We start from the raw sequence: 220,849 nt of genomic DNA, 5'->3' as shown, positions 1-220,849 counted from the left end.
CGCTGGAAGGCACGCTGCCGAGCTGGAAGCAGTTCCTGGTCCGGTACCTGCTCTGGGTGGTCGACGGCCTGTTCTGGGGGCTGGTCGCTCTCGTGGTCGTCTGCTGCACGCGGTACCGGCAGCGGGTCGGCGACCTGGCCGCCCGGACCGTGGTGGTCCGGTCGACGGTGTCAGTCGACGAGCCGGTTCTCCCAGGCCCAGACGGCGAGCTCGGTGCGGTTGCGCAGCCCGAGCTTCCGCTGGGCGCTGGCCAGGTGCGACTTGACGGTAGAGAGTGACAGCGTCAACTCGTCGGTGATCTCGCTGTTCATCCGCCCGCGCGCGACCGCGCGGACCACGTCGGCCTCCCGCTCGGTCAACGGGTGCGCCGCCGGAGCCGTCGGGGCGGCCGCCTGGGTGAAGCGTTCGAGCAGCCGCGCGGTGACCGACGGCGAGACGATCGACTCGCCGTCCGCCGCGGCGCGGACCGCCTCGACCAGCAGCCGCGGACCGGCGTCCTTGACCAGGAACCCGCAGGCCCCGGCGCGCAGCGCGGCGTACACGTTCTCGTCCACGTCGTAGGTCGTCACCACGACCACCCGCAGCGGATCGGCCACCCCGGGCCCCGCGAGCAGCTTCGTCGCCTGGATGCCGTCGATCAGCGGCATCCGGATGTCCATCAGTACGACGTCCGGCCGCAGCTCGCGCGCCTTCCGGACCGCTTCCTCGCCGTCGGTGGCCTCGGCGACCACCTCGAGGCCGGGCTCGGACTCCAGGATCAGCCGGAACCCGGTCCGCACCATCGCCTGGTCGTCGGCCAGCAGCACCCGTACGGCCATCGTCGTCTCCTTCACCGGAACGGCTGCCCCGAGTCGACCGGCAGCGTCGCGTGCACCCGCCAGCGCCCTTCCGGGCCGGCGCCGGACGACAACGTACCGCCCAGCGCCTGCGCGCGTTCGGCCATGCCCACCAATCCGTACCCTTCCCCTCGCTCGGCCTGGACCGGTACGGCGTTGACGACCGTGAGCTCCAGCGCCGCGGTCAGGCCCCTGCGGCGCAGTCCGGCCGACACCTCGATCGGCGAACCCGGTACGGCGTACCGCCGCGCGTTGGTGACCGCCTCGAGCACGATCCGGTGCGCCGCGGTGATTGTTGTTGGAGGCAACGACAACTGGTCGAGCTCGGCGGCGGCGGTCAGCCGCACCCGAGGATCGTTGCCGCAGGCCTCCTTCAGCTCGGCCAGCAGCGCCGGTCCATCGCCGGTCGGTGTCCGGCTCGTTCCGCCGCCGCCCGGCTCCTCGGTGGTCCCCGCGCGGCTCGTTCCGCCGCCGCCCGGCTCCTCGGTGCGGAGCATGCCGACCAGCCTTCGCATCGCGCTCAGGGCTTCACTGCCTGCTTGCTCGATCTCCGGGTAGGCGCCGGGCTTCTCGTCGCGCCGGGTCGCGGCGACTTGCGCCCCCTGGGCAAGGACAACGATCCCGGTCACGTGGTGCGCGACGAAGTCGTGCAGCTCCCGGGCCAGCGTGAGCCGCTCGGACTCCCGCGCGCGGGCCAACTCCGCGTCGTACCGGCTGTCGGAATCGCGCAGGACGAGACCGGTCGCCACGCTGCCACCCCACATCAGCGCGGCCGGTACGGCGAGCAAGGCCCACGAAGAGTGCAGCCCGAACCGCAGCGGCGCAGCAACGGTCGCGGCCACCCCGACCAGTACGACGAGCGGCGCGACCGACCGCGACGGCAGCCGGTGGCAGACCGCTCCGCACAGCAGCGCCAGCGCGAGCGCCTCGGCCAAGGGCGACTGCGCCTGTACGGCCGCCCCGGCCCAGGACGCCAGACCGCTGCCGACACTGACCAGCAGGGACGTGGAAGCGACCACCACGGTCAACAGCACGAGCCGATCGAAGTGGCGCCGGAGCACGGCGACCACGGCGGCGCCCAGCCCGATCGCTGGCGTGATCGCGGTGAACGACGCGGCGAGCAGCCCACCGGTCGGCGCCGGGTGCACGAGCGTGATCGCGAGGTCGGCCGCGGTGAGCAGCGCGAGCGCCGCGATCTCCGCGACCAGCGGCGCCCGCCGGCGGTGGGCGGCAACCAGCGGCGCACGCCCATCGTGGCCGCCGGCCGCCGCCGCGCGCCGGGCGCGGGCGTCGGCACCGTCCGGCACCGGGCCGGATCCGCTGGCGTGGCCGGGACTCGTCATGGTTCCAGCATGCCTTCCCGAACCGTCTCCGCACGTCAGCTCGACGGCTGGACTCCACCCTGGCCGAAAGGACGAGGTGCCGCCGCCGATCCGGCCGTTCGGTCGTGCCGCGCAGGCGACGGGCGGAAATACGTTCGTGGCGAGAAGGTTCGCCCACCGTGAGGAAGGCAAGGCAAGGGTATGAGACGCCTACGAGCAGGACTCGCCGCCGCGACGTCGATCTCGTTGCTCGCCGTGATGAGTCCACTGACAGCCGGCGCCGCACCGGATCTGTCGAAGTACACCGGACAGAAGTTGACCTGGGGTGCGTGCACCTTCAAGGCCGAGGTGCCCGTCCAGTGCGCGCAACTGACCGTGCCGCGGGACTGGTCGGCGCCGGAGGCCGGCAAGGACCTGAAGGTGACGGTCAGCCGGGTCGCGGCGACCGGTGCCGAGGACAACTACCAGGGGATCGTGCTGACCAACCCCGGCGGGCCCGGCGGCCAGGGCACGGGGCTCGCCGCCGACCTCGCCAAGCTGCAGCCGACGCTGAACGCGCAGTACGACGTACTCGGCATGGATCCTCGGGGCACCGGACAACAAGGTGCGGCCGGGCAGGCCGGGCTCGGCATCACCTGCCAGGTGCCGGTCGGACGGTTGCCCGAGGGACCGCTGGACGCCCGGGACCGGTCGCCGAAGAGCATCGCGGACCACCAGCAGACCCCTAAGGTGATCGCCGAGGCCTGCCAGAGCGTGGCGGAGGCGCCGTACATCACCACCTGGCAGACCGCGCACGACATGGACCTGCTGCGACAGTTGCTCAAGGCACCTAAGTTGAACTACGTCGGGTACTCGTACGGGACCTGGCTGGGCGCGAAGTACGCGTCGCAGTTCCCGGCCACCACCGGACGGATCGTGCTCGACTCGAGCGTGGACTTCCAGGGCCGGCTGCAGGCCGACTTCGAGGACTTCCCGCGGATGGGGCAGCGGCAGGCCGACGACGTGTTCCTGCCCTGGCTGACCCGCACGATGCCGGACGTCTTCGGTACGACGACCAAGCAGGCCGCGGCCGCGATCGAGAGCGGCCGGAGCAAGGCCTCGGCGCTGGGCACCAGCCCGGACAGCTACGACGCGCTCCTGATCGGCAACGGCAGCGAGCTCGGCTGGCTGCTGCGCCTGCTGGTGCTCAGTGTCGTGATCACGGGCGACACGGCCGACCTCCAGAAGCTGCCGGCCGGGCTGCGTGGCCAGGTCGACGCGTTGTCGCGCGAGCGGTTCGGTGTCACCACGGCGAAGCTGACCACCGCCGCCGTGGCGAAGGCCGACCTCGGCCAGGCCACGCCGGACTACCAGCAGTTGCCGATCACCCGGTACGCCGTAGCCTGCGGCGACCAGGTGACGAAGTCGACCCAGTCGTACAAGACGCTGAGCGACGTCCAGGGCCGCAAGTACCCGGCGTACGGCTGGCAGTACGGGCTCAGCGAGGTCTGCGGTCCCTGGTCGGACGCGCCGAAGGAGACGCTGCCGGACCTGCCGAAGTCGGTTCGGGACAACGTGCTGGTGGTGCAGGGCGAGTTCGACCCGCAGACGTCGTACGAGCAGGCGACGAGCGCGGTGCGCAAGGCGCCCGGCGTGGACCTGCTGCGAGTGGACGACGCGGCCTTCCACGGGCAGTACGGCCTGCAGGGCAACCCGTGCGTCGACGGTGTCGTGAACACGTACCTGCTGTACGGCTCGAAGAGCGACAACAGCCTGTGCCCGTCGGTGCCGCTGCCGGGTGAGGACAAGGTCTTCCCGGTCCGCGGACCGGTCGACAAGTACCTGGGCACCCATCGAACGGGCCGCGCCGGGGCGCTGAAGTCGGTCGACAACCAGCTCCGGATCGAGCTGTCCGACCGGATCTCGGTACTGAACCAGCCGGTCAGGTAGCGATCGGCCGCAGCTCGCCCGTCGCGGTCAGCTCGGCGAGCAGGGTGGTTCCTTTCGTCGGAACGGATCTTCGCGGCAGAGGTCGGAGGCGGTCCGCGGTCGTCGACATTTCGCCCGTTCTCGGGGGAACGGACGAAATGTCGAGCCGCGGGCGGCGGTGGCGACGTACCGTCCGAACACCGACCCGGAGGACTGTGATGGAAGAGACCGACCTGCGCCTGCCCGACGGCCGCACGCTGCACGTGTACGACACGCACCCGGGCGACGACCACCGTGTCCCGGTCGTCTGGCACCACGGCACGCCCAACCTCGGCGTCCCGCCCGTGCCGCTGCGCGAAGCCTCCGACTGGCTGGGGCTGCGGTGGGTCTCGTTCGACCGGCCCGGGTACGGCGGGTCGACGGTCGCGCCCGGCCGGACGATGCGGTCGGTCGCGCGGGACGTCGAGCACGTCGCCGACACGCTCGGCCTCGGCCGGTTCAGCGTGATGGGCTACTCCGGCGGCGGCTCGTACGCGCTCGCCTGCGCGGCGACGCTCGGCGACCGCGTCCAGGCGGTCGTCAGCCTGGCCGGCATCGCGCCGTACGGCGTACCGGGCCTGGACTGGTTCGGCGGGATGATCCCGTCGGGCGTCGCCGCGCTCCAGGCGGCGCGGGCCGGCCGGGAGGCGCGGGCGGCGCTGCCGGACGACGACTACGACCCGGAGTTCGCGCCCGTCGACCTGGCGCTCTTCGACGGTCCGTGGGGCTGGCTCGGTCAGATCGCCGGGCCGGTCGCGCTCACCGCCGGCCCGTACGGTCCGATCGACGACGACGTCTCGTACCTGCAGCCCTGGGGCTGCGACCCCGCCGAGATCACCGCGCCCGTCCTGCTCGTGCACGGCGGCATCGACCGCATCATCCCGCCGACCCACGCCCGCTGGCTGGCCGCCCACATCCCGTACGCCGAACACGTCGAGCACCCGTCCGACAGCCACATCTCCGTCCTCGGCCACGCCGAGCCCACCCTCGACTGGCTCCGCGACCGCGCCGACGGCCCCACGGCGTACCCGCTCGGCTAGGCGCGTCCGCCGGGGGTGTTCGCCAGGGTGGCCCCCGAGCTACGGGCCGTACGGGAAGCTCTGGAGCGCATGCCCGGCGGGTACCTGGCCCGGATGAGGCGTGACGTGCTGGTGGCCGAGCGGTACCGAGTGGGTGATCCACTCGGGCGCGGTGGCATGGGCGAGGTGTTCCGGGCGACCGACGAACTGCTCGGCCGGGAGGTCGCGATCAAGCTGCTGCTCCCCGCGCGGCGCGAGCCGGAGATGGCCGAACGGTTCCACCGCGAGGCCCGGGCGGCGGCATCGCTGTCCGACCCGCACGTCGTCGCGGCGTACGACTTCGGCCCGTACGAGGACGGCTTCTTCCTGGTGATGGAGCTCGTCGAGGGCCGTACCATCGCGGTGGAGCTACGGCGGTCCGGCCCGTTCGGTCCCGAGCGTGCGCTGGACGTGATCCGGCAGAGCGCGGCGGGCCTGGCCGCGGCACACCACAACGACATCGTGCACCGGGACGTGAAGCCGCAGAACCTGCTGATCACGCCCGACGGCACGGTCAAGGTCACCGACTTCGGGATCGCGCGCTTCCTCACCGACACCACGACGACGCTGACCGCGACCGGGCAGATCCTCGGGTCGATCCACTACCTGGCTCCCGAGCGCGCCCAGGGGCTGCCGGCGGGCAAGGCGTCGGACGTGTACGCGCTGGGGTGCGTGCTCTACCAGTTGGTCACCGGGCATCCGCCGTTCCAAGGCGATCAGCCGGCCGTGGTGATGTACCAGCAGGTGTCGACCGAGCCCACCCCGCCGAGCGACCTGCGGCCGCAGCTGGCCGGTGAGTTCGAGGCGCTGCTGATGAGCATGCTCGCGAAGAACCCGGACGACAGGCCGACCGCGGCCCAGGTCGCCGCCGGTACGACGCCGCATTCCGTCGCGACCGCCCGGCTGGCCGATGGTCCTGTGTCCCGCGGCCATGCGACTCCCAGGCCGGGCGGCGCCACGGCCTCCCAACGGTCGCGGCGGAGGCTGATCGGCGCCGGCGCCGCGGTCGCCGTCCTCGCCGGCGTCGGCGCGGGCGTCGTACTGGACAACCGCGATCGGCGGCTGCCGGAGACGACCAACCTGACGCCACCGTCGACCCAGCGGAGCACGCCGACAGCGCCGACGGCGACGGCGAAGCCCACCGCGACCCGCCCGCCCGTCACCACCACCGTCAGCACCGAGCGGCGGGTGAGTACGACCGGCAAGCCGGCCACGAACCCACCGAAGACGACCATTCCGCCCGGCCCACCGAAGCCCGGCAAACCCGAGCAGCCCGGCAAACCGGACAACCCCGGGCAGGGCAAGTCGAACGGCAAGGGCCCGAAGAAGCCCTAGCTCCCCGACCTATTCCAAGCAACAGCTTGACATCGTCCGTCGTCTGCCGCATATTCCAAGCATGTCTTTGGAATCTGAGGATCCTCGTCGGCGGCGGTTGCTGGACGATCCGCTGGCGATCCGGGCGATGGCGCACCCGGTGCGGCTCGACCTGCAGGCGCTGCTGGGCAAAGAAGGTCCGCTGACCGCGGCCGACGCGGCCCGGCGGCTGGGGATCAGCCAGGCGTTGGCGTCGCACCACCTGCGGCAGCTGGCGAAGTACGACTTCGTCGAGCCGGCGCCCGGCAAGGACAACCGCGAGCGTCCGTGGCGACTCGTGTCCACCTCGCAGACCTGGCGCAGTGCGCGGCTGACCGGCGAAGGCGCGGCGGCCGCGGACATTCTCGAGCAGCTGATCGCCGAGCGGGCGCTGAACAACCTGGCCGACTGGCAGCAGCGGCGGCGCACCGAGCCCGACGTACTGGTCGAGAACTCGGGCATCAGTCACACCGGCGTCTACCTGACGGGCGAGGAGCTGGCCGAGCTCGAGGAACAGGTCAGCGCCCTGCTGCAGCGGTACGCCGAGGAGCGGCCGATCGACGACAAGTCCACCCGGCCACCGGGCAGCCGGTTGGTCGACATCACCCGGATCGTCAGCGTGCTTCCCGAGGGGGACTCATGAGGGACCTGTGGGCGGTGCTCGTCCGGCGCCGCGACTACCGGCTAGTGCTGAGCGCCGGGCTGATCTCGCTGACCGGCGACTGGATCCTGCGGACCGGGCTCGCCTTCCACGTGTACACGCTCACCGGCTCGACGCTGGCCTCCGGCGGGTTGCTGCTGGCGTCGTTCGTGCCGCTGGTGGTGCTGGGTTCGCTGGCCGGGGTGTTCGTCGACCGGTGGGACCGGCGGCGGACGATGATCGTGGTCAACCTGCTGCACGCGATCGTGCTGCTGCCGCTGCTCGCCGTACGGGACGAGAGCGGGTTGTGGGTGATCTACGTGATCGTGTTCGCGCAGAGTTGCCTGCAACAGTTCTTCCGGCCGGCCGAGCAGTCGCTGGTGCCGCACCTGGTGGATCCGCGGCAGCTCGTGACGGCGAACGCGTTGAACAGTCAGAGCAACGACATCGCCCGGCTCGTCGGGGCCGCAGTCGGCGGAGTCCTGGCCGCGGCGGGTGGGCTGCCGTTGCTCGCGGCCGTCGATGCGGCGACCTACCTCCTGGCGATGGGCTTGCTGATCGGCGTGAAGCACCGGGCCGTGGCCGTGGTGCGCGAACGGACCTCCGGCGCGGTGCAGCGGTTGAAGACCGAGTGGACCGACGGGTTGCGGATCTGCCTGAGCAGCAAGGCGATGCGGATCGTGTTCGTCTTCGGGCTGGTGACCGGCGTCGGTGAGGGCGCGATGAGTACGTTGTTCGCGCCGTTCGTGAGCTCCGAGCTGGGCGGCGACGGTACGGCGTACGGACTGATCGTGTCGGCGCAGGCGGTCGGCGGGATCGTCGGCGGGCTGGTCGCGGCGGCGGTCGGAGCGCGCTTCGCGGCAGCGAAGCTGTGGGGTGTGGGGGCGGTGCTGTTCGGGCTGATCGACCTGGCGCTGTTCTGCTACCCGTTGTTCTACGACGGCCTGACGCCGGCGTACGTACTGATGGTCGCGGTGGGTCTCCCGGGCGCGTTCGTCGTCGCCGCCTCGATGACCGTGGTGCAGCGGCTCACCGACGACGCGTCACGAGGCCGCGTCTTCGGCGCGCTGTTCGCCGCCGAAGGACTCGCGGTGCTCGTCGGCATCGTCGCCTCCGGCCTGCTCGGCGAGGTCGTCGGCATCATCCCGGTGCTGGTCTTCCAGGGCCTCGGCTTCACCGCCGGAGGGCTGGTGGTCCTCGCCAGGAGCAATCTGCTCGAGGAGAAGGCACCAGCCCTCGTACCGGTCTAGCTGACATCCTCGGTGGCGACCTGGTGCACCCGGACGCGGGCGACGCGGCGGCCGTCCATCTCGGTGACGGTGATGTTGTAGCCGTCGACGGCGCCCTCGTCGCCGACCGTGGGAACGCGGCCGAGCTGGGCGGCGAGGAAGCCGGCGACGGTCTCGTACGGCCCGTCGGGCAGCTCGACACCGGTCTCGTCGGCGAAGTCGTCGAGGTTGAGCAGGCCGTCGACCTCGACGTCACCGCTGCGCAGACGGGTGGTCTCGCCCGCCTCCTCGTCGTACTCGTCCTTGATGTCGCCGATCAGCTCCTCGACCAGGTCCTCGAGCGTGACGATGCCGGCGGTGCCGCCGTACTCGTCGAGCACGATCGCCAGGTGCGTCGAGCGCCGGCGCATCTCGGTCAGCGTCGGCAGCAGCTTCGCGGTGTCCGGCAGCATCAGGACATCGCGGGCCAGGTCGCCGACCCGGACCGACCGCGACGCGACCGCCGGGTCGAACAGGTCGCGCACGTGCACGAACCCGACGATGTCGTCGGCCGAGCCGTTCATCACCGGGTAGCGCGAGTGCGGCCGCTCGGCGGCGAACTTCACCGCCTTGTACGCCGGCATCTCGGCGTCGACGAAGTCCACCTCGGTCCGCGGCAGCATCAGCTCGCGCAGCTGCCGGCCGCCGGCCTCGAAGACGTCGTCGACGATCCGGCGCTCCTCCTCGCCGAGCGACTCGTGCCCGGACACCAGGTCGCGCAGCTCCTCGTCGCTCATCACCTCACGGTTGGCGTTCGGGTCGCCGCCGAGCGCGCGGACGACCAGGTCGGTGGACCTGGACAGCAGCCAGATCACCGGCCGGACGGCCGAGGCGATCCGGTCGACCAGCGGGGCCAGGCCGAGCGCGAACACCTCGGCGCGCTGCAGCGCGAGCCGCTTGGCCGCCAGCTCACCGATCACGATCGACACGTAGGAGATGGCCACCGTGATCAGCACCAGCGCGACGGTGCTGGCGACGGACTCGGGCAGGCCGAGGTCCTCCAGGTGCGGTGCCAGCCCGTCGGCCAGTGTCGCGCCACCGAAGGCGGCGGACAGGAAGCCCATCAGGGTGACGCCGATCTGCACGGCGGACAGGAAACGGTTCGGGTTCGCGGCGACCCGGGCGACGGTCTCGCCGCGCCGGCCTCGGGTGGCGATCGACTTGATCTGGCTCTCCCTCAGGGAGACCAGGGCCATCTCGGCGGCGGCGAACACACCACCGATCAGCACGAAGACGAAGATCAAAACGATGTTGAGCAGGGTCTCGTTCATGAGCTGGGAGTTCCTAGCGTCCTCTCCGGCACGGGAGAGGACGCGGAAGTAGGGCGACGTCCATCGATCCAGAGTAGCGGCGCCGGGTCGCACCATGCATGTTCAATTCTGTTGGTTTATGATCATTCGCATGACGATGCGTGGCGCGCGACGGACAGACACCAAGCTGTCCGACGGCCGGGACCTCATCTACTACGACCCGGCCGACGCTCCGCCGCGGGTCCCGCCGGCCGACACCCGCGACCTGGCGGCGCCGAAACCGCAGGTCGATCTGCGGACCGACCCGCTCACCGGCGACGTGATCACCTTCGCCACCCATCGCAACACCCGGACCTACCTGCCGCCGGCCGACCAGTGCCCGCTCGACGCCAGTACGCCGGACAACCCGACGGAGATCCCCGACCACGACTACAACGTGGCCGTCTTCGCCAACCGGTTCCCGTCGTTCGCCGGCCCCGGCCGGACCGAGGTCGTCTGCTTCACCAGCGACCACACCAAGTCGTTCACCGACCTGTCGCAGGGCCAGGCCCGGCTGGTCGTCGAGGCCTGGGCCGACCGGGTCGCCGAGCTGAGCGCCCGGCCGGACGTCGAGTACGTCTTCCCGTTCGAGAACCGCGGCCGGGAGATCGGCGTCACACTGAGCCACCCGCACGGCCAGATCTACGCCTACCCGTTCCTCCCGCCGCGGATGCGGACGCTGATGGCCCGCGCCCGCGAGCACTTCGAGGCGACCGGCGGCAACCTGTTCGCCGACATCCTGGCCGCCGAGCGCAAGGACGGCCGCCGCATCGTCGCCGAGAACGCGAACTGGACCGCGTTCGTGCCGGAGGCCGCCCGCTGGCCCGTCGAGGTGCACCTCTACCCGCACCGCCAGGTCGCCGACATCAGCGAGCTGACCGACACCGAGCGCGACGACTTCGTCCAGCTGTACCTCGACGTCCTGCGCCGCTTCGACGGCCTGTACGACGACCGCCTGCCGTACATCGCCGCCTGGCACGCGGCTCCCGTTCGCGTCGACCGCGAGCTCGGGTACCTGCACCTCGAGCTGCTGTCGATCCGCCGGGCCGCGGACAAGATCAAGTACCTGGCGGGTTCGGAGTCGGGCATGGGTGCTTTCATCTCGGACACCCGGCCCGAGGATGTCGCCGAGACTCTCCGTAAGGTCGGCGCATGAGCACGTTCGAAGAGGTCTTCGGTACGACGCCGGACGGCGCCTGGCGGGCTCCCGGCCGGGTCAACCTGATCGGTGAGCACACCGACTACAACGACGGCCTGGTGCTGCCGATCGCGTTGCCGAACCAGATCTCCGTCACCGCGTCAGCGCGTGAGGACGGCATCGTCGCGGTCTCGTCGAACGGGCAGGACGCGGTCGTCGAGTTCGCTCTCGACTCGCTGCGGCCCGGTTCGGTCACCGACTGGGCGACGTACCCGGCGGGCATGGCGTGGATCCTGCGCGAGTCCGGCTACCCGATCGGCGGCGCGAACCTGTTCGTCGACTCCGACCTGCCGACCGGCGCCGGCCTGTCGTCGTCGGCCGCGCTGCTCTGCGCGACCGGCGTCGCGCTGCTCGGCCTGCGGGGCATCGAGGTCGACCCCGCCGAGGTCGCGCGGTTGGCGCAGAAAGCTGAGAACCAGTACGTCGGTGCGCCGGTCGGGCTGATGGACCAGATGGCGTCGATGTGCTGCACCGCCGGGCACGCGCTGTACTTCGACATCCGCGCGATGTCGACGACGCAGATCCCGTTCGACCCCGAGGCCGACGGGCTCACGCTGCTGGTGATCGACGTGAAGGCTCCGCACCGCCACGTCGACGGCGAGTACGCCGCGCGGCGGAAGAGCTGCGAGAACGCGGCCGAGCTTCTCGGCGTACCGGCACTGCGCTCGATCGCCTTCGAGGAACTGGACGCTGCCCTGGCGAAGCTCCCCGAGGACGTCGACCGGCGCCGGGTGCGACACGTGGTGACCGAGATCCGGCGGGTGGAAGACGCGGTCGCCCTGATGCACGCCGGCCGGCTGCGCGACGTCGGCCCACTGTTCACCGCGTCCCACGCCTCCCTCCGCGACGACTTCGAGATCACCGTCCCCGAGCTCGACGTCGCCGTCGACACCGCGTTGTCCGCAGGAGCCCTCGGCGCCCGCATGACCGGCGGCGGCTTCGGCGGCTGCATCATCGCCCTGGTCGAGACATCCGAAGCAGACAAAACCTTCACAGCCATCGAAAAGGCCTTCGCCGACAACGGCTTCCGCGCACCCACCTCCCTCGCGGCAACCCCATCCGCAGGGGCATCGAAGCTGCACTAACCCACACCGGTTCGTGCATGGGGTGGGGTGGGGGGCACGCCCGCCCCGAAGCCCCTGCGACTCCGCCGCGGCGCGGATGGGCTGCGGCTACACCGGCACGGATGACCTGCCGCTCCGCCGCCGCACGGATGACCTGCGGCGCCGCATGCGGCCCGGGTGGGCTGCGGCTCCACGCACCGCTGCATGGCGCACCTTGCTTTTCTCCGGCCGCAGCGGCCCTCCGCCCTTGCGACTCTTCCGGCCGCATTGCAGCGGACCTCAGCCCAGGCCCCCATCCCAGGCGCGCCCATGGGGGTGGGGCGGGTGGGGGGTGGGGGCACGCTCGCCCCGAAGCGCCTGCGGCTCCGCCGCGGCGCGGGCGAGCTGCGGCACTGGTGACCTGCGGCGCGGGTGGCTGAGCTTGCTTCGCCTCTAGCCGGCGGCCAGTACCAGTTCGCAGCCGGTGTCTCGCGTGGACTTGCGGGCTGCTGGGGTGAGGCCCGTGTCGGTGACTACGACGTCGAGGTCGTTCCAGGTAGCGAAGGTACTCAGGCCGACCGTGCCCCACTTGGTGTGGTCGGCTACCAGGACGACCTCGCGGCTGGCGGCGATGAAGGACCGGTTCGTCTCGGCCTCCATCAGGTTCGGGGTGCTGAGGCCGTGCTCGGCGTCGACGCCGTGGGCGCCGAGGAACAGCATGTCGAGGTGCAGCGACTGCAGCGCGGCTGTTGCGATCGGGCCGACCAGCGCGTCCGACGGCGTACGGATGCCGCCGATCAGTACGACGGTGCGGTCCGAGCGGCCGTTGCCGTGGAACACGTCGGCGATCCGCGCCGAGTTCGTCACGACGGTCAGGTTCTCGACGCGCAGCAGCTGACGCGCCAGCGCGTACGTCGTCGTACCGGCGCCGATACCGATCGCGCTGTCCGGCCGGACGCGACGCGCGGCCTCGGCGGCGATGGCCTGCTTGGCGCCCGACTCCTGCGTCAGCTTCGCGTCGAACCCGGGCTCGTGCGCGCTGCGCAGCCCGACCGACGTCGCGCCGCCGTGCACCTTGTGCAGCAGGCCGCTGGAGTCCAGCGCGTCCAGGTCGCGGCGGATCGTCATGTCCGAGACCCCGAACCGGTCGACCAGCTCGGCGACCGTGACCGCGCCCCGGCTGTTGACCTCGGCAACGATCGTGGCCTGCCGCTGGGCAGCCAGCTGACCGCCCCGGCCGCGGGTCGGTTCGGCGTTTCCGGCAGCGTTCACACGCACAGACTACGGTCTGCGCCGCCGCGGCGCAGTGGGAAAGTGTTGCTTCCTGTGCGCCTGGCCCGAAATGCCGTTGCCCATCGACTGTTCCGGGCGTCACGCTTCGGGTATGCGATTCCCCGACGACGTCCCGGTGCTCACCGACGGCCCGGTCACCCTGCGCGCCCACACGGCCGCCGACATCGGCCCGGCGTACGAGACGTGCCAGGACCCGGAGATGCAGCGCTGGACGACCATCCCGGTCCCCTACCTGCAGGAGCACGCGGTCAGCTTCCTGACCGAGCAGATCCCGGCCAACTGGGCCGACGGCAGCTCCTACGCCTGGGCGATCCAGTACGACGGCCGGTACGCCGGCACGATCGACCTGCGCGACGGCCGCGGCGGCGTCGGCGAGGTCGGGTTCGCGGCGGCGCCGTGGGCCCGCGGCAACGGCGTGATGACGCGGGCGGTCAAGCTCGTGGTCCGGTACGCGTTCGACCGGCTCGGCTGGAGCCGGGTGATCTGGCGCGCGTACGTCGGCAACTGGGGTTCACGGCGGGTCGCCTGGAAGGCCGGGTTCCGGTCGCTGGTGACGATGCCGCAGGAAGGCCTGCAGCGCGGCGTACGGCGGGACGAGTGGGTCGCGTCGGTAACCCCCGACGATGACCTCGAGCCGCAGGGCCACTGGTGGGACATCCCGGTGATCGAGAGCAACGGCGTCCGCCTGCGCCCGCTGGTGCCGACGGACGCCGAGCGGGTGATGGCCGCGTGCAACGACGAGCGCACCAAGCTCTGGCTGGCCGGCCTGCCGTCGCCGTACGGGCTGGACGACGCGCACGGGTTCATCGAGGGCCGGATCAGCTGGGCCGCCGACGGCGACGGCGTCTCCTGGGCGATCGCGGACCCGGAGACCGACGAGCTGCTCGGCAACGTCAGCGCGTTCGACCTGCGTAACCGCAACGACCCGACGATCGCCGAGATCGGCTACTGGGGCCACCCGGACGCCCGCGGCCGCGGCGTGATGTCGGCGGCGGTCGGGCTCGCGATCAAGCACGCGTTCACGCCGCTCGACGACGGCGGGCTCGGCCGGCGCCGCCTCGTCCTGTACGCCGCCGCGCCGAACACCGCGTCAGCGCACGTGGCCGAGGTCAACGGTTTCGTCCGCACCGGCCTGGCCCGCTCCGCGAGCGCGCGCCGCGACGGCACGTACGAGGATCTGATCAGCTTCGACCTGCTCGCCACGGAACACCCCGACTACCGGAAACTGCTGGAAAACGTGGCCGATTGAGCGAGACGTCCACAGTGTGAGGCGGATTTGTTCGCCTGGCGACACCAGTTCCCCTCGCCGTCCGGCGCCAGGGCTGCTTGAATCGACAGGTGAGAGATCGTGAGGAGCTCGTCCGCCGCTGGCAGGCGGGGTGGTCGGTGTCGAGGGGCTGGACCAAGGTCGAGGACGACAACGACGGGATCCTGACCGTGCGCGCGGGTGAGGACAACCGCGCCATGGAGTACGTCGTGCTCGACGCGGACGACAAACCGGAACGGGTCGAGCGTGCGGCCGAGCTGGCGATGGCTGCCGGTGGTGGCCGGGGCGCCGGCTGGATCACGCTGGCCACCGACGACCGGGAGGCGCGGGTCGACCAGTTCGAGGACCTCGGGCTGGAGGTGCAGCGCGAGCAGGACTGGTTGATGACCATCCAGCTGTCGGAGCAGCCGGCCCTGCAGCTGAACGACCGGTACGCGCTGCACACCGAGCTCGAGTCCGACCTGATCGTCTGCCGCGCCACCGTGCACGGCGGCGTGGTGTCGAGCGGCCGGATGGCGGTGGTCGGCGAGGACGCCGTGGCGGACCGGATCGAGACCGACCCGCAGCACCGGCGGCGCGGCCTCGGCAGCGCCGTGATGGCGTCGCTGGTCGAGACCGCGGCGGCTCACGGCGCCAAGCGCGGCATCCTGATCGCGTCGATCGACGGCCTGAGGCTGTACCGCAGCCTCGGCTGGAAGGTCGTCGCGGACATCGTCATCGCCCGCTGCTAGCGACGCGGCCCTGGGCCGACCCACCTCGTGCTGGTGGGCCGGCCCCACTGGTGTGCCGTTACTTCTGGGGCCCGTTACTTCTGGGCCGCTTCGACGGTCGCGTGCAGCGCGACCTCGGTCTCGACCGGCTGGATGCCGAAGGCTTCTTCGGCCTCCGTCGAGTCGAGCACGAACGGCTTGCGGAACTGGTACTGCAGCTCCCGGATCTCCTTCGCCTGCGGGTTGAACAACCCGCCGAGCCACAGCACCGCGCTCGGCATCTCGGTCACCCGTGCCGCCGGCAGGCCGGCCAGCCGGGCCGCGTGCGCCGACAGGTCCCGGATCGACACCGGCGGCGCGGTCGGCACCAGCCACGTCCGGCCCCACGCGTTCTCGTCGCCGGCGACCGCCAGCATCGTCCGCGCGACGTCGTCGATCGCCGTCCAGCTGTGCAACGCGTCCAGGTCCGCGGGCACCGCGACCTGCTTGCCCTTCAGCAGTCCGGGCAGCACGCCCACGGTGAAGAACGACACCGCACCCGCGCCCAGGTAGTCCGAGCCGCGCACTTCCGCCGTACGGATCCGTCCGGCACGGTGAGCTGCCAGCGCGTCGGCCCACACCTTCGCGCGGACCTCGCCCTTCGCCGAGTTCGGCCGGTCCGGGTCCTGCTCGCGCATCGGCCCGACCGGATCGCCGTACGGGTAGAGGTTTCCGGTCGTGACCAGTACGGCGCCGGTCTTCTCCGCCGCCGCGACCAACGACGCACCAAGCTTCGGCCACAACGAGACCCACTGCGGGTACGGCGGGCCTCCACAACTCAGCAGCGTGCTCGCACCGTCCGCGACCACGCTCAACGCCGCCGGGTCCGACGCGTCCGCGGCCACCTTGGTGAGTCCTGGAAGATCCGGCCCACTCCCCCGCCGGGTGACCAGCTTGACCTCTTCTCCTCGGTCGACCAGCAACCGCGCGACCGCCGTACCAACTGGCCCCGCACCGACGACTACGTGCATGAGGTCCTCTCCAGAATTGTGGACTAGGGCTGAACGCTAGTACGTCAAAGGTCTGTAAGGGCCGGAACGTCCTTCGTCACAAGGGCTCGTCGCCGCAGTTGATCTCCGCTACGTTGCCTCGGGTGTCCAACACTCCGTACGACGAAGTCCCAGGCCACCAAGGTCCTCGGCGCGCGAAACGGCGCGGCGTGGCCGGACCCGTGCTCGCGGCCCTCGTCGTCCTCGGGCTGGTCGCGGGTGGCGGGTGGTACCTCACCCGGGACGGCAAGACTGCCGCACCCTCCAGCCAGGACGAGCCGCTGATCGTCGCGACCGACACCCCGCCCACGGACGACGCGCAGCCCACGCCGACGCCGACGCCGACCCCGAGCCTCACCTCGACCGTGACGCCGAGCAAGACCCCGTCGAGGACGCCCAGCGTGACGCCGTCGCCGACCCGGTCGACCACGGCGCCGAGCCGCGGCACCACGCGGACGCCGAAGCCGACGCCCACACCGACGAAGTCGTCGCCGAAGCCGAGCCACACCAGTACGCCGAAGCCGACCACGACCAAGCCGGCCCCGGTCGGCGGCACGATGGAGAACCAGGTCCTGCAGCTCACGAACAACGAGCGCCAGAAGGCCGGCTGCGGACCGCTGCGTACGAACAGCGCGCTGGCCCGGGCGGCCGAGGACCACGCCGCCGACATGGTCGACAACCACTACTTCGACCACAACAGCCAGGACGGGCGCAGCCCGTTCGACCGGATGAAGACCGCCGGGTTCAAGGGCGGCTCGATGGCCGAGAACATCGCCGTCGGCTACAGCTCCGCGGCGGCCGTGGTGAAGGGCTGGATGAACAGCGAGGGCCACCGCAAGAACATGCTCAACTGCAGCTACTCGATGATGGGCGTCGGGTACGACAGCGGGCAGGTCAAGTCCGACTGGGGCAACGGCAGCTGGGTCCAGGACTTCGGCGGGTAGTGCGAATCTTCGGGGTTCGTTAAGACCGAACGAGCGTTTGTAACAGTGGCCTTGCCGGTCGGTTAAGGTCACTGTTCGGTAACCAGGGGGGCCTGGAGCTACGCGGGGATCGACGGACGACTCGGTACGAACGAAAACGAAGAGGATTCGCCCACCCATGACGGACTCGCCAACCCCTGGGCGACACCGGAGCAGAAGAGCAGCGCGCAAACGCAGCCGAGGCCTGATCGGCCCGGTCGTGAGCGCCCTGTCGGTGTTGCTGGCCATCGGACCCGTGGTCTACCTGATGTCGCACCGCGACGGCTCGGACGTCGCCGACGGGCAGACCAAGGTCCTCAACGTCTCCGAGGACGACTCCGGCCCCGCGGCCGTCGACGACACCTCCGCACCTCCCGGCAAGCCGCTCGTGACCGTCACCAAGACGCTGCCGAACGGCGTCACCACCACGATCGCCCCGACCGGTACGCCGGCGCTGGGATCGGCCGAGTCGACCACCACGTCGACGGCCACCGACGCGCCGACCACCGTGGTCACCTCCGCGCCGGGCGGCGTCGTCACGGTGACGGTGAAGCCGAGCGGTCGGCCGACGGTCGCCGGTGAGACCGTGAAGCCGAAGCCGTCGACCACGAAGTCGACCACCAAGACGCCGCGGCCGCCGACGAACGACCCGACGACGCCGGACGACCCGCCGCCGCCCCCGTCGGGTGGAGGCGGCACCAGCTCGATCGAGCGCGAGGTGCTCGACCTGACCAACGCGGCCCGGCGCAATCAGGGCTGCCGCCCGCTGCAGTTGGACGACAGCCTGGTCGAGGCGGCCGGCCGGCACGCGTCGGACATGGTCCGACGGCACTACATGGACCACACCAACCCCGACGGTCAGGACCCGGGCGACCGGATCTCGGCGGCCGGGTTCCACGGCAACGGCTGGGGCGAGAACATCGCCGCCGGCTACTCCACCGCGCAGCGTGTCTTCAACGGCTGGATGAACAGCGAAGGCCACCGCGCGAACATCCTGAACTGCAAGTTCAACCGGATCGGCATCGGGTACGACGACGGCCAGGTCAAGTCGGAGTGGGGCCCGGGCAGCTGGGTCCAGGACTTCGGGCGCGTCAGCAACTGATCCACGGCCGGCTTGTCGAGCGCGACACGCCCTGGTGATTTTGTCAGGACAATGTTTTGTCGTCGCTCCACCGTCCGGCCGGTGCGGTTTGTCGAACAGCAACAGCCGCCGGCCGCTTGGCCGGTAGCAGCAGCGGGTAGATCCGTCCTTGCACTTCGCTCGGCGTCCCTCACAGGCGCCCGGCGACCTCACCGCGAGACGAATGAGGCACGTCTTGGGGGCGACCGTGAAGGGAACACGCACGTAATGTCAGAGCCCGGAGCCACCGCTCGGCGCCGGCGCAGCAGAAGGGCCGCTCCGCAACCGTCGCGGATCCGCCGTCCGCTGATCGCCATCGCATCCGTGATCCTGGTGATCACCCCGATCTCCTGGATCCTGCTGCACCAGCCGCAGAGCGACCAGGCCGACGCGTCCGTCCCGTACGTCACGCGCGACGACGACACGTACATCACCGCGTCGACGGACCCCGCGGTCGACACCACGGACGCCCCGCCGACCGCCGTACCGTCGACTCCGCCGACGCCGGGGCAGACCCCGACGCCAGGCGAGACGCCGACACCGGGTGAGACGCCGACGCCCGGCGAGACGCCTGGCACCCCGGGCACGACGGACCCGACGGTGACGCCGTCGGACGGCCCGACCGACCCGCCGACCTCGGGTACGACGACCGCGCCGCCACCGAGCACCGAGACGCAGGACCCGCGACCAACCAAGACGCCGACCCGGACGCCGACGGACGACCCGACGACGCCGGAACCGCCGAAGGACGGCGGCGACCAGAGCGGCGCGGAGCGCGAGCTGTTCAGCTTGGTCGACAACGCCCGCCAGGAGCGCGGCTGCGCCCCGCTGCGCAACAACACCGGCCTTGACCATGGCGCCGGCGGAGAGGCTCAGGAGCGCGCTGAGAGCGGCCAGGTCTCCGCGACCGGCAACTCCAAAGCGGCGGCCGGCGGCAAGGACATGAGCGCCAAGTCAGCGTTCGACAAGCTGAAGTCGGAGAGCTCGGGCACGATCTTCAACTGTGGACTGAAGGAGCTCGGAGTCGGTCGCGGTGACTACGAGTACTGCGCCACCCAGGTGATCCTGTGCCTGTCGAAGGCCAATCGTGTCGGGTGGGTCGTCGACTTCGACTAGGTGAGACCATGGGGAAAGGTGCTTGAGCCGACAACGTTCGCGGGGTTAGCTTGAGCCTCCACCGATCCGTGGGAGGCCGGATGTCCGGGGAGCGCGACGATCTCGATCCGGCCCGGCCTGCGCTGTTCGGGATCCCTCCGGACGCGCTGGCCGACGAACGCCCCGACAACCGCCCCGGCGAGGCCAAACGGATGGGCCTGAGCCGCCACACCGAGGAAGGCGCCGTCCTGGCCTTCGCCTCGTCCCTCGACCGCGCCAAACCAGGCCACCGCATGGTCGCCTGGCTCCTCCTGGTGATGTTCAGCGCCCCCGCCCTCTACACCCTCATCGCCCTGCTCTAGGTGTACTGCTCAGGCAGTTCGGTGAACGTCCCCGCCTAACCCATGGCAACTGACGGCCTCCCACCAGTCCCCACTGGCGAACGCATCTCTGCCGTCCCGGCCCGCATGTACGGCCCCGCCGTCCCGCACGCGCGACCCCCCGTACCACCCGCGTCCCGCGGGCTGAACCCGTCCCGCAGCCGCGATCTCGTCGCCCCGCACGACCGACCCCGCCCCGCAGGACTGTCCGCGACGCACGACTGCCTCCAAACCCCACGACTGCCCCGGTACATCGCGCCAGTCGTCCAACAAGGCGTCAGTCGTGCATCAAGGCGTCAGCCACCGGATGGCCGACCGGGGACGCAGCCGCCAGCGTCCGGACAACCGTGGCCTGTAGCGCACCCTTTTTCGGACGCAACAAGCCCAGGCATCCGGCGACGAAGGCGACTTTGAGCACGAACCAGTCACGTGAACAGCGAAATCGTGGCTGGCCGGTGCACAAAGTGTGATGGGGGCGGGGCAGGCTCGGCCGTCGGGTCGCGTCGCGGTCACGTGGGGGTCGCGGTCACGTCGTGGTGGTCGTGATGGGAGTGGGCTTGTTGGAGCTGTCGGGGGTGGGTGGTGGGACTAACCGACCGAATGGTTCGTCCAGAACTGGGTGAGGTTTTTGGTCGTGGCGGCTTGGGCGGCTGACTTGAAGGCTTCGGGGGTGGCTACGCCGTACCAGTGGGCTGCTGTGTAGGACTTGAGCAGCTTGGCCATCGGCTCGGTGCCGAGGGTGCGTTCGAGGTCGGCGAGCATGCAGCCGCCGTAGAAGTAGACGTACGACGACCAGTCGGGTGTCCGTTGCCAGTAGCCCATGTCGTTGGTGATCAGGTGGTCCAGGCGGCCGGGCCAGCAGTTGGGCTGGGTGTCGCCGGTGTGGACGTACGACGCGTAGACGGCGAAGGACTCGTCGAGCCACGGGTCGGCGTACTCGTTGTTGCCGACGATGCCGTAGAACCACTGGTGGGCGAGTTCGTGCACGACCGGGCCCTCCTCGTTCGGCGGCGCGACCAGGAGGACGAGACCGGGGTACTCCATGCCGGAGAAGGACTCCCAGCGGTCGTTCAGCACCAGGTCGACCTCGCCGTACGGGTACTTGCCGAAGCGGCGGCCGAAGTCGTCGATCGCGGCGGCGGCCCGGGTCTGGGCGTCCTTGACCGCGCCGGCCGTGACGACGCCGGTCCACGACGTGCGGATCGTGATGCCGCCCGGCGACTTGGTCGTCGCCTGCTGGAACGGCCCCGCGGCCCAGGCGAAGTCCCTGACCTGCTTGGCCTTCGAGATCGTCGTCGTACGACGTGAGCTGCTGACCGTGCCGGTCGCCGGGACCACCAGGCCGGCCGGGTGGTCGAGGCGGACGGTGAAGTCGGCGGCGAGCGTGTAGTAGCTCTCGCCGATGCCGACGTCGGGCTCCAGGTGCCAACCGGCCTGGTCGCGCACGGCCAGCACGGGAAGGGCGTTGCCGAAGAAGCTGTACGCGCCCGAGCGGCCGAACCGCTCGGTCCGCGCCGGCGCCGTCATCGTGACGTCGAAGGCGACCGAGCCGCGTTGCCCCGGCCGCAGCGGCTTCTTCAGGTCGACCTTGACCACTGTGCAGTTCACCGTCGGCGCGGCCGCGGTCCCGCCCTCGAAGCGGCTGACCTTCACCGGCGACTTGCAGCCGTCCCACGCGTTGCCCCACAGCCGCAGGTACACCTCGCCCAGCGGCGTGTCGCCGGTGTTGGTGAAGGTGATCTGCTCCCGCCCGGTCCAGGTCGTGCCGCCGGCGTCAGCGGCCAGCCGGACGTCGTACGCCGCCTGGCCCGGGGTCCGCCCGGCGGTCAGCACCTGGTTGTTGCTCTCGGCAACCGCAGTGGGAGCCGTCAAAGCGGCAAGCAGAAGCGCCAGCACTACAATCCGTCGCACGGTGACTCCCCAGGGTCAGCAGGTGCGACGAGACTACCGACTCAGCGGCGCCGGGTCGGGACCTTCAGGCAGCCATTCCCCCACGGCGAAGGTGTCGCCCACCGAGACCACGCCCGGCGTCAGCACCGCGGCCTTCATCCCGAAGCTGACACCACCGCCGTACGCCGGTTCGCGCCGGTACCTGGCCAGCGTCCGCGTCGGCTCCGGACCGGTCTTGCGACCGGTCACCTGGTCCACGGTCGGCACGGCGCAGCGGATCGCCCGCGCGGCGTACCCGAGCTCCAGCGAACCCGCGGCGGCCCGCAGCACACGATCCTCGGCGTGCGGCTCGGTCCAGCCCGCGACGACGAGGTTCGGCCGGAAGCGGTTCATCGGGATCGGTTCGCCGCCGGACTCCACGATCCGCGCGTTCAGCTCGTCGAGCGAGGCCAGCGAGGTGATCAGCAGCGCGTGCGCGTCACCGAACCCGGTCTGCCCGGGGTTGACGCCCCAGCCCGGGCGCTCGTGCTCCGGCGTGACGCGGACCAGCGTCGCCGCCTTCCCGAGCCGCTCGGTGAACCACGCGTCGGCCGCCGGGTCCTGCGCCACGCCCGCGCCGAACCACTTGGCGAACAGGCTCACGTCGCGCCGCTTCCCGTCGTACGCGATCTCGATCTCGAGCTGGTCCCGCCCGTCCGAGAGTCGCAGGCCGTCGTCGAGCACCTCGACCCGCAGCGGCGCCATCGCGGGCAGGCTGCGCTGGCTGTAGAACGCGCCGTCGGGGCCGACGAGCATGAAGCTGCGGTCGTGCTTCAGCCCGGTGGGACCGATCTCGGCGCGGTCGACGGACACGCCGGCCAGCCCCTTCACCGGGTAGTAGGTCAGCGCGGAAACTCGAACGTCGGCCACCGGCCCACAGTAGACGCCACCGAGGCCGCGCACGGGCGAAGCTGACGCCGAATTGTTCAGTTAGCCGAAGGTTCCCGACGGTGCCGCCGGGGACACGAAGGTCTCGCCGTCGGTCAGCGGCTCGGCCTTGCCGGCCAGCTCGCCCAGCGGCATCACCTCGTACGGCGGTTGCGAGCGCCGCCCGGCGGCGGTCAGGTCGGGCACCGGCTGCCGGGAGGCGACCAGGACGACGTTGCCGAACGACTTTCCGCGCAGGACCTTCCGCTCGGCCAGGACGACGCCTTCGCCGAAGGTCTCGCGCGCGGTCGCGGCCACTCGGCGGACGAAGCCCAGGCCGGACGAGCCGTCGATCAGGTTCTGCACCAGTACGCCGCCCGGCCGCAGCACCCGCGCGCACTCGGCGGCGAACTCGCGGGTCACCAGGTTCTCCGGGACGGCCTCGCGCACGAACGCGTCGACGACCAGGAGGTCGACCGAGTCCTCGTACACGCCGGTGATCCCGGCCCGGCCGGTCTCCGGACGCACCTTGATCCCGGACCGCTTCGGCAACGGCAGCGCCTCGCGCACGAACTCGGTCAGGTCCTCGTCCGGTTCGAGCACGATCTGCCGCGAGCGCGGGCGCGTGACGGCGACGTACCGGGGCAGCGAAAGCCCGGCGCCGCCGACGTGCAGCACCGAGATCGGCTGCTTGCGCGCCGCGACCGCGTCCACCACGTCGCCGATCCGCCGCATGTACTCGAAGCTGAGCTGCGCCGGGTCGGCCAGGTCGACCTGAGACTGCAGAGAGCCGTCCACCCGCACGACGTACGTCCCGTCGGCCGCGGCTTCGACGGTCGCCGTACCGGACCCGACCTTGCGCTCCATCCGGCCATCCTCCCAGCTGGTGGCCGGGGGCGGTGGAGTGGTACGGCTGGGGTGGCAGGAATCACCGGCCCCACCGTCGCCACGGCGCGTGCGGGTTGCTAGCGTCCGAAGTACAGCCAGTCGAGTTCCCAAGGAGCGTGTCGTGAGCACTACCCCCGTGAAGGTGGCCGTCACCGGCGCCGCCGGTCAGATCGGTTACAGCCTGCTGTTCCGGATCGCGAGCGGCGCACTGCTGGGCCCGGACACCCCGGTCGAGCTGCGGCTGCTGGAGATCACCCCGGCGCTGAAGGCGCTGGAGGGGGTCGTGATGGAGCTCGACGACAGCGCGTTCCCGACGCTGGCCGGCGTCGAGATCGGCGACGACCCGAACGTCATCTTCGACGGCGCGAACGTCGCCCTGCTGGTCGGCGCCCGGCCGCGGACCAAGGGCATGGAGCGCGGTGACCTGCTCGAGGCCAACGGCGCGATCTTCACCGGCCAGGGCAAGGCGCTGAACGCCCACGCCGCCGACGACATCCGGATCACGGTCACCGGCAACCCGGCCAACACCAACGCGCTGATCGCCAAGAGCAACGCGCCGGACATCCCGGCCGAGCGCTTCTCCGCGCTGACCCGGCTGGACCACAACCGCGCGCTGGCGCAGCTGTCGAAGAAGACCGGCCTGCCGGTGACCGAGATCAAGAAGCTGACGATCTGGGGCAACCACTCGGCGACGCAGTACCCGGACATCTTCCACGCCGAGGTCGGCGGCAAGAACGCGGCCGAGCTGATCAACGACCAGGCCTGGCTGGAGAACGACTTCATCCCGACCACGCAGAAGCGCGGCGCCGCGATCATCGAGGCGCGCGGTTCGTCCAGCGCCGCCTCGGCCGCGGCCGCGACGATCGACCACACCCGGGACTGGCTGCGCGGTTCGGCCGACGGCGACTGGCTGTCGATGGCGGTCGTGTCCGACGGTTCGTACGGCGTACCGGAGGGTCTGATCTCGTCGTTCCCGGTGACCGTCAAGGACGGCAACTGGGAGATCGTCCAGGGCCTGGAGATCAACGACTTCTCGCGCGGCAAGATCGACGCCACCACCAAGGAGCTCGGCGAGGAGCGCGACGCGGTCAAGGGCCTCGGCCTGATCGCCTGACCCACCAGCACGTACGAAGGCCCCCAGGGACGTCCCTGGGGGCCTTCGCCTTGTCCAGCGCAACCGGTACGCGTTCAGCACGGTCTGCGTCGCGGTGTTGCCGTCCTGGTCGACGACCACGAACCTCAGCGAGACCAGCTGACCGTCCGGCGTACGAAGACCGCCTTGTACTTGCCCTTCCCGGCCGGCTACGACGTGTGAGGAGAGCGAAATGATGGCGCGGGTTCCGGAGCCTGCCCGTTCGGTCAGCCGTTCGGGACGATCAGGCCCAGCAGCAGGATCGCGGCGCCGACACCGAGCAGCAGCGCGGTGTCGAACATCCGACCCCGCACGTGCAGCAGACCGGCCTGCTCGTCACTCAGTACGACGCGCAGCAGTCCGGCCAGCAGGACGCTGCCGGAGAAGATGAGGATCCCGTTGCGCCAGTTGTAGAACGTCAGCACGATCAGCCCTGCCAGCCCCGCCAGCGTGCAGACAGCCAACGGCCACTCGCTCCGCCGCTCGGTCGCCGCCGCCATCAGCCGGCCGCCCGTCTGATGGTGGAGGCGGTCATGCGGCGGCTGCTTCGGCGGCTTCGACGACGTTGGTGAGCAGCATCGCGCGGGTCATCGGGCCGATGCCGCCGGGCATCGGCGCGATCCAGGCCGCGGCCTCGCGGGCCGCCGGGTCGATGTCGCCGACGATCTTGCCCTCGGCGCTGCGGCTGGTGCCGACGTCGAGCAGGACCGCGCCCGGCTTCACCATGTCGGCCGTGATCAGCCCGGCCGAACCGGCGGCGGCGATCACGATGTCGCCGGTGCGGACCACCGAGGCCAGGTCCTTGGTGCCCGTGTGGCACTGGGTGACGGTCGCGTTCTCGGACTTGCGGGTGAGCAGCAGCCCCATCGGCCGCCCGGCGGTGACGCCGCGGCCGACCACGACCACGTGCGCGCCGGCGATCGGTACGTCGTACCGGCGCAGGATCTCGACGCAGCCCTTCGGCGTACAGGGCAGCGGCCCGTCCTGCCCGAGCACCAGCTTGCCGAGACTCACCGGGTGCAGCCCGTCAGCGTCCTTGAGCGGGTCGATCAGCCCGAGAATCACGTTGGTGTCCACGTGCTTCGGCAACGGCAACTGCACGATGAACCCGGTACAGGCCGGGTTCTCGTTCAGCTCCCGAACCTTCGCCGCGATCTCGTCCTGCGTCGTGTCGGCCGGCAGCACGACCTCGATCGAGGAGATCCCCACCGCCGCACAGTCCCGATGCTTCCCGGCGACGTACGCCCGGCTCCCCGGATCGTCCCCGACCAGAATCGTCCCCAGCCCAGGAACGATCCCCTGCTCGGCCAACTTGGCCACCCGGACCTTCAACTCGTCCTTGATCGCCGCCGCCGTCGCCTTACCGTCCAAAACCTGAGCCGTCACAACACAGGAGTCTGCCACGCCTCCACCCACCCCCGAGCGCCACCCAGCACCACGTCGACAGCAACTACTTGAAAGACAGGGAGGGAGGCCGCCCCCGAGTCCTGCCTCCGGCGGACAACCCCGCGCGGAGTGCCGCCCACGCCCGCCCGCCCACACCCCGCGCTACCAGCCACGACGTCAGTCTTGCGAGGCACCGCAGATCCACACCCACCACCTCCGCCCCACACCTCCCACCCACCAGCACCACCTCCGCCCCACACCTCCCACCCACCAGCACCACCTCCGCCCCACACCTCCCACCCCCATCCACCACCTCCGAACCACAACTGCCACAGCAAATACCGACCCCCGACCCCCGCACGGCTCCTCTCACGCCCACCGCCCGAGAGGCTCGCGACCCCTCACCCAGCACACATCTGCGAGCTTGCCTCGCCCCTAGCCCCGCGCCCTCCCGCACCCAACCAACACCCCCACCCCGCGCACTTCCGCGAGCTTGCCTCGCCCCCAGCCCCCCACCCCCGCACCCAACCAACAACCCCAACCACCCCCACCTCCGCCCCACATCGCAGTACGCCCCCGAGTGAGCTGCCCCACAACACCTGACCGATCGGTTGAAAACTGTCCGATCGGTCAGGCAAGCTGGTTGACATGGCAGAGAGCACCCCCGCCCGCGAGCGCACCCGGCGGGAGATCGAGCAGCAGGCCGTCGCGCTGTTCGCGAGCAAGGGGTACAGCGCGACCTCGTTGCAGGACATCGCGACGGCGGCCGGCTGTTCCAAGGCGACCGTGCTCTACCACTTCAACGGCAAGGCCGCCGTCCTGGCGGCCGCGCTGGAGCCGTCCAAGCAGGCGCTCAAGGAGGTCATCGGCGAGGCCGAGCAGCTGCCCGCGGACGAGGCGCAGGAGCTGGCGATCGTGCGGTTCAGCGAGCTGGCGGTCGGCGCCCGCGGGCTGATCGCCGTACTGTCCGACATCCTGCCGATGATGGACGGCATGCCCGAGTTCGCCGAGCTGATCGGCGAGGGCATCCGGCTCACCGAGATCATGGCCGGCCAGAGCGCCGACCAACTGGAGCTCGACGTCGCCAAGTTCGCCATCAACGGTCTGCTCGGCGAGTGCCGGCACCCGGGCGAGCGCAGCGACACCGAACTGCTCGAGCTCTGCAACACGGCGCTCCGGCGCCTGCTGAGACCACCTGGCCGCCCCGCCTGAATCCCCTGCCCGCCCGGAACCACCCGAAACGGACGTACTGACTGATGGCGAATCTCCTGTACCGGCTCGGCCGGTTCTCCTACCAACGCCGGCGGCTCGTCGCCGCGATCTGGACCTTCGTACTGGTCCTGCTCGGCGTCGGCGCGCTGACCCTGGGCGGCCAGACCGCGAACACGTTCTCGATCCCGGGCACCGAGTCGCAGCGCGCGCTCGACGCCCTGGCCAAGGACATGCCGGCTGCCAGCGGCGCGACGGCCAGCGTCGTGGTGAAGGCACCGGCCGGCAAGACGCTGATGGACCCGGCGGTGAAGGCCGCGGTCGGCGTCACGGTCGCGAAGGTGGCGAAGGTCCCCGAGGTGGCCGGCGCCGTCGACCCGTACACGGCGAAGGCGATCAGCCAGGACGGTTCGACCGGACTGATCCAGGTCTCGTTCACCAAGTCCGCGGACCAGCTCTCCAAGGAGAGCACCACGGCGTACGACGAGTTGGACTCGCTCAGCTCCGGTGACCTGCAGGTCGTCCCGGGTGGCGCCGTGGTCGGTGGGCCGCCGGAGATCGGCAGCACCGAGGTGATCGGGGTCGCGATCGCGGCCATCATCCTGATCGTCACGTTCGGGTCGCTGGTCGCGGCGGGCATGACGTTGCTGACGGCACTCATCGGCGTACTGGCCGGGATGGCGGGCCTGTTCCTGGTCACCGCGTTCACCGAGGTCTCCTCGACCGCGCCGATCCTGGCGCTGATGCTCGGCCTTGCGGTCGGCATCGACTACGCGTTGTTCATCAGCTCCCGGCACCGCTCGCAGCTGGCCGAGGGGATGGACCCGGAGGAGTCGGTCGCGCGGGCGACGGCGACCGCTGGTTCCGCCGTGCTGTTCGCCGGTGCGACCGTCGTGATCGCGCTGGCCGGGCTGAGCCTGGTCGGGGTTCCGTTCCTGACCGCGATGGGTCTGGCCGCGGCCGCGACCGTGCTGACCGCCGTACTGGTGGCCCTGACGCTGCTTCCGGCGATGCTCGGCTTCGTCGGCAACCGCGTGCTGCCCCGCAAGCTGCGCCACCACGGCGCCCACGCCGCCGAGCCGGCTCCCACCAAGGAGGGCTTCGGCTTCCGCTGGGCCCGTCTGGTGACCCGCTTCCGGGTCCCGATCGTTGCCCTGGGCATCCTCGGGCTCGGCGCGCTGGCGCTGCCGGTGCGGGACATGCAGCTGGCGATGCCGGACGGCGCGACCGCGACGGAGAACTCGAACCAGCGGATCGCGTACGACCTGTCCGCGGCCGCCTTCGGCCCGGGGTCGAACGGCCCGCTCGTGGTCGTCGTGAAGACCCCGAACGCCCAGCAGTCCGAGGCGCTGGTCGGTCAGGTGCTCGGACTGACCAAGAACTTCAAGGACATCGTCGCGGCCCAGCCCGGCCCGGCCAGCGAGAACGGCGCGACCCGGCTGGTCAGCGTGATCCCGGCCAGCGGTCCGGCGAGCGAGCAGACCAGCGACCTGGTCGGTGACCTGCGCGACTCGTTGAAGCCGCTGTCGGTCAACGGCGCGGACATCTCGATCACCGGCAACACGGCGATCGGGGTCGACGTCTCGCAGAAGCTGACCGACGCGCTCCCGACGTACCTGCTGGTCGTGATCGGGTTGTCGTTCCTGCTGCTCCTGCTGGCGTTCCGGTCGATCCTGGTCCCGCTGAAGGCGACGCTGGGCTTCCTGCTGACGATCGGCGCGACGTTCGGCATCACCGTCGGGGTCTTCCAGCTCGGCTGGGGCGCGGCGCTGTTCGGGGTGGATTCCCCCGGGCCGCTGGTCAGCTTCCTGCCGATCATCATGATGGGCATCCTGTTCGGCCTGGCGATGGACTACGAGGTGTTCATCGTGTCCCGGGTCCGGGAGGAGTTCGTGCACGGCAAGCACGCCACCGAGGCGACCATCGCCGGTGTCGGGCACGGCGCCCGCGTGGTGACCGCGGCCGCGCTGATCATGGCGGCGGTGTTCGCGGGCTTCATCCTGGTGCACGACCCGATCATCAAGACGATCGGCTTCGGGCTGACCGTCGGCGTGCTGATCGACGCGTTCGTGGTCCGGATGACCGTCGTACCGGCGGTGCTCTCGCTGCTCGGCGACCGCGCCTGGTGGTTCCCGAAGTGGCTGGACAAGATCACCCCCAAGGTCGACATCGAGGGCGAGTCCCTGCGCGTCGACGAGCCGGCCAAGCCGGCCGAGAAGGACCTCGTCGAGGCCTGAGGTTGCTGCCGCGAGGGGCCGGGCGATTGCCCGGCCCTTCGTCGTACCGGAATGTGTGCGCTCTTGCTGTGGTTGGGCCAGTTAGTTTATTCTTGAACTACCTGTTCAGCGAGGAGACCTCATGCCTGCCGTGACCGTCAGCGACATCACCGTGCTGCCCCGCGTCCACCAGCCCGACCCAGCCGGGTCCCGCGAGCGTGCGGTCCGGTCGGTGACGTCGGCCCCGACCGGGTACGAGGGCGAGGGCTTCCCCGTACGGCGGGCCTTCGCGGGTGTGGACCTGCGGGACCTCGACCCCTTCATCCACATGGACCAGATGGGCGAGGTCGAGTACGCGCCCGGCGAGCCGAAGGGCACGCCGTGGCACCCGCACCGCGGCTTCGAGACCGTCACCTACATGCTCGACGGGATCATGGAGCACCAGGACTCGCAGGGCAACGGTGGTGTGATCACCAACGGTGACACGCAGTGGATGACCGCCGGGTCCGGACTGCTGCACATCGAGACGCCGCCGGAGCACCTGGTGCTGAGCGGCGGGCTGTTCCACGGGATCCAGCTGTGGGTGAACCTGCCCGCCGCGCAGAAGTGGGCGGCGCCGCGCTACCAGGACATTCGCGGTGGCGACTCGGCGCTGCTGTCGACGCCGGACGGTGGCGCGCTGATCCGCGTCATCGCGGGTTCGGTCGACGGGCACGACGGGCCCGGGTCGACGCACACGCCGATCACGCTGGTGCACGCCTCTGTGAGCCCTGGTGCGGAGATGGTGCTGCCGTGGCAGGCCGACTACAACGCGCTGGTCTACGTGCTGGCCGGACAGGGCACGGTGGGTGCCGAGCGGCGTCCGTTCCGGAAGGGACAGCTCGCGCTGTTCGGACCTGGCGACAGGATCCGTACGGCGGCCTCGACCTCGCAGCCGGCGGCGGAGCCGAACCTCGACGTCCTGGTGCTGGGCGGTCGCCCGATCCGCGAACCGGTCGCGATGGCCGGGCCGTTCGTGATGAACACGCGCGACGAGGTCGTCCAGGCGTTCGAAGACTTCCAGGCCGGGAAGCTCGGGACCATCCCGGCCGTGCACAGTGCGCCGACGGAACTGCGTGAGTCGAACTAGCCCTCGGGGTAGAAGATGAAGATCGCGCACCCCTCGGTGGACTGAGGGATGTGCTGACTGCCGGCCGGGCAGTGGATGAAGCTGCCGGCCGGGTAGTCGCGGAGGCCGTCGTTGAAGACGCCGTCGACGACGTACACCTCCTCGGGGCCCGGCTCGTGCACGTCGATGCCCTGCCACGTCGAGCCGGGGTCCATCTCAAGGACGTGGGCTGACGCTCCGGCGGGGCTCTTCCAGAGCGATCGCAGGCGGATGCCGGGGAAGAGCTCGCGAGTCGGGGCGTCGGCCGTCGTGGTCCATTCGAAGTCCATGGGCTTCAGCCTGCCGGTGACGATGGCCGATCGACAGTGTCAGGAAAGTCTCTATCGGGTACTTTTCTGCCATGGCGAGTCATCGGGTGGTCGCGCTGGTGAAGGCACCACAGAGCACCTTCGAGCTGGGGTGTGCGGCGGGAGTTTTCCGGGGGGACGACTACAGCTTCAGCGTGTGTACGGAGAAACCCGGCGCGGTGCCGACGCTGAACGGTTTCGAGATGCTCGTGCCGTTGGGCCTGCGGGCGCTCGATCGTGCCGACACGGTGATCGTGCCCGGGTGGTTGCCGATCGACGAGGCGCCGTCGCCGGCTGTTCTTCGTGCGCTCCAGCGAGCCCATCGGCGTGGGGCCCGCCTGGTGAGCATCTGCTCCGGCGCGTTCGCTCTGGCCGCGACGGGTCTGTTGGACGGGCGAACCGCCACGACACATTGGGCGTACGGCGAGGAGCTGCAGCGCCGCTTTCCCGCCGTACGGGTTGATCCTGATGTGCTCTACATCGACCACGGCGACGTCGCCACGAGCGCCGGCTCGGGCACCGGACTCGACCTGTGCCTGCACCTGGTCCGCACCGACCACGGTGCCGCGTACGCCGCCCGTGTCGCGCGCCGGATGGTGATGCCGCCTCAGCGCGAGGGCGGCCAGGTCCAGTACCGCGTCGAAACGCCCAACCCCGCCGTCGATTCCCTCGCGCCTTTGCTCGACTGGGCCTCCGACCGGTTGTCCGAGCCGCTGACCGTCGAAGACCTCGCCGTTCAGTCCTCGATATCCCCGCGGACCCTCACCCGCCGCTTCACCGAACAACTCGGCACCACCCCCGGCCAGTGGCTGCTCGCCCAACGCATCGCCCGAACGCGCCAACTCCTCGAAACGACCGACCTCCCCGTCGAAACCATCGCCCACCAGGTCGGCCTCTCCACCGCGGTCAACCTCCGCCGCCGCTTCCAGTCCGCCCTGCACACCACCCCGAGCGCCTACCGCCGCACGTTCAAGGGCTCTGGTCGAGCTTGATGTAGAAGGGGATTCGGTCGTCCTCCGGGTCCGCCCCGTAGTCCAGCGCGAACGAACGCGCCGCCGGCGGGCCGCCGTACTGGGGGTTGAGGTCGCCGGACAGGCTCATCGTCATCAGCGCGACGTCGACGTACGGGTCCCCGAGGCCGAGCCGGCTCAGATCCAGTACGCCGGTGAACCGCAGCGTCTCCGGGTCGACCAAGATGTTCGGCAGACAGTAGTCGCCGTGCGTGACCACGGTCCCCGCGCCGGGGAACGGCGAGACGAACGGGCAGCCGGTCAGCGCGTGCAGCTCCCGAAGGCAGTCGGCAACAGCTCGCAGTACGGCGGGCCGCTCGGCGGCCGGCCACGGCTGCGACGCGTCCCGTCCGGGCAACGCGGAGGTCAGCATCCAGTCGTTGCCTCGATCAAGCAGTTGCGGACTGCCGAAGCCGGTCGCACCCAGCCAGGCGACCCGATCGGCCTCGTCGGAGACGTCCGCACCGGCCTTGTAGTACAGGGTTTCCCCCGCACGCTCCAGCCGTACGACGGTCGCACCGGAGCATCCGACGTGCACCGGTTCGGCGCGCTGCGCGCCGAACCGGTCGGTCAGGGTGTCGAGGTCCACCCCGACACCCTAGGCCTTCGTCAGCGAGATCTCACCGGAGATTCCGGTGCAGGGCGGTGATCAGTTCGCCGTTCGACGTGTCGCCGTCCAGCGACCAGATCATCGCGCCGCCGAGGTCGCGCTGGTTGATGTAGCGCGCTTTGCGCTTCATCTCGACCGGGTCGTCCCAGGTCCAGAACGTCGTACCGTCGAACAGCCAGGCGAAGCCGGCCTTCTCGTCGCGGTGGACGGTGAAGTTGCCCAGCTGCGCCTTGAGCAGCTTGTAGTCCTCGTACCCTGCCTCGTACGTCGCCGGAGCGGCGGCCGTGGCGGCCTGGAAGAGCCCGTTGTTCTGGTTCGTCACGCCGGTCCAGCCGCGGCTGTAGAACGGGACGCCCATCACCAGCTTGCCGCGCGGCGCACCGCGGGTCAGGTACGCGTCGATCGTCACCTGCGAGCTGAACTCGGCCGGCGCGGGATCACCCTTCGGACCGTCGATCGCGGACTGCTGGTTGGTCTGCAGGTCCCAGGCGCCGTGGTAGTCGTAGCCCTGCGTCGTACCGAAGGTGAGGTCCTTGAAGATCTTCTTGACCTCGAACCCATTGTCCACCTGGGCCGGTGCGGCCGGCAGGAACGCCGACAGCGTGTAGCGGCCCTTGAACGGCCACGACGACCGGTCGAGCTGCTTCCGGTACTCGTGCACCAGTGCGGTGAAGTTCTGCTTGTCCTCCGGGCGGATCACGTTGCCCGGCGCACCTTCGCTGCCCGGCCACTCCCAGTCGAGGTCGATGCCGTCGAAGACGCCCTTCGCCGCACCGGCCGGGGCACCGGGCAGGTTGCCCTTGATCCACAGGTCGAGGCAGGACTTCACGCTCGCCGCCCGACTGGCCGGCGTGAGCGCAGCGTCGGAGAAGTACTTCGACCCGGTCCAGCCGCCGAGCGAGATGCTGATCCGCAGCTTCGGGTACTTCTTCTTCAGCTGCTTGAGCTGGTTCAGGTTCCCCGACAGCGGCTGACCGGCGACGTCGGCCTTCCCGCTGACGCTCTGCTCCGCGGTGAACGGCCGCTGGTAGTCGGCCCATGCGTCGCTGCTGACGCACTTGCCCTGCTCGTCCAGGAACCCGAACGCGTAGTTCAGGTGCGTCAGCTTGGCCGCCGTACCGCTCTTCACCAGGTCGCTGACCAGGAAGTTGCGGTCGTAGCCGCTCCACTGCGTGTAGTACCCGACCACGCGCTTGCCGCTGCCGTGCGCCTCGGCCGGCACCGCGGTCAGCCCCACCGGCGCCACCACGGCCAGAGCCGTGAGCACCACCAAACTCCGACGTTTCACGAACATGGATCTCCCCACCAGGCGGTCACATTGGGACAGGTGCGGCTCACCCTAGGTGCCACCGGGGAGTTCGGCAATGTCTCTACCGAAGTCACTTTGGCACCATCACGCCACGCTCGGCAGCGCTTCCTTACCCCACACTCTTGGGTTAGTCGCTCGACCTCCGGACGACGAGCTCGAACCGGCTCGTCAGGTGCTCGGCCGGCCGCTCGGGATCAGCCAGCCGCCGGACCAGCAGCTCGACCCCGCGCCGCGCGATCTCGTCGACCGACGGCGCGACGCTGGTCAACGGCGGACTGCTGTACCGGGCCTCCTCGACGTCGTCGAAACCGACCACCGCCAGCTCTCCCGGTACGTCGATCCCGCGCTCCGCGCAGCCCGCCAGGACGCCGAGCGCCAGCGAGTCGTTGAGCGCGAAGACGGCATCCGGGGCCCCGCGCAGGAGGTCTTTCGCCGCTGCCCGTCCCGCCTCCCGCGTCCACGGAACCGCCAGCTCGTCCCTGGGCTCCAGTGCCGCCTCGGCCAGCGCCGCCAGGAATCCCTTTCGCCGCAGCCGGCCGGACTTGTTCGCCTTCGCGTCACCCAGCAGCGCGATCCGACGCTTGCCTGAGGCAACCAAATGCTCCGTCGCCGCCCGCGCCCCCGCGACGTTCGGGATCGCCACCTGGTCGAACGGCCCGTCCAGGTGCCGGTCGCCGATCAGCACCAGCGGGTACGCCGTACCAGCAAGCCGCGCGTCCGCCTTGGTCAGCTCGATCGCACTCAGCAACGCGCCGTCGGTCAGGCTGCTCCGCCCACCGCCGAGCACCAGCCGCTCGCGCTCCCGCCGTCCGCCCGTCACCTCGACCATCACGGTCAGCTCGTGCCGCTCGGCCTCACGCACGACCGCGTCGGCCAGGTCCGCGAAGTACCGTTCCCGCAGACTCGGTACGCCGAGCGCGATCAGCCCGGTCCGCCCCAGCCGCAGCCCGCGCGCCGCCGCGCTCCGCTGGTACCCGAGCTCGTCGATCGCCGCCTGGACCTTCGCCCGCACCTCGGCCGACACGTGCACGTAGCCGTTGACCACGTTCGACACGGTCCGCGGCGACACCCCGGCGTACCGGGCTACGTCGCTCTGCCGCACCACCACCCGCGCTCCTCACACCCGCGTACGCCGACCGCTCCCGGACGCCTCGATGATCGCAGCACAGATCTCCAGCGCCCGCAGCCCCGCCGTCGCCGGCACCGGCGGGCGTTCACCTTGGCGCAGCGCGGCGAGCAGTACGTCGAGATGCCGGTCGAAGGTCTGCTCGAACGACCGGTTCCGATCGTCGAAGTAGCCGGCCTCCCAGACCTCGCGCGTCGGGTCGCCGGCCTGCGAGAACGTGTAGCGCTTCACGGTGTCCTCGATCAGCAGACGGCCGGCGCGGCCGTTGACCTCCAGGTGCTGCGTCCCTGGATAGGCGTACGACGAGTCGTAGCTTCCGACCAGCGATCCGACAGCCCCACTGGCGAATCGCAGCGCCGCGGCGACGGTGCCGCCCTTCATTTCCGCCGACACCGCCTCGATCGGGCCGCCGAGGTGTTCCAGCAGGTCGATGCCGTGGCACTGGGTCTCGACCAGGTTCGCGTACGGGTGGTGCGCGGAGCTGCCCTCGCCGGCGAACCGCCAGGTCAGGAACTCCAGCTCGCCCAGGCGCCCGGCCTGGAGGTCGTCGTACGCGCGCTGAGCCGGTACGGCGTACCGGTGGTTGAAGTTGATCGCGAAGAACGTATCACCGGCCTCGTCGAGCAGCGTCCGTCCTTCGCCGAGGTCGAAGACGAGCGGCTTCTCCACCAGCAAAGGGATTTCGCGCGTCAGCAGGTGCCGGGTCAGGGCGAAGTGCTCGGTGTTCGGCAGGCAGACCGAGACGAGGTCGGGCCCGGTCTCGTCGATCATCCGGTCGACGTCGTCGTACCCGGTCGTGTGCCACTCGGCCGCTCTCGCCTGGGCCTTGCCGAGATCGCGCGACCAGATCCCGACGAGCTCGGCCTCCGGGTGCTGCGCGAACGCTCGCGCGTGCTGCCGTCCCCACCCGCCGGCACCGACGACCGCGACCCGCTCAGGCATCCTGCGTCACCACGATCTTGCCGCTCTCCCCGGACAGGAAGGTCTCGAACGCCAACTGGGTCTCGGACAGGTCGAACTGGTGGGTGATCAGCTTGCTCGCCTGGTCGAGGTTGTCCACCAGCAGGGCATGGTTGCGCTCGAAGTCGCCGTACGGGAAGTACTCGCTGCCGATCACCGCGGCCTCATTGGACACCAGGTCCCGCGAAACATCCAGCTCGAGTCGTTGCCCATGGCCCACGCACACCAGCACCCCACGCCGCCCCAACCGCCGTACGGCGGCCTGCCGCGCCTCGGTCCGACCGCTCGCATCCACCGCGGCATCCACCAACGGCAACTCCTCCACCTTCCGGGGCGCCGCCCCCAACCCCGCCGCGAACTCCACCCGCCACGGCGACACATCACTCACGTACACAGGGAAATCCACCCCGAACCGCAGCTTCGCCATCAGCAGCACCCCGAGCCCCACCGGCCCGACCCCCGCGACGTACAGGTCCTCGATCTCCGGCCGCAGCATCAACGCCCGATCCAGCGCGTGCCCACTCGTCCCCATCACATCCAGCAACGCGGTAGCCGTAGCGAACGGCACCCGGTCATCCACCGGAAAGAACACCCGCTCATCCACCACCTCGTACGGCCCCAGCCCACCCGCCCGGTTGAACCCCATGTCCCCTCGCTTGTCGAGACACACGTTGGTCGCCCCGGCCCGGCAACTGCGGCACTCCCCGCAGAACACCATCAGGTAGACCACCCCACGCGTCCCCACCGCCGTCGACGTCCCCGCCCCGGCCGCGATCACCTCCCCCGCAGCCTCGTGCCCCTGCACCACCGCGGCCCCGCTGTCGAAGGCCCCCCGATCACTCCCACAGATCGCATTGGCCCGGCACCGCACCACCAACTCCCCAACCCCCGGCTCCGGCCGCTCCACCTCCCGGAACCCAACCCGCCCGTCCCCGATGAGCACCGCCGCAGTCTTCGCCATGCCCCTTGCCTTCCACGTTTTGCCACGTGGCAAACCTCGACCTGCCACCACGCGGCGAGCAATCCCGGGCGCCGGGGTATCGTCGGCCGGTGAAGATCCGAGGGGGAACGGCGACCGCTGTGCTGGTCGCGCTGGTGATCGCAGGATGTGCCGCGAAAACGCCAGAGGAACAGGCCGCCTCGGCCACGGACGAGGCGCGGGCAGCGCTGGCCTCGGTCACACCCACCGTCGCTGTTCAGCCCCAGCCGGCTGTGCTGACGAGCAACCCGTTGTACCGGACCGGACGCGTTGCTCCGGCGGGCTGCACGATGCCCGGGTACGCGATCACCTCGCTGTCGACCGCTCGTGACTTCTACACCGATCTGTTGCGGTGCCTGAACAAGGCATGGGCGCCGGTGGTCCGCGCGGCCGGGTCCGCCTTCCAGCCGCCCAAGCTGGTGGTGACCAGGGGCCGGGCGGCCTCGTCGCCGTGCACGTTCCCCGATGGACTGGCCTACTACTGTGACCGGACCATCTACATGGACGCCGACGCCGACCTGTCCGTGAAGGGACTCTTCCCGGGGGTGCAGGATGTCTGGATGGCGTTCAACTTCGGTCACGAGTACGCCCACCATGTGCAGGCGCTGACCGGGATCCTGCAGGCGAAGGAGCAACGTCGCTCGACACTCGGCGACCCGGAGACGGCGCGGGAGGACACCCGCCGTACCGAACTGCAGGCGTCGTGCCTCAGCGGCGTGTACTTCGGCGCGGACGCCGCCTCGATCCCTGTCACCGCGGGCTGGCGTTCGGTCTACCGCTCGATCTTCGCCAACAGCGTGGACCGCGCCGGCGACCACGGCAACAAGGAGAACCAGGAACGCTGGGCGACCGCCGGCCTGAACGCAGCCGACCCGTCCGCCTGCAACACCTTCACCGCCACCCCCGCCGAGGTGTCCTGACCATCACCCAGCGCTGAACCGCAGCTCCGCCAGCTCATTCAGGTCGATCCCGTACCGTGTGTAGACCTTCACGGTGTTCTCGCCCGTCAGCTGCTCCTGTCGATCTCCAGCCGCGCCCCCGCCAGCTCGAAGCTCTCCCGTCGGTTCTCCTGGTACGACTTCGCGCTGAAGCCGACGCGCTGCAGGAGCTCGTGATGCGGTGCCGGACGTCGGCGACGTCGATCCCCTGCACCTTCGCCTCGTACTCGATCGGCCTGCGGTCCTTTCGAGGGGTGAACGCAGAGAAGGCGACCGCAGGAGTGCGATCGCCTTCTCCGGGTGGAGAAACTCAGTGGAAGAAGTGCCGGGTCCCCGTGAAGTACATGGTGACGCCGGCCTTCTGCGCGGCCTCGATGGCGGCTTCGTCGCGGATGGAGCCGCCGGGCTGGACGACCGCGGTGATGCCGGCTTCGAGGAGGACCTCGAGGCCGTCGGGGAACGGGAAGAAGGCGTCGGAGGCGGCGACCGAGCCGGCGGCGCGTTCGCCGGCGCGGGTGACGGCCAGGCGGCAGGAGTCGACGCGGTTGACCTGGCCCATGCCTACGCCGACCGACGCGCCCTGCGAGGCGAGCAGGATGGCGTTGGACTTGACGGCGCGGCAGGCCTTCCAGGCGAAGGCGAGGTCGGCGAGGACCTCCGGCGAGGCTGCTTCACCGGCGGCCAGGGTCCAGGCGTTCGGGTCGTCGCCCTCGGCCTGGAAGCGGTCGGTGTGCTGGAGCAGCAGACCGCCGCTGATGGCGCGCATCTCGACCAGCTCGGCCTCCGAGCGCGGGGGCGCGACGAGCAGGCGGATGTTCTTCTTGGCCTGCAGGACCTCGACCGCGCCGTCCTCGTACGCCGGGGCGACGAGCACCTCGGTGAAGATCTCCGCGACCTGCTTGGCCATCTCGACCGAGACCGGCGCGTTGGTCGCGATCACACCGCCGTACGCCGAGACCGGGTCGCACTCGTGCGCGCGCCGATGTGCCTCGGCGATGTCGGCGCCGACCGCGATGCCGCACGGGTTGGCGTGCTTGATGATCGCCACCGCCGGCTCGGCGAAGTCGTACGCCGTCCGTCGCGCGGCGTCCGCGTCGACGTAGTTGTTGTACGACATCTCCTTGCCGTGCAGCTGCTCGGCGCCGGCCAGGCCGCCGCGGCCGTTCAGGTACAGCGCGGCCGGCTGGTGCGGGTTCTCGCCGTACCGGAGCACGGCCTTCTTGTCCCACGCCGACCCGACCCAGGCCGGGAACACCGAACCCTCGCCGGTGTCGGTGAGCACGCTGCCCATCCAGGACGCGACGGCGACGTCGTACTCGGCGGTGTGCACGAAGGCCGCGGCGGCCAGCTTCTGCCGCTCGGCCAGTGAGAAGCCGCCCTCGTCGAGCACGGTGTAGATCGCGTCGTACTGCGACGGCGAGGTGACCACGGCGACGTTCGCGTGGTTCTTGGCCGCACCGCGGACCATCGACGGGCCGCCGATGTCGATCTGCTCGATGCACTCCTCGGTGGAGGCGCCGGAGGCGACCGTCTCGGTGAACGGGTACAGGTTGCTGACCAGCAGGTCGAACGGCTCGACCCGCATCTCGGCCAGCTGCTCGACGTGGTCGGGCTTGCGGACGTCGGCCAGCAGCCCGGCGTGCACCTTCGGGTGCAGGGTCTTGACCCGCCCGTCCAGGCACTCGGGGAAGCCGGTCAGCTCCTCCACCTTGGTCACCGCCACGCCGGCCGCGGCGATCCGCGCGGCCGTGGAACCGGTGGAGACGATCTGGACGCCGGCCTCGGACAGCGCCTTCGCGAGCTCCTCCAGACCGGTCTTGTCGTAGACGCTGATCAGCGCCCGGCGGATCGGCCTGCGGTCGGTGCTCACTTCAGTCGAACCTTTCGTCCGGTGATGGTCCAGCCCTGGCGAACCAGCCGGCCGACCCAGTCCACCAGTTGGCGGCGCTCGACCTCCTTGATCCGCTCGGTCAGGGTGTCTTCGGTGTCGTCGTCCTCGACGGTCACGACGACCTGGCCGATGATCGGCCCGGTGTCGACGCCGCCGTCGACGAAGAACAGCGTCGCGCCGGCCACCTTCACGCCGTACGCGAGCGCGTCGCGGGGGCCGTGGATGCCGGGGAAGGCCGGCAGCAGCGCGTTGTGGGTGTTGATGTAGCGGTCCCCGAAGGCGGCGAGGAAGTCGTCGCCGACCAGCTTCAGGAACCCGGCCGAGACCACGAGGTCAGGCCGGTACGACGCGACCGACGCGGTCAGCGCGCGGTCCCAGTCGGCCCGCTCGGCGTACTCCTTGACCTTGTGCACGAACGTCGGGACACCGGCCGCCGCAGCCTTGTCGAGCCCGGCGATGCCGTCGCGGTCCGCGCCGACGGCAACCACCTGGGCGCCGTACGCGGGATCCTCGCAGGCGTCGAGCAGGGCCTGCAGGTTCGAGCCGGAGCCGGAGACGAGCACGACCAGCCGCGCGGGTTCAGGCGTGGGCGCCACCGGGTCTGTCACGCGCCAAACCTTATCGCCCGGTCCCGAGCGACCGACGGCCGCCCGCTCGGAGCGGCCGATGGTCACTCGATGTGGTCGGGTGCTTTCCGCCGGGCAGCCAGTACGCCGGCCGCGACCGCCCCGCCGATCGCCATCCCCGCGCCGAGCAGCCCAGCGGCCGGGAGCGCGCTGGAGACGCCGAAGTCGGCCATCCGCCCGGGCCCGGCCGACCCGCCGGCCAGCAGCATCAGGATCAGCAGCCCCACGCTCGCCAGCAGCGCCGACATCGCGCCGCGCAGCGCGAACGCGTCCCAGCCCAGCGCGTCGGACTCCGGCGCGGCCAGTCCACGCCGAGCCACCACGAGCCCGGCGACGGCTCCGGCGAGCAGCGGCACGATCGCGGTCAGCACGAGGAAGTACGTCGGCGTACCGCCATCACTCGGTACGGCGGCCAGCAGCGGCACGGCGGGCAGGTTCCCGACGTCCACACCGGTCGGCGCGATCGACGTCCCGACGCCCAACTGGAAGCCGGGCCCGGCGAGGAACCCGACGAAGTACAGGACCAGGTTCGGCAGCAGACCGAGGCAGATCGCGAACAGCACGACGGCCCCGACGACGCCGGTGTCGAGCAGGTCCAGCATCGCGGTCACCCGGGAGAACCGGACTGCCAGCAGTACGCCGTACAGGAGGGAGGCGACGCCGATCACGGTCAGCGCGGCGGCAGCCGCAGCCGGTACGGCGTCGCGCAGGCCGGTCGGAGTGGCGTCCGCGAGATCGGCGGCAGCCCCGGACTCGACCAGAATCCCGGCCGAGCCCGCGACGATCGCCAGCGAGGCGGCGCCGAGGAACGCCAACAGCGGCGAGACCTTGAGCGCGCCCTCGGAGGTGAGCAGCGCGATGATCAGCGCCCCGAACCCGTACGTCGCCGCGAACACGCCCGCGGCCACCAGCAGGTCCTTGCCCCGGTCGGCGGCGCTGATCCGCGCGGTGAACCGGCCACCGCGGTACAGGCACCAGGCGGCGAAGGCGGTCAGGCCGAGCGGCGCGACCGTGATCGAGGCGCCTTCGAGGCTGACACCGGCCTTGTGAGCGAGCAGCCAGACCGAGGCACCGGCCCGGACGGCCCCGGAGGCCCCGCCGAACGTTGCGGCCAGCCACCCGATCACCGCGACCGCGGCACACGCCAGCAGGCCGGCGAGCAGACAAGTGCCGGCTCCGACGACAGCAGCGAGCACCACCGGCCTGGGTGGGACAGTCGGCGCGGGCTGGGCGGGCCCGGGCGCCTGGTGGGCTCTACTGGTTGTTCGCTCGCTAAGCTCGCTCATCGAATCTCCATCGTCCACCTCCTCCGGACACAGCTCGTTCTGACACGCCGGATGTGGAACACTTCCCCGGAGTTGACCTCGGCGTGGCTGCTTGCCTGGTACCGGGTAGATTCGTGGACCAGGGGTTGAGTCAGGAGGTCTGGAGTCATTGTCCGGTTCCCACCGTGCGCCCCGCGGCGGCGGTCGCGCCGCCGCCCGTGAGGCGCGGCGCCAGCAGTCCCGCCGCCGGAACCAGCTGATCGGCGCCGGTGCGGCGGTCGTGGTCCTGCTCGGCGGCGGCGGTATCGCCGCGGTGAACGCCTTCGGCGGTGACGACTCCCCGGGCGACTCCAAGTCCAGCAGCCCCGACGACTCCCAGGGCGGCGGAGGCGACGAGAACGCGCTGGCCGACGCCAAGGTGCTGATCGACGGACCGGCGGCCAAGCCGCTGACCGCGTCCGGCAGCTGGGCGATCGCCGCGACCGCCGACGGCAGCAGCGCGCCCGACAAGTCGTTCGTCTGCCAGGCCCAGCGTTTCGCCGACCCGGCCGGGATCCGGACCTGGGTGCGGACGTTCAAGAACGCCGCCACCAAGGACACCGCGGTCCAGTACGTCGAGGTCTCCAACGACACCGCCGCGGCCGGCAAGGCGTACACCACGATCACCGGCTGGCTGAGCCAGTGCAACACCCCGCAGGTCCGCCTGGTCGCGAGCTACACCGCCGAGGGGCTCGGCGAACGCGGCGTGATCGCGGTCTTCGGCCAGCCCAACGGCACGAAGTCGAGCAAGTACCGGACCGTCAGCGTGACCACGGCCGGCCAGGCCACGATGGTCCTCGAGCACGACACCACCGGCGGTACGCCGCCCAAGCCGGACGGCGTCCTCGCGACCGCCGGCGCCGGGCTGAAGCGGATCTGCACCGAGACCGGCGCGGACTGCGGCTCCGGCAACCTGCAGGCCAAGACCGGGCTGCTATCGACCCAGGAGAGCGCCGGGTTCATGGCGCCGATCGACCTGCCGGTGCTGTCCAGCGTCGAGAAGCCGTGGGTCAGCGTCGACGGCGAGGTCCGGTCCGGCACGCTGTGCGAGAAGATCGACCTGAAGAAGGCCAAGGCGACCAAGTACAAGACGCAGACGTACGTCGTACCGGAGGCGCCGGTGCCGACCGAGTTCGGGATGGACGCCACCGTCGCCAAGTTCGCGACGCCGGCCGCGTCGGCGGCGTTCGTCGCGCAGATCCGCAAGAACGTCGACGGCTGCGCCAAGTCGACCTCGACCGCGACGGTGAAGTCGACCGGCTCGCTGACCAGTGCGGTCAAGGGCGAGACCTGGAAGGCGACCTACGACACCGGCGGCGGCAAGGTCTTCACGTTCCGGATCGGCATCGCCGGCTCCGGCGACCGCGCGGTGTACCTGCTGTACCCGGTGCTGAAGAACCTGGACATCACCGACACCGTGTTCACCGAGGTCCTCGCCCGCGCCGCCGACCGCTCGGCCACTTTCAAATAGCAGAAGGCCGCGACCCCCGAGGGGACCGCGGCCTTGTCCGGCTTACCTACTTGCTCAGACCCTGCATGCTGTTACTTTTTCAGGCCTTGCATGATGGCGCGCATCAGGTTGGCCGTCTCGGTCGGCGTCTTGCCGACCTTCACGCCGACCGCCTCGAGCGCTTCCTGCTTGGCGGCCGCCGTACCGGACGAGCCGGACACGATCGCGCCCGCGTGGCCCATCGTCTTGCCCTCCGGCGCGGTGAAGCCCGCGACGTAGCCGACGACCGGCTTGGTGACGTTGTCCTTGATGAACGCCGCCGCCCGCTCCTCGGCGTCGCCGCCGATCTCGCCGATCATCACGATCGCGTCGGTGTCCGGGTCGTCCTGGAACGCCTGCAGCGCGTCGATGTGCGTCGTACCGACGATCGGGTCGCCGCCGATGCCGATCGCGGTGGAGAAGCCGAAGTCGCTCAGCTCGTACATCATCTGGTACGTCAGCGTGCCCGACTTCGACACCAGACCGATCCGGCCGGCACCGGCGATGGTGGCCGGGATGATGCCGGCATTGGACTCGCCCGGGGTGATGATGCCGGGGCAGTTCGGCCCAATGATCCGGGTCGTGCCGGAGGCCTGCGCGGCGGCGAAGAACGCGGCGGTGTCGTGCACCGGCACACCCTCGGTGATCACCACGACCAGCGGCATCTCGGCCGCGATCGCCTCGAGCACCGCGTCCTTGGTGAACTTCGGCGGCACGAAGACGACCGACACGTTCGCGCCGGTCTCCTTGATCGCGTCGGCGACGCCACCGAAGACCGGGACGGCCTTACCGTCGAAGTCGACGCTCTCGCCGGCCTTGCGCGGGTTCACGCCGCCGACGATGTTGGTGCCGGAGGCAAGCATCCGGGTGGTGTGCTTGGTGCCCTCGGAGCCGGTCATGCCCTGGACGATGACCTTGCTGTCCTTGGTCAGGAAGATAGACATGTTCAGCGATCCCTTACTTCGCAGCCAGCTCGGCGGCCCGCTTGGCGGCGCCGTCCATCGTGTCGACCCGCTCCAGACCGGCCAGGCCGGCCTCGTCGAGGATCCGGCGACCCTCGTCGGCGTTGTTGCCGTCCAGGCGGACGACCAGCGGCTTGCTGACGGCCTCGCCGCGGCCCGCGAGCAGCGCGAAGGCCTGGACGATGCCGTTGGCAACCGCGTCGCAGGCGGTGATGCCGCCGAAGACGTTCACGAACACGCTCTTCACCTGCGGGTCGGAGATGATGATCTCCAGGCCGTTGGCCATCACCTCGGCGCTCGCGCCGCCGCCGATGTCCAGGAAGTTCGCGGGCTTCTGGCCACCGAACTCCTCACCGGCGTACGCGACGACGTCGAGGGTGCTCATCACGAGGCCCGCGCCGTTGCCGATGATGCCGACGGAACCGTCGAGCTTCACGTAGTTCAGGCCCTTGGCCTTGGCCGCGGCCTCCAGCGGGTCGGCCGTCGACGAGTCGGCGTACTCGGCGAACTCCGGGTGCCGGAACTCGGCGTTCTCGTCGAGCGAGACCTTGCCGTCCAGCGCCTCGACGTTGCCGTCCTTGAGCTTGACCAGCGGGTTGACCTCGACCAGCGTCGCGTCCTCGGCCAGGAAGACCTCGTACAGCTTGACGATCTCCGGCGCGACCGCGTCGATGATGTCGGCCGGGTACCCCGCCGACGTCGCGATCTCGCGGGCCAAGGCCACGTCGACACCGGTGGCCGGGTCGATCGAGATCTTGGCGACCGCGTCCGGGTTGGTGTGCGCGACCTCCTCGATCTCCATCCCGCCGGCGGCGGAGGCGATGCAGAGGTAGTTGCGGTTGGCCCGGTCGATCAGGAAGGAGAAGTAGTACTCCTCCGCGATCGCGGCCGCCGGAACGATGTTCAGCGTCTTGACGACGTGACCCTTGATGTCGAGACCGAGGATCTCGCGGGCCCGGACCTCCGCCTCGTCGGGCGAGGTGGCGATCTTGACGCCGCCGGCCTTGCCGCGCCCGCCGGTCAGCACCTGGGCCTTCACGACCACCGTGCCGCCACCGAGCTTCTCGGCCGCCGCGCGGGCTTCCTCGGGCGTGTGGACGACTTCACCCACCGTCGTCCGTACACCGTGCTTGGCGAAGACAGTCTTCGCCTGGTACTCCATCAAGTCCACGACTGTGGTCCCTCTCTCGCCTTTTCGAGTTAGGCCGCGGCAGGCTGCGGTGCGGAGAGGCACGGTCGCCGGCGCGTTCCGTCGGGCTGAGACTAGCCACCCCGGCGTGCGTGGCAACAGCCGGGGTACACGCTGAGACGACTGTCACAAGTTGGTTGCCCCAGCGTGAAAGGCTGGTCGGCATGACTGAAGGATCAACCAGACCAGCTGACGACTGGTGGCGTAGTGCCGTCGTCTACCAGGTGTACCCCCGGTCGTTCGCCGACGCGGACGCCGACGGCACCGGGGACGTGAACGGGATCCGGGCCCGGCTGCCGTACCTGGCCGAGCTCGGCATCGACGCCATCTGGATCAGCCCGTGGTACCCGTCCCCGCTGCTCGACGGCGGGTACGACGTGGCCGACTACCGCGACATCAATCCCGAGTTCGGCACGCTCGCGGACGCCGACGCGCTGATCGCGGAGGCGCACGCGCTGGGGATCCGGATCCTGATCGACCTGGTGCCGAACCACTGCTCCTGGGAGCACCCGGCGTTCAAGGCGGCGCTGGCCGCGGGCAAGGGCTCGCCCGAGCGCGACCTGTTCTGGTTCCGCGACGGCGCCGACGGGCAGCCGCCGACGAACTGGCCGGCCGCGTTCGGAGGTGGCGCCTGGCAGCAGATCGAGGACGGCCAGTGGTACCTGCACATGTTCGACATCTCCCAGCCCGACTGGAACTGGGACAACCCGAAGGTGGTCGAGGAGTTCGACTCGATCCTGCGGTTCTGGTTCGACCGGGGCATCGACGGCTTCCGGATCGACGTCGCGGACTCGATGGCCAAGGACGCCTCGCTGCCCGACGTACCGCTGAAGGACGGGCAGCCGACCCGGGACAAGTACGTCGGCAACCCGTTCTACGACCAGCCGGGCGTGCACACGATCCACCAGCGCTGGCGCGCGATCGCCGACGAGTACGCCGGTACGCCGCAGGGCCCGCGGGTCTTCGTCGCCGAGGCGTGGCTGTCGCCGGCTGAGCGCCTGGCCCAGTACGTGCGCTCCAACGAGCTGCACTCGGCGTTCAACTTCGACGTACTGCGGTGTGCGTGGGACGCGAAGGATCTGCGCCAGGTCATCGACTACACGACCGAGAGCCTGTGGGCGGTCGGTGCGCCGGCCACGTGGGTGCTGAGCAACCACGACACCATCCGGCACCGCACGCGCTACGGCCGGGCGCTGCAGGACGCGCTGGCCGGTGCGGGCGAGGTCCCGACAGACCTGGCGCTCGGACTGCGCCGGGCGCGGGCGGCGGCGCTGCTGGAGCTGGCTCTACCGGGTGGCGCGTACATCTACCAGGGCGACGAGCTGGGCCTGCCCGAGGTCGAGGACCTGCCCGAATCGTCCTTGGACGACCCCACGTGGGAGCGCTCCGGCCACACCGTCCGCGGCCGCGACGGCTGCCGGGTGCCGATGCCGTGGAGCGGCAGCGAGTCGCCGTACGGGTTCGGTGGTGGCGGCGGCCAGCCCTGGCTGCCGCAGCCCGCGGACTGGGCGCCGCTGACGGCGGAGGCGCAGGTGGGCGATCCGGAGAGCCACCTGAACCTCTACAAGGCCGCGCTGAAGATCCGGCGCGCCGAGCAGGCGCTGGGCGAGGGCCGGCTGGCCTGGGACGACGACGCTCCGGCCGGGGTGCTGTCGTTCACGCGTGATCCGGGCTTCCGCTGCGTGGTCAACCTCGGTGGTTCGCCGATCGAGCTGCCCGCCGGTGAGGTCCTGCTCGCGTCCGAGCCGCTGCTCGAGGGCAAGCTCCCTGTCGACGCGACCGTCTGGCTGAAGGTCTGAGCTTCGTCGGGAGAACGAGAACGGCGCCCCGGGAGTCCCGGGGCGCCGTTCCTGTGTTCGGTGGTTCCTGTGTTCAGCGCCGGTCGCTGTCGCGCCGGTCCCGGTCTTCCCGATCGCGGCGTTCCCGATCTTCACGATCGCGGCGGTCGGTCTCTTCGCGGTCCCGGCGGTCGCGGTCTTCCCGATCGCGCCGTTTCTGCTCGTCGCCGTAGCTCACTTCACACCTCCAGCTGTCAGACCAGCGACGATACGCCGGTTCCAGCTCTCACCTCATCCCGCCGGCAGCCGGACCGCGAAGATCTCAGGGGGTGCTGAAGTAGATCTTCTGCCAGATTTGATTTCCGGAGCCGTTGCAACTCAAGGTGTAGACCGTCCCTTGAGAATTGCTGTCCAGACAGCGCCCACCAATGTATGTCCACAGCGCGCCGGTGGTGTGCGGCAACCAGACTTGTGCCGACGAACCGTTGCACGACGCCGTTGACACGGCGCCCGTTGCAGATCCGCTCGCCAACGCGTAGGTAAGGCAACGGCCCGTGGCTACATTCCATATGCGCTGGTTGGAAGAAATTTCGAAGCGCCACTGCTGGTAAGTGCTCGCACTGTTGCAAGGAGTCGTGTAAGGAGACCCCGCAGCATTACTCGCAAGGCAACGCTGGGTCTGCTGGTTTCGGATCAAGGCCCTTTTGGTCACCTGCACGACGCCTTCACTGCCCGACGAATGCACCTCTTGCCCGGCCGCCGAAGACTGCCGGGCTACTTCACCCGTCGTCGCACCAGGGGCAGCCGTCGCTTGAGGAGCTGTCATGACACCAGCAACGGCCAGTAGAACAGTCGTAACGACAGCAGTCATGGAGATACGCATAGTATTTTCCATCAAAACCTCCCTCGACGTCGCCTCTGGCGGCGCGCAACAAGACGAATGGATCCCTTCCAACCGCAGATCTGATGCAGCTCGCCTTCGTGACGCTAGATGCGGGCCCGGCCAGGCGCAATGGACAAGTACTGCAACTACCTGCAACCCGAACAGAAGAGCTTCTACCGTTGTGGGGACACGCGCCGAATCAGGCGGGGCATGCCCAAGGGGCCGGAACCTGACGGTTCCGACCCCTTGACTCAGTGGCTGCTACCGGCCGCGCCGTTCGCGGCCCCAACCCCTACTTCACGCCACCGGCAGTCAGACCCGCCACGATTCGCCGCTGGAACAGCAGCACCGCGATCACGAGCGGAATCGTCACCACGACCCCGGCCGCCATCTGGGTGCCGAACGGCTGGTCGAAGCCGGAGATCCCCTGGAACTTCGAGATCGCCACGTTCGCGGTCTGGATCGACGACTTGTTCACCATGCTCAGCGCGATCAGGAACTCGTTCCAGGCCGCGATGAACGTGATGATCGCCGTGGTGAACACGCCCGGTGCGGCCAGCGGCAGGATGACCTTGTAGAACGCCTGCGCCGGCGTACAGCCGTCGACCATCGCCGCCTGCTCCAGCTCCCGCGGCATCTGCCGGAAGAACGTGGTCAGCGTCCACACCGCCAGCGGCAGCGCGAACGACAGGCTGGGCACGATCATCGCCTGGTAGGTGTTGATCCACTTGATGTCGATGAACAGCTTCAGCAGCGGGATCACCAGCGAGATGCCCGGGAACATCGACGTGGTGATGATGATCGCCAGCACCACGTTCTTGAACCGGAACTCCAGCCGGGCCAGCGTGTACGCCGCGATCAGCCCGACGATCAGGGTCAGGATCGTCGTCACGCCGGCCACGATCAGGCTGTTCAGCAGGGCGCGGCCGAAGCCGACGCCCTCACCGAAGACAGCCCGCAGGTTGTCCAGTGAGAACGGTGCTGGAATCAGCGAGTTGTCGAACTGGTCCAGCGGCCGTCGGAACGCCGACACGACCATCCAGTAGAACGGCGCCAGGCAGTACAGCACGATGACTGCGACGCCGAGCAACGGCAGGTACTTGCGGATAGGGCTCGCCTCGGCCGCCTTGATGTCGGTGCTCATCCGACACCACCTCCTCCGCTGGCCGATCCGGCCATCGCGGTGATCGTGGCGCCCTCGGGCGCCTGGTCCTTGCTCTTCTTCTTGCCGTTCTTACCGTTCTTGCCGCCGGCCTTCTTCTGCACCCGGTCACCGAGCACGTCGGCCCCGAGCAGCTTGACGAAGGCGTAGGCGACCACCGCGACGTACAGGAACAGGATCGTGGCGTACGCCGAGGCTGGTCCGTACCGGGTTCTCGAAGCTTCGTCGTAGGCCAGCATCGACAACGTCTCGACCGAGGTCTTGTTCGCACCGACCAGCACGAACGGCAGGTCGAAGATGCGCAGCGTGTCGAGGATGCGGAACAGGACAGCAACCAGCAGAGCCGGCTTCACCAGCGGCAGCGTGATCCGCAGGAACGCCTGCCACGGACTGGCGCCGTCGACCTTGGCCGCTTCGTACACCTCTTCGGGAATGGTCTGCAGGCCCGCGAGCACCAGGAGTCCGATGAACGGCGCGGTCTTCCAGGTGTCGGCCACGATCACCGACAGCACCGACTGCCAGCCCTCGGTGGACCACAGGATCTGCTGACCCAGCAGCGCGTTGGCGGCGCCGTCGGCCTGGAAGATCCACTTCCACAGCAGCGCCGACACCACGGTCGGGATCGCCCACGGGACCAGGATGCTGGCCCGCACGATGGCCCGGCCCTTGAATGCCTTGTGCATCACCAGTGCCATCGCAATGCCGAGCACCGTCTCGAGCAGGACACAGGTGACCGTGAAGAACGTGGTGTTGTAGAAGGCGTTCCAGAACCGGTCCCCGGTCTCGCCGGAGAAGATCGCGGTGTAGTTGTCCAGCCCGACGAACTGCGACCCCTCGACGACGAAACCGTCGGCGTCGACCTGCTGGCCGCTGGTGTACAGCGACTCCCGCAGGGCGGAGATGATCGGGTAGACGACCACCAGGGCGAGCACGAGCAGGGTGGGTGACAGCAGCAGAGCGGCCAACTTGCCGGTGCCTTCGTCGAATGTTGTCTGCCGTTTGACCTTGGTCTTGCCCGGCAGGGCGGATGCACTCATCTCAGCCTCCTTCTGTCTGCCTGGAATCGCAGGCAGGGACAGGCCGGGGCCGGTGCGTGGAAAGTCCCGCCACGCACCGGCCCCGCCAATTCGATCATTGAGTGATGAGCGAGCTCAACTTGGTCTGCAGGTCGGTGAGCGCATCCTTGGGCGGCGTCTTGTTCGTCATCGCGCCGTAGGCCGCCTCCTGGATCGCGGTCGTCACGTCGCCGTACTTGATCACCTTCGGCCGCGACTTCGCGGACTCGATGGACGCCTTCAGCGGCGCCAGGTACGGGAACTGCTTGTTCAGCGCCGGGTCGTCGTACAGCGACGCCCAGGTCGGGGCCTGCGAGGTCTTCTCGACGTTCGCCTTCTGGCGCTCCTCGCTGGACATGAACTTGATGAAGTCGGCCGCCGTCGCCTTGTTCTTGGTGAACTCGGAGATGCCGTAGTTGTGGCCACCCAGCGTCGAGACGCCCGGTCCAGCCTTGCCCGGCAGCGGAGCGACCTGGAACTTGCCGGCGACCTTCGACGAGCCGTCGGTCTTACCCGCCAGCGCGTACACGTACGGCCAGTTGCGCAGGAAGACGAGCTTGCCCTCCTGGAACGCGCGCCGGCTCTCCTCTTCCTTGTAGGTGATCGCGGCGGCGGGGAACTCCTTGTCCTTGAAGCCGTTCACCAGCTGCTCGAGACCGGCCAGCGCCTCCGGCGTGTCGACGTTCGGCTTACCGTCCTCGCCGACGACGACACCGCCCGCGGAGTTGACCGCCTCGGAGAAGTTCACCGTCAGGCCTTCGTACTTCTCGAACTGACCTGCGTAGCAGCTGGCGCCCTTGGCGTCCGGCAGCGCGAGGACCTTCGTGCAGGCCGCCTGCATCTCGTCCCACGTCTTCGGCGCCGTCGTGATGCCGGCCTTCTGCAGCCAGTCGTTGCGGTAGTACAGCAGCCCACCGTCCGACGTCACCGGTACGGCGTACAGCTTGTCGCGGTACTTGCCGGTGTCAACGGTCGACGGCAGCAACTTGCCCAGATCGGGGAACTGATCCTCGGGCAGCTCGGCGATCCAGCGGTTGGCCGCGAACTCGGCGGTCCACACCACGTCCAGGTTCAGCACGGAGAACGCGTCGGACTTCGCCTGCGCGTTCTGCACCATCTGCTGGCGCTGGGTGTCCGCGGACTCCGGCAGTTCCTTGATCTCGACCTTCTCGTCCGGGTGCTGGGAGTTCCAGGCCGCGACCTGGTTCACCAGGTTTCCCGACGTGTCCTTGCCGGTGGCAAACGTGATCGGACCGCGCCCTTCGAGCGCTCCCCCGGCCGAGCCGCCGTCACCGCTGTCCCCGTCGTCACCGCCGCACGCGGAGGCCAGCAGCACAAGGCTGCCGGTCATGGCCAGAGCGACCGCCCGGCGTGCGTGTGATCGTTCAAACCTCATCGTGTACCTGCCCTTTCCCGATGGGACTCACTTGGTCCTGCGCAGGTCGTCCACAGTCCCCCACCACGCTGCGATCCGCCCTGTCCGGACAGTAACCGAGATCGGGGGCGATGTGTCCTGAGCCACACACCTGACCGACCGTCGCCTGCACGGACAAACGCATGCCTGTATGCGACCGCGATTCGACAGCCCGCACAACCAGGTCTTTCTTAACGATTCGGTATTACCGATTAGTAACTCACCGGGTGGCGCACAGGGTTGTTCAGGGCGGCTACGGACAGTGATCAGGCGGTGGTCGCCGACGCGTCGCCGACGTTGGTCCGGACCCAGTCGACGATCTCGTGGGTCGGGGCGCCCGGGGTGAAGATCCGGCGGACGCCGAGCTCGGCCAGCGGGGCCAGGTCGGCCTCGGGAATGATCCCGCCGCCGAACACGACGATGTCGTCGGCGTCCCGGGCGGCCAGCAGCTCGCGCACCTTCTTGAACAGCGTCATGTGCGCGCCGGACAGCACCGACAGGCCGATCGCGTCGGCATCCTCCGCGATCGCGGTCTCGACGATCTGCTCCGGGGTCTGGTGCAGGCCGGTGTAGATGACCTCCATCCCGGCGTCGCGCAGCGCCCGGGCGACGATCTTCGCGCCTCGGTCGTGCCCGTCCAGGCCCGGCTTGGCGACGACGATGCGCAGGGTGCTGGTGGCAGGCATGGATCGGCCTTTCAGTACTGGAGCGCGGCGTTGCGTCCAGTTTCGCAGGTTATCCGAGCGGCACCTCACGGATAAGACACGAAGGCGTGTGTTCCCCGCCACGCGCTCTGGGAACCGGTTACCGTGAAAGAGAAGTCAGACCAGTAGTGCGGGGGGTCTGATGGGAGTGAGGAGTCGCCGATGAGTGCTGAGGCGGTCGAGCAGCCTGATGCTCCGGGTGCGCGCAGCGGTCTGCGGGAAGCACTCGACGGACTCCGGTACGGCGCGCGCTCGGCGCTGTCGCCCCGCGTACTCCAAGGTGCGGCCGTCGAGATCGGCTGGCTGACCACTCACCTGGCCATGTACCCGCTCGGCCTGGTCGGCGGTGCGGGCAGGCGAACGGACCGGCTCAGCCTGGACGGTCTCACCCCGGCCCAGCGCAGCCTGCTGGTCGGCGACGTACAGGCTGCCGGGACGCCGATCCTGCTGGCGCACGGGATCGTCGACAACCACACCGTCTTCGCGCTGATGCGCCGGCAGCTGCTGCGCCGCGGGTTCAGCCGGATCCACACGTTCTCCTACTCGCCGCTCACGCTGGACGTCCGCTCGACCGCCGAGCGGATGGCTGCCGAGGTCGAGGCGCTGTGCGAGGAGTACGGGTCCGACCAGATCCACATCGTCGGCCACAGCCTGGGCGGGCTGATCGCCCGGTACTACGTGCAGCGCCTCGGCGGGGACGAGCGCGTCCACACGTGCGTCACGCTCGGGACGCCGCACCAGGGCACGGTCGCCGCCCGCCTGCTGCCCTGGCCGTTGGTGAAGCAGCTACGGCCGGAGAGCGACCTGATGGACGAGCTCGCCGAGCCCGCTCCGGACTGCCGGACCAGGTTCGTCGCGTTCTACAGCGACGTCGATCAGCTGATCGTCCCGCAGCGGCGGGCGCGGATCGCGCATCCGGACCTGATCGCGCGGAACGTGCGGATCCGTGGGGTCGGACACCTGTCGCTGCCGTTCCACGGGGACGTGGTGCACCAGATCTCCGGCGTACTGGCTCATCTGGACGAACAGGTTGCCTGAGTCCTGAAAACAAAACTTGCCGGATCTTTGTCAGGATCTCGGCCCGAAACTGGTTGACCTAGCAGGTTGTCAGGCGGGTGAGCGGATGCACGTGCAGCGGCTCATGCAAAAGTTTCGTGAAGGAGGGGCGGAAAAGGGGGTGGCAGGGTTTGTCGCCTCGTGACCCGTCCGTTATGGTGCTTGAGCCCGCCAGGGGGAATAAATCTCCAGGCGAGCGGACAGTGCCCCTCCCCTGTGACCGAAAGGCCACGTTGTGTCCCAGCACCGTGCCGCGGGAAACCGCGTCACGCCAGGCAACAGTGCTGCGCGCAAGACCGGCGCATCACGTCACGCCAAACATCGTGTTGCCCGGCGTAACACCCCCAGCAGTACCCAGATCGTTGGTCTCACCGCAGCGCTCGCTGCGGCGGCAGGCGCTGTCGGCTTCAGCCACAGCTCCCTGGCGTCGCCGACGCAGGCGAACTCCGCGGTCAACATCGCCGCTCTGTCGGGCGGCACCAGCCTTTCCGAGGTCACCACGGCCCGGATCGAGCGCCGTCAGCTGGCCACCCGTGACTCCTCCCGGGTCGAGCTCACCAGCACCGACGCCACCAAGAAGCAGGCCGCCGCGGACCGGCTGTCCAAGGCCCGCGCTGCCAAGCTCGACGCCACCCGCGCGCTGACCGCCAAGCGCGCCTCCTCCCTCGCCGCCGCCAAGGTCGCCGCGGCCGCCGCCGCCGAGAAGGCCCGCGAGTCGGCCACCCGCTGCGAGATGATGATCTCCGGCTACCACATCACCGCCACCTTCGGTCAGGGCGGCAGCCGCTGGGCCGCGAACCACACCGGCACCGACTTCGCCGCCGCGATCGGCACCCCGATCCGCTCGGTGATGAAGGGCAAGGTCGTCCACGCCGACTGGGCCGGCGCCTACGGCCGCCAGGTCCAGGTCGAGCACGAGGACGGCACCGTCACCTGGTACAACCACATGTCGAAGTTCAGCGTCGAGGTCGGCGAGATCGTGTACGCCGGCGACCAGGTCGGCGCGGTCGGCGTCACCGGCAACACCACCGGCCCGCACCTGCACTTCGAGGTCCACCCCAACGGTGGCTCCGCGATCAACCCGATGCCGTGGCTGCGCGAGGTCTGCGGGCTCAACCCCTGATCCACCTACTCGTTGCCCTGGGCTCGCTCGACCCCGGCTTGCCCGGCCCCGCCCCCGCGTCATCCGCTCCGGCCTGACGCAGCCCCGCGCTGGTGCCTCTGATCGACCAGCGCGCCCGGCCCGGAATCGGTTCGCCGACGGGCCGCCGTACCTCCTAAGCTGCTCGGCATGCGTCCGGCGGCTGGTGAGGTCCTGCACTTCTCCGAAGACCCCACGATCAAGGTCTTCCGCCCGCACGTCGCCGCCACCGCTCAGCAGCAGGCGCCGTACGTCTGGGCCGTCGGGCACGACCGTGCCCCCGACTACTGGTTCCCCCGGCAGTGCCCCCGCGCGATGGCGTGGGCGGGCCCCGGCACCACCCCCGAAGACCTCGCCCACATCATCGGCCCCGGCTCCGCTCCCCGCGTCCACGCGATCGAGTACGGCTGGCTGGAAGCGCTACGCACCGTCGAGCTGTACGCCTACCGGCTGCCCGCCGCTTCCTTCGTCGAACACGACGCCGCAGTCGTCGCCACCACCGAGGTCACGCCTCTCGGCCCACCCGCACGCGTCGGCAACCTCTTCACCCTCCACGCCGAGGCCGGCATCCAACTCCGCGTCCTACCAAACCTGCACGCCTTCTGGGACGCGGTGACCGCCAGCAGCCTGGAGTTCAGCGGCATCCGCCTCCGCAACGCACTCGGCCGACCACCCGCGCCACTGACCTAGCCGAGACTCCAGCGACCGACCGCTCGCGCCACTGACCTAGCCGAGACTCCAGCGACCGACCGCTCGCAGCCTCAGCCGAGACTCCAGCTACCAACCGCCTCGCAGACCTAAGCGAGGACACACCGCCCCGGAGCGCCAAGCCCCGCCCCCGCCACCTCCGTCGGCTACTGCTCCTGTGCACTTCTCCGGCCGTCGCGACCTCAAGCCGCACGACGTTCCCGGCCGCATCGCCGCCGGCCCAGCCCGGCACCCGGCGACCAATTCGGTGGACGGGCGGCGTAGTGGGCGGGCAGATGGGCTGGCACGATGTGCCGGTGAGCAGCGCTGGCGCGACGTACCGGGAGACGGCCGAGGCCGCCTGGCAGTGGACGCTGGCGCAGGTGCGGTGGGGCGACGACGGGCCTTGGATTCCGACGAGTGTGACGGGTTCGTCCGGCTCGCCCGGTTTCTCCGGGTTGTCCGGCGACCAGCCGGAGATCCCGGACGACCGGGACGGGATGTACAGCGGGATCGCAGGGCTGGCCCACACGCTGGCGGAGATCCGGCTGAGCCGGCCGTTGACGTCGGTGGAGAGCGAACTGGCCGACGGGATCGCCGAGCGGCTGATCCGCGGGATCCCGAGCTGCTCCGACGTCACGTTCTTCGACGGGCTGGTCAGCACGATTGGCGCGTTGATCGCGCTCGACCGGCTGGACGGCGTACGGGCTGCTGTCGCGCGATCGCACGAGCTCGCGGAGCACGACGGCTGGCCGCAGACGGTGATGGTCCCGCCGCGTTTCCTGCCGGGTGCTCGGATCCACGACATGACACTTGGTACGGCGGGAGTGCTGCTCGGCGGCGTGTGGGCCGCCCGGCACGGTGTGGACGGCGGGCGTGAGTTTGCCGATCGGGCGGCGGAGATCCTGCTGACCGAGGCCGAGACTGAGACAGCGGATGTCGGTTGGCCGTTCATGCCCCGGCGGTTCCGGGCCGACGCGGGTGCGGTGATGCCGAATCTGTCGCACGGACTGGCCGGGGTCTCGGCGGCGTTGGCCTCCGCGGGGCTTTCACTGGGCCGGCCCGAGCTGATTGCCGCGGCGGCGCGGGTGGGCGAGCAGTTGGTGTCGTTGGGAGTGACGGACGGGCGCGGGTTCGTCGTACAGCGGTACATCCCGACGGACGTCAACGACGAGGACGAGTTCACCTACACGTGGTGCCACGGGGCTTCGGGGACGTCGCTGGCCTTCGCCGCGCTGGACGCCGCGGGGGTCGAGTCGGTCGCGGGCGCGGCGCCTGCGGACTGGCGTGAGCGCTGCCTGTACAGCGTCCGTACGTCGGGGCTGCCGGCACGACTCCACCCCGGCTTCTGGGACAACGACGGCCGCTGCTGCGGTACCGCCGGCGTCGGCGACATCCTCCTGGACGCCTGGCACCGCACGGGTTCAGAGGAGGACCTGACCTTCGCGATCCTGCTGGCCGACACTCTCGTCGAGCACGCCCTGCACGAGGGCGGCACGTACTGGCGCTTCACCGAACACCGCAATGAGGATCCGCTCCTCCCGCCCGCCGTCGGCTGGATGCAGGGCGCCGCGGGCATCGCGGCGTACCTGCTGCACACAGCCCGAGTGGTCGAGCAGGGTGCTGAGGCCAAGACCCAGCCGCGGATGGACACCTGGTGGGCAAGCGCGAGCTGACGAGGTTGATGCACGACCGGCCGCGAGCGGACGCGCTGGGGCGTCGCACCAGCAGACCCGTCGGCCGTCGTACGAGCGGTTGCCCGGCGTACTAGCGGCGCCAGACCTCGGCGGTGGTGAGGAAGGCGGACGAACCCGGGCGGTCGTGGGAGCCGTCGACCTGGACGAAGCCGGGGACGGAGGCGCCGCCGATGGAGACCGTGGCGGAGCGGACGGGGGCGATCACCAGGCTCAGGCTGTGCATGCCTTCGGCGAGCTGGAACGTGTCGGTCGCGAACAGGCGCCGGTCCAACACGCCGCCCATCTCGATCTGGATGTCGGCGGCCTTCGCGCTGAGGCCGTCGGCGAGGTTCATGGAGACCTGGACGAGGTCGCGTTCGACCGCCGGTTCGTGCCAGGGCAGGCCCTGGACCTCGAGGAACGAGCGGACGAAGTACCGCTCCAGCCACGCGGCGAGGTCGACGTCCTCCGAGACCACTCGGACGATCCCGTCGAACCACAGCACCACCGCCGTACCGGATCCGCGCACCGACCAGTCGACCATCCAGATCGACGCGTACGCCGTCACCTTGCCCTTCTCGTCGAACAGCCGCAGCCCAGGGTTGGCTCCCGCCAGGATGATCCGGCGGTTGGAGCTGTCAGCTGCCTTGGGCATGGGAGGACCTGTCGTCCGGGGAGGGCCGAAGCCCCAGAGTGACCCACGGCAGGCTCACCGCGCAACGCGAACGTCTCATTCGTTGCGGTCTTCGTGGGAAGATCGCCGTCTCTCAGCGCCGAGGAAGGTCGCCGATGCCGTCAGCCGGTCCCACCCACTGGACGACCACCCTGCGTGAGGACGGCCGCGTCGCGGTCGGCCCCGAGTGCACGCGCCTCGTCCTCAGCCTCGTCGTCTCCGGCGGGATCCTCCTCGTCAACGGCACCCGCACGATCGGCCACGTCTCGAGCGGGGACTCCTGGGACCTCTTCGCCTACCTCCGTACGATCCTCGCGGCCGGCGCCGCCATCGCGCTGCTGATGATCCTCAACAACCTGCGCACCCGCCGCTGGACCGTCGTCGTCGACTCGACCGGCGTCACCCTGGGCACCCAGCACCTGGCGTGGTCGGGCATCTCCCGGATCACCGCCGCGAAGGAACAGGTCATCCTGTCCCCCGCGCCGGGCGGCGAGGAGCTCCGCATCACCAACAACACCGTCCGCGACCCGTCGGCCTTCGCCCTCTGGCTGGCCACCGAGCTCGAAACCCACCACTAGGGCGAACCGCCGTGGGACGATCACCCTCCCCATCCCTGAGGAGGTCATGCCGATGCCGTCCGACGGCCCCGCGCAGTGGACAACCACTCTCCGATCAGACGGCCGACTGGTCCTTCGCGCCCCCAACCGCTTTCACGTCCTGCAGCTCATCGTCTACACCGGTCTCCTGCTGACCAACGGCATCAGCACCCTCGACCAGCTCACCGGCGACGAGCCCTGGGGCCCCCTCGCGTACTTCCGCGCAGCCTTCGCCATCGTCGCCTTGGTCGTCGTGGTGGGCTTCCTGAGCTACCTCCTCACCGGCGCCTGGACGCTGACCGTCGACGCCCGAGGCGTCACCATCGGCCGCCACCACCTCGCCTGGCCCGACATCGCCGACATCACCGGCACCGACCAGAAGGTCCTCGTCCGCCCCCACGCCGGCGACACCGAACTCCGCATCACCGGCAACACCCTCAAAGATCCACAAGCCTTCGCCCGCTGGCTGACCACCGAGCTGGAATCCCGCCGCTGACCGCCTCACTAAAACGCCGTACCAGCGACTGGTACGGCGTTTCATCGGTCGACTTGCGCGATCTGGGACACTGGCACGGTCGTGGCGGTGGGCAACGAACAGGCTCCCGGCGCGACGTGTCCGTTCCGGCCGGATCAGCAGAGATTCGGCGTTCGACCGGGAGGATCCCTTGCTCGACATCAGTGGGTTGACCTGGGCCGTGACGATCGGCCTGATCGTGGTGCTGCTGGCCGTGGACCTGGTGCTGGCCTCGCTCCGGCCGCACCGCGTCGGGTTCGGGGAGGCGACCGCCTGGTCGGTGTTCTACGTCCTGGTCGCCGTCGGCTTCGGTATCTGGTTCGCCGGCCAGTACGGCGGAGCGGCCGGTACGGAGTACTTCGCCGGCTACATCGTCGAGAAGAGCCTGTCGGTCGACAACCTCTTCGTCTTCGTGATCATCATGACGACGTTCGCCGTGCCGGAGAAGCACCAGCACAAGGTGCTGACCTTCGGCATCGTGCTCGCGCTGGTGATGCGGGCGATCTTCATCGCGGTCGGCGCGACGCTGCTGTCGCTGTTCTCCTTCATGTTCCTGCTGTTCGGGCTGCTGCTGCTGTTCACCGCGGTCCAGCTGTTCCGGCACCGCAACGAGGACCCCGACGTCGAGAACAACGTCGTCGTCCGCACGGCGCGGCGGGTGCTGCCGATCACCGACGACTACGTCGACGGCAAGCTGGTGACCCGGTTGGACGGCCGCCGGATGGTGACGCCGCTGTTCGTCGTACTGGTGGCAATCGGTGGGGTCGACCTGCTGTTCGCGCTGGACTCGATCCCGGCGGTGTTCGGGGTGACCGACGAGCCGTTCATCGTCTTCGCGGCGAACGCGTTCGCGCTGCTCGGGCTGCGCGCGCTGTTCTTCCTGGTCAAGGGCTTGCTGGACCGGCTGGTGTACCTGTCGGCCGGGCTCGCGGTGATCCTGGCGTTCATCGGCGTGAAGCTGATCCTGCACTGGGCCCACGTCGACATCGACACGCGGGTGCCGGAGGTGCCGACGTCGGTCAGCCTCGGCGTCATCGTCGTCGTGCTGGTCGTGGTCGTGGTGGCCAGCCTGCTGAAGACCAAGAACGCTCCGGACACCAAGGCGCACGCGGGGTCGCTGCGAGCTTCCCGGCGTCAGGACGACGCTGGGGCTTAGATCTTCTCCACCGGCGCGTACCTCAGCAGCAGCCGCTTGACGCCCTCGGAGCCGAAGTCGATGTCCGCCTGGGCCTGCTGCCCCTCGCCGCGGACGACGACGACCGTGCCCATGCCGAAGCTGTCGTGGACCACGCGGTCGCCCGGGTTCAGGTTGATGACCGGCTTGTCCGACGACGACGTACGGCGGGCCGGCTCGTACCGGCTCGGGATCCCGCCGCCGCGCGACCCCGACGTCCCGGTGCCCGACCAGCGCGTGATCGCGGACTCGTCGCGCCGCCAGTCGAGCAGCTCCGGCGGGATCTCCTCCAGGAAACGCGACGGCGGGTTGTGCTGCGGTGCGCCGTACGCCGATCGCACGGCGGCACGGGAGATCGCCAGCCGCTGCCGGGCGCGCGTGATGCCGACGTACGCGAGACGTCGCTCTTCCTCGAGCTCCTTCAGGTCGTTCAGCGACCGGGAGTGCGGGAAGATGCCGTCCTCCATCCCGGTCAGGAACACGACCGGGAACTCCAGGCCCTTGGCGGTGTGCAGCGTCATCAGCGTGACCACTCCACCGTCGTCGGCGGCGTCGGGAATCTGGTCGGCGTCCGCGACCAGCGCGACCCGCTCCAGGAACGCCTGCAGGTCCGACGGCTCGGCGGCCGCCGTACGCTCCTCGACGAACTCCCGGGCGACCGAGATGAACTCGTCGAGGTTCTCCACGCGGGTCTCGTCCTGCGGGTCCGGCGACTTCTGCAGCTCCTCGTAGTACCCGGAGCGGTGCAGCGCGACGTCCAGGATGTCGTCCGGCGGGGCACCGGAGTCGACCATCGCGGTCAGCTCGTCGAGGATGTCGACGAACGCCTGGACGGCGTTGACCGACCGCGACGCCATCGCCGGCGCGTCCTGCGCCCGGCGCATCGCCTGCGCGAACGAGATCCGGTCCCGCGCCGCCAGCGCCTCGATCGCCGCCTCGGCCCGGTCGCCGATGCCGCGCTTGGGCACGTTCATGATCCGGCGCAGCGAGACGGTGTCCTCGGGGTTGACCAGCACGCGCAGGTACGCGAGCGCGTCGCGGACCTCCTTGCGCTCGTAGAACCGGACGCCGCCGACCACCTTGTACGGGTGTCCGGTGCGGATGAACACTTCCTCGAACACCCGCGACTGCGCGTTGGTCCGGTAGAACACCGCGACGTCGTACGGCTTGACCTTGTCGGTGTCGGCGAGCCGGTCGATCTCGTCGGCGACGAACTGCGCCTCGTCGTGCTCGTTGTCGGCGACGTACACCGCGATCTGCTCACCCTGGCCCTGGTCGGACCACAGGTTCTTCGCCATCCGGCCCTCGTTGCGGCTGATCACCGAGTTCGCCGCGGTCAGGATGGTCTGGGTGGAGCGGTAGTTCTGCTCCAGCAGGATCGTCTCGGCGCCGGCGAAGTCCTCCTCGAAGGCGAGGATGTTGCGGATCGTGGCGCCGCGGAAGGCGTAGATCGACTGGTCGGAGTCACCGACCACCATCAGCTCGGCCGGCGGCGCGCTCGGACCGTTGCGGTCCGGCTCGTCCTCGCCGCAGAGCTCGCGGATCAGCGTGTACTGCGCGTGGTTGGTGTCCTGGTACTCGTCGACGAGCACGTGACGGAACCGGCGCCGGTAGTACTCCCGGACCTCGGGGAAGGCCTGCAGCAGGTTGACCGTCGTCATCAGCAGGTCGTCGAAGTCCAGCGCGTTGGCCTGCGCGAGCCGCTCCTGGTAGATGCGGTAGCACTCGGCGTACTTCTCCTCGAGGTGGTTCTCGGTCTTCGAGGCGGCCGACTCGTGGTCGACCAGCTCATTCTTCTGGGCGGAGATCCAGTTCAGCACGGCGCGCGGGTTGTACTGCTTGACGTCCAGGTCGAGCTCGCGGCAGACCAGCGTCATCAGCCGGCGCGAGTCGGTGGCGTCGTAGATCGAGAACGTCGAGCTGATCCCGAACCGCTTGATGTCCCTGCGCAGGATCCGCACGCACGAGCTGTGGAAGGTCGACACCCACATCAGCTTCGCCCGCGGACCCACCAGGTCCACCACGCGCTCCCGCATCTCAGCGGCCGCCTTGTTGGTGAACGTGATCGCCAGGATCGCCCCCGGGTGCGCGTCCCGCGCCGCCAGCAGGTACGCGATCCGGCGCGTCAGCACCCGCGTCTTCCCCGACCCCGCGCCCGCCACCACCAGCAGCGGCTTCCCCGCGTGCACCACCGCGGCCCGCTGCTGAGGATTCAACCCCTCCAGCAGCTCCTCAGGGTCGGCTTTACCCTTCCTGGGCGCCTCGAGCGGCACCGGAAGCTCATCAGGAGAAAAAAGCGTCGTCATCGCCCACCAGGGTAGGCGCACCTTCCGACAGTCTCTGTACGGCGGTCCGTCAGCTCACCCGACGAGCCCCTCCGGGACGCCCAGAAGCCGCTCGCCCAGGACTCGACGCCGGCAGAGAGTCTGCCAGCGGCCGGTGTTGGCTGAGAGCAGAGTTGCTTGCAGCAGAAAAGGTGGGGTACGGCGTACCGGCGCGGTCATGGTGGGTGCATGGCTGATGAGAACAAGGCGCCGCTCTTCGGGGAGCAGGCTCGGTTGCAACTGTTGCGGCGGCGGGTCGTCGTACTGGACGGTGTGCTGAACGACGACAACGGGACTCTGATCGCGACGCAGTTGCTGACGTTGGCGGCGGAGGATCCGGAGACCGACATCGCGCTGTGGATCCACTCGCTGGGTGGGTCGGTGCCGTCGATGCTGGCGATTCGGGACGTGATGCGGCTGGTGCCGTGCGACGTGGCGACGGTGGCGCTCGGGCTGGCCTGCAGTGCGGGGCAGTTCCTGCTGTCGGCGGGGACCAAGGGCAAGCGGTACGCGCTGCCGCACGCACGGGTGCTGATGCACCAGGGGTCGGCGGGGATCGGTGGGTCGGCGGTGGAGATCGAGATCCAGGCCAACGACCTGCGGCACATCCGCGACACCGTGCTCGGGCTGATCGCGGACGACACCGGGCAGCCGGTGGAGACCGTGTACGAGGACTCGCTGCACGACCACTGGTACACGGCGCGCGAGGCGATGGAGTTCGGCTTCATCGATCACCTGGTGGAGTCGTTCGACCAGGTCATGCCGCTGCGGACGGAGGCGGCGAAGTGAGCAGCTACACGATTCCCAACGTGATCACGCAGAGCGCACGCGGCGAGCGGATCATGGACGTCTACTCGCACCTGCTGTCGGAGCGCATCATCTACCTCGGCACCGGGATCGACGCCGGGGTCGCGAACGCGATGATCGCGCAGCTGCTGCACCTGGAGGCGGACAAGCCGGAGCAGCCGATCAACCTGTACATCAACTGCGAGGGCGGCGACATGACCGCGATGCTCGCGATCTACGACACGATGCAGTACATCAGTTCGCCGATCTCCACGTTTTGCATCGGCCAGGCGATCGCCGCCGGGGCTGTTCTGCTCGCGGCGGGTGAGCCGGGTCAGCGCGCGGTCGTGCCGCATGCGCGCGTCGTACTGCACCAGCCGGCGGCGCGCGGGCAGGGGACGATCCCGGATCTGATCCTGCAGGCGGACGAGGTGGTGCGTGTTCGGGCGGAGGTCGAGACGATCCTCTCGAACCACACCGGCCAGTCGATCGAGCAGCTGCGCCACGACACCGATCGCGATCACGTACTGCGCGCCGAGGCGGCGAAGGCGTACGGGATCGTCGACTCGGTGATTCAGCAACGGCGGCCGTTGGCGACGTTCGCGGCTCGCTGACCACCGGTACGACAAGATAGTTGCCCTCAGCACCTTGATTATGGGTGCTGAGGGCAACGAAGTTCACCCGTTGCGTGGCGCGTACATGATGATAACCACTCCGACGAGACAGATCCCGGCCCCCAGCAGGTCCCACCGGTCAGGCCGGAACCCGTCGACGAGCATGCCCCAGGCAAGCGATCCGGCAACGAACACTCCGCCGTACGCCGCGAGGATGCGTCCGAAGTTCGGATCCGGCTGGAACGTCGCGACGAACCCGTACGCGCCGAGCGCGATCACCCCGCCCGCGATCCACCACAGCCCCCGGTGCTCGCGCCAGCCCTGCCAGATCAACCACGCGCCACCGATCTCCGCGATCGCCGCCAGGACGAACAGCGCGATCGAGCGGACGACGTTCACCGGCGCCGGTCCAGGACGAGCGGGCAGCCAGGGGTCGCGACGCAGGTCTCGAGGTCGTCGCACCCCGCATCGAGCGCGGCCCGCAGAGTCGCGGCGATCAAGGTCAGGTCGGCGATCTTGGATTGCACGTCGGCCAGCTTCTCGCGAGTCCGGGCCTGGAGGTCGGCTCCCTCGCCGGGGCGGTGGAGGTGACGGGCGCTGGCGAGCAGGTCGGCGATCTCGTCCAGCGTGAATCCGAGGCGCTGGGCGGCCTTGATCGTGCGGACGGTAGTGACGGCGCGCTCGGGGTAGAGGCGGTGGCCGCCGAGGGTGCGATCGGGCGTCGGGATGAGGCCGCGGCGTTCGTAGTACCGGAGGGTCTGGAGGTTGACGCCGGCCGCGGTGGCGAGCTGGCCCGAGCGGAGGCTCATCGGGACAGCCGATCAGCTCGATCGGCGAGGGCATCCAGTACGGCGGTGTGCGCGGCGGGGACGGTGATTCCGAGCAGCACGCCCGCGTCTGACCGGGCGACGGAGAAGGTGAAGAACGAGCAGCAGAACGTCTCGCGGGCGATCAGGTCGTCGAGCTCGGGCCGGGCGTCGCCGGTGAGGTCGAGCTCGAGCGACGTGCGGGCAGTACGCCGTACAGCCAGCGCTGTCCGCGTGAAGAGCCGGTCGAACTCCGCGACCCGCAGCGGCTGCTCGGCGGTCGGGAGCGTGCAGGCATCAGGGACCCAAGTCATGCTTCGACGGTAAACCCGTACCCAGGTACCGAATGCAAACCGCTGCCGCTTGCTTGAAGGTTCTACTAAGGTGGTGAGGTGAGCGTACCTGTGGCAAACCCCCGGCCGGACGACGAGATCGAGCGCGTGCTGGTGATCGCCGCGCACCCCGATGACATCGACTTCGCGGCGGCCGGGAGCGTCGCGACGTGGACGAAGGCGGGGATCGAGGTGCACTACTGCCTGGTCACCGACGGCCAGGCCGGCGGGTTCGAGCCCGACCGCGACCGCGCAGAGATGCCCGCCGTACGCCGGGCCGAGCAGACCGCCGCGGCCGCGCAGGTCGGGGTCGACCAGTTGCACTTCCTCGGGTACGCCGACGGCGAGGTCGAGCCGACCCTCGAGCTCGTCCGCGACCTCGTCCGCATCACCCGCAAGGTCCGCCCGCAGCGCCTGGTCAGCCCCTCACCCGAGCGCAACTGGTCCAAGCTCCCGGTCTCGCACCCCGACCACATGGCCACCGGCGAGGCCGCCGTCCGCGCGTTCTTCCCGGCCATCGGCAACCCGTACGCGTTCCCCGACCTCGACGAACCGGCCTGGGACATCGACGAACTGTGGATCATGGAGCACCCCGAAACCAACCACCACGTCGACGTCACCGACGTGATCGACCAGAAACTCGCGGCCATCGAGGCCCACCACAGCCAGCACCGCGACCCCACCCAACTCCTCGCCCGAGTCCGCGAGTTCCTCTCCCGCAACGCGACGAAATCCGGCCTCCCCGAGTCCCACTACGCCGAACTCTTCACCGTCATCCGGCTCTAGTGCGGGATCCGCCGGGAGGGCCGTAGCGTGATCCCCTCCCGGTAGGTCTCGATCACCGCCGCGATCTGCGCCGGGGTGTCGGTCTCGGCGAGCAACTCCAGGTACCCCACGGATCGCGCGAGCCCGAGCAGGTCGACGGCGAAGTACATCGCCATCAGCGGGTTGACGAACAGCTCCGACCCCGCCGTCCGCGCGCCGAGCCCGACGTTGCCGAAGGCCCCGCTCAGAGCCGCCGCGATCTGGCCGTTGACGATGCTCGGACGGACTGCCGTGGCCTTGGCCGCGTGCTCGACCGCCTCCCGGTACGCCGTGGCTTCGGCCGACGCCGACGGGATCGAGAACGCCCCGAGGAAGTGCCCGTCGCGGTCGAGGGCGGCGAGGTTCTCCAGTACGTCGGCGTGGTCGACACCGTGGTGCGAGTCGATCCCGAATCCGAGGCAGACAACCACCCGGTCAAGCCCGTCGAGCGCGGCGACGGCGCTCAGGCTGGCCATGTCCTCCACCGGCGTCCCGAGCCCGGACTCGTCGCCGCGCAGCAGGATGTCGGTGCCGCCGTCGACCAGCACGATCGTGTCGACGCCGAGGTGCTCGACCAGTGCCTCGTACGCCGTACGCAAGCGTCGTGCGCCGACGCGAGGAAAGGCGTGGACCACCGGCGCCAACTCGGTCCCGGCGAGCCAGCGCGCGAACGTGCGCTCGGGGAAGTAGTCGGCGGGCCCGCGAGTCGACGGGCCGACGATCGCGACGTCCGGCGCGAGCCAGTCGTCGACGGTCGAGAGGTCCGCGAAAGACAGGTTGGCGAAGGAGATCTGCTTGCCCTGCTTGGCCAGAGCCAGGGCCAGCGGCAGACCGGCGTACACGTCGAACCCGCCACCCGCGCCGGCGATCAGGATCCGGCGCGCGGCCGACAGCCGGGCGAACAGCGGCGGCTCGCTCAGTTCGAACACCTGCCCGGCCTCCCCGCCCATGCCCGCCGCCCCCTGCCCTTTCCGAGTTGAGGGTACAAGCGAGACGGTCGAGGACGGCCTAGTTATCCACAGGCTCAAGCGGACAGCGCGCCGACGACCGCGGCGGTGGCGGCGATGACGGCGGCTCGGTGGGTTGCTTGGCGGGTGGTGGGGTTGGGGTCGCCGACGGCCTGGAGGGCGGGGGCGGTGGTGGTCCAGGCGGTGCAGAGGCTTAGGACGAGGATGAAGATGTCCATCGCCTGGGTCTCGGTGAGGGCGGTGGCTGAGGCGGCGGCGATGGCTTGGGCTTTGGAGTGGTGGGACTCGACCTCGGCGGGGGTGACTTCGGCGCGTTCGAGCCAGGCCCACTGGGTCAGGCGGAGGATGTCGGGGTTGTCCTGGAGGGCGTCGAAGAGTGCGCCGGCGTACGCGGGGAGGTCGTCGGGGGTGAAGGGGGCGGCATCGGCGAGGCTGCTCATGCGGACGGCGAGCATCGCGTCGAACAGGCCGTCCTTGGAGCCGAAGTAGGCGTAGATCGCCTGCTTGTTCGCGCGTGCCTCGGCGGCGATGCGGTCGACCCGCGCTCCGGCCAGGCCGCGGGCGGAGAACTCGTCGTACGCCGCGTCGAGCAGGCGCGAGCGCGTGGCGGCGGAGTCGTACGGCATGGGGCCAGGATAGCAATCCAACTGGATGGTTGAAATCTTCCCGTCGCGCGGCCTATGGTTTAAACCATCCAGTTGGATTAGACCTTGCGGAGGATGACAGATGACCACCAGGACCTGGCTGATCACCGGCGCGACGTCCGGCATCGGGCGCGCGCTCACCGAACGGCTGCTCGCGGCCGGCGATCGCGTCGCCGCCACCGCGCGCAAGCCCGAGCGCCTCGGCGATCTCGCGAACCAGTACGGCGAGCAGCTGTGGACCGCTGAGCTCGACGTCACCGACGTACCGCAGCTGCGTTCCGTCGTCGACCGCGCGTTCGCCGAGCTCGGGCGGATCGACGTGGTCGTGTCGAATGCCGGGTACGGCACGTTCGGGGCGGCCGAGGAGTTCACCGACGCGCAGGTCGCGGCGCAGATCGCCACCAACCTGGTCGCGCCGATCCAGCTGACGCGTGCCGTCCTGCCGCATTTGAGGGCTCAGGGCAACGGTCGGGTCGTGCAGCTGTCGAGCGCGGGTGGGCAGGTGACGTTCCCGGGTGGAAACCTCTACCACGCGACGAAGTGGGGCGTCGAAGGGTTCTTCGAGGCGCTGGTCGGCGAGGTCGCGCCGTTCGGGATCGGGGTGACGCTGGTCGAGCCGGGGATCTCGCGGACGGGCTTCGGTACGTCGCTCGACATCGCGCCGGCGATGGCGGCGTACGCCGGTACGCCGATCGGGCAGGCTCGGCCGGCGATGGAGGCGCCGGAGGGGGTTACCGCGAATGGGCCGGGTGATCCGGAGAAGATCGCTGGCGCGATCATCGCGTCGGTCGCTGTGGAGCCGGCGCCGCGGCGGATTGCGTTGGGGAGCGATGCGTACGAGTGGATCCACGCTGGACTGACGGCTCGGTTGCAGGAGCTGGAGTCGGCGAAGGAGTTGGCACACTCGACCGACTTGGACTGAGGGCGGGCGGCAGAGGTCGGTGCCCATGCGGCCGACTCGGTCGGCGGTGGTCGAGGTCGCGGCGGCCGGAAGTTCGCGCAAGGAGATCTGCATCCGGGTGCCGGGCGACGGGCGACGCCGAGGGCGCCGAGGGCGCCGAGGGTGCCGCGGGCGCGGGGGCGCCGGGATTGCCGGGGCGCCAGGAGCGCCAGGGGGTTACGGCCGAAGCCGAGGGCGCCGGGAGCGCCAGGGTTACAGGCGACGCCGGGAGCGCCGGGGGGTACCGGGCGACGCCGGGAGCGCCGGGGCGCCGGCCGGCTTTAAGCATTTGCGGCGGGGGCTTCGAGACGTGAGGCTCCTCGTATGACGATTCATCATGCGGTGGTGGGCGATGGGCCCGCGGTGTTGCTGGTTCATGCGGGGGTGGCGGATTCGCGGATGTGGGGGCCGCAGGTTGAGGATCTGGGGCGGGATCATCGGGTGATCACCGTCGATCTGCGGGGGTACGGCGAGACGCCGCTGGGGGTTGGTGCGAGTTACTCCGATGCCGGTGATCTGTTGGAGTTGCTCGACGTGCTCCAGGCGGAGGGGACCGTCGGCGAGCAGGTGGCGGTGGTTGCGGCGTCGTACGGCGGGAACGTGGTGCTGCAGGCGGTGAGTCGGGCGCCGGGGCGGTTCAGTCGGGTGGTGCTGCTGGCGCCGCCGGTGGACGGGGTGGAGCCGACGGCTGACCTCCGTGCCGCGTGGGACGAGGAGGAGGCCCTGCTGGAGAAGGGGGATGTCGACGGGGCGACGGCCGTCAACGTTCGGACCTGGCTCGGGCCGGAGGCCGACGACGCGGCGCGGGAACTGCTGTTCGCGATGCAGAAGCTGGCGTTCGAGCTGCAGCTCGCGGCCGGTGACGTGGAGAACGAGGAGTACGAGGTGACGCCGGAGAAGTTCACCATGCCGGTGAAGCTGTTCGTCGGGGCGCACGACCTCGAGTTCTTCCGGACGGGCGCCGCGCACCTGGCGAGTCAGCTGCCGAACGTGGAGTTCACCGAGCTGGACTGGGCGGGGCACCTGCCGACGATGGAGCGTCGCGACGAAGGCGTCACGCTCGTCCGCGAAGCCCTCACGAAGTAAGACGAAAAGGCCCCGGACAACCGTCCGGGGCCTCACGCCGAGCCAACGCTCGTACGCCGTACAAAAGCTCAGCCAGTAGAAACCTCAGTCCGCGAGCGCGCCCATCGGGTCCCACGCCGGCAGCACGATCGGCTCCTCGTCGAAGGCGGCCTGCAACGAAGCCGGCAGCGCCGATCGCCGTACGGCGATCTCGAACACGTGCTCGCCGAACCACGAGTCGTTCATCGTCCAGAAGCCGCTGTCGGCCTTCTCGTCGCCCCAGCTGTTCTCGACCCGCCAGCGCCGCGGCGCGCCGTCGACCACGTCGACGCCGGTGAACAGCATCGCGTGCGTCATCAGCGTCTCGTGGTGCAGCAGGCGCTCGGCCTTGTCGAGCGTGAACTTCGTGTCGTACACAGCCTCGTAGTCGTACAGCGCGGCGTCCCAGAAGCCGAGGTCGGCCGACATCTGCTTGCCGACGTCGCAGCCGAACCAGACCGGCTCGCCGCCGACGATCGCGTCCTGGGCGAGCTGCTTCATCAGGTCCATCTCGACGTTCAGGTAGACCACCGGCGGCGCGTCGATCACGTTGCCGAGGTAGTCGACGGTGAAGGTCTTGCCGGTCGGGCTGGACGCGCGCGGGTCGTGCACGATGCAGACGTAGTCGTCGACCGGCAGCGTCACGTACGACGCCGCGAACTCGGCGGGGGTGGTCCAGCCGTCGCGGTGGAAGGCCTTGTCGCTGTCCTTCCACTGCCACAGGAACTTCTGCGGCGGCGTGCCGAGGTGGATGCTCAGCACCCGGTGGATGGTGGTCAGCAGCTCGCGTTTGTGCGCGCGCTGGGCCTCGACGTCGCCGAGCTTGCGCAGGTCGCGCGCGCCCTGGCGGAGCAGCTTGCGGAGCGTGTCGTTGAGCTGGGCGGTCGCCGACGAGCTCTCGGTCTCCGGCATCGCGGTCTTCGGGACCAGGCCGTGCTTGCGGACGAGGGCGACGAACATGTTCCACTGGCCGCCGTCGCCGATCGGGTCGGACAGCAGGTGCGCGACGGTCCGGTCGTCGACGTCGCGCTCGGTGGTCTCGATCGCGGCTTCCAGGAAGAAGTTGGCGCGCTCGAACTTGTCCCAGAACAGCAGGTAGTTCTGGGAGAACTCGAAGTCCTTCACGCCGAGCTTCTCGGCCGCACCGGCCCGGAGCAGGTTCAGGCCCGCGAACAACCAGCAGCGACCACTCTTCTTCTGATTGGTCACCTTCCAGTCGTCCAGCAGGTTCGACACCGAGTGGTCGATCGAGGTGACGACCTGGCGATCCAGGGCAATCTTGGCGACCGGCGTTTCCGTGACGGCGTTCTGCATCACCCGGTACTGCGGGGTCGACGCGAACTCCTTCTCGAAGAGCGCCAGCTGTTCGGCAGTGAGATTCCGCTCCATAACCATCGACGGTATCTCAGCCCCGAAGCCCGTCGCGCCCCTGCCGGGGTGGCGCATGTGTGCCCTGTCCGGAACTCGCCAGCCCTGTCCCATATGGCGGTACGACGTGCTACGGCAGAGTGGGTACGCCGCACCACCCGGTCACCAGGGCGCCGTCGTACGGCGTACTCGTCGTACAGGTCAGACCAGGCGGCGGTCCGTGGCCCAGCGGGTGAGTTCGTGGCGGTTGGACAGCTGCAGCTTGCGCAGGACCGACGAGACGTGGGTCTCGACGGTCTTGACCGAGATGAACAGCTCGCGGGCCACTTCCTTGTACGCGTAACCCCGCGCGATCAGCCGGAGCACCTCGCGCTCGCGCTGCGAGAGCCGGTCGAGGTCCTCGTCGACCGACGCGATGTCGATCGCGCCGGAGAACGCGTCCAGCACGAACCCGGCCAGGCGGGGCGAGAAGACCGCGTCGCCGTCGGCCACCCGGCCGATCGCGTCGACCAGCTCGGTGCCGCTGATGTTCTTGGTGACGTACCCGCGCGCGCCGGCCCGGATCACGCCGATCACGTCCTCGGCCGCGTCGGAGACCGACAGCGCCAGGAACTTGATCTCCGGGTGCCGCTGGTGCACCTGCTTCATCACCTCGGTGCCACCGCCGCCGGGCAGGTGGACGTCGAGCAGGACCACGTCCGGCTCGGTCGCCACGATCGCCTTCACGGCACTGTCCACGTCGGCGCCCTCGCCGACGATCTCCACCGCCGTACCGATCTCGCTACGGACTCCGGCCCGGAACATGTCGTGGTCGTCGATGACGACCACCCGTCGTTGACTCATCTGTCCATCTCCAGTCGCACTTCGGTGCCTGTTTCCGGGCTCGACCGCACCGTCGCGCGGCCGCCGTGCCGTTCCATTCTCCCCATCACGCTGTGCCGCAGACCGAGCCGGTCCTCGGGCACACCGTCGGCGTCGAAGCCCTTGCCGCGGTCCCGGACGAACATCTCCGCCCGGTCGCCGTCGACCTCGACGAACACGTCGATCTTGTCCGCGCCGGAGTGCTTGGCCGCGTTGACCATCGACTCCCGCGCCGCGCGCACCATCGCCGACAGCCCTTCGGTCAGGTCGCAGTCGCCGACCGTGACCACCTCGACCGGTACGCCGTGGGAGTCCTCGACCTCGGCCGCGGCGCGTTTCGCGGCGCCGGCCAGAGTCTTGTCGGTCTGGTCGTCCTCGTCGTACAGCCAGGCCCGCAGCTCGCGCTCCTGGGAGCGGGCCAGCCGGGTCACCGCCTTCGGATCGGCCGCCTGCTTCTGGATCAGGGCCAGCGTCTGCAGGACCGAGTCGTGCAGGTGCGCGGCCATGTCGGCGCGTTCCTGCGACCGGATCCGCTCGCCGCGCTCGGCGTTCAGGTCGCGGCTCAGCCGGTGCACCCACGGGCCGGCGATGACGCCGAGGCCGACGACCGCGAGCAGCAGCGCGACCAGGACGTCGCCGACCTGCGAGAGCCGGCCGTTCTGCACCAGGAACACGGTGACCGCGGTCCCGAGCAGGATCACGCCGACGACGACGCGGACGATCGACTTCATCCCGCCCTTGCCGAGCAGGTTGCCGAGCGTCGGCGCCTTGTTGGTCCAGGCGGCCTTCTGGGTCTCGTCGGCCTGCCGCCAGATCAGCGCGAGACCGGTGCCGGCGAAGACCAGCGGCCAGAACATCTTGCCCGCGATGCCGAGTCCGGCGGCCTGCAGAAGCAGCAGTACGCCGGCCGAGACGACCACGAGCGCGATCATCTGGCCGCGGTTCTTCTCGCGGCGCCGGGTGCGCGCCTCGGTGATCGGCGGTGGCGGGGGCTGGTCGGACCGCATGTTCTTCCGGGTCGCCGCGGCCAGTCCCGGCGCGGCCGGAACGGTCGGTGCCGCGAGCGGCATCAGGAACCACAGCGCCGCATAGATCAGTACGCCGAACCCGCCGAAGACCGTCGCCCCGATGAACACCAGCCGCACCGCGATGTCCGGCACGTTCAGGTGGTCGGCGACCCCGCCGGCCACGCCGCTGACGACGCGCCCCTCGGAGCGCCGGTAGGCCCGTCGTACCGGCGGGGGCTCGGGAGCAGGACCAGGCGGTCCGTACGGCGGCTGCCCGTACGCCGGACCGCCGGGCTGCCCCAGCCGCGTGGCACCAGGCGGCCCGTACGCCGTACCGGCAGCCGGCCCGTACGCCGCACTCCCGGCGGGCCCGCCGTGCCAGTGCCGGTACTGATCAGCACGCTGGCCCGCGGCACCGGCCGCACCCTGCTGGTCGGCCCCGGCGGACTGGTTCTGCCCGTGCGGTGGCCCGGCGGGGCCTCCTGCACCGGAGGATCCGCCTGGGGGCGCGGCTGCGGCTGGCTGACTCATCACCACGATCGTCACATGCGGACAGGGCCGACACCAGCAGGCTTGTCCCCGGCCGCCACCTCAGCGCGGAGCCCCAGCGGTCAGGGTCAGCTCGGGGACAACCCGGAGCCGACCGCCTGGAGACCGGCCGGACCGGCGAGTTCCAGGGGTCGGCAGAGGGGGATCCCCGATGTGGCCGGGGCATGCCGCGGGACACTATCGATGTCATGGAGCAGAACCAGAGCGGCTTCGATCGCAGTCGGCTGCACGATGTGCAGAGCTGGCGACGGAGCAGAAGCGACCGGATGGTGGCCGGCGTCTGCGGCGGGATCGGCCGCGCGCTGAACGTCGACCCCGTGCTGGTCCGGGTCCTGATGGCCGTCCTGGTGCTGGCCGGCCCGGGCATCCTGTTCTACGCCGCCGGCTGGATCCTGATGCCCGACGAGGGCTCGGACCGGGCGCCGGTCGAGGGACTGCTCGGGAACCGCGTCCGTCCCGACCACCCGTGGCTGTGGCCGGTCGTGCTCGGGATCTGCGTGTTCCTCGCGATCGCGGTGATGTCGTCCTTCGACGTCGGCAAGCTGATCCCCGGGCCGCTGGTGGTGCTCGTGCTGATCGTGCTGTTCCTCTTCAAGCGCAAGCCGAAGAACGGCGACCGCTCGCACTGGTCGCAGATGAACCTGAACCTGCACGGCCGCCCCCAGGACCCCACGCCGTACGCACAGAACCCGCAGAGCCAGTACGTCGGCCAGCAGGCTCCCCAGAACGGCCCGCCACCTCCCCCGGCGGGCACGTCGTCCTCGGCCACCCGGCGACCACAGGACCGCACCGTCGAATCGGTCCAGCCGGTGTGGACCGAGGACGATCCCCTGGGCCTGTACGTCGACGAGCCGCCGGCCCGCTCGGCCCCGGCCGCGACGCGGCCCGCTGAGCCACCGGCCAAGGGCGTCCGCGGCGTGAAGCCCGCCGTCGTCGCGCTCACCGGCCTCGCGATCGCGATCGCCTGGATCGCCGGGTCGTCGACGCCGACGATGCTCGCGATCGGGGTGGCCACGCTCGGCGCCGGGATGCTGATCGGCGGGTTCCTCGGCCGGACCATGGCGCTGCTCCCGCTCGGCATCCTGCTCGCGCTCGGCGTCGCGGCCAGCACGATCTTCCCGAGCGTGCCGCGCGACTTCAAGGACGTGAACGTGGTCGCGACGCCGGAGCAGGCGGTGACCGCGACCAGCACCAGCTACTCGTTCGACGCCGGGTCGGTGCACCTCGACCTGACCAAGGCGACGTTCGCGCCGGGCGCGCAGGTGACGATCAACGGCGGCGTCGGTGAGGTCGTGCTGAAGGTCCCGGCCGACGTCGACGTCACCGGTACGCTGAACGCGCGGACCGGCGAGGTGATCGGCCTGGGCGGGCAGCGTGAGGGCGGTCGCAACGCGCAGATCACGCTCAACGACCTCGGCACCGACGGCAAGGCAGGACCGGACAAGCTCGTGATCGACGCACAGCTCAAGCTCGGCAGCATCACGGTGGAGCGCGGATGAGGAAACCGAAGGCGGACGTCCCCGGCATCATCACCGGCACCGTCGTGACCGGCGCCGCCACCATCTACCTGCTCAACGACCAGGGCGTCGTCCCCACCGACGACCTCGGCCTGACCTCCGCGATCCTGCTGGTGGTCGCCGGAGCAGTGGGCCTGGCCGCCTCGCGCCGTAGTTAACTCTTTGCGGCCGGGCAGCTCACACTTCTAGGATTGCGGTGTGTCCACTCCCGAGGCCGACAGAGGCTAGCCACCGACCGCTCGGTGGCTGATCCTCCTTTCGCAGCTTCAGCCTGTCCCGGGCCGTCGGCGATGTGTGTTCTCGCGCGGCAGCTCTGCCGCGTCCATCGCTCTCGTGGTCGTGGAGTCCTCGATGCCTTCTGTGCTGTACCTGCTCGCCCTGGCCGTGTTCGCCCAGGCGACCTCCGAATTCATGCTCTCCGGGCTCACCCCGGAGATCGCCGCCGATCTCACCGTCTCGATCCCCACCGCGGGCTGGCTCACGTCGGCGTTCGCGCTCGGCATGGTCGTCGGCGCGCCCGCGATCGCCGTACTCGGCCGTCGCTGGCCGCGGCGCATCACCCTGTTGTCGACGCTGACCGTCTTCCTGCTTGCCCATGTCGTCGGTGCGTTGGCTGACGACTTCACCGTCCTGCTGATCACGCGTCTGGTCGCGGCGCTGTCCAACGCCGGGTTCCTCGCGGTCGCTCTGGCGACCGCGTCGACCCTGGTCGAGGCCAAGGGCCGCGCGACCGCCGTACTGCTCGCCGGTACGACGCTCGCCTGCATCGCCGGCGTACCGGCTGGGGCCTGGCTCGGTCAGCAGTTCGGCTGGCGCTCCGCGTTCTGGGCCGTCGCGCTGATCTGCCTGCCCGCGCTGGTCGCGATCTTCCGCTCGATCCCCCGCGAGTCCGCGTCAGCAACCTCCGCTGTCGTGCGGCTCCGGCCCACCCCGCGGCTCGTCGTCCTGCTCGCGCTCGGCGCTCTGGTGAACGGGGCAACGTTCTGCACCTTCACCTATCTCGCCCCGATCCTCACCGACGTCACCGGCCTCGAGCGCTCGTGGATCCCCGCGCTGCTGATGCTCTTCGGCCTGGGCTCCTTCGCGGGCGTCACGCTCGCCGGCCGGTACGCCGACCGCCAGGCGCACGGCGTACTGGCTGCCGCCGGAGTCGCGCTCCTGGTCGGCTGGTGCGCCTTCGCCTGGTCCGCACACCTGACCGCCGCCGCTGTCGTGCTGGTGTTCGTCCAGGGCCTGCTCTCGTTCGCCGTCGGATCGGCGCTGATCTCGCTCGCCCTGTACGCCGGTGCGGAGTCGCCCGTCCTGGCCGGCGGCCTGGCCACCGCCGCGCTCAACGTGGGCGCCGCCCTCGGCCCGGTCGCGGGCGGCATCGGCATCACGTTGACGGGCGACCGAGCACCCCTGTGGTGCAGCGCCGCGCTGGTCGCGAGCGCCCTCGCGGTGGCAGCTGCCGCGCGCGCTCTGGCGCGCACGGCGCGGGACGCGACGGTCGCGCGCTGACGGCCCGCGCCGGACCGGTCCGGCGTACAGCGTGGGACCGGTCCGGCATACAGCGTGGGACCGGTCCGGCATACAGCGTGGGACCGGTCCGGCGTACAGCGTGGGACCGGTCCGGCGTACGGCGTGGGACCGGTCCGGCGTACAGGCCGGGGTTCGGCTAGTCTGGTGAGCCGCTCGGCACGGCCGGACTCCGGCTGACGGGCACCGGAGGGGCCCGAGTACGCGGGTCCCGTTGAGGGTCACGGGAGTTTCCAATGGTGCGCGGCACCGTGAAGTGGTTCAACGCCGACAAGGGCTACGGGTTCCTGGCGGTCGACGGACAGGACGACGTGTTCGTCCACTGGAGCCGGATCGTCTCCGACGGCTACAAGACCCTCGAGGACGGCCAGCAGGTCGAGTTCGAGGTCGTCGACGGGCCGAAGGGCCGCGAGGCCGACACCGTCACCCCGGTCTGACCCCGGCAAACCTCTCCGCCCGATCCCGAGCGTCCGAAGAATCCGCAGACGTCCGAAGAACCGTGGCCTATAGCCTCGGGTTCTTCGGACGCACACGCGTTCTTCGGACGCAAGCGGGTGAGCACACCGGTCCGACTGCGAGCGTCGGCGGCAACCGATAGCCTGACGACCCACGCCTTTGGGAGGGGTTGCCGCGGTGAGCGAGCCGGTGCACGTGATCAGGAAGCTCGAGAAAGCACTGGCCGACGACGACTTCTCCTGGTCGTTGCTGCTGGTCGGCGAGGACCAGACCGACAAGCTGGCCACGCTGACCGGCGACCTCCGCGGCCCGTACTCGACGACCGGGGACGGCAAACAGATCACGTCCGGCTTCTCGTACTGGGGTATCGGCCCGACGATCGCCTGGGCGAACGCGACCAACGACCCGTTCTACCTGGTGATGAAGGCCGGTGCCGAGTCGTTCCAGCGGCACTGGCGCCAGGTCCGGCCGCACGTCGACCGCGGCGGGTTCCACTTCGTCAGCCTCGGCGTCGGGACCGGCGTCAAGGACCGCACGATCGTGGCCGACCTGCACCGCGACAACCCGGACATGTTCTACGTCCCGGTCGACATGAGCTCGGAGATGCTCCGGCTGGGCACGCTCGAACCGGTCCGCGGCGCGGGCTTCCCGATGGCGCAGGTGCTGCCCGTCCAGCTCGACTTCTCGATCGCCGACAACGTCGAGCAGCTCGGGCAGATGCTGGCCAAGCTGGTCGGCGACGAACCGCTGCTGTACGGGATGACCGGCAACACGCTGGCCAACTTCGAGAGCGACCTCGAGCTGCTGCAGACGATCACCAAGGTGCTGCGCCCGCAGGACCGGCTGCTGCTCGAGGTCGCCAGCACGAACGCGCTGAACGCGGAGACGGCGAAGGAGGCCGCCGAGGAGTACCACCAGACGCGGGCGTTCGCGGAGTTCGTCACCAGCGCGCTGCGGTACAACACCGACCTGCGGATCGAGCTGGACAACCTCGACTTCCGCGGCGAGGTCGAGGACGACGACGCGCTGCTGGTGAAGATCGTCTGGCAGAACAACACCCCCGACCAGATCGTGATGGGCCTGCCCGACCACACCGACGTCGCGCTCGACAAGGGCGACACGATCCTGCTCTACACGACGCGCAAGTTCTCCACCGAGCGGCTGAAGAAGCTCACGTCGACCTGCGAGCTCACCCCGGTCGAGCACGCCCGCTCCCGCTTCCGCCGGACTCGTAAACCCAGTCCGTTCGGCCTCGACATGCTGCTGCTCGCCCCCAGTTCGGCCCACACCACCAGCTCCCTGGCCGACGACATCTGGCGATGAGCGCCCCATCCGGTACGCCGGGGACCACCGGAGGGAGCGGCGGGAGCGGCGGGAGCGGCGCCGAGCAAAGCCAAGGCGGGGGCGGCGCCGGGGCCGGCGCCGAGCGAAGCGAAGGCGGGGGCGGCGGCCCTCGCCCCTCCACCCCCGAGCGGCGGATCGCGACCGCGCGGCTGCGGGTCCTGGGCCGTCTGCGCAAGCTCACCAAGGCGTTGCCCGAGGCAACCAATCGCGCGGCCTGGGCGGCGTCCCGCCGTACGGTCGTCTCGGTGGTCAGCTACGGCCTGCTCGCGGTCGCGTTCGTGCTCGGTGTGATCTGGTTCTTCAAGCCCGACAACTCCCGCTGGGAACCAGCGGTCAACTCGCTCACCCTGATCGCCGGCCTGACCGGCATCTTCGTCGAGCGCCTCACCGCCGCCGCCGAACGCCGTACCGAGGTGCTGCGCGCGGTCGCCGACGAGCTGCAGGAGAACACCAACCTGCTCGCCGACGAGCGTTTCTCACCGACTCCACCCAGCCACCGCCAGGTCTACCCCCGCCTGGTCGTCTCGGCGGTCGACCTCGCGCTCGTGTCCGGCGCCCTCGGCCTGCACCGCGACGCCGAGCTCGTCGGCCTGCTGCACCGCTGGCGCGACACCGTGCACCTGTTCAACCGCCGCCTCGACCTGACCGAGATCAGCACGTTCTCGAGCACGATCACCAGCGCCGAGCTGGCCGCGTTCCACCGCGCGCTCAACCACGAGAACAGCTACTTCGCGACCACGCGCCAGATGCTCGAGACCCTGCTCGCCCGCCTACCCAAGGACGCCTGACGGCCGGATCACCGTCACGCCCGCCGGCGTACCGGACGACAACTCGTCGAGAGCAGCCGGTACGTCGTCCAGCGTGATCGTCCGCGTCACCAGATCAGCAGGCTTCAGTACGCCGGACGCCACCAGCTCGAGCATCTCCGGGTAGGTGTGCGCCGCCATCCCGTGGCTCCCGAGCCACTGCAGCTCCTGCCCGATCACCCGCGACACATCCAGCTGTACGCCGTCCGGCAGCAGCCCGACCTGCAGATGCCGGCCCCGTGGCCGCAACACCCGCAGTGCCTGCTGCACGATCTCGTTCGACCCCAAAGCATCCATCGTCACCCGAGCCCCACCACCAGTCAGTGCGCGGATCTCCTCCTCAGCCGGCGGCCCCGCGACGACCGTCTCCGCAGCGCCGTACTTCCGCGCCAGCTCCAACGCCCCAGGATTGGTGTCCACGGCAACCACCCGCGCCCCGAGCGCGGCGGCGATCATCACCGCCGACAGCCCGACACCCCCGCACCCGAACACCACGACGTCCTCACCCGGCTGCACCTTCCCCACCTGGTGCACCGCCCGGAACGAGGTCGCAAACCGGCACCCCAGCCCGGCCGCGGTGTCGAACGACATCCCCTCCGGCAGCCGCACCAGGTTCACCGCGGCGAACGGCAGAGCGACGTACTCGGCAAACGAGCCCCAGTAGTTGAACCCAGGCTGCAGCTGGTTCGGGCAGACCTGGTGGTTCCCCTCCAGGCACTGCTCGCACTCCCCACAAGCACAGATGAACGGCGTCGTCACCCGATCCCCGACCGCCCACCCCTGCACCCCGTCCCCCACCGCGGCGATCGTCCCCGCCACCTCGTGCCCCGGCACGTGCGGCAGCACGATGTCCGAGTCGTGCCCCTGCCACCCGTGCCAGTCGCTGCGGCACAACCCGGTCGCCTCGACCTTCAGCACGACTCCCCCGGCGGTCACCTCCGGCTCCGCAACCTGTCGCACCTCAGGCAGCACGCCGAACTCCTCCACCACAATGGCTCGCATGCCGCCATCCTCAGCGACCCAGCCGATCAACGCCAGTCGACCGACGCCCACCACTGATCAACCACACCTCGAGCCGCCGTCCCAGGCCTAAACCGACCTGCGCGACCACCGTCAGCAGAGCTTGATCAGTGGTGCACGTCGGCCTCCCGGCTCCTAGGATCGCGGTGTGAGCGAGAATCCCGAGTTCGACCATCTGCTGCACTGCGTGCCGGACGTCGCCGCAGCGGCCGAGGCCTACACCGCCGCCGGACTGCCGGCGCACGTGAACCCGCCGTACCTCGGCTTCCAGAACGCCGGGTGGCGGCTGGACGAGCGGTACCTGGAGATCCTCACGATCGTCGACGCGGACGAGTTCGCGACGTCGCCGTTCGGGGTGTCCACGATCTCCTGGCAGCCGACGGTCGACCGGCTGATCGCCGACGGTGGAGGTGCGCTGAACTTCGCGATCAACGTCACCGACGTCACGGCGACGCAGGAGCGGCTGCTGGAGCAGGGCGTGCCGTGCCAGCTGCACACGTTCACCCGCGAGGGATCGCCGGTGTCCTTCCAGGAGCTGATCCTGCTCGACGCCCCGTCCTGGGCGCCGTTCTTCATCACCTACACACCCGAGCGCGTCACGCTGGTCAAGCAGTACGCCGCCCACCTGGTCGACCGCGGCGAGCACGACCTGGTGGCCTTCGTCATCGAGACACCTGACCCACAAGAGGCCGCGCGCTGGCTCGGCGAGCTGACCGGGCTCACGCCGTACGACGTCAAGCTCCCGCTGCCCGGCGGAGAGGTCTGGTTCGAGGAGGGCCCGGCCGACCGACTCACCGCACTCGTCCTCACCGGCCAACCATCCACGCACGAGATCCTCGGGCTGGAGCTCCGCCATGTTTCGTGAGGCGCGGGAGGACGACTTCGACGCGATCGCCAGGCTCTACCAGCAACTGCACCCGGAAGAGCCGCTCCTGACCGACCGCTCGGGCTTCGACACGATCATCGCCTCGGAGTCGTTCCGCCTGTACGTGCTCGAGAGGGACGGCGCGGTCGTCGCCACGACGTACCTGAACCTCGTCCCCAACCTCACCCGCGGCAGCAGACCGTACGCCGTGATCGAGAACGTGGTGGTGGACGAGCAGCACCGCGGCACTGGACTGGGCCAGGAGATCATGGCCGGCACGCTGCAAGCAGCGTGGGACGCCGGGTGCTACAAGGCGATGCTGATGACCGGCTCGAAGCGTGAGTCCACGCACGCGTTCTACCGCGCGTGCGGGTTCCGCGATGACGTCAAGCAGGCGTTCCAGGCGCGGCCGCCGGCCTAGAAACACCGAAGCACCCCTCGGATCGAGGGGTGCTTCAGCGGAGAAGAAGGTTCAGCAGCCGCCGGCGACGGCCGGGATGATCGAGACCTGCCCGCCGTCCTTGATCGCCGTCTGCAGGCCCTCGGAGAAGCGGACGTCGTCGTTGTCGACGTACACGTTGACGAAGCGGCGCAGCTCGCCCGAGTCGTCCAGGACCCGGCTCTTGATGCCCGGGTACGACGAGTCGAGCGACTCGAGCACCTCGCTCAGGGTCGAGCCTTCGACGGAGACCTCGGACGCGCCCTGGGTGTAGGGGCGCAGGATGGTCGGGACGCGGACACTGACGCTCACTGCAGACCTGCCTTCACGAAGGCGTCGTACGACGCGGGGATGGTCACCTTCGGGCCGACCCGGTCGGCCACCGCGTCGAGCGTCTTCAGCCCGTCGCCGGAGTTGATGATCACCGTCTCGGCCTCGGGGTCGAGCTGGCCGGTCGCGATCAGCTTCTTCAGCGTCGCGACGGTCACCCCGCCCGCGGTCTCGGTGAAGATGCCCTCGGTCCGGGCCAGCAGCTGGATGCCCTCGATGACCTCTTCGTCGCTGACGTCCTCGATCACACCACCGGTACGCCGGGCGACGTCGAGCACGTACGGCCCGTCGGCCGGGTTGCCGATCGCCAGCGACTTCGCGATGGTGTCCGGCTTGACCGGCTTGACCACGTCGTGGCCGTCGCGGAACGCCTGCGCGACGGGTGAGCACCCGGTCGCCTGGGCGCCGTAGATCTTGTAGTCGGTCGCGTCGACCAGGCCCAGCTTGCCGAGCTCGGTGAAGCCCTTGTCGATCTTGGTCAGCTGCGAACCGGACGCGACCGGGATCACGACCTGCTGCGGGATCCGCCAGCCGAGCTGCTCGGCGATCTCGAAGGCCAGGGTCTTCGAGCCCTCGGAGTAGTACGGCCGCACGTTCACGTTGACGAACGCCCAGCCCTCCTCCTCGCCGGCGATCTCGGAGGCGAGCTTGTTCACGTCGTCGTAGTTGCCCTCGACGGCGACCAGCGTGCCGCCGTACACGGCGGTGGTGATGATCTTGGGACGCTCGAGGTCCTTGGGGATGAAGACGACGGAGCGGATCCCGGCCCGGGCGGCGGCCGCGGCGACGGCGTTGGCCAGGTTGCCGGTGGAGGGGCAGGCGAAGACCTTCATGCCCAGCTCACGGGTGGCGCTCAGGGCACTCGCGACCACACGGTCCTTGAAGGAGTGCGTGGGGTTGCCCGAGTCGTCCTTCACCCAGAGCTTGCGCAGGCCCAGCTCGCGGGCCAGGTTTCCGGCGTCGATCAGCCGGGTGTAGCCGGGCTCGGTGTTCGGGTAGCTGGCCACGTCGACGGGGACGGGCAGCAGCGGCTGGTAGCGCCAGATGTTCTTGGGACCGGCCTCGATCTGCTCACGAGTGATCGTCGGGAACTCGTACCCGACCTCGAGAGGACCGAAGCACTCCATACAGGCGTAGAACGGACCGAGCGGCGACTTCGCGCCACAGGCCCGGCAGCTGAGGTGCGTACCGTTGCCGAAGGCCCCTTCACGGATGGTGTGGGGCGTGGCGGCGGTGGTCTGGCTCATGGAGAGGTTCCTCCTCATCTTCCCCGGGCGCCGGATCTCGGCGTGGGACGGATTTGGCACCGGTCCACCGCGAGCACCCCAGGACGGGGCCTCCACGGGGAGGGTTGCCGGGACTTCAACGGGCCGTTTCCCTCAGTCCCTCTGGATGAGCAGGTTCGAGGTTACCCAATCGGGTCCATATTGTGTCTTGTGATCCCACCATGCGAGACGTCGGATCTCAGCCTGGCACGACCCTCCGAGCTCGACTTGCAGGCCCCCGCAGTCACCCCGTACGGCGGGCGCGGAAGGTCCGCCGGTACGCCGACGGCGACGTCTGCATCGTCCTGCCGAAGTGGTGCCGGAACGTCACCGGCGTCGCGAACCCGGCCGCGACGGCGATCTCCTCGACCGGCGCGTCGCCGGCTTCCAGCATCGCCAGCGCCGCCTGGATCCGCTGGGCGATCAGCCACTTCGCGGGCGTCGTACCGGTCTCGCGGGTGAAGTGCCGCAGGTACGTCCGCGGGGACAGCCCGGCCTCGCGGGCCAGATCCGGTACGCCGATCGGCTCGGCCAGGTGCTCCAGCGCCCAGCCGAGACTGCGCGCGACCGGGGCGTCGACCGGGTCGGGCGGCATCGGGGACTCGATGTACTGCGCCTGCCCGCCCGACCGGTAGGGCTGGATCACCAGCCGCCGGGCGACGGCGTTCGCGACGGCGGCGCCGAGGTCCTTGCGGACCAGGTGCAGCGCGAGGTCGAGACCGGCCGCGCAGCCGGCGCTGGTCAGGACGTCGCCCTCATCGGTGTAGAGCGGCTCGGGGTCGACATCGATCGCGGGGTAGCGCTCGCTCAACTGGCCGGCGTACCGCCAGTGCGTGGTCGCGCGGCGACCGTCGAGCAGTCCGGCGGCGGCCAGCGCGAAGGCGCCGGAGCAGATCGAAACCATCCGGGCTCCTCGCGCGTGTGCGCGCTGGAGGGCCTCGATGAGCTGCGGAGAGATGGTCTCGCCCGGATCCTTGATGCTCGGCACGACGACGGTGTCCGCGGCGGCGAACTCGTCCAGCCCGTACGGCGTGGAGAGCGTCGCGCCACCGATCACACGGACCGGATCCGGGGCCTCGGTGCAGATCTTCAGGTCGTACCAGGGCTCGTCGATGTCGGGCCAGACCAGGCCGAACACCTCGATCACGATGCCCGCCTCGAACGCGGTCATGCCGTCGTACGCGAGCACGGAGACGGTTCTCGAAGCCATGTCGAAATCTTAGCGGTAAGCGTCTTCTACGCCACTTCTGCGGACGCGCTCAGGCTCGGAGGATGGAATCATGATCGAGAAGCTGAAGGACTTTCTGGCCGGGATCCACGCCGCGTCCGCCGTCCGGCACGGGGCCGAGCCGCCGGCTCGGGCGCGCCGCGTTCCGTCGTACGGGCCGGCGCCGAAGGTGCGCGGGCGGGTGGCGCGCACTCGTCGAGAGGTCAGGCCCCGCGGCGGCGTTCGAGCATTCGCATCAGCGGAGTCGCCGCGATGCCGTGTACAACCACGCTGAGCACGACGGTGAAGCCGACGGTCGCCCACAGCCAGGGCAGGTCGTCGGCGAAGTCCGACCCGGCGTACGCGAGGTAGAAGATCGAACCGACCCCTCGGACGCCGAACGACGCGGTGACCCAGCGCTCGGAGCGACGCAGCGGGGTCTTGCGCAGGCTGATCCAGGCGGTCAGCGGGCGGATGACGACGATCAGGAGGACACCGAGCGCGACGCCGGTGAGGTCGAGCGGCTCGAGCAACCCGCCGGTCACCGCGACGCCGAGCAGCATCAGGATCCCCCAGGTGAAGATGTGCTCGAGCTGCTCGAGGAACCCGTGCAGGTCCTCGTGGAAGTCGTGCCCGCGCTCCTCGTTGCGCAGGGTCAGCGCGGCGACGAAGACGGCGAGGAAGCCGTACCCGTGCAGCACTTCCGCGAGGCCGTAGACCCCGAGCGTCATCGCCAGCGCCAGGACGGGCTCCCGCGAGTCCGCCAGCCGGAAGCTCGGTGAGGGCGCCGAGAACGCCATCCGCCCGAGCAACCATCCCGCGGCGGCACCGATCGCGACCCCGATCACGGTCTTGCCGATCAGGTCCCAGGCGATCCACTCCAGCGCCCAGTCCCCGAGCGCTCCCTTGGTCGCGGCGAAGATCGCCAGGTAGACCAGCGGGAACGCGAGCCCGTCGTTCAACCCGGCCTCGGAGGTCAGCGCGAACCGCACCTCGTCGTCCTCGTCAGGCTCGGCCCCTTCACCGGTGGTCGGCCCTTGCACCTGTACGTCGGACGCCAGCACCGGGTCGGTCGGCGCCAGCACGGCGCCGACCAGCAAAGCCACCGCCGGCGCCAGCCCCAGCAACCACCCCAGCCCCGCGACGGCGGCAACACAAGCCGGCATCGCCACGAACAACAGCCGCCAGGTGACCCGCCACCGCTTCCACCCGATCGGCCGATCGATCGCCAGCCCGACGCCCATCAACGCGACCAGGATCGTCAGCTCCGCCAGATGCTCGGTCAGCCCCGGCTCGGCCATCGGGCTCAACTTCCCCCGATCCACCACGAACCCGAGCAGCACCCCCGCCGCCAGGAACGCGATCGGCGCCGACACGGCGTACCGCTTCAGCAGCCGAGGCAACACAGCCCCCACCAGCAGCGCAAGCCCCGCCACCAGGTAAAGCCCGTCCCCGTCGATCCGCATGATGGGAACCTAGTGCCCGCTCACCCCCACCCAACCCACCCCACACCGCGTGACCCGCGCCACCTGGCCGGCGCGCTCCAGCCGACACTCAGCCGGCACCGGCGCGGTCCAACCCCCACGACGGAGCGGGGAACGGGGCGCAGCCTCCCGCGGGTGAGGGCGCCTCCCTCTCCGCATCACCGCAGGCGGTGGGTGGCTCCTGGGGTGTGGGTGGGGAGGGACTTTCGAGGGCCGTAACGCGGGTGCATGATCCCGGCCAGGGCCAGGAGGGCCTGGACTCGGTAGCGGTGGCCTCGGTAGGGCTCGATGAGTTCGGCGGTGGCGTCGTCGTCGAGCTCTTCGCCGGTGAGGGCGTAGGAGACGTTGCGGGAGACGTGGTAGTCGGCGAAGGAGAAGGCGTCGGCGTCGCCGTGGGCCCGTTGGCGGACCTCGGCGGCGGTCCACACTCCGACGCCGGGGAGCGACCTGAGGCGGCGCTCGATCTCCACCGAATCAGTCAGCTCCAACGTGCGCTCGAGGGCGCGAGCGCGCGTAGCGGCCGTGATGACGACGCGCGAACGGCGACCCTCGACGCCGGCGCGGAGCCATTGCCAGGAAGGAATCAACCGCCACTGCTCCGGCGACGGCGGGACCATCATCACGCGTCCGTCAGGAGCGACCGGCCCCGGCGCCACTTCGCCGTACTCGCGTAAGAGCACCCGCCACGCGCGGAACGCCTCCTTGCCGGTGACGACCTGCTCGATCCCCGCCGCGGCCATCGCCTCGAAGACCGCGCGCGTCCGCGGCACCCGGAAGTCCCCGAACCGCCGCGCCGCATCCACCAACGCGCCGTGCTCGGCCAACGGCGCGAACCCGTCCCACGAGTCCAACTCCCCGAGCAGCTCCGGCACCCCGTCCAGTGCCCACGCAGTCCCCGGCCCCCACGCCTCGGCCTCCACCTCACCCATCGACGAGTACGGCGTCAACCGCAGCTGCACCGGCCCCTCCGGAGTCCGCGTCGCCCGCCACACCGTCCGCCGTCCGGGGTCCAGCACGTACGCCGGGTCCCCCGGCCCTTTCCGCAACCCACCGATCACCTGGTGCGGATCCACCGGACGCCCGGGCCGCCAGCGTCGTACCACCGAACTCACGCCACCCAGTCTGGCCTACTGCACCGACAACGCCGCGAGCAGGCGCCCACGCATCCAGGGGTACGGATCGACCACCGGAGTACGCGCCTCGAGCACCTCATGCCGAACCGCGGCCAACCGCTCCCCGATCACGTAGTGCCTCCCCTTGGTTTCACCGACGGCCCGCAGCAGGCCCAGTTCGACGAGTCTTGCCAGATCGCGGGTGGCGGTCCGCTGCTCGATTTCTGCACGGCGAACATAGGTCGAGCGGCGAATCCGAAATCCGAGGGTCGCGTCGAAGAGTTCATCGGCCACGCGCTCAGGCAGCCGGAACGCCGCGATCAGCTCGTCAAAGGCGCTCCACAGTCTGGCCGCCTCGCGATAGCGCCGCGCAACGGTCTGGGCCTGGATGTGGTGGGCACGCAGGTTGAACTTGACCCACAAAGCGGCCGATCTGTCCGGCTGCCAACTCCCGTCACCGGTCAGGGCGAGCACCCGGTAGTAGTCCTCGGTATTGCTTCCCAGCCATTCCTCGATGCTGGAGAAGGCCGGCTCACCGATCCCGCACTGCGACAGGACCAGCGTCTGCAGGGCCCGCGCCATCCGGCCGTTGCCATCGCGGAATGGGTGGATCATCACCAGATTCAGGTGAGCCATGGACGCCCGGACCAAGTTGTCGACCTGGCTGACGCCGGCCAGCTCGACCATCAACTCCTCGACCAGCCCTGGAACCTCTTCCGCGCTGGGACCTTCGTAGACGTTTCGACCGGTCTTTTCGTCATGGATGTAAATCTCACGCTGCCGGTAGCTTCCGGGACTCTTGGACAGGTCGTGGCTGAGCATCATGAAGTGCATGGCTCGGACAGCGGCCACATCCAGACGGAAGTCGGCGTCCTCGGCCATCGCAAGCACGTAACCCAGCGCTTGCCGGTACCCCCTGATCTCGGCGAAGGTCCGTTCGTCCGCACTCAATGCCTCCTCATCATCGAGGGCAGCCACAGCATCGTCGACCGCGACCTCGTATCCCTCGATGCTGTTCGAGCCCTGGATCGCCCGCGCGAGCATGCTGCGCCGAAGGCCGCCGGCCCAACGCTTGGGCATCCGCATGACGTCGGCCAACTCGGATCGGTACGCGTGGATCTGGTCGAGGACCAAGAGATCTTCGCGGTCTGGTTCCGGCGTACTGAAGATGGTCACCTGATGTCCTAATGTCGCAATTCTTAGGACAACCCTATCTCGATGTCCTAAGAATTGCGACATTAGGACAGGGTGACATCGCGGGCGCGATACTGGCTGGATGGGCATGACCGCCGCGCAGAGACTCAAGCTGGTGGTGAACTTTGTCAACCTGTCCACCCTGGCCGGGCTCCTGGTCGCCGTGATCGGCCGCGCGAAGGTGAGCCGCGGCCCCCGCGGTCTGTTCTACGCGAACGGCTACCGGATCGGTTTCCCGATCGCCAACGCGTTCACCATCGGCAACGTCGTACTGACCAAGAACGACCGCGCCTACCTCGACGCCCGCCCGGTCCTGGTCAGGCACGAGGAACGCCACTCCTGGCAGTACTTCTGCCTGATCGGCCTCCCGATGCTTCCCCTGTACGTCGTCGCCGTCGCCTGGTCCTGGGTCCGGACCGGCTGCCCCGCCTCCCGCAACCCGTTCGAACGCCTGGCCGGCCTGAAGGACGGCAACTACACCGAGCATCCGCCCCAGCCGTTCGGCCAGACCCTCCAGCAGACCTTCAGCAGAAGGCGTTAACTCCGCGCCGCGATCGCGTCCGACAGCGCGGTGAGCACGGTGACCACTCCGGCCGGGTCGTCCACCACGATGTCGGCGGCGTCGACCAGCTCGGCAGCACCGGACGACCGAGCAGCCACCAGTACGGCGAACAGCCCGTCCGCCCGCGCAGCGTCCAGCGCCCGGAAGGCGGCGAGGTCGCCGAGGTCGTCCCCGGCGTACAAGACCGAACGGGCGCCGGTCGACTCGATCAGCCGCCGAATCGCGACGCCCTTGTCGATCCCCGGCGGACGCAGCTCGAGCACCAGGTTCCCCGGCTCCAGCCGCAGCTCGACCGCCTCGGCCAGCGCCGTCAACGGCTGGCGAAGCACCTCAAGAGCCCCGGTCGGATCGGCCAGCCGCCGGGTGTGCACGGCGAGCGAGCTCTCCTTGTCCTCCACGAACGCGTCCGGAAGCCCAGCCGCCTGCAGCACCGACGGCAGCTGCTCCCGCGCAACAGCAACCCCAGCAGGCACCGGATCGCTGGTCACCGCACCGGTCGCCGCCTCCCAGCGTTCCAACCCGTAGTGCCCGAGCACCACCAACGAACCGAGCCCAGGATGACCGCTGACCCCCGACAACTCCGTCGCGACCAGCGCCGGCCGCCCGGTGACGATCGCCAGCTGGTTCACCGAACGCCCCAGCCGGGCCAGCGCGTCCAGCGCGCCGTCGGCGGCACGCGACCGCGACGGGTCCTCGACCAGCGGCGACAGCGTCCCGTCGAAGTCCGACGCGATCACCGCTCCGGCCGGATCGGTGACGATCGCTTCCCAGCCCTCCCGCCCGGCGGCGGTCGCCAGCACGGGAGTGCTCATCCGGAGTATTCCGAGGTGAGGATGACGGTGAGCCGGTCCTTCTTCATGTTGTCCAGCGCGTCCTTGATCCGCGGGACGCCGAGGTCCTGCGCGAGCTGCGCGGCCTCGGCCTGCATGCCGGCCGGGTAGTAGACGGTGCTGGTGACGATCTTGCCGTGCCAGTTGTCGGCGCCGGTGACGGTCCAGCCCGCCTGGTGCGCGCGGCCGCCGACCGACTGGGCCAGCCCCTTGCGCCCGGTGTTGTTGTAGATCTCCACCGCGGGCCGTTCCGACGGCGGTACGGCGACCGTCGGCGTCGGTACGGCGGGCGTCGGCTGGGTCGTCGCAGCGGTCGTCGGCGCCACCGGAGCGGTCGGCTCAGGCGTCGGCACCTCGGTCGGGTCGTGCGTCGGCTCCGAGCTGATCGCGAAAGTCGGTGTCGCACTGGGAGCAACCGACGGCGTAGCGGCCGGCTTGCCCTCGTCCGCGACGCTGTCGTTGCCGCGGGTGCCGAACAGCACCAGCAGCCCTCCGACGATCGCGACGACGGCCAGCACCGCCACGAGGGAGGAGAGAACCTGTCCCCGTTCGTCCTTGCGGGTCAAGGTCTAGACCTCGATGCCCAGACGCCGGGCGGAACGGGCGCGCTGGCGGGCGGCGCGCAACCGGCGCAGCCGCTTGACCAGCAACGGGTCGTGCGCGAGGGCCTCGGGCCGGTCGATCAGCGCGTTGAGGACCTGGTAGTAACGGGTGGCCGACATCTGGAACTGGTCGCGGATCGCCTGCTCCTTGGCCCCGGCGTACTTCCACCAGTGCCGTTCGAAGCCGAGGATGGCGCCGTCCCGCTCCGAGAGCCCGGCGACGGACGGCAGCGCCGCCTCGGCGTCCGGTCCGTTGGAGCTCGCGTTCGCGCTGTCCATCTGCTGGTGACTCCCGTGCGGTCGGTGATCGTCCGTCCGCGCTCCACTCTACGGGTTGAACAACAGCCATGTCATTCACCCGGCAACGATCCGGCCGTGTCGTTTCCGGTCCTTTCCGGTGTCCGGCGAGCCCCCTCCCGGCCCGCTCAACCGTGGCAGGATCTTGGAGGTGAGCTCACCTCGACAGGGCTCCGGTGGTGCGTCACCGGACCCTCGACCCGCCCTCGCATCGGTCGAAGAGCTGCAGGCCAGGATGCGTGAGGTCGATTCCCTCGTCCGTTCGGTCTGTACGCCGAACCCCGCTGCGGCGTCCGACGCGGCCCGGCTCGACACGGAGCGTGACGACGGGCGCACACGCGGTCCGCTGCACGGCGTACCGGTGCTGGTGAAGGACAACATCGACACCGCCGACCTGGCCACCACCGCCGGGTCCCTGGCGCTGGCCGACCAGCCGCCGCCTCCGGACGACGCGGTCCTCGTACGGCGGCTGCGCGAGGCCGGCTGCGTGATCCTCGGCAAGACCAACCTCAGCGAGTGGGCCAACTTCCGCGGCTACGGCTCGTCGTCCGGCTGGAGCGCGTACGGCGGCCTGACGCGGAACCCGTACGCCCTGAACCGGTCCGCCGGCGGCTCGTCGAGCGGCTCCGGCGCCGCGGTCGCCGCCGGCCTGGCCGACTTCGCGATCGGCACCGAGACGAACGGCTCGATCGTCTGCCCGGCCGCCCTCAACGGTGTCGTCGGGCTGAAGCCGACCGTCGGCCTGGTGCCCCAGCAGGGCATCATCCCGATCTCCCACTCGCAGGACACGGCCGGACCGATGACCCGTACGGTCGAGCAGGCTGCTGCCCTGCTGACTGTGCTCACCGGTAGCGGCGCCGACTATGTGGAGGCCTGCCGCGGCACGGACCTCAGCGACGTACGGATCGGCGTACTGCGGGGATCGCTGTGGGGCTACTCGACCGGCCTCGACCAGGTCACCGAGAAGGCACTGGAGACGCTCAGCCGCTGCGGTGCGACTCTGGTCGACCACCTGTCGCTGCGGACACCAGGCGACGACGACCAGCTGCAGGTCCCGCTGCACGAGCTGAAGGTCGGCCTGGCCAAGTACCTGGCGACCCGCAAGGAGGGGGCGCCGCGGACGCTGGCCGAGCTGATCGCGTTCAACCAGGCGCACGTCGAGGACGAGCTGCCCTGGTTCGGCCAGGAGCTGTTCGAGCGGGCCGAGGAGACCGGTGGGCTGGACTCGCCGATCTACGTGGCCGCCCGGTTGTCCGCACTGCGGACCGGCCGTGACGGGATCGACACGTTGCTGCGGGAGAATCAGCTCGACGCCCTGGTCAGCCCCGCGTACTCGCCGGCCTGGACGATCGACCTGGTCAACGGCGACCACGTGCTCGGCAGTTCGTCCTCGCACGCCGCGCTGGCCGGTTACCCACTGCTGTCGGTACCGTCCGGAACGGTCGCCGGACTGCCGGTCGGCATCGTTCTCGGCGGCACCGCCGGGAGTGACTCCACCCTCATTCGCTTGGCCCACGCCTTCGAGACCGCGAGAATCGAGTCCGACGGCCCGTTCCCGACCCCGGAGTTCACACAGTGGGTATAGACCAGGTCCGTTGGGGTGTAGTTGCTACCGGCAACATCTCGACGCAGTTCACCAGAGACCTCGCCGAGCTGGACGACGCGGTCGCGACCGCCGTCGCGTCCCGATCGCTCAGCAGCGCCACCGCGTTCGCCGACGAGCACGGCATCGAGCACCGGTACGACGACTATCGGCAACTGATCGAGTCCGGCACCGTCGACGTCCTCTACATCGGTACGCCGCACCCGCAGCACTACGCGATCGCACGCACCGCGCTGCAGGCCGGCATCGCCGTCCTGTGCGAGAAGCCGGTGACGCTGACCGCCCGGCAGGCCAAGGACCTGATCGCCGTCGCCCACGAGCACGACACGTTGTTCGCCGAGGCGATGTGGATGCGCACCAATCCCGTCGTACAGGCCATGTTCGCGGACCTCGCCAAGGGCGTGATCGGTGAGCCGATGGAGGCCCTGGCCGACTTCGGTTTCCACAAGCCGCAACTGCCCGCGCGGCTGCTCGACCCCGCGCTCGGCGGCGGCGCGCTGATGGACGGCGGCATCTACCCGATGACGTTCGTGCACATGGCGCTCGGCCGCCCCGACGAGGTCAAGGCCGTCGGCTCGCTGAACGACGACGGCATCGACCTGAACGTCGCGATGGCCTGGCGGTACGACTCCGGCGCGGTCGCCGGCCTGACCTGCGGCCTGCGGTCGCAGAACCCGTGGACCGCCTCGGTGAGTGGTCCGGAGGGCAGCTTGCTGCTGCCGAACCGGTTCCACCACCCCGACTACTACGTGCGCAGCACTGCGTCGGGGCAGGAGCGGATCGACGTACCGACGCATGGCCTTGGGTACCACTACGAAGCAGCCGAGGTGATGCGCACCTTGCGCGCCGGACAGATCGAGTGTCCGGCGCTGCCGCACGCCGCGACGGTCGAGATCCTCGAACTGCTCGACGAGACACGCCGACAGATCGGGGTCACGTACCCCGGCGACGACGAATACCTGGGTGGATAACAGCAGATGCCGAGCGGACGCAGTTCCTTCGTGGTGGTGGCCAACCGGTTGCCGGTCGACCGGGTCGAGATGCCCGACGGAAGTACGGCGTGGCGGCGCAGCCCAGGAGGACTGGTCACCGCCCTCGCACCGGTGATGCAGCGCCACCACGGCGCGTGGGTCGGCTGGACCGGCGGCAAGGACGAGAAGGTCGACCCGTTCGACACCGACGGCATGCACCTGGTCCCGGTGACGCTGTCGGCCGAGGACGTCGAGCTGTACTACGAGGGCTTCTCGAACGCGACGCTCTGGCCGCTGTACCACGACGTGATCGTGGCACCGGAGTTCCACCGGGAGTGGTGGGAGGCGTACGTCGCGGTGAACCGGCGGTTCGCCGAGGCGGCCGCGGACGCCGCCGACGACAACGCGGTGGTCTGGGTGCACGACTACCAGCTGCAGCTGGTCCCGGCGATGCTGCGCCGGCTGCGTCCCGACGTACGGATCGGGTTCTTCCTGCACATCCCGTTCCCGCCGACCGAGCTGTTCGCGCAGATGCCGTGGCGCCGGCAGATCCTGGACGGCCTGATGGGCGCCGACCTGGTCGGCTTCCAAAGGCCGGGCGCCGCCTCGAACTTCGCGCGGCTGGCCCGTAACCGGATGGGCCTGCGGACCCGCGGCGACCGGATCCACCTGCCCGACGACCGGATCGTGCGGGCCAAGGCGTTCCCGATCTCGATCGACGTCGGCGAGCTGGAGCAGATCGCCCGGCAGCCCGAGACCGAGGCCCGCGCCGCGGAGATGCGCAAGGAGGTCGGCAACCCGCAGCACATCCTGCTCGGCGTCGACCGGTTGGACTACACCAAGGGCATCCGGCAGCGGCTGCGCGCGTTCGGTGAGCTGCTGGACGAGAAGCGTGTCTCGGTCGACGACGCCGTGTTCATCCAGGTCGCGACCCCGTCGCGCGAGCGCGTCGAGCAGTACCGCGTACTGCGCGACGAGATCGAGCTGCTGGTCGGCCGGATCAACGGCGAGCACGGCCGGATCGGCACGCCGGCGATCAACTACCTGCACACGTCGTACTCGCGGACCGAGATGGCCGCGCTGTTCCGGGCCGCCGACGTCGCCGTGGTGACGCCGCTGCGGGACGGCATGAACCTGGTCGCCAAGGAGTACGTCGCCTGCCGGTACGACGACACCGGCGCGCTGGTGCTGAGCGAGTTCGCCGGCGCGGCCGACGAGTTCCGGCAGGCGTTCCTGGTCAACCCGCACGACATCAACGGCATGAAGGACACCATCGTCGACGCGATGAACACCGACGACCGCCAGCTCGGCCGCCGGATGAAGGCGATGCGCAAGCACCTGGCCGCGCACGACGTGAACGTCTGGGCGGCGTCGTTCCTCGAGGCGTTGCATGCCGCCGAGTGACGGCCGGTACGACGGTCCGCCCGCCGGCGACCGGCTGCTGGCGCTTGATCTCGGGACGTCCTCGGCGCGTGCTCTCGTCCTGTCGGCGGCCGACGCGTCGCCGATCCCCGGCGCGCTGGCGCGGCACAAGATCTCCCCGACGTACGCGACCGGCGGCTCGGCGACGATCGACCTGCACGCGTACGTCGAGGGCCTGCTCAGCTGCCTCGACGAGCTGCAGCAGAACGGCCATCTCGACGGCATCACCGCGATCGTGCTCTCCTCGCAGTGGCACTCGATCGTTGCCCTCGACAACCATGGCGACGCGCTGACCCCGCTGATCACCTGGGCCGACACCCGCTCGGTCCAGCCCCGGCTCGACCCGGCGTTCGACGAGCACGCCTTCCACGCCCGCACCGGCGCCTGGCTGCACCGCCTGTACTGGCCGCGCCGCATCCCGTGGCTGCTGTCCGAGGTCCCCGCCACCGCGTCCTTCGCCGGCCTGCCCGACCTCGTGCTCGAACGCCTCACCGGCGAGCGCGTCACCTCGGTCTCGATCGCTTCCGGCACCGGTTCGCTCGATCTCGCGACGGGTGAGTACGACGCCGAAGCGCTCGCGATCGCCGGCGTCACGCCCGACCGGCTGCCCGCGATCGTGCCGAGCGGCTGGACCGGCGTACTGGCTGCTTCCTACGCGCGCCGCTGGCCCGGGCTGGCCGGCGTACCGATTCATCCGCCGACGGGCGACGGCGCCGCCTCGAACGTCGGCACCGGCGGGTACGACGAGTCGACCGCGGCCGTCACCGTCGGCACGTCGGCCGCCGTACGGGTCGTGCACCCGATCGACCAGGCGCCCGAGCTCCCGTGGGAACTCTGGCGCTACCGCGTCGACGACCAGCGTGCGGTGACCGGCATGGCGTTCTCGGCCGCCGGAAACCTGCACGCCTGGCTCACCAACGTGCTCCAGCTCGACGAGGAGCACCAGGAACCCACGGACATCGAAATCGGCTCGTCGAGCGTCATCGCGATCCCCTTCCAGGCCGGCACCCGCCCACCGGAAACCGTCCCCGGCGGCTCAGGCGTCTACTTCGGCCTGTCCTTCGACGACAACGCCGCCGACCTGCTCGCCGCGTCCCTCCAAGGCGCGTCACTGGAGATCGACCGCGGCCTCCGCATGCTCGACACCCTGTTCGGCCGCGAGCTCGAGGTCGTCCTCGGCGGCGGAGGCATCGACGCCTCCGCCTGGTGGCGCCGCTGCCTCACCGCCACCTTCGCCCGCCCCACGGACGTCTGCGCCGAAGCCGAAGTAGGCGCCCGAGGCGCCGCCGCGGTAGCCCTGGGCCTCTCCCCCCAACCAGGCGGCGAACACCTCAAGCCGGCGGCCCCCGAAGTCGAACGCATCGAACTCCTCCGCCCTCGCTACACCACCCTCCGAACCCTCGCCGTACAGGCCGCAAAAGAACTCACAAAATGACAGAAGAAGAACATTGGACATGAAACACAAAACTCAAGAAACAAAGAAGAATTAAGAGTTCAAAAAATAATACAAAAGAATAATTTGAGGTAGCTCCGCTGTGGCTGAGGCCGGCGGTCGACAACAGGCAGCGTGGGGTTTATCAGACCAGTTGGCCGCTTCGCGCCACTCACCGGCGCGGCGCCAGGGAACGCCGTTATCAGTTGAATTAAAGAGGCTTCCAGGTCGGCCAGGGCCGTGGTCCGCGATCTCCACGTAAACAGGCCATCCGCAGCGCCGCCTCGTCCCGCAGGGCCGGATCCTCACTTGCTCGTTGAGCCGCATAGCAGGTCACCCGAAGCTCACGGATGTTCCGCAAGGTCTCGAAGCCAGACCATTGCATGACGTCGTAGTCGTAGGCGCTGGCGAAGTGATCGTATTCGTCGGTCGACATCGTGCCGAAGGTGCTGCGGCGGATGGCAGTGCTGACCAGGTCCCACTCGGGTGGCCCGATCGCGCAGCGCTCCAAATCAAGAAGGAACGTATCGCCGTCGTCGGTCACCACGACGTTGCCCGCCCACGCATCGCCGTGGATGACGCTCTCTGGCAGGCCGTCAGGAAGGTCACCGTACGCCTCGCGCAGTTCGTCCAGTCGCCCACGCAACCAACTGCGGTCGTCGTTGCTCAGCGTCAATGCACCATCGATTCGCTCAGCCAACCGAACAAACGGCGCGAGGTCTGCCAGATCGAAGTCGGTTGGTACTGGCGCAGCATGCAGCTGCTTGAGGACGGCAGCCACCTCAGACGGCTTACCGTGCCGGTGGCCGGGCAGCTCACGCCAGAAGGTCATCGGCACGTTATCCAGAACAACAGGCTGGTCAACGTCCGCGAGTGCCTCGATCGCTTTGACTCCGACCGTCGCCATCCACCGGGAGACAGCTACTTCCTTCATAGCCGCGTCGGCCTGGCCCTCGCGAGCAATCCGCACCACCACATTGCCTGGGAGGCGGTACAAGGTGTTCTCCCCCTGTCGGATCAGCTCAGCACCACCAGCAGAAAGGCCGACCTGCGCACACGCCACTTTGAGTAGGGCCTCGGGCGTCCTGGACGTCACGAAGCGGCCAGCACTGTGCGGATATCGCGACGAAGGGATGCCACCTCGTGGATCCCTTCATAGGCAGTGGCGCGTCGGGCAAGGTCGCGCAGATCGTCGGCGGCCCTTCGTGAGCGGAGCGACCGGGCGCCTTTGAGCGCCTGCTCCGCGATGACCGCGGCCTCTTGCGGATCGCCGACGGTCATTGTCAGCGACGCCAACTTGATTCCACTCATCGCTCGGGATCGCACGTAGGTGTCGGTGTGGCCGGTAACAGCGCTGGCCAACCGGGCAGAAGCATCTTGCCCAGCTTCGCCGTGGCCGACGGCCAGATCCCACAGAGCGTGACCGGTGTCGCCGAGGTGCTGGGCTTGGTCGTAGTACCGCATCCAGTCCGGGTCATTCGCCGGCTCAGCTTGAGCGAACTGCTCGTCGGCCATGCCGACCGTGCGCAACGTGTCCTGGACGTTCCCCAGCTTGGCGAGGGCACGAGCTCGAGCGGACAGGAGCATGGCCCGCTCTGTTGCGGTCAACCGGTCAGCCCGCACGAGCGCCAGCTCCGTCAGCGTCAGACCTTGGTCCGGATCACCGCACCAGATCGCTTGCCGCGCCATCGAAGAGAAGGTCTTAGCCCGTAGGTTCCAGTCTCCCGCCTCATCGGCACAGGCCTGAGTGAAGCGAAACATCCGGCGAGCATCATCATGGGCGTAGGCGTCGAACGCCATCATGGCGCAGACATGGCCGAGGAAGCCGACCGACGCGAACAGCGCAGGACGCAGGTTCTCGGGACAGCGCACTTCCAGCATTTCGGCTGAGTGGCGCAGCTGGGCGATCACGGCTTCGCGGGCCAGCCCACCGCCATAGTGGTTGTCCCAGGAGCCGAAGACACGAGCAGCCGTCCGCACGCCATCCACGTCTGCCTGTGTAATGAAGTTCGGGGTTGCAGTCGCCTCAGCCGAGGTCAGGAGATCCAGCAACGGCGCTGAGGAGACGGCGGCCGCGCCGACGCCGACAACGGCACGTAGGAAGGCTTTTCGATCCACGTTCTCCACCGCAGGGGACGAGTGGCGGCGCACCCGGAATCCCAACTCAGGGTCCGTGCGCACACCGGTGATAGCCCTCAGCGCGGCTCGGTAATCAGCCTGAGGGCTTCGGATCAGTCCCCGTTCCAACTTGCCGATGTAATTGGCGTCGACATCAGTCCGCCGTCCACGATGCTGCCAGACCCACTCGTTGACCAACTCGGCGAGTTCCTGGCGTGACGCCGGTTGCCCCGGGGCATGAGGCGACTCCACGCGCTCACGCGCGTGGCGAAGCTGATCGTTCGCCACCGTCACCACCTGATCGTGCCACACGCTGTGACGGCGGGTCACCTGAGCGCGATGATTCCTCCCCAATTCATCCCACCAAGATCCCCGCTGATATCCCTCCCCCGGGTCTCTCCCGACCGCCATGGTTAGTGGCATGACAGCCAGTACATGGGTCCTTACACTCATTGCCGCAGTGCTGTACGCGTTCATGATCCGCGACATCGCTGAAGAGGTGCGTGGAGAATGACCACGCTTGCAGAGCCTCCACTTCCGACAGACCGCCGTGTCCGTGTCTGGTTCGGGGAGCACGTCATCGCGGAGTACACCGATGAGCCCGAAGTTGCGCTGCACTACCAGGCCGCGATGACTCGGCGCTTTGCCAGTCTGCGGGTCACCATCGAGCCGGCGGTGTCCGATGCAGACCTCTCGTGAAAGGCCGGCCGCGTCGGCCGAATACACGCGTCCTCTGCTGCTCGGGTACATCCTCAAGCACCTGCTGATGACCGATGGCGAACTGGCTGACCTCAAGGACCAATTGGAGGAGTTCGCCAAGGTCGAGGGCTTCTCGATGGGCACGATCTACACCGAGGAAACCGATACGACGCCAGCCGCGTTCGAAGCTCTGATCGAGGCCGTCAACCGGTACGACGTGACCACCGTCGTCATCCCGAGCCGCTTGCACTTCGACGCCCTCGCCGTCACCCACGACGTCAGAAACACCTTTGAGCGGGCGACCGGCGCCCGGGTCGTCATCGCGAGCAACACCCATGAACGGGCGGGACCGGTGGAGTCGTCCTCATCCCCTCCGTGCAGTGTGATCGCTGCACACCCACCGGTCCTGTCACCCAAAGCGGTTCCTGCCCGAGTGCGCCTCTATCCCTGCCGGCCTCGAGCTCGGGCAGGAACCCCAAAGAACCGGCTGTCCCGGCGTAGCAGTGAGGCTGCACCGGGGCAGCCGTTCCGAGCCTCCCGCTAGAGGTGTTGACGCGCCTGGAGTGACCGCGCCGTCCTGTTCGGTCGTCAAGATCCGGCAGCCGCGCGGCCTGTCTGATCGCCCCACAGACAACGAAATGAGGTCCTGATGTCCGACGTCCAACGACTCAAGCAGCAGTTGCACCAGGTCGCGAACGAAGCCAAGCAGGCATCCGGCGGACTGGCCGGGTTCAAGCAGCGCTTCGGCCAGCACAGCGCGCAGATCGAGTCCCTGATCGCCGGGACGGCTACCGGCACAGACCGCGACATCGCCGAGATCCTGGACGCCGCGAGCACGGCCGTCACCCAAGCGGTCGAAGCACTGGAAATCGCCTCGGCCGGCTGCAAGAGCTACGCCGACCAGATCTAGCCGCGCGACACCGTGCCCTCCGAACTCCAACGCGTCGCCCAAGGTCTCGTTGATTGTCTGGACGAGGCTCCCCGAGTCATGGCTGCGCTACAGCGGCGAGCCGACATCTGCCGACAAGACGCCGCCGTGGTCATGCAGCTGTCGAGCGGACGGGCAACGGTGGCCGCTCAGCAGCTCGACGCAGCCGCCAGAGCCTGTGAAGCAGCCGCGCACTATCTGAGCCTGGCTCCGCCGAGGGCCCGCGACTGGGCACTGCGGATGGTCGAGGGAGTCCGTACGAGACCAGCCGGTGACGGCTCAGCCCGCCGGCCAGATGCACCAAGCGGAAGCATGCCGCCCACGCAGCGCCGACCGACCGACAGCGTGGCGGAGCCGGAGGCCGACCAACCGGACAAGACCGCAGGGGCCGACGATACGAGTCCGGAGAAGGAATCGCCTCCGACACCGCGGATCAGCGACGAGCAGGCCCGAGATCTCCAGCGACGGCTACCGGTGCGAGAGGAGACCCTCGGTCGCCGCGACAAGACCCGGGGAACCTGGGTCGACGATGACGGTCAAGAGCACGACCTCGTCAGCGGGGAGGCCGACTACTTCGAGCAGGTCAAGCAGTTCTTGACCGATCTCGACATCGGACCTCAGCGCGGGGAGCTGATGGTCGCCTCGCACGTCGAATCGAAGTTCGCCATGTTCATGCGTCTGCACGGGCGCAAACACGAGACAATCGTGGTCAACCAGGATCCCTGTCGAGGCAAGTGGGGGTGCGAAGAACTGATCGGCCGCATCCTGCCGCATGGTTCGTCCCTGACGGTACTCGGCCCGAACGACTTCAAGCAGACCTATCCCAAGCCACCACCGAGAGGATCCGAGCAAACATGAGCGGTGCAACGTCCGGCTACTTCACCTACGATCACGGCGACCGCCCGGTCATCCTGCGGACCGCCGATGACGCGGACGCCTTCGTCGACGCCATGCTCCGCGAGAAGCCAACCAACTCTGTCGCCGCGCTCTACGCCGAGGATCGTCCGCTCAAGTCCGACCTGCCCGATCACGAGCTGCGAATCGCGGTCAACACCGAGGTCAAGCTAGGCGGCATCCGCTACGCCGGTGGCGACCTCGGCAACACCTGCTATGTACCAGGAGTCGTCAGTGAGCGCGACGAGGTCTTCTACTACTACATGGGTCATGACGAGGGATGGCCCAAAGACTCTGAGGTCAGCATCGAGCAGGTTCGTCAGGCAGTGCGCGAGTTCGTCGAGAGCAACGGAGCGCGGCCGACTGGACTCGAGTGGATCGAGTGGCCGGAGGGCGTGCGCTGAGTTCATGGCCAACAATCCACTGGGGGCGAACGAGCCTCCGCTCGAAATGTTCTGGTGGCGCATCCAGCGCATCGTCACTTCCGTGGGTCATTTCCGTAGGCAGTCAGCTCCGTCACGAATGCTGTAGCCAGTCAGGAAAGGCGCCAGAGCTGCGGTGTGCGATCTGTCAGAGCCTCGAACCCCAGCCGCAGCATGTTGGCCAGCGACGGGTTGTGCCTGCCTGGCTCGGGCTTGTACGAGCCCGTGGTGACCAGGTCGCAGCCTTGCGCGAAGGCGTCAGCGGTTCGGCGGGTGAGCAGCGCCGACTGCGCGCCTCTTCCCCGGTACGCCGGGTGGGTCGCGCCGCTGCGCAGCCGGCCGACGCCGTCCACGACGTGCAGGGAGCCGGTGGCAACCATCGTGTCGCCGTCCCACGCGGCGTACGCCGTGGCTCCGGGCCAGTCGGGGTACGCCGCGAGCATGGCGCGGAAGCCGTCGTCGCGCATCTCGTACGCGTCCACTTGCAGCTGCGCCCAGTCATCGGCGTGCTGCGGCCCGATCGGCTCGATGCGGAAGTCGGACGGCGCCTGCTCGATGGGCCCGACCGCGCGCGCGACCTGGACCGTGGTCTGGCCGGCAGTGATTCCGTACGACGTGGCGATGGCGTCCCAGTCCGGCGGAAGCGCACTCGGGGCGATGCTCAGGCCGGCCGTCGTACAACCGGCCGCTTTCAGCTGGTCGACGACCTCGCCGATCACCGCTGAGGTCACCGGCCCGTCCAGTCCGAACCCGGACGCCTGGGACCAGAACGACAAGGTGTCCCGTGGTGCCGCCAGAACCACGACCGAGCCGAACCGGCCGCGCGTCAGCCCCAGTAGCGACGGGCCGGGTCCGGGGATGTCACCGTAACTCCAGACCAACTCCGTCTCGGCCCGTTCGATCCGCTCGATCAGCTCCACCCCGCCATGATGCCGGACCGACACGGCCGGAGGGCTTCCCACTCCTCCTCCCGGCCGTACGCCGTCAGGTCGAGCAGGTTGAGGTCAGGCAAGTCCATTCCCACACCAGGCCGCGCCCGCCCCACGGGCAACAGCCTCAGGCGAAAAGCGTTTCCGCCCGGCGGCACCCGGGTGATGAGGTGGTGACGTGAGCGACCACCCGGTAGTCCGACCGAAGACCCTGGCCTGGGTCGCCGATCGGCTCGCTGGCGGTGAACGGGTCGTCGGCGTCGAGGTGCTGGTCGGCGGGATCTCCGCCGAGATGCGACGGCTGACCATCTCCGGCCCGCACGACTGCCGCGATTCCGCACGACTGCCGCGGTTCCGCACGACTGCTGCGATTTCGCGTGACTGCTGCGGTACATCGGATCAGTCATCACAATCGGCGTCAGCCGACGCACAAGGCTCAGTCGAGGCGCGGGACAAGCCTCGAGCAGCGGCGCCCGCCGCCGATCCTCGTCTCCCGGCCATGCCTGTCTCCTGACCTCCCGACACACCGCCACTGCCACCTCCTCGCACCGCGACCAGCGTCCCGGGCCGACCGCGACCTCAACTTTGTGCACCGCCCAGCCACGAAAACCGCATTCTGGTGACTGGCCGGTGCACGAAGTGGCCGTCAAGAGCGGCAGAGCGTGGATCGGCTCGACGGAATCCACGGATCCACGGATCCACGGATCCAGGCTGAGGTCTTAGGATCGGCTGCCTGCCCAGCCCGTGACCACCACCACTGACAGGCCTCGCCCCGGCCTGGATGATGGCGCGCATGTTGCGCGAGATGATGAAGTCGAAGGTGCACCGGGCCACCGTTACCCAGGCGGACCTGGACTACGTCGGGTCCTGCACGCTGGACGTGGCGCTGATGGACGCGGCGGACCTGCTGGCGGGTGAGAAGGTCGACATCGTCGACATCACCAACGGGAACCGGCTGTCGACGTACCTGATCGAAGGGCCGCGGGACTCGGGCGTGGTCGGGATCAACGGTGCGGCGGCGCACCTGATCCATCCCGGTGACCTGGTCATCCTGATCGCGTACGGGCAGTTCGCGGACGAGGAGGCGAAGGCGTTCACGCCGAGCGTAGTCTTCGTGGACGGGCGGAACGCGATCACCCGCGTCGGCTCCGACCCCGCCGAGGCGCTGCCGGACAGCGGCACGCTCCGCGGTGACCATGTGTACACCCAGCGTTGAGACGAGGACCGGTCGACGATGACCCAGAGCACCGAGAAGGCCCCGAAGACGGCCAGCCACGACAACGAGCCGAAGGACAAGCTGCGCACGTTCATGAACTCCGGCTGGGGTGACATCGAGCGCACCGACGCCAGCCTGCGCGACGTGGCGGCCTGGACCGAGAAGCGGCGCGCGGCGCTGTCGCAGGCCTTCCCCGGCGAGCGTCTGGTGATCCCCGCCGGCACCTACAAGGTTCGCTCGAACGACACCGACTTCGTCTTCCGCCCGCACACCGACTACGTCTGGCTGGCCGGCGACCAGACCTCGGACGCCGTCCTGGTGCTCGAGCCGAACGGCAGCGGCCACGACTCGGTGCTGTACTTCCGCCCGCGGTCCGAGCGCAGCCAGGGCGAGGAGTTCTGGCGCGACCGGATGTACGGCGAGCTGTGGGCCGGCCGGCGTCCGTCGCTGACCGAGACGGCCAAGGAGTTCGGCCTGGAGACCCGGCACGTCGACGAGCTGGCCGGCGCGCTGAAGAGCGACGTACCGACCCGCGTACGGCGGGGCGAGGACAGCTCGCTGGCCTCCCTGCTCAGCGGTGCGAAGGTCGACGCCGACCGCGACCGGGAGCTGGCCTCGACGCTGTCCGAGCTGCGGCTGGTCAAGGACCCGTTCGAGATCGAGCAGCTGCGGGACGCGGTCGCGATCACGCATCGCGGCTTCTCCGACGTACTGGCCGAGATGGAGCAGGTCCGCAAGTACGGCGAACGCTGGATCGAGGGCACGTTCTGGCGCCGGGCCCGCGCGGAGGGCAACGACGTCGGCTACACGTCGATCGCCGCGGCCGGCTCGCACGCGACGACGCTGCACTGGATCGAGAACGACGGCCCGGTGGACAACGGCCACCTGATGCTGCTCGACATGGGCGTGGAGAACCGCAACCTCTACACCGCCGACATCACCCGCACCCTGCCGGTGAACGGCGAGTTCACCCCGCGGCAGCGCGACCTCTACCAGCTCGTCCTGGATGCGCAGAACGCCGGTATCGCGGCGCTGCGTCCCGGTGTCGCGTTCGGTTCCGGCCACAAGGCCGCGATCGAGGTGCTGGTCAAGGGCCTGGAGGCGATGGAGCTCCTGCAGGTGAGTGCCGAGGAGGCGCTCGAGACCACGGTCTACCAGCGCTACACGCTGCACGGTGTCAGCCACATGCTCGGCCTCGACGTGCACGACTGCGCCGCGGCCCGCAACGAGCACTACCGCGGCGACCTGAAGACCGGTTACGTGCTGACGGTCGAGCCCGGCCTGTACTTCCAGGCCGAGGACCTGACCGTGCCGGAGGACCTGCGCGGGATCGGGATCCGGATCGAGGACGACATCCTGATCACCGAGGACGGCACCGAGAACCTCTCGGCGGCGATGCCGAGGGAGATCGATGCCCTCCAGAACTGGATGAGCTGATCCACCCGAAAGCGCCGGTCCCCGTCGGGAGGCCGGCGCTTTCGTCGCTCACCAGATCTTGACGCGGTCCTTCTCGTCCAGCCACATCGCGTCGCCTTCGGCAGTGCCGAACGCGGTGTGGAACGCGTCGATGTTCCGCACCACCGCGTTGCACCGGAACTCCGGCGGCGAGTGCGGGTCGATCGCCAGCCGCCGGACCACCTCGGCCGGCCGGGTCTTGGTCGACCACGCCTTGCCCCACGCGACGAAGAACCGCTCGGCCCCGGTCAGCCCGTCGACCACCGGCGGCTCCGCGCCGTCCAGCGAGATCTCGTACGCCGTGTAGGCGATCGACAGCCCGCCCAGGTCACCGATGTTCTCGCCCAGCGTGAGCTTGCCGTTCACCTTCTGCCCGTCGGCGCCGGTCGGCGAGAGTTCGTCGTACTGGGCGACCAGGGCGTTGGCCCGGACCTCGAACGCGGCCCGGTCGTCGTCGGTCCACCAGTCGCTGATGTTGCCGTCGCCGTCGTACTTGGAGCCCTGGTCGTCGAAACCGTGGCCGATCTCGTGCCCGATCACGGCGCCGATCGCGCCGTAGTTCAGCGCGTCGTCGGAGTCGAGCCCGAAGAACGGCGGGCGCAGGATCGCGGCCGGGAAGACGATCTCGTTGGCGCGCGGGTTGTAGTAGGCGTTGACGGTCTGCGGCGTCATCTGCCACTCGTCGGGGTCGACCGGCGTGCCTAACTTGGCCAGGTCACGGACGGTCTCGACCGCGATCGAGCGGCGGACGTTGCCGGCCAGGTCGCCGGGGACGATCTCGAGCGCGCTGTAGTCGCGCCACTTGTCCGGGTAGCCGATCTTGGGCGTGAACCGGCCGAGCTTGTCCAGCGCCCGCTTCCGGGTCTCCGGGCCCATCCAGTCCAGCGCCTCGATCCGGCGCCGGTACGCCTCGACCAGGTTGCCGACCAGGTCGACCATGCGGGCCTTGGCGGCCGGCGGGAAGAACTCGGCGACGTACAGCTGGGCGACCGCCTCGCCGAGCGCCGACTCGACCACGCCGAGCCCGCGCTTCCACCGCTCGCGCAGCTCGGGCGCACCGGTCAGCGTCCGGCCGTAGAACTCGAAGTTCTCCTTGACGAACGCCGAGCTGAGCAGCGGCGCCGCGGCGTGCACGATCCGCCAGCTGAGCCACTCCTTCCAGTGGTCCAGCTCGATCTCCCGCAGCGCCTCCGCGGCGACGGTCAGGTAGTCCGGCTGCTGCACGACGAGCGTGTCGAAAGCACCCTCCGGTACGCCGGCCGCTGCCATCCAGGCCGACCAGTCGAAGCCCGGCGTCAGCGCCTCCAGCTCCGCCCGGCTGACCTTGTTGTACGTCGCGGTGACGTCGCGCGTCCTCACCCGGTCCCAGTGCCCGGCCGCGAGCCGGGTCTCCAGCGCGAGCACCCGCTCGGCCGCGCCCTCGGGGTCGGCGAGCCCGGCCAGGCCGAGCATCCGCGCCACGTGCGCGACGTACGCCGTGCGCTGCTCGGCGAACGAGTCCTCGCGGTAGTACGACTCGTCAGGCAGGCTGAGGCCGCCCTGGAGCACGTACACGACGTACTGGTCGGACTGCTTGGCGTCGATGTCGACGCCGTACCGGAAGACGCCGCCGACGCCCTGCAGCTCGAGCGTCCCGAGCGCCTCGACCAGGTCGGCGCGGTCCTCGATCGAGCCGGCCAGCGCGAGCTGGTCGGCGATCGGGTCGGCGCCGAGCCGCTCGACGGTCTCCTCGTCCAGGAAGCTGCCGTACAGGTCGGCGATCTTGCGCGCCTCGCTGCCGGCCGGGTGACCGGCGGTGAGGGTCTGCTCGACCAGCCCGCGGACGCTCTGCTCGGCGTCGTCGGCCAGCGCGTGGAACGCGCCGTAGATCGCCTTGTCGGCGGGGATCTCGTGCGTGTCCAGCCACGGGCCGTTGGTGTACAGGTACAGGTCGTCCTGCGGCCGGTCGGACGTGGACAGCTCCGAAATGTCGATCCCTGAGGTCATCGAACTCCCCTGCGTGCGCGGCCCGCGGATCCTGGTCCGGCGACCTGTTGACATGTCTGCCAGCGACATTACCCAATCGCGTTGAACCCTTGCGCCCTTGGAACCGTTGTCTAGGGTCGAGAGCAATCGTCGGCTTCGGGGGCGATCGAGTCGGCGCTAGGTCACCGACCAGGAGGTCATCCAGCTCATGTCCGGCCCGTTGTCCCGTCGCGCCTTCGTCGCCACGGTCTCCGTCTCCGCTCTGCTCCTGACCACCGCCGGGACCGCCACCGCGGCCCCCGCCGGCACCACGCACGCCGCTCGTACGGCGTACCCGAAGCACTTCGACCTGCCCGACGGCTTCCAGCCCGAGGGCATCGCGATCGACCGCGGCAAGGCGTACTTCGGTTCCCGCGTCGACGGCGACATCTACGCGGCCGACCTGCGCACCGGCAAGGGCCGCGTGCTCAGCCAAGGACCCGGTACGGCGTCGCTCGGGATGAAGGTCGACGACCGCGGCCGCCTGTTCGTGGCCGGCGCCGCCGGCGGCAACGGCCGGGTGATCGACACCCGCACCGGCAAGGTCCTCGCGAGCTACACGTTCACCACCGCGACGCCGACGTTCGTGAACGACGTGATCCTCGGCCGCGACGCGGCGTACTTCACCGACTCACGGCAGCCGGTGCTCTACAAGGTCCCGATCGGCCGGCACGGCCAGCTCGGGCCGGCCCAGACGATCCCGTTGAGCGGCGACTACGTGCACGACGCGGTGAACAACAACGCCAACGGCATCGAGCTGACGCCGGACGGGCGGGCACTGATCATCGTGCAGTCCGCGACCGGGTTCCTGCTCAAGGTCGACGCGCGGACCGGCGTGACCCGGAAGATCGACCTCGGCAGCGCGGTGATGACCAACGGCGACGGCCTGCTGCGTTCCAAGGACACCCTGTACGTCGTGCAGAACCGGCTGAACAAGATCGCCGTGCTCGACCTGAACGGCTCGGGCACTCGCGGCCGGCTGGTCCGCGAGATCAGCAGCGCGGACTTCGACGTACCGACCACGGCGGCCTTCTTCGGGCACCGCATCTACCTGCCGAACGCCCGGTTCAGCACCCCGCCGACGGCTGAGACGCCGTACTGGGTGACGGCGGTCAGCCGCTGATCGTCCGCAGGTCTCCGCGTGCGGCAGCCTTCAGCCGGCTGCCGCACGACAGCCGGACCGAGTAGCCGGCCGGGATCGACAGCGGCTCGCCGGTCTGCGGGTTGCGGCCGGTGCGCGGCGCGCGCATCACCCGCTCGATGCTGAGCAGACCGGTCAGCGAGACCTTGTCGCCCTTGTGCACGGCCTCGGTGACCACGTCGCCCAGTGCGTCGAGGACCCTCTCGGCCTGGTTGCGCGGGATCCCCGCCTTCTCCGCCACCCCTGTCACCAACTCGTTTCGATTCACGGTCGAGACACTAACTAAAATGATTGTCGTTAGCAAGAGGGGTCAGAGGCCGTCGCGGTCGTGCCAGTGGGCCTGCCACCGCCCGTCGACCGCCAGCTCTGCCGGCTGGTAACGGATGTCGGTCGACAGCCGCACCCGGTCGTCCACGTTGTCCAGCGCCGCGTGCACGGTGTGCGCGGTGTGGATCACCACGTCGCCCGCCGCGTAGTCCGCGACCAGCCAGCGCGCGTCGTACTCCTCGGCCAGAGCGGGCAGGTCCGCGGTGATCGACGCCGCCGGACGCTTGAGCCGGCCCTCGGCCTCCTCGCGCAGCACGCGGTGATGGCTGCCTTCCAGGTACGTCAGCCCGCCGCGCTCGACCGGGCAGTCGCCGAGCGGGATCCACGCGGACAGCACCTGGTCGGTGCCTCCGCGCAGGTACACGAGGTCGTAGTGCGCCTGCGTCGCCGTACCGATGCCGTTCTCGCCCGGCGCCGTGTGCCGGATGATCTTGCGCCGGTGCAGGAAGATCTCCGCGCCGAAGAACCAGCTGAACCAGTCCTGGATCGCGGTCTGCCGGCAGAACGCGTCGTACTCGGCACCCGGTACGACGTCCCCGAACAGCACCTCTCGCAACGCCGCGCGGTCGACCTGCTGCGGTCGCCCGTCTTCGTCGGCCACGCCGGTGCGCTCGAAGTAATACTGCCGGAAGGCGTTGCTCACCGAGGGATCCAGCAACCCCGTGAGCCACAAGTAGCCGTCGCGCCACAGTCGCGCCCTGAGCGCCTCGCGATCATCGCGCTCCGCCGCCGGCACCTCGACCAGGCGTCCCAGCCGTCGTTCGTCCAGTCGATACCCGTTGGAAGTCAGCATTCACCCAGTCCACCGCCCGGGCGCCCGATCTGGAATGGACACAGCAGAGCGACTTCTTGGACTCTTGTTCAGTGACCGACTGGTCGATCTACCTGACACCCAACGACGCTCAGCGTCGACTTGGACTCTTCTGCCTCGGCGCCGGTGAGCAGACGAACCCGCCGAGGCCTTCACCGGAGCGCGCGCTCGGCTGCCACGCCGCCGTACTGGTTCGTCGTGGTCGAGGCCATCTCCTGCACGGCGCCGACCGTCAGCTGCACGAGGTCACCGGCCCGGCGGTCCTCTGGCTCTTCCCCGGCGTTCTGCATGCCTACCGCCCGACCACCACCTGGCAGCAGTCCTGGGTCCTCTTCGGCGGTCCCGCCGCCGACGCCCTCGCCGACCTCGGCCATCTCGATCCGGATCAGCCCGTACGCCGGTACGCCGACCCGCGCCCGGCCGAGCGCACCTTCTCCAAGCTCCTGCGCACCGCCCGATCCGGCGGCCCCGACGTCCATCTCATCGCCGCCCTCTACGAACTCGCCGGCCTCAGCGATCCGGCGGAAGCTGATCTGATCGATCGTCTCCGCGCCCTCGCCACCCGCCCACTGTCGATTCCGGACTACGCCGCTGAGCTCGGCCTGACCGTGCCCGAGCTGCGCGAGGCCGTCCGGCTATCGACCGGATCCACGCCGCAGGAGGTGATCCTGACCACCCGCCTGAACGCGGCGAAGGCCTTGCTGGCCGAGACCGATCTGCCCGTTGCGACGATCGCCCGCGAGGTCGGGTACGACGACGCGGCGTACTTCAGCAGGCTGTTCGCGGCCCGGACCGGCCAGCCGCCGCGCACGTTCCGGGCGGTTGGTTCGATCCAGGCGGCGAATTCGTCCTTTCGGCGGAGGCCCGGGGCGACCGCGGTCTGAAAGTCTGGGCCCAAACCGTTCGTCGGGGTGACGCGGGAGCACCGCGAAGCCCGCTACGGTCGTGCCATGAGTCAACCGCAGCCCATCGACCCCCGCCTGGTCGGCCGTACTCCGGCCCGCCCGAAGAAGCGGCGCAGCCTGGTCGGCCGCCTGATCGGCTTGGTCATCCTGCTGTTCGTGCTGACGCTGATCTGCGTCCCGCTGTACGCGTGGAGCCGCATCGACAAGGTCGACGCGGCTCCGGCCGGCAACCGCCCCGCGGACGCCGCCGGTACGACGTACCTGCTGGTGGGGTCCGACAGCCGCGAAGGCCTGTCGACCGAGGAGAAGAAGAAGCTCGGCACGGGCAGCGTCGGCGGCAACCGCACCGACACGATCATCCTGCTGCACGTCCCGGAGTCCGGCCCGCCGGCGCTGGTCAGCGTGCCGCGCGACAGTTGGGTGCCGGTCCCGGGCCGCGGGGACGCGAAGATCAACACCGCGTTCGAGGGCAGCAAAGGCGGCCCGAAGCTGCTGACGCAGACCATCGAGAACTACACCGGTCTGCGGATCGACCACTACGTCGAGATCGGCTTCGGCGGGTTCGCCTCGATCATCGACAGCGTCGGCGGTGTCGACGTCGACGTGAAGAAGGCGATGAAGGACAAGGACGCGCACATCAACCTGAAGCCGGGCCGCCAGAAGCTCGACGGCACCACCGCGCTCGGCTACGTCCGGTCCCGCAAGGTCCCCGGCCTCGGCGACGACTTCGGCCGGGCCGAGCGGCAGCGCGAGGTGATCGGCCTGACCGCGAGCAACGCCCTGTCGTGGAAGACGTTCGTCAACCCGGTCCGGTACTACAAGATCGGCACCTCCGGCGCGGACGCGCTGACCGTCGACGACGAGATGGGACCGTTCGACGTGGCCAAGTTCGCCCTCGCGATGCGCAAGGTCACCAGTGGCGGCGAAGGGGTCTCGCTGGGTCTCCCGGTCTCCAACCCGAACGCCCACCGCAAGGGCCAGAGCGTCGTACTGCTGAGCGAGACCAAGGTCAAGGCGCTGGTCAAGGCCCTCAAGGCCGGCCAGACCGCCGGCTTGAAGTCGAGCTGATCGGGCACCTGACCACCATGACGACCCTGGACGACCTGGCCGCGCTGCGCTTCTCGTACGACGCGGTCGGGTCGACCCGCTTCGACAACACCCCCGACGGCTACCACCGGATGGATCTGCGCACCCGGCTCGGCGAGGGCGACAAGCTCTTCCGCCGGGCCGGCGAGGTCGTCACCACCTGGCAGATGCACCGCGCCGCCGGCGTCCGCATCTTCGCCACCGACACCCCCGCCACCATCGGCGCCAACTGCCTGGGCCGCCTCGGCCCGCTCACCATCCCCTGCCGAGTCGTCTGGACCGCCGATGACGACAGCCAGATCGGCTTCGCCTACGGCACCCTCCCCGGCCACCCCGAGTCCGGCGAGGAGTCCTTCCTGGTCACCAACGAACCCGACGGCGTCTTCTTCAGCCTCCGCGCCTACAGCCGTCCCGGCACCTGGTACACCAAACTCGCCGGCCCTGTCGGCCGCACCACCCAGCAGTTCTACGCCCGCCGCTACACCAAGGCCCTGCAGCACCTGGTGGCCTGAAGAACTTCCACGGAAGTGGACCTGTAGCGCACCCCGTACGGCGCCCTACTGTCCGGAGCATGATCCGCGAAGCCACCCCCGCCGACATCCCGCAGCTCGTCGCCGCCTACGACTGGCTCTTCGCCCCACCCGGCACCAAGCCCACCCACTGGGACCCCGCCGTCGCCGCCGACCGCCTCACCCGAGTCATCCCCGGCCCGCGCACCGCCGTACTGGTAGCCGCCGACGACGACCAACTCATCGCCTTCTGCACCCTCTACCTCGACATCGAGTCAGTCCGCTTCGGCCAACGCTGCTGGCTCGAGGACTTCGCGGTCGCCCCCACCCAACGCTCCAACGGCCTGGGCACCAAGCTCTTGGCGGCAGCCCACCAATGGGCAGCGCAAAACGGCGCCACCCACCTAGAGCTCGACTCAGCCAACACCCGCACCGACGCCCACCGCTTCTACAACCGCCACCAGCCGTCGCCGCCGTCCACCGTCTTCAGCTGGCCCTTGACAGAGCGCTGGCCCTTGACAGAGCAAGGCCCCGCAAGCTCATACCCTGCGGGGCCGCCGACATTTCTACCCGGTCAGGCCAACCTCCAGGCCAACCGACACGCGAACTCTGGGTGACCTCTGCCAGTTGGCGCAGGTTCCACCCCCGGGGTGCGCGACGAGGTGGGGGCTGGGATGCTGTGGCGGGTGAGTTCCAAGTCGTTGGGTGACCTGATCGCGGCGGACTGGGCTGAGGCCCTGGTGCCGGTGAGTGAGAACGTGGCGCGGATGGGGGAGTTCCTGCGGGCGGAGATCGCCGCGGGGCGGCCTTACCTGCCGGCCGGGGAGAACGTGCTGCGCGCGTTCCAGCGGCCGTTGGCGGACGTGAAGGTGCTGGTCGTCGGGCAGGATCCCTACCCGACGCCGGGACACCCGGTCGGGCTGAGCTTCTCGGTCGCGCCGGACGTGCGGCCGGTGCCGCGGAGTCTGGCGAACATCTACCGCGAGCTGATGGCCGACGTCGGCGCCGACAAGCCGACCAACGGTGACCTGACGCCGTGGGCCGACCAGGGGGTGCTGATGCTCAACAGGGTGCTCACCGTGCAGCCCGGGAAGCCCGCGTCACATCGTGGCAAGGGCTGGGAGGCCGTCACCGAGCAGGCGATCCACGCGCTGGTGAAGCGCGGCGGGCCGCTCGTCGCGATCCTGTGGGGACGCGACGCGCAGACCCTCAAGCCGATGCTCGGCGACACCCCGTACGTCGAGAGCGCGCACCCGAGCCCGATGTCGGCCGACCGCGGCTTCTTCGGCTCCAAGCCGTTCAGCCGGGTGAACGCCCTGCTGCAGGAGCAGGGCGGTTCCCCTATCGACTGGCGCCTTCCGTAGCCGACGCGGCATCCGTCGCCGACGGGTCCGTGCCCGTCCAGCTGTGCCAGAGCTGCGCGTAGCGTCCCCGCGACGCGAGCAGCTCCGCGTGCGTCCCGGACTCGACCAGCTTGCCCTGGTCCATCACGATGATCCTGTCCGCCTGCTCGGCCTGCGTGAGCCGGTGTGCGACGACGAGCGTCGTACGGCCCTCTGTGGCAGCAGCACTCGCCCGCTCGAGCTCACGCGCGCCAGCTGATCCCGCTTCGGCCGTCGCTTCATCCAGTACGGCGACCGGCGGGTCAGCGAGGACCAGCCGGGCCAGCGCGACCTGCTGCGACTGTGCACCGGTCAGCTGCTCGCCGTTCTCACCCACGTGAGTGTCCAGCCCGTCCGGCAACGCCCGGACCCACGCCAGCGCTCCGACTCGCTTCAGCGCGGCCTCGACCTCGTCAACCCCAGCGTCAGCCTTGGCAAGCCGTACGTCGTCCACCAGCGGCCCGGAGAACACGTGGACCTCCTGGCTCAGCAGGGCAACGTGTGAACGCGTCCGAGCCTCACCGAGCTCCCGGATGTCCACTCCGCCGATCCGGACAACCCCACCGGTCGGCACCAGCACTCCGGCGGCGACAGCAGCCAGTGTGGTCTTCCCGGCGCCACTCGCTCCGACCAGTGCGACCCGCTCACCAGGCACCAGCTTCAGCGAAGCACCGTCGACTACCAGCGGGCCGTCGTACGAGTGCTGTACGTCGACCAGCTCCAGCGTCGAGTCGGCCGGCTCCGGCCCGGCCGGCGGCTCCGGAACAGTGGGGATCTCCACCACGCCGGCCAGCCGTGCCAGCCCCGCAGCAGCGGTCTGGACTGCGTCGAACTCCATGAGCAGGGCGCCGACCGGGTTGAACAGCCGGTGGAAGTACAACGCGGCCGCGGTCACCGCGCCAACCGTCACCAGATCACCACGTACCAAGAAGAATCCGGCGGTCAGGATCGCGGTCAGGCCGACGAACTCGGCGTGGTTGATCCGCGACGAGAAGAAGCTGAACAGGCGGAAGACGTTCAGCGACAGGTCGCGGGCAACTGCCGAGCGGTCCCGGATCCGTTCGAGCTGGGTGTCCTCGAGCCGGTATGCCCGGACCGTCGCGCTGCCGCGCAGCGACGTGATGATCGCCTCGGAGCGTTCGCCGAGCGCGGCGCGCTCGCGGGCGTAGAAGGGCGCGGAGCGCGGCAGGTACCAGCGCAGGGCCCACAGGTACATCGGCATCGACAGCAGGCCTGCCACGCCGAGCCGCCAGTCCAATGCGAACAGCCCGGCCGCTGTCAGCACGATCGTCAGCGTCGCCGACAGCAGCACCGGCCCGATCTCGGTCAACGCCGCCGCCACCGCGGAGACGTCGTCACCGACCCGGGACAGCAGGTCCCCGGCCCGCACCTTGTCCAGCACGGGCGCCGGCAGCTGCAGCACCCGGTCCAGCACTTTCTCCCGCAGCCGCGCGAGCACGGTCTCGCCGACCCGGGCCACCAACGTCACACCGACGGCGGTCAACGCACCGGACAGCAGAGCGCCCACACCGATCAGCAGCACCACCCGTACGACGGACGACCGGTCCGCCCCGGTGGCGATGTCGTCAACCAACATCCCCAGGGCCCAAGGCGCGACCAGCCCGGCGGCACTGGCCACGGTGATCACCAGGGCAGCAACCAGAGACGTCCCCGGCAACCGCCGAATCTCCCGCCACAGAACGGACCAGGTAGCTCTAGAACCAGCAATAGGAAGCAGTTCAGGCTCACTCATCGGAGCACCGCCTCTGCGTACGCCTGGTTCTCGGCGGCCAGCTCGGCGTGCGACCCCGAGGCCACGACCTCGCCGTCCGCGAGCACCACCACCCGGTGCATCTTCCCCAGCAGCGCCGGGCTGCTGGTCAGCACCAGCGTCCCCAACGACGACACCCCACGCACCTCCGCCAGACCTTCAGCCAAGACCTCCTCCGTCATCGCATCCACCGCCGTACTGGGGTCGTGCAGCACCAGCACCGGTGGCTCCGCCAGCAGCGCCCGGGCCAACCCGAGTCTCTGTCGCTGCCCGCCCGACAACGTCCTCCCCCGATCCGACAGCGGATGGTCCAGCCCGTCTGCGTGCGCATCGACAACATCCACAGCCGCTGCAGCCGCGACCACCCCGCGCAGCCGCCCTTCGTCAGCAGTGGACCCCGCCAGCAGGTTGCTCCGCAGCGTCCCCTCGAAGAGGTCCGTCTCGTGCTGCTCGACCAGCACCGACCGCCGCAGCAGGTCGATGTCCAGCTCCTCCATCGCCTGCCCACCAACCGCAACCGACCCAGAGTGCTCCGGAGCCCGCCCGGAAACGACCGCCAGCAAGGCATCCGCGTCCCGCGGGTCGTAACAGAGCACCCCCACCAGCTCACCCCGCCCGACCGTCAGATCCACCCCGCCCAACGTCTTGTGCCCCACCCCACGAAGCTCCAGCAGCGGCCGCTCAGGATCCACCGAGGCAACCGACCCGGTCAGCATCAACGGCGGCGAGCTCAGCACCGACGCCAGCCGAGCAGCCGAGGCCCGGGACATCGCCAGCACCTGGCTGACGTACCCCAGCGTCCCCACCGGCTCCGCCACGAACTGCGCCAGCCCCACCACTGTGATCAGCTCACCGATACTGATCCGTCCGTTCAGCGCGAACCACCCAGCCACACCAGCCACCGCCGCGAGCAGCAGCCCGCTCGCCGCAGTAGTGAGCCCGTCCTGCAACCCATTGGTCGACGCAGCCTTCAACGTAGCCCGCAGCGTCTCCTGCGAAGACCGCCGGTACCGCTCAGCCGCGTTGTGCTGAGCACCGATCCCCCGCAGCGCCCGCAGCCCGCTCACCAGGTCGGTCGCCAGCGCCGTCGTACTGGCCACCGACTCCTGCTGCGTGGAGGTCTGCCGAGTCAGCAGCGGCGAGAGCGTTTGGATGCCGACCACCAGCAGCGGTACGCCGATCAGCACGCCAAGCCCCAGCGGCACGTCGATCAGCAGCAGCACCACCGACGACACCACCAGCGCCGTGGTAGCCGCCGTACCGATCGCCAACGCCCGCATGATCAGCGCGGCCTTCTCCGCGTCCGAGGTGGCGATCGACAGCAGCTCACCCGCCCGCATCCCGGTCCGGTGCCCCCGGGGATCCAGCACCCGCTGGGCGACCTCCAGCCGCAGCTGGTGCATCTCGTACTCCGCCGAGCGCACCCCCTGCCGCGCACCGGTCTTCCAAGCCGTCGACAGTACGGCGAACAACCCCGCCATCATCAGCACGCACCACAGCAGCGGCTCCAGCCGGCCGGTCGACACCGCACGGTCGACGAAGATGCCGATCGTCACCGGGACGGCGGCCTCGGTCGCCTGGTGCAGCGACAGCCAGAACACCCCGAGGGCGAGCCGTTTGCGGTGCCGGCCGACGGCGCGGCGCAGCAACTGGCCGCCGGTGATCGTGTGCCCCACTTCGTACGTCACGAACAAGCTCTCCCCACGCGGACCGGACCAGACAGGTAAGCACACCCTAACCTCGACGCCCGGAAAACGGTTCCGGCACCAGTTCGGCCAACTGATTGACACCGCCCAGCGCGCCCCGTACGGTCTCGCGGTAATAGGAAACTTTCCTAACAGTTGGCGGGAATCGGCACGCCGCCCGCATCAGACGGCCGAAGGAGGGCAGGGTTAGCGCATGGCCAGTACTCCCGGCACTCCCCGGCTGCTCCGCGCGATGAACGACCGCGCCGCTCTCGACCTCCTGCTCGCCCAGGGACCGCTGTCCCGGACGACGCTCGGCAACCTGACCGGCCTGTCCAAGCCGACCGCCTCCCAGCTGCTGTCCCGCCTGGAGAACGTCGGCCTGGTCCGCCCGAGCGGCACCAGCGCCGGCCGCCCCGGCCCGAACGCCCAGCTCTACGAGATCAACGGCGGCATCGCGTACGTCGCCGGGCTGGACGTCACCCCGACCCGGATCCGCTCGGCCGTCGCGGACCTGACCGGCAAGGTCGTCGGCACCTACGAACTGCCGACCCCGGGCCGCAGCGCCAAGGGCACCGTCGAGCGGGTGGTCAAGGCGATCGAAGGCGCCCTCGGCGAGGCCGCGCTGACCAAGGACCGCCTGCACCGCGTCTCGATCGGTACGCCGGGTGGCTTCGACCCGACCACCGGCCGCCTGCGCTACGCGATGCACCTCCCGGGCTGGCACGCGCCGCACCTGCTCGAGGAGCTCGCCGCCGCGATCGCCGTACCGCTCGAGGTCGAGAACGACGTCAACCTCGCCGCCGTCGCCGAGCAGCGCGTCGGCCACGCCGCCGACAGCGGCAACTTCGTCCTGCTCTGGGGCGAGGAGGGCATCGGCGCCGCGGTCGTCATCAACGGCCGGCTGGTCCGCGGCGCGACCGGCGGTGCCGGCGAGGTCGCCTTCCTGCCCCTGCCCGGTACGCCGCTGGTCCGCAACGTCGGCCGCAACAACGCCGGCGGCTTCCAGGAACTCGCCGGCGGCGAACCCGTCCTGGCCCTGGCCCGGTCCCACGGCCTCAAAGCGCGTACGGCGGAAGCCGCGATCGCCACCGCCCTCACCACCCCCGGCGCGGGCGACACCGTCCTGGCCGAGTTCGCGCACCGCCTCGCCGTCGGTCTGGCCGCCGTCGTCGCCGTGGTCGACCCCGAACTGATCATCCTGTCCGGCGGCGTGATCACCGCCGGCGGGGAACGGCTGCGCGGCCTGATCCAGGACGAGCTGGCCGAGCTGGCCGTCCCCCGGCCGCGGCTGCTGATGACCGCCGTACCGAACGACCCCGTGCTGTCCGGGGCGCTGCAGTCCGCCCTGAGCATCACCCGCGACGAAGTCTTCGACACTGCCGGCCCGACGAGTGGGGGCGGCGCCGACTAACCACCCGCACCACCTTCCGCACCCCCCAACGGACAGGCCCGTGGCCTGCTCCGGTGGATCCGTACGCGCCAGATCAGGGAGAACCGTCATGTCCCGTGTCCACAAGGCCGCCCTGGCCGCCGCCGCGGTCGCGCTGCTCGCCACCGCCTGCACCGGTACGTCGAGCGCGCCGCCGGCCAACGACGACGCCACGCAGGAGACCACGATCACCTTCTGGCACGGCTGGTCCGCGCCCAGCGAGGCGGCCGCGATCGACGCCAACGTGAAGGCCTTCGAGGCCGCGCACCCCAACATCAAGGTCAAGGTCGTCGGCAACATCAACGACGACAAGATCAAGCAGGCGCTGCGAGCCGGCGGCCCGAACTCGCCGGACGTGGTCTCGTCGTTCACCACCGACAACGTCGGGACCTTCTGCCAGTCGAAGGTCTTCGCGGACCTGAAGCCGTTCCTGGAGAAGTCGAACGTCGACCTGGACAAGACGTTCCCGAAGGCGCTGCAGGACTACACCCAGTTCGAGGGCACCCGCTGCACGCTGCCGCTGCTGAACGACGCGTACGGCCTGTACTACAACAAGGACGCGTTCAAGGCGGCCGGCATCACCACCCCGCCGAAGACGCTGTCGGAGTTCGACGCCGTGGCCAAGAGGCTGACCAAGGCCAAGGGCGACAGCTTCAGCCAGCTCGGCTTCATGCCGAACTTCCACGGCTACGAGTCGACCACCACGCACTTCGCGGCGCAGTGGAACCCGACGTACTTCACCGCCGACGGCAAGTCGAACCTGGCCGCCGACCCGGCGTTCGGCAAGATGCTCACCTGGCAGAAGAACCTGGTCACCGAGCTCGGCGGCTTCGCCAAGCTGGAGAAGTACCGGGCCACCTTCGGTGACGAGTTCGGCGCCAAGAACCCGTTCCACACCGGCCAGGTCGCGATGGCGATCGACGGCGAGTGGCGGCTCGGGATGGCCAAGGAGGCCGGGACCAAGTTCGAGATCGGCGTCGCGCCGTTCCCGGTGCCGGACGACCAGGCCGACAGCTACGGCAAGGGCTACCTGTCCGGCACGATCATCGGGATCGCCAGCACCAGCGAGAAGCAGAACGCGGCCTGGGAGCTGGTCAAGTACATGACCACCGACACCGACGCCGTGGTCAACTTCGCCAACGCGATCCACAACGTGCCGTCCACGCTGGACGCGCTGAAGTCGCCCAAGCTGCAGGCCGACGAGAACTTCAAGGTCTTCCTGGAGATCGCCCAGCACCCGAAGAGCAGCACCACGCCGGCCAGCCCGAACGGTGGTGCGTACCAGCTCACGCTGCAGGACTTCGGCTTCGCCTTCGAGTCCGGCAAGCAGGCCGACCTGGCCGGCGGGCTGGCGAAGACCGACCAGCAGATCGACAAGGACCTCGCGCAGGCCAAGTGATGACAACCGCCACCACTGTGATCAAGCCGGGTCCCGGATTGCGCGGCAAGCAGCGCCGGGACCGGCTCCGCATCCTCGCGTTCCTGTCCCCCTGGCTGATCGGCGTCAGCGTCTTCTTCCTCTACCCGCTGGTCTCGACCGTCTACTTCAGCTTCATGAAGTACGACGGGTTCACGCCGCCGACCTGGACCGGGCTGAAGAACTGGTCCTACGTCTTCAACGACTACCCGTTCTTCTGGCCGGCGCTGCGCAACACGCTGTGGCTGGTGATCGTGATGGTCACCCTGCGGGTCGTGTTCGGCCTCGGCATCGGCATGCTGATCACGAAGGTGAAGACCGGCGCCGGGTTCTTCCGGACCGCCTTCTACCTGCCGTACCTGGCCCCGCCGGTCGCCGCGACGATGGCGTTCGCCTTCCTGCTCAACCCGGGCACGGGTCCGGTGAACAACATCCTCGGCAGCCTCGGGCTCCCGCAGCCGGGCTGGTTCAACGACCCGTCCTGGTCGAAGCCGGCGCTGACACTCCTTGCTCTGTGGGGAATCGGCGACCTGATGGTGATCTTCATGGCCTCGCTGCTCGACGTACCGCAGGACCAGTACGAGGCGGCGTCGCTGGACGGCGCCGGGGCGTGGCAGAAGTTCCGGTTCGTCACGCTGCCGAACATCTCGCCGATCGTGCTGTTCGCGGTCGTCACCGGGATCATCCAGACCATGCAGTACTACACCCAGCCACTCGTGGCCGGGAAGGTCGCCAGCGGCGTGATCGGTGGCTCAGGGCAACAGTTCCAGCCCGGCTACCCGGAGAACTCGACGGTGACGCTGCCGCAGCTGGTGTACAACCTCGGGTTCCAGCGGTTCGACACCGGTGGCGCGAGTGTGGTCGCGCTGGTGCTGTTCGCGCTGGCGATGGTGTTCACCGCGATCCTGATGCGCCGCCGCAGCGGTTTCCTGGGCACGGACGACTGAGGGGTCTGCCGAGATGACGATGACGACTTCCCTGACCGCCGCGCCGGTCCCGATGACCGCGGCGGGGCGCACAGCACGCCGTACGAGGTTCCTGCACTGGATCGCCGTGCACTCGCTGGCGATCGCCGTGGCACTGTTCTTCCTGCTGCCGTTCGTGTTCGTCGCGCTGACCGCGCTGATGAGCGACCAGCAGGCGCTGACCCGCGACCTGTGGCCGGACGCCTGGCACTGGGAGAACCTGCGCACGGTGTGGGAGACCCCGGGCTTCCTGACCTGGTGGAAGAACACCCTGCTGTACGCCGGACTCGGCACCGCGCTGACGCTGCTGTCCAGCATCCCGGTCGCGTACGCGCTGGCCCGGTTCAGGTTCCGCGGCCGCAACCTGGCGCTGATGCTGGTGATCGCGACGATGATGCTGCCGCCGCAGGTGGTGATCGTGCCGATGTACCTGTTCTGGGCCAAGCAGATGCACTTGTCCGGGACACTGTGGCCGCTGATCATCCCGATGGCGTTCACCGACGCGTTCTCGATCTTCCTGCTGCGGCAGTTCCTGCTGACCATCCCGAAGGACTACGTCGACGCCGCCAAGGTGGACGGCTGCGGCGAGTTCAAGGCCCTGGTCCGGATCGTGCTGCCGATGGCCCGGCCGGCCATCGCCGCCGTCGCGCTGTTCCAGTTCTTCTACTGCTGGAACGACTACTTCGGCCCGCAGATCTACGCCTCCGAGAACCCGGCCGCCTGGACCCTGAGCTACGGCCTGGAGTCCTTCAAGGGCGCCCACCAGACCAACTGGAACCTCACCATGGCAGCGACCCTGCTGGTGATGGCACCGGTGATCATCCTGTTTTTCTTCGCCCAAAAGGCCTTCATCGAAGGCGTCACACTCACAGGGGTCAAAGGTTGAAACTCACAGTCGTAGGCGGCGGATCCACCTACACGCCCGAGCTCGTCGACGGGTTCGCCCGGCTGCGTGACTCGCTGCCGGTGGACGAACTCGTCCTGGTCGACCCGGCCGCGGACCGGCTCGCGCTGGTCGGTGGGCTGGCCCAGCGGATCTTCGCCAAACAAGGACATCCCGGCAAGGTCACCACGACCAGCGACCTCGACGCGGGCATCGACGGCGCGGACGCCGTACTGCTGCAGCTGCGGGTCGGCGGCCAGGCGGCGCGGAACCAGGACGAGACGTGGCCGCTCGAATGTGGGTGCGTCGGGCAGGAGACGACGGGCGCGGGCGGGCTCGCGAAGGCGCTGCGGACCGTGCCTGTGGTGCTGGACATCGCGGAGCGCGTCCGGCGGTCGAACCCGGACGCGTGGATCATCGACTTCACGAACCCGGTCGGCATCGTCACGCGGGCGCTGCTGTCCGAGGGGCACAAGGCCGTCGGGCTGTGCAACGTGGCGATTGGGTTCCAGCGGCGCTTCGCGCGGCTGCTCGGGGTGACGCCGGAGGAGGTCGCGCTCGATCACGTGGGGCTCAACCACCTGACGTGGGAGCGTGGCGTCCGGGTCGATGGGGTTGACCGGCTGCCTTCGTTGCTGGCCTCGCATGTGGGTGAACTGGCTGAGGATCTTCATCTGCCGGCTTCGTTGCTGCTGCAGTTGGGCGTCGTACCGTCGTACTACCTGCGCTACTTCTACGCCCACGACGAGGTGGTGCGCGAGCTGCTGCAGAAGCCGTCGCGGGCCGCCGAGGTCGCGGCGATCGAGCAGCAGCTGCTCGACCTGTACGCCGATCCTGCGCTGGACGAGAAACCGGCGCTGCTGGAGCAGCGTGGTGGTGCGTACTACTCCGAGGCCGCTGTCGCGCTGGCGTCGTCGCTGCTGAACGACACGGGCGATGTGCAGGTCGTCAACACGCTGAACAACGGCGCGCTGCCGTTCCTCCCGGACGACGCGGTGATCGAGGTCCCGGCGACGGTCGACGCCTCCGGCACGAAGCCACTGCCGATCTCACCTCTTGAACCGTTGTACGCCGGGCTGGTCGCGAACGTCACGGCGTACGAGAATCTGGCTCTCGAAGCAGCTCTGAAGGGTGGTGCGGACCGCGTGTTCACTGCGTTGCTGGCGCACCCGCTGGTCGGGCAGATCGAGTACGCCCAGACGCTCACCGAGAAGCTGCTCGCCCACAACCACGAATACCTCCCATGGGCGTGACCGTGGCAACCGAACCCCTGCACACCCCGCTCGTCCCCGGCGGAGTCCTGGCCTTCGACGCCGGCAACAGCAAGACCGACGTCGCCCTGGTCGCCGCCGATGGCACCATCCTCGCCACCGCCCGAGGAGGCGGCTTCGAGCCGCACCTAGTGGGCGCCCAAGCCGCAGTCGACGGCCTCCTGCCTTTGGTCGCCGAAGCAGCCCGCGCCGCGGGTCTGCCGTTCCCCGGCGGACGCCTCACTCTGCAACCGACCGGCACCACAGACGCCGTCGCCGAAGGCGACAGGCGCTTCGGGGCGGCCGGCTCCCCCTCCCTCCCCCCTCTGGTGGAACAGATCTCCGCGTGCCTGGCGAATGCGGATCTGCCCATCGAGGAGGAGCGTTTGGCCGATGCCTTCCGTGCGTACGGGTGGGCCTCGCGGGTCCACGTCGCCAACGACACCTTCGCCCTGCTCCGCGCGGGCCTGGACGAGCCCCGCGGAGTAGCCGTCGTCTGCGGCGCCGGCATCAACTGTTGCGGGCTCCTCCCCGACGGCCGCACCGCCCGCTTCCCCGCGGTCGGCCGGATCTCCGGCGACTGGGGCGGAGGTCAGCAGCTCGCCGAGGAAGCCATCTGGGCCGCCGCCCGCGCCGACGACGGCCGCGGCCCCGCGACCGCGCTGATGAGCGTCCTCCCGCAACACTTCGGCGTCCACTCGATGACCGAGTTGATCGAGGCCATGCACCTGGGCGACATCTCCCTCGTACGCCGCCTGGAAGCCGGCCCGATCCTCTTCCAGGTAGCCGCCGCCGGCGACCCGGTCGCCACCGCGGTGGTCCACCGCCAGGCCGAGGAGATCGTCGCCATGGCAGCCGTAGCCCTCGGCCGCCTCGACCTCCTCGACACCCCCACCCCAGTCATCCTCGGCGGCGGAGTCCTCACCGCCAACCACCCCCTCCTCCTCGAGGAGATCACCACCCAACTGGCCGCGGCCGCCCCCCAAGCAATCCCCCAGATCGTCGAGGTCCCACCCGTAGTAGGCGCCATCCTCCTAGGCCTGGACCACACCGAAGCCGCCCCAGAAGCCCACACCACCATCCGCACCGCGTACAGCCCGAAATCCCCAGCCCCCAACCCCGCCTAGCCCCAGCCCAAGAGGGCAACTCCCCCACGGACCGCCGGTCCGGTCCGGCCCCCGTCCCGGACCGGACCGGCACCCCGTGGCAAACGGCTCCACCCCACCGCCACCCCAGCCCCGACCCGTATCCCGCCACGGCCAGCGGATCCAGCCCCGACAGCCCTCGCCCGACCCTGCCCACCCCCGGCCGGCTCTAGCCCAGCCCCGCCCCGTGCCGACTGGCTCCTTGTTGCTCCACTGACGCGATGTATCGCGGCAGTGGTGACAATCGGAAGCAGTCGTGCAAAGCGGCGTCAGTGAGGGCCAAGACTGTTACCCCGGCCGGCCGGCCCAGCCCCAGCCCCCAGCCCCCAGCCCCCGCCCAGAGCGCCCACCCAGGCCCAGCCCCTGGCCCCTGGAACCCCGCCCCCGCCCCCGCGCCCACCCCTGCCTGGAACTCCAGCCCAGCGCGCACCCTCTCCCACCCACCTGATGACAAGAATTTGCTATCGGTGTAATCATGTAAGCATGAGTACACAGCAGGACGACGAGCGAGTGAGCGGCTGGCTAGCAGGCCGCCTCCCGCAGGAGTGGTTCGACGGCGCTCCGGAGGTGAGCCTCGATCGGGACGAGATCCTGATCGTCGGCACCATCGCAGCGCCCGAGCAGGCCGGGGACGTCAGCCCGGCCGCACGGTCCGCCGCCGAAGAGGGCCGGATCAAGCAGTTCCGTGAGGACACCCGCGACCGCCGGATCGAGATCGCCCGCGAGCTCGAGCACACGACCCGCCGGAAGGTCGCCTGGGGCGTCCGCTGCGGGGAGACCCGTACGGTCTTCACCTCCCTGTCCGCCCCCGTGATGACCCGCCTGCGCCAGCCCGAGCGCCAGGTCCTCGACACCCTCGTCGACGCCGGCGTCGCCCGTTCGCGCAGTGACGCGCTCGGCTGGTGCGTGAAGCTCGTCGCGCAGCACAGCGAGACCTGGCTGAAGGATCTCCGCGACGCGATGACGAAGGTCGACGACGTCCGCCGCGCCGGCCCGGACGCCGTACAGGAGTAGACAAAAGCAGGGTGGGTGCGACCCGATCCGGTCGCACCCACCCTGCTGGCTCCCGCCGGAGGTGACCCCTTCCGGCAGAAGTGGTCTAGCGCTGCTGGCCGTCCGACCAGTTCGTGGTGTTCTCGCCGGTCCAGTTGCCGTTGGCACCGGCCGTGCCGTTGGAGTAGCCACCGTTCTGCGGTGCACCGTGCGTGGCCGGGTACTGCTCGGTCGGGTACTGCTGCTGCTCGGTCGGGTAGCCCGACTGCTCGGCCTGGTAGCCATCGCCGTTCTGGTAGCCGTTGCCCGCCTGCTGGTACGACGCGTCAGCGCCACCCGCCGGACGGTTCGCGGCCATCGCCTGACCCCGGTCGAACAGCGTGCGCAGCGCCTCGCCGGCCATCTCCCGGCCACCGAGACCGAAAGCCAGACCCAGCGCGAGCGCCGCACCGCCGAGCACGATCAGCAGCGTGTTGCCGGTCAGCTGGACCGCGATGCCCAGCTGCGTCAGCGCGGCGAACGCGGCGTACACGAGGATCGCGTACTTGCCGACCTTGGCCAGCGTCTCGTTGCCGGTGGCCCCGCGGATGATCGCGGCCAGGAAGTTCGCGAACAGCGCGGCCAGGCAGACGATCACGATCGCGGCGAAGATCCGCGGGATGTAACCGAGCATGGCGCTCATGAAGTTCGAGATCTCCGGCACGCCGAGTGCCGAGGCGAACATCGTGAAGCTGATCAGGAACACGAACCAGAACACGACCTTGCCGAGCATCGCCGAAGCGGTCAGCCCCGTGCCGGACCGCTGCAGGACGCCGGACACGCCGGCTCGTTCCATCCACTGGTCGAAGCCGACCTTGCCGAGCAGCTTGCCGACCAGGTTGCCGAGCAGTTTCGCGACGAAGTACCCGACCGCCAGGATGACCAGGCCACCGAGCAGGTTGGGGATGAACCCGAGAAGCTTGCCGAAGGCATCTTCAAAGGGCTGGGTGAAGTCGATTGCCAGTGGTGCGCTCATCGGACATCTTTCCTTCCGGACTGAGCCCGCACCGCCGCCACGCGCACCGCTCCACGCGACCCCGGCCACGGGCGGTGCAGTGGTGTCTCAACCACCCGTTCCCTCAGGTAACCCCCGCAAACGCCTTCTGGGTAACGCAATGTGATTGCATAAGGCAAGTACTGTGACGGCGAAAGATGCTGGCCCGGTCAACTAACCGGTTCAGTCACCTGCGAAACTCTGCCCATGACCGCTGCCGAGATCCGCCGCGCCACCCTTGCCGACGTGCCCGCGATCGTCGCGCTGATCGCCGACGACCAACTCGGCACCACCCGCGAGTCGCTCGACGACCTCACGCCGTACGCCGAAGCCTTCGCCGCCCTCGACGCCGACCCCCACCAGCTCCTGATCGTTGCCGACCGCAACGGCGAGGTGGTCGGCACCTTCCAGCTCACGTTCATCCCCGGCCTGTCCCGCCGCGGCTCCTGGCGGGCCCAGATCGAAGCCGTCCGCGTCGCCCCGTCGACCCGCGGCACCGGCCTCGGCAGCACGCTGATGCAGTGGGCGATCGACGAGTCCCGCCGCCGCGGCTGCGCCCTCGTCCAGCTCACCTCGGACAAGACCCGCACCGACGCCCACCGCTTCTACACGACCCTCGGCTTCACCATGAGCCACGAAGGCTTCAAGCTCACCCTCTGACGGTACGACGACCAGCTCACCTTCACGGCTGCGGTGCGGGTGCGGTCAACTCACTTTCGCCGCGGGTGCGGTGAAGGTGTTGCACGAGGCCGGGTTCGCGGACTTGAAGGCGGGACCGGCCCACAGCCACTGGCTCTTCCGGGAGCCGTGGTCGCGCTTCTTGTCCGGGTTGTACTCGTCGCCGGAGTGCTGGGTCTGGTACTCCCACAGGTCCAGACGGTTGCCGGTCAGCCGGAGGCCGGCCTGGTTGGCGCCGAGGAAGACTCCGCCGAGGCAGCTGGCCTGGAGCTCGAACCGGCGGCTCTCCTCGAGCTTGGCCGGTTCCGTGGTCGCCCACCCCTTGCGGGAGAACGAGGAGATCAGGATGTTGGTGAGCTGCTGGACGTGGTGGCCGTACTCGTGCGCCAGCGTGTCCATCATGTCGATCCGCGCAGCGTCGCCGTACTGCCGGAAGGACTGGGCGTCGAGGTCGCCGCGCATCGTGATCACCTCGCCGTCGTCGCAGTAGAACGCGACGTCCCTGGGCACGCCGGCGCAGGCGCCCTGGCCCTTCGCGAACAGGACGAGCTTCGGCGGACGGAACTCGTACCCCGCCTTGCGAATGATCGGCGCCCACGCGCGGTTCAGGCACGGCAGCAGCGCCTGGTAGTAGCGCAGCGCGGCGACCTCGGTGTTCGGCTTCACCTTCGGCTCCGCGCAGCTCACCGCGGCAACCTTGCCGGCCTTGTAGAGCCCGTTCTGCTGCACCCGTACGGCGTCCGGCACCGGCGTCGCGGTCACCGTGACGGTCGGTTGCGGCGGCGCCATCGGGACCTCGGTCTGCTTGACCGACGGGTTGGCGAGCGGGTTCGCGACGGTGTCGAAGGTGTCCATCGCGCGGTAACCGAGCACGGCGGCGGTGACCAGGGCGACCATTCCGGCGACGGCCGCGCTGACCAGGACCGGCTTCGGCAGGCCTCGTTTCGGGCCCTCCGGCGGCGGGGCGGTGAACTGCGGCGCCTGACGCGCGGACGGGGAGCTCCAGCCGACCGGCCGGCTCCCACCGCGCTGCCGCGCCCCGGTCAACGGCGCCGACGAAGCGCCCGGCAGCGGAGCCGGCGGAGGTGCGCCGAACCCGGCCTGCCCGGGCTCGGTCGGCAGCGGAGCGCCCTTGCGCTGCGTCGGTTCATCCGCCGAGACCGGCTTGGCCTTGCTCAACCCCGTCGGCTGGCCACGCCGTACCGGACGATTCACTGCCTCCGCTGAGGTCTCCCCGTCCCCACCAGGAAGAAAGTGCCCAGGAGCAGGCGAGGGTGTCTCGGAAGCCGGGGTGGGCGGGTCGAGCTCGGTCATCGCAGTCCCAGTCTTCTCGCGTCAGCTGACCTTGGCGGGGGTCGCCGTGAAAGTGTTGCAGGCGCCCGGATCGCCGCTACCGAAGCCCCGGGCCATCCACTGCTCGACGCTCTTGCGGGAGCCGTGGTCGCGCACCTTGTCCTCGGTGAGCTCGTCACCGCTGTTCTTCGTCCGCCACTGGTACTGCGTGAGCAGCTCGCCCCGCAACGGGAAGGTCGCCTTCTCGGTCGCCAGGAACACCGCCGACAGACAGGCCGCCTGCAGCGCCTGCCGCCGGTCCAGCTCCAGCCGGGACTTCTCGTTCGGCGCGGTGTCACCCATCGAACCGGCCGCCTCGAAGATCCCGGTCAGGTGCTGGACGTGCAGCGCGTACATGTACCCGAGGTCGTAGGCCAGGTCGACCCGCGCCAGCGGCCGGTTCTCGGCGTAGTCCTCCGGCCAGTCCTCCCACTGCATCGCCATCACACCGCCGTCGGCCGCGCAGTACGTGTTCACCGGCTTGTCGTGCACGCCGCACGCCGTCTCCTGGCCGTTGTCGAAGATCACCAGCTTCGGCGGGTCGAACTCGGCGCCGGTCTTGCGCACCACCGGCTCCCATGCCTTGTTCAGGCAGGCGAGCAGCGTCTCGTAGTAGGCGCGCACGTTGTCCTTGGTCGTCGGCCGGTACGACGGCTCCTTGCAACCGGCCGCCTTGAGCTTGCCGGCCGTGTAGAGCTTGCTCTGCCCGGTCAGTACGGCGTCCGGCACCGCCTCGGTCGGCTTGGCGTCGATCGGCTGCTCGGTGCCGAGCACCGACGGCTTGCCGACCGGGTTCGCGACGTAGTCGTCGTACGACGCCAGCAGCTTCGTCCCGCCGAACGCGACGCCACCGATCAGCACGATGATCCCGAGGACGCCGCCGGCGACCAGCAGCTTCGACCGCGTCTTCGGTACGAACGGGATCGGCTCCGGCCGGTACCGCGCGTTGAACGCGGCGACCGCGGCGTCCCCCGGCGGGGGCGGCCCGATCCGCGACCCCTGCAGTTGCGGCGGTCCCGCGGGAGCCTCCGCCCCCAGCCGCGGAGTCGGCGCCGCCAGCGGCGTCAAGCCGGCAGCCGGCGTCGCGTCCGCGGGCGTCTCCCCTTCAGGCGCCGTACCGAACAGTGCGGCCGAGGCCTGCGGTGCTGCCGCAGGTGCGGCCAGCGCGGGCTGGTCGCCGGCGCCGCCGGGCAGAAAGTGCCCAGGCTTGGGTGTTCCTTCGTTGGCCATGCTGTCCTGCGTCTCCCCAGTTCGCGGCCGCGAGAGGCCGGCCCGCCCAAATTCCGTACGGCGACCGGTCACCACCCCCTGGCCCCGAACCGCCGCATGATGCTACTGCGCGACACGCCGAACGGCGTACTGGATTGCAGCTATTGACATCGATCCGCGACCTCGCGCGGCGGTGTCCTACGCTGAGTCACCCGCCACCAACGTTACGGAGTACCGGATGAGCGTGCTGGACACTTTCGGGCTGGACGGCCGCCGGGTCCTGGTGACCGGCGGGAACCGCGGGCTCGGCCGCGCCTTCGCGCTCGCGCTGGCCGAGGCCGGCGCCGACGTCGCGATCGCCGGGCGGGACACCGGGCGCAACGACCGCGTCGTCACCGAGATCACCGACCGCGGCCGCCGCGGCCTGGCCGTCACCGCCGACATCACCCGCCGCGAGGACGTCGCCGCGATGGTCGAGCAGGTCACCGCGGAGCTGGGCGGTATCGACGTTCTGGTCAACAACGCCGGGATCGCCATCCACCGACCGGCGCTCGAGGTCCCGGACGACGAGTGGCAGCAGGTCATCGACCTCAACCTGACCGCCCTGTGGAACACCAGTACGGCGGTCGCCCGCGGCATGATCGCGGCCGGCGGAGGCGTGATCGTCAACGTCGGCAGCATGTCCGCGCAGATCGTCAACCGCCCGCAGTGGCAGGCGTCGTACAACGCCTCGAAGGCCGCCGTCCACCACCTGACCCGCAGCCTGGCGGCCGAGTGGGCACCGCACAACATCCGCGTCAACGCCATCGCGCCGGGCTACGTGAAGACCGACATGGCGCCGGTCGACCAGCCCGAGTTCCGCCGGCACTGGATCCTCGACGCACCCCAGCAGCGCTACGCGACCCCCGAGGAGATCGCTCCGTCAGTCGTCTACCTGGCCAGCCCCGCGAGCTCCTTCATGACCGGCTCAGTCCTCCTGATCGACGGCGGCTACTCCGTCTACTAGGAGACCTGGTTTTCGGTCAGGCCGAGGGTCAGCTCGACGTCGCCGTACTCGTCCTCGCCGTGGTTCGTGAAGCCCGCGGTGCGCAGCGTCGCGAGAGCGGCGGTGTTCGTGGGCTCGACGCCGACGTGGACCGAGGTCGCGCCCTGCTCGCGGGCCAGCTCGATCAGCAGCGCGAGTGTTTGGTGCCCGAATCCCTGACCACGGCGATCGGGCGCGACGTAGTACGTGATCTCGGCCTCGGCGTCGAGGATCTCCAGGTCGACGAACCCGATCGGTCCGGTGTCGTCGCGGACCAGCCGCCCGAAGCGCGTCGGTGCCTGCAGCAACGGCGCCCAGCGGCGTACGGCGTCGCCGTAGAAGCCGCCGAAGATCGCGCCGCCGACCGGGTCGGCCGCCAGCCAGGTCTCGACCTGGCGCAGCCCGTCGGCGTCCATCGCCTCCATCCGCATGCGACGACTCTGCCTGGACCGGGGGCTGCTCACAACCTCGAAATCGGTTGCGACCCGCGGGCCGAGGCCGTTGGCTGGGCGGATGGAGCTGAACCGGCCGGAGTACCCGCTGTCCTCGAAGTACGACGCCGCGTGGGTGATCGCCAACGACATGGGCCCGCACCCGCTCTGGCTGCTGGAGGACCTCGCCAAGGACCTCGATCTCAAGCCGGGCATGCGTGTCCTCGATCTCGGCTCCGGCAAGGGCGCGACCAGCGTCTTCCTGGCCAAGGAGTACGGCGTCCAGGTCTGGGCCACGGACCTGTGGATCGACCCGACCGAGGCCGCGGCCAACTTCGCCGGGCTCGACATCACCGCGCTCAAGGCGGAGGCCCACGCGCTGCCGTTCGCCCGCGGCTTCTTCGACGCGATCGTCTGCATCGACGCCTACGAGTACTTCGGTACGGCGGACGGCTACCTCGCGTACCTCACCGGCTTCCTCAAGCCCGGCGGCCAGCTCGGCGTCGCCACCCCGGCCATGCGGCGGGAGGTCCGCGAGCTGGGCCACATCCCGGCGCACATCAAGAAGCTGGTCGGCTGGGAGGCGATCGCCTGGCACACCGCGGACTGGTGGCGGTTCCAGTGGGAGATCACCGAACTGGTCGAGGTCACGTCGGCCCGGCTGCAGGAGTCCGGCTGGCAGGACTGGCTGCTCTGGGCCCAGGCCTGCAGCGCCCACCGTGGCTCACCGGACCCCGCTGTCGCGATGCTGGAGGAGGACCAGGGTGAGTACCTGACGTTCGCGCTTCTCACCGCCCGTACTGTGGGGCCATGAGCTGGGCTATTTACGCGTTGCGAGGACCGGGTGGTGTCCGCCGGCTGGACGAGTTGCCGGAGGACTACGCGCCACCGTCGCTGGGGACCGCCGACGAGGTGGTCGAGATCGTCCGTGAGGTGGCGCCGGGGATCGACGCCACCAAGCGGTCGTGGCTGGTGCTGCAGAGCGACGAGCACGACGTCGAGCTGACCATCGGCAAGGGCATCGACGTCCGCGACATCACCTTCTACCTGAACGACGGCGCCCGGTCGATCCCGCTGGTGATGGAGATCAGCCGCCGCCTCGGCGTGACGGCGTACGACACCGAGTCCGGCGACTTCCTCACCGAGGAGTCCCGCCCGCCGGTCCCGCCGCCGCTGACCGAGGAAGAGATCAAGGCCAACAAGCCCAAGTGGTGGAAGTTCGGCCGCGCCTAAGCCGGCCGGGTGGCCACCAGGGTGCCGATCTTGTTGATCCGGTGCTCGGGGTTGCCCAGGGCGTCCTTCCAGTAGTTGCCTTGGGCATGGTCTTCCGGGGTGGCGCAGGTGCTCAGCGTGAGCTTCGCCTGCGTCGGCCGTACGCCGGGCCGCCCGGGCACCGCCGCGTTCTGCTGCGCCAGCTCGGCCGGCCTGCGGAACGAGATCGTCATCGTCCGGTCGATCACGTAGTCGTGGACCACGCCGTTGGCGGCGACCAGCACGTGGTCGCCGTTCTTCAGCGCCGGCACCCGCCCGAACGGCCGCCCGTGCGTGGTCCGGTGCGCGGTGACGATGAAGTTCCCGACCTCCCCCGGCCCGACCCCGCCGCGCGCTCCTCGCGGTGAGGCCGCGACGCCACGATTCTGGATCACGGTCCCCGGGCGGTCGTCGGCCGTGCCCGTGTACGGCACCACGCGCATCACCTTGCCCAGCGCGGGAATCCGCAGCACCGAGGTCGTCATCGGCCGCACGGTCGGCGAGGGCGTCGTCGGCATGGGACTCGGCGTCGGCGTCGGCGATGATGTCGGCGTCGGCGTCGGGCTGACGCTCGTCGGGCTCGCGCTGGAAGGCGTCGAAGCAGTCGGCGATTCCGCCAGGTCCTCGGCAACGTCCGAGCACCCCACCAGCACGCCGGCCAGCAGCCCCGCCGCCAACCTCCACCTCACCATTCCCAAAAGCTAGCCCCACTCACCGAAAGCCCGCCGAAATCAAACCCTGAGCACTGCCGACCCGAGCCGAAGCTCCCCGTCGTCCAACGGCTCGCACCGCACCCCACCGTGCCCGCGCAGCCCCTTGAAAGCCCCCGGCGCCACCGCCACATCCATCCACGCACACGGATTCGCCGGCCGGTACGCCTGAAACCTCACCGGCCCGGACCCGGAGTCGAGCGAGAACACCCGCCCCTCCACCCGACTCCCGTCCGCCAACCGCCGGGCCGCCAGCTCGTCCACCGGGAACCCCCGCAGCACCACGTTCCGCCGCAGCAGATGCGGGTCAGGCACCGGCAACCCCAACTCGTCAGCCAGCGACTCCAGCGCCTCGACGTCGAAGAACGTCACCGCAGCCTTCCGGTGCACCGCCTGGTTGAAGTACCGATCCCCCACCAGCCCCAACCCCGCCCGCACAGTCACCCGGTCGACCACCCCGTCCAGCGGGTCGACCCGCGGCCCGTCCTGCGGTCGCCCCTCAAAAGCATGCACCGGCGACACCAGCAGCCCGACGATCTCCGCCTGCACCTCACTCACCTGACTCAGGCCGTGGCAGCCAAGCCCCCTCCGGCTGGTCCAGCCAGCCCCCAGCCGTCGTTAGGCGATCCACTGCAGCGTGCAGAGCCACCAACCCCGGATGGCGAGCCTCTCGCCGCCAGAACATCGCCCACGGATACAGGGGTTCCGGCTCGACCACCGGTCGCACCACCGACCCAGGCACCCGCGGCTGGGACGTCAGCGACAGGATGGGCGCGTTCCGGTCCCGCAGGTGCTGGGCCACCTCGTCAGCCCCGAGCACATGCGGATGCGCCCCACCCGCCTCGATCCCCAACGGCCCCAGCAGTTGCAGTACGGCGTGCTCCCACCCAGCCGTCACGTGATCACCGGCCCGGAAGCACACCCCCGCCGGGCCCAGCTCAGCCACCGGTACGGCGTCCAGCTCGGCCAGCGGGTGCCCGATCGGCAGCAGCACGGTCAGCGGCTCCCGGCGTACGTCGCGACGCTCCAGCTCGCCGTACGAGCCAGTGAGCCGGCCGAACGTGACGTCGAGCCGCTCGGCCAGCAGGTGCGGCGCTGCGGACTCTCCACCGCTGTGGAACCGAGCGAAGAACTCCACCTCCGGCGCGATCCGCCGGGCCTCCGCCAGGACGAGCGAAGGAGTCAGTCCGGGCCCGACGACATCCACAGTCAGCGAGCGGGCCTCCCCCTGCAGCTCCAGCACTGTCGTGTCGTGCAGGGCGATCAGCTGGCGAGCCCTGTCGAGCAGAGTCCGCCCGGCCGGGGTCAGCGTCACCCGTCGGGTGGTCCGGTCCAGCAGCCGTACGCCGGCACGCTCCTCCAGCCGCTGGATGTCCCGGCTGAGCGCCTGCTGGGCGACGTACAGCTTCTCGGCGGCCCGGCTGAAGTGCAGCTCCTCGGCGACCGCGACGAAGTAGCGCAGCAGGCGGATCTCCAGGTCGTCGGGCACGCCACCCATTAACACACGTGGAGTGTTAAGCGGAGCAGCTCACCGCGGTGATCGCGCACGAGCCGCCGGTCGTCGGTCTGCTGGAGCTCCACGGCTGGGCGTTGGGAAGGCGCTTGCCCCGGCGCGCCTGGTCGGCGTACGCGCTGACAGGGGGTAACAGTGGGGTGATGACCAGAGGTGACCAGAAGCCCGAGTGCAAGCCGTGGTGCAGCCCCAAGCACTACCGGTTCTGCGGTGGCGCGTGCTGCCCGCACCTGCACCAGGTCACCCGGGACGGGAAAGACGCCGGCCGAGACCCGGCCCGCCCCTCTGGCCGCACTCGCGCCGGCGTCTGAAGTTCACCGTCGTGACTGGTGCTCCCCGGCAGTGCCCACGGGGAACGCATCGCATGCCTGTGATCTGAACCACACAGTACGACGCTCAGCGCCGGTTGGCCACCTCGAAGGCCACCACAGCTGCCGCGACCGCCACGTTGAGCGACTCGACACCGTTGTGCAGCGGGATCCGCAGGTCGGTGTCGGTGCGGACGGAGATCCCGTGCGTCTCCCCACCGAGCACGAACACCGACCGCGGCGCCAGCTCGGTCCGGAACAGCGACCGCTGCGACCGCGCCGACAGCCCGTAGATCTCGTACCCGGCCTCGCGGAAGGCGTCGACCGCACCGGCGGCGGTCGGCGCGTTCACGATCGGCGCCTGGAACGCGATCCCGGCCGACGCCTTGATCACCAGCGGCCCGACGTGCGGCGTCCCGGCGCGCGGCAGCACGACGCCGTCGAAGCCCGCGCCGGTGGCGGTCCGCAGGATCATCCCGACGTTGCCCGGGTTCGTGACGCCGTCCAGCAGGAAGACCTGCGTGGGCCGGCGACCGCGGTTGCGCAGGAAGTTCTGCAGCGGGGTCATCCGGGGCGCGTCGACGTCGGCGACCACGCCCTGGTCCTGCTTGCCGTTGCCGGCCAGCCACTTCACCCGCGTCGCGGTGGCGCGCTCGACCGGCGTACCGACGCGGCGGGCGGTGGCCACGATCTCGTCCAGCGAGTCACCGCCGGCGTTGTCGGCGACGACCACCTTGGCGACGGTCAGCGCGGGGTCGTTCAGCGCCTCCAGCACCGGCTTGCGGCCGAAGATCGTGATCCACTTGTCCCGCGGCGACAGCTCGGCCCGGTCGCCCTCGCCGGTCCGCGGACCGCGGCCCTGCGGGGACCTGGGCTGCCTGGGTGCTCCACCATCTGTCCGCCGACTCACCGAGCCACCTTATCCGCCGTTCTGCGGGCTCCAGCCAACCTCCCGTGGGCCGACCGGCATCTGTGTCCTCGTCAGCACGCGTTATCTGGGGGATGGTGAGGCGGTGAGGTTTCACCTGCTCGGGCCGGTCGAAGCGGTCGTGGCGGAGCGCAACGTCGTTCCGCCCGGTCGCGGACGGCTCGTGCTCGCCGCGCTCCTGCTGCGCGCGAACAGCACGGTGTCCCGCAACGACCTGGTGGACGCCCTGTGGGAGTCCGACCTGCCGGCCAACCCGGAGGCGGCCCTGCAGACGACGGTCTCGCGCCTGCGGTCCGCGCTCGACAGCTGCCGCAACCAGATCACCACCGAGCCGCACGGCTACCGGATCACCATCGACCCGGCGCAGCTGGACCTCCTGCAGTTCCGGACCACCGTCGACGACGCCGTACAGGAGCAGGACGCGCCCACCCGGGTGGAGCTGCTCCGCAAGGCCCTGACGCAGTGGCGGGGTGAGCCACTCAGCGGGCTGCCACCGTCGGCGCTGGTCCGCGACAACGCCCCGGCGCTGACCGAGGAGCGGCTCCGGGCGATCGAACTGCTCTCCACCGACCAGATCGAGCTGGCCCAGCACGCCGAGATCGTGCCGCAGCTGACCTCGCTGGCCCGGCGGTACCCGGCCCGTGAGCGCCTCGCCGTCCTGCTGATGGAGGCGCAGTACCGGTCCGGCCACCAGGCCGAGGCCCTGCACGTGTACCACCGCATCCGGACCTACCTGGCCGACGAGCTCGGTGTCGATCCCGGTCCGGACCTGCGCCGCCTGTACGACGAAGTGCTGAACAGTGGCGAGCCCAGAACCACCCGGCGTCGCCGCGAGCACCACCGGCCTCGTCAGCTCCCCACCGACATCACCCGCTTCACCGGGCGCACCGCAGACCTCGCCGTACTCGACACTCTGGTCCCTGACGCCGCCCAGCCTCCTGTCGTCATCGTGGCGCTCGACGGACCGGGTGGAGTCGGCAAGACCGCGCTGGCCGTGCACTGGGCGCACAGCGTCAAGCACCAGTTCCCGGACGGCCAGCTCTACCTGAACCTGCGCGGCCACGGACCGGGCCGTCCGCTCGAGTCGTCGATGGCGATCGAGACCGTGCTGCGCTCGATCGGCATCACCGACCAGCAGATCCCCACGGACCTCGACGGCCGGTCCGCAATGCTCCGGACCGTCCTGGCCGGCAAGCGCATGCTCCTACTGCTCGACAACGCCTTCGACGCCAGTCAGATCCGCCCGCTGCTCCCCGGCTCAGGCAGCCTGGTCCTGATCACCAGCAGGACCCAGTTGCGCGGTCTGGTCGTCCGCGAAGGCGCCAACCGCCTCACGCTCGACCAACTGCCCCGCAGCGAGGCAGCTGACCTCCTGACCCAGATCATCGGCGACCGCGCACGCCTCGCGCCCACTGCCATCACCGACCTCGTACGCCGGTGCAACGGGCTCCCGCTGGCGCTGGTGATCGCCGCGGAGCGAGCAACCAGGTCCCCCGACGCCCGGCTCGACGACCTGGTCGCCGAGCTGTCCGGAGAGCGCGACCAGCTGGACTTCCTCGGCAGCGACGACGACCCGAGCACTGACATCCGCAGCGTCTTCTCCTGGTCGTACCACGCACTCTCACCCGATGCGGCCGCCCTGCTGCGGCTCCTGGCGACCTTCCCGGGCGCGGACATCGGCGTACCGGCTGCTGCTGCGCTGGCAGATCTCTCCCAGTCGCAGACACTTCGCCTGCTCGACCAGCTGATCGACACCAGCCAGCTGATGAACCGCAGACCCGGCCGGTACGAGCTGCACGACCTGATGCGCACGTACGTCGCTGAGCTGGCCGAGGAGCTCGACCCACCCGAGGTGCGGTCGGCCGCACTCCACCGGCTGGTCGACAACTACCTGCAGTCCGCCGTTGCCGCGCGGCCCTGGCTGCAGGCCGGTGAGCCCGCCATCGACTTCCCGACCGGGCCGAGCGAGCCGGAGGCGATCGGGGACGCCCGGTCCGCGCTGGCCTGGCACGAGACCGAAGGGCGCAACCTGGTCGCCGTGGCGAAGCTCGCCGTCGACCAGGGCTTCGACGACCTGTGCTGGCGGTTCGCGTACGCCGCCTGGGTCGGTCCGCACCGCGGCAACAACTGGCAGGACCTGCTGGAGATCCAGCAGGCCGGACTGCTGGCGGCACAACGCGCCGGAGCCTTGATCGGCCAGGCGCACGGGCACTCCGGCATCGGCGGCGCGCACCGAGGCGCTGGACGCCAGGACGAGGCCATCGCCGAACAGCTGAAGGCCTTGAAGCTCTTCCGGCAGATAGGCGACCCCTCTGGTCAGGCGGCGACGCTGCGGAACCTCTCGGCGGTCTGCCTGGACGCCGGCCGGCACACGGAGGCGCTGGCCTACGGCAGCTCGGCACAGGTCACCGACAAGTCCACCGGACAGCCTGGCAACACGGCCAAGTCGGCGTACCAGGTCGCTCTGACGTTGCTTGCCCTAGGCAAGTACGACGAGGCGGTGGTGGTCGGCACCGAGGCCTGCGCGCTGTTCCGCGAGGTCGGGCAGCGCCGGGCCGAGGCCGGCGCCCTGCACCTGCTGGCGACCGCGTGGGGCCGGCTGGGCGAGCACAAGGCCGCGATCGACGCGGCCCGGGCAGCGGTCGAGATCCGCGCCACGATGGGCGATCACGCGTTCCAGGCGGTCGCACTGGAGCAGCTCGGCGACCTGCTGCTGTCCATCGGCCGTCGTACCGAAGCAGACCGGGCCTGGCTGGAGGCGCTGGGCATCCTGGACGACCTGGGCGATCCGGCGGCCGACGTACTGCGGTCGCGGCTGGGCGACCTGGCCGTCGGCGGCAACCTCTGGCCGACGCCTGGTCCGCTGAGGGTCCGCTAGGTCAGCTGACCGCGACAGCCTCCTTCTGGGCCGACCGCCTCCGGGCCGGTCGGCCCAGTGCTACACCTGTCAGGACCAGCGCCAGACCAGCCACCTGCTCCAACGACAGGTGGTCGCCGGCCAGCGTCGTCCCGAGCAGGACCCCGGCGACCGGGTTGAGCAGGCCGACCAGCCCGACCGTGGCCGCGTCGAGGTGCCGCAGACCGGTGAACCAGGCCACGTACGCACCCGCCGTAGCAATCAGTACGACGTACGCGAAACCACCGATCGCCCGCAGGTCGAGCGACGGCGGCGCCCCCTCGACCACCACCGCGAACGGGATCAGCACCAGACCACCCGCGACCAGCTGCCAGGCAGTGGTCGCCAGGAGGTCGCCACCGCGGCCCCACTTCTTGGCCAGCACGTAGCCGCAGGACGACAACGTCAGCGCGGCCACTGACGCCAGCACACCGGCCAGACGGATGCCGCCTGTCCCACCACCGAGCATCAGGCAGACGCCGGCGATCCCAGCGACCGCTCCGATCAGCGCGCGCCCGGAGGGCCGGGCACCGAGCAGGATCCAGCCGAACAGGCCCATCGTCAGCGGCGTGGCCGACATGATCGTCGAGGCGACGCTGACCGGCAGCAGCTGCGACGCGACGTAGATCAGCGCGAAGAACGCGCCCACGTTGCAGATGCCGAGTACCAGCGACTTCCACCACCAGTCACCGCGCGGCAGGGTCCGGGCCAGCGCGAGCAGCAGGAGCCCGGCGGGCAGCGCGCGGATCACCCCGCCGTACAGGGGAAAGCCGGCCGGCAGGAACTCGTGCGTGACGTAGTAGTTGGTTCCCCACGCGATCGGCGCGATCGCCGTCACCAGCAGCCAGCGCCAGGATTTATCTTCCATGGAAGACAGTATATCTTCCGTGGAAGTTATATGCTGACCGGGTGAGCGAAGACCGTGTCGACCGGATCCAGGCCGCCTGGCGGACCGAACGCCCCGACCTCGACGTCAGCCCTCAGGGAGTGATCGGCCGACTGCACCGGATCGCGGCCCACCTGACGGCGGAGCTGACCGTGGTCTACGGCAAGTTCGGGCTCTCCGAGGGCGAGTTCGACGTCCTCGCGGCGCTGCGGCGCGCCGGTACGCCGTACGAGCGCGCGCCTGGCGAGATCGCGCTGCACACGATGGTCACCACCGGTGCGGTCAGCAAGCGCGTCGACCGGCTCGAGGAGGCCGGACTGGTCCGGCGGATGCGCAGCAGCACCGACGGCCGCGGCCGCGTCGTACGACTGACTCCAGCCGGCCGCCGCCTGATCGACAAGGCCTTCACAGCCCACATGGCCAACGAGCAGCGCCTGCTGGCAGGGCTGGGCCCAGCGCAGACCACTCAACTGGAGGCCCTGCTGAAGACCTGGCTGACCGACCTCGAGCCCTAGGGCGTAACGGTGAGGTCCGTGATCGTGACGTCCACTCCGTCGTCACCGAAGCCCGGGCCCAGCAGGTCGGTGAAGACCTCGTAGACCAGTGAGCGCACCTGATCGGCCAGCAGCTGCAGGTCCTGCCCGTACGTCGTGACGACGACGTCGACCACTGCACCTGTGCAGGTGTCGTCGCCACCGATCAGCCGCACCCGGTCCAGCTCGCAGCCGGGCAGTGCGGCGATCCGCCGCCGGAGCTGGCTGATCAGGACGTGGTCGGTGACGTAGATGAGCTCGCCGGTGTCGGTGGCCGCCCGCAGCGGCCTGGTCCGTCGTGTCACCGACTTGAGCCGCTGCTGGATGGAGGCGGAGATGTCGATCCAGCCGGGCTCACCGGACGCGCGCGCCTCGGCCGCTGCCTGCTGCAGGATGTCGTCGATCATCGCCACTCCTCCAGCCGCTCCTGCAGCGCGGTCCGGCCGCGGGCGAGCTGACCGCGGACAACCGTCGGCGTGGTGTTCAGGGCGGTGGCGATCTCGGCGTAGCTCAACTGCTCGACCTCCCGGAGCAGCCAGGCCGCTCGCTGTAGGTACGGCAACTGGGCCAGCGCGGCGTCGAGCGCCTGGAGCAGCCCGGCACCTTCGGCCGGGTCGGCGTTCGCCGCCGGTACGTCGGCCAGCAGCACGTCCTCGATCGGCGTCGGCCGCTTCTTGCGCAGTACGTCGACGGCCTTGCGCCCGGTGATCGTGAACAGCCAGGTCCGCAGGCTCGAGTCGCCACGGAAGTCGGGGAGCGCTTTCCACGCGGCGACGAACGCATCCTGCACCACCTCCTCGGCGTCTCCGTGATCGTTCAGCAGCCGGCGCGCGTACCGGAACATTGCGGGTCCGTGCCGGTCCAGGATCTCCGCGAACGCGTCCGTGTCGCCCAGCGCGGCGGCGCGGCGTAACGAGTCGTCGGAGGTCACTGTTGGTACGACGAGGTCACCGGCTGGTTCGTCACGCGGCGTTTCGGTGACCCTGTTCACACCGTGAAATGTAGTGGCACGGCGTGACATCGGTGCCCACTGCCACGACTCAGTCACTGAACGATCCGAACACTTTCCCGGTCCGAACCCCCTCGAACCGGTCCCTTCTCCGAGAGGCAGTGCGATGACGCAGACCCCCACCGGCACCCCGACCACCGGTCCGAAGGCAGTCCCGGCGCACGACCTGAGCCCGGTCGACACCTCGGCGCTGACCAGCGAGCACGGCAAGACCACGATCGCCGACCAGGTGGTCTCGAAGATCGCCGGCATCGCGGCCCGCGAGGTGACCGGTGTGCACGACCTCGGCGGTACGGCGGCCCGCACCGTCGGCATGCTGCGCGAGCGGATCCCGGGCTCGCGCACCAACCTGTCCCAGGGCGTCTCGGTCGAGGTCGGCGAGAAGCAGGCCGCGATCGACCTGCAGATCATCGTCGAGTACGGCGTCGGCATCGCCGACCTGGCCGAGGGCATCCGCCGCAACGTGATCAGCGCGGTCGAGCGGATGACCGGCCTGGAGGTCACCGAGGTCAACATCGCCGTCAGCGACATCCACCTCGAGGGCGAGGACGACGACACCGCCCCGACCGACGAGCCCACCACCGAACGCCGGGTCCAGTGACCGACCCGACCTCACCCGGCGCGGTCCCACCCGGCCGCGGCGGAGCCGCTGTGCCGGCCGGCGCGGCCCCCACCCCACCCCCTGATCCCACTGGCGCCGACCTGTCGTCGCGGATCGCGGAGTTGACGCGGGCGGTGCCCGGTGTGGCCGATCTGCACGGTGGGGTGTTCGGCGAGGTCGCGACGTACCTGCCCGGCGGCCGCGTCTCCGGCGTACGGATCCGTCCGGACCACACCGAGGTCCACGTCACCGTCTTCTGGGACCACCCGGTCCGCGCCACCGCGGACGCCGTTCGCACCACCCTCGAGGCCCTCGTCGGGACGCCGGTCCTGGTCACCGTCGAGGACGTCGTCCACCCCACCAAGGAGAACCAGTGAACGCATCCACCATCGGCCTGTTCGCCGGACTGCTGATCGCCATCGCGGCGGCCGCCGGTGGGTTCGCCGGTTTCCTGCTCGCCCTCGTCCTCGGTGCCGTCGGCTTCGTCGCCGGCCGGTTGCTGTCCGACGGCAGCAAGGGCCTGGACGACCTCCTGTCCCGCCGCGGCCGTGGCTGACACGACCACCCTCCCGGACACCCGGTCCGGGAATCCAGGAGCGCGGGGGCGCCTGGAGATCAGCCCACGAGCGATCGAGAAGCTCGCCGAACGCGCGGCGCTCGACATCGCCTCGGTGACCCACCGTGGCACCACGTTCGGCCGCGGCCTGCCCAAGGCGAGCTCGAGCACCGTCGGCACCCGGGTCCGCCTCACGCTCCAGCTCGCCGTGCTCTGGGGACGCCCGCTGCCCGAGATCGCCGCCGACACCCGTGCCCATGTCGCGACGACCGTCGCCGACCTGACCGGCCTGAGCGTCGACCTGGTGGACGTCGAGATCACCGCCGTACTAGCGCGCCCTGAGCCCATCGAGGCCGAGCCGACCAGGAGGTTGCTGTGAACAACAATCCCGCGAAGCGCCCGGTCGCCGCCCCCGCCGCCGCGACCGCCGGCATCCTGCTCGCCCTCGCGCTGATCGCCCTCGGCGTCGCCGGCGTCCAGCACGCCTCGGCCTCCGCCGGCTGGATCAACGAGTCGTCGTGGCTCGACTGGATCGCGACGAAAGCCGAGGTCCTCCGCCCGGCCGACTGGATGACGTACGCCGGAATCGCCGCCGCCCTGATCGGGATCTGGCTGATCGCGACCGCGCTGACCCCGCGCCGCCCGACCCACCTGGCCGTCGGCGACGAGGACATCTGGATCCGCCCCGGCGACCTGGCCCGCCTGGCCGCCGACACGGCCCGCACCACCAGCGAGGTCTCCTCGGCGTCCGCGAAGTCCACCCGCCGCGCCGTCAAGCTCACCGCCACCGCGGTCACCCCGGACACGGTCCAACTGGTCCAGTCCCTCAACACCGCGATCGCCACCCGCCTGCAGTCGGTTCAGCCGCCCCCGCGCATCCGCGTCCACGTGACCCCCGAGGAGCTCTGACATGCGCCGCCCTGTCACCGCCGAGGCGAGCCGCACGCGCCGCCCCGTCACCGCCCGCGCCGCGCGCCCTGTCCTCCCCACCCTCGAGGAGCTCTGACATGCGTCGCTCGATCGTCGCGCTCGACCGCCTCGCCGCGCTGGTCGCGGGCCTCGTCCTGCTCGCCGCGGGCGCGGCCGCGTTCGCCTGGCGCCAGGACTGGATCCCCGACGCCCCCGACCGCATCCGCTCGCCCTGGCTCACCACCGCCACCTCCGCCGACTGGTGGCCCTGGGCAACCGGTTTCGGCGGCCTGCTGCTGGTAGTGCTCGGCCTGTCCTGGCTCGCCCGTCACCTCCCACGCCGAGGCAACGGCCGCCTCCGCCTGACCGGTTCCGACGCGTCCGGCCGTCTCACCGCCGACGTCAACGCCGCGGTCACCACCGCCGGCGAGCTCCTCGCCGAGACCCCCGGCATCCGCTCGGCCGACGGCCGCGTCGTACTGGACCGCGGCCAGCTCGTCGCCGAGCTCCACCCCGTGCTCGAACCAGGCGCCGACCTCGACCAGGTCCGCGCTGCCGCCGCGCAGACCGGCCGCGACCTGCTGCAGCTCGTCGGCCGCGACGACTTGTCCTGCCGGGTGAAGCTTCGGGTCGCCCGGCAGGACAAGACCCCCGCCGTACCGCGCGTGCAGTAACCGGTACGCCGTACGACGTACCGCCGGTGTCTCCTCCAGGCCGATGCCCGCACGGCTGTGCCTCCGCGATCGTGGTGAGCCAACGAACGGAGGCCCACCATGCATCGCCGCACCTTCCTGACCGTCCTCGGCACCGCCGCCCTCACCCCCGCGATCCCTGCAGCGGCAACAAAACCACCGCTCGAGAACTGGATCGCCCGCAACGCCACACCGTTGCGCACGCTCAGACCCGACGCCCCGCTCGACGACCTGAACCACCTCGAACGCCCGCTCGCCGGCGCACGGATCGTCGCGCTCGGCGAGGCCTCGCACGACACCGCCGAGATCACCCGCCTCAAGCACCGCACCCTGCGCCACCTGATCGAGCAGCAAGGGTTCCGCGCGATCGCCTGGGAGGACGACTGGTCGCTCGGCACGCTGCTGAACCAGTACATCCTCACCGGCCGCGGCGACCTGCGCGCGCTGATGGGTCAGATGAGCGACGCCTGGCGCTCGGAGGAGGTCAAGGCGGTCTTCGAGTACCTCCGCGCCTACAACGCCGAGCACCGCGACAAGGTCCGGTTCGCCGGCGTCGAGTACTTCTCCACCCGGCACCTCGCGTACGACGCGGTCGACGCGTACGTCGCCCAGCACGCGCCGCACCGGCTGGCCGAGCTGCGGGCCGTGCTCAAACCGATCGTCCCGCACCTGAGCGACATGGGCGAATACGTGTACTGGTACTGGAAGGAGGTCGCCGACAAAGCGCCGTACATCCAGAAGTCCAAGACCGTGCACGCGTTGCTGGAAAGCCTCCACCACCACAGCCGCTCGTACGCCGTGGCGCTGCACCACGCCCGCCAGATCGCATCGTTCTACGAGGCGTTCAGCCTGGACGACAACTACGCCTACCGCGACGCCCGCGCCGCCGAGAACCTCCAGTGGTGGCACGAGTTCACCGGCGAGAAAGTCATCTACTGGGCCGCCGCCGCGCACACCGCGAACGCGCCGGACCTCCAGGTCTCCAACCCAGCGGGCCCCGGCTTCGCCTACCCCACCGCCGGTTCCCACCTCCGTCGCCGGTACGGCGCCCGCTACCGCACGATCGGCTTCACCTTCGACCACGGCACCATGCACGGCCCCGTCGACATGCCGCCGCCGCGCGACACCTGGTTCGAGCACCCGCTGGGCAAGGTCCGCCACGCCCACTACACCCTCGACCTCCACCACCCGGCCAACGCCGCCGCCCGCACCTGGCTGCAGGCACCCCTCAGAACCCGCGGCTTCCCGCACCTCGGCGCCGCCTCGGAGATGACCGGCGGCACGCTCGCGGACTGGCACGACGTCCTGATCCACACCCAGCAGGTCACCCCGATCCACCCGCTCTGAACTCGCACCCATCCGGTGGCGGATCGGCTCCGAATGCTGCTTGGCCGACGTGCCCGTCAGGGCGCGCCGGCTCCAGGTCCCCGTCGGGGGCCGCCCACCTGAGCCGATTCTCGCCATTTGGAGAGAAGCGCATGTTCGACAAGCTGTTCATCCGCAACGCCATCGACCGCAGTGCAGAGAACGCGCTCGACCGCAGACGCTTCCTGCGGTCCGCGAGCGCGGCCGGGATGGGCGTCGCCGGCGCCGGCCTGCTGACCGCAGGGGCCGCGGGCAACGCCTTCGCCGACACCTCCGGCTGGGGTCACCACGACCCGCACGCGAAGCCGAGCGACGGTGCCGTGCTCAACTTCGCGCTCAACCTGGAGTACCTCGAGGCCGAGTTCTACCTGCGCGCGGTCAAGGGTTACGGCCTGTCCGCGACCATGGTCACCGGTAAGGGCAAGCCCGGTGGCGTCAAGGGCGGCCGGAAGGTGAAGTTCAAGACCAAGGCCGTTCGGGCGTACGCCGAGGAGATCGCGGCCGACGAGCTGGCCCACGTGAAGTTCCTCCGCAGCGCGCTCGGCGCGGCGGCGGTCTCGCGGCCGGCGATCGACATCGACGCGGCCTTCACCGCCGCGGCGACCGCGGCCGGCCTGATCAAGCCCGGTCAGAAGTTCGACGCCTACGCCAACGAGAACAACTTCCTGCTCGCGGCGTACGTCTTCGAGGACGTCGGCGTCACGGCGTACAAGGGTGCCGCGCCGCTGATCACCAACAAGACCTTCCTGGAGGCGGCGGCCGGCATCCTCGCGGTCGAGGCGTACCACGCGGCCAACATCCGCACGAGCCTGGTCGCGGCCGGCCTGGAGGTCCCCTCGGTGGCGATCTCCAACGCGCGCGACAGCCTGGACGGCAAGACGGACCTCGACCAGGGCGTCACCTACCAGGGCAAGACGAACATCGTCCCGACCGACGCGAACGGCATCGCGTTCAGCCGCGGCGCCGACCAGGTCCTGAACGTCGTCTACCTGACCCCGAAGAAGGCCACCAAGGGTGGCTTCTTCCCGGCCGGCGTCAACGGCGAGATCAACACCAGCCGCGCCAACGGCTGACCGGAACCGCCCTGCTCCCTTCCTGAGGGGGAGCAGGGCCCCGTCCGTTCAGAGGCCCGACTGCTGGACGTGCCAGTCGACCAGCGCCTGGTAGCACTCGTCCTCGGCCGGACTCAACGGCCGCACCGACTCGTACCCGGCGCGCAGCGTCCGTCGTACGGCGGGAGGCGTCGGTCCCCAGTCCGTGAACCGGGTAGCAAGGTAGACCGCGGCGTGGGCCAGGTCCTCCACCCGATGTCCCTGGGTGATCTCGTCGAAGTCGAGCACGCCGACGATCTTCGCTCCCCGCATGAGGACGTTCGCGGCCCGGAAGTCGTTGTGCACCAACTGCTTCGCGTCGCCCCGCGGGAGCAGCTCAGCCGGCATCCGCACCCGCGGATCGCTGGTCGGCAACCGCTCGTCGTCGTACCCACTCAGCGCGTTGTGCAGCTCGGCCAAGCACGCCCCTGCCGCTCGGACCGCCTCCTCGTCCTCGATGTCGAGCCAGTCCCCACTGACCTCCGGCAGCACCGCCACCGACAGCGCACCGATCGGCCCGTCGACCACCACCCGATCGCGCCCGTCGACGGTCTGCAGCGGAGCCGCCACCGGAACACCCCGCTCGTCCAGCACCCGCAGCAGCCGCGCCGACGCGTCCAGCACCGCGAACCGGTCCGCCGCCCGCGACCACTTCACCACCAGCGGCCCCCGGTCGCTGTCCACCCACACGATCGCGTTCTGGTCACTGATCACCATCCGCCCGCAGCCCGCGGCCTCGATCCCCCAGACCTCCGCCAGCACTCCCGGCACCCACTCGGCGACCGCCGCGAACCCGTCGAACCCGAAGCGTTCCCGCAGCGCCGGCTCCGGCTCGGTCTTCTCCCACAACATCGACAACCCCATCGGCAACATCGCTCCACCGTACGAGGCAGCGAGGTCGGCCCGAGTTCACACCGGCCCGAGCCGCTCGGCGGTTTTGGGGGTGGCGCCCTCTAGGCTTCCGCGGGTGAGTACTTATGACGCCGACCCGTTCGAGCATCTGGCCCCAGCATCGTTGCCGCAGCGCCAGCAGCAGATCCTGGTGGTGATCCGCGACTGGGTGAACCGGCACGGCTACTCACCGAGCACCCGGCAGATCGGCGACGCCGTCGGCCTGCGCTCGTCGTCCTCGGTCGGCAAGCACCTGGCCGCCCTCGAGGACAAGGGATTCCTCCAGCGCGGTACGTCGGTGTCCCGCCCGATCGACGTCCGCCTGTTCCTGCACCACGACGCCACGGCCGCGACCTCCGACAACTCGGTCTCCGTGCCGGTCGTCGGCGACATCGCCGCCGGTACGCCGATCTCCGCGATCGAGCACGTCGACGAGCAGCTCAGCCTCCCCCGCGACCTGACCGGCCGCGGCACCGTCTTCGCCCTCCGCGTCCGCGGCGAGTCGATGGTCGACGCCGCGATCTGCGACGGCGACATGGTCGTCGTCCGCCAGCAGTCCGAGGCCCACTCCGGCCAGATCGTCGCCGCGATGATCGACGAGGAGGCGACGGTCAAGGTCTACCGCCGCCGCAACGGCCACGTCTACCTGGAGCCCCGCAACCCGGCGTACGAGGTGATCGACGGCGACAACGCCACCATCCTCGGCGTGGTCGTGTCGGTGCTTCGTACGGTCTAGGCCGGTACGGCGGTCCAGCTGGCCAGGAGGGCCAGGCGCTCCGCGGTCGGTGAACCGGCGGCGGCCAGGTAGGTGATCAGCGACAGCTCGGTGTCCTGGGCGACGTCGAGCCGCTCGTACGCCAGGTTCAGCTCACCGACCAGCGGATGGTTGAGCCGCTTGCGTCCCTGCGTCTTCTCCCGCACCGTGTGGTCGGCCCACAGCTTCCGGAACTCCGCGCTGTGGATGCTCAGCTCACCGACCAGCTCGGCCAGCCACCGATCGTGCGGGTGCCGCGCGGTCTGCAACCGCAGCTCGGCGGTGATCGTCTCGGCGTCGCCCGCCCAGTCGACGAAGAACTCCCGCGCCGCGGGATCGAGCCAGAAGAACCGCGCCCGGTCCCGCGTCCGCGGATCGTCGGTCAGCCCGAACGCCGCCGCTCCGAGGGCGTTGGACCCCACGATCATCATCCGGTAGTCCACAACGATCGCCGGTACGTCGCGCAGGCTGTCCAGCAACTGCCGCACACTCGGCCGGATCACGAGCCGCGCGGGCTCCTCGTCCCGCTGCGGCCGCGCCAGGTCGTACAGGTAGGAGCGCTCGGTCGGATCGAGCCGCAGCGCCCGACTGATCGCATCCAGTACGGCGTCCGACACCTGCCGCCCACGCCCCTGCTCGAGCCGCGTGTAGTAGTCCGGGCTCATCCCCGCGAGCTGCGCGACCTCCTCGCGCCGGAGCCCAGGAACCCGCCGCCGCCCGTGCTGCACCACCCCGACGTCCTCAGGGTCCAGCCGACCACGCCGCGACCGCAGAAACTCCCCAAGCTGAGCGTTCACCTTTCCAGAGTAGGTCGTCCAGCCGGCCCGAGCCTGGGCCTGCCAGACCCAGGCTCACTCCCGCCCGGCCGACGTGAAGTTCATGTCCGCGTACCGCGTCCCAGCCACTCCGGCCGCGATCAGCTGCAACCTCCCGAGCTCCTCATCACTCAGCTCGACCAGCGCGCCCCGAGCGTTCTCCACCACCCGCGCACTGCTCCGCGTCCCCGGGATCGGCACCACCGTCACCCCGAACACCCGCTCCTGCGCGTGCAACCACCCGAGCGCGACCTGCGCCGACGTCACACCCCGCTCCGCGGCGATCTCCCGCAGCGGCGCCAGCAGATCCTGGTTCACCGCGTGGTTGTCCTCGTCGAACCGCGGCATGTCCCGCCGGGCATCGTCCGCCCCGAGCTGGCCCACCGCCCCCGTCAGCACTCCGCGCCCAAGCGGCGAGTACGGCACCAACGCCACGCCCAGCTCCGCGGCGGCCGGCACGACCCGAGCCTCGATGTCCCGGCTGAACAGCGACCACTCCGACTCGACCGCCACGATCGGATGCACGCCGTACGCCGTGCGCAGCTCCTCGGCCGTCACCTCACTCAGCCCCAGATGCCGCACCTTGCCTTCGCGCACGAGCTCGGCCATCGTCCCGACCGTCTCCTCGATCGGCACCTCCACGTTCCGCCGATGCATGTAGTACACGTCCAGGTGGTCCACCCCGAGCCGCCGCAGGCTCGCGTCGGCGGCCGCCCGGATCGACGCCGCGTCGTTCACGATCTCGCCCGTACGCCGAATGCGTCCCAGCCCGAACTTGGTCGCGATCACCACCTCGTCGCGGTGGGCGGCGAGGAACGGCGCGAGGAACTGCTCGTTCGCCCCGTCGCCGTACGCGTCGGCCGTGTCGAACAGCGTGACGCCGACCTCGAGCGCCTGCTCCAAGGTCGCCCGCGCGGCCGCTTCGTCGGTCGGTCCGTAGTACCCGGTGTTGATGGCCATCGCACCGAAGCCCTGGTGTCCCACCAGCGGTCCGTCGGCGCCGAGCCTGACTGTGTCGAGCCTGAAATCCGTCATGCCCCGAGCCTTCCGCGCGGCCTCGCGGCGGACCAGATCACCCGCAACCTAGGACCGGCAGAACCACCACGCCACCACGGCCTGCGGCATCACGCCGGCCGACCTGCGGCGTCACGCCACCCGGCCTGCGGGGTCCCGCCGGCCTGGCCGCCGCCGGCCTCGCTCGAGTTCCGGCTAGCCTGCCGCTCATGGGACTTCGTCGCCTCACCCGTGACCAGGCACGCCGGATCGCCGTCCGCGCCCAGTTGCTCGACGCGCCACGCCCGACCGACCTGGTCGCGACGGTCGAGCAGCTGACGCTCCTGCAGATCGACCCGACCGCCGCGGTCGCCCCCAGCGCGGACCTGGTCGCCTGGAGCCGCCTCGGGCCGTCGTACCAGCCGGAGCAGCTGAAGCAGTCCGTCGAGGTGGACCGGACCCTTTTCGAGTTCAACGCCCTGATCCGCCCGATGACGGACGTCGCCCTGTACCTCGCCGACTGGACGCCGCACCCGACCATCCGGGACTGGATGATGGCGAACGAGTCCTTCCAGCGCGACATCCTCGCCGTCCTGGCCGACCGCGGCGCGATCACCTCACGCGAGATCCCCGACACCTGCCCGGTCCCCTGGAAGTCCACCGGCTGGACCAACAACCGCAACGTCACCAAGATGCTCGAGCTGCTGGTCATGACCGGCAAGGTCGCGATCGCCGGCCGCACCGGACGCGAGCGCATCTGGGACCTGGCCACGAACGTCTACCCCTCCGACCTCGTCATCCCGTCCCCGGCCGAGGCCGAGGCCCGCAAGAACGAACGCCGCCTGAGCTCGCTCGGCATCGCCCGCGCCAAGGGCACCGAGGTCCCCGTCGAGCTCGCCACCGTCGGCGAGACCGGCGAACCGCTCGAGGTCGAGGACACAACCGGCATCTGGCAGGTGGACCCGGCCGCCCTGGCCGCGGTCGACGACTTCACTCCCCGGACGGCGCTGCTGTCCCCCTTCGACCGCCTGATCCACAACCGCACCCGGGCGTTGGAGCTCTGGGACTTCGAGTACACCCTCGAGATGTACAAGCCGGCCACCCAACGCCGCTGGGGCTACTTCGCGCTCCCCATCCTGTACGGCGACCAACTGGTCGGAAAGGCAGACCTCAAGGCCGACCGCAAGGCCGGCGTACTGCGGGTCCTCGCACTGCACCCCGACGTCCGCTTCACCCGCGCCATCACCAAGGGCATCAACGAAGAGCTGGACAACCTCGCGGCCTGGCTGGCCCTTCCCGCCATCGAGCGCCCATGAAGGTCACCGTCGTCGACTACCACACCGCCGGCGAGCCGTTCCGGATCGCGCTGGACGGCGTCCCCGAGATCCCCGGCGCCACGATCCTCGAGCGCCGGGCCTTCGCCCAGCAGTCCCCCGAGTTCGATGCCTACCGCAAGTTTCTCGTCAACGAGCCGCGCGGCCACGCGGACATGTACGGCGGCTTCCTGGTCCCGCCCAACGACGACGGCGCCCACTTCGGCGTCCTGTTCTGGCACAAGGACGGCTACTCCACCGCCTGCGGCCACGGCACCATCGCCCTGGCCACCTGGGCCGTCAGCACCGGCCGGGTCCCGGCCGCGGAGGACGGTGACACCGACGTCGTCATCGACGTCCCGTCGGGCCGCGTCACCGCCCGGGTCACCCGCTCCGCGGGCGTGGTCAAGAACGTTGCCTTTCGCAACATTCCGTCGTACGTGGTGGTCCGTGACGTCGCGGTCCACACGACCCGCGGCGACGTGCACGCCGACATCAGCTACGGCGGCGCCCTCTACGCCTCGGTCGACGCAGCGTCCCTGGGCCTGGGCGTCACCCCCACGCACTACTCGGACCTGATCTCCATCGGCCGGGAGATCAAGTGGCTGCTCAACGACACCGAGTGGTCCAAGCACCCCACGGACCCCCGCCTGAACGGCATCTACGGCACGATCCTGTACGACGACCTCGGCCCGTCCGCGACCGGTCCCCACCAGCGCAACCTCACCATCTTCGCCGACGGCGAGGCCGACCGCTCACCCTGCGGCTCCGGCACCTCGGCCCGAGTCGCTCTCCTGTCCGCCGAGGGCCGCCTCACCGTGGACCAGACCCTTCACCACGACTCGATCATCAACACCACGTTCCAGGCCCGGGTCGTCGCCTCCGTCGAGTCCGACAACCACCCGGCCGTCATCACCGAGGTCAACGGCACGGCGTACGAAACCGGCCGCGCCACCTTCACCCTCGACCCTGACGACACTCTCGGCACGGGCTTCACCCTCCGCTAGGACGGATGTGCGACGCTCGGTTCCATGACCGATCTCGCCGCAAAGGCCAGCGAACTCCTCCGTCTCCACCACACCGGCACCACCCTCGTCCTCCCGACCGTCTGGGACGCCTGGTCGGCCCGCACGGTCGTGGCCGCCGGCTTCCCCGCGCTCAGCGTCGGCAGCCACCCGCTGGCCGATTCCCGCGGCCAGAAGGACAACGAGGGCATGACGCTGGACGACGCCCTCGACGGCATCCGCCGCATCACCGCCGCCGTGGACGTCCCCGTCACCGCCGACCTCGAGTCCGGCTACAACACCCCGGCCGCCGAGCTGGTCGACCGCGCCCTCGACGCCGGCATCGCAGGCATCAACATCGAGGACACCGTCCACAGCGAGTCCCGCCTCCGGGACCTCACCGAGCACGCCGACTACATCGCGGCCCTCCGCGCCGCCGCGGACCAAGCAGGCGTGGAGCTCGTCATCAACGCCCGCACCGACGCCCTGATCACCAAGCTGGTCACCTTCGACGACCCGCTGACCGAAGCCGTCGACCGTTCCAAGGCCTGCGAGTCCGCCGGCGCCCGCTGCGTCTACCCGGTCGGAGTCCCCAACGCCGAGGCGCTGCAGACCCTGCTGAAGGAACTGTCCGGCCCCCTCAACGTCACCGCCGACCCGGTCAAGGGCGCCTACTCAGGCTCGTACGCCGAGCTCCAGGCCGCCGGGGTCCACCGCATCACGTTCGGCCCGCTCCTCCAGTTCACCCTCACCGAGAAGATCACCGAACTGCTGAACCCCTGGCACTAGACGGCGTCCGGGTGTCAGCCAGGCTCGGGCTCCGCAGGTGCTACCTCCACGCCGGCGGGCCGGTCGAGGCTCTGCGGAAGCAGCTCGTCGCCTGAGCCGACCTACCGACACGTGCAAAGTGCCCCGGCCTCTCGGCCGGGGCACCGTCGTACTGCTGTCGTCTGTGAAGGGGGTCAGCGAAGGCGGGCGATGCCGCCGAACTCGATCCACTCCTGGGTCAGCTGCTCGGCAGCGGGCTGCTCGTCGTCGGGACGCCATTCGGAGACCTCGACGAGACCCGGCTCGAGGATGTCCATCCCCTCGAACCAGGCGGCGACGTCCTGCTCCTGCCGCACCCGGCCCCAGTGCCCCTGCGTGGCCTGGTCCATGAACTTGGTGACGGAGTCACGGATGGCGGGGTCCTCGCTGACCAGCTGGCACATGACCAGGAAGCTGCCCGGAACCAGGCGGTCCTTGACCCGGGCGACCACGGCCGGCGGGCCGTCGGTCTCGCTGTCCGGGATGCAGTGGAAGACCGAGTTGAACAGCACGGCGACCGGCTGCGAGAAGTCGATCAGCCGCAGGGTCTCTTCGTGGTTGAAGAAGGTTTCCGTGTCGCGCATGTCGGCCTGGATGACCGTCGTCCGGTCGTCCTCGACGAGCAGGGCGCGGCCGTGCGCGAGCACCACCGGGTCGTTGTCGACGTAGACGACCCGCGACTCCGGGTCGATCCGCTGGGCGACGTGGTGCACGTTGTTCTGCGTGGGCAGGCCGGATCCGATGTCGAGGAACTGCCGGATGCCGTGCTCCTTGGCCAGGGCGCCCACCGCGCGCTGCAGGAACGCCCGGTTGTTCACCGCCAGGGCGCGGGTGCTGGGAACGACCTTGTCCAGCTCCTCGACGGCCGCTCGGTCGGCGGCGAAGTTGTCCTTGCCACCGAGGTAGTAGTCGTACATTCGAGCCGCTGTCGGGATCGATTCGTTGACCGTGGACTGTGGCGCCTCAGGCTGCATGACCTACCCCAACTTCCGAGCTGTGCCGACCGGACCGCCGACCGACGACAGAGTACTAGTTCTTGGTCACGAGGGGTATCGGCGAGCCACGCCAAGTGACAGCCGGCCGCCGTGAACGCCTTCGCGATCTACGACCGGATCGCCGCGGCTACCGGTGGAGTGCCGACGGCTTCCCGGGTGGGTGAAGAAAACCGCCGCCGCGTGGTCGCCGTACCGGTCGTACGCCGCCGCGCTGCTCTGGGCCTCGCTCGCCCCGGCGGGCGAGCTCTCCGATCCGAAGGCGCGCGCCTTGGCCCGCACTGACCCGACCCGGTACGGCGGCTAGCCCACGGCGTACCGGGAGCGGCTCATCACCGCGATGCCGATCGTTGCCACGAGCCCGTAAAGCGCCGGGGCGAGGAACACGTGCGGCAGGCCGAGCAGGCCCACGCCGAGGCTGCCGGTCAGTCCGCCGAGCGCGCTGGCCAGCGCGGTGGAGCTCATGAAGATCGCCGACGCGGTCGCGACGGCCGTCGGCAGCAGTCGTTGGGCGACGATGATGCCCAGGCCGGCGAAGACGCCCCACACCCCACCCATCAGGATCTGCCCGGCGAACATGCCCGCCGCGTTGCCGGTCAGGGCGAAGCACAGGTTGGCACCGACGCCGAAGGCCGCGGCGAGGACCATCAGGCGCATCATCCCGATCCGGCGCGCGACGACCACGGCGACCGGCATCAGGATCAGTTCGACGAAGGGCTGGATGCCGATCACCGCGCCGCTGATCGCCGTCGGCAGGTGGAGGCCGTTGTTCATGTAGATGGTGAGGTAGCCGTACTTGATCGGCTCGCCCGCGTAGACCAGGACGTACAGCCCGGTGAACGCGAGCAGCGGGAACATGGCCCGCCTGCCGGAGAGATGCGTGAGGTGCGCAGGCACAGGCGCCGGCGGTTGGGGTTGCGGCTCCGGTGTCGCGACGGGCGTCGCGGCAGGCGGCGCCGAGCGAGCACGGGCGAAGCCCATCGGAACGATCTGCGCGAGCGTGCACACCCCCGTCGCCACGAACATCGCGCGAGGTCCGGCGGCCGTCGCCAGCAGCGAACCGCCCACCGGGCCGACGATCCAGCCCGCCGTCAGCGCCATCCGAACGATCGACACCACCCCGTCACCGACCGGACTGGCGGTCGCCTGCAGGTCGTCGTGCACCGCGGCGAACAACTGCGACCCCGCGGCACCGGCGAAGGCCAGCACCACCGTACTGATCACGAACGGCATCCACACCTGGTCGACCAGCGCCATCGCGCACCAGCCGAGAAACCCTGCCAGGGCGCAGAGACGAAAGAGCCCGAGGCGCTTCCCCGTACGGTCCGACCGCGCACCGATGAAGTATCCGGCGATCGGCGCGGTCAAGCTGGTCAGGTAGTACAGCCCGGCCGTGGTCAGCGAAACGTGCAGCTCGTCCACCAGGAACAAGGTGATCTGCGGCGCGGCCGCCGAGGTCCCCAGCCCCGACAGGAACAACGCCACCGTCGCGCCGCGGTACAGCGGCGATCTCCACACGACCCGCGTCGCAGACTGACTGCCGGTGCCACCGTGGGCGGCAAGTGCTCCAGGCAAGACGACCCCTTGTTCGTTTGAGCGGAAGACCCCGCTCACCTTATCCGAACAAACACTTTCTATGTTCGAATGGTCGAATTTTGTTCGACATCCCGGTCATGGGGCTTGATCGGACTCCAGGTGCGCAATGCGCCGACGGAGGAACCGCGGCTGAAGCAGCGCGACCCCGCAGACCGCAACACCGCACAAGGGGAGAATCACTCGCCGCCACTCGATGTCGTCATCGATGAGACCAAGCACCGAACTCGCCAGGAGGAACACGACCCCGACGACGAGGGTCACCCGGACCCATCGTGGCTCTGCCTGCGCGAGCTGCCGGCGGGCGAACCGCGCCGCGACCGCCCGGACTTCCGGATCGTCAGGGATCGGTCCCCACTGGGCCGCGCGCAGTGCCCGTCCGCGCTGCTTCCGGTCCAACGTGTCGCCTTCGAACGGTCCGAACAAGCGCTTCGTTCTCCGGTTGACCAGGCCCATCGCAAGACCGAACGCCGGAGCGGGGGCTGCTCCCGCGACCAGCGCGGCAGTCCAGCTCTCGTCCATCAGGAACCTCACGGCCAAGCCGAACAGCACGCCGTACGCCAGTCCGGAGACGAGCCCGACCAGCCAGTTGGAGGCATCGAGAAGATAGGTGCGCATGATGCATCGTCGCGGAACCAGCTAGCTCAGGCCGACCTCCACGGCGTGGTTGCAGCTTTTGCCACCCCGACTCGTTGCTCAGCCCCGGCTGGTCCTCAGCAGCGTCTCGGCGGTCGCGGTCCGCGCGTACAGGACCGAGTGCCCGGCCCGATGGGCACTCACCAGCCCGGCGGACTTGAGGACCGCCAGATGCTGCGAGGCACCGCCCGCGGTGATCCCTGTTCGCGCTGCCAGGTCACTCGTCGAGGCCGGAACGGCCAGTTCGCTCAGCAACTTGGCTCGCGACGCTCCGAGCACGCCGGCCAGACCGTCGGCAGGACCGTCGGCCGGTCCGGAGTTCGTTGCCGTCCACAACGACTCGGCACCCAGCGCCGGGTAGGTGAGCCGGGGCTGGTCAGGGGGGACGGCGACCGGCCAGGGCCCCGACCAGGCGAAGGCCGACGGCATCATCAGCAGCTCCGCACCGCCGGTGTCGCGCGACGTGCTGGGTCCGGTGTGCTCGACGAGCAGCGACCGTCCGTCCCAGCGAACCCCTGGGTGTTCTGCCAGCGGCCTGTCGCCCGCCGTCCGCCCTCGCTCGGTCAGGTCGTCGGTCAGGACCGCCCGGATCCGGCCCCAGCGCGGTGCGAGCGCGGCCTTCCAGTACAGCTCGATCTGGTGACCGAGCTCGATCAACCCTGCCGCCGGGTCGTCGTACAAGTGATCCAGCGGGTCGGGCAGCGGACCACGCCCAGGTGCAGGACCCGCCGGTACGCCGGCCTCGCCGCGCGTCGCGAGGACCCAGGCCAGCAGGTCGAGATCCTGCCGGACCTGCTCGGGTGAGGTGCCGCGCAGGCCCACCAGGTCAGCCGTCAGGTCCGGCACCGGTGTCGAAGGCGGCACGAAGAGGAAGCCTGGTACGTAGGGCAACGCGGGCCGGACAAGCCCGAACAGCAAGCTCAACCGCCGCCGGTGGCGTCTCACCCGACGCAGCGCCCAGTCCGCCCACTCCGGGTACGCCGCTCGGCCGGCTTCGTCCTGCAGCACCCTGACGCTGGCGAGCGTCTCCCACAACGGCGACAGCACGAAGCGGGTCTCCGGCTCTCCCGCGGGGAACCGCAGTCTCAACGTGCCGGTCATCGGGTCGCCACGCGCCGGTACCGGGAGACCGCCAGCGTGAGGAAGATCGCGATGATCCCGATCGAGCAGAGCACCGTGTAGAGGATCGCGTGCTCGGCCGGCCAGCCCTGCGGCTGGGGCAGGGCGGCGGGTGTCGGGTTGCCGAAGAGCTCCCGCCCCGCGTTGGCCAGCGAGGTGATCGGGTTCCACTCGGCGATCGTCGCGAGCGGCTGCGGCATCGCCGTCACCGACACGAAGCCCGAGGAGATGAAGGTTGCCGGGAACAACCAGATCAGGCCGAGGCTCTGCGCGACCTCGACGCTCCGCGCGACCAGGGCGATGTACGCGCCGACCCAGGACATCGCGAACGCGAAGAGCAGGATCAGCCCGTAGCCCGCGAGGGCGTCGAGCAGCCCGCCGCGGATCCGCCAGCCGATCAGCAGTCCGCACAGGCTGGTCACCGTCAGGCTGATCACGCTGGTCGCGAGGTCGGAGGTGGTCCGGCCGAGCAGCACCGCGATCCTTGACATCGGCAACGACCGGAACCGGTCGACGACGCCTTTCTGCAGGTCGTTGGCCAGCCCGATGGTGGTGAACGAGGCGTTGAAGGTGACCGTCTGGGCGAAGATCCCGCCCATGATGAACTCACGGTAGGCGTCGCCGCCGAGGCTGCCGCCGAACACGTACCCGAGCAGCAGCACGAACATGATCGGCTGCAGGATGCTGGCGAAGATCGAGCCCGGCGTACGGCGGATGTTCAGCAGGTTCCGCCACGCCAGCGCGCTGCTGTCGCGGGTCATCTGGGCGATGCTCATGCGCCCAGCTCCGCCCGGCCCGGAGCGGCGTCCGGGCCGGACCCGGTCAGCGCGAGGAACACGTCGTCCAGGGTCGCTCGCCGCAGCCCGATGTCCAGCACGTGGATCCTCTCCTGGTTGAGCCGCCCCAGTACGGCGGCCAGCGCCAGCTGCCCGCTCTGCACGGCGACCTCGAGCCGCCGGACCCGTCGGTCGACGGTCGGGTCCGCGATTCCCACACCGCTCAAGATCCGGTACGCCGCGGCGAGGTCCCCCTCCTGCGCCGTCACCAGCTCCAGCCGCTCCCCGCCGGTCCGGCTCTTCAGCTCGTCACTCGTACCGTTCGCGATCACCCGGCCGTGGTCGATCACCGCGATCCGGTCGGCGAGCTGGTCGGCCTCCTCCAGGTACTGGGTGGTGAGCAGCACGGTCGCGCCCTCGCGGACCAGCTCCCCCACCACGTCCCAGGTGTCCAGCCGGCTCTGCGGATCGAGTCCGGTGGTCGGCTCGTCCAGTACGACGACCGGCGGGGCCGCCACCAGCGCCCCCGCGAGGTCGAGCCGGCGCCGCATTCCTCCCGAGTAGGTCCCGGTCAGCCGGTCGGCCGCGTCCGTGAGGTGGAACCGTTCGAGCAGCTCGCGCGACGTCACGCTCGCCTGCCGCGCGCGCATCCCGTAGAGCTTCGCGACCAGGTAAAGGTTCTCGAACCCGGTCAGCTTGTCGTCGACGGCCGCGTACTGGCCGGACAGACCGATCGAGCGCCGGACGCCTTCCGGGTCGTCGCTCACGTTCCGGCCCGCGACCGTCACCAGTCCCGAGTCCGGCCGGAGCAGGGTGGTGATGATCCGTACGGTGGTCGTCTTGCCCGCGCCGTTCGGGCCGAGCAGCGCGAAGACCTTGCCGGTCGGCATCGCGAGGTCGACGCCGTCGAGCGCGACCTTGGTGCCGAACGACTTGCGGAGATCCTCGATCACCACCGCGTGGTCCCCCGCCAGCCGTTGCGGTGCGCGCCGGGCGACCGGACTTCGCGACGGCGGCTCGGGCGGACCCTTGCTGCGGCGGTGGCGTGCGCTCACCGGCCGCTCTCCTGCGCCTGCAGGCTGAGCGGCGTGATGTCGGTCCAGTTGGTCTCGACGAACTCCAGGCAGGTCTGCCGGGAGTCCGGCCCGAAGACCCGCGTCCAGCCCGCCGGCACCTCGGCGAACACCGGCCACAGCGAGTGCTGCTGCTCCGCGTTGGTCAGGATCACGTACTGGTCGTCGGGCGACTCGAACGGGTTGGTGGTGCGTTCACTCATCGTCGGTTCCTGTCCATGCTCGGTGGTGGTCGAGGGCCGCGTCCTGGCGTTCGACCAGGGCGCGCGCGATCAGCGGCCCGATCTCGGCCAGCGCCGCGGGCTGGGTGAGTTGTGCGTGCTTCGAGGCGACCGGGTGCTCGTCGATCCGCCCACTCACCACGCTCTGCCAGTCCTGCGGCACCGGGCCGTCGGCCGGCCGGTCCACGGTGGCGGTGACGAAGATCAGGTCGCCGGTGAAGGGCCTCGGGACGAAGTCCCGCATCAGGACGGCCTGGGTCACGAACGCGTCGACCATCGCGCCCAGCTGGTCCTCGGTCAGGCTGCCCATCGGGTTGCCGGTCTCGCGGTACACCTCCAGCACCCGCGCCCGGTCGATCGCGCCGTCCGGCACCGGCAGCCCCTGGTTGTGCAGCAGCGACCCGAAGATCTGGGTCTCGGTCGCCGACTCGAGCCCGTCGGCCGGCACCTCGGGGTAGGCGTCCAGCAAGGCGAGCAGCCCGACGTCCTGACCAGCGGCCTGGAGCTGTCCGGCGACCTCGTGGGCGAGGTTGCCGCCGAAGGACCAGCCGAGCAGGAAGTACGGCCCTTCCGGCTGCACGGCCTGGATCTGCTCGATGTAGTCGGCCGCGATGGCCTCGATGCTGACCGGCTCGTACGACGGCTCGGACAGCTTGCGCGACTGCAGCCCGTACAGCGGCTGGTCCGGCGCCAGGTGACGCAGGAGCCCGGAGTACGTCCACGAGATCCCGCTCGCGGGGTGGACGCAGAACAGCGGCGGCCGCTGCCCTCCGGACCTCAGCGGCAGCAGCACGTCGAGGTCGCCACCGTCGGTCGCCGCGTCGAGCTCCTCGGCCAGGCCGGCCACCGTCGGGTGCTCGAACAACCGGCGGATCGGCATTTCGACCCCGAAGGCGGTCCGGACCTTGCTGATCAGCGAGCTGGCCAGCAACGAGTGGCCACCGAGGTCGAAGAAGTTGTCGTCAACCCCGACCCGCTCGACTCCGAGCGACTCCGCGAACAGCTTGCAGAGCAGGTCTTCGCGCGGCGACCGCGGGCCGCGGCCCGGCTCGGTCGCCACCGGCTCCACCTCGGGCAACCGCCGCTCGTCGACCTTCCCGTTCGGCGTCAACGGCATCGTGTCCACCGCGACGAAAGCGGTCGGCACCATGTACTCGGGCAGGACGCGACCGAGGGCGACGCGCGTCTCCCGGACGTCTCCCCCACCGACCACGTAGGCCACCAGGTGCTCACCGGCCTCCGACGGACGCACCCGTACGACGGCCTGCTCGATCCCCGGCAGCGCGACCAGCGCGGCCTCGATCTCGCCGGGCTCGACGCGGAAACCACGCACCTTGACCTGGTCGTCGACGCGGCCGAAGTACTCCAGCGTGGCGTCGTCGCGCCAGCGCGCCAGGTCGCCGGTGCGGTACATCCGCTCGCCGTCGTCGCCGAACGGGTCGGCGACGAACCGCTCCGAGGTCAGCGGTGCCCGGTTGAGGTAGCCGCGAGCCACGCCGGCACCGGCCAGGTACAGCTCGCCGGGAACACCGGCGGGCACCGGCCGGAGCCGGGCGTCGAGAACGTAGGCCCTCGTGTTGTCCACCGGCCGGCCGATCACCGGCCGGTGCTGACCGTCGAGCCCCGCGACGACCGAGTCGACCGTCGACTCGGTCGGTCCGTAGAAGTTGTAGCAGGTCACGCCGTCCAGAGCGCGCAGTTCGGACCACAGCGCCTCGTCGACGGCCTCCCCGCCCAGCGCGAGCACGCGAGGACGGTGATCGCCGTCCAGCAGTCCCGCCGTCCGAAGTTGCCGCAGGTACGACGGCGTCGTCTCGACCACCTCGACGCGGTGCTCCCGCAGGTGGCGGACCAACGCGTCCGCGTCCCGGCGGGTGTCCTCGTCGACCAGGTGCAACTCGTGACCGGCGATCATCCAGAGCACCGGGTCCCAGGACGCGTCGAACGCGAGGGCCGCGGTCAGCGCGACCTTCAACCGGGCCGAACCCACCTGCGCGACCGCGGGCTCGAACACACTCGTCTCGTGGTGCTGCAGCAGGTTGGCCAGCGACCGATGCTCGACCACGACGCCCTTGGGCCGACCGGTCGAACCGGACGTGTAGATCACGTACGCCGGGTGGCCCGGTCGCAACGGCGCCTTCCGGTCACCGTCGGACAGGTCCTCGGACGAGGCAGCCGCCAGCGCGGACGTGGTGGACGAGGAGTCCAGGTCCAGCCGTACGACGGCCTCCGGCAGCTGAACGCCGGTCTCGGTGACGACGAGGGCGGGCGCGGCGTCGGTCAGCACGGCGCTGATCCGGTCGGCCGGGTAGCTGAGATCGATCGGCAGGTACGCAGCGCCTGACTTCAGGACCGCGAGCAGCGCGACCATCGTCCGCGTCGATCGTCCGAGCGCGACTCCGACCGTGTCGCCGGTGCCGACGCCTTCGGCCCGCAGGACTCTGGCCAACCGGTTCGCGGCTGCGTTCAGCTGCTGCCGGCCCAACCGGCCGTCGACCGCGACGACAGCGACGTCGTCCTCTTGAGCACGCCGCGCATGCTGCTCGAACACTTCGACGACCGTGCTCGTCGGCAGGCTCCGGCCCGTGTCGTTCCAGCTCCTGAGGACGGTCTCCAGCTCGTCCGTGGCCAGCAGTTCGAGATCGTTGACCCGGCGGTGCGGATCCGAGGTCGCGGCGCCGAGCAGCTGACCGAGCCAGCCGACCAGCCGTTGCGCCGTCCGGTGCTCGAAGAGGTCCGCATTGTACTCCAGCGTCCCGGTCAGACCGGCCGGCGACCCGTCCGCATGGTTGCGCTCGGCAACAGACAGGGAGAGGTCGAACTTGGCGGTCTCCGCGGCCTGCGCGTCGATCACCGTGACGTCGAGTCCCGGCAGGGCGAGCGTTGCCTCCGGCGTGTTCTGCAGGGTCAGCATGGTCTGGAACAGCGGGTGCCGGCTGAGACTCCGGCTCGGCGACAGCTCCTCGACCACCCGCTCGAACGGGACGTCCTGGTGCTCGAAGGCGGCCAGGTCGGCAGCCCGCACCCGGGCGAGCAGGTCGGCGAAGCTGGGGTCACCCGACAGGTCGGTGCGCAGGACCAGCGTGTTGACGAAGAAGCCGACCAGTTCGTCGAGTGCCTCGTCGGTCCGGCCCGCGACCGGCGTACCGATCGCGATGTCGCTGCCGCCGCCGAGGCGTGACAGCAACGCGGCCAGACCGGCGTGCAGAACCATGAACAGGCTGACGCCGTGCGCGGCCGCGACCGACGCCAGGCGCCGGTGCAGCTCCTCCGGCAGGGCGATCGGGAGCAGCCCCGCGCGCCGTACGGCCTCCGCAGGTCGCGAGTGGTCGTACGGGAGCGGCAACTCTTCGGGCACCCCGCTGAGGGCGCCCTTCCAGAAGTCGAGCTGACGCCGCGACAGGCTGCGCGGCTCGGTGTCGTCGCCCAGAACCTCCTGCTGCCACAGTGCGTAGTCGGCGTACTGGACGGGCAGGTCCGGCCACGAGGTCGTCGTACCGGTCGAGTGCGCCGAGTACGCGGCGGCCAGGTCACGCGCCAGCGGGGCGGTCGACCAGCCGTCGGTCGCGATGTGGTGCATCACGAGCAGCAGCACGTGTTCCTGCTCGGCGACCTCGAACAGCGTCGCGCGCAACGGCAGCTCCTGCTCGAGGGCGAACGGCCGCGCGACGGCAGCCCGGATCGCGTCCTGCAGCTGGTCGCGCCGCGCCGGCAGCACCGGCATCGCGAGGTCCGCGCTCCCGAGGACCTGCTGGTACGGCGTTCCGTCGTCGGTCCGGAAGACCGTCCGCAGGCTTTCGTGCCGGGCCACGACGTCGTTCAGCGCCGCGGTCAGCGCGTCCCGGTCGAGCCGGCCGGACAGGTTCAGTGCCATCGGCAGGTGGTAGCTCGCGCCGGCGTTCTCGAAGCTGTTCAGGAACCACAGCCGGCGCTGGGCGAAGGACAGCGGTACCCGTTCCGGACGGGTCCGCGGTCGCAACGACACCCGCGCACCAGAAGTTGCCGCCGGCCACCGAACGGCCAGCGCGGCCGGGGTCGGCGCCTCGAAGACCGTCCGGATGGCGAGGTCGACACCGAACCGGGCGCGGATCCTGCTGACCAGGCGCGTGACGAGCAACGAGTGGCCGCCGAGGGCGAAGAAGTCGTCGTCAGGACCGACCTCCTCGACCGCGAGGGTCTCCGCGAACAGGTCGCACAGCTCCTCCTCGAGCGCGTTCCCCACCCTTCGGCCCGCACCGGTGACGGTCGTCGGCTCAGGCAGCCGCGACCGGTCGAGCTTCCCGTTCGCGGTCAGCGGCAGCTCCGGTACGACGACCACCGCGGCCGGCACCATGTAGTCGGGCAGCTCGCGCGCCACTTTCTGCCGCAGCGCGGTCGGCTCCGGCGCTGTACCGGCCGCCGGTACGACGTACGCGGCCAGCCGGTCCGGCCCTTCGGCCGGCCGATGGACCACGACCACCGCCGCGGAGACGTCGCGGAACGAGACCAGCGTGGACTCGATCTCGCCCAGCTCCACCCGGAATCCGCGGATCTTCACCTGGTCGTCGACGCGGCCCCGGAACTCCAGCGCGGCATCACGGTTCCAGCGGACCAGGTCGCCGGTGCGGTACATCCGCGTACCGGGTTCGCCGTACGGGTCGGCGACGAAGCGTTCGGCGGTGAGCGCCGACCGGGCGTGGTACCCGCGCGCCAGACCGGCACCGGCCAGGTACAGCTCGCCCGCGACACCGTCCGGGACCGGCTGGAGGTTCGCGTCGAGCACGTAGGTCCGGAGGTTCTGCACCCCGCTACCGATGACGGGAGCCCGATCGTTGCGGATCTCGGCGATCACCGAGTCGACCGTGCACTCGGTCGGGCCGTAGAAGTTGTAGGCCAGCAGACCGTCGGCGGCCGCCAGTTGCGACCAGAGCCGGGCGTCGACCGCCTCGCCACCGAGCGCGAGAACCGTCGGCCGGTGATGGCCTGAGTCGAGCAGGCCCATGCCCAGCAGGTGCTGCACGTACGACGGCGTCGTCTCCATCGCGTCGATCCGCAGCGCGTCCACGTAGGTCAGCAGCGCTTCGGGATCCCGCCGGACGTCGTCGCCCAGCAGGTGCAGCTCGTGCCCGTCGAGCATCCACAGGATCGGGTCCCAGGACGCGTCGAACGACACTCCGGCGGTGTGCGCCACCCGGAGAACCTCGTGCCCGCGGGCCTTTCGCGCCGGGCCGAAGACCTGCCGCCGGTGGCTGTGGAAGAGGTTGGCGAGCGCGCCGTGCTCGACCGCGACCCCCTTCGGGCGGCCGGTCGACCCCGAGGTGTAGAGCAGGTAGGCGAGATCGGTCCGGCGAACCGGCGTTCCGTCGTACGCCGGTGCCGGGCCGACCCAGAGCGTGGGGTCGTCGAGCAGGATCCGTTCGGCGGACACCTCGACGTGTGCCACCGCCGACGTACTGACCACGAGCGCGGGCCGGGCGTCGGCCAGCAGGTAGCTGATCCGCTCGGCCGGGTACTCGACGTCCACGGGAAGGTAGACGGCGCCGGTCTTCAGGATCGCCAGCAGCGCGACGACAGTGTCCGCGCTCCGCGGCAGAACGACGGCGACCGGTTCACCCGAACGCGCGCCGCGAGCACTCAGCACGCTCGCCAGATGGTTCACCCGTTCGTTCAGCTCCTCGAACGTCAGGCTCCGGTCCGGCGCGACCACGGCAGTGCGGTCCGGCGTAGCAGCGGCCTGCTCCTCGAACAGCTGGACCACGGTGCTCGGCGGGATCTCACGGGCAGGCCCGTGCCGGTCCTCGAGCAGCTCCCGGCGCTCGGCCGGCGTCAGCAGCTCCGCCTGGTGCAACGGAAGCTCAGGAGCATCCAGTACGACGTCCAGCAGGCGATCGAGGCAGTCGCCGATCCAGCGAGCGGTCCCGGCATCGAACAGGTCCGCGTCGTACTCGAGCCCACCGGTCAGCCCCGCCGGACGGCCTCCGGCGTCGAACTGCTCGGTGAGGTCCAGGGAAAGGTCGAACTTGGCCGCGCCCGTCGCCGCCGGAGGATGCACGGCGACCTCGAGATCGCCCAGCGCGGTCACCGGCGCCGGAGTGTTCTGCAGACTCAGCATCACCTGGAACAACGGGTTGCGCCCCGCGATCCGCTCGGGTTCGAGCTCCTCGACGATGCGGTCGAACGGAACGTCCTGGTTCTCGTACGCCGTCAGATCGGTCTCGCGCACCCGCCGTACCAGCTCCTGGAAACTGGGATCGCCCGAGACGTCCGTCCGCAGCACCAGGGTCGAGACGAAGAACCCGACCAGCTCGTCCAGGGCCCGTTCGCTGCGTCCGGCCACCGGCGTCCCGAGCGGGATGTCGGTGCCGGCGCCGAGCTTCGACAGCAGGGCCGCCGTCGCCGCGTGCAGCACCATGAACAGGCTGGCGCCGTTGTCCGCGGCGAACCGCGCGAGGCGGCCGTGGAGGTCGGCGGACAGCTCCACCGGCACCGTGCCGCCTGCGCCCGAAGGCGTCAGCGGGCGAGGGCGATCGGTCGGCAGCGTCAGCTCGCTCGGAAGATCCTCCAGCGCCGAGGTCCAGTACGTGAGCTGGCTGGAGATCCGGCTCTTCTGGTCGTCCTCGTCGCCGAGGAGGTCCCGCTGCCAGAGCGCGTAGTCGGCGTACTGAACCGCGAGCGGTGCGCTCGGCAGACCCGCGTACGCCGTCGCGAGGTCACGCGCGAGCGGTCCGAGGGACCAGCCGTCAGCGGCGATGTGGTGGATCACCAGCAGCAGTACGTGATCCCGCGGAGCCAGGCGGATCAGCGTCGGCCGGAACGGGAGTTGGTGCGCCAGGTCGAAAGGCTGCGCCGCGAGCGACGTCAGGTCCTGGTCGAGCGTCTGCGTCGTACTGAACGCGGTCTCCAGACCGACTCCCGCCTCGTCAGCAGGCAGAACGCGCTGGAACGGCTCACCGTCGGCCTCCTCGATCACCGTCCGCAGGCTCTCGTGCCGGGCCACCAACTGGTTCAGCGCGCTCCGGAGGGCGTCCACGTCCAGGTCGCCGGTCAACCGGAGAGTGGCCGGGAGGTGGTAGTCGGCCGAGGCCGGGTCGAGGCGGTGCAGGAACCAGAGACGCCGCTGGGCGAACGACAACGGGATCCGCGCCGGCCGAACGGCCGGAAGGAGTTGCGGACGGTCGTCCGTCGCGGCGATCCGCAGCCGGTCCGCCAGCGCGGCCGGTGTCGCCGCCTCGAACAGCGTGCGGATGCTGACCTCGGTCGTCAGCTGGTCCCTGATCCGGCCGACCACCCGGGTCGCCAGCAGCGAGTGCCCACCGAGCGCGAAGAAGTCGTCGTCGACACCGACCGCGGGCAGCTCGAGGACCTCGGCGAAGATCTGGCACAGCGACTGCTCCAGGTCGTTCGCCGGCCGGCGGCCGCTCACCTCGGACGCCGTGTCCGCCGGCAGCGCGGCCTTGTCCAGCTTGCCGTGCGCGGTCAGCGGCAGCTCGTCGAGGACGACGATCCGCTGCGGAACCAGGTACTCCGGCAGCTGCCGCGTGAGCTGTTCACGGAGCTCCCGCCCGGTCGCCGTCGACACGGCGTACGCGATCAGCCGCTCGCCGCTCACGACCACGGCCGCCTGACCGACCTCGTCGAGTGACGTCAGCGCCGCCTCGACCTCGCCGAGCTCGATCCGGAAACCGCGGATCTTCACCTGCTGGTCGGAACGACCGACGAAGTCCAGCGTTCCGGCCGCGGTCCAGCGGACCAGGTCTCCGGTCCGGTACATGCGCGCGCCGGTGCCGTCGTACGGGTTCGCCACGAAGCGCTCGGCCGTCAGGCCGGTGCGGCCCTGGTAGCCGCGGGCGACGCCGGCGCCTGCGAGGTACAGCTCGCCGGTCTGGCCGACGGGGACCGGCTGCAGCGCGGCGTCGAGCACGTAGGCCTGGACGTTGCGGATCGGCCGGCCGATCGTGGGACGCGGCGTACCGGCCAGCCGCGCGATCACCGCGTCGACGGTCGCCTCGGTCGGCCCGTAGAAGTTGTAGACGACGCCGGTCGCGGCGGACAGCTGGGTCCACAGGGAGGCGTCGACCGCCTCGCCGCCGAGAGCCCAGACGGTCGGCGTGTGGTGCTCGGGGTCCAGGACGTCGGCCGAGAGCAGCTGGCGCACGTACGACGGTGTCGACTCGACCGAGTCGATGCGCTCGTCCGCGAGGTACTGGACGCAGGCCTCGGGATCCCGCCGGACCTCGTCGGGCACGATGTGGACCTCGTGGCCGGCCAGCATCCAGAGAATCGGGTCCCAGGCGGCGTCGAACGCCGGGCCGGTCAGGTGGGCGACGCGCAGAGTCGCGCGCCCGGTCGCCGCGACGGCGTCCGCGAAGATCGTGGCCCGGTGGCTGGCCAGCAGGTTCGCCAGCGCACGGTGCTCGACCGCGACGGGCTTCGGCCGGCCGGTCGAGCCGGAGGTGTAGGTGAGGTAGGCCAGATCGGCCGGCGACGGCGGCGTCCGCCGTACGGGCGAGTCGTCGTGCTTGCTCTGCTCGTCGAGGAGAAGCATCGAAGTGGTTGCCGGAAGCAACTCGGACGTCGCCTCGTCGGTGACGACGACCGCCGGCCGCGCGTCGGCGAGCAGAGTCGCCAACCGCTCCCGCGGGTAGGACGTGTCCAGCGGCAGGTACGCCGCTCCGGTCTTGCTGATCGCCAGCAGCGCGACGACCGTCTCCACCGACCGCGGCAAGGCTGTCGCCACGGTGGTTCCGGCGCTGATCCCCCGCCTGGCGAGCGCGTCGGCGAGGTCGTCGGACTCGGCGTCCAGCTGCGCGAAACTGAGACTTCTCCGCTCGTCGGAGACCGCCGGGGCCTGCGGGCTCTCGGCGACCTGCGCCGCGAAGATCTCCGGCACCGTGGATTCCGTGGCGTCGGCCCGCGTGCCCTTCCCGCTGTCGAGCAGCTGCGCACGGTCGTCCGCGGACAGCAGGTCGACCGCTCCCACCTCCTGGTCCGGGGCGTCGACGAGCGCCCGGAGAACCCGGACGAACTGACCGTGGTGACGCGCCAGGTCGTCCGCGTCGTACCGGCGTGGGTTCGCCGCGAGGTCGATCCGGAGACCGTGGCGCGCGGAGATGCCCTGGACGATCACGGACAGGTCGTCGATCGGCCCGACCGACAGGTTGTGCATCGCGGCGTCGTGCGACCCGAACTCCATCTGCGGGTCGAACGGAAGAATGTTGATCGTCGGGCCGTGCAGAGCGTCGTCCCGGCCCAGACCGAGGTCCCTGCGCAGGTCCTCGGCGCGGTACCGCTGCCGCTTGAGCGCGGCCCGGGCGACCGTCACGGCCTGCGCGACCAGCTCGGTGAAGGTAGTCGACGGGGTCACCTTCAGCCGCAGCGGGATGACGTTCGACAGCATCGACGGCGTCGTCTTGTGCAGCTCGGAACGGCGTGACATCACCGGCAGCCCGAAGACCACCTCACGGTCGCCCGTCGCGCGGTGCAGGAAGGCGGCCATCGCCGCGATCGCCAGCATCGACCAGTCCGTGCGGAGGCCACGGGCCGCGATCCGCAGCTCCTCGGCCTCGACGGGCGAGAACTGTCCGGTGTGCTGGCTGAAGGTGTGGGCCATGGCGGCCGGCTCGCTCAGCAGCGTCGCGTCCGGCAGGTCGCCGTACGTCGTACGCCAGAACTCCTGGTCGACGCCGTACTGCTCAGAGCCCGGGTACTCGAGGTCGTCGGCAACCAGCGCCGGCAGCGAACCGAACCAGGCCGGCTCGACCTCTTCGCCGAGCTCCAGCGCACGGTAGATCCGGGCGAGCCGCAGCACGAGCAGCGTGGCGCCGTAGCCGTCGACGAGCAGGTGGTGGATGCGCTGGTAGAGGAAGAACCGCTCGTCGTCCAGCTTGAGCAGAACGGCGGCGAACAGCCTGTCCCCGGTCGGGTCGAGCGGAGTGTTGATGTCCTCGTCGAGCCAGGCCCGGGCCGCCGCCTCGGGATCGGGCCGCGCGCTCAGGTCGACGACCGGCAAGGACCACGGCCCGAGCGGTTCGATCACCTGCATCGGCCGTCCGTCGACCTCGCCGAACCGGGCCCGGACCGACTCCGCCTCGGTCACCACCTGCCGGATCGCCCGCTCGAGGCGCTCGGCGTCCACCGGACCCCGGATGTCGAGGTACTGCCCGATGTTGAACATCGGCGAGGCGGGATCGAGGCGCTGGGCGTACCAGACGCCGGTCTGGGCAGCGGTCAGAGGAATTGCCTCACGCAGGGAGAACACAGGACCTGGCCTTCGAGATCGGCAGATGGTTCCGGGTGACCGGCGTCGGCAGTCCGGGCGGCGCCGACGGGCGGTCTGGTGTCAGAGCCGTCTCCCGGCGGCCGGCGAGGCGACCCATCGCCAGGCCACCAGGAAACGATCGGTGGAAAACTTCAGAAGATGCTGATGTTTCCGAAGGAGATGATCAGGTTCACGATCGACTGCATGTAGCTCATTTCTTCGCCCCACTTCCTGGTCCTCGACAGATCCGGGCCGCGAGCAACCGTTGCCTACGGCCACGGTCCCGTCCCGGGAACACAGGACCTTCGGGGCTCACCCCGGGCACGGATAGGTCCTGGTGACCCAGCACACACGGACGTTTCACCCAGTGGCTCGTACCGGCCGGTCGTGCCTTCGTGAATCAGCTCTGACTAAAAGTTCCGGCCCGCCGAAACCTTCACCGACCTCTGCGTCCGCGCCGCCCTCGGCACGGTCGCGGTCTCGCAGCCGCCGGCCGTCGCCGAGTACCACCGGTGTCCGGTGGATTTCCGGCACTTGTCCCGGTCGGCCCAGCCGGAGCCCTCGCGGTGACGAACTACGCGTCATGAGTTCCTCACTGAACGCGACCTTGATCCGGTTCGAAGGATCCGTCCACGGCTGGCTGGTCCTGCACTCGATCACCGCCCTGCGGATCAGCATGGGCGCCGTCTTCGTCGTGTTCGGAGCACTGAAGTACTTCCCCGGCGTCAGTCCCGCCCAAGACCTCACCGTCACCACGATCGACCTCATCACCTTCGGCCTCGTTCCGGCCACACCGGCGCTGATCCTGACCGCCACCCTGGAGTGCCTGATCGGCCTCGGCCTCCTGGTCGGCCGCGGCCTCAGGACGACCGTCTACCTGCTGGCCGTGCAGTTGCTGGGCATCCTGTCGCCCCTGCTCGTCCTCCCCGACCGTCTGTTCAGCGGCCCCCACCACGCACCGACCCTCGAAGGCCAGTACGTCCTGAAAGACCTCATCCTGGTAGCCGCCGCCATGGTCATCGCCACCCGATTCCGCGGCGCCCGAATCACCACCAGCCCCGATCCAGTCAGCCCCTGAGGCCGACCACCACCCTCGACTTCAAAGGCATTCGCGCGCACAGCTAGATCATCCGGTAGTCACTAGGTGACTGTCGGAGCATGCGGGAACCCAATCTGCGGATCCGTCCGCGTTGCGGGTCCGGACTACTTCGCGATGGCGCCGGGGCCGGGCGAGACTGTCGTCTGCTGGGCGGTCAGGTCACGGTGGCCGGTGGCGCAGACGATCTCTGCTCGCACCGGCGCATCGCAGCCGCGGTGGGTGATGTGAACCGGGGGGCGCTGACCGTCGGCCAGGTACCGGTCGCCCCACTGCATAAGGGCCACGACGGCGGGCAGCAGGTCCAGGCCTTTGGCCGTGAGGCGGTACTCGTAGCGCTCTCGCTGCCCGGCCTCGCGGTAGCTGCAACGCTCGAGCACGTCATGTTCAACCAAGGTCGCCAGGCGGTCGGAGAGGATGTTGCGCGCGCATCCGATCGCGGTCAGGAAGTCGGCGAAGCGTCGTACGCCGTAGAAGGCCTCGCGCAGGACCAGCAGCGTCCACTTCTCGCCGACGATCTCCAGGGTGCGGGCGATCGAGCAATTCTCGGCCGAGTACTCCAGGCGATTGGCGAGCATCTGCCCGATCCTATCTAGGTTGACATTCAAAACCCAGCCTGCGACCTTGAGTCCTTAATCGCAACCTAGATGCCTTCAGACAGGGAGCACCACCGCATGCCGATGATGGACGCATTCATTCCCGAGGGCGCACTGAGCGCTGAGGCCGAGCGGCAGCTGCTCACCGATCTCACGGACATCCTGCTGGTGCACGAGGGTGCCGACCCGACCAACGAGGTCGCGCGCTCGATCGCGTGGATCTTCCTCAACCGGCCCGTCGCTGTCTACGTCGCCGGTGCGCCGGCCCAGGCTCCGCACTACCGGATGGTCTGCGCGGTCCCCGAGGGCCAGTTCGACCCCGAGCGACGGCAGGCAATCGTCGAGGCGGTGACGGAGCGCGTCCTCGACGCCGAGGAGGGCGCCCATCCGCGTGACGCGTCGCGCGTGTGGGTGATCACCTCTGAGGTCCCCGACGGCACCTGGGGTGGCAACGGCCGCATCGTCACGCTGGCCGACATCGCGACGCTCGTCACCGGCGACAAGGAACTGGGCCGCAAGCATGCCGAGCAGCGCTTGGCCTCTCGCGCGGGCTGATGCCAGGCCGGCCCGGCTCGATGGCGGAGGCGGGTGGGAGACCTACGACCGGGTGCGAGGTCGGTCCGCGAGGGCGGGATGCTCGAGGTGATCGTCAACGGTGAGGGCGGCGCCTTCGGCGCAGTGGGTGGTGGAATTGATTGCTGCGTACGGTCTGCGCATATGCGTGATGAGGCATGTGGTCGATGGTCGTAGATGGCCGCTGTTTGTCGCTGAATGAGGTGAGCGGGGGCCAGCTTGGCCACGATCTCAGTGTTGCTCTAGGCAAGCTTTCGGTCCATCACACGCGCGCGTCAGGCCGATCGCGTCGCGGAGCTCGCGTCAGCGTCGGGCAGGTCGCGGTCGAGGTGGTCGGCGTGGAACAGCGCCTGGTCCAGCAGACCTTTCACGTGGTCGTCGGCGGCGGAGTAGTACACGAACGTCCCCTCCCGGCGGCCCTTCACCAGACCGGCCAGGCGCAGCTTGGCCAGGTGCTGACTCACCGCGGCGGGAGCGGCGCCGGCGAGTTCGGCGAGGCACGCTACCGACGACTCGCCCTGCAGGAGAGCCCACAGGACCTTGATCCGGGTGGGGTCGGCCATCAGCCGGAACGACTCCGCGGCCAGGTGGACCTGCTCTTCGTTCGGCATCTCGAAGTTCTCGATCGACGAGTGCATCCACCCACACTACAACCCACCCGCTTACTTGCGTATATGCATGTGTGCGCAGCTAGCATGTACAGGTGGCGACAGACACCGAAACTGCGGCAGTCCGTGACGAGACGCCGATTTCAGCTCGAACGGCGCCCGGCGGCGACTGGTGGCGCAGCGCCTGGACGCTGCCCGAGGTGCGCTGGGCGACCGCGGCGACGGTCCTGTTCCTGGCCGGGCTGGTCGTCGACCTGGCCGGCGGTCCGACGTGGGTCTACTGGTCACTGTTCTTGGCCTGCTACGTCGCCGGCGGCTGGGAACCGGGCTGGGCCGGGCTCCAGGAGCTGCGGAACAAGCGCCTCGACGTCGACCTGCTGATGGTCGTCGCCGCGATCGGTGCCGCCTCGATCGGGCAGGTGCTCGACGGCGGGCTGCTGATCGTCATCTTCGCCACCTCCGGCGCGCTGGAGGCGGTCGCGACCAAACGCACCGAAGACTCCGTACGCGGACTGCTCGACCTCGCACCCGACACCGCCACCCGCATCGCGACCGCCGACGATGCCGCCGGGACGCTGGAGGAGACGGTGCGGGTCACCGACCTGGCCGTCGGCGACGTCGTGCTGGTGCGGCCGGGCGAGCGGATCGGCGCCGATGGGACCGTGCTCGACGGCGCCAGCGAGGTCGACCAGGCCACCATCACCGGCGAACCGCTGCCGGTCGACAAGACCACCGGTGACGAGGTGTTCGCCGGAACGCTCAACGGCACCGGGGCACTACAGGTCCGAGTCGACCGCGCGGCCGCCGAGTCGGTAGTCGCCCGGATCGCCGGGCTGGTCGAGGAAGCCGCACGAACCAGGGCCAAGACGCAGCTGTTCATCGAGAAGATCGAGCAGCGGTACTCGATCGGCATGGTTGCCGCCACCGTCGTACTGTTCGTGGTCCCGTTGCTGTTCGGGCAACCGGTCACCCCGACGCTGCTTCGGGCGATGACGTTCATGATCGTCGCCTCACCCTGCGCGGTCGTGCTCGCGACTATGCCGCCACTGCTGGCGGCGATCGCCAACGCCGGGCGCCACGGCGTACTGGTCAAGTCCGCAGTGGTGATGGAACAGCTCGGCGCCACCACCCAGGTCGCGATCGACAAGACCGGCACGCTGACCCGCGGCACACCGCATCTGGCCGAGATCCGGCTCCTCGAGGACACCTCCTTCACTCGCGACGAAGTGCTCGCGATCGCCGCGTCGGCCGAGCATCCCAGCGAGCACCCGCTCGCGACCGCGGTCGTGTCCGCGGCCCGCGCCGCCGAACTGCCCCTGACACCCGTCGACGCCTTCACCGCCACCGCCGGCCTCGGCGTGACAGCCACGATCGACGGATGGCACGTCCAGATCGGGGCCCCTGCCGCGCTCCTTGCCGGCTCGTGCGGTCGCGACCAGGCAGCCCGGGCCGCGACCGACGAACTGCAACAGGCGGGAGCTACCGCGGTCGCCGTGCTGATCGACGACGCGCCGGTCGCGGTCCTCGGCATCGTCGACCAGCTCCGCCCCGAAGCACCAGGTGCGATACAGCAGCTGACCCAGCTGACCGGCAAACCCCCGGTGCTGCTCACCGGAGACAACAGCGCGACCGCCACTCAGGTCGCCGCTGCGGTCGGAATCACCAGCATCCACTCCGAACTGTTGCCCGACGACAAGGTCGCCGCGGTCCGCGAGCTCCAAGCCGCCGGCGAAAGGGTCACCGTCGTCGGCGACGGCATCAACGACGCGCCAGCACTGGCTACCGCCGATGCCGGCATCGCCATGGGCGGAGCTGGATCCGACCTGACCCTGCAGGCCGCCGACGCAGTCGTGGTCCGTGACGACCTGACCACGATCCCGGCCGTCATCGCACTGTCGCGCCGAGCGCGCCGGGTCGTGATCGCGAACCTGATCATCGCGGCCACCTTCATCACCGTCTTGGTGATCTGGGACCTGGTCGGTCACCTGCCCTTGCCGCTCGGGGTCGCCGGACACGAGGGCTCGACCGTCATCGTCGGCCTGAACGGGCTCAGACTGCTCCGCAATGCCGCCTGGAACCGGGCCGCTGCCGAGACCGGACAGCTCCGATGACCGCCCTCGCACCGACCGGGGGCGATTCAGCCCAGCATCCGCTGTTCGGCGGGTTGATGCTGCTCGGCGGTCGCGCGGCCGACCTGTTCGGCCCCCGCCGCGTGGTGCTGACCGGCCTGCTCGTGTTCACCGTGGCCTCGCTGGTCACGGGACTGGCCGACAACGCCACCACGGTGATCGCCGGCCGCGTTGCCCAAGGCATCGGTGCGGCGATGCTGTCCCCCGCCGCGGGGCCGTGATCCTGTACGCCGTGTTCGCCGCCGTACAGCGTGCGGTGAAGTCGCCGCTGATGGATCTCGCCATCTTGACCCGGCGTCCGGTGGCCGCGGGAACGTTCCTGATCCTGGTCGCGACGGCGCTGATGATCGCGGTGTTCTTCCTCGGCTCGTTCTACCTGCAGCACCACCAGGGCTACGGCCCTCTCCGCACCGGCCTGCTGTTCCTGCCGGTAGCGGTCGCCACGATCCTCGGCGCACAACTGGCCGGCCGCTCGATCGGCAGCGCGGGCGCACGCAAGATCGCCGCGACCGGACTGCTGACCGCCGCCGCCGGAACAGCCATCGCGGCGATCTGGGACGGCCCGGTCACGGTCGTCGCCGGCATCAGCCTCGGCGCCGCCGGCATCGGCGCAGCCTTCGTCGCCTCGTCGGCCACCACCCTGTCCCAGGTGGCCCACCACGAAGCCGGTACGGCGTCCGGCCTGCTGAGCACGTTCCACGAGTTCGGCGCGGCCCTCGGAGTCGCGGTGGTCTCCAGCATCGCCGCCGCAAGCATCGCGGGAACCACCGGCACAGGATTCACCGGCGGCTTCACCTTCGCCGCCGTCACCGCCGCCATCGCGGCACTGCTCGCACTCCTGGTCGTCCCGACGACCAAGCCTCCGGCAGGCGCCGCGACTCACACCCGCTGACGCGGCCCGCGAGGCCAGTCGCCACCATCAACAAAGGGCCGGACCACGAGCATCGCTCGAGGTCCGGCCCTTTGGGCGCGACGGCCAGATCGCGGCCCAGCAACAGGGGATGCATCGAACGCACGGTCGCCGAACGGCGCTACTTGCCCCGCACAACGATTCCCTCGCGGCCTCTCGGCATCGAGTTCAGGAACGCACCAGCCGCGCGATCGCCTCGGAGGCTTCCTTGAGCTTGCGGTCGGCCTCCGGTCCGCCGGCGGCGGCCGCGTCGAGCACGCAGTGCGCCAGGTGGTCGTTCAGCAGTCCGAGCGCGACCGATTCCAGCGCCTTCGTCATGGCCGAGATCTGGGTGAGGATGTCGATGCAGTACTTCTCGTCCTCGACCATCCCCTGCAGACCCCGGGCCTGGCCCTCGATCCGCTTCAGCCGCCGCAAGTAGGCCTCTTTGTCCTCGATGTACCCGTGCTGTGCCTGCTGGGCCACGCCCACCACTTCCTTCCCTGACCTCGCCGCGAACCCTACCGGCCAATCACCTACCAGATCCTGCCAACCCTTGCCCATCGATAGAGTACCCCCCTAGGGTATCCCATTGTCCCCCAGATTCAGCAGAGAGACTTCGCGGGGTTGATCAATACCCCATACCGGTAGGGAGTAAAAGAATGAGTCAAACAGAAACACCGGCGTCGTCGCGGCGCTGGTGGGCGCTCGGCCTGATCGCCGCGGCGCAGTTCATGGTGATCATGGACACCTCGATCATCGGCGTCGCGCTGCCGAAGATGCAGACCGATCTCGGGTTCAGCCCCGGGGACCTGTCGTGGGTGTTCAACGCCTACGTGGTCGCCTTCGGCGGTCTGCTGCTGCTCGGCGGCCGGCTGTCTGACCTGCTCGGTGCCCGCCGGGTCTTCGCGGCCGGCTGGGTGGTCCTGCTGGCCGGGTCGCTGGTCGCCGGGTTCGCGGGCAGTGTCGCCGCCGAACTCACCGGCCGCGCGGTTCAGGGTGTCGGCGCGGCACTGATCGCCCCGGCGGCGCTGACGCTGCTGATGATGCTGTTCGGCGCCAACCCCAAGGAGCTGACCAAGGCGATCGCGCTGTACGGCGCGGCCGCGCCGGCCGGCGGAACGGCCGGGGTGTTCCTGGGCGGTGTGATCACCGAGTACCTGTCATGGCCGTGGGTGTTCTTCCTCAACGTCCCCATCGCGCTGGTCGCGCTGATCGCGACCCCGGCCCTGATGCCGCAGGCGCCGGCGCGGCGCGGCTCCATCGACTTCGTCGGTGCGCTGACGGTCACCCTCGGGCTCGGCGCCGGGGTGTACGCGATCGTGCGGGCACCCGAGGTCGGCTGGACCGACAGCTCGACCCTGCTCGTCGGCGCGGTCGCGATCGCATTGCTGGTGGTCTTCGTGGCCGTACAGGCGAAGCGGCGTGAGCCGTTGATGCGCCTGGGGATCTTCACCGCTCCGAATCTCGCGGCAGCCAACGTGGCGCAGCTCCTGCTGGGCGCGGCGTGGGTGCCGATGTGGTTCTTCCTGAACCTGTACCTGCAGCAGGTGCTCGGTTTGAGCGCGTTCCCGAGTGGCGCGGCGCTGTTGCCGATGACGACGTTCATCATGCTCGGCATGATCGTGGTCGCCCCGAAGGCGATCGCCGCGATCGGCCCGAAGAAGACCCTCATCAGCGGGATGACGATCCTCACCGCGGGCCTGGCAGGGTTGTCGCTGATCCGTTCCGACGGGTCGTTCTGGGCCGACGTCTTGCCCGCGTCGCTGATCGCGGCGGCGGGGATGTCGCTGGCGTTCATTCCCAGCCTCGGCATAGCGCTGTCCTCGGCACGGCCCGAGGAAGGTGGACTGGCGTCAGGCATCGTCAATACCAGCTACCAGATCGGTTCCGCGCTCGGCTTGGCGGCGATGACCGCGGTTGCCGCGGTCAACGGCGCCGACAAGCTCGGCGACCTGGCCGCGCTCACCGACGGGTACTCCGCGGCGTTCATCGGCGCGGCCGTCATCGCGGCGGTCGGTGCGGTGCTTGCCGCGATCTCCGTACGCAGCGCGCCGCCAGCTGACGCTGAGGCCACGGCGTCCGCTTCCACCGACACCCCGGCAGGCCGGTGAACTCCGTCACCAATTCCTCAGGGCCGCGCGTGCGCGGCCCTGAGGACCGGTGGCTGCGGATCACACTCAGGGTCGTCGGGATCAGCTTCCTCGCCGGCGTCTATCCGTTCATTCACCTGTGGCCGGCCGGTTTCCGCTGGCAGCCCGGGCAGTCCGAGTACGAGCAGATGATCGCAGCGATCTACGCGGTGCTCGGGATTTTCTTGATCCGCGCCGCCCGCGACCCTTTGAACCACCTGTCCCTGGTGTGGTTCACCGTGTGGTCGAGCCTGGCCCACGCCGCGGTCATGGCCGCAGCCGCAGTGAGGAACAGCCATCAGTGGGTCCATCTGATCGGCGACGTTCCGGCGCTGCTGGTCGCAGCCGCGGCACTCGCGGCGCTCGCTCCACGTCAACCGAAGGCACCACCCGGCCCCGGACAGTCCGATACCAGCAACTGGCTAGGCTTGGGTCGATGAACAGCCAGCACACCAGCACACGACGAGGGTCCACCCGGGCCCTGGTCGCCGTGGTGCTGCTGGCGGGCGTCTTCACCATGCACGGACTGACCGGCAACCACGACGCTGCCATGGCCATGACTCACCAGAAGCCACTCCCCCGCGGCGACCGGCCACCCCGAATCCGTCACGGCCCTCCCGCCTGCGCCGGACCATCACAAGGACATGGCACCCACCACGGCACACCTGAGCACCGGCGTGGCCGGCCCAGCCGCACCGTCGATGGACTCCGGTGAACCCCTGCCTGGATTGACCGCCCTGGCTGACCAGCACGGACACCTGCACTCGATGGGCGATGTCTGCCTGGCGATGCTGCTCGCACTCCTGCTCGCGCTCATCGCCGCCCTCGCACGGCGCAGCCTCACCGCCGCGCACCCGGTCGTACCGGCTGACACGACGGTTCCCGTTGCCGCAGCCTTGCCGTCGCCTCCGTGGCGCCGGCCGACCTTGTCGAAGCTCTGCATTCTGCGGACCTAGGCCGAACCCTGCCCAAACCGGGTCGTCGGCCGCTTCTGCGCGCCGCCCCGGGATTCCGCAGTCCCCGGCTTCGAAACGACAAGGACTTCAATCATGCGACACCACCTGTGGAAAATCGCTGCCCGACGGCCCTGATCGTCTTGGGCAGCCTGACTCTGGCCGCCTGCGGCGACGACACCGACAGCGGCTCCATGCCAGGCATGAACCACGGCGCACCTTCAGCCAGCAGCTCGAGCACCTCGACCGCGCCGGCCGGCGACTTCAACGACGCCGACGTCACGTTCGCCACCCAGATGATCCCGCACCACCAGCAGGCCGTGCAGATGGCCAACATGGCCGGCTATAACGCCACCACACCCGACGTGAAGAACCTCGCCACCGCGATCAAGGCCGCCCAAGACCCGGAGATCAAGACGCCCTCTGTACCCGGTGCCTGCCGTCCCTGGCCATGAAGGCAACACAGATTTCTGATCTATACGGAATACCCCTATGGGGTATATTGTTCGGTGTCGTGAGGCCGCGCTCGCCGCGGCCACACCAGTATTGGACGCTGAGAGGACTCATCATGGTGAAGGCCACCCAACCCGGCCAGGATCACCAGCACCCTGGCGACGAACAGCACCACCACGACGCGCACCAGGCGCCGACCGGCACAGCAGCCGGCTCCGCCGGACACGCTCAGCAGGCCGAGCACGGCGCGCATGCTGGGCACGGAGGTCACGGTGGGCACGACAAGCACGCGGGTCACGACCCGGAGATGTTCCGGCGCAAGTTCTGGCTCAGCCTGCTGCTGACGCTGCCGATCGTTGCCACCAGCCACATGGTGATGGACTGGTTCGGCTACACCCTGGACTTCCCCGCCATGAGCTGGGTCGGTCCGGTGCTCGGCACGTTCGTGTTCTTCTACGGCGGCTGGCCGTTCCTGGTCGGCGGCGTCCAGGAAGCGCGCGACCGGGTCCCGGGCATGATGCTGCTGATCTCGATGGCGATCACTGTCGCCTACGTCGCCTCGCTCGCTACCAGTCTCGGCGCGTTCGACCTGGACTTCTGGTGGGAACTCGCAGCACTGGTCACCATCATGCTGCTGGGCCACTGGCAGGAGATGAAGGCCATCGGCCAGGCCCAAGGAGCCCTCGCAGCCCTGGCCGCGCTGCTACCCGATGACGCAGAACGCGTCACCGGCGACGGCGTCGAGACCGTCGCCGTGTCCGACCTGCGCGTCGGCGACGTCGTACTGGTCAGGTCCGGTGCACGGGTGCCGGCCGACGGCCAGATCGTCGAGGGCGCCGCCGAGCTGGACGAGTCGATGATCACCGGTGAATCCCGGCCGGTCTCCCGGACCATCGGCGACCGCGTGGTCGCAGGCACAGTGGCGACCGATTCGGCGATCCGGGTCCGCGTCGACGCCGTCGGCGAAGACACCGCCCTGGCAGGGATCCAGCGCCTCGTCACCCAGGCCCAGCAGTCCAGCGGACGCGCCCAGGTCCTGGCCGACCGCTTCGCCGCGATGCTCTTCTACATCGCCACCGCGGCCGCGCTGATCACCTTCCTCGCCTGGTGGGCCTTCGGAACCCTCGACGAGTCCGTCGTCCGGACCGTGACCGTCCTGGTCATCGCCTGCCCGCACGCCCTCGGGCTGGCGATCCCGCTGGTGATCGCGCTGTCGACAGCGGTCGCCGCGAAGGCCGGGATCTTGGTCAAGGACCGGCTGGCGCTGGAGCGGATGCGGACCGTGAACGCCGTCCTGTTCGACAAAACAGGCACCCTGACCAAGGGCGAACACGTCGTCACCGGCATCGCCGGCGACGGGATCGACGAGGACGAGGTCCTGCGGCTGGCCGGTGCCGTCGAGGCCGACAGCGAGCACCCGCTCGCCCGGGCCATCGTCACCGCCGCCGACCAGCGTGCGGGGCGCGCCAAAGCCAGTGACTTCAAGTCGCTCACCGGACGCGGCGTGCAGGCAACGGTCGACGGCGCGACCTACGCGATCGGCGGACCCGCGCTGCTGCGGGAACTCGACGCCACCGTGCCGAGCGTCCTTCGCGACCGTGCCGAGGAGTGGTCCGGCCGCGGAGCCGCGGTGCTGTATCTACTGCAAGTTGACGGTTCGACCTCCGTCGCCGCCGGAGCGATCGCACTCGAGGACGAAGTACGGCCTGAGGCGCGGGAAGCGGTCGAACAACTGCGAGCAGCCGGTGTCGGCAAGATCGTCATGATCACCGGAGACGCCGAACCGGTCGCTCGCGCGGTGGCCGCCGATCTCGGCTTCCGCGACGGCGTCGACGAGGTGTTCGCCGAAGTGCTCCCGGCCGACAAGGACAAAGCCGTCATCGAACTGCAGGCTCGCGGCCTGACCGTGGCGATGGTCGGCGACGGCGTCAACGACGCCCCCGCCCTGGCCCGCGCCGACGTCGGTATCGCGATCGGCGCCGGCACCGACGTCGCCATCGAGTCGGCCGGAGTCGTGCTCGCCTCCTCCGACCCGCGCGGCGTCACCGGCGTGATCCGCCTGTCCAAGGCGTCGTACCGCAAGATGATCCAGAACCTCGCCTGGGCCGCCGGCTACAACGTCATCGCCATCCCACTCGCCGCCGGCGCTCTCGCCTGGGCCGGAATCAGCCTCAGCCCTGCCGTCGGCGCCGTCTTGATGTCAGCCTCCACCATCGTCGTCGCCGCCAACGCCCAACTCCTGCGCCGGGTCCGCCTCACACCGGACCGCTGACCGCGCAGACCAACTCCCAACACCGATTAATTCAGGAGAGGAACCACTATGTGCACCGACTGCAGCTGCAGCACCGTCAACATCGAGACCGCCCCGCCGACCACTGAGGACACCACCGCCACGACCTACAACGTCGTCGGCATGACCTGCAGCGGTTGCGCCAGCTCGGTCAGCACCAGCATCGGCAAACTCGACGGTGTCACCTCCGTCGACGTCGACGTCACCACCGGAACGGTCGCCGTTCACACGAGCACCCCGCTGACCGACGACCAGATCCGCACCGCCGTCGAAGACGCCGGCTACACGATGGCGACCGCCTGACCACGCACGCCCTACCCGACGGCCCGGCTTGCGCACCCGCGCAGCCGGGCCGCTGTACGTCCCCAGCTAGTCGAACGGACAACACGCTGTTAGCAAGTCGTCGAAGCATCAGTCGAACGCTCTATCAGGAAGGTCGACGAGGTTAGCGGTCGCCTAGCAGGGTGTACTAAATCCCACTGTCGTGAACCAGATTCTCGGCGCCGGTGCGAGTGGCCACGATCGAGCTCTGGCTCTCAGCAGCCTTCCAGGCCGTCGTACCCGATAGACGACAAACGAGGCCAGGAGTCCGACGGACAGTCTGCAAGTACGCAGAACCCAGGGTGGCTTCTTCGTTCCGAACGCCAGCTTCAAGGCTGTCGTGGACCGAGGATCCTTCTCGCTGCCCGCGACTTGCCTGCCAAGCGCCGAAGAACCCCGCCTGAAAACCAGCTGGTTCCTCGATCACAGTTGACACACAGACAGTGCAGCTGCGTGATCAGCCTTACCCACCAGCTTCATTCGACTGCCGGTCGCCGCAGGCGCAGTCGCCTTGATCGCGATCACCAGGCGTCACCGTTAGCGGACCGAGCCGGCCTTCAAGGGCGATGTTCTCGCGATCCAGTGCCTCGGCAAGTGTGACGCTCGGATCGGCCATGATGTGTGGGTGATGCACCTGCGACTGATCCTTCCGCCCGACCGCACAGATCTGGTCGTGGACTCGCTGGTGGCCGACGAGCGGACGACCAACATCGTCGTACTGCCTGCCGCGGCCAAGCGCCCGGCAGGCGACGTCGTGCACTGCGACGTCACGCGGGAGGCCACCTCCGACATCCTCGAGTGGCTCAAAGGGCAAGGCGTCTACGAGGACGGAGCCGTCGCCCTGTCCACCGTCGACGCATCGCCTTCCCGCAACGCCCGGGAGACCGAGCACGCAGCACCCGGCGCCCCTGACGACGCGGTCGTGTGGGACGCCGTGGTCGACCAGGGGTACGCCGAAGCGCGTGGCTCCTGGGCGTTCTACGCGTTCCTGACCCTCGCGACGATGATCGCGGCGATCGCTGTCATCACCGACTCGGCCATCCTCGTGGTCGGCGCGATGGTCGTAGGGCCGGAGTTCGGAGTAGTGGCCGCCCTGGCGCTCGGTCTCGCGCTGGGAAGGGTGCGACTCACTTCGCAGGCCTTCCTTCTGCTGGCCAAAGGATTCCTGCTGGCGATCGTCCTGACCACGCTGGCCGCGCTCCTGGCCCGAGCCGTCGGGTGGGTCGACACGGGTGACGTCACGGCTGCTCGCCCGCTCACCGGCTTCATCTGGCGTCCCGACAAGTGGTCGGCAGTCGTCGCCGTCCTGGCCGGCTGCGCCGGCGTACTGTCACAAACTGCGGGCCGCTCGAACGCCCTGGTCGGTGTCTTCATCTCCGTCACCACCGTCCCGGCCGCCGGTGACCTCGCGCTCTCGGTCGCGCTCTGGGCACCGCACCAGATCGGTGGCTCCGCAGCCCAACTGGGGATCAACCTCGCCGGAATGACGATTGCGGGAGTCGCGACACTTGTCCTTCAACGATTCGTCTGGCGATGGCTGATCAGCCGCAAGGCGCCGTCTCGCCGACGGAGAGCCCGAACTCACCTTCCCGACTGAATCCCCGGCAGAACGGAGCTGGGGTCAGCCGACACCAGTTGCCGCGCCACACTCGGCGTTCGACACGATGCAACGCAGCAGAGGTCGGCGAACACTGCTCAGGGTGCGTCGAGATCGCGATGCTCGAAGGGGCTGCGGCCGGCGAGGGCGAGGACCGCCGATAGATGTCGGAACGATCAGCGGAACAGTCTCCAGTCGCGCGAGTGACATCACCGTCAGATGACTGAACGGTGACAGATCCGCGACCAACGACGGCAGGTCGAGCAATGAGCCGAACATGCCGAAGAGGAACGCGCAACAAGCCGATCGCCCAACCCGGTACGGACACTCGCTGCTGCCGGAGCAGCGGCCACCATCGCAGTTCGACGAACGGACACAGTTCACCGCGGCCGAGGCCCGGTCCTCAAGGCCGCCATGCCGTTCATCGCGAAGTAGGAGGAGCAACTCATGACGGACACGACGCGTGACCTGATCCACGGCAACGCTTCCGCAGTACCGGCCGGAGTGGCAATCGGTGCACGGAAGAGCGGTTTCAACATGGCCGGCGCCAAGGACTTCAAGAACGACATCGAGGTCCTGACTACGCTCTCGCGCTGGAGTCCTGCGTGAACCAACGTCCTGACCGCCGTCGCGCCGTTCCTGGTCGACCCAGCCACGGTCGTCGCCGCCACTACCTACTGACCTGAGGGCGGTCCCGGCGCTCGGTGAGAGAGCGCCGGGAGCACCAACCGAACAAGCCGCCGAGAGTTCCCTCGCAGCCCGATCCGGTCCCCGGCAAGCCGACAAGATTCCGGCAGTTCTCGGGTGAGTCCGATCTACGGTGCGTCTAGGTCACGGCGCTGGAAGAGCGTTCGGCCGAGGAGGCCCAGGGCCAGGGCGATCGCGGTGATGATGACCAGCGGTGCGGCCTCCAGACCGGCCAGCGGCATCACTGTCAGGTGGTTGAACGGCGACAGGTTCGCGACCAGTGACGGCAGGTCGAGCAGCGCGCCGAACATGCCGAAGAAGAAGGCGTACCCGACGAGCAGCCAGGCCCAGACCGCCAAGCCGGGGCGGAGGCCGAACAACGCCGCCGCGAGACCGATGACCACCAGCACGGGCGGAAGGAACGCGAGCGTCGCGAGCAGCACCTCGCCGACGACTCCCGGGCCGGCCGCACCGCTGACCGCGCCGAGACCGACGCCGAGACCGCTGACCAGGAGCAGGAAGATCGAAGCGAGGACCGTGAACCCGGTCCAGGCAGAGATCCACCGCCGGCGGCTCACCGCGGTCGCGAGCACCGCTTCGGTGTGCCCGGTCCGCTCCTCCGATCGCAGCCGCAGTACCGAGGTGACGGCGAACGCCGCGATCATCAACGCGAAGAACAAGGCCATCGTGGAGTAGAAGCCGTCGGTCGGGTCGAGTCCGTTGCGGGCGAACACCTCCGCCATCGTCGGGTTCTCCGCCGCCGCGTCGGTCACCGAGTCGCTCAGCGAGCCGGTCGCGACCGCGAACACGAACAAGCCGGCCGCCCAGCCGATCACCGACGCCCGCTGCTGCCGTACGGCGAGCCCGAACGGCGTCGACAACGACGCGGCAGCGTCGGGGCGTCCGAGTCGCGCGGGAATCAGTCCCGCGCCGACATCGCGTCGTCCCGCCAGAGCACGAGCAACGGCCACCGTGGCGACCAGGACACCGACCGGCAACAGCAGCGGCCACCAGCGCAGGTCAACGAACGGGCGGGTCTGCTGGATCCAGGCCAGCGGCGAGAACCACGAGACCACGCTGCCACCCGGCTGCGCGGCATCGCCGACAGCCCGGACCAGGAAGGCCGCGCCGAGCACCACCATCGCCAGGCCGGCTGCCGACCGGGCGCGCTCGGTGAGCTGCGCGGTCACCGTCGCGACGCCGGCGAACGCCAGTCCGGTCAGCCCGAGACCGATGCCGACGGCAACCGAGTTCGTCACGCCGAGTCCACCGCTCATCATCGCCGGCACCGTCAGTGCGGCGACCCCGAGGTTCGCCACGACAGCAACCAGCAACGCCGACACCGGTGCGGCGTGCCGGCCGACCACCGCCGACCTGATCAGCTCGGCGCGGCCGGTCTCCTCCTCGGCCCGCGTGTGGCGGACGACGAGGAAGATGCTCATCATCGCAGCCGGGATCGCCAGCCACAGCACCATCTCGTTGGTGATCATCGCGCCGAGGGTGTAGTCGTCCAGGCCGTAGCCGGGTCCGGACATCATCGTTGCCGCCGGCGACTTCATCAGGTCGGCCCGGACCTGCCGCTCGGCGGGCGTCGAGTAGACGGTGGGCAACGCCGAGACGGCGTACAGCATGCCCAGGCCGATCGCGCCGATCCAGATCGGCAGCTTGACGCGGTCCCGGCGGAGCGCGAACCGGACCAGGTCGCCGGTGGCGGTCAGGCTCTCGAAGCGTGAGGTCATGCCGGCACCTCCACGGCGGCCGGCTGGTCGCCGTACTGGCGCAGGAACAGCTGCTCCAGCGACGGCGGCACGCTGTTCAGGCTCTGTACGCCGAGGGCGCCGAGCGCCTGAACGGTCCCGGCCATCTGGTCGTGGTCGACGTCGAAGGTGACGACCTCGTCATCGATCCGCAGGTCGTGCACCCCTGGCAGCGCGGACAACGACGCCGGGGAGCCGGTGACGGTGGCGGTGATGGTCGTGCGGGTGAGATGGCGCAGCTCGGCGAGCGTGCCGGTCTGGACGGCGCGGCCGGCCCGGATGATCGTCACCGTGTCGCACAGCTTCTCGACCTCGGCGAGGATGTGGCTCGACAGCAGCACCGACCGTCCGGCCGCCTTCGCCTCCCCAATGCAATCCTGGAACACGGTCTCCATCAGCGGGTCGAGCCCGGACGTCGGCTCGTCGAGTACGAGCAATTCCACGTCGGTGGCGAGCGCGGCAACCAGGGCGACCTTCTGCCGGTTGCCCTTGCTGTACGTGCGGCCCTTCTTGGTCGGGTCGAGCTCGAAGCGTTCGAGCAGCTCCGCCTTGCGAGCCTTGTCCGCGCCACCGCGCAGGCGGCAGAGCAGGTCGATCGCCTCGCCGCCGGTCAGGTTCGGCCACAGGCTCACATCGCCGGGAACATAGGCGAGCCGCCGGTGCAGCTCGACAGCGTCGTCCCACGGGTGCCGGCCGAGGACCTCGACCGTGCCGCCGTCCGCCCGCAGCAGACCGAGCAGGACCCGGATGGTGGTCGACTTCCCTGCGCCGTTCGGGCCGAGGAACCCGGCCACCTGGCCGGTGGGGACGGTCAGGTCGAGCCCGTCGAGAGCCTTCACCTGACCGAAGGACTTGTGCAGTTGCCGGATGTTCAGGGCAGCGCTCATCGCTGATCCTCATTCTGGTGGTCCGGACAGATCCGGTGTGATGTCGTCGTGAGGGGCGTCCCAGGCCGGGACGCGTGTCCGCTACGGAGTCGCGGGCCCGCCGGGCGGATCGGGGACGTACATCAGGTACTCGTCCAGCATCGTCCGGTCAACGAACAGGCCCTCGGTGAACAACTCGAGCGCGGGCAGCGTGATCTGGTCGGAGATCTCCCGCAGGGCCGAGCGGAAGTCGTCGAGCGACACCGCCCCGGGACGCAGCGAGATCCACAGCATCAGCGATCCCATGTTCTGGTAGGTCAGGTACTTCGCCCTCGCCGCCGGATTCCGGCTCGGCCGAAAGGTCCCTGCGGCCACACCGGCGGCCAGGTACTCCTCGGCATCCCGGACCATCTGGCGGACGAAGGCGGTCGCCAGGTCTCCACCAGCCTGGAGACTCCGTACGGCATACAGCGCGAACGGCCCGTACTGCTCGACCTCGGCCAGCTGCGCGAGCACGCCGGCCGCACTCGACGCCGTTGCCGCGCGCAACTTCTCCGAGCGGATCACTCCCAGCACGTAGTCGTCACAGGCCCGCCGCAGACCGTCCTTCGAGCCGAAGTGGTGAACCACGAGGCCGGCGGTCACCCCGGCATCGGAGGCGACCGCGCGCAGCGAGGCCGCGAAGCCGTCCCGGCCGAACCGCGCCACCGCGGCGTCCCGGATCCGCTCGCCGGTCACTCCACCGGGAGTGGGGACGGAGGCTTCGGTTGAACGCATGTTCAATGCTAAACACGTGTTCAATCCCCGCGCAAGTCGCCAGGCTGGCGGATCAGAATGTTAGTCGCTAACATTCTGTTCGTGGTCACCAAGCTGATGCGAACACGCGCCCGGCTGCTCGCAGCGGCGCTGGAACTGTTCGCCGCGCAGGGGTTCGACGAGACGACGGCAGCACAGATCGCCGACCGGGCCGGAGTGACCCAGATGACCTTCTTCCGGCACTTCCCCACCAAGGCCGCCGTCCTGATCGGCGATCCGTACGATCCCGTGATCGGCGAGATGATCCGGAGCGAACCTCCCGGCGCCGACCCGATCACCCGCGCCGCCCGCGGCGTACGGAAGGCCTGGCGGGAGCTGCCGCCACCGGCCGCCGAAGAGGTCCGGCTCCGGGTGCGGATCGTCGCCCGGACGCCGTCGCTACGTGCCGATCTCGCTGCCGGCACAGCGGCCACCGAGACAGCCGTCACCGAGGCGCTGACGGATCTCGGCACCGATCCACGCGAAGCGGCCGTCGCCGCCGGGGCCGTCGTGGGTGCGCTCAACGCCGCCCTGCTCACCTGGAGCCAGACCGGCGACGACCTCGGCGTGGCGATCAACGCAGCCCTCGACACCCTCGAGCAACGCCATGACTGAGTACGCCGTCCAAGCCCGCGGCCTGGTCCGGGTCTTCGACGACGGCACCGGCGTCCGCGGCGCCGATCTGTTCGTCTCCCCCGGCGAGATCCACGCACTGGTCGGCCTCAACGGCGCCGGGAAGTCCACCCTCATGCGCCTCCTGCTCGGCATGCTCAAGCCAACCAGCGGCAGCATCACCATCGCCGGCCGCGGCCTGGAGCACGCGGACTGGTCGGCCGTCGGCCACCTCGTCGAGTACCCGCTCGCCTACCGCGAACTGACCTGCCGCCAGAACCTCGCCCTCGGCGCCCGCCTCCACGGCGTACCGGCGCACCGCGTCCCGGTGATGACCGCGGCGGTCATCACCGAGCTCCACCTGGACCAGTACACCGACCGCAGGAGTGGGAAGCTGTCTCTCGGCAACCGCCAGCGTCTCGGCCTCGCCTCCGCTCTGCAGCACGATCCGCGACTGCTGGTGCTCGACGAGCCCACCAACTCGCTCGACCCCTCCGGCGTTCTCCTGCTTCGCGAGGCACTGATCCGCCGGGCCGCCGACGGTGCCGGCATCCTGGTCAGCAGCCATCACCTCGACGAGGTCGCCCGGGTCGCCGACCGCATCTCGATCCTCAACGCCGGCCGCGTGATCGGCACCCTCGATCCGCACGAGCAGGATCTCGAACGCACCTTCTTCGACCAGCTCCTCGCCGACGACCGATCCGACGACAGGGCCACCGCGTGAACGCCGCGCTGACCACCGAGGCCGTCAAGTTCCGGCACGCCACCGTCGTGCGGGCGAGCACGCTGCTGATGGTGCTCGGCATCGCTGTGATCTGCTCCTCGTTCCAGCTCGCCGCCGGTACCGACGACCCGCAACTCGCCGCGAAGCTCGGTCCGCTGATCGACCCGGGCGGCTGGAACGGCTACCTGGCGACAGCTGCGCAGGTCACCGGCGCGGCAGGCCTGCTGGCGCAGGGCGTCGTGGTCAGCTGGTTGTTCGGCCGCGAGTTCGCCGACGGTACGATCACCGCCCTGTTCGCCCTCCCCGTCCCTCGGCGTTCCCTCGCCGCCGCGAAACTCGTCATCTACCTGGCGTGGTCCGCGTGCGCGAGTTGCGCGCTGCTCGTTGCCCTCGTCGTCCTCGGGTTCACGGCGGGCCTCGGCGCGATCCCCGGCGACGCCGTACCGGACCTCGGCCGGCAACTTGCCCTGTCCGTGCTCACCGGCGCGATCGCCGTACCGGCCGCCTGGGCGACCACTGCGGCGCGATCCGTCCTGGCCGGGATCGCGACCACGATCGGCATCGTCGTCCTGTCCCAGCTCAGCGCCGTCGCCGGTGCCGGCGGCTGGTTCCCGTTCGCCGCACCAGCCCTCTGGGCGATCAGCGCAGGGACCGAGGTCTCCGCGGTCCAGCTCCTGCTCGTCGTACCGGTCGTGCTCAGTGCCGCAGCACTCGCCGTCCTCAGCTGGCACCGCCTGCAGCTCGATCGCTGACGATCTTCGGGTGGCTGCACTTTGTGTGAAAGTTGTTCCCACCCGAACCAGCTGTCCGCCGGCATTGACCAGCCCGGCTGACAACAGATCGGGAGGGTGCCTTCCAGAGCATTCACCGCCCGGCGGTTCGGCGGGCGCGGGCCAGCCATCCGAGCGTGACGGCGATCAGACCCACCAGTACGGCGACGTAGGCGCCGCCCAGCCCGTTGCCGGTGCCGAGACCACCGTCGGCGGTGGCTGCGATCGATCCCCCGACGACCACGGCGACCAGACCCGCCCCGAGAGCTGCGACGGCCCCGTTCCGCCGGGTCCAGTTGCCGATGTGACCCTTGCCAGTGGTGCGGGTCAAGGCCAGGCCACCACTGACCGCGCCGAGGAGTCCGACCACCGCGGCCAACGAGGCTCCGACGCGGCCGACGCTCAAGGTGTAGAAGCTTGCGGCGGCCGGCTGGACAGCGGGGGCCGCAGCCGCGGGTTCGGCGAGCATCAGACCGCTGATCAGGACGGCCCCTGCCACGGTAAGCACAGTGCGGACTGACATGACGTGCTCCTTCTTCTGACGGAACTGGATCACCCGAGCATGTCCGCCCGAGCCGCCTCGGTCGTCCGACGGATGCAGACACTTCGCACTACCGCGAATGCAGCAGGGGCCGCGTACGTACTGCCTCCGTGGTAGCCGATCGCTCATCCGCGGGCTGGACTTGCCCGAGGCCGCAGCCGACTAGGGTGCTCGCATGGGCACAAGGTGGTCCGGTGCGAGGGACTGGGCGATCGCAGTCGGCATGGCTGCGACGTTGTTGATCACCGGCCTGTCCGAACAGCACTCCGGCATGGACTTCGCTCTGCTCGGCTACACACTGCTGGCGGCCGGCGGCCTGGCGCTCGTCTGGCGCCGCCGGGCTCCGGTTCCCGTCCTGGCCGCCACCGGGCTGTGCGCGCTGGGATACCAGGCGGCCGGTCTCGACGTGCCCGCCGTCGCGTTCCTGTTCGCGGTGTACGCGGCGGTGCGGGAGGGACACCGCACCGCCGGCGTGGTGGCGAGCGTGGCTGTGTTGGCGGCGCTCCCCGTCGCCGCCCTGGCCTCGGGCGTGCATGGGACGGGCGAGGCGTTCGCGCAGGCCCGCGGCGCCCTGGAGATCGCGTGGCTCATCGCCGCGGGAGCCGCGGGAGAAGCGTTGCGGCAGGCCGAGCGGCGGGCGGACGAAGCCGAGCGCACCCGGGAGGAGACCGCGCGGCACCGCGCCGACGAAGAGCGTCTGCACATCGCGCGGGAGCTGCACGATTCGCTTACCCACCAGATCTCGGTCATCAAGGTACAGTCCGAAGTCGCCGTCCACCTGGCGCGCAAGCGCGGCGAACCGGTACCGGACGCCCTGCTGGCGATCAGGGAGGCCGGTCGGGAGGCAACCCGGGAACTGCGGGCCACCCTGGAGGCGCTACGCGACGACGACAAGAACCCGCCGCGCGGGCTCGACCAGGTCCCGGAGCTGGTGGCGCGGTTCCGCCTCACCGGCACGGACACAAGTCTGGCGATCGAAGGACAGCGACACCGCGTACCGGCCGCGGTGGGCCGGACCGTCTACCGGATCGTTCAGGAGTCGCTCACCAACATCGCCCGTCACGCGGACGCCGCCACAGCATCGGTCCGGATCGACTGCGGCCCGGACGTCCTCGCGATCCACATCGAGGACGACGGCAAGGCCGCGACCGACACCGCCCCGACGCTCGGCGTCGGACTGCTCGGCATGCGCGAACGCGTCACGGCCCTCGGTGGCCGGCTGCGCGCGGAGCCACGGGAGCAGGGCGGCTTCACCGTCCGGGCCGAGCTCCCCGTGGAGCAGCTGTCATGATCCGTGTCCTGCTGGTCGACGACCAGCCCCTCATCCGCAGCGGTTTCCGCGCGCTCCTCGATCTCGAGGACGACATCGAGGTGGTGGCGGAGGCCGCCGACGGACAGGAGGGGCTGGCGCTGGCCAGGGAACATCTGCCCGATGTCGCGCTCATCGACATTCAGATGCCGGTCGTCGACGGCATCGAGGCGACCCGGCGCATCGCCGCGGACCCGGATCTGGCCAGGGTGCACGTGGTCATCCTGACCAACTACGGCCTGGACGAGTACGTCTACAACGCATTGCGCGCCGGCGCGGCCGGTTTCCTCGTCAAGGACATCGTGCCGGAGGACTTCTTGCACGCCGTACGCGTCGCCGCGCGGGGTGACGCCCTGCTCGCACCCTCGATCACCCGCAAGCTCATCACCAGATACGTCACCCAACCGCTCAACCCCGGTGCCAGGACTGTGCTCGAAGAGCTGACCAACCGCGAACGCGAGGCAGTTGTCCTGGTCGCCCAGGGCCTGACCAACGACCAGGTCGCCGAGCGCATGGTGATCAGCCCGACGACCGCGAAGACCCACATCAACCGGGCCATGACCAAGCTCCACGCCCGCGACCGCGCCCAGCTCGTGGTCCTCGCCTACGAATCCGGTCTGGTCAGCCCGCACAACCCCTGACATCCACGCCGCGGATCCAGCGCGGCCGCTGAGCGATCCTCATCCTCCGCGGCGAAAGCCACGGGCGTACGGCGGGCAGACGCCTCCCAGCGATCGCGCAGATGGTCAGGCCAGACAGAGGCCGGCTCCGACCAGGACGCTTTACGTAGCGCCGGCCACCAGGAGCACCCGGTCGCGGAAGAGGTCGTGTTCGGGGAGTTCTCCTCGGCCGGTGGAGATGAGGAAGTCGTAGCGGAGCAGCGCGGTGAGGAAGGGGAGGAACGAGACGGCCAGGAGCTGGCGGATGATGTCGTGGCCCAGGTACTGGAAGGCCCACAGCCCCGTATGAGAGTGACGGGCCCAGCAGGGTGACCGTCGTGAGCTGGTCCAACCAGGCTGTTGAGTGCGCCGCCAGGACCGGGCGGCTGCGGGCATCGGTCGTGGTGGAGCCGCGTTCGGCTCGGCATTTGCCGGAGACGAGAAAGAGGGCGCCGAAGAGCGAGACGAGGAGGCCGACGGCGGCGGTAGTCGCTCCCAGGCGTACGCGAGGGGTGGGCTGACAGCACCGGAGGCAACGAGCCGGTGTTGCTTGCGGGAATCGCGACGGCCGCGACGGTGGCTCGGAGCAACGACTGCGGTTGGTCGATGACACCGGCCGCGGCGGACGCGGCGTACAGCATCACCGCCTTGTGCCACTGCTGCGGACGACTCAGGCGAAGCAGCGCGCGGCCGGGGCCGACCGGCGCGACGACGGCGGGCGGGTTGCGGAGGTCGGTCATCGGGTCACCACGTAGAAGAAGTCGCGCTGGTCGTCGATCAGGTACCGGTCGATCGGCGACTGCATCGACGGCAACAGGCGTCGCCCGGCCACGGTCCCGTCGGCGCTCGGCTGCTCGGTGGTGAAGCTGACCATCGCCGCGTGGATGTCGAGCTCCATGCCCTGCTGGATTCCGGCCTGCTGCATCGCCGAGGCCAGACTCGCCAGCGGCAGCCCTTGCCCGGCGACGTAGATGAGGTTGCCCTTGGCATCGGTCCCGAGCCCGGACCGCCAGGTCTACTGGAACTGGCTCCGCACGCTCCCCCACCGCCCCTGCGCGTTCAGGGTCAATCCGTCGACCAGGCGTCCACCGGTGACGACCAGATCGAGGTTCTGCCGTACGGCGACCACGTCGGACGTCATCTTCACGTCCCGCGGCAACAAGGCTGCGGCGGCGGTCACCGGCAAGTGCGCCGGATCAGGCCGGAACCACGAGGTCCACACCAGCGGACGCCCCTGTGCATCCGTCCGCGCGGCCGCCCACAGACCCTCGTGCGGTAAAGCACTCACCCCGGAGAGCGTTCCGACCTTCGGCAGCCCGGCTGATCCACCAGCGACCGGAGTCGGCGCCGGCACGGCCGGCATGTCCTGCGGTGCACCACTCGCAGGCGGCGCCTGCCGCGAGTACTTTTACGTCTCGACCGCGTCGATCACACCGCCACCACCGTGGTCCCGAACCCACTCCACGAGACGCTCGCCGTGATCTGGAGCGGGATCGATCGGAAGACGGGCGTCGTCGACTGCAGCCACCAGATCCAGCGTCTCCGCAGGCAGGGTCTGGTATGGCGGGAAGTGAAGACGGCGGCCGGTGAACGCTTCTCATTCTGCCGGGCTGGGCGCTGGAGGTGGTCAACGCCCGATGGACTCCGGAGACGCCGCCAGACGCGCCACTGTTCCCGGCCTCCAACGGCGGCTTCCGGGATCCGCACAACGTGCAAAGCGCGCTACGGAGGGCGCGTCCGCCGGTCGGTAACCGGCGTCGAGCCGAGTTGGGGAAGAGCCTGAAGGCCTTCCGGCGCGCGGCTGAGAAGACGCAGAACGAGGTCGTGGCAGTTGGGTGACCTCACACAAGTTCCGGAAGTCAGTTGGGGCCATTTCTTCCATGGCCACCAGGGCATAAGCCCAGTTCAGAGAGCCGACGAGGGGACTCGAACCCCTAACCACCGCTTTCTCGTGCCAGGCTTGTCAACCGTGGTCGACGACGCTCGTTGCTGGTCGTGACCTGCAGGTATGAGTATTGAGGCATGCGGTCGGTAGTCATAAGTCGCGGCTGTTTGCCGTTGAAAGCGGTGAGTTATCCGGTGAGTGCATCAGCCCCCGGGGTTGCACCAACCTCACGAGCGAACCGGGTGTTCGAGCACGATTGCGCTCAGCTGGAAGTTTGAGAGCCGGAGGCAACGACCTCGACACCGTTGCCGAACCCGACGCAATCCAATCTTTGCCACCGGCGGGATCTGAGGTGCCACGCGTTTCCAGACAGCCTTTTGATGGCTAATTCAGGCGGCAGATTGTGTTTCCAGGTAGTCGTCATGGGCTTGCTGCGGGGTACGGTAGCCGAGCCCTGAGTGACGGCGTTTAGTATTGTAGCGTAGTTCGATGTAGCGGGCGATATCGCGAGTGGCGTGCTCGCGAGTCGGATACTCGGTGCGGTGGGTGCGTTCGTTCTTGAGGGCGCCGAAGAAAGATTCCGCCATAGCGTTGTCGTAGCAGCTGCCGGTCCTGCCGACTGATTGACGAAGATTATTGTTCTTCAAAGTCGCAGCGAACTGGGCGGAAGTGTACGGCGCCGGATCAGCTGTGGGAGGCCGCCGTACGGCAGGCCGCGGTGATCAGCCGCCTGGCCGCGGTCGACACGGCCAGCGTGACCGCAGTGGACGAGGCAGCCGACGAGCTCGGGCTGTCGCGGCGCCAGGTTTACGTGCTGCTGGGCCGGTGGCGTACCGGCGGCGGTGTGGTGTCGGATCTGCTGCCGGGCCGGTCCACCGGTGGTCGCGGCGGAAGCCGACTGTCCGACGACGTCGAGGCGATCATCCGGCAAGTTCTGCAGGCTCGGTACCTGACCCGTCAGCGCCGCTCGGTCGCAGCGGTCAGCCGCGAGATCACCAGACTGTGCAGGGTCCACGGCCTGCAGGGTCCACGGCCTGCAGGTGCCGTCTCGTGGCACGGTGCTGCGCCGGGTCGCGCAGCTGGATCCGCTGAAGGCCACGCAGGCACGGGAGGGACGTGACGCTGCCCGCTCGAAGCGGTCAGCGGGCGGCGCACCGCCCGAGATCGTCGGCCTGCTGCAGCAGGTGCAGATGGATCACACACCGGTCGACGTGATCGTGGTCGACGAGCGGCACCGGCTGCCGATCGGCCGCCCGTACGTCACCGTGGCGATCGACGTGGTGAGCCGCTGCATCGTCGGCCTGGTGGTGACACTCGAAGCTCCGTCGGCGACGTCGGTCGGGTTGTGCCTGGCGCGGATGGCGACCGGCAAGCAGGCCTGGCTGGAGCAGCTGGGGGTGGATGCGGTGTGGCCGATGAGCGGGAAGCCGCACGAGCTGTACGTGGACAACGCAGCGGAGTTCAAGAGCGAGGCGCTGCGCCGGGGCTGCGAGCAGCACGGCATCGCGCTGTCGTACCGGCCGCCGGGTCTGCCGCACTTCGGCGGGATCGTGGAGCGGGTGATCGGCACGATGATGCGCCTGGTCCACGACGAGCTGCCCGGTACGACGTTCTCGAACGTCGGCGAGCGCGGCGCCTACGACTCCGACGGCCGCGCGGTGATGACGATGACCGAGCTGAACGCGTGGCTGGCGCTGGCGGTGGCCTGCTACCACGGCCAGATCCACGACGGCCTCAGTCGGACGCCGGCGGCGATCTGGGCAGAGCTGGCCGAGCGGGACGGTACGCCGGGCACGGTGTCGAACGAGACCGCGTTCTTGATCGACTTCCTGCCGGTGATCCGCCGTACCGTCACGCGCAGCGGATTCCAGGTCGACCACGTGCAGTACTACTGCGACGCGCTCAAACCGTGGATCGCGCAGCGCGCTCAGCTGGCAAGTTCGTGCTGCGCCGGGATCCGCGCGACATCTCCCGGATCTGGGCGCTCGATCCGGACGGTACGACGTACCTGCAGGTGCCGTACCGGATCCTGTCGCGACCACCGATCAGCATTTGGGAACAGCAGGCCGCGATCACCCGCCTGCGTGAGCAGGGCCGCGCCGACGTCGACGAGCAGCTGTTGTTCGCCACGGTCGCCCAGATGCGCGACATCACCGATACGGCCGCAACGACGACCCGCAAGGCGCGGCGGGACAGAGAGCGGCGTAGCGCCGTGCCGGCTGCCGTCGACCGGGTCGTGCCGCCGCCACCGGCAGACACCCAGCCAAGCGCGGCCGAGCCGTTCGAGGTGATCGAGCAGTGGTGACCACGCAGACTGGGCTCGACGCCGGCGATCTCGACTTGAGTCACCTGCACGAGTCGGTGCGGCCGATCGCCGATCTCCCGGCCAGTGAGCGGCTGGGCTACATCCGGGCTGACCGGTGGATCGGCTACCCGGCCGCCAACGAAGCGTTGCAGCGACTGGAGACGCTGCTGGCGTGGCCGGCCAAGCAGCGGATGCCCAACCTGCTGCTGGTTGGCCCGACGAACAACGGCAAGTCGATGATCATCGAGAAGTTCCGCCGTACCCACCCGGTCATCTCCCACGAAGACCGCGAAGAGATCCCGGTGCTGGTGCTGCAGATGCCGTCCGAACCCTCGGTCGGACGCTTCTATGCCGCGATCCTGGCCGCGGTCGGCGCGCCCCAGCGCAACTACCGGGCCGCTGAGGCCGAACAGGTCGTGGTGCGACTGCTGCGAGCTACCGGCGTACGGATGCTGATCATTGATGAGCTGCACAACATGCTCGGCGGCCGCAGTGATCGTCGGCGCGAGTTCCTGAACCTGCTGCGGTTTCTGGGCAACGAGCTGCGGATCCCGCTGGTCGGTGTCGGCACCCGCGACGCCTATCTCGCAATCCTGGCCGACGATCAGCTGGAGAACAGGTTCGCGCCGCTGACTCTGTCGACGTGGGAGCCGACCGGTGACGCGTGTTCGCTGATGGCCAGCTTCGCCGCGTCGTACCCGCTGCACCGGCCGTCGCCGATTGCCACACCGGCGATGACGTCGTACCTGCTGACTCGCAGCGAGGGAACGATCGGTGAACTCGCCACGCTCCTCACCGCAGCCGCGACGGTCGCGATCACCACCGGTGCGGAGTCGATCAACCAGGCCACGCTGCAGCAGGCAACGTACGCCGGCCCGACCGAACGGCGCCGCCTGTTCGAGCGCGAGCTCGCATGACCACCACGGTGGGCAGATGGCCGGTGCATCCCCGGCCGGCCGCTCACGGCGAACTCAGAGCAGCCCGTCGTCGACCGGTCGATTCGTCCGTGGTCGACGTGTCCCAGCGCCGGCTGCAAGACGGATAGGGCTGACGCTAGTCATGTCGGTCGCGATTCCCTCTTCTGACCTGCGCTCCCGAGTGCCCCGAGCCATCACCTATGAGGTGATGGCTAACGAAATCGCACCACGTCCTGATCGCTGCCGGCGCCGCGGTTCGGTGCGTGCCCGGGAAAGCGATCAGCTGCTTGTCAGGCGATCCCAGGAGCTCGAACAACTCGAACTGTCCGGCGCGGGGGAAGAGTTCGTCATCCCACTGCACATGGAACAGAACCGGGACAGTGATCCGGGGAGCGTCCCGGGTGAATCGCGAAGCCATGTTCACCGCAGCCGGCATGGCGGGCGGCTGGCGCATTCCATACTTGCCGAGTACTGCGCAGCACAGCCGGCGACCTGCCTCGGCCACAAACGGCAGCCCGAACCGTGTCCCCATCGAGAAGCCGAGATAGGCGACGCGGCTGGCATCGATGGCGTCCAGTTCACCGAGGGCATCCAGGCTCGCGCACCAGTCGCCCACCATGCTGTCGGTGACCGTGTCGACTCCGATCGCCGCCATCCGGTCCTGGTACTGCCGACTGTCGACCGGCTCGGTTACCCGATCGCCATGGTAAGGACCGTCGATTGCGACGGCTGCGATCTGTGACTCGCCGGCGAACCAACGGCCAAGACGTAGTTGCCGATCGGCCCTCTTGTGACCGCTGCCACCATGCCCCATGAGGACGAGCGGAAGGGGTCGCTCAGGCCGCGGCGGCAGCCACAAGATGCCCGGGACGACATCCACGCCCCGCACCAGGCGGAACCGACGCTCGGTTACGCCGCGCTCGGTGACCGGCTCGCCAATCCACTGGAATACGTTCACAGGTCCTTCTAGTGCCTTCCGATCATGACGCGCGGGATGGCTGGGACGGCTTCGCACAGTCCAGAAGCGGTTGACCGGTCACGGCGCATCGACCTTGACCGGACGGGCGGCGGGCACGACCGCAAGCCTACGGCGAAGCCTGGCAAGGAAAGGTCGGAACCTTCTGACAGGCTGGCGGAATGGAGAATCGAACCGATGCGCTGATTGCCGAGCTCGACGCCTTCATGGCGGAGTACGACAAGCGAACCAACGCACACGACGTGAACCGTTGGAGAGAGCTCGTCGCCGCCGACGCGACCTACTGGTTCACCGACGGGTCCTTTGAAGGCATCGACGCCATCGCGGATGCTGTTCAGCGAACCTTTGACGAGATTCAAGACGAGGTCTACACGATCAGTGACCTGCACTGGGTCTCTGCTTCAGCTGATTGCGCCGTCGTGCGATACCGCTTCCATTGGATGGGCTACACCAACGGCCAGAGGCGCGAAGGCCAGGGCCGAGGCACGAACGCGATGATCAAACAGAACGGCCGCTGGCAGATGATCCACGAACACCTCAGCGCCTAACTCGAGCTGGACCGGCGGCCAGCCCGGTCGCCTAGTTGCCCATGACCACGGTGCCAGCCCCGAGTCCAGCTCGAGTCCACGGTGCTGCGGCGGCCAGATCGACTGCGCCGTCGTGGACATGTCCACGACGCTCACAACCAGCAAAACGGCAGGACCCAGCGATCGACTCAAGATAAACGGCGAGCTGGTCGCCTACGTCGACGGGCGACTGTCGTTCGACGCGCTCCAGCGCCGCATGGCGACTTCCTCCGGCCGGGGGCCGGCGACGTCGTACGTCGCGTTCGACCTGCTCGCGATCGGCGGCGTCGACCTGCGGCGGCTGCGCTGGACGGTACGCCGTACCCGCCTCGAAGGCCTCGCTGAAGGTTGGGCTAGTACATCGCTGCTGCAGCTGTGCCCGGCGACTGACGACATCGACGAGGCCCGCGAGTGGTTCGACGTCCTGCCGGATGCGATGGGCATCGAAGGCCTTGTGTGCAAGGGAGCGTCGAGCCGGTACGTCGGCGGGCGGAGGACCGACTGGCTCAAGGTGAATTCTATTGGGGTGGGGGTGTCCGATCGGTTCGCGTCCGGCACAAGGTGCCCAGGTCAGGTGGCAGCCTGGCATCCGGCGGTAGTGCGCGACAGGTGTCGGGGACGAGTGGTGGCTGGCTGATGGCGAAGCGACTTGAACTGGTGTGCGCTCCAGGTCCTAACGTGCCGTGCATGGACTATAGATATCTCGGAGCGACCGGTCTCAAGGTCAGTGAACTGTGCTTGGGCGCGATGATGTTCGGCGACCGGACGGACGAACAGGCCAGTATGGAGATCCTGCACAAGTTCACGGGGGCAGGCGGAACCTTCATCGACACCGCTGACGTCTATGGCGAGGGCAGGTCCGAGGAAGTGCTCGGCCGTTGGCTGAAGACGCAGCGGCGTGACGACCATGTCATCGCGACCAAGGTCGGGGGCGCGATGGGGCGACAGCCGAACGACCGCGGCCTATCTCGCAAGCACATTCTCGAAGCTGTCGATGCGAGCCTGCGCCGTCTCGGTACGGACTACATCGACCTCTATCAAATGCATCTCTGGGACGACGGCACACCGCTTACCGAGACGCTGTCGACCCTCGACACCCTCGTGCGGTCCGGCAAGGTCCGCTACATCGGAGCCAGCAACTTCCGTGGATGGCAACTCCAGCAGGCGATCGACCGGTGCCGGCAGCACGGCTGGGAGCCACTCACCAGTTTGCAACCGCTCTATACCCTTCTCGACCGGGCATCCGAGTGGGAGCTGCTTCCGGTGTGCCAGAACGAAGGCGTCGGGGTCATCACCTGGTCTCCCCTGCGTTCCGGATGGTTGTCCGGCGGCTACCGGCGTGGCATGACGGCGCCGCCGAAGAACAGTAAGCTCTCGTCGCCTGGAAGTCATTCCTGGGACCGGTATGCCAACGACCACACCTGGCGTGTGATCGAGGAACTGGCGGCGGTCGCGGAGGGTGCCGGGCGTACGATGCCGCAGGTGGCAGTCCGTTGGCTGCTGCAGCGCCCGGGGGTCACCGCGCCGATTATCGGCCCGCGGACGCCGAGCTACCTCGACGATCTCCTGGGTGCCGTGGGATGGTCGCTCACGCCGGAGCAGATGGAACGGCTCGACCTCGCCAGTGAGCCGGAACGATCGCCCTATCCGTACTTCCTCTGAGCGGATCTGGTGACGTGGCCACGTCGTTCGACGGGGGTCACGAACCGGATCGGTCGCCGGGTCCGTTGGCCGAGGCTTGCGTGCGGTAGTGGGTGATCTTGCCGTCCAGAACGCCGAGCGCGAGGTTCACCTTGGCGACCTCGGCTCGCAGTCTGGCCCGGTGACTCTCGAGCAGTTCGACCACGTCGGCGTTGTCGTTCGATCGGTCACGCAGTCTGCTCATGAACCGCTGGAGGTCGGTGATCCCCAAGCCGGCCTGGCGCAGGCAGACCAGCAGTCGCACCCAGGCCACGTCGAGTTCGGTGTAGATCCGCTTGCCGCCGGCCGTACGCCTGACCGGGCCGTACAGGCCGAGGCGTTCGTAGTAGCGCAAGGTGTCCAGGCTGAGACCGGTGCGCTCGGATGCCTCGGCCGGTGCGTATGACCTCATGCGGTCCATCATCCGACCTGGAGCGTGCTCCAGGTCAAGCCTGGTGTCAAGCTGCAGAAGATCGCCCCACGTCCGAAGGAGGTGTCGCGCACCAGTCGATCAACCACCCCGCGCGACAATGCACGACGCCAAACTCAGCCCCATAAAGGATCAAGCGGCGCAACACGGTCGATGGAATCGTGGGCGGCGTGATCGGGCCGATCGACCGCCCCGAGTACGTGATCGTCGGTCGCTACCGGTCCGGCGAGCTCGTCGTGTTCGCGCACACCACCGCCCTTACCGAGTCGCAGTCAGTCCAGCTCGGGGCCGTCCTGACTCCAGCGAAACCCGGCCACCCCTGGCCAGCCGAGATCTCGACGCGCTGGCGATCGGCCAAGCGGCCGCTCACCAAGGTCGAGCCAACGCTGGTTGTCGAGCTCGCGGCCGACGCCGCTGCCCAGGCCGGCCGCGTACGCCACGCCGCCCGGTTCGTCCGGCTGAGGCCCGACGTCGCCCGGCCGACGTACCGACACTTCCCCACCGCCCGGGGGACAGTAACGCTGAGCGCGTGTTGCCCGATACAACGACCGGGGAGGAGACCGGGGTTGTGTGAAACGTCGCGGCGGCTGTTGGCGCTGCTGAGGATGCTCGAGCGGTGTACGGCGTCGTACGGCGCCGACCCGATCGACGTCGACGGCGTCGTCATCGATGCGTGGTTCGGACGGTACTCACCGCTGACGGTGCCTGCCGCCGAGCCGAGCTGACCGGTACGACCGAGGCCCCCGCAAAACGCGGCGGCGTCGGTCGTCAGCACCAGCCCAGTAGCAATCCTTGCCGAGTCGTTGGAGCGGTGACCCAGGTTTCCGGCCGGTGGCCGGCGCGGATCGCGTTGAGCCGCTGGCGGAGCACTGCTGCGTACGACGGGTTCGACACCCGGCGGATCGGTCCGGGTAGCTGGGCGAGATCACGCATGGCCAGAAGCGCTTCGTAGCCGATGCTGTCGCGGAGGTCGTAGCCATAGCGCTTGACGAAGCCTTGGATCCAGGCCTCGTCGCGTCCGTAGCGAAACGCGGCATGCCAGGTCGGGATCAGGTCCACTTCCAGGGGTCCGTGGCTGACCCGATCCCAGTCACAGACCATGGCGCGGTGGGGATCGTCGGTGGACCACAGCAGGTTTCCGGCCCATGCGTCGCCATGGATCAGGCCGTGGCCGAGCGGCCATTCCAGCTCGCCCAGCTCGGTTTCCAGTTCTTCGATCCGGTGCATCAGCCAGCGCCGGTCGTTCGGGGAGAGTGCGTCGTCAGCGGCTGGGTCGGCGAGTGCGTTCTGGAGAGACTCCAGTGGTTTCCAGGGCGACACCTCGATCGGCGGTGGTGGGGTGTGATGGAGGGTGCGCAGCAGCTCTCCGAGGTGCGTCGAGGTGAGTTCAGGGGCGGTGACTGGCTGGCGGTAGTAGATCCAGAACGTGACCACGGTCGACGCGTCGGTCTGAACAAGGTCAGCTCCGGGCAATGGAGCTGTGGCCGCGAATCCTTGGTCTGCGACGAGCCACGATGTGATCGCTTGGGTGGTCTCCAGGCGGCTGGCGGTCTCACCACCGGTGTTGATCCGGGCGACGGCTCCGGCAGCGGGCAGGATGTAGACCGCGTTGCTGTAGTGGTGGATCAGCTTCGCGTCCGTCGGGTCGATGCTTTGCTGGCTGCAGGCGGTGTGCAGGATTTCGTCAAGGTCGGTGCGCACGGCGGCACTCTAGACGCCGGCGATGGCGAACTCCGCGAAGGTCTGCTCGACCTGCTGCACAGCAAGGCAGTGGTCGGTCCGGCGCGAGGTGACGCCGTACGGCGTTGATCGAGGTCAGCCCTCGAGCGCTGGTGAGGCTGGCTGCTGAAGACAGCAGCTCCTGCCCCTGACCGACCCACGCTCGGGCGGGTCAGCGGCTGCTTGCCACGCCGCCGTTGACCTGGATCACCTGCGCGGTGATGTGACTAGCGTCCTCGGAGGCGAGGAAGCGCAGCGTCTTCGCTACGTCGCTCGGTACGCCGACCCGGCCGGTCGCGGTCTCTTCGACGCGCAGCTTCAGTCGTTCTTCGGTCATCGGTTGTCCGAAGAACGGCGTCTCATCGATCAGTCCGGGCGCGACGGCGTTGACCGTGATGCGCCGCGGTCCTAGCTCTTGAGCGAGCCGGACGGCGTACGGGTGGAGCGCGGCCTTGGCCGCGCCGTACGGCACCCGACCGGATCCGCGGAACGCCGCGATCGAGGTGATGAACAGCACGCGCCCGGCGCCGTCGACCAGGTGCTCCTTGAGCCCCTCCGTCAGCAGTACAGCTGTCAGGGTGTTGAGCCGGAAGTTCAGCGACCAATCGTGAGCGATCGCCTCCAGCGGATCCGCATGCTCAACCGGCGTTTCGAGGACGCCGTTCCCGCCGGCACTGTGAACGATGACGTCGACGGCACCGTACTGCTGGGAGATGAAGTCGACGGCTGCCCGAGTGGCGTACGGATCAGTGAGATCGGCCGAGAAGTAGGCGGCGCCGAGGATCTTCTCGGCGGCCTCAGCGAGCTTGCTCTGCCGGCGGCCGAGCAGGACCACCTGGTCGCCTTCAGAGGCGAACGTCTCCGCGACTGCGAACCCGATGCCAGTTCCTCCGCCGCTGATCACCACGGTGCGCGCCATTGGTAGTCAGGGGCGCACTGCCGTTGCCGGCGTGGTTCCCCATCCCCCTTTCAATCCGTACGTGCGGTTTTCCCGCATACGGCTTACCGATGATCTTCTTGACATGGTTACGCAGCCTTCGGGTAGCGGATAGTGCCAGCGAGTTGATGCAGTCCCTGGTCGTGGAACCAGGACGGAGTCCACCTATCGGCCTGCCCGGCGCGCAGGTTGCGTCCGCGCCTCTTGATCAGCAGACGTTTCAGCCGCCACGCAACGTGCCGGTCTATCTGGGTGAACTTGACGGAGGCGTTACCGGTGCGAAAGTAGCTGCCCCATCCCCGCAGGAAAAGATTCAACGCGGCGATGGTGTCTTGCAACTCTGTTCCGACCCGGCTCCGACCGGTGAGGACCTTGACCCTGGCACGGGCCCGCTTCATCGACCGCTGCGACGGCCAGCGATGCAGGTAATAGCGGCGTATCCGCCGCTGCTCCCACAACCGGCCCGACATGCGAGCATGAAGATGGCACCCGAGGAAATCAAAGCCTTCCTTACCTTCCCGGAGATCGACCACACGGGTCTTGTCCGGATGCAGCTCCAACCCGAACTCACCCAACAAGACCTGCGCCCTGCGATGAGCCTGCTCGGCCTGACTGCCTGACCGGCACAACACCACGAAATCATCCGCGTAACGGACCAAATCGCCAGTGCCATGTTCAGCCCAGGCCCGATCGAACGCATGCAGGAAAATGTTGGCCAGCAACGGGGAAATCACCCCGCCCTGCGGCGTCCCGGTGACCGTCTCCGAGACCACACCCTTCACAGGGTCCAGCACACCTGCACTCAACCATTGCCGAAGCAGCTTCAGTACCCGACGATCACTGACCCGCTGCCCGACCAGATCCATCAACTTGTCATGATCGATCGTGCCGAAGAAATCACGGATGTCGGCCTCGAAGACAAACTGCCGTCCCCGCGGAAACGCCACCCTGATCGCCTCCAACGCGCCAGTCGCGGACCGCTTCGGCCGGAAACCGTACGAGCACGGCAAGAAATCCGCCTCGAAAATCGGCTCCAGCACCAACTTGGCCGCCTGCTGGCAGACCCGGTCCCGCACCGTCGGAATACCCAGCGGCCGCATCCGGCCATCCGGTTTCGGGATCTCCACCCGCCGCACCAGCGACGGACGATAAGACCCACCACGGAGATCATCACGCAACTCACGCAACATGCGGTCCACGCCATAACCCTCCACCGCTGCCAAAGTCACCCGATCAACCCCGGCCGCGCCACGATTTACTCGCACCCGTTCCCACGCCTCCACCAAGACGTCACCTCGATGGATCCGGTCAAACAGAGCATGGAAACGCCGCCCTGAAGACTGCTTGGCCGCAGCCCATAGCGCACGTTGAAGTCTTCGCACGTTCCCCGGATCCGACCGCAGCCGAACCCCGGAATCGACGAGCCTAGATTGCCCGCCGGGGTAGTTGGACCGGGCGATCCCGGTCATGCCCTTGCGCTTACCCTCTCCACACACATGATCAAAGTCAGGGCCCTTCCCTCCCGGCGCGTTATGTTCCACGCCGATCACCGGTACTACGACCCCGTCGGACTCCCGCTGCCCTCCGGACGCTTTCACCATCGGCTTATACGACCGGTCTTTGCCCGACAAAGGCCAGACAGACGGGTCTCTCCTGTTCCGAACCAGACCGTGCGCACGTGCCACCACCCGTACCCCGCAGAGACCCGACGAGCTGACCCCGGAACAGGGCCCGCCAGGCACGGCCTCCGCCGTGACATGAGCGGCTCAGCTCTCCCACTGTCAATCTGACGAGGCTGCAGAGTTCGCTTAACGCTGCGGCCCGCACGCTTGCTCCCTCCAAAGAGGCTCTCGACACCCCGCTCAGCCCGCCAGATCTCTCCGACGAACCGGGGCCTGCTACCCGGCGCTCCGGTACCTACCGGGACGGGACTCACACCCGCTGGCCTGATCCAGCTTCCAGGACGCAACATGATCGGATCTTACGAGCGGAGAACCGACCCACGCGCGACCAGCCCTGAGCGGGCAATACTGGTTGCCGTGAGCTTTGGCATCGAGAAACTGTTCGACGGGCGCCCGAACGTCCTCGATCCTGACGAGGTGGCGGCGATCCTGCGCTTGTCGGTACAAACCGTACGCCGTGAGCTGCGGTCCGGTGGCCTGCCAGGTTTCAGGATCGGGACCGGCAAGAACACGTCCTGGCGGGTCCCCACAGCTAGCCTGTCGACCACCTGAAGTCATTGTCGAACCGACGCGAACCAGTTGCCGACGATATCGAGCCGGCCAACAGCGGCGAATAGGTCAGCGCTGTGGGTGGCAGGCGCGCGACCACCCGTGCAACCGGTCGTCAGAGGCGGCGCCATCGCTGACTTGTGTCGCCTTGGCGTAGTTGTGAGATGCGGGAGTGCACTTCGCTGGCGGCGGGGCTGCCGGCTGGTGATTTGCGGGCGTTGGTGGTGATCATGCGGAGTTCGCGCAGGTCGCGAAGTGTGGCGTAGCCGGACCAGTCGCGGATGTCGATGCCGTAGGTGTTGGTGAAAACGGTGTACTCGTGCGGGTCGTCAAAGAACCGCCGGCAGTGGATCTCGATGGTGACGAGATCCCATTCCCTAGGGCCGATGCAGGCACCGTCCCAGTCGATCAGTGCGGTCCCGGTGTCGGTCTGCAGAGCGTTGTGGTGTTGCGGATCTTCATGGATCAGGCCTTCGGGGAGCTCGTAGCGCAGCTCAGGAATCGCTGCAGCGAGCTCGGTGCAGTAGCTGGCCAGGTACTGCTTCTCGTCGGTGCTGAGGATTCGGCTGCTCGCGACCGAGCGCTGGATGGTATCGGCGACTTCGAGCGCCGGCAGCTCAAGTGGGGCTGTGAGTTGGTGCAGCGCATGCAGCGGCTGGCCGAGATCGCCAGCGGTCACGGGAGACCGACCGTCCTGGTCGACGTAGGGCCAGAACGTGGCAAGGCAGCCCCTGACGTACTGGGGCTGCTGATGACCGGTCGGGGCGATGGTCAGTACGCCGTGGTCAGACAGCCAGCGCACCAGAGTGAGCGTCCTCGCGACGTCGTCGGGCTGCTCTGAGGGCCGGCTGATCTTGACCACGACCTGTTCGGTCGGGAGCAGGTAGACGGCGTTGGTCTGGTGCCGCAGCAGGACGGCATCGGCGGCGGTGAGCCCTGCCTGGTCGCAGGCCTGCTGGAGTAGCTGCTGGGTGGTGTTGGGGGTGAAGGTCTCTTCGGTCAGCGCCGAGGTCATTGGGCGGCGCTGGTGAGCGCGAGGACCTCGCGCAGGTCGTCCGCGGCGGGCAGAGCTCGCGCGTTGCGTGGGAGAGCGGAAAGCACGTCACTTCCTCGGGTGAGCACTATCTGGGTCCGGTGGCCCGGGGGCACCGACTCCAGTGTCTCCTGTGTCAGTTCGCACGCTCCCACCGCATCAATGGATGCCAGGCCGGCGGCCCGATCGAGCTGGATCAGGGTGGGGTCGAGTACGAACGCCCCACCCTGTGCGGAGTACAGCTGAAGCGCCCGGTCCTGGAGCGGCGCGGCACGATCTGGTTCGTCGAGGTGGGTCAGCGCGCCCGACAGGTAGAGCAGCAGCCGCTTCTCCGGGAAGGCGAAGGCGTCGTTGCTGTCGGGGTCGGGGATCTGGTTGAAGATCTCCTGCGCCCGTGCGATGGCCTGTTCGGCGGCATCGCGGTTGCCCAGCCGCGCCCACGCGCGGCCTTCAGCCGCCGCCGCGAGGCAGGCCGCGGCGCAGGGAAGGTTCCCGGCGATGCGCTGGGCTTCTTGGGCCAGGTGGATCGTGCGGGGCAGGTCCCCGTAGTAGTACGGCAGCATCGCTTCCTGGGCCCTGATCTGGGCGCGCAGGGCCCGATCTTCGGTGTCGTCACCGGCCAGCTGGGCGGTGCGGTACCAGGAGTGACTGTCGGCGGTTTCGCCGAGCTTCATGAGGCTGTCCGCGGCCAGTGTCGCGAGCTGGGCAGTTGCGCCGGCCAGACGGCTTCTGATCCGGGCGGTCTGGCGATGTTCGGTCAGGCTGACGACGTCGAAGAATTCTGGCAGAAGAGCTGCCAGCATCGTGTTCGGGGAGTGGTGGACGTGGTCGCGGCGCAGCTGGTCGACTGCCGCTTCGATGATGGTCATGCGTGATCCGGTGACCGTGCCGGCGGAGAGAACGTCATCGGTGCCGCGGCGCAGCTGGTCGATCGAATCCAGCAGGTGCGCCGAGACAGGCCCGCGGCCACGCGAGGGCAGCTGACGTACCAGTTGCCTGATGCCCGTTCTCGTCAACGCATCGAGCCCACTGGCGTCGCGCTCAGGCTCAACTGGCGCAGGAACAACCAGTTGAGGCCTCGCGGGTACGACGGAGGCGCTCGTCGGTGCCGGGCGCATCGCCGCGAGCGCGATGCGGTCCCGCGACGGTAGCTGCGAAACGTCCGCGGGCGAAACCAACTGATGCGGCGCCACGTCGTAGGCCTGCGCCAGCAGCACCAAGTTGTAGATCGTCGGCGCCTTCCCGCCCTGCCCCGGCCACTGCTCGAGCTTGGAAATCAGGCTGGAGTCAGCGCTGGCTCGCGGATCGTCGGCGGCTTCGTTGTAGCGGCGTGCAACGTCGGCCTGCGACATCTCGACGGCGTAGCGGTACGACGCGAGCGTGCTGTACGCCCACCGCTGGCGAAACTCCGCGGCGACCTCATCGACTCCACAGCCCTGATCGTGGAGCTGGCGCCGCAGGGCGCTGCGGGAGGCCTTGTCGCCGCTTCTACCCCGTGTAGTCACAAGCCCCACTTTCTGTCAGCTTCGTCCAGGATGGGCCGGATCACAGGCCAGAACAAGGCGGTTCTTCGGCGATTCGTTGAACCACGTTCAAGGTTTTCCCGATCAGCGAGCTCATCGCCGCTCCCCAGGCACCTGTTTCGGTTCAACGAAACTTTGGCGCCAGCGACCGTGAACCGCACCACCTTCCGGCTGTTCACTCTTGGTTACCGCAAGAGCACGCCAGCGTTCGCAGTCAGCGCGACTAGCGAAGCGGCCGATCGGGGTAGCGACCTCACTTCCTCCCGGTCAGTCAGTGGCCCGCCCAAGGTACCGATGAACGGGGAGACGAAGACGTGAACAGTCATTGGCAGATCACCGAGCACCTCGGGGCGGTGCCGGCGCTGGTCAGCACCGCGCCGGCGTGGAACAGCAGTCTGGCCATAGCCCTTCTGGCGTTCGCCGCAGCGGCGGCCTACGTCTGCATGGGCCGCGAGCTCGCCGCCGAGCTGAGGGACGAGTGATGCGACGCGCGGCAACGCTCCGGGCGCGGATCTGCATCGCCTTGGCGGAGCGCTGATGAGTGCCGACATCGCTGCTCCGCCTGCCGTACGACAGATCCAGGTCTGGCTCGGCAGCCACGCCTTCATCGACCACCTCGAACCCGATCCCGTCGAGGCGGCGTCGTACGAGGACGCCATGCGCCGGCAGTTCGCCTGCTGCCGAGTGACCAACACTCCGCACGGCGAGGCACCTCCAGACGAGACCGCAGCTGGCGGGCCAACCGGCCAATGAGCCCAGGGGCAGGGATCACGTCGTCGTCCAGCTCGGCGCCAGTGCCGAGCATGGTCTCTGCCTCTGGTCTCCAGGTCCTCGGTCGCCAAAGGCCCTCGTCGGCCGAGGACTATCCCCTGTCGGCGCGGCGGTCGTACGAGCACACGTCGGCGCCCGCCGCGCCGCTCCATCTGCAGCGCCGACCACCGAGCTCGACAGGACAACCCGAGGTGAAAGCACCAGCCAGCAGCCGCCACCAGACGCTGACCACCGCGGCTACTCCTACCGGGAAGGACCACGATGCACCCCAACTCCGGCGGTGAACGACGCGGACAAGCTCGTCGCTGTAGCACGGATTCTGGACAGCGCCCTGCCCTTCGAGCAGAAGCTATCCGGAATCCGACTGGTGCTGCGCGTCGGCACTGTCCGCCTCACCAGCTCGGGCCAGCGGTCTACCTGGCGTCGCGACGACGACCCCGAGGTCCGCGGCCGCAGCGGCAACCACCGCTCCGACAGGCCACGCCCACCTCACAGGACGGACCCCGCATCATGACGATCCGCCGCTTCAAGCTTCACCGTTTCGTCGACGTCTCTGACGTCAGCGGTCCCGGAGATGTTGCCGAAGGCATTCAGTTCAGCGATGGCTCGGTCGCCGTCCGGTGGATCTCCGAAACCCCTTGTACGGCGGTCTGGGACAACATCGAAGCGCTCCTGGTCGTCCACGGCCACAACGGCAAAACCGAGGTGCAGTGGATCGACCCTGATCCTGACCCCGCGACCGAGTTCGAGCTGGCTACCGCCGGTACCGGTAGGTGCCTCGCATGACCACATCGACCGTCTACGGTCGCCGGGGTCCCGCACTGCTCCCCAGCGTGATCGCGGCCGGCGCCGCCGACGACGTCGGCGAAGATCCTGCCGACGACGCGACCCGGCTGTTCGTGCTCGGCTACGTCGACGCAGCCCAGCTGCCCGACGAGGCGGCGCTCGCAGACGCCCGGGCGCGGCTCAGCCAGTACGCCATCGCCGGGCGCCTGCAGCTCGGCAGCATCTACGTCGACCAGCGCGGCCACGGCGGATCGATGTTCCGTGCGCTCCTGGCGTCGATCGAGCGATACAACCCTGCCCACGTCCTCGTCCCGAGCCTCGACCACGTCGCGCCTCTCGGCCGACCAGGTGCCGACAGCAAGCAGCAGCACATCGAGACCCGCACCGGCGCGACGATCCGCCCCGTGGGCACCTGAACCGAGGCGGGATCGGCGTACCGGAGGCCTCCTCAGCCTCCAGACACCAAGCAGCCGGCGTCATCCTCAGCGCCAGCTCCCGATCCCGCCTCCCTGACCGGAGTCTCCAGCAACCTCGATCCGCAGCCCGGCCGGACCTGTCCGGCCGTCGAGGTACTCCCCCGAGGCTGGGGACTCCGCCAGGCCGGGGCGAGCACGTACACGCTCGCTCCGGCCTGGGCATCTCGAACGTCAGCTGCGGTCGCCGTCGCCGAGCCGAGCCTCAGCGACAGTGGTCCACTGGTACATCCTGTGGTCGCGGTGCAGGTCGATGAGGGCGACGGAATCGACTGTCACCTGCGCGGTTCGGGGTTCATGGCGAGCCAAGGCCTCCAGCGCGCGATGAGCTGGGCCGGTGGTGTTGGTGTAGCCGAGCGAGACGTGCGGCCGGTAGTCCGGTGACTCGGTGACGTTGTCAGGTCCGCGGACATCTGCGATTGCTGCGCGGATGGCGTCGCGGATCCCGGTCAGTGGTTCGACCGGTTGTACCGGCAGGCGTAGCGCCTCGGGGTCGATCTCGGCGGGCCCGATGGTGACCGTGACCGGCGCTACCTCGGCGAGCCGGGTACGGGCGGCGTCGACGACCTGGTCGATGATCCCGCGCTCGACCTCGTCGGTGAATCCGATTCCCTGCATCGTCAGATGCAGCCATTCCAGCGGGATCGGGTCGTATTCGGGCAGGTCGGCCAGGGCGGCGGCGTACTGCTCGGCGAGCGTCGCGACCTCCGGTGCGGCGGCAAACGTGATGTGCCAGGTGTAGAAGGACCGGCCGACCTCCCAGCCGGGACGCCAGTACCAGTGGTCACGAAGTTCCGTCACGTTGGTCATGCAGGTCATCTTCGCGCTCAGCAGGTCCCGTACACCGTCCGGCCCGGCGTGCCCCCCTGCGCGGGCAGCTGGATCACCCGGAGGAGTGGGGTCAGCTGGTTGCGGTGGAGTGCCGGGCGAAGTCCGCGATGCTGTCGCGGATCCCGGTCGTGATCGCCGCCGCCGGCCGCGACCCTTCTACCTGAGCGAGGGCTGCGACCTCGCTGACCCGGCGCAGCAACGGCCGCACTCGGTGCCCGGGCGGCGTCTCCAGGACCGGCTGCAGCGCTTCAGCGGCGCCGTCGGGTTCGCCAAGCATCAGGTGCGCTTTGGCCAGCTGCAGCCGGACCATCCGTTCGCTGCCCGCATTGCGCTCCGCGATGGGAGTTCGCTCGAAGGCGGTCAGACCGTCCAGAGTGAGCGCGAGAGCTTCGGTGGGCTGGTGGAGCCCGAAATGAGTGTCGGCCCACAGGCCGGCGCCTCGGCCGGTCGTGCACTGGAACGGGCCGCCGACTTCGTCAGGTGACATCTGTAACCGATCGGCCAGGTGGCGCGCCTCGGTGAGTACCTCGTGCGCCCGCTCGAGCTGGTGACTGCGGGACAGATCCATGGCGTGTGCGCTCGCGAGATACAGCGCGGCGGACCCTTCGGCGTAACGGCGGCCTTCGGCGGCGTACTGCGCGGCGCGGGCGAAGTCGTCTTGCCAGAAGGCAGCGGTGTGCTGGGTCGCGCATACCCATGCCCGCAGGCTGTCAAGGTCGGCGTTGTCCGCGCAGATCCGTGCGGATCGGGCATGCGTCTCGGCGACGTCGGGCCGACCGAGGTCGACTGTCATCCAGGCCAGCAGCGTCAGGGCCCATCCGGCGGCGGCGTACAGCTGGCGGGTCTGCGCCGGACGCTGCCGCCCTTCCAGGAGTACGAAGGCCCGATCCCGCAGGGCGCGGGTGCGGGTGAACAACGGCCCGGTGGGTGTCTTCAGGTACGACTTAGCGATCCGGCGTACGTCGGCGTGCAGCTGCTCAACGGTCAGCTCACCGACGTTCGAGCTTTCCGCCAGCGACAGCCAAGTGGCCGATTCGCTCGCGGCGTCCATCAGCTCGGTGTCCAGATCGTTGCCCGAGTCAAGGACCGGCCATGTCTGGGAGAGCCGCCGTTGCGGCGGAACCGTGGACGTGACAGCTGGTACGGCGGGGTCGAAGCCGAGATCGGCGTCGCTGCCGGCGTTGAGTACGTAGCGAAGGGCGGCCCGGTATTCGTTGCGGGGTCGCACGACCAGACCACGCTCAAGCTTTCCGAGGTAGTGCCCGTCGAAGGGGAACTCGCGGCCGGTCGTGGCCAGCAGCCACGCACGTACTGCGTCGGCCACCTCGGCGCGGGGCATTGGCCGGCCGGGTGTGCGCACGGACCGAGTGCGTTGACGGGCGGCGATCAGGCGCTCGTTCGGCGTGACCACATGCCCAGTGTAAGCAGCCGTGCACTCGGCGTTGGAGGCATGCTGCGGTGCCTGCCCGGTCCGGGCACGGCAAGTGCCCGGAGTTGCCCGGCGCGATGAGGGCAAATGCCCTTCGCCGCGGCCGGAGGGCTCGGGATGATCCGAGCACTGCCGACAGCTCCGCGCCACCGCAGTTGGGGACTCGGAGCTGACCGACTGAATCAACGGGGAAACCATGACAGCCGTAGCCGAAGCACCTCTCCTGCAGCCCGACGACCTGCCCGGCCAGGTGCGGGTGCAGGCCTGGTTCGGGTCGCACCTGATCAGCGACTGGTCCGGGCCGGCGAACCTCGGGCAACAGATCGCCACGCTGCAGAAGCGGGATCTGTCTACAAAGTGCACAGTCGTGTGCGAATCGATCCAGCCATCCCCGGCAGGAACCATGGCAGGGGCACGATGAGCGAGGCTGAGATATTGGCCGCGGTCCGCCGCATCCTGGATCAGCGGCTACCGGCCGAGGAGACCATTCGGGCGATCCGCCAGCTGGTCGAACCCCAACGTAAGCCACACCCGCTCGAGCGGACCGAGGGCTGCTGGCCGATCCTTCGGACGTCCGACGACGCGTGGGAGCGTCACGACGATCCGGAAATGTCATGACGTCGAGCGAAAGCAGCCAGCGATCAGCGCCGTGGCGCTACCGGCGAGTGCAGAGTCTGCGCCGCCGCCACCTACCGGAGCCCCCGGCAACCATCTGCTCTCCCCCTGTGGAGTGGATTGTGCCCATTCCTCCCCCGGGCAGCCGGGGGCTCCTACTCGTTCACAGCCGACGACAATCCCCGAGAGGCCCGTACGATGGCGAGTGAACCAAGGCCCGAGCTGCAGACAGCCCTCAGGGCCGCCGGGGTGCGCATCGAGTTCCCGTCGATGGCCCGGCTTTGGGATTACGCCGGCGGCGGCAAAGACAACTTCCAAGCCGACCGCGACCTGTATGCCGAGATCGCCGAAGTGACTGCGCTCTTCCCCGACCTCGTAGTCACGAACAGTCGGTTCGTCCGGGGCGCCGCGACCTTCCTCGCGGCCGAGCTCGGCATCACCCAGTACATCGATCTCGGCGTCGGCATGCCGACCCCTCGCAACCTCCACAACATCGTGCAACCGCTGAGCTCGCGGACCAAGGTCGTGTACGTCGACCAGGACCCGATCGTCCTCGCCCACGCTCGCGGACTTCTGGGCAGGAGCGATGGAGTGCTCGTTGTCGCTGGCAACGTCTTCGACCCAGTCGAGCTGCTTGAGCAGCCCGAGCTCGCCACGTTCCTGGACTGGGACCAGCCGATCGCCGTGTTCTGCACCGCCGTACTGCACTACCACCCCGGCAGCGCCAGCGATGTCGCGGCGACCATGCAGACCTACGTCGACGCCCTACCCGCCGGATCGTGCACAGTGATCACCCACTTCCTCGAGCCTGACAAGGCAGAGGAGCGTGGCACGGTACGCCAGATCGAGAAGGTGCTGACCGCCAGCCCGATCGCGGCGGGCTGGGTCCGCACCCAGGACGACATCGAGACCATGTTCCCTGGCCAGACCCTGCTCCAGGCCGGCGTCCACCCCTGCCACGAGTGGTGGCCCGGGCTCGAACCGAAGCTGGCCCACACCTGGATCCAGGACTGCATCGTCGGCGGTATCGGCCAGAAGAGCCCCGCTTGACCGCGATGCCTTCCTGAAGCCTCAGACACCAACCCTGCGCCGACGGGCCGCCCGTCCAGTCGCGCCCTTAGATCGGACCCAAAGCCACCGTGCACTACGTGTCCTTCGTCCCGCCTTGGATCGGCCACCACGCCTACCGAATCCTGCTCGCCGCGTACGCCGTTCAGCTCGCCTATACGACTGCCGACATGCTCGCCGGGTTCCCCCGCGACCTCGCCTACGGGCTTGATCTCAGCTGGACCGCGACCGTCTTTTACGCTGGCCTCGCGCTAGTCCTGCATGCCCGCGGACCGCTGTGCGAGCGCTGTATCGCTGAAATGCCACTCGACGGATCCGCCCGAGCCGAGCGGTACCGCCGGAACCTAACGACGGTCCACTGGCTCCGGGCTCGCCCTCTGGGCTGGATCGTGGTCGCGCCCGCGACCGTCGCGCTGCTGGCTCTCGCTCGGCAGACCGGCCTGATCTCCCGGCAGGTCGAAACGCTTCTCCTCGTCGCGCCCGCCATGTGGGTCTTTCTGTCGCTCTCTCGCCACTCGCGACTGCAGCCGTGGTGTTCCCAGTGCCGTGGTGACGGCGGAGGAAACGGCCGCGACCGCCGTCCGGCCTCCGGGCCGAAACCACGTCTCGCGCTGAGCTGCTGATCGCGCCCGACCACTCGACCTATCCCCCGTACGCCGGCGTACGGGGATGCATCTTCATGCCAGCGTGTGTGTTCGCCTGGGTTGCCGTTACAGGACACAATCCAGCAGGCCTGCGGCCTGAACGAGCCGACTTCGTCGGCACCGCGAAAGGAGTTCTTCTCCCCCTCCTGTCGACTTCATGATGACCCGACACTCGCGGAGGTCAACGGATCTGCCGCCGACCTGTAGGGGTCGGGACATCCGTAGTGTCCCGACCCTTGCTGCCGCTGTGGCGGTCTCGCGGCCGAAGGGGCATCGAGCCCTTTCGACCGTGTGGTTTCGGATTTAAGAGGATCGAGCCCCTCAGATCCGAGCTGCCGCGTGGTGGCCGGCCTGGTCGGAGCGGGCCGGTCGTAGAAGTCAGACCGGGATGAAGAAGACCTTCTGATTACCAGCCGAGCTCGGCGTACGCCGTACCGCTCAGGTAGTTGTCGAGGCCGGCCTTCGGGTACGGCACCATCTCCGCCGGTAGCTGATCGAACGGGAACCACTCGATCGCCCCGCACTTGTGCGGCTCGGCGTTGAACGGGTCGCCTTCCCACGTCGTCGCGACGAAGAACAGCCCGAGGCGCGGCAGCTCCGTCTCGTGGCCGCGGTGCATCGTGTGGACCAGCTGCAGCGATGCCGGGTCGACCTTGATGCCGGTCTCCTCGTTGGCCTCCCGCGCGGCGCACTCGGTGGCGCTCTCGCCCTCCTCGAGGTGACCTGACGGCATGTGCCACTGCCCGTCGGCGTACCCGGTCCCCTGCCGCTGAGCGAGAAGGATCTCGCGGTCACGGATGAGGAGCAGATGAACGTCGATGATGGTGCGGAACCGCTCGGATTTCATGCTGTCGCGCCTTGCTGGTAGTCGATTGCTGGCTCAGCGAGGCTAGCCCACCGGGACCTGATCGCCGTACTGATCACGCGCACCGTGTCGCACGGCCGATGCTGGTCGACGTCGATCAAGAGCACGTCGACGCCTCGGCCCGCGAGCAGTTCGGCAGCGTCCGCGTAGTAGCCCAGGTCGACGTCGATCCCGTCGTTGTCCTCGAACCGGCCTGAACTCACTCCCCGCGCGCTAAGCCGAGCGCGAATCGTCGATGCCTTCGCGACCAGGATGATCGCCAGATCCGGCGCGTCAGCGCCGCTGTTGACGGCGTCGATGAAGTCGACCGGTACGCCGTCTCGGCGCTGCAGCACCAGGGAGGTAGCGACGTACCGGTCACACAGCACCAGGCGGCCGGCGTGCAGCGCAGGGCGCAGCACGGTGTCGAGGTGGTGATACCGGTCGGCAGCGACCAGACAGGCCAAAGCCTGTCCGCTGAAATCGTGGGTTCCGTGCCGAGCGAGCTCGCCGATCGCGCCCCGCGACGGCTCGGTGGTCTGCTGAACCGGAACGGAGTACTCCGCAAGCTCGGCGGTCAGACCCGCAACAGCCGTGGATTTGCCGACCCCGCCAGGGCCGTCGAGGGTGACGAAGAAGCCGGGCCAGCGCCGATCCTGAGTCATGCCGGTGTCGTTTCGCGGTTGCGCGCGAACTGCTCGCGCGACAGGTCGGCCATGTGCCGGCGGACTTCGTCCACAGGTGCTTGCCCGAACTGGATCCCGACCGAGAAGTTGAACTCGTCGCGTGAGCGCATCGCCTCGTCCAAGCCCTCGTCGGTCAGATCGACCGCGCCGTAGGCGAGCAGCTGCTCAGCTGTGTAGTTGCCGGTGGCCATCAGCCGGCCCCATTCCGGCGTACCGGGGTACGGGCGGAACTCGAACACCGAGGCCCGGAAACTTCCCGGGAGGTGATCGGTCATCCCCCACAGCTCGTGCACCAGGTCGACGGTGTCGAGCATTTCGGCGCGCTGCTCGCCGGGGAACCCGAGGATGAAGTAGCCCTTCACGCGGATCCCGCGCTCGGTCAGCCGCCGTACCGTGCGCTGCACCATGCCGGGATCGATGCGCTTGTCGATGTAGCGCAGCACCCGCGGATTGCCGGACTCGATCCCGAGCGCGACCTCGCGCAGCCCGTTCGCGGCGAGCCGGTCCAGCTCTGCGTCATTGACCTTGTCGAGGACGTTGATCCGGCCGGTGGCATCCCACTGCGCCCACTCCCCCACGCGCTCGGCGGCGAACGGCGCCATCATCGCCTTGATCACCCGCGGGACCCCGAGGAACAAGTCGTCCACGAACCGGTACGCCGTGACGCCGTACCGGTCGCGCAGCTCGTACATCTCGCCGAGGATGTTCTCCGCCGTGCGCACCCGGATCGTGATGTCCGGGTTCGCCGAGACGGCCGCGCCGCAAAACGAGCAGTCGTACGGACAGCCCCGGGCGCCGACCATGTTGGCCTCAAGCCGCCCATCGCCTGCCAGGTAAGGATCCTGGACCAGATAGCGGCGGTCGACGTAGGCGAGATGGTCGATCGGTGGCGCGAGGTGGGTGTTGCTGCCGCGCCCGGTGTTGATCGTCTCCAGGAGCGGATCGCGCCACATGACGCCCGGCAGCTCTGCGCGCCGGCGGTGGTCGCCCAGGAGCTCGACGACCCGGCTTTCGCCCTCCCCGAGGACAAGAGCAGCGGTCGAGCGCATCCGGGGATCGGTGAGGATCTCGGTCGGCATCGCCTTGGCCTGGTGGCCGCCGAGCATCAACATGATGGCCGGATCGAGGCCGGCGGCGATGCGCGCGCTGATCTCGTAGGTGGGGGCCAGGAGGTTGAACCCGGCCCAGCGCGGCGAAAGCTGGTTGACCAGCCCGATGGTCTGGTCGATCCCGAGACCGTGGGCCTCGGCGTCGATGACGCCGGTGTTGAACCCGGCCCCGGCGGCCGCGGTGGCGATGTAGGCCATCCCGAGCACGGGAAGGGTGAAATCGTTCACCCTTGGGCGGAGCGAGTAGTCACGAAGTGGTGCGTTGACGAGCAGCAGATCTAGTGGACGGCCGGGGTCGCCTCCGGCGACGAGGCCGGGGTCAAGGTTCGCTGGTAGCACGTGCGCCTCCCTGGGCAAGGGTGAGCAGAGTGAGTGCAGACAGGTGTTCACCGGCGCCGGCCAGCCACAGCGGACCGAACTCGGCGTCGTTGTTCGGCCAGTCGAGGCTGGGCGCTGCGGTGCGCGCCCAGTGGCGAACGGCCATGTCGTAGTACGGGTACTGCGTGAAGTCGTTCGACCAGTCCGCCACGGCGGCACCGGCGGTCCACGGACCGATCCGGTACACGCCCCTGAGCGCTGTGACGAGCTCGGCCGGCGGCAGTTCGGCCCACACCTTGCTGTTGGCCAGGTAGGCATCGGCGGCCGCGCGCAACATCGGCCGCTTGAACTTCATCCCGAGACCGTCGAAGTCCTCATCGGCCAGTGCGGCGACCCGCTCGGCCGACGGGAACAAGTACATGACGCCGGCAGGGGTCAGGACCTGCTCGCCGTAGGCGATGCAGAACCGCTGGTGCGTCGTCCTGGCCTGAGTGACCGTGACGACCTGCCGGTTGATCGCCGTGCCGATCGCGTCCCACAGGTCGCAGTTGCGCACCCGTGCGACCGGCCCGGAGGCGGCCAGCGCCTGGCCGAGCGGTCCGAACAGCTCGGCCGCCGTGCCGGGGTCGACGACGTCGACGACCGGGCGCGGATCCGCCAGAGCAGGCGCGTCAGCAGGCGATACGTCGAGGTCCCCGGTGGACGAGTCCCACGTCAGGTGCCACGTAGTCGATCCGGATCGCATGACCCTCGTGTAGCCGGTCGGTGTGGTGACCCAGCCCGGGTGTTCCTGCATCAGATTCGGCATCAAGAGATCCCTTCGTGGAGTGAGCGCGCGTCATAGTCAACGCGCTCGCCCCAGCCGCCATCGGGTGCCGCGCTCGGGCCAGAGCCGAGCTGTTCCGGGGCCTCGGGCGCCGGGGGGACAGTCAGGCTCGCTGCCAGGCCGAACAGGCTGCAGCCGATCGCGACCGACATGTCCATCACCCAGAGCTCGACGTTCACCAACCCAGCCCTGCCGAGAGGCGGGCGGGTAAGAGGTTGGAGCGGCGGGCGGTCGCAGGACGCATCCAGTACGACCGCCCACCGAGCTTGTGAGGTGTCCTCGGCTCGGCTGGCCTGGAGGTGGTTACCAGCCGGAGCCGAGGACACCAGGTGGACGGGACGGGGACCGCGACCCTGAGGAGATCGACGGTTGAGGAGACCCGGCCTCGTCGCACAGGAATGCCGAACCACAGACCCGGTTCGCCGCGATCGGCAGTAGACGGCCGGTGTGACACGTCGACTCCCGTCTTTTGGCGCGGAACCGATACGGTCCGGCAACATGAAGGATGTAAGACATCCTGCATCTGCTGTGAAGGGGTGTCAATAGCCACGTATGACATCGGATGACGCACCACTGCGGGCTATGATGAGCGCTACGCGCGGACGGAAAGGGGCCGGAGATGACCCAGATCGAGGCACCGCGACCCCGATTCGCGCAGATCGCCGACATCCTGCGCGACCGGATCAACAAGCAAGTGCACGCACCGGGCTCGCCGCTGCCAGGCGAGCACGAACTCTCCCGGGAGTTCGGAGTCTCCCGGATCACGATCAACCGCGCCGTCGGGATCCTGCGGACGGAAGGGCTCGTTCTGGTCCGCCGGGGCAAGGGTGCCTTCGTCCGGCCGATCCCGGTCATCACCCGCATTGCGACACGCCGCCACGGCGCCCGCGACAAAGGCCGCGGCGCCTACGACGTCGAAATTCGCCGCATGGGCCTCGAGCCAAGCTGGACAGCCTCAGTGGAACGGGTGCCGGCATCCGAACTGACCGCCGGCCTACTCGATGTCGCGGTCGGCGCCGAACTCGTCGTACGACGCCGCAAGTACTTCGCCAACGATCTCCCGACACAGATCGCAGACACGTACCTGGTCAGCGAGCTCGCCGAGAAGGCCGGCGTCACGGAGGAGAACACCGGACCCGGCGGCACCTACTCCAGACTTGCCGACATCGGCCGCGGACCAATCCACTTCACCGAAGAGATCGGCCTGCGCGGTCCAACGACCACCGAATGCACCTTTCTCGACATGGAGCCGAGCCAGTCCGTCTTCGAGATCCTCTTCGTCGCCGCCGACCGCGAACACCGGCCCGTCGCCGTCACCCGCCACGTCATGCCGGGACACCAATGGCGGCTGCGCTACGAATGGACCGACGAACCAGAAAGCGGATCCGAGTGATCGACGCCCACATCGCAACCCGGCCCGGCTCGCCGCAGCGACCCAACGAGGACTCATACGCCGCGGTCGCGGACCTGGTCGTCGTGGCCGACGGTGCCACCGCTCCCCCGAGCCTTGGCACCGGATGCGTCCACGATCCGCGCTGGTACTCGCGAGAACTCACCGCCCAAGCCGCCGCCGCACATGTCCGCGGTCCGGGGGCCTCACTGGCTGACATCCTCAGCGCGGCGATCAGCGCCACCGCCGCCGCCCACACGGCCACGTGCGACCCCAACCACCCCGGCACGCCCTCGTCGACCGTCGTCATGCTGCGCGCCCGGCACGAAGCTCTCGACTGGCTCGTGCTCGGTGACGCAACCCTCGTCCTTGAGACCCCGGCCGGCCTCAGCACAATCTGCGATGACCGGCTGTTCCGCACGAACAAGGACCTGCGCGAGCAGGTTCTGAGTACGGCGGCCGACGATCCGGAGCGCCCAGCGAGAATCGCCGCGCTGGTCGATGCCCAGCGCAACTTCCGAAACGTCGACGGAGGCTTCTGGGTCGCCGCGTCAGATCCCAGCGCAGCCCACAAAGCCCTCGCCGGCACCGAGCCGATCTCCGCCGGAACCACGTGGCGTGCCGCGCTCCTCACCGACGGAGCCTCAGCCGCAGTCGACACCTACAGCCTCACCGACTGGCGCGGCCTCCTCGACCTCCTCGACGCCGCCGGCCCGAACGCCCTGCTGGAATCCGTCCGCAAGATCGAGAACGACGACCCCACAGCACACCGCTACCCCAGGATCAAACGATCCGACGACGCCACCGTCGCCTACCTCACCGGAGCACCTGCGTGAGCGAGATTCCCCTGCACCGCATCGGCGTCTCCGCCGTGACGATCGACGACCAAGGCCGCGCGCTCGTCATCCAGCGCCGCGACAACGGCCGCTGGGAAGCCCCCGGCGGCTTTCTCGAACTGGCCGAGACCATCGAAGAAGGCGCACGCCGCGAAGTACTCGAGGAAACCGGGCTCGTCGTCGAACTGCAGAACCTGACCGGGATCTACAAAAACATGACGCTGGGCGTCATCAACTTCGTCTTCAGGGCACGAGCCATCTCCGGCGAACCCACCGTCGGCCCCGAAACCAAAGACACCCGATGGGTGACCAAAGACGAAGTCGCAGCCCTCATCCCCATCGAAGCCTTCTCCATCAGAACCCTCGACGCCCTCGACAACCCCGCCGCACCGCGCATCCGGCACCACGACGGCGTACGGCTGCAGTGAGCCGACGTCAGAAGGCCGCTCGGTCAGCAGCTGCCGGCCGACACCCCTCAACGGCGGACCGAAGCGTGCCGGACACTGCGAGGCGTGCGATCGAATCGGCCCTGCAGTGCTAGCCTCCGAAGCCGGGCAGTAGGGTGCCCGGTCTCCTGGCTCCTGACCTGGCTTTGCAGACAAAGTGCCGCGGACACACCCCCGCAACCATCTCAGTTATCGGGGTTCACCCACGTTCACGGGCCGGGTCAGCGGCGACCGGAGAACAGTCATGACCATTCGCCACCGCGACCTCGCCACTCTTCGAGCCCGAGCGACCCTAGAGCCCTACGCAGCCGCGTGGGCGAAGGTCGCATCAGCGCCGGCAGGGAGCCCGGCGGTTCCCGCCCCGATCGAGTCCCAGGCCATCTTGGAGGGATTGGTCTTCCAGGCACTGAGGTGGCTGTACTACCCGCAGGAAGACAGCCGGTTCGACTCCGCTGATCCTGGCGACGATTCGCATTGGGGTCTTCCCGGGGTGATGGAGGCCGTCCGCATCTATCCCGAGGCAGATCTCCTGACGGTCGAGATCGCCCCACGGGCAAGACAAAGCGCCGTCACATTGGGGATGTACCTGCTGCCCGAGATCGATGAGTACGGCGAATGGGGCCAGGTCGGCATCCCTGCTCTCCGGGTCCGTGACATTGGCGATCAGCTCGAGTTTTATCGGATCGGCCACCGCGGGGCCGTTCGCTTCCGAGGTGTCAGCGCGGCCGACTTCTGGGATGCGCACCACTGGGCGCTCGACCACTCCCGGGGCTGCATTGCAGCGAGACATCCCCAGGCGCCGTCCGCGGTCGAGCGTGAGCGTCCGGAGATCTTCTCCCCAGGCCAACTCCGGACGACCAGCTCGATAGTGCGCCACCTCGGACTCCTGATGGATCTGGGAGCAACGGGTATCGACACGTGGACCAACCCGCGCGACCGCGTCATCATCGAGGTCGAGTTGCGCAGCCTGACCGAGGCGCAGTGCGCCAAGCTCATCGAGGACCTCTGCTCCCCAAACCTCTATCTGGGATTGACGCTGGTCAAGAGGCCGATACCGCACCTGGACGGGTTGCTGCCGTGTCTGGTCCAGCTCTTCGATGGCTCGTCCAGAATCGATCTGCGTTTCACCCTCTCGCCGCCCGACGAGGTACCTTCCGAGGACTGGTGGCGCCGGCCTTCGCGGCTGCCCTGACCTTCCTTCGGCGGCCAGAGCTGAGCTAGAGACCGAGGTCGTGCGAACAGAGCTGCCGGGTGCGATATCCACCGGAAACGCCTTGTCCGGCAGCGCCCCAGAAGGCTTCGGCGTCGCGATAGTGGCCCCCGGCGGTGTACCAGCTGAGGCCCGGGTGTTCGGCGCGCAAGGCCGCGAGCGCGGCGGTGGCCAGGCCACACCGGGTGTACCCGTCGTAGGTGTATGAGGTGCCATGCATTTTCCGGACAGTCTATTAACGGTTAGTTCACGCTGCAGACTGTAATTCCAGATACTCGTCGC

Annotated in this window: 225 protein-coding genes and 1 riboswitch (1 of these 226 cut by a window edge); of the genes, 124 read left to right on the top strand and 101 right to left on the bottom strand. The window is 69.4% G+C overall.

Annotation, left to right across the window (positions count from 1 at the left end; all coding sequences use genetic code 11):
* On the top strand, positions 1-278 hold the 3' end of the coding sequence (locus ACLQ2O_RS31065) for an RDD family protein (protein ID WP_425838451.1). The gene continues 280 nt to the left of window position 1, outside the view; only the last 278 of its 558 coding nucleotides appear in the window; its start codon lies off the left edge, out of view; the stop codon is at positions 276-278.
* Here ACLQ2O_RS31065 and ACLQ2O_RS31060 read toward each other — a convergent pair.
* Complete coding sequence (locus tag ACLQ2O_RS31060; RefSeq protein WP_425838448.1) at positions 171-818, bottom strand: response regulator; 648 nt, start codon at positions 816-818, stop codon at positions 171-173. The two genes, ACLQ2O_RS31065 and ACLQ2O_RS31060, sit on opposite strands and share 108 nt — an antisense overlap.
* 11 nt (positions 819-829) lie before the next feature.
* Positions 830-2,179, bottom strand: coding sequence for a sensor histidine kinase (locus ACLQ2O_RS31055; RefSeq protein WP_425838446.1), 1,350 nt, complete (start codon positions 2,177-2,179; stop codon positions 830-832).
* A gap of 180 nt (positions 2,180-2,359) precedes the next feature.
* Here ACLQ2O_RS31055 and ACLQ2O_RS31050 point away from each other — a divergent pair, with 180 nt between their 5' ends.
* The 5 genes from ACLQ2O_RS31050 to ACLQ2O_RS31030 all read left to right on the top strand — a co-directional run bounded on the left by ACLQ2O_RS31050 (position 2,360) and on the right by ACLQ2O_RS31030 (position 8,406).
* Positions 2,360-4,087, top strand: coding sequence for an alpha/beta fold hydrolase (locus tag ACLQ2O_RS31050; RefSeq protein WP_425838443.1), 1,728 nt, complete (start codon positions 2,360-2,362; stop codon positions 4,085-4,087).
* A gap of 197 nt (positions 4,088-4,284) precedes the next feature.
* Positions 4,285-5,145, top strand: coding sequence for an alpha/beta fold hydrolase (locus ACLQ2O_RS31045; RefSeq protein ID WP_425838440.1), 861 nt, complete (start codon positions 4,285-4,287; stop codon positions 5,143-5,145).
* 27 nt (positions 5,146-5,172) lie between these two features.
* Positions 5,173-6,498 carry a serine/threonine-protein kinase gene (locus ACLQ2O_RS31040; RefSeq protein WP_425838437.1) on the top strand — a complete coding sequence of 442 codons (1,326 nt, stop codon included), beginning with the start codon at positions 5,173-5,175 and terminating at the stop codon, positions 6,496-6,498.
* A 61-nt stretch (positions 6,499-6,559) separates the two neighbouring features.
* Complete coding sequence (locus ACLQ2O_RS31035; RefSeq protein WP_425838435.1) at positions 6,560-7,159, top strand: ArsR/SmtB family transcription factor; 600 nt, start codon at positions 6,560-6,562, stop codon at positions 7,157-7,159.
* On the top strand, positions 7,156-8,406 hold the full coding sequence (locus ACLQ2O_RS31030; protein ID WP_425838432.1) for an MFS transporter: 1,251 nt from the start codon (positions 7,156-7,158) through the stop codon (positions 8,404-8,406). The genes ACLQ2O_RS31035 and ACLQ2O_RS31030 overlap by 4 nt, the downstream gene beginning before the upstream one ends.
* On the opposite strand, the gene ACLQ2O_RS31025 is transcribed toward ACLQ2O_RS31030, so the two are convergent.
* Positions 8,403-9,695 carry a hemolysin family protein gene (locus ACLQ2O_RS31025; RefSeq protein ID WP_425838429.1) on the bottom strand — a complete coding sequence of 431 codons (1,293 nt, stop codon included), beginning with the start codon at positions 9,693-9,695 and terminating at the stop codon, positions 8,403-8,405. The two genes, ACLQ2O_RS31030 and ACLQ2O_RS31025, sit on opposite strands and share 4 nt — an antisense overlap.
* A 130-nt stretch (positions 9,696-9,825) precedes the next feature.
* Between ACLQ2O_RS31025 and galT the strand changes: the two genes are divergently transcribed.
* On the top strand, positions 9,826-10,869 hold the full coding sequence (gene galT / locus ACLQ2O_RS31020; protein ID WP_425838426.1) for a galactose-1-phosphate uridylyltransferase: 1,044 nt from the start codon (positions 9,826-9,828) through the stop codon (positions 10,867-10,869).
* Entirely contained in the window at positions 10,866-11,996 is a 1,131-nt protein-coding gene (gene galK, locus ACLQ2O_RS31015) for a galactokinase (protein WP_425838423.1), read from the top strand. The genes galT and galK overlap by 4 nt, the downstream gene beginning before the upstream one ends.
* Before the next feature lie 411 nt (positions 11,997-12,407).
* Here the strand turns inward: galK and ACLQ2O_RS31010 are convergent, their stop codons facing one another.
* A complete protein-coding gene (locus tag ACLQ2O_RS31010; protein ID WP_425838421.1) occupies positions 12,408-13,226 on the bottom strand; it encodes a DeoR/GlpR family DNA-binding transcription regulator in 819 nt (272 codons plus the stop codon).
* Between the two features lie 112 nt (positions 13,227-13,338).
* Between ACLQ2O_RS31010 and ACLQ2O_RS31005 the strand changes: the two genes are divergently transcribed.
* Both ACLQ2O_RS31005 and ACLQ2O_RS31000 read left to right on the top strand, forming a co-directional pair.
* Positions 13,339-14,496: a GNAT family N-acetyltransferase gene (locus ACLQ2O_RS31005; RefSeq protein WP_425838418.1), complete on the top strand. Its 1,158-nt coding sequence runs from the start codon at positions 13,339-13,341 to the stop codon at positions 14,494-14,496.
* Between the two features lie 89 nt (positions 14,497-14,585).
* Positions 14,586-15,245: a GNAT family N-acetyltransferase gene (locus ACLQ2O_RS31000; protein ID WP_425838415.1), complete on the top strand. Its 660-nt coding sequence runs from the start codon at positions 14,586-14,588 to the stop codon at positions 15,243-15,245.
* 74 nt (positions 15,246-15,319) lie between these two features.
* Here ACLQ2O_RS31000 and ACLQ2O_RS30995 read toward each other — a convergent pair whose 3' ends face one another.
* On the bottom strand, positions 15,320-16,234 hold the full coding sequence (locus tag ACLQ2O_RS30995; protein ID WP_425838412.1) for an NAD-dependent epimerase/dehydratase family protein: 915 nt from the start codon (positions 16,232-16,234) through the stop codon (positions 15,320-15,322).
* Between the two features lie 122 nt (positions 16,235-16,356).
* Here ACLQ2O_RS30995 and ACLQ2O_RS30990 point away from each other — a divergent pair, with 122 nt between their 5' ends.
* From ACLQ2O_RS30990 to ACLQ2O_RS30975, 4 genes are all read left to right on the top strand, one after another.
* The gene (locus ACLQ2O_RS30990) at positions 16,357-17,196 is read left to right on the top strand and encodes a CAP domain-containing protein (RefSeq protein WP_425838409.1); all 840 of its coding nucleotides are present in this window, start codon (positions 16,357-16,359) and stop codon (positions 17,194-17,196) included.
* A 157-nt stretch (positions 17,197-17,353) separates the two neighbouring features.
* Complete coding sequence (locus ACLQ2O_RS30985; RefSeq protein ID WP_425838406.1) at positions 17,354-18,316, top strand: CAP domain-containing protein; 963 nt, start codon at positions 17,354-17,356, stop codon at positions 18,314-18,316.
* 246 nt (positions 18,317-18,562) lie between these two features.
* On the top strand, positions 18,563-19,450 hold the full coding sequence (locus ACLQ2O_RS30980; RefSeq protein WP_425838403.1) for a hypothetical protein: 888 nt from the start codon (positions 18,563-18,565) through the stop codon (positions 19,448-19,450).
* An 80-nt stretch (positions 19,451-19,530) separates the two neighbouring features.
* A complete protein-coding gene (locus tag ACLQ2O_RS30975) occupies positions 19,531-19,791 on the top strand; it encodes a hypothetical protein (RefSeq protein WP_344175178.1) in 261 nt (86 codons plus the stop codon).
* Positions 19,792-20,397: 606 nt separating this feature from the next.
* Here ACLQ2O_RS30975 and ACLQ2O_RS30970 read toward each other — a convergent pair.
* The 3 genes from ACLQ2O_RS30970 to ACLQ2O_RS30960 are packed head-to-tail and all read right to left on the bottom strand — an operon-like array spanning position 20,398 to position 23,472.
* A complete protein-coding gene (locus ACLQ2O_RS30970) occupies positions 20,398-21,720 on the bottom strand; it encodes a M1 family metallopeptidase (RefSeq protein WP_425838399.1) in 1,323 nt (440 codons plus the stop codon).
* Positions 21,721-21,753: 33 nt separating this feature from the next.
* Positions 21,754-22,608, bottom strand: a complete 855-nt coding sequence (locus tag ACLQ2O_RS30965; protein WP_425838397.1) for an MOSC domain-containing protein — start codon at positions 22,606-22,608, stop codon at positions 21,754-21,756.
* A gap of 60 nt (positions 22,609-22,668) precedes the next feature.
* On the bottom strand, positions 22,669-23,472 hold the full coding sequence (locus ACLQ2O_RS30960; protein ID WP_425838394.1) for a spermidine synthase: 804 nt from the start codon (positions 23,470-23,472) through the stop codon (positions 22,669-22,671).
* A gap of 142 nt (positions 23,473-23,614) precedes the next feature.
* Between ACLQ2O_RS30960 and ACLQ2O_RS30955 the strand changes: the two genes are divergently transcribed.
* Positions 23,615-24,607, top strand: coding sequence for a malate dehydrogenase (locus ACLQ2O_RS30955; RefSeq protein WP_425838391.1), 993 nt, complete (start codon positions 23,615-23,617; stop codon positions 24,605-24,607).
* Between the two features lie 245 nt (positions 24,608-24,852).
* Here ACLQ2O_RS30955 and ACLQ2O_RS30950 read toward each other — a convergent pair whose 3' ends face one another.
* A complete protein-coding gene (locus ACLQ2O_RS30950) occupies positions 24,853-25,125 on the bottom strand; it encodes a DUF3017 domain-containing protein (RefSeq protein ID WP_425838388.1) in 273 nt (90 codons plus the stop codon).
* A 31-nt stretch (positions 25,126-25,156) separates the two neighbouring features.
* The gene (locus tag ACLQ2O_RS30945) at positions 25,157-26,011 is read right to left on the bottom strand and encodes a bifunctional methylenetetrahydrofolate dehydrogenase/methenyltetrahydrofolate cyclohydrolase (protein ID WP_425838385.1); all 855 of its coding nucleotides are present in this window, start codon (positions 26,009-26,011) and stop codon (positions 25,157-25,159) included.
* A gap of 648 nt (positions 26,012-26,659) precedes the next feature.
* On the opposite strand from ACLQ2O_RS30945, the gene ACLQ2O_RS30940 reads away from it, so the two are divergent.
* The 3 genes from ACLQ2O_RS30940 (at position 26,660) to ACLQ2O_RS30930 (ending at position 30,565) form a co-directional block, all read left to right on the top strand.
* A complete protein-coding gene (locus ACLQ2O_RS30940; protein ID WP_425838382.1) occupies positions 26,660-27,223 on the top strand; it encodes a TetR/AcrR family transcriptional regulator in 564 nt (187 codons plus the stop codon).
* Between the two features lie 44 nt (positions 27,224-27,267).
* Positions 27,268-29,457: an MMPL family transporter gene (locus tag ACLQ2O_RS30935; protein ID WP_425838380.1), complete on the top strand. Its 2,190-nt coding sequence runs from the start codon at positions 27,268-27,270 to the stop codon at positions 29,455-29,457.
* A gap of 121 nt (positions 29,458-29,578) precedes the next feature.
* The gene (locus ACLQ2O_RS30930) at positions 29,579-30,565 is read left to right on the top strand and encodes a pirin family protein (protein ID WP_425838377.1); all 987 of its coding nucleotides are present in this window, start codon (positions 29,579-29,581) and stop codon (positions 30,563-30,565) included.
* On the opposite strand, the gene ACLQ2O_RS30925 is transcribed toward ACLQ2O_RS30930, so the two are convergent.
* Entirely contained in the window at positions 30,562-30,873 is a 312-nt protein-coding gene (locus tag ACLQ2O_RS30925) for a cupin domain-containing protein (protein ID WP_425838374.1), read from the bottom strand. The genes ACLQ2O_RS30930 and ACLQ2O_RS30925 overlap by 4 nt on opposite strands.
* Before the next feature lie 71 nt (positions 30,874-30,944).
* On the opposite strand from ACLQ2O_RS30925, the gene ACLQ2O_RS30920 reads away from it, so the two are divergent.
* On the top strand, positions 30,945-31,883 hold the full coding sequence (locus ACLQ2O_RS30920; RefSeq protein ID WP_425838371.1) for a helix-turn-helix domain-containing protein: 939 nt from the start codon (positions 30,945-30,947) through the stop codon (positions 31,881-31,883).
* Here ACLQ2O_RS30920 and ACLQ2O_RS30915 read toward each other — a convergent pair.
* From ACLQ2O_RS30915 to ACLQ2O_RS30895, 5 genes are all read right to left on the bottom strand, one after another.
* Positions 31,861-32,490 carry a phosphotransferase gene (locus tag ACLQ2O_RS30915; RefSeq protein ID WP_425838368.1) on the bottom strand — a complete coding sequence of 210 codons (630 nt, stop codon included), beginning with the start codon at positions 32,488-32,490 and terminating at the stop codon, positions 31,861-31,863. The genes ACLQ2O_RS30920 and ACLQ2O_RS30915 overlap by 23 nt on opposite strands.
* A gap of 31 nt (positions 32,491-32,521) precedes the next feature.
* Positions 32,522-33,805, bottom strand: coding sequence for a glycoside hydrolase family 18 protein (locus tag ACLQ2O_RS30910; protein WP_425838366.1), 1,284 nt, complete (start codon positions 33,803-33,805; stop codon positions 32,522-32,524).
* Between the two features lie 142 nt (positions 33,806-33,947).
* Positions 33,948-34,928: a LacI family DNA-binding transcriptional regulator gene (locus ACLQ2O_RS30905; protein ID WP_425838363.1), complete on the bottom strand. Its 981-nt coding sequence runs from the start codon at positions 34,926-34,928 to the stop codon at positions 33,948-33,950.
* A gap of 9 nt (positions 34,929-34,937) precedes the next feature.
* A complete protein-coding gene (locus ACLQ2O_RS30900) occupies positions 34,938-35,888 on the bottom strand; it encodes a Gfo/Idh/MocA family protein (protein WP_425838360.1) in 951 nt (316 codons plus the stop codon).
* Complete coding sequence (locus tag ACLQ2O_RS30895) at positions 35,881-36,867, bottom strand: alcohol dehydrogenase catalytic domain-containing protein (RefSeq protein WP_425838357.1); 987 nt, start codon at positions 36,865-36,867, stop codon at positions 35,881-35,883. Before ACLQ2O_RS30895 ends, ACLQ2O_RS30900 begins: the two co-directional genes overlap by 8 nt.
* A gap of 89 nt (positions 36,868-36,956) precedes the next feature.
* On the opposite strand from ACLQ2O_RS30895, the gene ACLQ2O_RS30890 reads away from it, so the two are divergent.
* A complete protein-coding gene (locus tag ACLQ2O_RS30890) occupies positions 36,957-37,805 on the top strand; it encodes a neutral zinc metallopeptidase (RefSeq protein WP_425838354.1) in 849 nt (282 codons plus the stop codon).
* Between the two features lie 328 nt (positions 37,806-38,133).
* On the opposite strand, the gene purH is transcribed toward ACLQ2O_RS30890, so the two are convergent.
* The 3 genes from purH to ACLQ2O_RS30875 form a co-directional block, all read right to left on the bottom strand.
* Positions 38,134-39,693, bottom strand: coding sequence for a bifunctional phosphoribosylaminoimidazolecarboxamide formyltransferase/IMP cyclohydrolase (purH, locus tag ACLQ2O_RS30885; protein WP_425838351.1), 1,560 nt, complete (start codon positions 39,691-39,693; stop codon positions 38,134-38,136).
* The gene (gene purN, locus ACLQ2O_RS30880) at positions 39,690-40,322 is read right to left on the bottom strand and encodes a phosphoribosylglycinamide formyltransferase (protein ID WP_425838349.1); all 633 of its coding nucleotides are present in this window, start codon (positions 40,320-40,322) and stop codon (positions 39,690-39,692) included. Before purN ends, purH begins: the two co-directional genes overlap by 4 nt.
* Positions 40,323-40,384: 62 nt before the next feature.
* Entirely contained in the window at positions 40,385-41,626 is a 1,242-nt protein-coding gene (locus tag ACLQ2O_RS30875; RefSeq protein WP_425838346.1) for a DUF6350 family protein, read from the bottom strand.
* Positions 41,627-41,774: 148 nt separating this feature from the next.
* Here ACLQ2O_RS30875 and ACLQ2O_RS30870 point away from each other — a divergent pair, with 148 nt between their 5' ends.
* Positions 41,775-43,115: a hypothetical protein gene (locus tag ACLQ2O_RS30870; protein WP_425838343.1), complete on the top strand. Its 1,341-nt coding sequence runs from the start codon at positions 41,775-41,777 to the stop codon at positions 43,113-43,115.
* A 71-nt stretch (positions 43,116-43,186) separates the two neighbouring features.
* Here the strand turns inward: ACLQ2O_RS30870 and sucD are convergent, their stop codons facing one another.
* Both sucD and sucC read right to left on the bottom strand, forming a co-directional pair.
* Positions 43,187-44,077 carry a succinate--CoA ligase subunit alpha gene (gene sucD, locus ACLQ2O_RS30865; RefSeq protein ID WP_425838340.1) on the bottom strand — a complete coding sequence of 297 codons (891 nt, stop codon included), beginning with the start codon at positions 44,075-44,077 and terminating at the stop codon, positions 43,187-43,189.
* A gap of 13 nt (positions 44,078-44,090) precedes the next feature.
* Complete coding sequence (gene sucC / locus ACLQ2O_RS30860; RefSeq protein ID WP_425838337.1) at positions 44,091-45,266, bottom strand: ADP-forming succinate--CoA ligase subunit beta; 1,176 nt, start codon at positions 45,264-45,266, stop codon at positions 44,091-44,093.
* A 182-nt stretch (positions 45,267-45,448) separates the two neighbouring features.
* Here sucC and ACLQ2O_RS30855 point away from each other — a divergent pair, with 182 nt between their 5' ends.
* Positions 45,449-47,083 (top strand): glycoside hydrolase family 13 protein, encoded by a 1,635-nt coding sequence (locus tag ACLQ2O_RS30855; protein ID WP_425838334.1) that lies wholly within the window; start codon positions 45,449-45,451, stop codon positions 47,081-47,083.
* Positions 47,084-47,156: 73 nt separating this feature from the next.
* Here the strand turns inward: ACLQ2O_RS30855 and ACLQ2O_RS30850 are convergent, their stop codons facing one another.
* The 6 genes from ACLQ2O_RS30850 to ACLQ2O_RS30825 form a co-directional block, all read right to left on the bottom strand.
* The gene (locus ACLQ2O_RS30850; RefSeq protein WP_425838331.1) at positions 47,157-47,300 is read right to left on the bottom strand and encodes a hypothetical protein; all 144 of its coding nucleotides are present in this window, start codon (positions 47,298-47,300) and stop codon (positions 47,157-47,159) included.
* Positions 47,301-47,384: 84 nt separating this feature from the next.
* The gene (locus ACLQ2O_RS30845; protein WP_425839122.1) at positions 47,385-47,888 is read right to left on the bottom strand and encodes an RICIN domain-containing protein; all 504 of its coding nucleotides are present in this window, start codon (positions 47,886-47,888) and stop codon (positions 47,385-47,387) included.
* Positions 47,889-48,237: 349 nt separating this feature from the next.
* Complete coding sequence (locus ACLQ2O_RS30840) at positions 48,238-49,089, bottom strand: carbohydrate ABC transporter permease (RefSeq protein ID WP_425838328.1); 852 nt, start codon at positions 49,087-49,089, stop codon at positions 48,238-48,240.
* Positions 49,086-50,144 carry a carbohydrate ABC transporter permease gene (locus ACLQ2O_RS30835; RefSeq protein WP_425838326.1) on the bottom strand — a complete coding sequence of 353 codons (1,059 nt, stop codon included), beginning with the start codon at positions 50,142-50,144 and terminating at the stop codon, positions 49,086-49,088. The genes ACLQ2O_RS30840 and ACLQ2O_RS30835 overlap by 4 nt, the downstream gene beginning before the upstream one ends.
* Before the next feature lie 94 nt (positions 50,145-50,238).
* Positions 50,239-51,513 carry an ABC transporter substrate-binding protein gene (locus ACLQ2O_RS30830; RefSeq protein WP_425838323.1) on the bottom strand — a complete coding sequence of 425 codons (1,275 nt, stop codon included), beginning with the start codon at positions 51,511-51,513 and terminating at the stop codon, positions 50,239-50,241.
* Positions 51,514-51,842: 329 nt separating this feature from the next.
* Positions 51,843-52,262: a cobalamin B12-binding domain-containing protein gene (locus ACLQ2O_RS30825; RefSeq protein WP_344175217.1), complete on the bottom strand. Its 420-nt coding sequence runs from the start codon at positions 52,260-52,262 to the stop codon at positions 51,843-51,845.
* A 180-nt stretch (positions 52,263-52,442) separates the two neighbouring features.
* Here ACLQ2O_RS30825 and ACLQ2O_RS30820 point away from each other — a divergent pair, with 180 nt between their 5' ends.
* From ACLQ2O_RS30820 to ACLQ2O_RS30805, 4 genes are all read left to right on the top strand, one after another.
* Positions 52,443-53,318, top strand: coding sequence for an esterase/lipase family protein (locus ACLQ2O_RS30820; protein ID WP_425838318.1), 876 nt, complete (start codon positions 52,443-52,445; stop codon positions 53,316-53,318).
* A 253-nt stretch (positions 53,319-53,571) separates the two neighbouring features.
* Positions 53,572-54,459: a M23 family metallopeptidase gene (locus ACLQ2O_RS30815; RefSeq protein ID WP_425838315.1), complete on the top strand. Its 888-nt coding sequence runs from the start codon at positions 53,572-53,574 to the stop codon at positions 54,457-54,459.
* A gap of 168 nt (positions 54,460-54,627) precedes the next feature.
* Positions 54,628-55,167, top strand: a complete 540-nt coding sequence (locus ACLQ2O_RS30810) for a DUF6886 family protein (RefSeq protein ID WP_425838312.1) — start codon at positions 54,628-54,630, stop codon at positions 55,165-55,167.
* Between the two features lie 314 nt (positions 55,168-55,481).
* A complete protein-coding gene (locus ACLQ2O_RS30805) occupies positions 55,482-56,840 on the top strand; it encodes a lanthionine synthetase LanC family protein (protein ID WP_425838309.1) in 1,359 nt (452 codons plus the stop codon).
* Between the two features lie 91 nt (positions 56,841-56,931).
* Here ACLQ2O_RS30805 and ACLQ2O_RS30800 read toward each other — a convergent pair whose 3' ends face one another.
* Positions 56,932-57,495 (bottom strand): hypothetical protein, encoded by a 564-nt coding sequence (locus ACLQ2O_RS30800; protein ID WP_425838307.1) that lies wholly within the window; start codon positions 57,493-57,495, stop codon positions 56,932-56,934.
* A gap of 134 nt (positions 57,496-57,629) precedes the next feature.
* Between ACLQ2O_RS30800 and ACLQ2O_RS30795 the strand changes: the two genes are divergently transcribed.
* The 3 genes from ACLQ2O_RS30795 (at position 57,630) to ACLQ2O_RS30785 (ending at position 59,779) form a co-directional block, all read left to right on the top strand.
* On the top strand, positions 57,630-58,091 hold the full coding sequence (locus ACLQ2O_RS30795; protein WP_425838304.1) for a hypothetical protein: 462 nt from the start codon (positions 57,630-57,632) through the stop codon (positions 58,089-58,091).
* Positions 58,092-58,137: 46 nt separating this feature from the next.
* Positions 58,138-58,605: a hypothetical protein gene (locus ACLQ2O_RS30790; RefSeq protein ID WP_425838301.1), complete on the top strand. Its 468-nt coding sequence runs from the start codon at positions 58,138-58,140 to the stop codon at positions 58,603-58,605.
* Positions 58,606-58,774: 169 nt separating this feature from the next.
* The gene (locus ACLQ2O_RS30785) at positions 58,775-59,779 is read left to right on the top strand and encodes a TerC/Alx family metal homeostasis membrane protein (protein ID WP_425838298.1); all 1,005 of its coding nucleotides are present in this window, start codon (positions 58,775-58,777) and stop codon (positions 59,777-59,779) included.
* Here the strand turns inward: ACLQ2O_RS30785 and pcrA are convergent.
* Entirely contained in the window at positions 59,776-62,103 is a 2,328-nt protein-coding gene (pcrA, locus tag ACLQ2O_RS30780) for a DNA helicase PcrA (RefSeq protein WP_425838295.1), read from the bottom strand. The two genes, ACLQ2O_RS30785 and pcrA, sit on opposite strands and share 4 nt — an antisense overlap.
* A gap of 207 nt (positions 62,104-62,310) precedes the next feature.
* Between pcrA and ACLQ2O_RS30775 the strand changes: the two genes are divergently transcribed.
* Together ACLQ2O_RS30775 and ACLQ2O_RS30770 are read left to right on the top strand one after the other, a co-directional pair.
* Positions 62,311-62,910: a ClpP family protease gene (locus tag ACLQ2O_RS30775; RefSeq protein WP_425838293.1), complete on the top strand. Its 600-nt coding sequence runs from the start codon at positions 62,311-62,313 to the stop codon at positions 62,908-62,910.
* On the top strand, positions 62,907-63,521 hold the full coding sequence (locus tag ACLQ2O_RS30770) for a ClpP family protease (protein WP_425838290.1): 615 nt from the start codon (positions 62,907-62,909) through the stop codon (positions 63,519-63,521). Before ACLQ2O_RS30775 ends, ACLQ2O_RS30770 begins: the two co-directional genes overlap by 4 nt.
* 63 nt (positions 63,522-63,584) lie before the next feature.
* Here the strand turns inward: ACLQ2O_RS30770 and ACLQ2O_RS30765 are convergent, their stop codons facing one another.
* The 3 genes from ACLQ2O_RS30765 to ACLQ2O_RS30755 are packed head-to-tail and all read right to left on the bottom strand — an operon-like array spanning position 63,585 to position 64,641.
* Positions 63,585-63,920: a YnfA family protein gene (locus tag ACLQ2O_RS30765; RefSeq protein WP_425838287.1), complete on the bottom strand. Its 336-nt coding sequence runs from the start codon at positions 63,918-63,920 to the stop codon at positions 63,585-63,587.
* Complete coding sequence (locus ACLQ2O_RS30760) at positions 63,917-64,330, bottom strand: MerR family transcriptional regulator (RefSeq protein ID WP_425838284.1); 414 nt, start codon at positions 64,328-64,330, stop codon at positions 63,917-63,919. The genes ACLQ2O_RS30765 and ACLQ2O_RS30760 overlap by 4 nt, the downstream gene beginning before the upstream one ends.
* On the bottom strand, positions 64,327-64,641 hold the full coding sequence (locus ACLQ2O_RS30755; RefSeq protein ID WP_425838282.1) for a hypothetical protein: 315 nt from the start codon (positions 64,639-64,641) through the stop codon (positions 64,327-64,329). Before ACLQ2O_RS30755 ends, ACLQ2O_RS30760 begins: the two co-directional genes overlap by 4 nt.
* 78 nt (positions 64,642-64,719) lie before the next feature.
* On the opposite strand from ACLQ2O_RS30755, the gene ACLQ2O_RS30750 reads away from it, so the two are divergent.
* Positions 64,720-65,445, top strand: a complete 726-nt coding sequence (locus ACLQ2O_RS30750; protein WP_425838279.1) for a PIG-L deacetylase family protein — start codon at positions 64,720-64,722, stop codon at positions 65,443-65,445.
* Here the strand turns inward: ACLQ2O_RS30750 and ACLQ2O_RS30745 are convergent.
* On the bottom strand, positions 65,442-66,392 hold the full coding sequence (locus tag ACLQ2O_RS30745; RefSeq protein WP_425838276.1) for a DUF1152 domain-containing protein: 951 nt from the start codon (positions 66,390-66,392) through the stop codon (positions 65,442-65,444). The genes ACLQ2O_RS30750 and ACLQ2O_RS30745 overlap by 4 nt on opposite strands.
* Positions 66,393-66,487: 95 nt before the next feature.
* The gene (locus ACLQ2O_RS30740; protein WP_425838273.1) at positions 66,488-67,057 is read right to left on the bottom strand and encodes a TetR family transcriptional regulator; all 570 of its coding nucleotides are present in this window, start codon (positions 67,055-67,057) and stop codon (positions 66,488-66,490) included.
* Between the two features lie 100 nt (positions 67,058-67,157).
* On the opposite strand from ACLQ2O_RS30740, the gene ACLQ2O_RS30735 reads away from it, so the two are divergent.
* Both ACLQ2O_RS30735 and ACLQ2O_RS30730 read left to right on the top strand, forming a co-directional pair.
* The gene (locus ACLQ2O_RS30735) at positions 67,158-67,997 is read left to right on the top strand and encodes an SDR family oxidoreductase (protein WP_425838270.1); all 840 of its coding nucleotides are present in this window, start codon (positions 67,158-67,160) and stop codon (positions 67,995-67,997) included.
* Between the two features lie 342 nt (positions 67,998-68,339).
* Positions 68,340-69,101, top strand: coding sequence for an alpha/beta fold hydrolase (locus ACLQ2O_RS30730; RefSeq protein ID WP_425838267.1), 762 nt, complete (start codon positions 68,340-68,342; stop codon positions 69,099-69,101).
* Between the two features lie 84 nt (positions 69,102-69,185).
* On the opposite strand, the gene ACLQ2O_RS30725 is transcribed toward ACLQ2O_RS30730, so the two are convergent.
* The 3 genes from ACLQ2O_RS30725 to ACLQ2O_RS30715 all read right to left on the bottom strand — a co-directional run bounded on the left by ACLQ2O_RS30725 (position 69,186) and on the right by ACLQ2O_RS30715 (position 72,886).
* Positions 69,186-70,508, bottom strand: a complete 1,323-nt coding sequence (locus ACLQ2O_RS30725) for an aminopeptidase C (RefSeq protein ID WP_425838264.1) — start codon at positions 70,506-70,508, stop codon at positions 69,186-69,188.
* Between the two features lie 180 nt (positions 70,509-70,688).
* On the bottom strand, positions 70,689-71,330 hold the full coding sequence (locus ACLQ2O_RS30720) for a response regulator transcription factor (protein ID WP_344175237.1): 642 nt from the start codon (positions 71,328-71,330) through the stop codon (positions 70,689-70,691).
* Positions 71,327-72,886 (bottom strand): PspC domain-containing protein, encoded by a 1,560-nt coding sequence (locus ACLQ2O_RS30715; RefSeq protein ID WP_425838261.1) that lies wholly within the window; start codon positions 72,884-72,886, stop codon positions 71,327-71,329. Before ACLQ2O_RS30715 ends, ACLQ2O_RS30720 begins: the two co-directional genes overlap by 4 nt.
* Before the next feature lie 206 nt (positions 72,887-73,092).
* Here ACLQ2O_RS30715 and ACLQ2O_RS30710 point away from each other — a divergent pair, with 206 nt between their 5' ends.
* From ACLQ2O_RS30710 to ACLQ2O_RS30685, 6 genes are all read left to right on the top strand, one after another.
* A complete protein-coding gene (locus ACLQ2O_RS30710; protein WP_425838259.1) occupies positions 73,093-74,403 on the top strand; it encodes a PspC domain-containing protein in 1,311 nt (436 codons plus the stop codon).
* A complete protein-coding gene (locus ACLQ2O_RS30705; protein WP_425838256.1) occupies positions 74,400-74,579 on the top strand; it encodes a hypothetical protein in 180 nt (59 codons plus the stop codon). The genes ACLQ2O_RS30710 and ACLQ2O_RS30705 overlap by 4 nt, the downstream gene beginning before the upstream one ends.
* Positions 74,580-74,772: 193 nt before the next feature.
* Positions 74,773-75,921, top strand: coding sequence for a Cmx/CmrA family chloramphenicol efflux MFS transporter (locus tag ACLQ2O_RS30700; protein WP_425838253.1), 1,149 nt, complete (start codon positions 74,773-74,775; stop codon positions 75,919-75,921).
* 254 nt (positions 75,922-76,175) lie between these two features.
* The gene (locus tag ACLQ2O_RS30695) at positions 76,176-76,376 is read left to right on the top strand and encodes a cold shock domain-containing protein (RefSeq protein WP_184803302.1); all 201 of its coding nucleotides are present in this window, start codon (positions 76,176-76,178) and stop codon (positions 76,374-76,376) included.
* 196 nt (positions 76,377-76,572) lie between these two features.
* Positions 76,573-77,718, top strand: coding sequence for an L-histidine N(alpha)-methyltransferase (locus ACLQ2O_RS30690; protein WP_425838251.1), 1,146 nt, complete (start codon positions 76,573-76,575; stop codon positions 77,716-77,718).
* Positions 77,715-78,527 (top strand): hypothetical protein, encoded by an 813-nt coding sequence (locus ACLQ2O_RS30685; protein WP_425838248.1) that lies wholly within the window; start codon positions 77,715-77,717, stop codon positions 78,525-78,527. Before ACLQ2O_RS30690 ends, ACLQ2O_RS30685 begins: the two co-directional genes overlap by 4 nt.
* Here ACLQ2O_RS30685 and ACLQ2O_RS30680 read toward each other — a convergent pair.
* On the bottom strand, positions 78,510-79,547 hold the full coding sequence (locus ACLQ2O_RS30680) for a zinc-binding dehydrogenase (protein WP_425838245.1): 1,038 nt from the start codon (positions 79,545-79,547) through the stop codon (positions 78,510-78,512). The two genes, ACLQ2O_RS30685 and ACLQ2O_RS30680, sit on opposite strands and share 18 nt — an antisense overlap.
* A 166-nt stretch (positions 79,548-79,713) precedes the next feature.
* Between ACLQ2O_RS30680 and ACLQ2O_RS30675 the strand changes: the two genes are divergently transcribed.
* Both ACLQ2O_RS30675 and ACLQ2O_RS30670 read left to right on the top strand, forming a co-directional pair.
* Positions 79,714-80,430, top strand: a complete 717-nt coding sequence (locus ACLQ2O_RS30675; protein ID WP_425838243.1) for a VOC family protein — start codon at positions 79,714-79,716, stop codon at positions 80,428-80,430.
* Positions 80,420-80,851 (top strand): GNAT family N-acetyltransferase, encoded by a 432-nt coding sequence (locus ACLQ2O_RS30670; protein WP_425838240.1) that lies wholly within the window; start codon positions 80,420-80,422, stop codon positions 80,849-80,851. The genes ACLQ2O_RS30675 and ACLQ2O_RS30670 overlap by 11 nt, the downstream gene beginning before the upstream one ends.
* Positions 80,852-80,902: 51 nt before the next feature.
* Here ACLQ2O_RS30670 and ACLQ2O_RS30665 read toward each other — a convergent pair whose 3' ends face one another.
* The 6 genes from ACLQ2O_RS30665 to ACLQ2O_RS30640 all read right to left on the bottom strand — a co-directional run bounded on the left by ACLQ2O_RS30665 (position 80,903) and on the right by ACLQ2O_RS30640 (position 87,443).
* Positions 80,903-81,181 carry a ubiquitin-like small modifier protein 1 gene (locus ACLQ2O_RS30665; RefSeq protein WP_184803290.1) on the bottom strand — a complete coding sequence of 93 codons (279 nt, stop codon included), beginning with the start codon at positions 81,179-81,181 and terminating at the stop codon, positions 80,903-80,905.
* Complete coding sequence (thrC, locus tag ACLQ2O_RS30660) at positions 81,178-82,446, bottom strand: threonine synthase (RefSeq protein ID WP_425838236.1); 1,269 nt, start codon at positions 82,444-82,446, stop codon at positions 81,178-81,180. The genes ACLQ2O_RS30665 and thrC overlap by 4 nt, the downstream gene beginning before the upstream one ends.
* Before the next feature lie 11 nt (positions 82,447-82,457).
* A riboswitch (SAM riboswitch) is annotated at positions 82,458-82,598 on the bottom strand.
* A gap of 110 nt (positions 82,599-82,708) precedes the next feature.
* Entirely contained in the window at positions 82,709-83,674 is a 966-nt protein-coding gene (locus tag ACLQ2O_RS30655) for a helix-turn-helix domain-containing protein (RefSeq protein WP_425838234.1), read from the bottom strand.
* 221 nt (positions 83,675-83,895) lie between these two features.
* The gene (locus tag ACLQ2O_RS30650; protein ID WP_425838232.1) at positions 83,896-85,137 is read right to left on the bottom strand and encodes a cation:proton antiporter; all 1,242 of its coding nucleotides are present in this window, start codon (positions 85,135-85,137) and stop codon (positions 83,896-83,898) included.
* A 176-nt stretch (positions 85,138-85,313) separates the two neighbouring features.
* Positions 85,314-86,267, bottom strand: coding sequence for a DNA-3-methyladenine glycosylase family protein (locus tag ACLQ2O_RS30645; protein ID WP_425838229.1), 954 nt, complete (start codon positions 86,265-86,267; stop codon positions 85,314-85,316).
* Positions 86,268-86,282: 15 nt separating this feature from the next.
* Positions 86,283-87,443 (bottom strand): Fic family protein, encoded by a 1,161-nt coding sequence (locus ACLQ2O_RS30640; protein WP_425838226.1) that lies wholly within the window; start codon positions 87,441-87,443, stop codon positions 86,283-86,285.
* Between the two features lie 100 nt (positions 87,444-87,543).
* On the opposite strand from ACLQ2O_RS30640, the gene ACLQ2O_RS30635 reads away from it, so the two are divergent.
* Complete coding sequence (locus ACLQ2O_RS30635; protein WP_425838224.1) at positions 87,544-88,002, top strand: hypothetical protein; 459 nt, start codon at positions 87,544-87,546, stop codon at positions 88,000-88,002.
* On the opposite strand, the gene otsB is transcribed toward ACLQ2O_RS30635, so the two are convergent.
* From otsB to ACLQ2O_RS30620, 3 genes are read right to left on the bottom strand one after another with little or no spacing between them, the layout of a single operon-like run.
* Positions 87,999-88,835, bottom strand: a complete 837-nt coding sequence (otsB, locus tag ACLQ2O_RS30630; RefSeq protein WP_425838221.1) for a trehalose-phosphatase — start codon at positions 88,833-88,835, stop codon at positions 87,999-88,001. The two genes, ACLQ2O_RS30635 and otsB, sit on opposite strands and share 4 nt — an antisense overlap.
* Positions 88,832-89,419 (bottom strand): LytR C-terminal domain-containing protein, encoded by a 588-nt coding sequence (locus ACLQ2O_RS30625; protein WP_425838218.1) that lies wholly within the window; start codon positions 89,417-89,419, stop codon positions 88,832-88,834. The genes otsB and ACLQ2O_RS30625 overlap by 4 nt, the downstream gene beginning before the upstream one ends.
* Positions 89,420-89,422: 3 nt before the next feature.
* Positions 89,423-89,734 carry a DUF3263 domain-containing protein gene (locus ACLQ2O_RS30620; protein ID WP_425838215.1) on the bottom strand — a complete coding sequence of 104 codons (312 nt, stop codon included), beginning with the start codon at positions 89,732-89,734 and terminating at the stop codon, positions 89,423-89,425.
* A 118-nt stretch (positions 89,735-89,852) separates the two neighbouring features.
* Between ACLQ2O_RS30620 and ACLQ2O_RS30615 the strand changes: the two genes are divergently transcribed.
* Genes ACLQ2O_RS30615 through ACLQ2O_RS30600 form a run of 4 tightly spaced genes read left to right on the top strand, consistent with a single transcriptional unit; the run spans position 89,853 to position 95,183 of the window.
* A complete protein-coding gene (locus ACLQ2O_RS30615; RefSeq protein WP_425838212.1) occupies positions 89,853-91,337 on the top strand; it encodes an amidase in 1,485 nt (494 codons plus the stop codon).
* Positions 91,328-92,326, top strand: coding sequence for a Gfo/Idh/MocA family protein (locus ACLQ2O_RS30610; RefSeq protein ID WP_425838209.1), 999 nt, complete (start codon positions 91,328-91,330; stop codon positions 92,324-92,326). The genes ACLQ2O_RS30615 and ACLQ2O_RS30610 overlap by 10 nt, the downstream gene beginning before the upstream one ends.
* Before the next feature lie 6 nt (positions 92,327-92,332).
* The gene (locus ACLQ2O_RS30605; RefSeq protein WP_425838206.1) at positions 92,333-93,730 is read left to right on the top strand and encodes an alpha,alpha-trehalose-phosphate synthase (UDP-forming); all 1,398 of its coding nucleotides are present in this window, start codon (positions 92,333-92,335) and stop codon (positions 93,728-93,730) included.
* On the top strand, positions 93,717-95,183 hold the full coding sequence (locus ACLQ2O_RS30600) for an FGGY family carbohydrate kinase (RefSeq protein WP_425838203.1): 1,467 nt from the start codon (positions 93,717-93,719) through the stop codon (positions 95,181-95,183). Before ACLQ2O_RS30605 ends, ACLQ2O_RS30600 begins: the two co-directional genes overlap by 14 nt.
* A gap of 208 nt (positions 95,184-95,391) precedes the next feature.
* Here the strand turns inward: ACLQ2O_RS30600 and ACLQ2O_RS30595 are convergent, their stop codons facing one another.
* Both ACLQ2O_RS30595 and ACLQ2O_RS30590 read right to left on the bottom strand, forming a co-directional pair.
* Positions 95,392-96,276, bottom strand: coding sequence for a phosphotransferase enzyme family protein (locus ACLQ2O_RS30595; RefSeq protein WP_425838200.1), 885 nt, complete (start codon positions 96,274-96,276; stop codon positions 95,392-95,394).
* On the bottom strand, positions 96,273-97,586 hold the full coding sequence (locus tag ACLQ2O_RS30590; protein ID WP_425838198.1) for an XRE family transcriptional regulator: 1,314 nt from the start codon (positions 97,584-97,586) through the stop codon (positions 96,273-96,275). Before ACLQ2O_RS30590 ends, ACLQ2O_RS30595 begins: the two co-directional genes overlap by 4 nt.
* 222 nt (positions 97,587-97,808) lie before the next feature.
* On the opposite strand from ACLQ2O_RS30590, the gene ACLQ2O_RS30585 reads away from it, so the two are divergent.
* The 5 genes from ACLQ2O_RS30585 (at position 97,809) to ACLQ2O_RS30565 (ending at position 100,223) form a co-directional block, all read left to right on the top strand.
* The gene (locus ACLQ2O_RS30585) at positions 97,809-97,997 is read left to right on the top strand and encodes a hypothetical protein (RefSeq protein ID WP_425838195.1); all 189 of its coding nucleotides are present in this window, start codon (positions 97,809-97,811) and stop codon (positions 97,995-97,997) included.
* Positions 97,981-98,541 carry a hypothetical protein gene (locus ACLQ2O_RS30580; RefSeq protein ID WP_425838192.1) on the top strand — a complete coding sequence of 187 codons (561 nt, stop codon included), beginning with the start codon at positions 97,981-97,983 and terminating at the stop codon, positions 98,539-98,541. Before ACLQ2O_RS30585 ends, ACLQ2O_RS30580 begins: the two co-directional genes overlap by 17 nt.
* Before the next feature lie 105 nt (positions 98,542-98,646).
* The gene (locus ACLQ2O_RS30575) at positions 98,647-98,907 is read left to right on the top strand and encodes a hypothetical protein (protein WP_425838189.1); all 261 of its coding nucleotides are present in this window, start codon (positions 98,647-98,649) and stop codon (positions 98,905-98,907) included.
* Between the two features lie 330 nt (positions 98,908-99,237).
* Positions 99,238-99,783, top strand: a complete 546-nt coding sequence (locus ACLQ2O_RS30570) for a DddA-like double-stranded DNA deaminase toxin (protein WP_425838187.1) — start codon at positions 99,238-99,240, stop codon at positions 99,781-99,783.
* Positions 99,780-100,223 (top strand): Imm1 family immunity protein, encoded by a 444-nt coding sequence (locus ACLQ2O_RS30565; protein ID WP_425838184.1) that lies wholly within the window; start codon positions 99,780-99,782, stop codon positions 100,221-100,223. The genes ACLQ2O_RS30570 and ACLQ2O_RS30565 overlap by 4 nt, the downstream gene beginning before the upstream one ends.
* Before the next feature lie 131 nt (positions 100,224-100,354).
* On the opposite strand, the gene ACLQ2O_RS30560 is transcribed toward ACLQ2O_RS30565, so the two are convergent.
* On the bottom strand, positions 100,355-101,161 hold the full coding sequence (locus tag ACLQ2O_RS30560; protein WP_425838181.1) for a GNAT family N-acetyltransferase: 807 nt from the start codon (positions 101,159-101,161) through the stop codon (positions 100,355-100,357).
* Positions 101,162-101,963: 802 nt separating this feature from the next.
* On the opposite strand from ACLQ2O_RS30560, the gene panD reads away from it, so the two are divergent.
* The gene (panD, locus tag ACLQ2O_RS30555) at positions 101,964-102,386 is read left to right on the top strand and encodes an aspartate 1-decarboxylase (RefSeq protein WP_425838178.1); all 423 of its coding nucleotides are present in this window, start codon (positions 101,964-101,966) and stop codon (positions 102,384-102,386) included.
* Positions 102,387-102,404: 18 nt separating this feature from the next.
* A complete protein-coding gene (locus tag ACLQ2O_RS30550; protein ID WP_425838175.1) occupies positions 102,405-103,823 on the top strand; it encodes an aminopeptidase P family protein in 1,419 nt (472 codons plus the stop codon).
* A 48-nt stretch (positions 103,824-103,871) separates the two neighbouring features.
* Here ACLQ2O_RS30550 and ACLQ2O_RS30545 read toward each other — a convergent pair whose 3' ends face one another.
* Complete coding sequence (locus ACLQ2O_RS30545) at positions 103,872-105,827, bottom strand: M13 family metallopeptidase (protein ID WP_425838173.1); 1,956 nt, start codon at positions 105,825-105,827, stop codon at positions 103,872-103,874.
* A gap of 187 nt (positions 105,828-106,014) precedes the next feature.
* Here ACLQ2O_RS30545 and ACLQ2O_RS30540 point away from each other — a divergent pair, with 187 nt between their 5' ends.
* The gene (locus ACLQ2O_RS30540) at positions 106,015-106,968 is read left to right on the top strand and encodes a superoxide dismutase (protein WP_425838170.1); all 954 of its coding nucleotides are present in this window, start codon (positions 106,015-106,017) and stop codon (positions 106,966-106,968) included.
* On the opposite strand, the gene ACLQ2O_RS30535 is transcribed toward ACLQ2O_RS30540, so the two are convergent.
* Together ACLQ2O_RS30535 and ACLQ2O_RS30530 are read right to left on the bottom strand one after the other, a co-directional pair.
* Positions 106,958-107,254, bottom strand: coding sequence for an HU family DNA-binding protein (locus tag ACLQ2O_RS30535; RefSeq protein WP_425838167.1), 297 nt, complete (start codon positions 107,252-107,254; stop codon positions 106,958-106,960). The genes ACLQ2O_RS30540 and ACLQ2O_RS30535 overlap by 11 nt on opposite strands.
* A 42-nt stretch (positions 107,255-107,296) precedes the next feature.
* On the bottom strand, positions 107,297-108,106 hold the full coding sequence (locus tag ACLQ2O_RS30530) for a phytanoyl-CoA dioxygenase family protein (protein ID WP_425838164.1): 810 nt from the start codon (positions 108,104-108,106) through the stop codon (positions 107,297-107,299).
* Between the two features lie 71 nt (positions 108,107-108,177).
* Between ACLQ2O_RS30530 and ACLQ2O_RS30525 the strand changes: the two genes are divergently transcribed.
* From ACLQ2O_RS30525 to ACLQ2O_RS30505, 5 genes are all read left to right on the top strand, one after another.
* Positions 108,178-109,008, top strand: a complete 831-nt coding sequence (locus ACLQ2O_RS30525) for a helix-turn-helix domain-containing protein (protein ID WP_425838161.1) — start codon at positions 108,178-108,180, stop codon at positions 109,006-109,008.
* Positions 109,009-109,074: 66 nt separating this feature from the next.
* Positions 109,075-110,097 (top strand): LCP family protein, encoded by a 1,023-nt coding sequence (locus ACLQ2O_RS30520; RefSeq protein WP_425838158.1) that lies wholly within the window; start codon positions 109,075-109,077, stop codon positions 110,095-110,097.
* Positions 110,098-110,114: 17 nt separating this feature from the next.
* On the top strand, positions 110,115-110,627 hold the full coding sequence (locus ACLQ2O_RS30515) for a DUF1990 family protein (protein ID WP_425838156.1): 513 nt from the start codon (positions 110,115-110,117) through the stop codon (positions 110,625-110,627).
* Positions 110,628-110,686: 59 nt separating this feature from the next.
* Positions 110,687-111,241 (top strand): GNAT family N-acetyltransferase, encoded by a 555-nt coding sequence (locus tag ACLQ2O_RS30510; protein ID WP_425838153.1) that lies wholly within the window; start codon positions 110,687-110,689, stop codon positions 111,239-111,241.
* 57 nt (positions 111,242-111,298) lie between these two features.
* The gene (locus ACLQ2O_RS30505; protein WP_425838150.1) at positions 111,299-111,988 is read left to right on the top strand and encodes a uracil-DNA glycosylase; all 690 of its coding nucleotides are present in this window, start codon (positions 111,299-111,301) and stop codon (positions 111,986-111,988) included.
* On the opposite strand, the gene ACLQ2O_RS30500 is transcribed toward ACLQ2O_RS30505, so the two are convergent.
* Together ACLQ2O_RS30500 and ACLQ2O_RS30495 are read right to left on the bottom strand one after the other, a co-directional pair.
* Positions 111,966-113,684, bottom strand: a complete 1,719-nt coding sequence (locus ACLQ2O_RS30500) for an ABC transporter ATP-binding protein (protein ID WP_425838147.1) — start codon at positions 113,682-113,684, stop codon at positions 111,966-111,968. The two genes, ACLQ2O_RS30505 and ACLQ2O_RS30500, sit on opposite strands and share 23 nt — an antisense overlap.
* A 71-nt stretch (positions 113,685-113,755) precedes the next feature.
* Positions 113,756-115,465, bottom strand: coding sequence for an ABC transporter ATP-binding protein (locus ACLQ2O_RS30495; protein ID WP_425838144.1), 1,710 nt, complete (start codon positions 115,463-115,465; stop codon positions 113,756-113,758).
* Positions 115,466-115,676: 211 nt separating this feature from the next.
* On the opposite strand from ACLQ2O_RS30495, the gene ACLQ2O_RS30490 reads away from it, so the two are divergent.
* The 7 genes from ACLQ2O_RS30490 to ACLQ2O_RS30460 all read left to right on the top strand — a co-directional run bounded on the left by ACLQ2O_RS30490 (position 115,677) and on the right by ACLQ2O_RS30460 (position 123,568).
* Positions 115,677-116,876 (top strand): ROK family transcriptional regulator, encoded by a 1,200-nt coding sequence (locus ACLQ2O_RS30490; protein WP_425838141.1) that lies wholly within the window; start codon positions 115,677-115,679, stop codon positions 116,874-116,876.
* A gap of 88 nt (positions 116,877-116,964) precedes the next feature.
* A complete protein-coding gene (locus ACLQ2O_RS30485; protein WP_425838138.1) occupies positions 116,965-118,293 on the top strand; it encodes an ABC transporter substrate-binding protein in 1,329 nt (442 codons plus the stop codon).
* Entirely contained in the window at positions 118,293-119,258 is a 966-nt protein-coding gene (locus ACLQ2O_RS30480) for a carbohydrate ABC transporter permease (protein WP_425838135.1), read from the top strand. Before ACLQ2O_RS30485 ends, ACLQ2O_RS30480 begins: the two co-directional genes overlap by 1 nt.
* A 13-nt stretch (positions 119,259-119,271) precedes the next feature.
* On the top strand, positions 119,272-120,162 hold the full coding sequence (locus ACLQ2O_RS30475) for a carbohydrate ABC transporter permease (protein ID WP_425838132.1): 891 nt from the start codon (positions 119,272-119,274) through the stop codon (positions 120,160-120,162).
* Positions 120,159-121,412 carry a 6-phospho-beta-glucosidase gene (locus ACLQ2O_RS30470; RefSeq protein ID WP_425838129.1) on the top strand — a complete coding sequence of 418 codons (1,254 nt, stop codon included), beginning with the start codon at positions 120,159-120,161 and terminating at the stop codon, positions 121,410-121,412. The genes ACLQ2O_RS30475 and ACLQ2O_RS30470 overlap by 4 nt, the downstream gene beginning before the upstream one ends.
* 2 nt (positions 121,413-121,414) lie before the next feature.
* Entirely contained in the window at positions 121,415-122,536 is a 1,122-nt protein-coding gene (locus ACLQ2O_RS30465; RefSeq protein ID WP_425838126.1) for an N-acetylglucosamine kinase, read from the top strand.
* Positions 122,537-123,037: 501 nt separating this feature from the next.
* The gene (locus ACLQ2O_RS30460) at positions 123,038-123,568 is read left to right on the top strand and encodes a hypothetical protein (protein ID WP_425838123.1); all 531 of its coding nucleotides are present in this window, start codon (positions 123,038-123,040) and stop codon (positions 123,566-123,568) included.
* 85 nt (positions 123,569-123,653) lie between these two features.
* On the opposite strand, the gene ACLQ2O_RS30455 is transcribed toward ACLQ2O_RS30460, so the two are convergent.
* A complete protein-coding gene (locus ACLQ2O_RS30455) occupies positions 123,654-124,562 on the bottom strand; it encodes a mechanosensitive ion channel family protein (RefSeq protein ID WP_425838120.1) in 909 nt (302 codons plus the stop codon).
* Between the two features lie 225 nt (positions 124,563-124,787).
* Between ACLQ2O_RS30455 and ACLQ2O_RS30450 the strand changes: the two genes are divergently transcribed.
* Positions 124,788-125,240 carry a GNAT family N-acetyltransferase gene (locus ACLQ2O_RS30450; protein ID WP_425838117.1) on the top strand — a complete coding sequence of 151 codons (453 nt, stop codon included), beginning with the start codon at positions 124,788-124,790 and terminating at the stop codon, positions 125,238-125,240.
* Between the two features lie 45 nt (positions 125,241-125,285).
* On the opposite strand, the gene ACLQ2O_RS30445 is transcribed toward ACLQ2O_RS30450, so the two are convergent.
* Both ACLQ2O_RS30445 and ACLQ2O_RS30440 read right to left on the bottom strand, forming a co-directional pair.
* Entirely contained in the window at positions 125,286-126,437 is a 1,152-nt protein-coding gene (locus ACLQ2O_RS30445) for a neutral zinc metallopeptidase (RefSeq protein ID WP_425838114.1), read from the bottom strand.
* 156 nt (positions 126,438-126,593) lie between these two features.
* Complete coding sequence (locus ACLQ2O_RS30440; RefSeq protein ID WP_425838111.1) at positions 126,594-127,820, bottom strand: neutral zinc metallopeptidase; 1,227 nt, start codon at positions 127,818-127,820, stop codon at positions 126,594-126,596.
* Positions 127,821-128,037: 217 nt separating this feature from the next.
* Between ACLQ2O_RS30440 and ACLQ2O_RS30435 the strand changes: the two genes are divergently transcribed.
* On the top strand, positions 128,038-128,805 hold the full coding sequence (locus tag ACLQ2O_RS30435; protein WP_425838108.1) for an SDR family NAD(P)-dependent oxidoreductase: 768 nt from the start codon (positions 128,038-128,040) through the stop codon (positions 128,803-128,805).
* Here ACLQ2O_RS30435 and ACLQ2O_RS30430 read toward each other — a convergent pair.
* Entirely contained in the window at positions 128,802-129,254 is a 453-nt protein-coding gene (locus ACLQ2O_RS30430; RefSeq protein WP_425838105.1) for a GNAT family N-acetyltransferase, read from the bottom strand. The genes ACLQ2O_RS30435 and ACLQ2O_RS30430 overlap by 4 nt on opposite strands.
* Positions 129,255-129,336: 82 nt before the next feature.
* Between ACLQ2O_RS30430 and ACLQ2O_RS30425 the strand changes: the two genes are divergently transcribed.
* Complete coding sequence (locus ACLQ2O_RS30425) at positions 129,337-130,068, top strand: SAM-dependent methyltransferase (RefSeq protein WP_425838102.1); 732 nt, start codon at positions 129,337-129,339, stop codon at positions 130,066-130,068.
* Positions 130,065-130,487, top strand: a complete 423-nt coding sequence (locus tag ACLQ2O_RS30420) for a hypothetical protein (protein WP_425838099.1) — start codon at positions 130,065-130,067, stop codon at positions 130,485-130,487. The genes ACLQ2O_RS30425 and ACLQ2O_RS30420 overlap by 4 nt, the downstream gene beginning before the upstream one ends.
* Here the strand turns inward: ACLQ2O_RS30420 and ACLQ2O_RS30415 are convergent.
* Positions 130,484-130,948, bottom strand: a complete 465-nt coding sequence (locus ACLQ2O_RS30415; protein WP_425839120.1) for a class E sortase — start codon at positions 130,946-130,948, stop codon at positions 130,484-130,486. The two genes, ACLQ2O_RS30420 and ACLQ2O_RS30415, sit on opposite strands and share 4 nt — an antisense overlap.
* Between ACLQ2O_RS30415 and ACLQ2O_RS30410 the strand changes: the two genes are divergently transcribed.
* Positions 130,929-131,210 (top strand): hypothetical protein, encoded by a 282-nt coding sequence (locus ACLQ2O_RS30410; protein WP_425839134.1) that lies wholly within the window; start codon positions 130,929-130,931, stop codon positions 131,208-131,210. The genes ACLQ2O_RS30415 and ACLQ2O_RS30410 overlap by 20 nt on opposite strands.
* Positions 131,211-131,236: 26 nt before the next feature.
* Here ACLQ2O_RS30410 and ACLQ2O_RS30405 read toward each other — a convergent pair whose 3' ends face one another.
* From ACLQ2O_RS30405 to ACLQ2O_RS30395, 3 genes are all read right to left on the bottom strand, one after another.
* Entirely contained in the window at positions 131,237-131,773 is a 537-nt protein-coding gene (locus ACLQ2O_RS30405) for a molybdenum cofactor biosysynthesis protein (protein WP_425838097.1), read from the bottom strand.
* Positions 131,766-132,704, bottom strand: a complete 939-nt coding sequence (locus tag ACLQ2O_RS30400) for a LysR family transcriptional regulator (RefSeq protein WP_425838094.1) — start codon at positions 132,702-132,704, stop codon at positions 131,766-131,768. Before ACLQ2O_RS30400 ends, ACLQ2O_RS30405 begins: the two co-directional genes overlap by 8 nt.
* A gap of 420 nt (positions 132,705-133,124) precedes the next feature.
* Complete coding sequence (locus ACLQ2O_RS30395) at positions 133,125-133,946, bottom strand: TrmH family RNA methyltransferase (protein WP_425838092.1); 822 nt, start codon at positions 133,944-133,946, stop codon at positions 133,125-133,127.
* A 103-nt stretch (positions 133,947-134,049) separates the two neighbouring features.
* Between ACLQ2O_RS30395 and ACLQ2O_RS30390 the strand changes: the two genes are divergently transcribed.
* Positions 134,050-136,842: a BTAD domain-containing putative transcriptional regulator gene (locus tag ACLQ2O_RS30390; protein ID WP_425838089.1), complete on the top strand. Its 2,793-nt coding sequence runs from the start codon at positions 134,050-134,052 to the stop codon at positions 136,840-136,842.
* Position 136,843: 1 nt separating this feature from the next.
* On the opposite strand, the gene ACLQ2O_RS30385 is transcribed toward ACLQ2O_RS30390, so the two are convergent.
* Positions 136,844-137,728, bottom strand: a complete 885-nt coding sequence (locus ACLQ2O_RS30385; RefSeq protein WP_425838086.1) for a DMT family transporter — start codon at positions 137,726-137,728, stop codon at positions 136,844-136,846.
* 41 nt (positions 137,729-137,769) lie between these two features.
* Here ACLQ2O_RS30385 and ACLQ2O_RS30380 point away from each other — a divergent pair, with 41 nt between their 5' ends.
* Positions 137,770-138,261 carry a MarR family winged helix-turn-helix transcriptional regulator gene (locus tag ACLQ2O_RS30380; RefSeq protein WP_425838083.1) on the top strand — a complete coding sequence of 164 codons (492 nt, stop codon included), beginning with the start codon at positions 137,770-137,772 and terminating at the stop codon, positions 138,259-138,261.
* Here ACLQ2O_RS30380 and ACLQ2O_RS30375 read toward each other — a convergent pair.
* Both ACLQ2O_RS30375 and ACLQ2O_RS30370 read right to left on the bottom strand, forming a co-directional pair.
* Entirely contained in the window at positions 138,258-138,686 is a 429-nt protein-coding gene (locus ACLQ2O_RS30375; RefSeq protein ID WP_425838080.1) for a hypothetical protein, read from the bottom strand. The two genes, ACLQ2O_RS30380 and ACLQ2O_RS30375, sit on opposite strands and share 4 nt — an antisense overlap.
* Positions 138,683-139,270 carry an RNA polymerase sigma factor gene (locus tag ACLQ2O_RS30370; protein WP_425838077.1) on the bottom strand — a complete coding sequence of 196 codons (588 nt, stop codon included), beginning with the start codon at positions 139,268-139,270 and terminating at the stop codon, positions 138,683-138,685. Before ACLQ2O_RS30370 ends, ACLQ2O_RS30375 begins: the two co-directional genes overlap by 4 nt.
* Positions 139,271-139,394: 124 nt before the next feature.
* Here ACLQ2O_RS30370 and ACLQ2O_RS30365 point away from each other — a divergent pair, with 124 nt between their 5' ends.
* From ACLQ2O_RS30365 to ACLQ2O_RS30330, 8 genes are all read left to right on the top strand, one after another.
* Positions 139,395-139,889: an Asp23/Gls24 family envelope stress response protein gene (locus ACLQ2O_RS30365; RefSeq protein WP_425838075.1), complete on the top strand. Its 495-nt coding sequence runs from the start codon at positions 139,395-139,397 to the stop codon at positions 139,887-139,889.
* Complete coding sequence (locus tag ACLQ2O_RS30360) at positions 139,886-140,266, top strand: hypothetical protein (protein WP_425838072.1); 381 nt, start codon at positions 139,886-139,888, stop codon at positions 140,264-140,266. Before ACLQ2O_RS30365 ends, ACLQ2O_RS30360 begins: the two co-directional genes overlap by 4 nt.
* Complete coding sequence (locus tag ACLQ2O_RS30355; RefSeq protein WP_425838069.1) at positions 140,263-140,445, top strand: hypothetical protein; 183 nt, start codon at positions 140,263-140,265, stop codon at positions 140,443-140,445. Before ACLQ2O_RS30360 ends, ACLQ2O_RS30355 begins: the two co-directional genes overlap by 4 nt.
* Positions 140,438-140,824: an Asp23/Gls24 family envelope stress response protein gene (locus ACLQ2O_RS30350; RefSeq protein WP_425838066.1), complete on the top strand. Its 387-nt coding sequence runs from the start codon at positions 140,438-140,440 to the stop codon at positions 140,822-140,824. Before ACLQ2O_RS30355 ends, ACLQ2O_RS30350 begins: the two co-directional genes overlap by 8 nt.
* Positions 140,821-141,354: a DUF6286 domain-containing protein gene (locus ACLQ2O_RS30345; RefSeq protein WP_425838063.1), complete on the top strand. Its 534-nt coding sequence runs from the start codon at positions 140,821-140,823 to the stop codon at positions 141,352-141,354. Before ACLQ2O_RS30350 ends, ACLQ2O_RS30345 begins: the two co-directional genes overlap by 4 nt.
* Positions 141,355-141,452: 98 nt before the next feature.
* Positions 141,453-142,028, top strand: a complete 576-nt coding sequence (locus ACLQ2O_RS30340; RefSeq protein WP_425838061.1) for a hypothetical protein — start codon at positions 141,453-141,455, stop codon at positions 142,026-142,028.
* 99 nt (positions 142,029-142,127) lie between these two features.
* A complete protein-coding gene (locus ACLQ2O_RS30335) occupies positions 142,128-143,393 on the top strand; it encodes an erythromycin esterase family protein (RefSeq protein WP_425838058.1) in 1,266 nt (421 codons plus the stop codon).
* 131 nt (positions 143,394-143,524) lie between these two features.
* Entirely contained in the window at positions 143,525-144,484 is a 960-nt protein-coding gene (locus ACLQ2O_RS30330) for a ferritin-like domain-containing protein (RefSeq protein ID WP_425838055.1), read from the top strand.
* A 48-nt stretch (positions 144,485-144,532) separates the two neighbouring features.
* On the opposite strand, the gene ACLQ2O_RS30325 is transcribed toward ACLQ2O_RS30330, so the two are convergent.
* Positions 144,533-145,375, bottom strand: a complete 843-nt coding sequence (locus ACLQ2O_RS30325; protein ID WP_425838052.1) for a phosphotransferase — start codon at positions 145,373-145,375, stop codon at positions 144,533-144,535.
* A 94-nt stretch (positions 145,376-145,469) separates the two neighbouring features.
* Here ACLQ2O_RS30325 and lexA point away from each other — a divergent pair, with 94 nt between their 5' ends.
* Positions 145,470-146,129, top strand: a complete 660-nt coding sequence (lexA, locus tag ACLQ2O_RS30320) for a transcriptional repressor LexA (protein ID WP_425838050.1) — start codon at positions 145,470-145,472, stop codon at positions 146,127-146,129.
* Here lexA and ACLQ2O_RS30315 read toward each other — a convergent pair.
* Both ACLQ2O_RS30315 and ACLQ2O_RS30310 read right to left on the bottom strand, forming a co-directional pair.
* A complete protein-coding gene (locus ACLQ2O_RS30315) occupies positions 146,126-146,944 on the bottom strand; it encodes a helix-turn-helix transcriptional regulator (protein WP_425838047.1) in 819 nt (272 codons plus the stop codon). The genes lexA and ACLQ2O_RS30315 overlap by 4 nt on opposite strands.
* Positions 146,945-146,998: 54 nt before the next feature.
* Positions 146,999-147,997: an aldo/keto reductase gene (locus tag ACLQ2O_RS30310; protein WP_425838044.1), complete on the bottom strand. Its 999-nt coding sequence runs from the start codon at positions 147,995-147,997 to the stop codon at positions 146,999-147,001.
* A 188-nt stretch (positions 147,998-148,185) separates the two neighbouring features.
* Here ACLQ2O_RS30310 and ACLQ2O_RS30305 point away from each other — a divergent pair, with 188 nt between their 5' ends.
* The 3 genes from ACLQ2O_RS30305 to ACLQ2O_RS30295 are packed head-to-tail and all read left to right on the top strand — an operon-like array spanning position 148,186 to position 151,061.
* The gene (locus tag ACLQ2O_RS30305; RefSeq protein WP_425838041.1) at positions 148,186-149,271 is read left to right on the top strand and encodes a DNA glycosylase AlkZ-like family protein; all 1,086 of its coding nucleotides are present in this window, start codon (positions 148,186-148,188) and stop codon (positions 149,269-149,271) included.
* Positions 149,268-150,275 carry a proline racemase family protein gene (locus tag ACLQ2O_RS30300; RefSeq protein ID WP_425838038.1) on the top strand — a complete coding sequence of 336 codons (1,008 nt, stop codon included), beginning with the start codon at positions 149,268-149,270 and terminating at the stop codon, positions 150,273-150,275. The genes ACLQ2O_RS30305 and ACLQ2O_RS30300 overlap by 4 nt, the downstream gene beginning before the upstream one ends.
* A gap of 24 nt (positions 150,276-150,299) precedes the next feature.
* Positions 150,300-151,061, top strand: coding sequence for an isocitrate lyase/PEP mutase family protein (locus tag ACLQ2O_RS30295; RefSeq protein ID WP_425838035.1), 762 nt, complete (start codon positions 150,300-150,302; stop codon positions 151,059-151,061).
* A gap of 173 nt (positions 151,062-151,234) precedes the next feature.
* On the opposite strand, the gene ACLQ2O_RS30290 is transcribed toward ACLQ2O_RS30295, so the two are convergent.
* Positions 151,235-152,053 (bottom strand): SAM-dependent methyltransferase, encoded by an 819-nt coding sequence (locus ACLQ2O_RS30290; protein WP_425838033.1) that lies wholly within the window; start codon positions 152,051-152,053, stop codon positions 151,235-151,237.
* A 181-nt stretch (positions 152,054-152,234) separates the two neighbouring features.
* Here ACLQ2O_RS30290 and ACLQ2O_RS30285 point away from each other — a divergent pair, with 181 nt between their 5' ends.
* Complete coding sequence (locus tag ACLQ2O_RS30285) at positions 152,235-152,378, top strand: hypothetical protein (RefSeq protein WP_425838030.1); 144 nt, start codon at positions 152,235-152,237, stop codon at positions 152,376-152,378.
* On the opposite strand, the gene ACLQ2O_RS30280 is transcribed toward ACLQ2O_RS30285, so the two are convergent.
* The 7 genes from ACLQ2O_RS30280 to ACLQ2O_RS30250 all read right to left on the bottom strand — a co-directional run bounded on the left by ACLQ2O_RS30280 (position 152,375) and on the right by ACLQ2O_RS30250 (position 167,726).
* Entirely contained in the window at positions 152,375-153,646 is a 1,272-nt protein-coding gene (locus ACLQ2O_RS30280) for an MFS transporter (protein WP_425838027.1), read from the bottom strand. The genes ACLQ2O_RS30285 and ACLQ2O_RS30280 overlap by 4 nt on opposite strands.
* 96 nt (positions 153,647-153,742) lie before the next feature.
* The gene (locus ACLQ2O_RS30275) at positions 153,743-154,282 is read right to left on the bottom strand and encodes a hypothetical protein (RefSeq protein ID WP_425838024.1); all 540 of its coding nucleotides are present in this window, start codon (positions 154,280-154,282) and stop codon (positions 153,743-153,745) included.
* A 78-nt stretch (positions 154,283-154,360) separates the two neighbouring features.
* A complete protein-coding gene (locus ACLQ2O_RS30270; protein ID WP_425838021.1) occupies positions 154,361-155,401 on the bottom strand; it encodes an ArsR/SmtB family transcription factor in 1,041 nt (346 codons plus the stop codon).
* Positions 155,398-156,195, bottom strand: a complete 798-nt coding sequence (locus ACLQ2O_RS30265) for an ABC transporter permease (protein ID WP_425838018.1) — start codon at positions 156,193-156,195, stop codon at positions 155,398-155,400. Before ACLQ2O_RS30265 ends, ACLQ2O_RS30270 begins: the two co-directional genes overlap by 4 nt.
* Positions 156,192-157,250, bottom strand: coding sequence for an ATP-binding cassette domain-containing protein (locus ACLQ2O_RS30260; RefSeq protein WP_425838015.1), 1,059 nt, complete (start codon positions 157,248-157,250; stop codon positions 156,192-156,194). Before ACLQ2O_RS30260 ends, ACLQ2O_RS30265 begins: the two co-directional genes overlap by 4 nt.
* Positions 157,247-157,471, bottom strand: coding sequence for an MbtH family protein (locus tag ACLQ2O_RS30255; RefSeq protein WP_425838012.1), 225 nt, complete (start codon positions 157,469-157,471; stop codon positions 157,247-157,249). Before ACLQ2O_RS30255 ends, ACLQ2O_RS30260 begins: the two co-directional genes overlap by 4 nt.
* Positions 157,464-167,726, bottom strand: a complete 10,263-nt coding sequence (locus ACLQ2O_RS30250; protein WP_425838009.1) for an amino acid adenylation domain-containing protein — start codon at positions 167,724-167,726, stop codon at positions 157,464-157,466. Before ACLQ2O_RS30250 ends, ACLQ2O_RS30255 begins: the two co-directional genes overlap by 8 nt.
* A gap of 583 nt (positions 167,727-168,309) precedes the next feature.
* Here ACLQ2O_RS30250 and ACLQ2O_RS30245 point away from each other — a divergent pair.
* The gene (locus ACLQ2O_RS30245) at positions 168,310-168,804 is read left to right on the top strand and encodes a DoxX family membrane protein (RefSeq protein ID WP_425838006.1); all 495 of its coding nucleotides are present in this window, start codon (positions 168,310-168,312) and stop codon (positions 168,802-168,804) included.
* A gap of 125 nt (positions 168,805-168,929) precedes the next feature.
* Here the strand turns inward: ACLQ2O_RS30245 and ACLQ2O_RS30240 are convergent, their stop codons facing one another.
* Positions 168,930-169,400: a winged helix-turn-helix transcriptional regulator gene (locus ACLQ2O_RS30240; RefSeq protein WP_425838003.1), complete on the bottom strand. Its 471-nt coding sequence runs from the start codon at positions 169,398-169,400 to the stop codon at positions 168,930-168,932.
* Between the two features lie 96 nt (positions 169,401-169,496).
* Here ACLQ2O_RS30240 and ACLQ2O_RS30235 point away from each other — a divergent pair, with 96 nt between their 5' ends.
* On the top strand, positions 169,497-169,973 hold the full coding sequence (locus ACLQ2O_RS30235) for a tautomerase family protein (RefSeq protein ID WP_425838001.1): 477 nt from the start codon (positions 169,497-169,499) through the stop codon (positions 169,971-169,973).
* A 293-nt stretch (positions 169,974-170,266) separates the two neighbouring features.
* On the opposite strand, the gene ACLQ2O_RS30230 is transcribed toward ACLQ2O_RS30235, so the two are convergent.
* Entirely contained in the window at positions 170,267-170,629 is a 363-nt protein-coding gene (locus tag ACLQ2O_RS30230) for an ArsR/SmtB family transcription factor (protein WP_425837998.1), read from the bottom strand.
* Between the two features lie 65 nt (positions 170,630-170,694).
* Between ACLQ2O_RS30230 and ACLQ2O_RS30225 the strand changes: the two genes are divergently transcribed.
* The 3 genes from ACLQ2O_RS30225 to ACLQ2O_RS30215 are packed head-to-tail and all read left to right on the top strand — an operon-like array spanning position 170,695 to position 173,620.
* Complete coding sequence (locus ACLQ2O_RS30225; RefSeq protein ID WP_425837996.1) at positions 170,695-172,710, top strand: heavy metal translocating P-type ATPase; 2,016 nt, start codon at positions 170,695-170,697, stop codon at positions 172,708-172,710.
* Positions 172,707-172,949 (top strand): MFS transporter, encoded by a 243-nt coding sequence (locus ACLQ2O_RS30220; RefSeq protein ID WP_425837994.1) that lies wholly within the window; start codon positions 172,707-172,709, stop codon positions 172,947-172,949. The genes ACLQ2O_RS30225 and ACLQ2O_RS30220 overlap by 4 nt, the downstream gene beginning before the upstream one ends.
* Positions 172,946-173,620: an MFS transporter gene (locus ACLQ2O_RS30215; protein ID WP_425837992.1), complete on the top strand. Its 675-nt coding sequence runs from the start codon at positions 172,946-172,948 to the stop codon at positions 173,618-173,620. The genes ACLQ2O_RS30220 and ACLQ2O_RS30215 overlap by 4 nt, the downstream gene beginning before the upstream one ends.
* Positions 173,621-173,806: 186 nt before the next feature.
* On the opposite strand, the gene ACLQ2O_RS30210 is transcribed toward ACLQ2O_RS30215, so the two are convergent.
* Entirely contained in the window at positions 173,807-174,109 is a 303-nt protein-coding gene (locus tag ACLQ2O_RS30210; protein WP_425837990.1) for a metal-sensitive transcriptional regulator, read from the bottom strand.
* Positions 174,110-174,279: 170 nt separating this feature from the next.
* On the opposite strand from ACLQ2O_RS30210, the gene ACLQ2O_RS30205 reads away from it, so the two are divergent.
* From ACLQ2O_RS30205 to ACLQ2O_RS30170, 8 genes are all read left to right on the top strand, one after another.
* Positions 174,280-175,731 carry an MFS transporter gene (locus tag ACLQ2O_RS30205; protein WP_425837987.1) on the top strand — a complete coding sequence of 484 codons (1,452 nt, stop codon included), beginning with the start codon at positions 174,280-174,282 and terminating at the stop codon, positions 175,729-175,731.
* Positions 175,728-176,189: a DUF6632 domain-containing protein gene (locus ACLQ2O_RS30200; protein WP_425837984.1), complete on the top strand. Its 462-nt coding sequence runs from the start codon at positions 175,728-175,730 to the stop codon at positions 176,187-176,189. The genes ACLQ2O_RS30205 and ACLQ2O_RS30200 overlap by 4 nt, the downstream gene beginning before the upstream one ends.
* Positions 176,190-176,393: 204 nt before the next feature.
* Positions 176,394-176,705: a hypothetical protein gene (locus ACLQ2O_RS30195; RefSeq protein ID WP_425837981.1), complete on the top strand. Its 312-nt coding sequence runs from the start codon at positions 176,394-176,396 to the stop codon at positions 176,703-176,705.
* Complete coding sequence (locus ACLQ2O_RS30190) at positions 176,660-177,157, top strand: DUF305 domain-containing protein (protein ID WP_425837978.1); 498 nt, start codon at positions 176,660-176,662, stop codon at positions 177,155-177,157. The genes ACLQ2O_RS30195 and ACLQ2O_RS30190 overlap by 46 nt, the downstream gene beginning before the upstream one ends.
* A 113-nt stretch (positions 177,158-177,270) precedes the next feature.
* Positions 177,271-179,427: a heavy metal translocating P-type ATPase gene (locus ACLQ2O_RS30185; protein ID WP_425837975.1), complete on the top strand. Its 2,157-nt coding sequence runs from the start codon at positions 177,271-177,273 to the stop codon at positions 179,425-179,427.
* A gap of 48 nt (positions 179,428-179,475) precedes the next feature.
* Complete coding sequence (locus ACLQ2O_RS30180) at positions 179,476-179,748, top strand: heavy-metal-associated domain-containing protein (RefSeq protein ID WP_425837972.1); 273 nt, start codon at positions 179,476-179,478, stop codon at positions 179,746-179,748.
* Positions 179,749-180,394: 646 nt separating this feature from the next.
* Complete coding sequence (locus tag ACLQ2O_RS30175; RefSeq protein WP_425839117.1) at positions 180,395-181,363, top strand: DUF389 domain-containing protein; 969 nt, start codon at positions 180,395-180,397, stop codon at positions 181,361-181,363.
* Positions 181,364-181,810: 447 nt separating this feature from the next.
* Positions 181,811-181,972 carry a hypothetical protein gene (locus tag ACLQ2O_RS30170; RefSeq protein WP_425837970.1) on the top strand — a complete coding sequence of 54 codons (162 nt, stop codon included), beginning with the start codon at positions 181,811-181,813 and terminating at the stop codon, positions 181,970-181,972.
* Positions 181,973-182,178: 206 nt separating this feature from the next.
* On the opposite strand, the gene ACLQ2O_RS30165 is transcribed toward ACLQ2O_RS30170, so the two are convergent.
* The 3 genes from ACLQ2O_RS30165 to ACLQ2O_RS30155 form a co-directional block, all read right to left on the bottom strand.
* Positions 182,179-183,789, bottom strand: a complete 1,611-nt coding sequence (locus ACLQ2O_RS30165) for an ABC transporter permease (RefSeq protein ID WP_425837967.1) — start codon at positions 183,787-183,789, stop codon at positions 182,179-182,181.
* A complete protein-coding gene (locus tag ACLQ2O_RS30160; RefSeq protein WP_425837964.1) occupies positions 183,786-184,694 on the bottom strand; it encodes an ATP-binding cassette domain-containing protein in 909 nt (302 codons plus the stop codon). The genes ACLQ2O_RS30165 and ACLQ2O_RS30160 overlap by 4 nt, the downstream gene beginning before the upstream one ends.
* Positions 184,695-184,775: 81 nt before the next feature.
* Positions 184,776-185,450: a TetR family transcriptional regulator gene (locus ACLQ2O_RS30155; RefSeq protein WP_425837961.1), complete on the bottom strand. Its 675-nt coding sequence runs from the start codon at positions 185,448-185,450 to the stop codon at positions 184,776-184,778.
* Between the two features lie 81 nt (positions 185,451-185,531).
* Between ACLQ2O_RS30155 and ACLQ2O_RS30150 the strand changes: the two genes are divergently transcribed.
* Genes ACLQ2O_RS30150 through ACLQ2O_RS30140 form a run of 3 tightly spaced genes read left to right on the top strand, consistent with a single transcriptional unit; the run spans position 185,532 to position 187,556 of the window.
* The gene (locus ACLQ2O_RS30150) at positions 185,532-186,083 is read left to right on the top strand and encodes a TetR family transcriptional regulator (protein ID WP_425837958.1); all 552 of its coding nucleotides are present in this window, start codon (positions 185,532-185,534) and stop codon (positions 186,081-186,083) included.
* Positions 186,076-186,804 (top strand): ABC transporter ATP-binding protein, encoded by a 729-nt coding sequence (locus ACLQ2O_RS30145; protein WP_425837955.1) that lies wholly within the window; start codon positions 186,076-186,078, stop codon positions 186,802-186,804. The genes ACLQ2O_RS30150 and ACLQ2O_RS30145 overlap by 8 nt, the downstream gene beginning before the upstream one ends.
* The gene (locus tag ACLQ2O_RS30140; RefSeq protein WP_425837952.1) at positions 186,801-187,556 is read left to right on the top strand and encodes an ABC transporter permease; all 756 of its coding nucleotides are present in this window, start codon (positions 186,801-186,803) and stop codon (positions 187,554-187,556) included. The genes ACLQ2O_RS30145 and ACLQ2O_RS30140 overlap by 4 nt, the downstream gene beginning before the upstream one ends.
* A 112-nt stretch (positions 187,557-187,668) precedes the next feature.
* Here the strand turns inward: ACLQ2O_RS30140 and ACLQ2O_RS30135 are convergent, their stop codons facing one another.
* Complete coding sequence (locus ACLQ2O_RS30135; protein ID WP_425837949.1) at positions 187,669-188,097, bottom strand: DUF6223 family protein; 429 nt, start codon at positions 188,095-188,097, stop codon at positions 187,669-187,671.
* Between the two features lie 193 nt (positions 188,098-188,290).
* Between ACLQ2O_RS30135 and ACLQ2O_RS30130 the strand changes: the two genes are divergently transcribed.
* Entirely contained in the window at positions 188,291-189,406 is a 1,116-nt protein-coding gene (locus ACLQ2O_RS30130; RefSeq protein WP_425837946.1) for a sensor histidine kinase, read from the top strand.
* Complete coding sequence (locus ACLQ2O_RS30125; protein ID WP_425837944.1) at positions 189,403-190,065, top strand: response regulator; 663 nt, start codon at positions 189,403-189,405, stop codon at positions 190,063-190,065. Before ACLQ2O_RS30130 ends, ACLQ2O_RS30125 begins: the two co-directional genes overlap by 4 nt.
* Before the next feature lie 754 nt (positions 190,066-190,819).
* Here the strand turns inward: ACLQ2O_RS30125 and ACLQ2O_RS30120 are convergent.
* From ACLQ2O_RS30120 to ACLQ2O_RS30110, 3 genes are all read right to left on the bottom strand, one after another.
* Positions 190,820-191,008: a hypothetical protein gene (locus tag ACLQ2O_RS30120; protein WP_425837941.1), complete on the bottom strand. Its 189-nt coding sequence runs from the start codon at positions 191,006-191,008 to the stop codon at positions 190,820-190,822.
* A 90-nt stretch (positions 191,009-191,098) separates the two neighbouring features.
* Positions 191,099-191,371, bottom strand: coding sequence for a hypothetical protein (locus ACLQ2O_RS30115; RefSeq protein ID WP_425837938.1), 273 nt, complete (start codon positions 191,369-191,371; stop codon positions 191,099-191,101).
* A gap of 986 nt (positions 191,372-192,357) precedes the next feature.
* Positions 192,358-192,615 carry an integrase core domain-containing protein gene (locus ACLQ2O_RS30110; RefSeq protein ID WP_425837935.1) on the bottom strand — a complete coding sequence of 86 codons (258 nt, stop codon included), beginning with the start codon at positions 192,613-192,615 and terminating at the stop codon, positions 192,358-192,360.
* Positions 192,616-192,686: 71 nt separating this feature from the next.
* On the opposite strand from ACLQ2O_RS30110, the gene ACLQ2O_RS30105 reads away from it, so the two are divergent.
* The 3 genes from ACLQ2O_RS30105 to ACLQ2O_RS30095 are packed head-to-tail and all read left to right on the top strand — an operon-like array spanning position 192,687 to position 195,190.
* Positions 192,687-193,088: a helix-turn-helix domain-containing protein gene (locus ACLQ2O_RS30105; RefSeq protein ID WP_425837932.1), complete on the top strand. Its 402-nt coding sequence runs from the start codon at positions 192,687-192,689 to the stop codon at positions 193,086-193,088.
* A complete protein-coding gene (locus ACLQ2O_RS30100) occupies positions 193,009-194,259 on the top strand; it encodes a Mu transposase C-terminal domain-containing protein (protein WP_425837929.1) in 1,251 nt (416 codons plus the stop codon). The genes ACLQ2O_RS30105 and ACLQ2O_RS30100 overlap by 80 nt, the downstream gene beginning before the upstream one ends.
* 10 nt (positions 194,260-194,269) lie before the next feature.
* Positions 194,270-195,190 (top strand): TniB family NTP-binding protein, encoded by a 921-nt coding sequence (locus ACLQ2O_RS30095; RefSeq protein WP_425837926.1) that lies wholly within the window; start codon positions 194,270-194,272, stop codon positions 195,188-195,190.
* Between the two features lie 136 nt (positions 195,191-195,326).
* Here ACLQ2O_RS30095 and ACLQ2O_RS30090 read toward each other — a convergent pair whose 3' ends face one another.
* Positions 195,327-196,148 carry a dienelactone hydrolase family protein gene (locus tag ACLQ2O_RS30090; RefSeq protein ID WP_425837923.1) on the bottom strand — a complete coding sequence of 274 codons (822 nt, stop codon included), beginning with the start codon at positions 196,146-196,148 and terminating at the stop codon, positions 195,327-195,329.
* Positions 196,149-196,327: 179 nt separating this feature from the next.
* On the opposite strand from ACLQ2O_RS30090, the gene ACLQ2O_RS30085 reads away from it, so the two are divergent.
* The 3 genes from ACLQ2O_RS30085 to ACLQ2O_RS30075 all read left to right on the top strand — a co-directional run bounded on the left by ACLQ2O_RS30085 (position 196,328) and on the right by ACLQ2O_RS30075 (position 198,394).
* Positions 196,328-196,714: a YybH family protein gene (locus ACLQ2O_RS30085; RefSeq protein WP_425837920.1), complete on the top strand. Its 387-nt coding sequence runs from the start codon at positions 196,328-196,330 to the stop codon at positions 196,712-196,714.
* A 118-nt stretch (positions 196,715-196,832) separates the two neighbouring features.
* Positions 196,833-197,369: a hypothetical protein gene (locus ACLQ2O_RS30080; protein ID WP_425839114.1), complete on the top strand. Its 537-nt coding sequence runs from the start codon at positions 196,833-196,835 to the stop codon at positions 197,367-197,369.
* A 50-nt stretch (positions 197,370-197,419) separates the two neighbouring features.
* The gene (locus ACLQ2O_RS30075; RefSeq protein WP_425837918.1) at positions 197,420-198,394 is read left to right on the top strand and encodes an aldo/keto reductase; all 975 of its coding nucleotides are present in this window, start codon (positions 197,420-197,422) and stop codon (positions 198,392-198,394) included.
* 37 nt (positions 198,395-198,431) lie between these two features.
* Here the strand turns inward: ACLQ2O_RS30075 and ACLQ2O_RS30070 are convergent, their stop codons facing one another.
* Entirely contained in the window at positions 198,432-198,824 is a 393-nt protein-coding gene (locus ACLQ2O_RS30070) for a MerR family transcriptional regulator (protein WP_425837915.1), read from the bottom strand.
* A gap of 188 nt (positions 198,825-199,012) precedes the next feature.
* Between ACLQ2O_RS30070 and ACLQ2O_RS30065 the strand changes: the two genes are divergently transcribed.
* Positions 199,013-199,567 carry a hypothetical protein gene (locus tag ACLQ2O_RS30065; protein ID WP_425837912.1) on the top strand — a complete coding sequence of 185 codons (555 nt, stop codon included), beginning with the start codon at positions 199,013-199,015 and terminating at the stop codon, positions 199,565-199,567.
* 43 nt (positions 199,568-199,610) lie between these two features.
* Here ACLQ2O_RS30065 and ACLQ2O_RS30060 read toward each other — a convergent pair whose 3' ends face one another.
* The 3 genes from ACLQ2O_RS30060 to ltrA all read right to left on the bottom strand — a co-directional run bounded on the left by ACLQ2O_RS30060 (position 199,611) and on the right by ltrA (position 202,781).
* Positions 199,611-200,543, bottom strand: coding sequence for a phosphotransferase (locus ACLQ2O_RS30060; protein WP_425837910.1), 933 nt, complete (start codon positions 200,541-200,543; stop codon positions 199,611-199,613).
* Between the two features lie 190 nt (positions 200,544-200,733).
* Positions 200,734-201,480: an SDR family NAD(P)-dependent oxidoreductase gene (locus tag ACLQ2O_RS30055; protein WP_425837907.1), complete on the bottom strand. Its 747-nt coding sequence runs from the start codon at positions 201,478-201,480 to the stop codon at positions 200,734-200,736.
* A 107-nt stretch (positions 201,481-201,587) separates the two neighbouring features.
* Positions 201,588-202,781 carry a group II intron reverse transcriptase/maturase gene (gene ltrA / locus ACLQ2O_RS30050; RefSeq protein WP_425839112.1) on the bottom strand — a complete coding sequence of 398 codons (1,194 nt, stop codon included), beginning with the start codon at positions 202,779-202,781 and terminating at the stop codon, positions 201,588-201,590.
* Between the two features lie 756 nt (positions 202,782-203,537).
* On the opposite strand from ltrA, the gene ACLQ2O_RS30045 reads away from it, so the two are divergent.
* Positions 203,538-203,732, top strand: a complete 195-nt coding sequence (locus tag ACLQ2O_RS30045; protein ID WP_425837905.1) for a helix-turn-helix domain-containing protein — start codon at positions 203,538-203,540, stop codon at positions 203,730-203,732.
* Positions 203,733-203,844: 112 nt separating this feature from the next.
* Here ACLQ2O_RS30045 and ACLQ2O_RS30040 read toward each other — a convergent pair whose 3' ends face one another.
* Together ACLQ2O_RS30040 and ACLQ2O_RS30035 are read right to left on the bottom strand one after the other, a co-directional pair.
* Positions 203,845-204,744 carry a phosphotransferase enzyme family protein gene (locus ACLQ2O_RS30040; RefSeq protein WP_425837902.1) on the bottom strand — a complete coding sequence of 300 codons (900 nt, stop codon included), beginning with the start codon at positions 204,742-204,744 and terminating at the stop codon, positions 203,845-203,847.
* On the bottom strand, positions 204,741-206,267 hold the full coding sequence (locus ACLQ2O_RS30035; RefSeq protein WP_425837899.1) for a hypothetical protein: 1,527 nt from the start codon (positions 206,265-206,267) through the stop codon (positions 204,741-204,743). The genes ACLQ2O_RS30040 and ACLQ2O_RS30035 overlap by 4 nt, the downstream gene beginning before the upstream one ends.
* Before the next feature lie 332 nt (positions 206,268-206,599).
* Here ACLQ2O_RS30035 and ACLQ2O_RS30030 point away from each other — a divergent pair, with 332 nt between their 5' ends.
* The 4 genes from ACLQ2O_RS30030 (at position 206,600) to ACLQ2O_RS30015 (ending at position 208,258) form a co-directional block, all read left to right on the top strand.
* A complete protein-coding gene (locus ACLQ2O_RS30030; RefSeq protein ID WP_425837896.1) occupies positions 206,600-206,767 on the top strand; it encodes a hypothetical protein in 168 nt (55 codons plus the stop codon).
* 55 nt (positions 206,768-206,822) lie between these two features.
* The gene (locus ACLQ2O_RS30025; protein ID WP_425837893.1) at positions 206,823-207,038 is read left to right on the top strand and encodes a hypothetical protein; all 216 of its coding nucleotides are present in this window, start codon (positions 206,823-206,825) and stop codon (positions 207,036-207,038) included.
* 528 nt (positions 207,039-207,566) lie between these two features.
* Positions 207,567-207,842, top strand: coding sequence for a hypothetical protein (locus ACLQ2O_RS30020; RefSeq protein WP_425837890.1), 276 nt, complete (start codon positions 207,567-207,569; stop codon positions 207,840-207,842).
* On the top strand, positions 207,839-208,258 hold the full coding sequence (locus ACLQ2O_RS30015) for a hypothetical protein (RefSeq protein WP_425837887.1): 420 nt from the start codon (positions 207,839-207,841) through the stop codon (positions 208,256-208,258). Before ACLQ2O_RS30020 ends, ACLQ2O_RS30015 begins: the two co-directional genes overlap by 4 nt.
* Positions 208,259-208,489: 231 nt before the next feature.
* Here ACLQ2O_RS30015 and ACLQ2O_RS30010 read toward each other — a convergent pair whose 3' ends face one another.
* Positions 208,490-209,125 (bottom strand): 2'-5' RNA ligase family protein, encoded by a 636-nt coding sequence (locus ACLQ2O_RS30010; RefSeq protein ID WP_425837885.1) that lies wholly within the window; start codon positions 209,123-209,125, stop codon positions 208,490-208,492.
* A gap of 91 nt (positions 209,126-209,216) precedes the next feature.
* Positions 209,217-210,557, bottom strand: coding sequence for a hypothetical protein (locus ACLQ2O_RS30005; RefSeq protein ID WP_425837882.1), 1,341 nt, complete (start codon positions 210,555-210,557; stop codon positions 209,217-209,219).
* Positions 210,558-210,992: 435 nt separating this feature from the next.
* On the opposite strand from ACLQ2O_RS30005, the gene ACLQ2O_RS30000 reads away from it, so the two are divergent.
* The 3 genes from ACLQ2O_RS30000 (at position 210,993) to ACLQ2O_RS29990 (ending at position 212,881) form a co-directional block, all read left to right on the top strand.
* Positions 210,993-211,193 (top strand): hypothetical protein, encoded by a 201-nt coding sequence (locus ACLQ2O_RS30000; protein WP_425837880.1) that lies wholly within the window; start codon positions 210,993-210,995, stop codon positions 211,191-211,193.
* A gap of 195 nt (positions 211,194-211,388) precedes the next feature.
* Positions 211,389-212,240 carry an SAM-dependent methyltransferase gene (locus ACLQ2O_RS29995; protein WP_425837877.1) on the top strand — a complete coding sequence of 284 codons (852 nt, stop codon included), beginning with the start codon at positions 211,389-211,391 and terminating at the stop codon, positions 212,238-212,240.
* A 98-nt stretch (positions 212,241-212,338) separates the two neighbouring features.
* Complete coding sequence (locus ACLQ2O_RS29990) at positions 212,339-212,881, top strand: hypothetical protein (RefSeq protein WP_425837875.1); 543 nt, start codon at positions 212,339-212,341, stop codon at positions 212,879-212,881.
* A gap of 427 nt (positions 212,882-213,308) precedes the next feature.
* On the opposite strand, the gene ACLQ2O_RS29985 is transcribed toward ACLQ2O_RS29990, so the two are convergent.
* From ACLQ2O_RS29985 to ACLQ2O_RS29965, 5 genes are all read right to left on the bottom strand, one after another.
* Positions 213,309-213,749 (bottom strand): NUDIX hydrolase, encoded by a 441-nt coding sequence (locus ACLQ2O_RS29985; protein WP_425837872.1) that lies wholly within the window; start codon positions 213,747-213,749, stop codon positions 213,309-213,311.
* Positions 213,746-214,411: a dTMP kinase gene (locus ACLQ2O_RS29980; RefSeq protein ID WP_425837869.1), complete on the bottom strand. Its 666-nt coding sequence runs from the start codon at positions 214,409-214,411 to the stop codon at positions 213,746-213,748. The genes ACLQ2O_RS29985 and ACLQ2O_RS29980 overlap by 4 nt, the downstream gene beginning before the upstream one ends.
* Positions 214,408-215,769, bottom strand: a complete 1,362-nt coding sequence (locus ACLQ2O_RS29975) for a B12-binding domain-containing radical SAM protein (RefSeq protein ID WP_425837867.1) — start codon at positions 215,767-215,769, stop codon at positions 214,408-214,410. The genes ACLQ2O_RS29980 and ACLQ2O_RS29975 overlap by 4 nt, the downstream gene beginning before the upstream one ends.
* Positions 215,770-215,860: 91 nt before the next feature.
* Positions 215,861-216,667, bottom strand: a complete 807-nt coding sequence (locus ACLQ2O_RS29970) for a hypothetical protein (protein ID WP_425837864.1) — start codon at positions 216,665-216,667, stop codon at positions 215,861-215,863.
* On the bottom strand, positions 216,667-216,864 hold the full coding sequence (locus tag ACLQ2O_RS29965) for a hypothetical protein (protein WP_425837861.1): 198 nt from the start codon (positions 216,862-216,864) through the stop codon (positions 216,667-216,669). Before ACLQ2O_RS29965 ends, ACLQ2O_RS29970 begins: the two co-directional genes overlap by 1 nt.
* A gap of 440 nt (positions 216,865-217,304) precedes the next feature.
* On the opposite strand from ACLQ2O_RS29965, the gene ACLQ2O_RS29960 reads away from it, so the two are divergent.
* From ACLQ2O_RS29960 to ACLQ2O_RS29945, 4 genes are all read left to right on the top strand, one after another.
* Positions 217,305-218,078 (top strand): GntR family transcriptional regulator, encoded by a 774-nt coding sequence (locus ACLQ2O_RS29960; protein WP_425837858.1) that lies wholly within the window; start codon positions 217,305-217,307, stop codon positions 218,076-218,078.
* On the top strand, positions 218,075-218,911 hold the full coding sequence (locus ACLQ2O_RS29955) for a hypothetical protein (protein ID WP_425837855.1): 837 nt from the start codon (positions 218,075-218,077) through the stop codon (positions 218,909-218,911). The genes ACLQ2O_RS29960 and ACLQ2O_RS29955 overlap by 4 nt, the downstream gene beginning before the upstream one ends.
* Positions 218,908-219,339: an NUDIX hydrolase gene (locus ACLQ2O_RS29950; protein ID WP_425837852.1), complete on the top strand. Its 432-nt coding sequence runs from the start codon at positions 218,908-218,910 to the stop codon at positions 219,337-219,339. The genes ACLQ2O_RS29955 and ACLQ2O_RS29950 overlap by 4 nt, the downstream gene beginning before the upstream one ends.
* A 262-nt stretch (positions 219,340-219,601) precedes the next feature.
* Entirely contained in the window at positions 219,602-220,549 is a 948-nt protein-coding gene (locus ACLQ2O_RS29945) for a hypothetical protein (RefSeq protein WP_425837849.1), read from the top strand.
* Positions 220,550-220,849: the final 300 nt, after the last annotated feature.

This window comes from Kribbella sp. DT2 (assembly GCF_049844575.1).
In the GTDB taxonomy this organism is placed as follows: domain Bacteria; phylum Actinomycetota; class Actinomycetes; order Propionibacteriales; family Kribbellaceae; genus Kribbella.
The sequence above is the reverse complement of the archived record's forward strand: the minus strand, read 5'-3'. Positions and strand labels throughout refer to the sequence as shown.

Bases quoted from the DNA above. Each gene is read 5' to 3' on its own strand.
- ACLQ2O_RS30515 (WP_425838156.1), top strand. From the start codon at position 110,115: ATGACGACCCTGGACGACCTGGCCGCGCTGCGCTTCTCGTACGACGCG.
- ACLQ2O_RS30855 (WP_425838334.1), top strand. From the start codon at position 45,449: ATGACTGAAGGATCAACCAGACCAGCTGACGACTGGTGGCGTAGTGCC.
- ACLQ2O_RS30330 (WP_425838055.1), top strand. From the start codon at position 143,525: ATGTTCGACAAGCTGTTCATCCGCAACGCCATCGACCGCAGTGCAGAG.
- ACLQ2O_RS30505 (WP_425838150.1), top strand. From the start codon at position 111,299: ATGCTGTGGCGGGTGAGTTCCAAGTCGTTGGGTGACCTGATCGCGGCG.
- ACLQ2O_RS30220 (WP_425837994.1), top strand. From the start codon at position 172,707: ATGACCGCCCTCGCACCGACCGGGGGCGATTCAGCCCAGCATCCGCTG.
- ACLQ2O_RS30680 (WP_425838245.1), bottom strand. From the start codon at position 79,547: ATGCGAGCCATTGTGGTGGAGGAGTTCGGCGTGCTGCCTGAGGTGCGA.
- ACLQ2O_RS30875 (WP_425838346.1), bottom strand. From the start codon at position 41,626: ATGAGCGAGCTTAGCGAGCGAACAACCAGTAGAGCCCACCAGGCGCCC.
- ACLQ2O_RS30080 (WP_425839114.1), top strand. From the start codon at position 196,833: ATGTCCACGACGCTCACAACCAGCAAAACGGCAGGACCCAGCGATCGA.
- ACLQ2O_RS30305 (WP_425838041.1), top strand. From the start codon at position 148,186: ATGGGACTTCGTCGCCTCACCCGTGACCAGGCACGCCGGATCGCCGTC.
- ACLQ2O_RS31060 (WP_425838448.1), bottom strand. From the start codon at position 818: ATGGCCGTACGGGTGCTGCTGGCCGACGACCAGGCGATGGTGCGGACC.
- ACLQ2O_RS30755 (WP_425838282.1), bottom strand. From the start codon at position 64,641: ATGACTTGGGTCCCTGATGCCTGCACGCTCCCGACCGCCGAGCAGCCG.
- ACLQ2O_RS30490 (WP_425838141.1), top strand. From the start codon at position 115,677: ATGGCCAGTACTCCCGGCACTCCCCGGCTGCTCCGCGCGATGAACGAC.
- ACLQ2O_RS30055 (WP_425837907.1), bottom strand. From the start codon at position 201,480: ATGGCGCGCACCGTGGTGATCAGCGGCGGAGGAACTGGCATCGGGTTC.
- ACLQ2O_RS30700 (WP_425838253.1), top strand. From the start codon at position 74,773: ATGCCTTCTGTGCTGTACCTGCTCGCCCTGGCCGTGTTCGCCCAGGCG.
- ACLQ2O_RS30125 (WP_425837944.1), top strand. From the start codon at position 189,403: ATGATCCGTGTCCTGCTGGTCGACGACCAGCCCCTCATCCGCAGCGGT.
- ACLQ2O_RS30375 (WP_425838080.1), bottom strand. From the start codon at position 138,686: ATGATCGACGACATCCTGCAGCAGGCAGCGGCCGAGGCGCGCGCGTCC.
- ACLQ2O_RS30460 (WP_425838123.1), top strand. From the start codon at position 123,038: ATGAGTACACAGCAGGACGACGAGCGAGTGAGCGGCTGGCTAGCAGGC.
- ACLQ2O_RS30935 (WP_425838380.1), top strand. From the start codon at position 27,268: ATGGCGAATCTCCTGTACCGGCTCGGCCGGTTCTCCTACCAACGCCGG.
- otsB (WP_425838221.1), bottom strand. From the start codon at position 88,835: ATGAGCACTCCCGTGCTGGCGACCGCCGCCGGGCGGGAGGGCTGGGAA.
- ACLQ2O_RS30155 (WP_425837961.1), bottom strand. From the start codon at position 185,450: ATGCGTTCAACCGAAGCCTCCGTCCCCACTCCCGGTGGAGTGACCGGC.
- ACLQ2O_RS30300 (WP_425838038.1), top strand. From the start codon at position 149,268: ATGAAGGTCACCGTCGTCGACTACCACACCGCCGGCGAGCCGTTCCGG.
- ACLQ2O_RS30275 (WP_425838024.1), bottom strand. From the start codon at position 154,282: ATGCGCACCTATCTTCTCGATGCCTCCAACTGGCTGGTCGGGCTCGTC.
- ACLQ2O_RS29945 (WP_425837849.1), top strand. From the start codon at position 219,602: ATGACCATTCGCCACCGCGACCTCGCCACTCTTCGAGCCCGAGCGACC.
- ACLQ2O_RS30930 (WP_425838377.1), top strand. From the start codon at position 29,579: ATGCCTGCCGTGACCGTCAGCGACATCACCGTGCTGCCCCGCGTCCAC.
- ACLQ2O_RS30715 (WP_425838261.1), bottom strand. From the start codon at position 72,886: ATGAGTCAGCCAGCCGCAGCCGCGCCCCCAGGCGGATCCTCCGGTGCA.
- ACLQ2O_RS29960 (WP_425837858.1), top strand. From the start codon at position 217,305: ATGACCCAGATCGAGGCACCGCGACCCCGATTCGCGCAGATCGCCGAC.
- ACLQ2O_RS30790 (WP_425838301.1), top strand. From the start codon at position 58,138: ATGCCGATGCCGTCCGACGGCCCCGCGCAGTGGACAACCACTCTCCGA.
- ACLQ2O_RS30920 (WP_425838371.1), top strand. From the start codon at position 30,945: ATGGCGAGTCATCGGGTGGTCGCGCTGGTGAAGGCACCACAGAGCACC.
- ACLQ2O_RS30540 (WP_425838170.1), top strand. From the start codon at position 106,015: ATGTCCGGCCCGTTGTCCCGTCGCGCCTTCGTCGCCACGGTCTCCGTC.
- ACLQ2O_RS30415 (WP_425839120.1), bottom strand. From the start codon at position 130,948: ATGCGCGTGGTGCCGTACACGGGCACGGCCGACGACCGCCCGGGGACC.
- ACLQ2O_RS31055 (WP_425838446.1), bottom strand. From the start codon at position 2,179: ATGACGAGTCCCGGCCACGCCAGCGGATCCGGCCCGGTGCCGGACGGT.
- ACLQ2O_RS29985 (WP_425837872.1), bottom strand. From the start codon at position 213,749: ATGAAATCCGAGCGGTTCCGCACCATCATCGACGTTCATCTGCTCCTC.
- ACLQ2O_RS30240 (WP_425838003.1), bottom strand. From the start codon at position 169,400: ATGCTCGCCAATCGCCTGGAGTACTCGGCCGAGAATTGCTCGATCGCC.
- ACLQ2O_RS30340 (WP_425838061.1), top strand. From the start codon at position 141,453: ATGCGTCGCTCGATCGTCGCGCTCGACCGCCTCGCCGCGCTGGTCGCG.
- ACLQ2O_RS30480 (WP_425838135.1), top strand. From the start codon at position 118,293: ATGACAACCGCCACCACTGTGATCAAGCCGGGTCCCGGATTGCGCGGC.
- ACLQ2O_RS30825 (WP_344175217.1), bottom strand. From the start codon at position 52,262: ATGCCTGCCACCAGCACCCTGCGCATCGTCGTCGCCAAGCCGGGCCTG.
- ACLQ2O_RS30570 (WP_425838187.1), top strand. From the start codon at position 99,238: ATGCCGCCCACGCAGCGCCGACCGACCGACAGCGTGGCGGAGCCGGAG.
- sucD (WP_425838340.1), bottom strand. From the start codon at position 44,077: ATGTCTATCTTCCTGACCAAGGACAGCAAGGTCATCGTCCAGGGCATG.
- ACLQ2O_RS30735 (WP_425838270.1), top strand. From the start codon at position 67,158: ATGACCACCAGGACCTGGCTGATCACCGGCGCGACGTCCGGCATCGGG.
- ACLQ2O_RS30705 (WP_425838256.1), top strand. From the start codon at position 74,400: ATGAGGAAACCGAAGGCGGACGTCCCCGGCATCATCACCGGCACCGTC.
- ACLQ2O_RS30075 (WP_425837918.1), top strand. From the start codon at position 197,420: ATGGACTATAGATATCTCGGAGCGACCGGTCTCAAGGTCAGTGAACTG.
- ACLQ2O_RS31025 (WP_425838429.1), bottom strand. From the start codon at position 9,695: ATGAACGAGACCCTGCTCAACATCGTTTTGATCTTCGTCTTCGTGCTG.
- ACLQ2O_RS30245 (WP_425838006.1), top strand. From the start codon at position 168,310: ATGAGTTCCTCACTGAACGCGACCTTGATCCGGTTCGAAGGATCCGTC.
- ACLQ2O_RS30980 (WP_425838403.1), top strand. From the start codon at position 18,563: ATGTCAGAGCCCGGAGCCACCGCTCGGCGCCGGCGCAGCAGAAGGGCC.
- ACLQ2O_RS30895 (WP_425838357.1), bottom strand. From the start codon at position 36,867: ATGGCGAAGACTGCGGCGGTGCTCATCGGGGACGGGCGGGTTGGGTTC.
- ACLQ2O_RS30655 (WP_425838234.1), bottom strand. From the start codon at position 83,674: ATGGCTTCGAGAACCGTCTCCGTGCTCGCGTACGACGGCATGACCGCG.
- ACLQ2O_RS30510 (WP_425838153.1), top strand. From the start codon at position 110,687: ATGATCCGCGAAGCCACCCCCGCCGACATCCCGCAGCTCGTCGCCGCC.
- ACLQ2O_RS30710 (WP_425838259.1), top strand. From the start codon at position 73,093: ATGGAGCAGAACCAGAGCGGCTTCGATCGCAGTCGGCTGCACGATGTG.
- ACLQ2O_RS30325 (WP_425838052.1), bottom strand. From the start codon at position 145,375: ATGTTGCCGATGGGGTTGTCGATGTTGTGGGAGAAGACCGAGCCGGAG.
- ACLQ2O_RS30580 (WP_425838192.1), top strand. From the start codon at position 97,981: ATGCAGACCTCTCGTGAAAGGCCGGCCGCGTCGGCCGAATACACGCGT.
- ACLQ2O_RS30185 (WP_425837975.1), top strand. From the start codon at position 177,271: ATGGTGAAGGCCACCCAACCCGGCCAGGATCACCAGCACCCTGGCGAC.
- ACLQ2O_RS30925 (WP_425838374.1), bottom strand. From the start codon at position 30,873: ATGGACTTCGAATGGACCACGACGGCCGACGCCCCGACTCGCGAGCTC.
- ACLQ2O_RS30670 (WP_425838240.1), top strand. From the start codon at position 80,420: ATGTTTCGTGAGGCGCGGGAGGACGACTTCGACGCGATCGCCAGGCTC.
- ACLQ2O_RS30085 (WP_425837920.1), top strand. From the start codon at position 196,328: ATGGAGAATCGAACCGATGCGCTGATTGCCGAGCTCGACGCCTTCATG.
- ACLQ2O_RS30635 (WP_425838224.1), top strand. From the start codon at position 87,544: ATGGGCATGACCGCCGCGCAGAGACTCAAGCTGGTGGTGAACTTTGTC.
- panD (WP_425838178.1), top strand. From the start codon at position 101,964: ATGTTGCGCGAGATGATGAAGTCGAAGGTGCACCGGGCCACCGTTACC.
- ACLQ2O_RS30255 (WP_425838012.1), bottom strand. From the start codon at position 157,471: ATGAGTGAACGCACCACCAACCCGTTCGAGTCGCCCGACGACCAGTAC.
- ACLQ2O_RS30725 (WP_425838264.1), bottom strand. From the start codon at position 70,508: ATGGAGCGGAATCTCACTGCCGAACAGCTGGCGCTCTTCGAGAAGGAG.
- ACLQ2O_RS30165 (WP_425837967.1), bottom strand. From the start codon at position 183,789: ATGACCTCACGCTTCGAGAGCCTGACCGCCACCGGCGACCTGGTCCGG.
- ACLQ2O_RS30130 (WP_425837946.1), top strand. From the start codon at position 188,291: ATGGGCACAAGGTGGTCCGGTGCGAGGGACTGGGCGATCGCAGTCGGC.
- ACLQ2O_RS30845 (WP_425839122.1), bottom strand. From the start codon at position 47,888: ATGACAGCTCCTCAAGCGACGGCTGCCCCTGGTGCGACGACGGGTGAA.
- ACLQ2O_RS30985 (WP_425838406.1), top strand. From the start codon at position 17,354: ATGACGGACTCGCCAACCCCTGGGCGACACCGGAGCAGAAGAGCAGCG.
- ACLQ2O_RS30430 (WP_425838105.1), bottom strand. From the start codon at position 129,254: ATGCGGATGGAGGCGATGGACGCCGACGGGCTGCGCCAGGTCGAGACC.
- galT (WP_425838426.1), top strand. From the start codon at position 9,826: ATGACGATGCGTGGCGCGCGACGGACAGACACCAAGCTGTCCGACGGC.
- ACLQ2O_RS30530 (WP_425838164.1), bottom strand. From the start codon at position 108,106: ATGCTGACTTCCAACGGGTATCGACTGGACGAACGACGGCTGGGACGC.
- ACLQ2O_RS30695 (WP_184803302.1), top strand. From the start codon at position 76,176: ATGGTGCGCGGCACCGTGAAGTGGTTCAACGCCGACAAGGGCTACGGG.
- ACLQ2O_RS31050 (WP_425838443.1), top strand. From the start codon at position 2,360: ATGAGACGCCTACGAGCAGGACTCGCCGCCGCGACGTCGATCTCGTTG.
- ACLQ2O_RS31005 (WP_425838418.1), top strand. From the start codon at position 13,339: ATGCGATTCCCCGACGACGTCCCGGTGCTCACCGACGGCCCGGTCACC.
- thrC (WP_425838236.1), bottom strand. From the start codon at position 82,446: ATGAGCCAGACCACCGCCGCCACGCCCCACACCATCCGTGAAGGGGCC.
- ACLQ2O_RS30910 (WP_425838366.1), bottom strand. From the start codon at position 33,805: ATGTTCGTGAAACGTCGGAGTTTGGTGGTGCTCACGGCTCTGGCCGTG.
- ACLQ2O_RS30940 (WP_425838382.1), top strand. From the start codon at position 26,660: ATGGCAGAGAGCACCCCCGCCCGCGAGCGCACCCGGCGGGAGATCGAG.
- ACLQ2O_RS30900 (WP_425838360.1), bottom strand. From the start codon at position 35,888: ATGCCTGAGCGGGTCGCGGTCGTCGGTGCCGGCGGGTGGGGACGGCAG.
- ACLQ2O_RS30385 (WP_425838086.1), bottom strand. From the start codon at position 137,728: ATGGAAGATAAATCCTGGCGCTGGCTGCTGGTGACGGCGATCGCGCCG.
- ACLQ2O_RS30000 (WP_425837880.1), top strand. From the start codon at position 210,993: ATGAGCGAGGCTGAGATATTGGCCGCGGTCCGCCGCATCCTGGATCAG.
- ACLQ2O_RS30545 (WP_425838173.1), bottom strand. From the start codon at position 105,827: ATGACCTCAGGGATCGACATTTCGGAGCTGTCCACGTCCGACCGGCCG.
- ACLQ2O_RS30425 (WP_425838102.1), top strand. From the start codon at position 129,337: ATGGAGCTGAACCGGCCGGAGTACCCGCTGTCCTCGAAGTACGACGCC.
- ACLQ2O_RS30230 (WP_425837998.1), bottom strand. From the start codon at position 170,629: ATGCACTCGTCGATCGAGAACTTCGAGATGCCGAACGAAGAGCAGGTC.
- ACLQ2O_RS30730 (WP_425838267.1), top strand. From the start codon at position 68,340: ATGACGATTCATCATGCGGTGGTGGGCGATGGGCCCGCGGTGTTGCTG.
- ACLQ2O_RS30475 (WP_425838132.1), top strand. From the start codon at position 119,272: ATGACGATGACGACTTCCCTGACCGCCGCGCCGGTCCCGATGACCGCG.
- ACLQ2O_RS31045 (WP_425838440.1), top strand. From the start codon at position 4,285: ATGGAAGAGACCGACCTGCGCCTGCCCGACGGCCGCACGCTGCACGTG.
- ACLQ2O_RS30440 (WP_425838111.1), bottom strand. From the start codon at position 127,820: ATGGCCAACGAAGGAACACCCAAGCCTGGGCACTTTCTGCCCGGCGGC.
- ACLQ2O_RS30800 (WP_425838307.1), bottom strand. From the start codon at position 57,495: ATGCCCAAGGCAGCTGACAGCTCCAACCGCCGGATCATCCTGGCGGGA.
- ACLQ2O_RS30455 (WP_425838120.1), bottom strand. From the start codon at position 124,562: ATGAGCGCACCACTGGCAATCGACTTCACCCAGCCCTTTGAAGATGCC.
- ACLQ2O_RS30040 (WP_425837902.1), bottom strand. From the start codon at position 204,744: ATGACCTCGGCGCTGACCGAAGAGACCTTCACCCCCAACACCACCCAG.
- ACLQ2O_RS30010 (WP_425837885.1), bottom strand. From the start codon at position 209,125: ATGACCAACGTGACGGAACTTCGTGACCACTGGTACTGGCGTCCCGGC.
- ACLQ2O_RS30335 (WP_425838058.1), top strand. From the start codon at position 142,128: ATGCATCGCCGCACCTTCCTGACCGTCCTCGGCACCGCCGCCCTCACC.
- ACLQ2O_RS30950 (WP_425838388.1), bottom strand. From the start codon at position 25,125: ATGGCGGCGGCGACCGAGCGGCGGAGCGAGTGGCCGTTGGCTGTCTGC.
- ACLQ2O_RS30025 (WP_425837893.1), top strand. From the start codon at position 206,823: ATGAGTGCCGACATCGCTGCTCCGCCTGCCGTACGACAGATCCAGGTC.
- ACLQ2O_RS30600 (WP_425838203.1), top strand. From the start codon at position 93,717: ATGCCGCCGAGTGACGGCCGGTACGACGGTCCGCCCGCCGGCGACCGG.
- ACLQ2O_RS30995 (WP_425838412.1), bottom strand. From the start codon at position 16,234: ATGCACGTAGTCGTCGGTGCGGGGCCAGTTGGTACGGCGGTCGCGCGG.
- ACLQ2O_RS30450 (WP_425838117.1), top strand. From the start codon at position 124,788: ATGACCGCTGCCGAGATCCGCCGCGCCACCCTTGCCGACGTGCCCGCG.
- ACLQ2O_RS30830 (WP_425838323.1), bottom strand. From the start codon at position 51,513: ATGACCGGCAGCCTTGTGCTGCTGGCCTCCGCGTGCGGCGGTGACGAC.
- pcrA (WP_425838295.1), bottom strand. From the start codon at position 62,103: ATGACGACGCTTTTTTCTCCTGATGAGCTTCCGGTGCCGCTCGAGGCG.
- ACLQ2O_RS30290 (WP_425838033.1), bottom strand. From the start codon at position 152,053: ATGCAGCCTGAGGCGCCACAGTCCACGGTCAACGAATCGATCCCGACA.
- ACLQ2O_RS30170 (WP_425837970.1), top strand. From the start codon at position 181,811: ATGACGGACACGACGCGTGACCTGATCCACGGCAACGCTTCCGCAGTA.
- ACLQ2O_RS30795 (WP_425838304.1), top strand. From the start codon at position 57,630: ATGCCGTCAGCCGGTCCCACCCACTGGACGACCACCCTGCGTGAGGAC.
- ACLQ2O_RS30685 (WP_425838248.1), top strand. From the start codon at position 77,715: ATGAGCGCCCCATCCGGTACGCCGGGGACCACCGGAGGGAGCGGCGGG.
- galK (WP_425838423.1), top strand. From the start codon at position 10,866: ATGAGCACGTTCGAAGAGGTCTTCGGTACGACGCCGGACGGCGCCTGG.
- ACLQ2O_RS30295 (WP_425838035.1), top strand. From the start codon at position 150,300: ATGACCGATCTCGCCGCAAAGGCCAGCGAACTCCTCCGTCTCCACCAC.
- ACLQ2O_RS30310 (WP_425838044.1), bottom strand. From the start codon at position 147,997: ATGACGGATTTCAGGCTCGACACAGTCAGGCTCGGCGCCGACGGACCG.
- ACLQ2O_RS30840 (WP_425838328.1), bottom strand. From the start codon at position 49,089: ATGAGCACCGACATCAAGGCGGCCGAGGCGAGCCCTATCCGCAAGTAC.
- ACLQ2O_RS30420 (WP_425838099.1), top strand. From the start codon at position 130,065: ATGAGCTGGGCTATTTACGCGTTGCGAGGACCGGGTGGTGTCCGCCGG.
- ACLQ2O_RS30435 (WP_425838108.1), top strand. From the start codon at position 128,038: ATGAGCGTGCTGGACACTTTCGGGCTGGACGGCCGCCGGGTCCTGGTG.
- ACLQ2O_RS30550 (WP_425838175.1), top strand. From the start codon at position 102,405: ATGACCCAGAGCACCGAGAAGGCCCCGAAGACGGCCAGCCACGACAAC.
- ACLQ2O_RS30820 (WP_425838318.1), top strand. From the start codon at position 52,443: ATGAGTGCTGAGGCGGTCGAGCAGCCTGATGCTCCGGGTGCGCGCAGC.
- ACLQ2O_RS29970 (WP_425837864.1), bottom strand. From the start codon at position 216,667: ATGCCGAATCTGATGCAGGAACACCCGGGCTGGGTCACCACACCGACC.
- ACLQ2O_RS30585 (WP_425838195.1), top strand. From the start codon at position 97,809: ATGACCACGCTTGCAGAGCCTCCACTTCCGACAGACCGCCGTGTCCGT.
- ACLQ2O_RS30835 (WP_425838326.1), bottom strand. From the start codon at position 50,144: ATGAGTGCATCCGCCCTGCCGGGCAAGACCAAGGTCAAACGGCAGACA.
- ACLQ2O_RS30180 (WP_425837972.1), top strand. From the start codon at position 179,476: ATGTGCACCGACTGCAGCTGCAGCACCGTCAACATCGAGACCGCCCCG.
- ACLQ2O_RS30485 (WP_425838138.1), top strand. From the start codon at position 116,965: ATGTCCCGTGTCCACAAGGCCGCCCTGGCCGCCGCCGCGGTCGCGCTG.
- ACLQ2O_RS30975 (WP_344175178.1), top strand. From the start codon at position 19,531: ATGTCCGGGGAGCGCGACGATCTCGATCCGGCCCGGCCTGCGCTGTTC.
- ACLQ2O_RS30740 (WP_425838273.1), bottom strand. From the start codon at position 67,057: ATGCCGTACGACTCCGCCGCCACGCGCTCGCGCCTGCTCGACGCGGCG.
- ACLQ2O_RS30365 (WP_425838075.1), top strand. From the start codon at position 139,395: ATGACGCAGACCCCCACCGGCACCCCGACCACCGGTCCGAAGGCAGTC.
- ACLQ2O_RS30235 (WP_425838001.1), top strand. From the start codon at position 169,497: ATGCCGATGATGGACGCATTCATTCCCGAGGGCGCACTGAGCGCTGAG.
- ACLQ2O_RS30520 (WP_425838158.1), top strand. From the start codon at position 109,075: ATGAGTCAACCGCAGCCCATCGACCCCCGCCTGGTCGGCCGTACTCCG.
- ACLQ2O_RS30270 (WP_425838021.1), bottom strand. From the start codon at position 155,401: ATGACCGGCACGTTGAGACTGCGGTTCCCCGCGGGAGAGCCGGAGACC.
- ACLQ2O_RS30145 (WP_425837955.1), top strand. From the start codon at position 186,076: ATGACTGAGTACGCCGTCCAAGCCCGCGGCCTGGTCCGGGTCTTCGAC.
- ACLQ2O_RS30120 (WP_425837941.1), bottom strand. From the start codon at position 191,008: ATGCAGCAGGCCGGAATCCAGCAGGGCATGGAGCTCGACATCCACGCG.
- ACLQ2O_RS30160 (WP_425837964.1), bottom strand. From the start codon at position 184,694: ATGAGCGCTGCCCTGAACATCCGGCAACTGCACAAGTCCTTCGGTCAG.
- ACLQ2O_RS30810 (WP_425838312.1), top strand. From the start codon at position 54,628: ATGCGTCCGGCGGCTGGTGAGGTCCTGCACTTCTCCGAAGACCCCACG.
- ACLQ2O_RS30135 (WP_425837949.1), bottom strand. From the start codon at position 188,097: ATGTCAGTCCGCACTGTGCTTACCGTGGCAGGGGCCGTCCTGATCAGC.
- ACLQ2O_RS30070 (WP_425837915.1), bottom strand. From the start codon at position 198,824: ATGAGGTCATACGCACCGGCCGAGGCATCCGAGCGCACCGGTCTCAGC.
- ACLQ2O_RS30720 (WP_344175237.1), bottom strand. From the start codon at position 71,330: ATGAGTCAACGACGGGTGGTCGTCATCGACGACCACGACATGTTCCGG.
- ACLQ2O_RS30960 (WP_425838394.1), bottom strand. From the start codon at position 23,472: ATGGAGCGCAAGGTCGGGTCCGGTACGGCGACCGTCGAAGCCGCGGCC.
- ACLQ2O_RS29995 (WP_425837877.1), top strand. From the start codon at position 211,389: ATGGCGAGTGAACCAAGGCCCGAGCTGCAGACAGCCCTCAGGGCCGCC.
- ACLQ2O_RS30760 (WP_425838284.1), bottom strand. From the start codon at position 64,330: ATGAGCCTCCGCTCGGGCCAGCTCGCCACCGCGGCCGGCGTCAACCTC.
- ACLQ2O_RS30205 (WP_425837987.1), top strand. From the start codon at position 174,280: ATGAGTCAAACAGAAACACCGGCGTCGTCGCGGCGCTGGTGGGCGCTC.
- ACLQ2O_RS30650 (WP_425838232.1), bottom strand. From the start codon at position 85,137: ATGCGGATCGACGGGGACGGGCTTTACCTGGTGGCGGGGCTTGCGCTG.
- ACLQ2O_RS31035 (WP_425838435.1), top strand. From the start codon at position 6,560: ATGTCTTTGGAATCTGAGGATCCTCGTCGGCGGCGGTTGCTGGACGAT.
- ACLQ2O_RS31030 (WP_425838432.1), top strand. From the start codon at position 7,156: ATGAGGGACCTGTGGGCGGTGCTCGTCCGGCGCCGCGACTACCGGCTA.
- ACLQ2O_RS30020 (WP_425837890.1), top strand. From the start codon at position 207,567: ATGACGATCCGCCGCTTCAAGCTTCACCGTTTCGTCGACGTCTCTGAC.
- ACLQ2O_RS30605 (WP_425838206.1), top strand. From the start codon at position 92,333: ATGCCGAGCGGACGCAGTTCCTTCGTGGTGGTGGCCAACCGGTTGCCG.
- ACLQ2O_RS30575 (WP_425838189.1), top strand. From the start codon at position 98,647: ATGTCCGACGTCCAACGACTCAAGCAGCAGTTGCACCAGGTCGCGAAC.
- ACLQ2O_RS30565 (WP_425838184.1), top strand. From the start codon at position 99,780: ATGAGCGGTGCAACGTCCGGCTACTTCACCTACGATCACGGCGACCGC.
- ACLQ2O_RS30775 (WP_425838293.1), top strand. From the start codon at position 62,311: ATGGCTGATGAGAACAAGGCGCCGCTCTTCGGGGAGCAGGCTCGGTTG.
- ACLQ2O_RS30175 (WP_425839117.1), top strand. From the start codon at position 180,395: ATGCACCTGCGACTGATCCTTCCGCCCGACCGCACAGATCTGGTCGTG.
- ACLQ2O_RS30265 (WP_425838018.1), bottom strand. From the start codon at position 156,195: ATGAGCATCGCCCAGATGACCCGCGACAGCAGCGCGCTGGCGTGGCGG.
- ACLQ2O_RS30195 (WP_425837981.1), top strand. From the start codon at position 176,394: ATGGCACCCACCACGGCACACCTGAGCACCGGCGTGGCCGGCCCAGCC.
- ACLQ2O_RS30620 (WP_425838215.1), bottom strand. From the start codon at position 89,734: ATGGACAGCGCGAACGCGAGCTCCAACGGACCGGACGCCGAGGCGGCG.
- ACLQ2O_RS29980 (WP_425837869.1), bottom strand. From the start codon at position 214,411: ATGACTCAGGATCGGCGCTGGCCCGGCTTCTTCGTCACCCTCGACGGC.
- ACLQ2O_RS30015 (WP_425837887.1), top strand. From the start codon at position 207,839: ATGACCACATCGACCGTCTACGGTCGCCGGGGTCCCGCACTGCTCCCC.